At 72.4% G+C, this 218352-nt stretch carries 233 protein-coding genes, 1 tRNA gene, 5 pseudogenes and 1 riboswitch (2 of these 240 running past the window's edge); of the genes and pseudogenes, 142 read left to right on the forward strand and 97 right to left on the reverse strand.

All coding sequences use genetic code 11. The annotated features are described in order from the left end of the window. A protein-coding gene (gene glgX, locus ABZ877_RS00750) for a glycogen debranching protein GlgX (protein WP_361062005.1) crosses the window boundary here: on the reverse strand, window positions 1-109 show its beginning. Its footprint begins 2009 nt before the window's first position; only the first 109 of its 2118 coding nucleotides appear in the window; it begins with the start codon at window positions 107-109; its stop codon lies beyond the left edge, outside the window. Continuing rightward, window positions 106-642 (reverse strand): pep a2, encoded by a 537-nt coding sequence (locus tag ABZ877_RS00755; RefSeq protein WP_361062008.1) that lies wholly within the window; start codon window positions 640-642, stop codon window positions 106-108. The genes glgX and ABZ877_RS00755 overlap by 4 nt, the downstream gene beginning before the upstream one ends. Window positions 643-928: 286 nt before the next feature. Here ABZ877_RS00755 and ABZ877_RS00760 point away from each other — a divergent pair, with 286 nt between their 5' ends. The 5 genes from ABZ877_RS00760 to glgB all read left to right on the forward strand — a co-directional run bounded on the left by ABZ877_RS00760 (window position 929) and on the right by glgB (window position 8661). After that, entirely contained in the window at window positions 929-1177 is a 249-nt protein-coding gene (locus tag ABZ877_RS00760) for a DUF5133 domain-containing protein (protein ID WP_361062011.1), read from the forward strand. Window positions 1178-1213: 36 nt separating this feature from the next. Then, on the forward strand, window positions 1214-3184 hold the full coding sequence (locus ABZ877_RS00765; protein ID WP_361062015.1) for an alpha-1,4-glucan--maltose-1-phosphate maltosyltransferase: 1971 nt from the start codon (window positions 1214-1216) through the stop codon (window positions 3182-3184). Between the two features lie 76 nt (window positions 3185-3260). Continuing rightward, window positions 3261-4979, forward strand: coding sequence for a maltose alpha-D-glucosyltransferase (gene treS, locus ABZ877_RS00770; RefSeq protein WP_361062844.1), 1719 nt, complete (start codon window positions 3261-3263; stop codon window positions 4977-4979). A 3-nt stretch (window positions 4980-4982) separates the two neighbouring features. Next, window positions 4983-6377, forward strand: a complete 1395-nt coding sequence (locus ABZ877_RS00775; protein ID WP_361062018.1) for a maltokinase — start codon at window positions 4983-4985, stop codon at window positions 6375-6377. 1 nt (window position 6378) lies between these two features. Beyond that, entirely contained in the window at window positions 6379-8661 is a 2283-nt protein-coding gene (glgB, locus tag ABZ877_RS00780) for a 1,4-alpha-glucan branching protein GlgB (RefSeq protein WP_361062021.1), read from the forward strand. Here the strand turns inward: glgB and ABZ877_RS00785 are convergent. From ABZ877_RS00785 to ABZ877_RS00795, 3 genes are all read right to left on the reverse strand, one after another. Next, window positions 8648-9370 (reverse strand): ANTAR domain-containing protein, encoded by a 723-nt coding sequence (locus ABZ877_RS00785; protein ID WP_361062024.1) that lies wholly within the window; start codon window positions 9368-9370, stop codon window positions 8648-8650. The two genes, glgB and ABZ877_RS00785, sit on opposite strands and share 14 nt — an antisense overlap. A gap of 51 nt (window positions 9371-9421) precedes the next feature. Then, window positions 9422-10105, reverse strand: coding sequence for an ANTAR domain-containing protein (locus ABZ877_RS00790; RefSeq protein ID WP_361062027.1), 684 nt, complete (start codon window positions 10103-10105; stop codon window positions 9422-9424). A 110-nt stretch (window positions 10106-10215) separates the two neighbouring features. After that, window positions 10216-10857, reverse strand: coding sequence for a hypothetical protein (locus ABZ877_RS00795; RefSeq protein ID WP_361062030.1), 642 nt, complete (start codon window positions 10855-10857; stop codon window positions 10216-10218). A 227-nt stretch (window positions 10858-11084) separates the two neighbouring features. Here ABZ877_RS00795 and ABZ877_RS00800 point away from each other — a divergent pair, with 227 nt between their 5' ends. Beyond that, entirely contained in the window at window positions 11085-12548 is a 1464-nt protein-coding gene (locus ABZ877_RS00800; protein ID WP_361062032.1) for a hypothetical protein, read from the forward strand. A 3-nt stretch (window positions 12549-12551) separates the two neighbouring features. Here the strand turns inward: ABZ877_RS00800 and ABZ877_RS00805 are convergent, their stop codons facing one another. Then, a complete protein-coding gene (locus tag ABZ877_RS00805; protein WP_361062847.1) occupies window positions 12552-13043 on the reverse strand; it encodes a carboxymuconolactone decarboxylase family protein in 492 nt (163 codons plus the stop codon). 97 nt (window positions 13044-13140) lie between these two features. Between ABZ877_RS00805 and ABZ877_RS00810 the strand changes: the two genes are divergently transcribed. Together ABZ877_RS00810 and ABZ877_RS00815 are read left to right on the forward strand one after the other, a co-directional pair. Next, complete coding sequence (locus tag ABZ877_RS00810; protein WP_361062035.1) at window positions 13141-14061, forward strand: pirin family protein; 921 nt, start codon at window positions 13141-13143, stop codon at window positions 14059-14061. A gap of 10 nt (window positions 14062-14071) precedes the next feature. Next, window positions 14072-14416, forward strand: coding sequence for a GNAT family N-acetyltransferase (locus ABZ877_RS00815; protein ID WP_361062038.1), 345 nt, complete (start codon window positions 14072-14074; stop codon window positions 14414-14416). A 3-nt stretch (window positions 14417-14419) separates the two neighbouring features. Here the strand turns inward: ABZ877_RS00815 and ABZ877_RS00820 are convergent, their stop codons facing one another. Beyond that, window positions 14420-15262 carry a hypothetical protein gene (locus ABZ877_RS00820; RefSeq protein WP_361062041.1) on the reverse strand — a complete coding sequence of 281 codons (843 nt, stop codon included), beginning with the start codon at window positions 15260-15262 and terminating at the stop codon, window positions 14420-14422. A gap of 110 nt (window positions 15263-15372) precedes the next feature. Next, the gene (locus ABZ877_RS00825; protein ID WP_361062044.1) at window positions 15373-15822 is read right to left on the reverse strand and encodes a MarR family transcriptional regulator; all 450 of its coding nucleotides are present in this window, start codon (window positions 15820-15822) and stop codon (window positions 15373-15375) included. A gap of 168 nt (window positions 15823-15990) precedes the next feature. Here ABZ877_RS00825 and ABZ877_RS00830 point away from each other — a divergent pair, with 168 nt between their 5' ends. After that, the gene (locus ABZ877_RS00830) at window positions 15991-16956 is read left to right on the forward strand and encodes an alpha/beta hydrolase (RefSeq protein ID WP_361062047.1); all 966 of its coding nucleotides are present in this window, start codon (window positions 15991-15993) and stop codon (window positions 16954-16956) included. Window positions 16957-17007: 51 nt separating this feature from the next. Here the strand turns inward: ABZ877_RS00830 and ABZ877_RS00835 are convergent, their stop codons facing one another. Both ABZ877_RS00835 and ABZ877_RS00840 read right to left on the reverse strand, forming a co-directional pair. After that, window positions 17008-17793 carry an SAM-dependent methyltransferase gene (locus ABZ877_RS00835; protein ID WP_361062050.1) on the reverse strand — a complete coding sequence of 262 codons (786 nt, stop codon included), beginning with the start codon at window positions 17791-17793 and terminating at the stop codon, window positions 17008-17010. 122 nt (window positions 17794-17915) lie between these two features. Continuing rightward, complete coding sequence (locus ABZ877_RS00840) at window positions 17916-18113, reverse strand: hypothetical protein (RefSeq protein WP_361062053.1); 198 nt, start codon at window positions 18111-18113, stop codon at window positions 17916-17918. Window positions 18114-18322: 209 nt separating this feature from the next. On the opposite strand from ABZ877_RS00840, the gene ABZ877_RS00845 reads away from it, so the two are divergent. The 11 genes from ABZ877_RS00845 to ABZ877_RS00895 all read left to right on the forward strand — a co-directional run bounded on the left by ABZ877_RS00845 (window position 18323) and on the right by ABZ877_RS00895 (window position 29946). After that, on the forward strand, window positions 18323-18727 hold the full coding sequence (locus ABZ877_RS00845) for a PRC-barrel domain-containing protein (RefSeq protein ID WP_361062056.1): 405 nt from the start codon (window positions 18323-18325) through the stop codon (window positions 18725-18727). 126 nt (window positions 18728-18853) lie between these two features. After that, entirely contained in the window at window positions 18854-19120 is a 267-nt protein-coding gene (locus ABZ877_RS00850) for a DUF4235 domain-containing protein (protein WP_361062850.1), read from the forward strand. 47 nt (window positions 19121-19167) lie between these two features. After that, window positions 19168-19662 (forward strand): SRPBCC family protein, encoded by a 495-nt coding sequence (locus ABZ877_RS00855; RefSeq protein WP_361062059.1) that lies wholly within the window; start codon window positions 19168-19170, stop codon window positions 19660-19662. Then, window positions 19655-21277, forward strand: coding sequence for an NAD(P)/FAD-dependent oxidoreductase (locus ABZ877_RS00860; protein ID WP_361062062.1), 1623 nt, complete (start codon window positions 19655-19657; stop codon window positions 21275-21277). Before ABZ877_RS00855 ends, ABZ877_RS00860 begins: the two co-directional genes overlap by 8 nt. Beyond that, complete coding sequence (locus tag ABZ877_RS00865) at window positions 21274-22149, forward strand: SDR family oxidoreductase (protein ID WP_361062065.1); 876 nt, start codon at window positions 21274-21276, stop codon at window positions 22147-22149. Before ABZ877_RS00860 ends, ABZ877_RS00865 begins: the two co-directional genes overlap by 4 nt. Window positions 22150-22154: 5 nt before the next feature. Next, the gene (gene uvrA / locus ABZ877_RS00870; protein WP_361062068.1) at window positions 22155-24635 is read left to right on the forward strand and encodes an excinuclease ABC subunit UvrA; all 2481 of its coding nucleotides are present in this window, start codon (window positions 22155-22157) and stop codon (window positions 24633-24635) included. A 69-nt stretch (window positions 24636-24704) separates the two neighbouring features. Then, entirely contained in the window at window positions 24705-25211 is a 507-nt protein-coding gene (locus ABZ877_RS00875) for a MarR family transcriptional regulator (RefSeq protein WP_361062071.1), read from the forward strand. A gap of 151 nt (window positions 25212-25362) precedes the next feature. Continuing rightward, window positions 25363-26535 (forward strand): PP2C family protein-serine/threonine phosphatase, encoded by a 1173-nt coding sequence (locus tag ABZ877_RS00880; RefSeq protein WP_361062074.1) that lies wholly within the window; start codon window positions 25363-25365, stop codon window positions 26533-26535. A 236-nt stretch (window positions 26536-26771) separates the two neighbouring features. After that, window positions 26772-28418 (forward strand): PP2C family protein-serine/threonine phosphatase, encoded by a 1647-nt coding sequence (locus tag ABZ877_RS00885; RefSeq protein WP_361062077.1) that lies wholly within the window; start codon window positions 26772-26774, stop codon window positions 28416-28418. After that, a complete protein-coding gene (locus ABZ877_RS00890) occupies window positions 28415-29515 on the forward strand; it encodes a cobalamin-dependent protein (protein ID WP_361062081.1) in 1101 nt (366 codons plus the stop codon). Before ABZ877_RS00885 ends, ABZ877_RS00890 begins: the two co-directional genes overlap by 4 nt. Then, window positions 29512-29946 (forward strand): STAS domain-containing protein, encoded by a 435-nt coding sequence (locus tag ABZ877_RS00895; RefSeq protein ID WP_361062084.1) that lies wholly within the window; start codon window positions 29512-29514, stop codon window positions 29944-29946. The genes ABZ877_RS00890 and ABZ877_RS00895 overlap by 4 nt, the downstream gene beginning before the upstream one ends. A gap of 20 nt (window positions 29947-29966) precedes the next feature. Here the strand turns inward: ABZ877_RS00895 and ABZ877_RS00900 are convergent, their stop codons facing one another. The 3 genes from ABZ877_RS00900 to ABZ877_RS00910 all read right to left on the reverse strand — a co-directional run bounded on the left by ABZ877_RS00900 (window position 29967) and on the right by ABZ877_RS00910 (window position 33215). Beyond that, window positions 29967-30830: a carbohydrate ABC transporter permease gene (locus ABZ877_RS00900; RefSeq protein WP_361062086.1), complete on the reverse strand. Its 864-nt coding sequence runs from the start codon at window positions 30828-30830 to the stop codon at window positions 29967-29969. Continuing rightward, entirely contained in the window at window positions 30827-31795 is a 969-nt protein-coding gene (locus tag ABZ877_RS00905) for a sugar ABC transporter permease (protein ID WP_361062089.1), read from the reverse strand. Before ABZ877_RS00905 ends, ABZ877_RS00900 begins: the two co-directional genes overlap by 4 nt. 103 nt (window positions 31796-31898) lie before the next feature. Next, window positions 31899-33215 (reverse strand): ABC transporter substrate-binding protein, encoded by a 1317-nt coding sequence (locus ABZ877_RS00910; protein WP_361062092.1) that lies wholly within the window; start codon window positions 33213-33215, stop codon window positions 31899-31901. 270 nt (window positions 33216-33485) lie between these two features. On the opposite strand from ABZ877_RS00910, the gene ABZ877_RS00915 reads away from it, so the two are divergent. After that, window positions 33486-35897, forward strand: coding sequence for a glycoside hydrolase family 2 protein (locus ABZ877_RS00915; RefSeq protein WP_361062095.1), 2412 nt, complete (start codon window positions 33486-33488; stop codon window positions 35895-35897). After that, window positions 35894-36931: a LacI family DNA-binding transcriptional regulator gene (locus ABZ877_RS00920; RefSeq protein WP_361062098.1), complete on the forward strand. Its 1038-nt coding sequence runs from the start codon at window positions 35894-35896 to the stop codon at window positions 36929-36931. Before ABZ877_RS00915 ends, ABZ877_RS00920 begins: the two co-directional genes overlap by 4 nt. A gap of 64 nt (window positions 36932-36995) precedes the next feature. Here ABZ877_RS00920 and ABZ877_RS00925 read toward each other — a convergent pair whose 3' ends face one another. After that, entirely contained in the window at window positions 36996-38015 is a 1020-nt protein-coding gene (locus tag ABZ877_RS00925) for a glycosyl hydrolase (RefSeq protein ID WP_361062101.1), read from the reverse strand. 199 nt (window positions 38016-38214) lie between these two features. Here ABZ877_RS00925 and ABZ877_RS00930 point away from each other — a divergent pair, with 199 nt between their 5' ends. Then, window positions 38215-39255 (forward strand): LacI family DNA-binding transcriptional regulator, encoded by a 1041-nt coding sequence (locus tag ABZ877_RS00930; RefSeq protein ID WP_361062104.1) that lies wholly within the window; start codon window positions 38215-38217, stop codon window positions 39253-39255. Between the two features lie 104 nt (window positions 39256-39359). Here ABZ877_RS00930 and ABZ877_RS00935 read toward each other — a convergent pair whose 3' ends face one another. Continuing rightward, window positions 39360-40220: a LysR family transcriptional regulator gene (locus ABZ877_RS00935; protein WP_361062108.1), complete on the reverse strand. Its 861-nt coding sequence runs from the start codon at window positions 40218-40220 to the stop codon at window positions 39360-39362. Between the two features lie 97 nt (window positions 40221-40317). Between ABZ877_RS00935 and ABZ877_RS00940 the strand changes: the two genes are divergently transcribed. Further along, window positions 40318-40635, forward strand: coding sequence for a hypothetical protein (locus ABZ877_RS00940; protein WP_361062111.1), 318 nt, complete (start codon window positions 40318-40320; stop codon window positions 40633-40635). A 107-nt stretch (window positions 40636-40742) separates the two neighbouring features. Further along, window positions 40743-41246 carry an N-acetyltransferase gene (locus tag ABZ877_RS00945; RefSeq protein WP_361062114.1) on the forward strand — a complete coding sequence of 168 codons (504 nt, stop codon included), beginning with the start codon at window positions 40743-40745 and terminating at the stop codon, window positions 41244-41246. Between the two features lie 15 nt (window positions 41247-41261). On the opposite strand, the gene ABZ877_RS00950 is transcribed toward ABZ877_RS00945, so the two are convergent. Further along, entirely contained in the window at window positions 41262-42293 is a 1032-nt protein-coding gene (locus tag ABZ877_RS00950; RefSeq protein WP_361062117.1) for a hypothetical protein, read from the reverse strand. A 293-nt stretch (window positions 42294-42586) separates the two neighbouring features. Between ABZ877_RS00950 and ABZ877_RS00955 the strand changes: the two genes are divergently transcribed. The 4 genes from ABZ877_RS00955 to ABZ877_RS00970 are packed head-to-tail and all read left to right on the forward strand — an operon-like array spanning window position 42587 to window position 45817. Continuing rightward, window positions 42587-43558 (forward strand): TIGR03557 family F420-dependent LLM class oxidoreductase, encoded by a 972-nt coding sequence (locus ABZ877_RS00955; protein WP_361062120.1) that lies wholly within the window; start codon window positions 42587-42589, stop codon window positions 43556-43558. Between the two features lie 47 nt (window positions 43559-43605). Continuing rightward, window positions 43606-44445: an SDR family oxidoreductase gene (locus tag ABZ877_RS00960; protein ID WP_361062123.1), complete on the forward strand. Its 840-nt coding sequence runs from the start codon at window positions 43606-43608 to the stop codon at window positions 44443-44445. A gap of 35 nt (window positions 44446-44480) precedes the next feature. Next, window positions 44481-45539, forward strand: coding sequence for a mannose-6-phosphate isomerase (locus tag ABZ877_RS00965; RefSeq protein WP_361062853.1), 1059 nt, complete (start codon window positions 44481-44483; stop codon window positions 45537-45539). Next, window positions 45536-45817, forward strand: a complete 282-nt coding sequence (locus ABZ877_RS00970; RefSeq protein ID WP_361062126.1) for a DUF3253 domain-containing protein — start codon at window positions 45536-45538, stop codon at window positions 45815-45817. Before ABZ877_RS00965 ends, ABZ877_RS00970 begins: the two co-directional genes overlap by 4 nt. A 10-nt stretch (window positions 45818-45827) precedes the next feature. On the opposite strand, the gene ABZ877_RS00975 is transcribed toward ABZ877_RS00970, so the two are convergent. Further along, the gene (locus tag ABZ877_RS00975) at window positions 45828-46637 is read right to left on the reverse strand and encodes a sulfite exporter TauE/SafE family protein (protein WP_361062129.1); all 810 of its coding nucleotides are present in this window, start codon (window positions 46635-46637) and stop codon (window positions 45828-45830) included. Window positions 46638-46731: 94 nt separating this feature from the next. Here ABZ877_RS00975 and ABZ877_RS00980 point away from each other — a divergent pair, with 94 nt between their 5' ends. Further along, window positions 46732-47487 (forward strand): helix-turn-helix transcriptional regulator, encoded by a 756-nt coding sequence (locus tag ABZ877_RS00980; RefSeq protein ID WP_361062132.1) that lies wholly within the window; start codon window positions 46732-46734, stop codon window positions 47485-47487. 7 nt (window positions 47488-47494) lie between these two features. Here the strand turns inward: ABZ877_RS00980 and ppk2 are convergent, their stop codons facing one another. The 6 genes from ppk2 to ABZ877_RS01010 form a co-directional block, all read right to left on the reverse strand. Further along, window positions 47495-48442, reverse strand: a complete 948-nt coding sequence (gene ppk2, locus ABZ877_RS00985; protein WP_361062135.1) for a polyphosphate kinase 2 — start codon at window positions 48440-48442, stop codon at window positions 47495-47497. Window positions 48443-48556: 114 nt separating this feature from the next. Continuing rightward, complete coding sequence (locus ABZ877_RS00990; RefSeq protein ID WP_361062138.1) at window positions 48557-49120, reverse strand: cysteine hydrolase; 564 nt, start codon at window positions 49118-49120, stop codon at window positions 48557-48559. A gap of 27 nt (window positions 49121-49147) precedes the next feature. Beyond that, window positions 49148-49951: a cytochrome c oxidase assembly protein gene (locus ABZ877_RS00995; RefSeq protein WP_361062856.1), complete on the reverse strand. Its 804-nt coding sequence runs from the start codon at window positions 49949-49951 to the stop codon at window positions 49148-49150. 23 nt (window positions 49952-49974) lie between these two features. Continuing rightward, complete coding sequence (locus ABZ877_RS01000; RefSeq protein ID WP_361062141.1) at window positions 49975-50538, reverse strand: DUF2243 domain-containing protein; 564 nt, start codon at window positions 50536-50538, stop codon at window positions 49975-49977. A gap of 145 nt (window positions 50539-50683) precedes the next feature. After that, window positions 50684-51043: a DUF6233 domain-containing protein gene (locus ABZ877_RS01005; protein ID WP_361062144.1), complete on the reverse strand. Its 360-nt coding sequence runs from the start codon at window positions 51041-51043 to the stop codon at window positions 50684-50686. 7 nt (window positions 51044-51050) lie between these two features. After that, window positions 51051-52049: a hypothetical protein gene (locus tag ABZ877_RS01010; protein ID WP_361062147.1), complete on the reverse strand. Its 999-nt coding sequence runs from the start codon at window positions 52047-52049 to the stop codon at window positions 51051-51053. Between the two features lie 215 nt (window positions 52050-52264). Here ABZ877_RS01010 and ABZ877_RS01015 point away from each other — a divergent pair, with 215 nt between their 5' ends. Next, window positions 52265-52837, forward strand: a complete 573-nt coding sequence (locus ABZ877_RS01015) for a TetR/AcrR family transcriptional regulator (protein WP_361062150.1) — start codon at window positions 52265-52267, stop codon at window positions 52835-52837. A 6-nt stretch (window positions 52838-52843) separates the two neighbouring features. Here the strand turns inward: ABZ877_RS01015 and ABZ877_RS01020 are convergent, their stop codons facing one another. Then, window positions 52844-54583 carry a SpoIIE family protein phosphatase gene (locus ABZ877_RS01020; RefSeq protein ID WP_361062153.1) on the reverse strand — a complete coding sequence of 580 codons (1740 nt, stop codon included), beginning with the start codon at window positions 54581-54583 and terminating at the stop codon, window positions 52844-52846. 216 nt (window positions 54584-54799) lie between these two features. On the opposite strand from ABZ877_RS01020, the gene ABZ877_RS01025 reads away from it, so the two are divergent. Beyond that, a complete protein-coding gene (locus ABZ877_RS01025; RefSeq protein WP_361062156.1) occupies window positions 54800-55264 on the forward strand; it encodes a phage holin family protein in 465 nt (154 codons plus the stop codon). Further along, window positions 55261-55632: a DUF3618 domain-containing protein gene (locus ABZ877_RS01030; RefSeq protein WP_361062159.1), complete on the forward strand. Its 372-nt coding sequence runs from the start codon at window positions 55261-55263 to the stop codon at window positions 55630-55632. Before ABZ877_RS01025 ends, ABZ877_RS01030 begins: the two co-directional genes overlap by 4 nt. Before the next feature lie 100 nt (window positions 55633-55732). On the opposite strand, the gene ABZ877_RS01035 is transcribed toward ABZ877_RS01030, so the two are convergent. Both ABZ877_RS01035 and ABZ877_RS01040 read right to left on the reverse strand, forming a co-directional pair. Then, window positions 55733-56242 carry a CAP domain-containing protein gene (locus ABZ877_RS01035; protein ID WP_361062162.1) on the reverse strand — a complete coding sequence of 170 codons (510 nt, stop codon included), beginning with the start codon at window positions 56240-56242 and terminating at the stop codon, window positions 55733-55735. Window positions 56243-56489: 247 nt separating this feature from the next. Further along, complete coding sequence (locus ABZ877_RS01040) at window positions 56490-56891, reverse strand: STAS domain-containing protein (RefSeq protein WP_361062164.1); 402 nt, start codon at window positions 56889-56891, stop codon at window positions 56490-56492. Window positions 56892-57155: 264 nt separating this feature from the next. Here ABZ877_RS01040 and ABZ877_RS01045 point away from each other — a divergent pair, with 264 nt between their 5' ends. The 3 genes from ABZ877_RS01045 to ABZ877_RS01055 all read left to right on the forward strand — a co-directional run bounded on the left by ABZ877_RS01045 (window position 57156) and on the right by ABZ877_RS01055 (window position 59200). Next, window positions 57156-57545 (forward strand): ATP-binding protein, encoded by a 390-nt coding sequence (locus ABZ877_RS01045; RefSeq protein WP_361062167.1) that lies wholly within the window; start codon window positions 57156-57158, stop codon window positions 57543-57545. Window positions 57546-57642: 97 nt separating this feature from the next. After that, entirely contained in the window at window positions 57643-58521 is an 879-nt protein-coding gene (locus ABZ877_RS01050; RefSeq protein WP_361062170.1) for a SigB/SigF/SigG family RNA polymerase sigma factor, read from the forward strand. A gap of 94 nt (window positions 58522-58615) precedes the next feature. Next, complete coding sequence (locus tag ABZ877_RS01055) at window positions 58616-59200, forward strand: dihydrofolate reductase family protein (RefSeq protein ID WP_361062173.1); 585 nt, start codon at window positions 58616-58618, stop codon at window positions 59198-59200. 13 nt (window positions 59201-59213) lie between these two features. Here ABZ877_RS01055 and yicI read toward each other — a convergent pair whose 3' ends face one another. Further along, on the reverse strand, window positions 59214-61445 hold the full coding sequence (yicI, locus tag ABZ877_RS01060; protein WP_361062176.1) for an alpha-xylosidase: 2232 nt from the start codon (window positions 61443-61445) through the stop codon (window positions 59214-59216). Window positions 61446-61756: 311 nt separating this feature from the next. Between yicI and ABZ877_RS01065 the strand changes: the two genes are divergently transcribed. The 12 genes and pseudogenes from ABZ877_RS01065 to ABZ877_RS01120 all read left to right on the forward strand — a co-directional run bounded on the left by ABZ877_RS01065 (window position 61757) and on the right by ABZ877_RS01120 (window position 75645). Then, a complete protein-coding gene (locus ABZ877_RS01065) occupies window positions 61757-63031 on the forward strand; it encodes a sugar ABC transporter substrate-binding protein (protein ID WP_361062179.1) in 1275 nt (424 codons plus the stop codon). A gap of 17 nt (window positions 63032-63048) precedes the next feature. Continuing rightward, entirely contained in the window at window positions 63049-63993 is a 945-nt protein-coding gene (locus tag ABZ877_RS01070) for a sugar ABC transporter permease (RefSeq protein ID WP_361062184.1), read from the forward strand. A gap of 5 nt (window positions 63994-63998) precedes the next feature. Then, a complete protein-coding gene (locus ABZ877_RS01075) occupies window positions 63999-64847 on the forward strand; it encodes a carbohydrate ABC transporter permease (protein ID WP_361062187.1) in 849 nt (282 codons plus the stop codon). A gap of 11 nt (window positions 64848-64858) precedes the next feature. Then, the gene (locus ABZ877_RS01080) at window positions 64859-66244 is read left to right on the forward strand and encodes a GH1 family beta-glucosidase (protein WP_361062189.1); all 1386 of its coding nucleotides are present in this window, start codon (window positions 64859-64861) and stop codon (window positions 66242-66244) included. Between the two features lie 111 nt (window positions 66245-66355). After that, a complete protein-coding gene (locus tag ABZ877_RS01085; RefSeq protein ID WP_361062192.1) occupies window positions 66356-66793 on the forward strand; it encodes a DUF6299 family protein in 438 nt (145 codons plus the stop codon). A 127-nt stretch (window positions 66794-66920) separates the two neighbouring features. Beyond that, window positions 66921-69647 carry a LuxR C-terminal-related transcriptional regulator gene (locus tag ABZ877_RS01090; protein ID WP_361062195.1) on the forward strand — a complete coding sequence of 909 codons (2727 nt, stop codon included), beginning with the start codon at window positions 66921-66923 and terminating at the stop codon, window positions 69645-69647. A gap of 235 nt (window positions 69648-69882) precedes the next feature. After that, window positions 69883-71031, forward strand: coding sequence for a ThiF family adenylyltransferase (locus tag ABZ877_RS01095; protein ID WP_361062198.1), 1149 nt, complete (start codon window positions 69883-69885; stop codon window positions 71029-71031). 35 nt (window positions 71032-71066) lie between these two features. Beyond that, the gene (locus ABZ877_RS01100; protein ID WP_361062201.1) at window positions 71067-71921 is read left to right on the forward strand and encodes a class I SAM-dependent methyltransferase; all 855 of its coding nucleotides are present in this window, start codon (window positions 71067-71069) and stop codon (window positions 71919-71921) included. A gap of 7 nt (window positions 71922-71928) precedes the next feature. Next, window positions 71929-73683 (forward strand): M3 family metallopeptidase, encoded by a 1755-nt coding sequence (locus ABZ877_RS01105; protein WP_361062204.1) that lies wholly within the window; start codon window positions 71929-71931, stop codon window positions 73681-73683. Then, entirely contained in the window at window positions 73680-74474 is a 795-nt protein-coding gene (locus tag ABZ877_RS01110; RefSeq protein ID WP_361062207.1) for a DUF3050 domain-containing protein, read from the forward strand. The genes ABZ877_RS01105 and ABZ877_RS01110 overlap by 4 nt, the downstream gene beginning before the upstream one ends. Then, window positions 74471-75195 (forward strand): annotated as a pseudogene (locus ABZ877_RS01115) (CapA family protein); the annotation flags it as partial. The gene ABZ877_RS01110 and the pseudogene ABZ877_RS01115, both read left to right, overlap by 4 nt. 216 nt (window positions 75196-75411) lie before the next feature. After that, window positions 75412-75645 (forward strand): hypothetical protein, encoded by a 234-nt coding sequence (locus ABZ877_RS01120; protein ID WP_361062905.1) that lies wholly within the window; start codon window positions 75412-75414, stop codon window positions 75643-75645. Window positions 75646-75654: 9 nt separating this feature from the next. Here the strand turns inward: ABZ877_RS01120 and ABZ877_RS01125 are convergent, their stop codons facing one another. The 3 genes from ABZ877_RS01125 to ABZ877_RS01135 all read right to left on the reverse strand — a co-directional run bounded on the left by ABZ877_RS01125 (window position 75655) and on the right by ABZ877_RS01135 (window position 77304). Then, window positions 75655-75918, reverse strand: a complete 264-nt coding sequence (locus ABZ877_RS01125; protein ID WP_361062210.1) for a GlsB/YeaQ/YmgE family stress response membrane protein — start codon at window positions 75916-75918, stop codon at window positions 75655-75657. An 82-nt stretch (window positions 75919-76000) separates the two neighbouring features. After that, window positions 76001-76930: a M48 family metalloprotease gene (locus ABZ877_RS01130; protein ID WP_361062213.1), complete on the reverse strand. Its 930-nt coding sequence runs from the start codon at window positions 76928-76930 to the stop codon at window positions 76001-76003. Further along, on the reverse strand, window positions 76927-77304 hold the full coding sequence (locus ABZ877_RS01135) for a BlaI/MecI/CopY family transcriptional regulator (protein WP_361062216.1): 378 nt from the start codon (window positions 77302-77304) through the stop codon (window positions 76927-76929). The genes ABZ877_RS01130 and ABZ877_RS01135 overlap by 4 nt, the downstream gene beginning before the upstream one ends. 142 nt (window positions 77305-77446) lie before the next feature. Between ABZ877_RS01135 and ABZ877_RS01140 the strand changes: the two genes are divergently transcribed. The 8 genes from ABZ877_RS01140 to ABZ877_RS01175 all read left to right on the forward strand — a co-directional run bounded on the left by ABZ877_RS01140 (window position 77447) and on the right by ABZ877_RS01175 (window position 84741). Beyond that, a complete protein-coding gene (locus ABZ877_RS01140; RefSeq protein WP_361062219.1) occupies window positions 77447-78097 on the forward strand; it encodes a phosphatase PAP2 family protein in 651 nt (216 codons plus the stop codon). Beyond that, the gene (locus ABZ877_RS01145; protein WP_361062222.1) at window positions 78094-78783 is read left to right on the forward strand and encodes a phosphatase PAP2 family protein; all 690 of its coding nucleotides are present in this window, start codon (window positions 78094-78096) and stop codon (window positions 78781-78783) included. The genes ABZ877_RS01140 and ABZ877_RS01145 overlap by 4 nt, the downstream gene beginning before the upstream one ends. Continuing rightward, window positions 78780-79850, forward strand: a complete 1071-nt coding sequence (locus ABZ877_RS01150) for a sodium-dependent transporter (protein ID WP_361062225.1) — start codon at window positions 78780-78782, stop codon at window positions 79848-79850. Before ABZ877_RS01145 ends, ABZ877_RS01150 begins: the two co-directional genes overlap by 4 nt. Window positions 79851-80012: 162 nt before the next feature. After that, a complete protein-coding gene (locus ABZ877_RS01155) occupies window positions 80013-80651 on the forward strand; it encodes a DUF1062 domain-containing protein (protein WP_361062228.1) in 639 nt (212 codons plus the stop codon). 16 nt (window positions 80652-80667) lie between these two features. Continuing rightward, complete coding sequence (locus ABZ877_RS01160) at window positions 80668-81105, forward strand: helix-turn-helix domain-containing protein (RefSeq protein WP_361062231.1); 438 nt, start codon at window positions 80668-80670, stop codon at window positions 81103-81105. A 173-nt stretch (window positions 81106-81278) separates the two neighbouring features. Next, window positions 81279-81350, forward strand: a tRNA-Arg gene (locus ABZ877_RS01165). 3 nt (window positions 81351-81353) lie between these two features. Then, a complete protein-coding gene (locus ABZ877_RS01170) occupies window positions 81354-83690 on the forward strand; it encodes a hypothetical protein (protein WP_361062234.1) in 2337 nt (778 codons plus the stop codon). A gap of 124 nt (window positions 83691-83814) precedes the next feature. Further along, window positions 83815-84741 (forward strand): NADP-dependent oxidoreductase, encoded by a 927-nt coding sequence (locus ABZ877_RS01175; protein WP_361062859.1) that lies wholly within the window; start codon window positions 83815-83817, stop codon window positions 84739-84741. Window positions 84742-84788: 47 nt separating this feature from the next. Here ABZ877_RS01175 and ABZ877_RS01180 read toward each other — a convergent pair whose 3' ends face one another. Together ABZ877_RS01180 and ABZ877_RS01185 are read right to left on the reverse strand one after the other, a co-directional pair. Next, window positions 84789-85460: a DUF5701 family protein gene (locus tag ABZ877_RS01180; protein WP_361062237.1), complete on the reverse strand. Its 672-nt coding sequence runs from the start codon at window positions 85458-85460 to the stop codon at window positions 84789-84791. A gap of 86 nt (window positions 85461-85546) precedes the next feature. Beyond that, on the reverse strand, window positions 85547-85918 hold the full coding sequence (locus ABZ877_RS01185; protein WP_361062240.1) for an STAS domain-containing protein: 372 nt from the start codon (window positions 85916-85918) through the stop codon (window positions 85547-85549). A gap of 614 nt (window positions 85919-86532) precedes the next feature. Here ABZ877_RS01185 and ABZ877_RS01190 point away from each other — a divergent pair. The 4 genes from ABZ877_RS01190 to ABZ877_RS01205 are packed head-to-tail and all read left to right on the forward strand — an operon-like array spanning window position 86533 to window position 89810. Continuing rightward, window positions 86533-87069, forward strand: coding sequence for a DUF488 domain-containing protein (locus ABZ877_RS01190; protein ID WP_361062862.1), 537 nt, complete (start codon window positions 86533-86535; stop codon window positions 87067-87069). A gap of 20 nt (window positions 87070-87089) precedes the next feature. Further along, window positions 87090-88148 (forward strand): glucose 1-dehydrogenase, encoded by a 1059-nt coding sequence (locus ABZ877_RS01195; protein ID WP_361062243.1) that lies wholly within the window; start codon window positions 87090-87092, stop codon window positions 88146-88148. 22 nt (window positions 88149-88170) lie between these two features. Then, a complete protein-coding gene (locus tag ABZ877_RS01200; protein ID WP_361062246.1) occupies window positions 88171-88380 on the forward strand; it encodes a hypothetical protein in 210 nt (69 codons plus the stop codon). 47 nt (window positions 88381-88427) lie between these two features. Further along, complete coding sequence (locus tag ABZ877_RS01205) at window positions 88428-89810, forward strand: mycothione reductase (RefSeq protein WP_361062249.1); 1383 nt, start codon at window positions 88428-88430, stop codon at window positions 89808-89810. Window positions 89811-89817: 7 nt separating this feature from the next. Here the strand turns inward: ABZ877_RS01205 and ABZ877_RS01210 are convergent, their stop codons facing one another. After that, a complete protein-coding gene (locus ABZ877_RS01210) occupies window positions 89818-90189 on the reverse strand; it encodes a metalloregulator ArsR/SmtB family transcription factor (RefSeq protein WP_361062252.1) in 372 nt (123 codons plus the stop codon). 117 nt (window positions 90190-90306) lie between these two features. Here ABZ877_RS01210 and ABZ877_RS01215 point away from each other — a divergent pair, with 117 nt between their 5' ends. Together ABZ877_RS01215 and ABZ877_RS01220 are read left to right on the forward strand one after the other, a co-directional pair. Next, entirely contained in the window at window positions 90307-92289 is a 1983-nt protein-coding gene (locus tag ABZ877_RS01215) for a heavy metal translocating P-type ATPase (protein WP_361062255.1), read from the forward strand. Further along, window positions 92286-92675 carry a DUF393 domain-containing protein gene (locus ABZ877_RS01220; RefSeq protein WP_361062258.1) on the forward strand — a complete coding sequence of 130 codons (390 nt, stop codon included), beginning with the start codon at window positions 92286-92288 and terminating at the stop codon, window positions 92673-92675. Before ABZ877_RS01215 ends, ABZ877_RS01220 begins: the two co-directional genes overlap by 4 nt. A 14-nt stretch (window positions 92676-92689) precedes the next feature. Here ABZ877_RS01220 and ABZ877_RS01225 read toward each other — a convergent pair whose 3' ends face one another. Both ABZ877_RS01225 and ABZ877_RS01230 read right to left on the reverse strand, forming a co-directional pair. Continuing rightward, window positions 92690-92917 carry a DUF5133 domain-containing protein gene (locus ABZ877_RS01225; RefSeq protein WP_361062261.1) on the reverse strand — a complete coding sequence of 76 codons (228 nt, stop codon included), beginning with the start codon at window positions 92915-92917 and terminating at the stop codon, window positions 92690-92692. 112 nt (window positions 92918-93029) lie between these two features. Continuing rightward, window positions 93030-93995 carry an alpha/beta fold hydrolase gene (locus ABZ877_RS01230; protein WP_361062264.1) on the reverse strand — a complete coding sequence of 322 codons (966 nt, stop codon included), beginning with the start codon at window positions 93993-93995 and terminating at the stop codon, window positions 93030-93032. Between the two features lie 240 nt (window positions 93996-94235). Here ABZ877_RS01230 and ABZ877_RS01235 point away from each other — a divergent pair, with 240 nt between their 5' ends. Then, a complete protein-coding gene (locus ABZ877_RS01235) occupies window positions 94236-95552 on the forward strand; it encodes a helix-turn-helix domain-containing protein (protein WP_361062267.1) in 1317 nt (438 codons plus the stop codon). A gap of 80 nt (window positions 95553-95632) precedes the next feature. Here the strand turns inward: ABZ877_RS01235 and ABZ877_RS01240 are convergent, their stop codons facing one another. After that, window positions 95633-96883, reverse strand: a complete 1251-nt coding sequence (locus ABZ877_RS01240; RefSeq protein ID WP_361062269.1) for a cytochrome P450 — start codon at window positions 96881-96883, stop codon at window positions 95633-95635. A 183-nt stretch (window positions 96884-97066) separates the two neighbouring features. On the opposite strand from ABZ877_RS01240, the gene ABZ877_RS01245 reads away from it, so the two are divergent. Then, a complete protein-coding gene (locus ABZ877_RS01245) occupies window positions 97067-97933 on the forward strand; it encodes an AraC family transcriptional regulator (protein ID WP_361062865.1) in 867 nt (288 codons plus the stop codon). Window positions 97934-98000: 67 nt separating this feature from the next. On the opposite strand, the gene ABZ877_RS01250 is transcribed toward ABZ877_RS01245, so the two are convergent. Next, window positions 98001-98417 (reverse strand): CBS domain-containing protein, encoded by a 417-nt coding sequence (locus ABZ877_RS01250; RefSeq protein WP_361062272.1) that lies wholly within the window; start codon window positions 98415-98417, stop codon window positions 98001-98003. Between the two features lie 122 nt (window positions 98418-98539). Between ABZ877_RS01250 and ABZ877_RS01255 the strand changes: the two genes are divergently transcribed. Continuing rightward, window positions 98540-98737, forward strand: a complete 198-nt coding sequence (locus ABZ877_RS01255; protein ID WP_361062868.1) for an SDR family oxidoreductase — start codon at window positions 98540-98542, stop codon at window positions 98735-98737. A gap of 66 nt (window positions 98738-98803) precedes the next feature. Next, window positions 98804-99031, forward strand: a complete 228-nt coding sequence (locus tag ABZ877_RS01260) for a hypothetical protein (RefSeq protein WP_361062275.1) — start codon at window positions 98804-98806, stop codon at window positions 99029-99031. 120 nt (window positions 99032-99151) lie between these two features. On the opposite strand, the gene ABZ877_RS01265 is transcribed toward ABZ877_RS01260, so the two are convergent. Next, window positions 99152-99412 (reverse strand): hypothetical protein, encoded by a 261-nt coding sequence (locus ABZ877_RS01265; protein WP_361062278.1) that lies wholly within the window; start codon window positions 99410-99412, stop codon window positions 99152-99154. A 150-nt stretch (window positions 99413-99562) separates the two neighbouring features. Here ABZ877_RS01265 and ABZ877_RS01270 point away from each other — a divergent pair, with 150 nt between their 5' ends. Beyond that, window positions 99563-100150, forward strand: coding sequence for a putative immunity protein (locus tag ABZ877_RS01270; RefSeq protein ID WP_361062281.1), 588 nt, complete (start codon window positions 99563-99565; stop codon window positions 100148-100150). 1 nt (window position 100151) lies between these two features. Here the strand turns inward: ABZ877_RS01270 and ABZ877_RS01275 are convergent, their stop codons facing one another. From ABZ877_RS01275 to thrS, 3 genes and pseudogenes are all read right to left on the reverse strand, one after another. Continuing rightward, the gene (locus tag ABZ877_RS01275) at window positions 100152-100652 is read right to left on the reverse strand and encodes a GNAT family N-acetyltransferase (protein ID WP_361062284.1); all 501 of its coding nucleotides are present in this window, start codon (window positions 100650-100652) and stop codon (window positions 100152-100154) included. Between the two features lie 31 nt (window positions 100653-100683). Continuing rightward, window positions 100684-101784, reverse strand: a complete 1101-nt coding sequence (locus tag ABZ877_RS01280; protein WP_361062287.1) for a glycoside hydrolase family 43 protein — start codon at window positions 101782-101784, stop codon at window positions 100684-100686. A gap of 165 nt (window positions 101785-101949) precedes the next feature. After that, window positions 101950-103182, reverse strand: a pseudogene (gene thrS, locus ABZ877_RS01285) (threonine--tRNA ligase); the annotation flags it as partial. A 351-nt stretch (window positions 103183-103533) separates the two neighbouring features. Here thrS and ABZ877_RS01290 point away from each other — a divergent pair. Beyond that, complete coding sequence (locus ABZ877_RS01290; RefSeq protein WP_361062290.1) at window positions 103534-104355, forward strand: MerR family transcriptional regulator; 822 nt, start codon at window positions 103534-103536, stop codon at window positions 104353-104355. Here ABZ877_RS01290 and ABZ877_RS01295 read toward each other — a convergent pair. Continuing rightward, entirely contained in the window at window positions 104285-104971 is a 687-nt protein-coding gene (locus ABZ877_RS01295; protein WP_361062293.1) for an HAD-IA family hydrolase, read from the reverse strand. The two genes, ABZ877_RS01290 and ABZ877_RS01295, sit on opposite strands and share 71 nt — an antisense overlap. 125 nt (window positions 104972-105096) lie before the next feature. Here ABZ877_RS01295 and ABZ877_RS01300 point away from each other — a divergent pair, with 125 nt between their 5' ends. Then, a complete protein-coding gene (locus ABZ877_RS01300; RefSeq protein WP_361062296.1) occupies window positions 105097-105318 on the forward strand; it encodes a hypothetical protein in 222 nt (73 codons plus the stop codon). Window positions 105319-105350: 32 nt separating this feature from the next. Here the strand turns inward: ABZ877_RS01300 and ABZ877_RS01305 are convergent, their stop codons facing one another. Together ABZ877_RS01305 and ABZ877_RS01310 are read right to left on the reverse strand one after the other, a co-directional pair. After that, window positions 105351-105773: a hypothetical protein gene (locus ABZ877_RS01305; RefSeq protein ID WP_361062299.1), complete on the reverse strand. Its 423-nt coding sequence runs from the start codon at window positions 105771-105773 to the stop codon at window positions 105351-105353. Further along, window positions 105766-106311, reverse strand: a complete 546-nt coding sequence (locus tag ABZ877_RS01310; RefSeq protein ID WP_361062302.1) for a sigma-70 family RNA polymerase sigma factor — start codon at window positions 106309-106311, stop codon at window positions 105766-105768. Before ABZ877_RS01310 ends, ABZ877_RS01305 begins: the two co-directional genes overlap by 8 nt. Before the next feature lie 116 nt (window positions 106312-106427). On the opposite strand from ABZ877_RS01310, the gene ctaD (ABZ877_RS01315) reads away from it, so the two are divergent. Genes ctaD (ABZ877_RS01315) through ABZ877_RS01325 form a run of 3 tightly spaced genes read left to right on the forward strand, consistent with a single transcriptional unit; the run spans window position 106428 to window position 108793 of the window. Further along, window positions 106428-108065 (forward strand): cytochrome c oxidase subunit I, encoded by a 1638-nt coding sequence (gene ctaD, locus ABZ877_RS01315; RefSeq protein ID WP_361062305.1) that lies wholly within the window; start codon window positions 106428-106430, stop codon window positions 108063-108065. Further along, complete coding sequence (locus ABZ877_RS01320; protein WP_361062309.1) at window positions 108062-108373, forward strand: hypothetical protein; 312 nt, start codon at window positions 108062-108064, stop codon at window positions 108371-108373. Before ctaD (ABZ877_RS01315) ends, ABZ877_RS01320 begins: the two co-directional genes overlap by 4 nt. Before the next feature lie 60 nt (window positions 108374-108433). Beyond that, window positions 108434-108793 carry a DUF2809 domain-containing protein gene (locus tag ABZ877_RS01325; protein WP_361062312.1) on the forward strand — a complete coding sequence of 120 codons (360 nt, stop codon included), beginning with the start codon at window positions 108434-108436 and terminating at the stop codon, window positions 108791-108793. Here the strand turns inward: ABZ877_RS01325 and ABZ877_RS01330 are convergent. Continuing rightward, entirely contained in the window at window positions 108763-109770 is a 1008-nt protein-coding gene (locus ABZ877_RS01330) for a WYL domain-containing protein (protein WP_361062871.1), read from the reverse strand. The genes ABZ877_RS01325 and ABZ877_RS01330 overlap by 31 nt on opposite strands. Window positions 109771-109949: 179 nt before the next feature. On the opposite strand from ABZ877_RS01330, the gene ABZ877_RS01335 reads away from it, so the two are divergent. The 3 genes from ABZ877_RS01335 (at window position 109950) to ABZ877_RS01345 (ending at window position 112857) form a co-directional block, all read left to right on the forward strand. After that, entirely contained in the window at window positions 109950-110372 is a 423-nt protein-coding gene (locus ABZ877_RS01335; protein ID WP_361062315.1) for a VOC family protein, read from the forward strand. 90 nt (window positions 110373-110462) lie between these two features. Beyond that, a complete protein-coding gene (locus tag ABZ877_RS01340; protein WP_361062318.1) occupies window positions 110463-111608 on the forward strand; it encodes a winged helix DNA-binding domain-containing protein in 1146 nt (381 codons plus the stop codon). A 79-nt stretch (window positions 111609-111687) separates the two neighbouring features. Next, the gene (locus tag ABZ877_RS01345; protein WP_361062321.1) at window positions 111688-112857 is read left to right on the forward strand and encodes a helix-turn-helix domain-containing protein; all 1170 of its coding nucleotides are present in this window, start codon (window positions 111688-111690) and stop codon (window positions 112855-112857) included. Window positions 112858-112864: 7 nt separating this feature from the next. Here ABZ877_RS01345 and ABZ877_RS01350 read toward each other — a convergent pair whose 3' ends face one another. Further along, entirely contained in the window at window positions 112865-113314 is a 450-nt protein-coding gene (locus ABZ877_RS01350; protein ID WP_361062324.1) for a cupin domain-containing protein, read from the reverse strand. Window positions 113315-113502: 188 nt separating this feature from the next. Here ABZ877_RS01350 and ABZ877_RS01355 point away from each other — a divergent pair, with 188 nt between their 5' ends. Further along, window positions 113503-113802 (forward strand): WhiB family transcriptional regulator, encoded by a 300-nt coding sequence (locus tag ABZ877_RS01355; RefSeq protein WP_361062327.1) that lies wholly within the window; start codon window positions 113503-113505, stop codon window positions 113800-113802. Between the two features lie 74 nt (window positions 113803-113876). After that, window positions 113877-114476 carry an HAD domain-containing protein gene (locus ABZ877_RS01360; protein WP_361062330.1) on the forward strand — a complete coding sequence of 200 codons (600 nt, stop codon included), beginning with the start codon at window positions 113877-113879 and terminating at the stop codon, window positions 114474-114476. Here the strand turns inward: ABZ877_RS01360 and ABZ877_RS01365 are convergent. Then, window positions 114441-115922, reverse strand: coding sequence for a HAMP domain-containing sensor histidine kinase (locus tag ABZ877_RS01365; protein WP_361062333.1), 1482 nt, complete (start codon window positions 115920-115922; stop codon window positions 114441-114443). The two genes, ABZ877_RS01360 and ABZ877_RS01365, sit on opposite strands and share 36 nt — an antisense overlap. Continuing rightward, window positions 115919-116608 carry a response regulator transcription factor gene (locus ABZ877_RS01370; protein WP_361062336.1) on the reverse strand — a complete coding sequence of 230 codons (690 nt, stop codon included), beginning with the start codon at window positions 116606-116608 and terminating at the stop codon, window positions 115919-115921. The genes ABZ877_RS01365 and ABZ877_RS01370 overlap by 4 nt, the downstream gene beginning before the upstream one ends. Before the next feature lie 159 nt (window positions 116609-116767). On the opposite strand from ABZ877_RS01370, the gene ABZ877_RS01375 reads away from it, so the two are divergent. From ABZ877_RS01375 to ABZ877_RS01390, 4 genes are all read left to right on the forward strand, one after another. Beyond that, window positions 116768-118105: a ferredoxin reductase family protein gene (locus ABZ877_RS01375; RefSeq protein WP_361062339.1), complete on the forward strand. Its 1338-nt coding sequence runs from the start codon at window positions 116768-116770 to the stop codon at window positions 118103-118105. A gap of 78 nt (window positions 118106-118183) precedes the next feature. Beyond that, window positions 118184-118615, forward strand: a complete 432-nt coding sequence (locus tag ABZ877_RS01380; RefSeq protein ID WP_361062342.1) for an FMN-binding protein — start codon at window positions 118184-118186, stop codon at window positions 118613-118615. Window positions 118616-118637: 22 nt separating this feature from the next. Further along, window positions 118638-119345, forward strand: a complete 708-nt coding sequence (locus tag ABZ877_RS01385) for an FAD:protein FMN transferase (RefSeq protein WP_361062874.1) — start codon at window positions 118638-118640, stop codon at window positions 119343-119345. Window positions 119346-119545: 200 nt separating this feature from the next. Continuing rightward, entirely contained in the window at window positions 119546-120892 is a 1347-nt protein-coding gene (locus ABZ877_RS01390; protein WP_361062877.1) for a phosphatase PAP2 family protein, read from the forward strand. A 173-nt stretch (window positions 120893-121065) separates the two neighbouring features. On the opposite strand, the gene ABZ877_RS01395 is transcribed toward ABZ877_RS01390, so the two are convergent. Beyond that, entirely contained in the window at window positions 121066-122295 is a 1230-nt protein-coding gene (locus ABZ877_RS01395) for a glycosyltransferase (protein WP_361062345.1), read from the reverse strand. Window positions 122296-122447: 152 nt separating this feature from the next. On the opposite strand from ABZ877_RS01395, the gene ABZ877_RS01400 reads away from it, so the two are divergent. Both ABZ877_RS01400 and ABZ877_RS01405 read left to right on the forward strand, forming a co-directional pair. Beyond that, complete coding sequence (locus ABZ877_RS01400) at window positions 122448-123182, forward strand: D-Ala-D-Ala carboxypeptidase family metallohydrolase (RefSeq protein ID WP_361062880.1); 735 nt, start codon at window positions 122448-122450, stop codon at window positions 123180-123182. 56 nt (window positions 123183-123238) lie between these two features. Continuing rightward, window positions 123239-124156 carry a helix-turn-helix domain-containing GNAT family N-acetyltransferase gene (locus tag ABZ877_RS01405; RefSeq protein ID WP_361062348.1) on the forward strand — a complete coding sequence of 306 codons (918 nt, stop codon included), beginning with the start codon at window positions 123239-123241 and terminating at the stop codon, window positions 124154-124156. Here ABZ877_RS01405 and ABZ877_RS01410 read toward each other — a convergent pair. Then, window positions 124140-125033, reverse strand: coding sequence for an LLM class F420-dependent oxidoreductase (locus tag ABZ877_RS01410; protein ID WP_361062351.1), 894 nt, complete (start codon window positions 125031-125033; stop codon window positions 124140-124142). The two genes, ABZ877_RS01405 and ABZ877_RS01410, sit on opposite strands and share 17 nt — an antisense overlap. A gap of 304 nt (window positions 125034-125337) precedes the next feature. Here ABZ877_RS01410 and ABZ877_RS01415 point away from each other — a divergent pair, with 304 nt between their 5' ends. Further along, the gene (locus ABZ877_RS01415; protein ID WP_361062354.1) at window positions 125338-125508 is read left to right on the forward strand and encodes a hydrophobic protein; all 171 of its coding nucleotides are present in this window, start codon (window positions 125338-125340) and stop codon (window positions 125506-125508) included. Between the two features lie 86 nt (window positions 125509-125594). Here ABZ877_RS01415 and ABZ877_RS01420 read toward each other — a convergent pair whose 3' ends face one another. After that, entirely contained in the window at window positions 125595-125993 is a 399-nt protein-coding gene (locus ABZ877_RS01420; protein ID WP_361062357.1) for an ATP-binding protein, read from the reverse strand. A gap of 177 nt (window positions 125994-126170) precedes the next feature. Here ABZ877_RS01420 and ABZ877_RS01425 point away from each other — a divergent pair, with 177 nt between their 5' ends. Then, a complete protein-coding gene (locus tag ABZ877_RS01425) occupies window positions 126171-126692 on the forward strand; it encodes an AAA family ATPase (RefSeq protein WP_361062360.1) in 522 nt (173 codons plus the stop codon). Here the strand turns inward: ABZ877_RS01425 and ABZ877_RS01430 are convergent. Further along, window positions 126682-127251: a CGNR zinc finger domain-containing protein gene (locus ABZ877_RS01430; RefSeq protein ID WP_361062363.1), complete on the reverse strand. Its 570-nt coding sequence runs from the start codon at window positions 127249-127251 to the stop codon at window positions 126682-126684. The genes ABZ877_RS01425 and ABZ877_RS01430 overlap by 11 nt on opposite strands. Before the next feature lie 83 nt (window positions 127252-127334). On the opposite strand from ABZ877_RS01430, the gene ABZ877_RS01435 reads away from it, so the two are divergent. From ABZ877_RS01435 to ABZ877_RS01455, 5 genes are all read left to right on the forward strand, one after another. Next, window positions 127335-128507: an epoxide hydrolase gene (locus ABZ877_RS01435; RefSeq protein ID WP_361062366.1), complete on the forward strand. Its 1173-nt coding sequence runs from the start codon at window positions 127335-127337 to the stop codon at window positions 128505-128507. Between the two features lie 96 nt (window positions 128508-128603). Then, window positions 128604-129473 (forward strand): nucleic acid/nucleotide deaminase domain-containing protein, encoded by an 870-nt coding sequence (locus tag ABZ877_RS01440; RefSeq protein ID WP_361062369.1) that lies wholly within the window; start codon window positions 128604-128606, stop codon window positions 129471-129473. 40 nt (window positions 129474-129513) lie between these two features. Then, window positions 129514-131196, forward strand: a complete 1683-nt coding sequence (locus ABZ877_RS01445; RefSeq protein ID WP_361062372.1) for a hypothetical protein — start codon at window positions 129514-129516, stop codon at window positions 131194-131196. Window positions 131197-131339: 143 nt separating this feature from the next. Beyond that, window positions 131340-133037, forward strand: coding sequence for a nucleic acid/nucleotide deaminase domain-containing protein (locus ABZ877_RS01450; protein WP_361062375.1), 1698 nt, complete (start codon window positions 131340-131342; stop codon window positions 133035-133037). Between the two features lie 65 nt (window positions 133038-133102). Next, complete coding sequence (locus tag ABZ877_RS01455) at window positions 133103-133720, forward strand: SUKH-4 family immunity protein (protein WP_361062378.1); 618 nt, start codon at window positions 133103-133105, stop codon at window positions 133718-133720. A gap of 15 nt (window positions 133721-133735) precedes the next feature. Here the strand turns inward: ABZ877_RS01455 and ABZ877_RS01460 are convergent, their stop codons facing one another. Both ABZ877_RS01460 and ABZ877_RS01465 read right to left on the reverse strand, forming a co-directional pair. Beyond that, window positions 133736-134095 carry a DoxX family protein gene (locus ABZ877_RS01460; RefSeq protein ID WP_361062381.1) on the reverse strand — a complete coding sequence of 120 codons (360 nt, stop codon included), beginning with the start codon at window positions 134093-134095 and terminating at the stop codon, window positions 133736-133738. A gap of 24 nt (window positions 134096-134119) precedes the next feature. Then, complete coding sequence (locus ABZ877_RS01465) at window positions 134120-134629, reverse strand: cupin domain-containing protein (RefSeq protein ID WP_361062384.1); 510 nt, start codon at window positions 134627-134629, stop codon at window positions 134120-134122. Between the two features lie 81 nt (window positions 134630-134710). On the opposite strand from ABZ877_RS01465, the gene ABZ877_RS01470 reads away from it, so the two are divergent. Both ABZ877_RS01470 and ABZ877_RS01475 read left to right on the forward strand, forming a co-directional pair. Beyond that, window positions 134711-135562, forward strand: a complete 852-nt coding sequence (locus ABZ877_RS01470; protein WP_361062387.1) for a LysR substrate-binding domain-containing protein — start codon at window positions 134711-134713, stop codon at window positions 135560-135562. A gap of 107 nt (window positions 135563-135669) precedes the next feature. Beyond that, window positions 135670-136653: an alpha/beta hydrolase gene (locus tag ABZ877_RS01475; RefSeq protein ID WP_361062390.1), complete on the forward strand. Its 984-nt coding sequence runs from the start codon at window positions 135670-135672 to the stop codon at window positions 136651-136653. On the opposite strand, the gene ABZ877_RS01480 is transcribed toward ABZ877_RS01475, so the two are convergent. Then, window positions 136640-137374, reverse strand: a complete 735-nt coding sequence (locus ABZ877_RS01480; RefSeq protein WP_361062393.1) for a dienelactone hydrolase family protein — start codon at window positions 137372-137374, stop codon at window positions 136640-136642. The genes ABZ877_RS01475 and ABZ877_RS01480 overlap by 14 nt on opposite strands. Before the next feature lie 126 nt (window positions 137375-137500). Between ABZ877_RS01480 and ABZ877_RS01485 the strand changes: the two genes are divergently transcribed. Then, window positions 137501-138742, forward strand: coding sequence for a cytochrome P450 (locus ABZ877_RS01485; protein WP_361062395.1), 1242 nt, complete (start codon window positions 137501-137503; stop codon window positions 138740-138742). On the opposite strand, the gene ABZ877_RS01490 is transcribed toward ABZ877_RS01485, so the two are convergent. The 5 genes from ABZ877_RS01490 to ABZ877_RS01510 form a co-directional block, all read right to left on the reverse strand. Then, a complete protein-coding gene (locus ABZ877_RS01490) occupies window positions 138708-140225 on the reverse strand; it encodes an alpha/beta hydrolase domain-containing protein (protein ID WP_361062398.1) in 1518 nt (505 codons plus the stop codon). The genes ABZ877_RS01485 and ABZ877_RS01490 overlap by 35 nt on opposite strands. Window positions 140226-140331: 106 nt before the next feature. Further along, window positions 140332-141339 carry an ABC transporter substrate-binding protein gene (locus ABZ877_RS01495; protein WP_361062401.1) on the reverse strand — a complete coding sequence of 336 codons (1008 nt, stop codon included), beginning with the start codon at window positions 141337-141339 and terminating at the stop codon, window positions 140332-140334. A gap of 56 nt (window positions 141340-141395) precedes the next feature. After that, on the reverse strand, window positions 141396-142157 hold the full coding sequence (locus tag ABZ877_RS01500) for an ABC transporter ATP-binding protein (RefSeq protein WP_361062404.1): 762 nt from the start codon (window positions 142155-142157) through the stop codon (window positions 141396-141398). Window positions 142158-142211: 54 nt separating this feature from the next. Further along, on the reverse strand, window positions 142212-143219 hold the full coding sequence (locus ABZ877_RS01505; protein WP_361062883.1) for an iron ABC transporter permease: 1008 nt from the start codon (window positions 143217-143219) through the stop codon (window positions 142212-142214). 206 nt (window positions 143220-143425) lie between these two features. Further along, window positions 143426-143514: riboswitch (cobalamin riboswitch) on the reverse strand. A 109-nt stretch (window positions 143515-143623) separates the two neighbouring features. After that, a complete protein-coding gene (locus ABZ877_RS01510) occupies window positions 143624-144433 on the reverse strand; it encodes an endonuclease/exonuclease/phosphatase family protein (protein ID WP_361062885.1) in 810 nt (269 codons plus the stop codon). 141 nt (window positions 144434-144574) lie between these two features. Here ABZ877_RS01510 and ABZ877_RS01515 point away from each other — a divergent pair. Beyond that, window positions 144575-145020, forward strand: a pseudogene (locus ABZ877_RS01515) (nucleoside deaminase). A 45-nt stretch (window positions 145021-145065) separates the two neighbouring features. Here ABZ877_RS01515 and ABZ877_RS01520 read toward each other — a convergent pair. Then, window positions 145066-145899, reverse strand: coding sequence for a PIG-L family deacetylase (locus tag ABZ877_RS01520; RefSeq protein ID WP_361062407.1), 834 nt, complete (start codon window positions 145897-145899; stop codon window positions 145066-145068). A gap of 279 nt (window positions 145900-146178) precedes the next feature. Between ABZ877_RS01520 and ABZ877_RS01525 the strand changes: the two genes are divergently transcribed. The 4 genes from ABZ877_RS01525 (at window position 146179) to ABZ877_RS01540 (ending at window position 149513) form a co-directional block, all read left to right on the forward strand. Then, complete coding sequence (locus ABZ877_RS01525; protein WP_361062410.1) at window positions 146179-147132, forward strand: alpha/beta hydrolase; 954 nt, start codon at window positions 146179-146181, stop codon at window positions 147130-147132. Next, window positions 147129-147470 (forward strand): hypothetical protein, encoded by a 342-nt coding sequence (locus ABZ877_RS01530; protein ID WP_361062413.1) that lies wholly within the window; start codon window positions 147129-147131, stop codon window positions 147468-147470. The genes ABZ877_RS01525 and ABZ877_RS01530 overlap by 4 nt, the downstream gene beginning before the upstream one ends. Before the next feature lie 202 nt (window positions 147471-147672). Further along, complete coding sequence (locus tag ABZ877_RS01535) at window positions 147673-148086, forward strand: ankyrin repeat domain-containing protein (protein WP_361062416.1); 414 nt, start codon at window positions 147673-147675, stop codon at window positions 148084-148086. 140 nt (window positions 148087-148226) lie between these two features. Next, the gene (locus tag ABZ877_RS01540; RefSeq protein ID WP_361062419.1) at window positions 148227-149513 is read left to right on the forward strand and encodes a hypothetical protein; all 1287 of its coding nucleotides are present in this window, start codon (window positions 148227-148229) and stop codon (window positions 149511-149513) included. A 40-nt stretch (window positions 149514-149553) separates the two neighbouring features. Here ABZ877_RS01540 and ABZ877_RS01545 read toward each other — a convergent pair whose 3' ends face one another. Continuing rightward, window positions 149554-150678: a phospholipase D-like domain-containing protein gene (locus tag ABZ877_RS01545; protein ID WP_361062888.1), complete on the reverse strand. Its 1125-nt coding sequence runs from the start codon at window positions 150676-150678 to the stop codon at window positions 149554-149556. Window positions 150679-150902: 224 nt separating this feature from the next. Here ABZ877_RS01545 and ABZ877_RS01550 point away from each other — a divergent pair, with 224 nt between their 5' ends. Then, window positions 150903-151583, forward strand: a complete 681-nt coding sequence (locus ABZ877_RS01550; RefSeq protein WP_361062422.1) for a class I SAM-dependent methyltransferase — start codon at window positions 150903-150905, stop codon at window positions 151581-151583. On the opposite strand, the gene ABZ877_RS01555 is transcribed toward ABZ877_RS01550, so the two are convergent. The 3 genes from ABZ877_RS01555 to ABZ877_RS01565 all read right to left on the reverse strand — a co-directional run bounded on the left by ABZ877_RS01555 (window position 151538) and on the right by ABZ877_RS01565 (window position 153632). After that, window positions 151538-152431: a GNAT family N-acetyltransferase gene (locus tag ABZ877_RS01555; protein ID WP_361062425.1), complete on the reverse strand. Its 894-nt coding sequence runs from the start codon at window positions 152429-152431 to the stop codon at window positions 151538-151540. The genes ABZ877_RS01550 and ABZ877_RS01555 overlap by 46 nt on opposite strands. A gap of 81 nt (window positions 152432-152512) precedes the next feature. Then, on the reverse strand, window positions 152513-153070 hold the full coding sequence (locus ABZ877_RS01560) for a GH25 family lysozyme (protein ID WP_361062428.1): 558 nt from the start codon (window positions 153068-153070) through the stop codon (window positions 152513-152515). Window positions 153071-153239: 169 nt separating this feature from the next. Continuing rightward, window positions 153240-153632 carry a VOC family protein gene (locus ABZ877_RS01565; protein WP_361062431.1) on the reverse strand — a complete coding sequence of 131 codons (393 nt, stop codon included), beginning with the start codon at window positions 153630-153632 and terminating at the stop codon, window positions 153240-153242. A gap of 135 nt (window positions 153633-153767) precedes the next feature. On the opposite strand from ABZ877_RS01565, the gene ABZ877_RS01570 reads away from it, so the two are divergent. From ABZ877_RS01570 to ABZ877_RS01585, 4 genes are read left to right on the forward strand one after another with little or no spacing between them, the layout of a single operon-like run. After that, on the forward strand, window positions 153768-154211 hold the full coding sequence (locus ABZ877_RS01570; protein ID WP_361062433.1) for a MerR family transcriptional regulator: 444 nt from the start codon (window positions 153768-153770) through the stop codon (window positions 154209-154211). Beyond that, a complete protein-coding gene (locus ABZ877_RS01575; protein ID WP_361062436.1) occupies window positions 154208-155185 on the forward strand; it encodes an aldehyde reductase in 978 nt (325 codons plus the stop codon). The genes ABZ877_RS01570 and ABZ877_RS01575 overlap by 4 nt, the downstream gene beginning before the upstream one ends. 60 nt (window positions 155186-155245) lie before the next feature. Beyond that, window positions 155246-156007: a ZIP family zinc transporter gene (locus tag ABZ877_RS01580; protein WP_361062439.1), complete on the forward strand. Its 762-nt coding sequence runs from the start codon at window positions 155246-155248 to the stop codon at window positions 156005-156007. A gap of 43 nt (window positions 156008-156050) precedes the next feature. Beyond that, window positions 156051-157019, forward strand: coding sequence for a hypothetical protein (locus ABZ877_RS01585; RefSeq protein ID WP_361062442.1), 969 nt, complete (start codon window positions 156051-156053; stop codon window positions 157017-157019). Here the strand turns inward: ABZ877_RS01585 and ABZ877_RS01590 are convergent. The 9 genes from ABZ877_RS01590 to ABZ877_RS01630 all read right to left on the reverse strand — a co-directional run bounded on the left by ABZ877_RS01590 (window position 156959) and on the right by ABZ877_RS01630 (window position 166413). Then, on the reverse strand, window positions 156959-158527 hold the full coding sequence (locus ABZ877_RS01590) for an alpha/beta hydrolase (RefSeq protein ID WP_361062445.1): 1569 nt from the start codon (window positions 158525-158527) through the stop codon (window positions 156959-156961). The two genes, ABZ877_RS01585 and ABZ877_RS01590, sit on opposite strands and share 61 nt — an antisense overlap. Then, a complete protein-coding gene (locus tag ABZ877_RS01595; RefSeq protein ID WP_361062448.1) occupies window positions 158524-159750 on the reverse strand; it encodes a serine hydrolase domain-containing protein in 1227 nt (408 codons plus the stop codon). Before ABZ877_RS01595 ends, ABZ877_RS01590 begins: the two co-directional genes overlap by 4 nt. A gap of 149 nt (window positions 159751-159899) precedes the next feature. After that, window positions 159900-160187: a hypothetical protein gene (locus ABZ877_RS01600; RefSeq protein WP_361062451.1), complete on the reverse strand. Its 288-nt coding sequence runs from the start codon at window positions 160185-160187 to the stop codon at window positions 159900-159902. A 66-nt stretch (window positions 160188-160253) separates the two neighbouring features. Then, window positions 160254-160703 (reverse strand): spore-associated protein, encoded by a 450-nt coding sequence (locus tag ABZ877_RS01605; RefSeq protein WP_361062454.1) that lies wholly within the window; start codon window positions 160701-160703, stop codon window positions 160254-160256. Window positions 160704-160835: 132 nt separating this feature from the next. Then, window positions 160836-163049: a FlgD immunoglobulin-like domain containing protein gene (locus ABZ877_RS01610; RefSeq protein WP_361062457.1), complete on the reverse strand. Its 2214-nt coding sequence runs from the start codon at window positions 163047-163049 to the stop codon at window positions 160836-160838. 129 nt (window positions 163050-163178) lie between these two features. Beyond that, on the reverse strand, window positions 163179-163766 hold the full coding sequence (locus ABZ877_RS01615; protein ID WP_361062460.1) for a TetR/AcrR family transcriptional regulator: 588 nt from the start codon (window positions 163764-163766) through the stop codon (window positions 163179-163181). A gap of 59 nt (window positions 163767-163825) precedes the next feature. Continuing rightward, complete coding sequence (locus ABZ877_RS01620) at window positions 163826-164527, reverse strand: SDR family oxidoreductase (protein WP_361062463.1); 702 nt, start codon at window positions 164525-164527, stop codon at window positions 163826-163828. A gap of 139 nt (window positions 164528-164666) precedes the next feature. Further along, window positions 164667-165719, reverse strand: a complete 1053-nt coding sequence (locus ABZ877_RS01625) for a HAMP domain-containing sensor histidine kinase (RefSeq protein ID WP_361062466.1) — start codon at window positions 165717-165719, stop codon at window positions 164667-164669. A gap of 10 nt (window positions 165720-165729) precedes the next feature. Then, window positions 165730-166413 carry a response regulator transcription factor gene (locus ABZ877_RS01630; protein ID WP_361062469.1) on the reverse strand — a complete coding sequence of 228 codons (684 nt, stop codon included), beginning with the start codon at window positions 166411-166413 and terminating at the stop codon, window positions 165730-165732. A gap of 86 nt (window positions 166414-166499) precedes the next feature. Here ABZ877_RS01630 and ABZ877_RS01635 point away from each other — a divergent pair, with 86 nt between their 5' ends. Both ABZ877_RS01635 and ABZ877_RS01640 read left to right on the forward strand, forming a co-directional pair. Beyond that, window positions 166500-167165 carry a D-alanyl-D-alanine carboxypeptidase family protein gene (locus ABZ877_RS01635; protein ID WP_361062472.1) on the forward strand — a complete coding sequence of 222 codons (666 nt, stop codon included), beginning with the start codon at window positions 166500-166502 and terminating at the stop codon, window positions 167163-167165. A gap of 38 nt (window positions 167166-167203) precedes the next feature. Continuing rightward, window positions 167204-168196 (forward strand): endonuclease/exonuclease/phosphatase family protein, encoded by a 993-nt coding sequence (locus ABZ877_RS01640; protein ID WP_361062891.1) that lies wholly within the window; start codon window positions 167204-167206, stop codon window positions 168194-168196. A gap of 70 nt (window positions 168197-168266) precedes the next feature. Here the strand turns inward: ABZ877_RS01640 and ABZ877_RS01645 are convergent, their stop codons facing one another. Both ABZ877_RS01645 and ABZ877_RS01650 read right to left on the reverse strand, forming a co-directional pair. Beyond that, window positions 168267-169625 carry a trypsin-like serine protease gene (locus ABZ877_RS01645; protein ID WP_361062475.1) on the reverse strand — a complete coding sequence of 453 codons (1359 nt, stop codon included), beginning with the start codon at window positions 169623-169625 and terminating at the stop codon, window positions 168267-168269. Between the two features lie 69 nt (window positions 169626-169694). Then, window positions 169695-170648, reverse strand: coding sequence for a LysR family transcriptional regulator (locus ABZ877_RS01650; RefSeq protein WP_361062478.1), 954 nt, complete (start codon window positions 170646-170648; stop codon window positions 169695-169697). Between the two features lie 106 nt (window positions 170649-170754). On the opposite strand from ABZ877_RS01650, the gene ABZ877_RS01655 reads away from it, so the two are divergent. After that, complete coding sequence (locus tag ABZ877_RS01655) at window positions 170755-171693, forward strand: helix-turn-helix domain-containing protein (protein ID WP_361062481.1); 939 nt, start codon at window positions 170755-170757, stop codon at window positions 171691-171693. Window positions 171694-171728: 35 nt separating this feature from the next. Beyond that, window positions 171729-172586, forward strand: coding sequence for a carbohydrate-binding protein (locus tag ABZ877_RS01660; protein WP_361062484.1), 858 nt, complete (start codon window positions 171729-171731; stop codon window positions 172584-172586). Between the two features lie 252 nt (window positions 172587-172838). Here the strand turns inward: ABZ877_RS01660 and ABZ877_RS01665 are convergent, their stop codons facing one another. Beyond that, window positions 172839-173372, reverse strand: a complete 534-nt coding sequence (locus tag ABZ877_RS01665; RefSeq protein WP_361062487.1) for a hypothetical protein — start codon at window positions 173370-173372, stop codon at window positions 172839-172841. 135 nt (window positions 173373-173507) lie between these two features. On the opposite strand from ABZ877_RS01665, the gene ABZ877_RS01670 reads away from it, so the two are divergent. Further along, complete coding sequence (locus ABZ877_RS01670) at window positions 173508-174380, forward strand: MBL fold metallo-hydrolase (RefSeq protein ID WP_361062490.1); 873 nt, start codon at window positions 173508-173510, stop codon at window positions 174378-174380. On the opposite strand, the gene ABZ877_RS01675 is transcribed toward ABZ877_RS01670, so the two are convergent. Next, window positions 174368-175414, reverse strand: a complete 1047-nt coding sequence (locus tag ABZ877_RS01675) for a saccharopine dehydrogenase NADP-binding domain-containing protein (RefSeq protein WP_361062493.1) — start codon at window positions 175412-175414, stop codon at window positions 174368-174370. The genes ABZ877_RS01670 and ABZ877_RS01675 overlap by 13 nt on opposite strands. Window positions 175415-175544: 130 nt before the next feature. Here ABZ877_RS01675 and ABZ877_RS01680 point away from each other — a divergent pair, with 130 nt between their 5' ends. The 4 genes from ABZ877_RS01680 to ABZ877_RS01695 all read left to right on the forward strand — a co-directional run bounded on the left by ABZ877_RS01680 (window position 175545) and on the right by ABZ877_RS01695 (window position 177600). Next, on the forward strand, window positions 175545-176507 hold the full coding sequence (locus ABZ877_RS01680; RefSeq protein WP_361062496.1) for a helix-turn-helix domain-containing protein: 963 nt from the start codon (window positions 175545-175547) through the stop codon (window positions 176505-176507). A 100-nt stretch (window positions 176508-176607) separates the two neighbouring features. Then, entirely contained in the window at window positions 176608-176946 is a 339-nt protein-coding gene (locus ABZ877_RS01685) for a DUF6233 domain-containing protein (RefSeq protein WP_361062499.1), read from the forward strand. A 122-nt stretch (window positions 176947-177068) separates the two neighbouring features. After that, entirely contained in the window at window positions 177069-177251 is a 183-nt protein-coding gene (locus ABZ877_RS01690; RefSeq protein ID WP_361062502.1) for a hypothetical protein, read from the forward strand. 4 nt (window positions 177252-177255) lie between these two features. Beyond that, complete coding sequence (locus ABZ877_RS01695; RefSeq protein ID WP_361062505.1) at window positions 177256-177600, forward strand: VOC family protein; 345 nt, start codon at window positions 177256-177258, stop codon at window positions 177598-177600. Between the two features lie 310 nt (window positions 177601-177910). Here the strand turns inward: ABZ877_RS01695 and ABZ877_RS01700 are convergent. Beyond that, a pseudogene (locus tag ABZ877_RS01700) lies at window positions 177911-178396 on the reverse strand (pyridoxamine 5'-phosphate oxidase family protein); the annotation flags it as partial. A gap of 143 nt (window positions 178397-178539) precedes the next feature. On the opposite strand from ABZ877_RS01700, the gene ABZ877_RS01705 reads away from it, so the two are divergent. Further along, window positions 178540-179367 carry a MarR family transcriptional regulator gene (locus tag ABZ877_RS01705; RefSeq protein ID WP_361062508.1) on the forward strand — a complete coding sequence of 276 codons (828 nt, stop codon included), beginning with the start codon at window positions 178540-178542 and terminating at the stop codon, window positions 179365-179367. 134 nt (window positions 179368-179501) lie between these two features. Here the strand turns inward: ABZ877_RS01705 and ABZ877_RS01710 are convergent, their stop codons facing one another. Further along, a complete protein-coding gene (locus ABZ877_RS01710) occupies window positions 179502-180902 on the reverse strand; it encodes a hypothetical protein (RefSeq protein WP_361062511.1) in 1401 nt (466 codons plus the stop codon). A 208-nt stretch (window positions 180903-181110) separates the two neighbouring features. On the opposite strand from ABZ877_RS01710, the gene ABZ877_RS01715 reads away from it, so the two are divergent. Next, a complete protein-coding gene (locus ABZ877_RS01715) occupies window positions 181111-182292 on the forward strand; it encodes an amidohydrolase (protein ID WP_361062894.1) in 1182 nt (393 codons plus the stop codon). A gap of 254 nt (window positions 182293-182546) precedes the next feature. Here the strand turns inward: ABZ877_RS01715 and ABZ877_RS01720 are convergent, their stop codons facing one another. After that, a complete protein-coding gene (locus tag ABZ877_RS01720) occupies window positions 182547-184013 on the reverse strand; it encodes an aminotransferase class I/II-fold pyridoxal phosphate-dependent enzyme (RefSeq protein ID WP_361062514.1) in 1467 nt (488 codons plus the stop codon). 110 nt (window positions 184014-184123) lie between these two features. On the opposite strand from ABZ877_RS01720, the gene ABZ877_RS01725 reads away from it, so the two are divergent. Beyond that, window positions 184124-185218, forward strand: coding sequence for a glutamate--cysteine ligase (locus tag ABZ877_RS01725; RefSeq protein ID WP_361062517.1), 1095 nt, complete (start codon window positions 184124-184126; stop codon window positions 185216-185218). A gap of 28 nt (window positions 185219-185246) precedes the next feature. Here ABZ877_RS01725 and ABZ877_RS01730 read toward each other — a convergent pair whose 3' ends face one another. Beyond that, the gene (locus tag ABZ877_RS01730) at window positions 185247-186011 is read right to left on the reverse strand and encodes an alpha/beta hydrolase (protein ID WP_361062520.1); all 765 of its coding nucleotides are present in this window, start codon (window positions 186009-186011) and stop codon (window positions 185247-185249) included. A 206-nt stretch (window positions 186012-186217) separates the two neighbouring features. Here ABZ877_RS01730 and ABZ877_RS01735 point away from each other — a divergent pair, with 206 nt between their 5' ends. The 3 genes from ABZ877_RS01735 (at window position 186218) to ABZ877_RS01745 (ending at window position 188075) form a co-directional block, all read left to right on the forward strand. Further along, window positions 186218-186925 carry a GAF domain-containing protein gene (locus ABZ877_RS01735; protein ID WP_361062523.1) on the forward strand — a complete coding sequence of 236 codons (708 nt, stop codon included), beginning with the start codon at window positions 186218-186220 and terminating at the stop codon, window positions 186923-186925. Between the two features lie 94 nt (window positions 186926-187019). Then, on the forward strand, window positions 187020-187382 hold the full coding sequence (locus ABZ877_RS01740; RefSeq protein ID WP_361062526.1) for a DUF6479 family protein: 363 nt from the start codon (window positions 187020-187022) through the stop codon (window positions 187380-187382). A 195-nt stretch (window positions 187383-187577) separates the two neighbouring features. Further along, the gene (locus tag ABZ877_RS01745; RefSeq protein ID WP_361062529.1) at window positions 187578-188075 is read left to right on the forward strand and encodes a DUF3995 domain-containing protein; all 498 of its coding nucleotides are present in this window, start codon (window positions 187578-187580) and stop codon (window positions 188073-188075) included. Between the two features lie 77 nt (window positions 188076-188152). Here the strand turns inward: ABZ877_RS01745 and ABZ877_RS01750 are convergent, their stop codons facing one another. After that, entirely contained in the window at window positions 188153-188962 is an 810-nt protein-coding gene (locus tag ABZ877_RS01750) for an SDR family oxidoreductase (RefSeq protein WP_361062532.1), read from the reverse strand. 148 nt (window positions 188963-189110) lie between these two features. Between ABZ877_RS01750 and ABZ877_RS01755 the strand changes: the two genes are divergently transcribed. Continuing rightward, on the forward strand, window positions 189111-189353 hold the full coding sequence (locus ABZ877_RS01755) for a DUF6480 family protein (RefSeq protein WP_361062535.1): 243 nt from the start codon (window positions 189111-189113) through the stop codon (window positions 189351-189353). Window positions 189354-189411: 58 nt separating this feature from the next. Next, window positions 189412-189774, forward strand: coding sequence for an STAS domain-containing protein (locus ABZ877_RS01760; protein ID WP_361062538.1), 363 nt, complete (start codon window positions 189412-189414; stop codon window positions 189772-189774). Between the two features lie 101 nt (window positions 189775-189875). On the opposite strand, the gene ABZ877_RS01765 is transcribed toward ABZ877_RS01760, so the two are convergent. Continuing rightward, window positions 189876-190226 carry a hypothetical protein gene (locus ABZ877_RS01765; RefSeq protein WP_361062542.1) on the reverse strand — a complete coding sequence of 117 codons (351 nt, stop codon included), beginning with the start codon at window positions 190224-190226 and terminating at the stop codon, window positions 189876-189878. Between the two features lie 356 nt (window positions 190227-190582). Between ABZ877_RS01765 and ABZ877_RS01770 the strand changes: the two genes are divergently transcribed. The 5 genes from ABZ877_RS01770 to ABZ877_RS01790 all read left to right on the forward strand — a co-directional run bounded on the left by ABZ877_RS01770 (window position 190583) and on the right by ABZ877_RS01790 (window position 194645). After that, window positions 190583-191362: a SigB/SigF/SigG family RNA polymerase sigma factor gene (locus tag ABZ877_RS01770; protein WP_361062545.1), complete on the forward strand. Its 780-nt coding sequence runs from the start codon at window positions 190583-190585 to the stop codon at window positions 191360-191362. 37 nt (window positions 191363-191399) lie between these two features. After that, window positions 191400-192119, forward strand: coding sequence for a GAF and ANTAR domain-containing protein (locus ABZ877_RS01775; protein WP_361062548.1), 720 nt, complete (start codon window positions 191400-191402; stop codon window positions 192117-192119). A gap of 101 nt (window positions 192120-192220) precedes the next feature. Continuing rightward, complete coding sequence (locus ABZ877_RS01780) at window positions 192221-193033, forward strand: SDR family NAD(P)-dependent oxidoreductase (RefSeq protein WP_361062552.1); 813 nt, start codon at window positions 192221-192223, stop codon at window positions 193031-193033. Window positions 193034-193094: 61 nt separating this feature from the next. Continuing rightward, a complete protein-coding gene (locus ABZ877_RS01785; RefSeq protein ID WP_361062555.1) occupies window positions 193095-194339 on the forward strand; it encodes a cytochrome P450 in 1245 nt (414 codons plus the stop codon). 111 nt (window positions 194340-194450) lie between these two features. Beyond that, window positions 194451-194645 (forward strand): hypothetical protein, encoded by a 195-nt coding sequence (locus ABZ877_RS01790; protein ID WP_361062559.1) that lies wholly within the window; start codon window positions 194451-194453, stop codon window positions 194643-194645. 18 nt (window positions 194646-194663) lie between these two features. Here the strand turns inward: ABZ877_RS01790 and ABZ877_RS01795 are convergent. Further along, window positions 194664-194944 (reverse strand): annotated as a pseudogene (locus tag ABZ877_RS01795) (GNAT family N-acetyltransferase); the annotation flags it as partial. A gap of 200 nt (window positions 194945-195144) precedes the next feature. Here ABZ877_RS01795 and ABZ877_RS01800 point away from each other — a divergent pair. The 4 genes from ABZ877_RS01800 (at window position 195145) to ABZ877_RS01815 (ending at window position 198377) form a co-directional block, all read left to right on the forward strand. After that, window positions 195145-195822 carry a transcriptional regulator gene (locus tag ABZ877_RS01800; RefSeq protein ID WP_361062563.1) on the forward strand — a complete coding sequence of 226 codons (678 nt, stop codon included), beginning with the start codon at window positions 195145-195147 and terminating at the stop codon, window positions 195820-195822. 31 nt (window positions 195823-195853) lie between these two features. Beyond that, window positions 195854-196354: a DUF3291 domain-containing protein gene (locus ABZ877_RS01805; RefSeq protein ID WP_361062566.1), complete on the forward strand. Its 501-nt coding sequence runs from the start codon at window positions 195854-195856 to the stop codon at window positions 196352-196354. Window positions 196355-196580: 226 nt separating this feature from the next. After that, complete coding sequence (locus ABZ877_RS01810) at window positions 196581-197780, forward strand: hypothetical protein (protein ID WP_361062569.1); 1200 nt, start codon at window positions 196581-196583, stop codon at window positions 197778-197780. A 9-nt stretch (window positions 197781-197789) separates the two neighbouring features. Further along, complete coding sequence (locus tag ABZ877_RS01815; protein WP_361062572.1) at window positions 197790-198377, forward strand: hemerythrin domain-containing protein; 588 nt, start codon at window positions 197790-197792, stop codon at window positions 198375-198377. A gap of 85 nt (window positions 198378-198462) precedes the next feature. Here the strand turns inward: ABZ877_RS01815 and ctaD (ABZ877_RS01820) are convergent, their stop codons facing one another. From ctaD (ABZ877_RS01820) to ABZ877_RS01830, 3 genes are all read right to left on the reverse strand, one after another. Further along, a complete protein-coding gene (gene ctaD / locus ABZ877_RS01820; RefSeq protein ID WP_361062575.1) occupies window positions 198463-200181 on the reverse strand; it encodes a cytochrome c oxidase subunit I in 1719 nt (572 codons plus the stop codon). A 249-nt stretch (window positions 200182-200430) separates the two neighbouring features. Further along, window positions 200431-201483, reverse strand: coding sequence for an adenylate cyclase regulatory domain-containing protein (locus ABZ877_RS01825; RefSeq protein WP_361062578.1), 1053 nt, complete (start codon window positions 201481-201483; stop codon window positions 200431-200433). After that, a complete protein-coding gene (locus tag ABZ877_RS01830) occupies window positions 201480-201929 on the reverse strand; it encodes a universal stress protein (protein ID WP_361062581.1) in 450 nt (149 codons plus the stop codon). The genes ABZ877_RS01825 and ABZ877_RS01830 overlap by 4 nt, the downstream gene beginning before the upstream one ends. A 150-nt stretch (window positions 201930-202079) precedes the next feature. Between ABZ877_RS01830 and ABZ877_RS01835 the strand changes: the two genes are divergently transcribed. Together ABZ877_RS01835 and ABZ877_RS01840 are read left to right on the forward strand one after the other, a co-directional pair. Further along, window positions 202080-203138 carry a sulfotransferase gene (locus ABZ877_RS01835; RefSeq protein WP_361062584.1) on the forward strand — a complete coding sequence of 353 codons (1059 nt, stop codon included), beginning with the start codon at window positions 202080-202082 and terminating at the stop codon, window positions 203136-203138. A 35-nt stretch (window positions 203139-203173) separates the two neighbouring features. After that, window positions 203174-203830: a hypothetical protein gene (locus ABZ877_RS01840; RefSeq protein ID WP_361062587.1), complete on the forward strand. Its 657-nt coding sequence runs from the start codon at window positions 203174-203176 to the stop codon at window positions 203828-203830. Here ABZ877_RS01840 and ABZ877_RS01845 read toward each other — a convergent pair. Beyond that, window positions 203772-204437, reverse strand: coding sequence for an MSMEG_1061 family FMN-dependent PPOX-type flavoprotein (locus ABZ877_RS01845; protein ID WP_361062589.1), 666 nt, complete (start codon window positions 204435-204437; stop codon window positions 203772-203774). The genes ABZ877_RS01840 and ABZ877_RS01845 overlap by 59 nt on opposite strands. An 81-nt stretch (window positions 204438-204518) precedes the next feature. Beyond that, window positions 204519-205391 (reverse strand): alpha/beta hydrolase, encoded by an 873-nt coding sequence (locus ABZ877_RS01850; protein WP_361062592.1) that lies wholly within the window; start codon window positions 205389-205391, stop codon window positions 204519-204521. 116 nt (window positions 205392-205507) lie between these two features. On the opposite strand from ABZ877_RS01850, the gene ABZ877_RS01855 reads away from it, so the two are divergent. Further along, window positions 205508-206059, forward strand: a complete 552-nt coding sequence (locus ABZ877_RS01855) for an AAA family ATPase (RefSeq protein WP_361062897.1) — start codon at window positions 205508-205510, stop codon at window positions 206057-206059. Between the two features lie 104 nt (window positions 206060-206163). Continuing rightward, window positions 206164-206349: a hypothetical protein gene (locus tag ABZ877_RS01860; protein ID WP_361062595.1), complete on the forward strand. Its 186-nt coding sequence runs from the start codon at window positions 206164-206166 to the stop codon at window positions 206347-206349. Window positions 206350-206430: 81 nt separating this feature from the next. Here ABZ877_RS01860 and ABZ877_RS01865 read toward each other — a convergent pair whose 3' ends face one another. Both ABZ877_RS01865 and ABZ877_RS01870 read right to left on the reverse strand, forming a co-directional pair. Then, on the reverse strand, window positions 206431-207396 hold the full coding sequence (locus ABZ877_RS01865) for a chlorophyllase (protein ID WP_361062598.1): 966 nt from the start codon (window positions 207394-207396) through the stop codon (window positions 206431-206433). A 131-nt stretch (window positions 207397-207527) separates the two neighbouring features. Continuing rightward, on the reverse strand, window positions 207528-208130 hold the full coding sequence (locus ABZ877_RS01870; RefSeq protein WP_361062601.1) for a rhodanese-like domain-containing protein: 603 nt from the start codon (window positions 208128-208130) through the stop codon (window positions 207528-207530). A gap of 80 nt (window positions 208131-208210) precedes the next feature. On the opposite strand from ABZ877_RS01870, the gene ABZ877_RS01875 reads away from it, so the two are divergent. Further along, window positions 208211-208492, forward strand: coding sequence for a metal-sensitive transcriptional regulator (locus ABZ877_RS01875; RefSeq protein ID WP_361062604.1), 282 nt, complete (start codon window positions 208211-208213; stop codon window positions 208490-208492). A 29-nt stretch (window positions 208493-208521) separates the two neighbouring features. Here the strand turns inward: ABZ877_RS01875 and ABZ877_RS01880 are convergent, their stop codons facing one another. From ABZ877_RS01880 to ABZ877_RS01890, 3 genes are all read right to left on the reverse strand, one after another. After that, a complete protein-coding gene (locus tag ABZ877_RS01880) occupies window positions 208522-209280 on the reverse strand; it encodes a sulfite exporter TauE/SafE family protein (protein ID WP_361062607.1) in 759 nt (252 codons plus the stop codon). Further along, a complete protein-coding gene (locus ABZ877_RS01885) occupies window positions 209277-209624 on the reverse strand; it encodes a rhodanese-like domain-containing protein (RefSeq protein ID WP_361062610.1) in 348 nt (115 codons plus the stop codon). Before ABZ877_RS01885 ends, ABZ877_RS01880 begins: the two co-directional genes overlap by 4 nt. Before the next feature lie 509 nt (window positions 209625-210133). Next, a complete protein-coding gene (locus tag ABZ877_RS01890) occupies window positions 210134-211516 on the reverse strand; it encodes an MBL fold metallo-hydrolase (RefSeq protein WP_361062613.1) in 1383 nt (460 codons plus the stop codon). Window positions 211517-211660: 144 nt separating this feature from the next. Here ABZ877_RS01890 and ABZ877_RS01895 point away from each other — a divergent pair, with 144 nt between their 5' ends. After that, the gene (locus ABZ877_RS01895; RefSeq protein ID WP_361062616.1) at window positions 211661-212395 is read left to right on the forward strand and encodes an SOS response-associated peptidase; all 735 of its coding nucleotides are present in this window, start codon (window positions 211661-211663) and stop codon (window positions 212393-212395) included. Next, entirely contained in the window at window positions 212392-213045 is a 654-nt protein-coding gene (locus ABZ877_RS01900) for an ATP-binding protein (protein ID WP_361062619.1), read from the forward strand. The genes ABZ877_RS01895 and ABZ877_RS01900 overlap by 4 nt, the downstream gene beginning before the upstream one ends. A gap of 25 nt (window positions 213046-213070) precedes the next feature. Here the strand turns inward: ABZ877_RS01900 and fabV are convergent, their stop codons facing one another. Together fabV and arr are read right to left on the reverse strand one after the other, a co-directional pair. After that, the gene (gene fabV / locus ABZ877_RS01905) at window positions 213071-214291 is read right to left on the reverse strand and encodes an enoyl-[acyl-carrier-protein] reductase FabV (protein ID WP_361062622.1); all 1221 of its coding nucleotides are present in this window, start codon (window positions 214289-214291) and stop codon (window positions 213071-213073) included. A 171-nt stretch (window positions 214292-214462) separates the two neighbouring features. Next, a complete protein-coding gene (arr, locus tag ABZ877_RS01910; protein ID WP_361062625.1) occupies window positions 214463-214873 on the reverse strand; it encodes an NAD(+)--rifampin ADP-ribosyltransferase in 411 nt (136 codons plus the stop codon). Window positions 214874-215030: 157 nt separating this feature from the next. Here arr and ABZ877_RS01915 point away from each other — a divergent pair, with 157 nt between their 5' ends. The 6 genes from ABZ877_RS01915 to ABZ877_RS01940 form a co-directional block, all read left to right on the forward strand. After that, complete coding sequence (locus ABZ877_RS01915) at window positions 215031-215276, forward strand: hypothetical protein (RefSeq protein ID WP_361062628.1); 246 nt, start codon at window positions 215031-215033, stop codon at window positions 215274-215276. Between the two features lie 115 nt (window positions 215277-215391). Then, window positions 215392-216240 (forward strand): STAS domain-containing protein, encoded by an 849-nt coding sequence (locus tag ABZ877_RS01920; RefSeq protein ID WP_361062631.1) that lies wholly within the window; start codon window positions 215392-215394, stop codon window positions 216238-216240. After that, on the forward strand, window positions 216237-216617 hold the full coding sequence (locus tag ABZ877_RS01925) for an STAS domain-containing protein (RefSeq protein WP_361062634.1): 381 nt from the start codon (window positions 216237-216239) through the stop codon (window positions 216615-216617). Before ABZ877_RS01920 ends, ABZ877_RS01925 begins: the two co-directional genes overlap by 4 nt. Continuing rightward, complete coding sequence (locus tag ABZ877_RS01930) at window positions 216614-217033, forward strand: ATP-binding protein (protein WP_361062637.1); 420 nt, start codon at window positions 216614-216616, stop codon at window positions 217031-217033. Before ABZ877_RS01925 ends, ABZ877_RS01930 begins: the two co-directional genes overlap by 4 nt. Next, window positions 217030-218106: an ATP-binding SpoIIE family protein phosphatase gene (locus ABZ877_RS01935; RefSeq protein ID WP_361062640.1), complete on the forward strand. Its 1077-nt coding sequence runs from the start codon at window positions 217030-217032 to the stop codon at window positions 218104-218106. The genes ABZ877_RS01930 and ABZ877_RS01935 overlap by 4 nt, the downstream gene beginning before the upstream one ends. Beyond that, window positions 218103-218352, forward strand: partial view of a hybrid sensor histidine kinase/response regulator gene (locus ABZ877_RS01940; protein WP_361062643.1) — the beginning only. 1556 nt of this gene lie beyond the right edge of the window; only the first 250 of its 1806 coding nucleotides appear in the window; its start codon is at window positions 218103-218105; its stop codon lies off the right edge, out of view. Before ABZ877_RS01935 ends, ABZ877_RS01940 begins: the two co-directional genes overlap by 4 nt.

Consider the following 218352-nt stretch of genomic DNA (forward strand, 5'->3'; position numbering starts at 1 on the left):
CGCTGAACAGGGCGAAGTTCGTGCCCTTGCCGTCGTGGGAGGCGCCGAGGGGGTAGGGGCGCCCGGCCTGGACGCCCCCGTTGCCGCTGTTCGTCGTACGGCCCGTCACGAGGCGGTTCCGGCGGGCGCGTTCTGCAGGGCGGGCGCGCCCTCGGCGGCGGGCGCCGTCTCGCGGGCGGCGCTCGCGGTCTCCACCGGGGTCTGCGGAAGCGTCAGCGCCTCACTGGACCACGGCGCCGGTTCCTTTCCGGCGAGCGGTTCGCGGTCGTGGTCGGACTTGCGCAGGGAGAACCAGATGATGCGCCGGCTGTTGGTGGTGCAACTGCCCCAGCCGTCGCTCAATGTCGCTATTTCCAGCAGGTGGGACTCCTCGTCGTCGCGCCGCGCCGCCTCGGACGCGTCGTGGTGCGACACGGCGGTGATCAGGTGCTGGCCGGTCCACCAGGTCTCGATCTCCACGCGCTCGGCGGGTCCTTCGGCGGCCGCGTGCAGCAGCACACCGACCCCGCGGGTCGCCGACGTCACCAGCTTCTGCAGCCCCCAGTAGCGGAGGTGGGCCGCCACGACGCGCTGCATCTGTGTGACGCGCTCCGGCGAGGACTCCACCTCGACGTGGTAGTAGCGGGGCTCTGTCCGGTTCATGGTTCGTGCTCCTCACCGCGTGACTCACGCCTGGACGCGACGACTTCCCGTGCGCACGTCGCGTGAGCTCTGCTCGCTCGAGAGTCCATGACCAGCCTTGACCGCATACTCCATTGGTGCAACACGAGCGTGACCGGCCGGTGACGCTGCGCTCAACAGGACGGATCGCCGATCACCCCGCACCATGGTGGGGAGCGGCCCTGTGTGACGGTCCGCTCCCACTCCGTGCATGTTCGGCAACCCGTGGGGTCATGTCCCCGCGGATTCCAGGAGGTCGACGGATGCCATGGACGCATCACAGGTCGGCGAGGAGATCGAGGGCCAACTGAAGCGATACCGGTGGTGGGAGCGCCGTTTCCTGGCGGCTCCCACAGATGCGAGGGTCCGCGCGCGGTTCGAGCTGGCCGTCGAGGCGCTGTGCGCCGCGACCGGCGAGCGATGCGGCCGCGAGGCGGCCTCCACGGCCGAGCGCCATGTGCGCGCCGTTCGTCCCACGGGCGGGGACGGACGGCGGCCGACGAAGCGCACCGTATGAGCCCGACCGCCGAGCAGAGCACTGGAGGTGAGAGCGATGACGAGTAGGCCGCAGACGGTCCCCGTGCAGATCGAGGACGTGCGTCCGCGGGTCCACGGGGGCCGCGGCATGGCGAAGGCCGTCGTCGGTGAGGCGTTCCCGGTCACGGCCCTCGTGTTCGTCGAGGGCTCCGGTGTCGTGCGGGCGCACGCCGTCCTGCGTGACCCGGACGGCCGCACCGTCGCGTCCGTCCCGATGCGGGAAGAGGTCCCGGGCGAGGACCGGTGGAGCGCTCTGGTCACCGCCACGTCACCCGGTCGGTGGAGCTACTGCGTGCAGGCGCACCTCGACCCGGTCGCCGCCTGGCAGCGGGACGCCGCCATAAAGGTGCCGGCGGGCGTGGACAGCGACATCACCCTCGAAGAGGGCGCCGAGCACCTGGAGCGCGCTCTCGGCCGGGTCACCGACGAGGCGGCGAGGCGTACGTTGTTCGAGGCCATCCGGGTCCTCGGGGACGGCAGGCGCGACGACATGGAGCGGCTCGCCGCGGCCACGGCGCCCGAGGTGTGCGAGGTCCTCGCCGCCCACCCGCTGCTGCACCGGCTGACCGAGAGCCGGCCGCTGCCCCTCCTCGTCGAGCGGGAACGCGCGCTGTACGGCGCCTGGTACGAGTTCTTCCCGCGCTCCGAGGGCGCCGTGGTCGAGCCGGGGGAACCGCCGGTCAGCGGCACCTTCGCGACGGCCGCGCGCCGCCTCCCGGCGATCGCGGCGATGGGCTTCGACGTCGTCTACCTGCCGCCGATCCACCCCATCGGCAGGACGCACCGCAAGGGCCCGGACAACAGCCTGACCCCCGGCCCGCACGACGTGGGCGTGCCCTGGGCGGTCGGCTCGGCGGAGGGCGGGCACGACGCGGTCCACCCCGACCTCGGCACCCTGGACGACTTCGACGCGTTCGTGGCGCGGGCCCGCGGGGAGGGTCTTGAGGTCGCGCTCGACTTCGCCCTGCAGTGCTCGCCGGACCACCCCTGGGTGGAGAAGCACCCGGAGTGGTTCCACCACCGGCCCGACGGCACGATCGCGTACGCGGAGAACCCGCCGAAGAAGTACCAGGACATCTATCCGATCGCCTTCGACCGGGACATGCCGGGGCTGATCGCGGAGACGGTGCGGGTCCTGCGTCACTGGATGGCGCACGGGGTGCGCATCTTCCGGGTCGACAACCCGCACACGAAGCCTGTCGCGTTCTGGGAGCAGGTCATCACGGAGATCGGCCGCACCGACCCCGACGTCATCTTCCTGGCCGAGGCGTTCACCCGTCCGGCGATGATGCGCTCCCTCGCCGAAGCGGGCTTCCAGCAGTCGTACACGTACTTCACCTGGCGCAACACCAAGGCGGAACTCACGCGGTACGTGCGGGAGCTGGCGGGTGAGTCGGCCGCCGCCATGCGGCCCAACTTCTTCGTCAACACCCCCGACATCCTGCACGAGTTCCTCCAGCACGGCGGCCGCCCGGCCTTCGAGCTGCGTGCCGTCCTCGCGGCGACCCTCTCGCCGTCCTGGGGTGTCTACAGCGGCTACGAACTCTGCGAGAACACCCCGCTGCGCCCCGGCAGCGAGGAGTACCTGCACTCGGAGAAGTACGAGCTGCGGCCCCGGGACTGGAAGGCGGCCGAGCGCGAGGGGCGCACCATCGCCCCGCTGATCACCGCGCTGAACGACATCCGGCGTCGCAACCCGGCGCTGCGCGGACTGCGCAACGTGCACTTCCACCACGCCGACAACGAGGCCGTGATCGTGTACTCCAAACGCAGTGGTGACAACACGGTCCTGGTGGTGGTCAACCTCGACCCGCACCACACTCAGGAGGCGACGGTCCGCCTCGACCTCGCACAGGTGACCGGGGGCTGCGACACCCCGTTCCCCGTGCGCGACGAACTCACCGGGGCCACCTACACGTGGGGCGCGAGCAACTACGTGCGCCTCGTGCCGGGGGAGTCACCGGCCCACGTCTTCACCGTCGGCTGAACCGCGCCGGCCGATCCGCCCCCGTCCTTCTCCCCATCCGCGTCCTCGGAGGCAGCCCCGAATGTCCACGGACGACATGGCGCAGGCCGCGCCGGCCTCGTACATGCCCACCAAGTCACCCGACCCCGAGTGGTTCAAGCGCGCCGTCTTCTACGAGGTGCTCGTCCGCTCCTTCTGCGACAGCAACGGCGACGGCGTCGGCGACCTGAAGGGCATCACCAGCAAGCTGGACTATCTGCAGTGGCTGGGCGTGGACTGTCTGTGGCTGCCGCCGTTCTACACGAGCCCGCTGCGCGACGGCGGCTACGACGTGGCGAACTACATCGTCATGCTGCCGGAGTTCGGGGACCTGGCGGACTTCGTGGAGTTCGTGGACGCGGCGCACCAGCGGGGCATGCGCGTCATCATCGACTTCGTCATGAACCACACGAGCGACCAGCACGAGTGGTTCCAGCAGTCGCGCACCGACCCCGACGGCCCGTACGGCGACTACTACGTCTGGTCCGACGACGACAAGAAGTACGAGGACGCGCGGATCATCTTCGTCGACACCGAGGTGTCGAACTGGACCTTCGACCCGGTGCGCAAGCAGTACTTCTGGCACCGCTTCTTCTCCCACCAGCCGGACCTCAACTACGAGAACCCGGCCGTGCAGGAGGAGATCCTCGCCGCCCTGCGCTTCTGGCTCGACCTGGGCATCGACGGCTTCCGGCTCGACGCCGTCCCGTACCTCTACGCGGAGGAGGGCACCAACTGCGAGAACCTGCCCGCCTCCCACGAGTTCCTCAAGCGGGTCCGCAAGGAGATCGACGCCAACTACCCCGACGTGGTGCTCCTCGCGGAGGCGAACCAGTGGCCCGAGGACGTCGTCGACTACTTCGGTGACTTCTCCTCCGGCGGCGACGAGTGCCACATGGCGTTCCACTTCCCGGTGATGCCGCGCATCTTCATGGCGGTCCGCCGCGAGTCCGCCGAACCGATCTCCGAGATCCTGGCGAAGACCCCGGCCATCCCGTCCGGCTGCCAGTGGGGCATCTTCCTGCGCAACCACGACGAGCTGACCCTGGAGATGGTCACCGAGGAAGAGCGCGCCTACATGTACGCGGAGTACGCGAAGGAACCGCGGATGCGCGCCAACATCGGCATCCGGCGCCGTTTGGCCCCGCTGCTCGACAACGACCGCAACCAGATGGAGCTGTTCACCGCGCTCCTGCTCTCGCTCCCGGGCTCGCCGATCCTGTACTACGGCGACGAGATCGGCATGGGCGACAACATCTGGCTCGGTGACCGCGACGCGGTGCGCACCCCCATGCAGTGGACCCCCGACCGCAACGCGGGCTTCTCCTCCAGCGATCCGGGCCGCCTCTCCCTGCCCACGATCATGGACCCGGTCTACGGCTTCCAGGTCACCAACGTCGAGGCACAGATGGCCTCGCCGTCCTCGCTGCTGCACTGGACCCGCCGGATGATCGAGATCCGCAAGCAGAACCCGGCGTTCGGCCTCGGCTCGTACACCGAACTCTCCTCCTCCAACCCGGCCGTGCTCGCCTTCCTGCGCGAGTACAAGGACGACCTGGTGCTGTGCGTGCACAACTTCTCGCGCTTCGCCCAGCCCACCGAACTCGACCTCCGGGCCTACGAGGGACGTCACCCGGTCGAACTGATCGGCAACGTCCGCTTCCCCGCGATCGGAGAACTGCCCTATCTCCTGACGCTGGCGGGACACGGCTTCTACTGGTTCCGGCTGCGGGGCACCAGCATGACGCCCCGCATGGCACACCACGATTGGACCTGATCCATGACTTCGCCTCTGCTGTCCGATACGGCCGTCGGTCCCGCCCAGGTGCCCGCCTCCTCCCTCGCGGCGCTCCTGGCGCGCTGGCTCCCCCGCCAGCGATGGTTCACCGGGCAAGGCCGGGATGTCACCCATGTCTCCGTGGCCGCGGCGACGGCGCTGACGACCGACTGCTACCACCTGCTGGTCCGCGTCGACCAGCGTGGTTCGTCGGACGGCGCGCATTATCAGGTGCTCCTCGGTGTGGCCACACATGTGCCGCCGCGCATGAGCCCCCACCTCATCGGTGAGGTCGAGGCCCGGCCCGGCGAGCGGCTCATGGTCTACGACGCCGTCCACGACCACCGCGCCGCGATCGTGCTCCTCGAACGGCTGCGCCGCGGCGGCTCCATGGGCCACCTGCGCTTCGAGTCGCTGCCGCGCACCTCGGTGCCGTGCGGGCTCACCCCGCGCGTCCTCGACGTGGAGCAGTCCAACACCTCGATCGTCTACGGCGACGAACTGATCCTGAAGCTCTTCCGCCACATCCAGCCCGGCATCAACCCCGACCTGGAGGTCACCGGAGCCCTCGCCCGGCACGGCTTCACCCAGGTCCCCGCGCCGATCGGCTGGTTCCAGACGGAGGCCCCGTTCTGGGCGACGCTCGGCATGGTGCAGCCCTTCCTCACCGAGTCGACGGACGGCTGGACACTGGCCCTCGAATCCAGCCGCCGCCGCACCGGCTTCACCGACGAGGCGCGTGAACTGGGCCGCACCACCGGTCAGCTGCACGTGGCCCTCGCCAAGGCGTTCCCGACCGCGCGCCCCGCCGACCAGGCGGCGCGGCTCGCCGACGCGATGACGCACCGGCTGCTGCGCGCCGCCGCGAGCGTCCCCGAACTGCGCCCGTACGTGCCCGACCTCCAGGACGTCTACACCGCGGTCGTCACCGAGGGCGGCGACGCACCGCTCCAGCGCACCCACGGCGACCTCCACCTCGGCCAGGTCATGCACGCCCACGGCCGCTGGCACATCGTCGACTTCGAGGGCGAGCCCGCCAAGCCCGTCCCGGAGCGCCGCGCCGACCGCTCGCCGATCGCGGACGTCGCCGGGATGCTCCGCTCCTTCGACTACGCCGCCCGCTCCGGCGGGGAGTTCCACCCGCGCTGGGCGGAGCGCTGCCGGGACGCCTTCTGCGCCGGATACGGCGAGACGGGCGGCTTCGACCCGCGCGCCGTCCCCGCCGCGCTCCGCGCGCACGAGGCGGACCGCGCCGTCTACGAGGTGGTCTACGAGTCGGTGTACCGCCCCGAACTGCTCACGGTCCCGATGAACGCGGTGGCCCGCCTGTGCGCGGGCGGCACCGCCGGCACCGGCGCCGCGCACATGTCCGACCAGCTACCCGCCCAGGAGGCCTGACATGTCCGTCGCCGAACCCGTGGCCCTCGACCCGGTGCAGCCCGCGGTCACCCTGAAGCCGCTCGCCGAGCCCCCGGACCGCGTCCCGGCCGTCGCCCCGCTGCCCCCGCTGGACGACGACGTACGCGCCCGGCTCCTCTCCGGCGCCCACCACGACCCGCACTCCGTCCTCGGCGCCCACCCGGTGCGCGGCGGGCTCGCCGTGCGCTGCCTGCGCCCGCACGCGACCCAGGTGTCCTTCGTCGTCGGCACACATGTGTGGGACCTGCGCGACGAGGGCGACGGCCTGTTCGCGGGCCGCGTCCCCGGCCAGGGCCCCACGCCGTACCGGCTGCGCGTCACCTACCCCGACGGCGTCGTCGAGACGGCGGACCCCTACAGCTTCCCGCCCACCCTCGGCGAGTTCGACCTGCACCTCATCTCCGAGGGGCGCCACGAGGAGCTGTGGACGGCGCTCGGCTCACACGTGCTCGAACGCGGCGGTGTGCTCGGCACACGTTTCGCCGTCTGGGCGCCGAACGCGCGCGGCGTCCGCATCCGCGGCGACTTCAACCACTGGGACGGCACGGCGCTGCCCATGCGCTCCCTCGGCTCCTCCGGGGTGTGGGAGCTGTTCGTCCCCGGCATCGGCCCCGGCGCCACGTACAAGTACGAGCTGACCGGGCCCGACGGGCAGCACCTCGAACGGGCCGACCCGATGGCGCGGCGCACCGAGGTGCCCCCGGCGACGGCGTCGATCGTCTGCGACAGCCACTACGAGTGGGGCGACGCGACCTGGCTGCGCCACCGGGGCGACCGCCCCGTGCACACCGCCCCCATGTCCGTCTACGAGGTGCACCTCGGCTCCTGGAAGCCCGGGGCGACCTACCGCCGCCTCGCCCACGAACTGACCGAGTACGTCTCCGCGCTCGGCTTCACCCATGTCGAGCTGATGCCGGTCGCCGAGCATCCCTTCGGCGGTTCCTGGGGCTACCAGGTCACCGGCTTCTACGCGCCCACCGCACGCCTCGGCACCCCCGACGACTTCAAGTACCTCGTCGACACCCTGCACCAGGCGGGCATCGGCGTCATCCTCGACTGGGTGCCCGCGCACTTCCCGCGCGACGAGTGGGCCCTCGCCGAGTTCGACGGCCGCCACCTGTACGAGCACGAGGACCCGCGCCGCTCGGCCCACCCCGACTGGGGCACGCTCGTCTTCGACTACGGCCGCAAGGAGGTCCGCAACTTCCTGGTGGCCAACGCCCTTTACTGGTGCGAGGAGTTCCACATCGACGGCCTGCGCGTCGACGCCGTCGCCTCCATGCTCTACCTCGACTACTCGCGCGAGGAGGGACAGTGGGCCCCAAACGAGTTCGGCGGCCGGGAGAACCTCGATGCGGTCGCCTTCCTCCAGGAGATGAACGCCACCCTGTACCGGCGCGTCCCGGGCGTCGTCACCATCGCCGAGGAGTCCACCGCCTGGAACGGTGTCACACGCGCCACCCATGACATCGGCCCCGACGGCTTCGGCGGGCTCGGCTTCGGCCTCAAGTGGAACATGGGCTGGATGCACGACTCCCTGGAGTACATCGCGCACGAACCCGTGCACCGCAAGTACCACCACAACGAGATGACGTTCTCGATGGTGTACGCCTACAGCGAGAACTTCGTGCTCCCGATCTCCCACGACGAGGTCGTGCACGGCAAGCAGGCCCTGGTGTCGAAGATGCCCGGCGACTGGTGGCAGCGGCGCGCCAACCACCGCGCCTACCTCGCGTACATGTGGGCCCACCCGGGCAAGCAACTGCTCTTCATGGGTCAGGAGTTCGCGCAGGGCGCCGAATGGGTGGAGGACGAGGGGCCGCAGTGGTGGGTCCTCGACGAGGCGAACCCGGCCGCGGGCGACCACCGCGGGGTCCAGCGGCTCGTGGGCGACCTCAACCGGCTGTATGTGTCCCACACCGCCCTGTGGGAACAGGACACATGTCCCGAGGGGTTCCGGTGGAGCGCCGCCGACGCCGCCGAGGACAATGTCTTCGCGTTCGTCCGCCGCGCCGCCGACGGCAGTCCGCTGCTCGCGGTGGTGAACTTCTCGCCGGTCGTGCGCGAGGGCTACCGCCTGGGCGTGCCGCCCGCCGCCGGTGCGTGGCGGGAGATCCTCAACACCGACGCGGCGCGGTACGGCGGCAGCGACGTCCGCAACGCCGAGCCGGTGGAGCAGGAGTCCGAGCCGTGCAACGGGTTCCCCGCCTCCCTCACCCTGCGCCTTCCGCCGCTGGCGGCGGTCTGGCTCACTCCGATGTGACGGTGGCGGGCGTCAGCCCGTTCTCGATGACGTCCCGCGCCACCTCGTTGAGCAGGAGCCGGTGGTGCCGGGCGTGCCGCCGCAGCGCCTCGAACGCCTGGTTGAGCGTGACGTCGCTGCGGACCGCGAGGACGCCCTTGGCCTGCTCGATGACGATCCGCGTCTGCAGGGCCGTGTGCAGTTGCTCGTTGACCGTGTGCTGTTCGTGGATGACCCGGGCCTGGAGCAGCCCGATGGTGGCGGCGTCGGCGAGCGCCTGCGCGAGCGCGAGGTCGTCGGGGCTCAACGGCCGCTCCCCGGTGCGCAGCAGGAGGAGGCTGCCGAGGTTGTCCTCGCGCAGCCGCATCGGCAGCGCGGTGGCGAGGGTGTAGCCGGCCTGGGCGCGGTTCTCGGCGAACTCCGGCCAGCGTGCGACCGCGTCGGCCGGGTCCCGCGCGGTGACCGCCCGCGCCGTGCGGTGGGCCTCCACGGCCGGGCCCTCGACGCAGGCGATGTCGAGCACGCGCTGCAGGGCGGGGCTCGGGTCGCACGGGGCGGGGCTGTGCAGATGAGGCCCCGGATGGGCCAGGAAGACCGCGGCGTGCGTGACGTCGAGCAGTTCCTGACAGCGGACGGTCATCTGGTGCAGGAAGTCGATGACGTCGAACTCCTCGACCAAGGTGTCGGCCAGTTCCACGAAGGTCCGGGCGATGTGCTGTTCCCTGCTCATGGGTGTACTCCTTGGCCGCCGCGCGGAGTGTGCCCGGCACGGTCGGCCGGATCAGTTCGGATCGTGCGGCAGTTCCCGCTGGATGACGCGGTGGGCGGTCTCGGACAGGGACTCCCCGGAGGCGTAGGCCTGGGCGCGCAGCCGGTCCAGGGCCTCGGCCAGCGTGACGCCGAGCTTCTCGCTGAGCACCCCGGTGGCCTGGTGCACCTCGGCCCGGTGCAGGCCCACCGTCCCCGCGCGGGCGGGGGCGGCACCGGTGTCACCCTTCGGCCAGCGGTTCAGCACCTGTTGCGCGAGGGCGTCGGCGACCAGCCGGCCGTGCGTGGACTGCAGCGCCGTGAGCGGCCCCGGCGCGCGCCGGTACCCGGTCATGGTGCCGACCTGAACGGCACCGATGCGCACCGGCCACACGAAGAGCGCCGCGATGCCGAGGGCTTCGGCCTCGGCGGCGAACTGCGGCCACTGCCGGGTCAGCACCCGACCGAGGTCGGGTACTTCGCGCACCTCCCGCTCGTCCTCGCGGAAGAGGCGGCTCGGGCCCTGCCCGAGGATGAACTGGAGGTCCTCGATGCGTGCGCTGGTCGCGTCGCTGAACCACACCAGTTCCTGGACGAGGGTGACGGCGATGCCGCCGAGGCCGAGCGCCCGCGCGGACGCCGCGGCCCACGACCGGCGCTCCTCATCGGTCGCCGCCGCATGCAGGCTGTTCAGAAGCTCCCGCACCGTGGAACTCATATGCGCACACGCTTTCGTCGGTGCTTCCCCGGCGGCGCGGCGGCCGCCGGCTGCACCTTGTCAGCGTAGTGGAGCGGGCACGGTCCGACAGCCGCCGGGCAGAACTGCTCCTACTCGGCGGCGGGCTCGGGTGACTTGGCCTGCTCCGGCGTGCTGTAGAAGACCGACGAACCCTGCTTGCTGCGCTGGGCGAGACCCTTGGCGACCAGCCCCTCGACCGTCGTGCGCACGACCGGCTTCTTGAACGTGCGGTCGGGGTGCGCCGCGGCCAGCGCGTCCGCCAGCTCCGCCGCCGAACGCGGCTCCGTCTGCTGCTTCAAGTACTCCTGTACCAGGTTGACCAGCGTCGGCTGCGCACTTGCCGACGCCTTGCGGGCGGGGCGCGCCGCGGACGTTGCCTTGCTGGACGGGGCCTTGGTGGACGGCGCCTTGGCGGACGTGGCCTTGGCGGTCGTGGCCTTCGCGGCGCGCGGCTGCTTGCGCTTGGGCGAACCGCTCTTGGCGCCCGCCGCCGGGGCGGATCCGCGCCGCTGCGACCTGGCCGCCGCGGCGGCGCCCTCCTTCGTACCGAGCGCCTGCTGCATGCTGACCAGGATCGCCTGGTCCTCCTGGAGCACACGCAACTTGGCCTGCAAGTTCTCCAGTTCGGTGCCGATCTCCTCCTGCTCCTTCGCGTTGCGCTCGAGGTCGGCGGCGACCTGGGCCGCGTACTGTTCCTTGACGTTCGGGTTACCGGGCTTGGGATCCGTCACGAGAAGCTCCTGGGTTCACTGGTCCGGCGATGAGCGGATAAGGCTGAGGACCTGATGATTGACCGAGTCTAGGACAGTGCCTACAGCATGACGTAGAAACGCCGTACATCGCTGTCCTCGACAGGTGCGCACAGGCACGGCGGGAACGTGGAGTGCCTCGTGCGACGGGCGCCGGGCCCGCCGCTTCCGACCCGCCGTTCCGCCGGTGGTCACGCAGGGAGTGAGCCATGCCGCAGCCGACCGCGTCGCACGACTTCGGGACCCTGTCCTTCGGCAGCCGGGCGCAGTTCGAGCCCGCTCAGGTGGAAAGTGTGTGCGAGGAGGTCCGGGGGAGCGGAGTGCGTGACCTGTACGTGGTGGCGCACGGGGTCCACAACGACAAGGAGGCCGCCGCGACCGCCGACGGCGCGTTCCGGGACATGCTCGACGAGGCATGGGACGGCGGGACACCTGAGGTGGGGTTCCTGGGTGTGCACTGGCCGTCGTTGTGTTTCCGGGACGAGGGTGCGCCCGGACTCACCCTGCACGAGGGCGAGGAGGAGGTCACCCGGGCCACCGCTGACGACCTCCACCGCCAACTCCCGGACGGCGAGGGCCCGTTGAGCGAGATCGTCGCGTTGCTGAACGAGCGGCCCGAGCGCGAGGGCGCCTTCGACGACTTGGGTTCGGCGCTGCGCGGCCTGGCGGAGATCCCCTTGCAGGACCCGGTCGCGGAGTTCGCCTCGGACGCGGAGGGCGAGGTGCTGCCGCAGACCGACCCCCTCATGCTGTTCGAGGACACCCGTACGGTGTGCGCGGAGTTCGCGGGCGCGCTGCGCGACCTGCGCCGGGCCCTCGCCCTCAGGGCGGGCGCACCCGCGCACCACGAGAGCGGCACCGGCCCGTCCGAGGTCTCCGACGGAGGGTCGCTCGTGGAGAGCCGGGCGGCGGGACCGCGCCCCGCGCGCCCGCTCAGCGACCGGGTGAACAGGGCGGGCACGGTCGCCGCGGGCGGCCCGGTGGGGGAGACGGCCCGCGCCGCGGACTACGCCGACCTGTGGACGGGGGCGCGCGAACTGTTCCGGCAGGTCGTCCGCCATGTCCTGCGCCGCAGGGCCGGTCTGATCGGCCAGGCGGGCCTCGGCCCCTGCCTGCCGGTGCTGGCCCAGGGCTCGGACGTGCGCCTGCACCTCGTCGGGCACGGGCTCGGCGCCCGCCTCGCCGGGTTCGCGCTGCGCGGCCTGGAGGACAGCGGGGCCGACCCCGTCGCCCTGTCCTCCCTCACCTTCCTGCAGGGCGAGATGTCGCACTTCGCCTTCGCCGACAGCCTGCCGCAACAGGTGTCGGGCCACGGTGCGCTGTGGAGCCGTCGGCGCCTCGTCCAGGGCCCGCTGCTCTGCACGTTCTCGCACCTCGACTCCCACCTCGGCGTGCTCTACCCGCTGTCGGCCCAGATGATCGGCGACTCCAGCGAACTGGCCACGACCGCGCGCAAGTGGGGCGCGCTCGGCTTCGACGGCATCCAGGGGGTCGACGGACCCCCTCCGGTCGGCATCGAGGAGGCGCCGGAGCAGGACGGCCGGCAGGTGCCGTACCTGAACGTGGACGTCTCCGAGGTGATCCGCTGCGAGGACGTGCCCATGGGCGGGCACCATCGCGTCTTCCATCCTGAGATCGGCCGGCTGCTGCGCCGCGCGGCGGAGTGGGCGTGAGGCTCAGTCCCCCGGGGCGCGGACGGGGTGCTTGCTGAGGATGGAGACCCGGTTGAACGCGTTGATGGTGATGGCGACCCAGATCACCGCGGAGATCTCGTCCTCGGTGAGGGCCGTGCGGGCCTGCGCGTAGGCGCTCTCCTGCGCGGTCGCGTCCGCGGGGTGCGTGGTCGCCTCGGCGAGCGCGAGCGCCGCCCGCTCCCGCGCGGTGAACAGCTCGGTGTCGCGCCACGCGGCGAGCGTGCCGAGGCGCTGGGTGGTCTCGCCCGCGCGCAGGGCGGCCCGGGTGTGCACGTCGAGGCAGTAGGCGCAGCCGTTGAGCTGCGAGACGCGTAGATTGACGAGTTCGACGAGGAGCCGGTCGAGTCCGGCGTCGGCGGCGGTCGCCCGGACGGCCTCCGACGTCTGCACGAGGGAGTGGTACGCCTTGGGGCTCTGCTTGTCGACGTACACACGTCCGTGGTCGCTGCGGTCGCTCAACTTGGTCTCCTCCAGGGGGCCTCGCACGGCCGGGCTCGCTTTACGGTGAGCCGGACCCTATGATCATCCATAGTTGTTGAATCTCAAAATACTTGGGGTAGGAGGGGCAGGGATGAGCGACACCGTCGAGGTGCTCACCGCCCGGGACGTGCCGCTGGGCGGCCCACGCGCCATGCCGGTCCGGCGGACGCTGCCGCAGCGCGCCCGGACGCTGATCGGGGCCTGGTGCTTCGTCGACCACTACGGCCCCGACGACGTGGCGCGCACCGGCGGCATGGACGTCGCGCCGCACCCCCACACCGGGCTCCAGACGGTGAGCTGGCTGTTCACCGGCGAGATCGAGCACCGGGACAGCATGGGCAACCACGCCATGGTCCGCCCCGGCGAGCTCAACCTCATGACCGGCGGCCACGGCATCGCCCACTCCGAGGTCTCCACCCCGGACACCACCGTCCTGCACGGCGTCCAGTTGTGGGTGGCGCTGCCCGACAGGGACCGGCACACCGCGCGCGACTTCCAGCACTACGCGCCCGGGCCCGTCCACCTCGACGGCGCCGAGGTCCGCGTCTTCCTCGGCACCCTCGCCGGGGCGACCTCCCCGGTGCGCACCTTCACCCCGCTCCTCGGCGCCGAACTCCTCCTCGCCCCCCGCGCGACCGTCACCCTCGACGTGGACGGCGGCTTCGAGCACGGCGTCCTCGTCGACCAGGGCGCGGTCACCCTCTCCGGCACGCCGCTGGCCCGCGCCGAACTGGGCTACGTCGCACCGGGCGACACCACCCTGACCCTCACCAACGAGACGGACGCGCAGGCCCGCCTGATCCTCCTGGGCGGACCGCCGTTCGGCGAGGAGATCGTGATGTGGTGGAACTTCATCGGCCGCACCCACCAGGACATCGCCGAGGCCCGTCAGGAGTGGCAGGACGCCTCCGCGCGGTTCGGGGCCGTCGAGGGGTACCCCGGGGACCGGCTCCCCGCGCCCGCGCTGCCGCACGCCACGATCACCCCGCGCAAGAACCCGACCCGGCACTGAAAGGCCCCTCATGACCGAGCCCACCACCCCGGCGCCCACCGTCGAGCGCGTCGACGCCCGGCACCGCTACGCGATCCTGGTCGACGGCGCCACCGCCGGGTTCACGGCGTACCGCGACCGCGAGGACCGGCGCGTGTTCTTCCACACCGAGATCGACGACGCCTACGCGGGACAGGGCCTCGCCTCGGTCCTCGTGCGGGAGGCGCTGGACGACGTACGGCGTGCGGGGATGCGGATCGTGCCGGTCTGCCCGTACGTGGCGAAGTTCCTCAAGAAGCACGAGGAGTACGCGGACATCACCGACCCGGTCACCCCCGAGGTGCTGGAGTGGCTGGACGGGCAGTTGAAGCGCTGACGCCTACGAGCCGCACGGGCCGCCGGGGCCGTCGGCGGGTCCGGGCGGGGCGTCGTGCTCGTTGAGGTCGAAGACGCTCTCGCGCAGGGCGCGGATGACCCCGTCCAGCTCGTCGACCCCGCGCATCAGCCGGGTGTGCGCGGGGCCCTCGCCGATCATGGCGGCGGTGCTGTGCAGGCTCAGCCCGGCCTCGAAGATCCTGCGGACCACGCTCTCCCTGAGGTCGTCGGCGATCCGGTCCCGCTCGCGGGCCAGGGAGAGGTCGCGCACCTCCGCCTGGAGCGCCGCATTCGCCACGAGGGACGCGGTGACGCGGTCCCGCAGACCGTGCGCGGCCACCGCGAGCAGCAGACTCAGGACGCTCCAGAGCACCAGGCGTCTGCCGGTCACGGCGGCGGGCGTGTCCTGCACCGCCGACGTGACGGCCTGGACGGCCACGACCGCCACCACCACGCACCCCGTCTCCCAGCGGTGGTGGAAGAGGACCGACCAGACCAGCGGCACGAGGAGCACAGGGCCGAGCCCGGTGACCGTGCCGGAGGCCAGGATCAGCAGCAGGACGGAGAGGGTGTAGACCAGCGGGACGAGGACCGTCGTCCAGGCGGGCAGGCGCTGCCACGGCAGCAGGAAGGCGCCCGCGCACAGCAGAAGAAGCGCGATGCTGGAGGCGTAGAGGGGCCAGGACTCGAAGCCCGCGCCCGGCACCAGGGCGGTCGCGGCGGCCACCACGGCGACGAACCCGAACGGCCCGGCGCGCAGCGCGAGGCCCGGCCGCCGGAACTGCCAGCCGACACCGGCGCCGTCGGGGCCGGTGAGCGCCTGCCAGGGATCGGTCGGTGACTTCACGGCACACCCCCGTCGGACCCGAGCGCTCGAAGGCCCTCACCGAAGGGCATGTGCGGCCGGAAGCCATCGTATCGACGCACGCGAACGACAGACAGGGATCGGGGAAGTCGTCAGGCGCGGTTGACGTTCGCGGTGAGCAGCCGGAGCAGCTGCTTGGCCGTGGCGTCCTGCTCGGGCGTCAGGCCCATGGCCTCGCCGATGGCCAGGGGGACGGCCTCGGCCTTCTCGCGCAGCCTCGCGCCGGCGTCGGTGAGGGTCACGGAGACGGAGCGCTCGTCGTCCGTGCGCCGCCGACGGCGGATCAGACCGCCCGCTTCCAGGCGCTTGAGGAGCGGGGAGAGCGTGCTCGACTCCAGATGCAGGGCCGTGCCCAACTCCCGTACGGACGCGGTGCGTTGCTCCCAGAGCACCAGCATGACGAGGTACTGCGGGTAGGTCAGCTCCAGCGCGTCGAGCAGCGGCCGGTAGCGCGCGACGACCGAGCGCGAGGCGGCGTACAGGGCGAAGCACAACTGGTCCTGGAGGAGGAGTGAGCCTTTCGGCTCTGCGGCGTCGTCCACGGCTGCGGTCCTTTGGGTCGGATTCCCGGCAGCCGCTCACCCTACCATTCCAGCCGCCCGCGACCGTATATCGCTCGATTAAGTTGCGCGCGACTTAATCGAGCAGTACGTTTCTCTCGTCGCCGGACGGCCGACCAGGCCACCGGCCCTCTCGTTGAGGAGCACCCCATGTCCGAGTCCGTCACGCCCCCCGTCCTCGAACCCGCCGCCGCCGCGTTCGCCGAGGCCACCGCGAACCCGCCCTACCTCTTCGACCTCGGCCCCGTCGAGGGCCGCAAGACCGTCGACGAGGTGCAGTCCGGCGAGATCGACAAGCCGGAGATCGCCGAGGAGTGGATCACCGTCCAGGGCGGCCCCACCGGATCGGTCCGGGTCCGCGTCGTGCGTCCCCTCGACGCCCCGGCGACCCTGCCGGTGATCGTGTACGTCCACGGCGCGGGCTGGGTCTTCGGCAACGCCCACACCCACGACCGCCTCGTGCGCGAACTCGCCGTCGGCGCCCGCGCGGCCGTCGTCTTCCCCGAGTACGACCTGTCGCCCGAGGCCCGCTACCCGGTCGCCATCGAGCAGATCTACGCCGTCGCCCAGTGGGTCGTCCGCGAGGGCGCCGACAACGGCTTCGACACCGCCCGCATCGCCGTGGCCGGTGACTCCGTCGGCGGCAACATGTCCGCCGCGCTGACCCTCATGGCCAAGGAGCACGGCGACGTCCCGCTGGTGCAGCAGGTGCTGTTCTACCCCGTCACCGACGCCTCGTTCGACACGCCGTCCTACCACCAGTTCGCCGAGGGGTACTTCCTGCGCCGCGACGGCATGCAGTGGTTCTGGGACCAGTACACGACCGACGAGAAGCAGCGCGCCGAGATCACCGCGTCCCCGCTGCGCGCCACCGTCGAGCAGCTCAAGGACCTGCCCCCGGCCCTGGTCATCACCGGCGAGGCCGACGTGCTGCGCGACGAGGGCGAGGCCTACGCCAACAAGCTCCGCCAGGCCGGCGTCCCCGTCACCGCCGTGCGGTACCAGGGCGTCATCCACGACTTCGTCATGCTGAACGCGCTGCGCGAGACGCACGCGGCCGAGGCCGCCATCGGCCAGGCCGTCGCCACGCTGCGGACGGCCCTCGGCACCGCCTGACCATGTGCGGTCGCGGCCCGGACGGCTCGGCCGTCCGGGCCCTCGCGCGCTCTACGGGACGCGCGCCACGCCGACGTAGAAGCCGGACAGCTCCTCGCGCGGGGCGGGGGTGTCCTTGTACCACTTGGTAGCGGTCACCAGGCCGGGCTCCACCAGCTCCAGACCCTCAAAGAACGGCTCGATCTCCTCCCGCGTGCGCATGCGCAACGGGATCTCGCCCTCGCGGTAGGTCCTCGTCACCGACGAGACCAGGTGCGGGTGCTCGTCGGTGGTGCCGTGCGAGAACATCAGATAACTGCCCGAGGGCAGCGCCTGAACCAGCTTGCGCGTCAGGCCGTACGGGTCCTGGTCGTCGGTGATGAAGTGCATCAGCGCGATCATCGACAGGGCGATCGGCCGGTCGAAGTCCAGGAACCTGCGCGCGTGCTCCAGGATGACCGCGGGCTCGCGGACATCGGCCTCGACGTAGTCGGTGGCCCCCGCCGGATGGCTGACGAGCAGCGCCTCCGCGTGGCGCAGCACGATGGGGTCGTTGTCGGCGTACGCGATGCGCGCCGTCGGCACGATCTCCTGCACGATCTGGTGCAGGTTGGGCTTGGTCGGGATGCCCGTGCCGATGTCGAGGTACTGGTCGATGCCGTTGTGCGCCAGCCAGGCCGCCGCGCGGTGCATGAACGCCCTGTTGCGCATCGCGTTGAGCCGCGCCTCCGCGGGCAGCTTCTCCGCCACCGCCTGGTCGACGGGGTAGTTGTCCTTGCCGCCGAGCAGCCAGTCGTAGACCCGGGCCGGATGCGGTCTGCTCGTGTCGATACGGCCTGCGGAGGACTGTGCCGTCATACGTGACTCCAACGCGCGCGGGATGAGGTTGCGGCGATTATGCCACCGGAACGGTCCCGCAACTGCCCGGCATACGCGCGAGGTTGCCGGCTCAGGGGGCGACGAGCCGGCGCCGCGGACGGTCAGGCCGCCCGGTCGCGGTGGGCCCGGGCGGGAAGGCCGTCGTCGCGGCGGGTGTGGCCCGTGACCAGGCGCAGGTGGCGGGCTCGGTGGCGGCCCGCCCGTGGGCGGGTCGTGGAGCTCAGGTGGTCCTCAATGCGGTCCATGCAGAGCAGCAGCAGCCCCATGACGGGCAGCAGTGCGAGAGCGACTATCAGCATCGGCGCGTCCTCCCCGCGGCGTCCCCTGCCGGGTGCCCGGGGTTCCCGGCTTCACGGACCCCGAGTTGTGAAGGTCCCGCAACGGCCGATCGGCACACCGCCAACCGGCCCCTTCCCGCGCCGGGTTGTCACCCACCGGGGGACGTTTCGGCGCAGACGGCGCGGACAAGTGGGGAGGCAGAGTGAGCCGAGCGGAAAGGAACGCTGTGATGACCGACAGAGTTGTCCACCCCTACGACCCCACCCACGCGCACACCACTGCCGCACCCTTCACCCCGACCCAGCCCACCGGCTCCCCCCTCACCCACGAGGACCTCCTCGGCTACGCGGTCGAGGCGAGCGACGGCTCGATCGGCTCGGTCGACGGCCACTCCGAGGAGGTCGCCCCGAACCACCTCGTGGTCGACACGGGCGGCCCGCTGCTGAGCAAGAAGGTGCTGCTCCCGCGCTGGGTCATCGCGCGCGTCGACGAACCGAACCGCACCCTGTACGTGGACCGCCCGCGCGACCTGATCAAGGCGGCCCCGCGGTTCGACCGGGACATGCGCGTCACCGACCCGGGCTACCGCGCGCGGATCGACGACCACTACCGGCAGGAGCAGCCACAGCACTGATTCCCAGGTCGCTCACGTTCGGCTCCACCAGGACGGGGCACGCGGGGGAGGCGGCCGGACGGCCCGGCGGACATGCCGTTATCGGCGTCCGGCCGCAAGATGAGCGACAAGGAAGCGGAGGCAGCAATGAATCTGGTCAAGATCGCCTACAAACCCTTCGGCATCGGGCTCGGCATGGCGGCGGGCGCGGTCAGCGGCGCCGTCTTCGGGCAGGTCTGGAAGCGGCTCGGCCACGACGACGACGCGCCGGACGCCACCGACGAGCAGCGCCAGTGGCGGGAGATCCTGCTGGCCGCCGCTCTGCAGGGCGCGATCTTCGCCGTCGTACGGGCGGCGGTCGTCCGGGGCGGCGCGCGGACGACGAAGAAGCTCACCGGCGTCTGGCCGGACTGACCGCCACACGTGATCGGAACGTACGGGACAGGGACACGGGAGGCGGAATGGCGCGGCGGCATCGAATGATCAAGGCGAGCCCGGCGGCGGTGTGGGCCGTCCTCGCGGACGGCAGCCGGTACGCGGACTGGGTGGTCGGCACGTCGTCGTCCGAACCGGTGCACGGGCAGTGGCCCGAGGTCGGGGCGAGCCTGCGCTACGAGGTGTCCCTGGGCCCGGTCCACCTCACCAACGAGACGGTCGTCCGGTACTGCGAGGAAGGCTCCCTGCTGGAACTGGAGGCGAAGGCCGGCCCGCTGGGCACGGCCCGGATCTCCCTGCAGCTGCGGCCCTGGGGCGAGCACTGCCTGGTGACGGTGGACGAACACCCGCTGAACGGGGCGGCGGGCGCCCTGCACAACTTCGGGGTGGAGGCGGTCATCCAACTGCGCCACCGCGCGATGCTCGCCCGCCTGGAACGGGTCTGCGAGGACGAGCAGGCCCACCCCAAGAACGCCGAGGACGCCGCACGCTACCGGGCGAGCGGAGCGCACCATGCCTGACGCCGTGGTGATCGGGGCCGGACCCAACGGCCTCGTGGCCGCCAACGTCCTCGCGGACGCCGGATGGGCCGTGACCGTCCTGGAGGAGCAGCCGGAGCCCGGCGGCGCGGTCCGCCACGACCGCGGCGTCGACCCGGAGTTCGTCAGCGACCTCTTCAGCTCCTTCTACCCGCTCGCGGCGGCCTCCCCGGTCCTGAAGGGGCTGCGCCTGGACGAGCACGGCCTGCGCTGGAGCCACGCGCCCAGCGTGCTCGCCCACCCCCTGACCGACGGCCGCTGCGCGGTCCTCAACCGCAGGGTGGACGTCACGGCCGACTCCCTGGACGCGTTCTCCCCGGGCGACGGCGACGCCTGGCGCCGCCTGCACGACGTGTGGGAAAACGTCAGGCCGGACATCCTGAACGCGCTGTTCACCCCGTTCCCCCCGGTGCGGGCGGGCGCGAAGCTCGCCTACCGGCTCCGGTCGGCGGGCGGCCTGCGCCTCGCCCGTTCACTGGTGCTCCCGGCCCGCCGCCTCGGCGAGGAGGAGTTCACCGGCGAGGGCGGCCGCATCCTCCTCGCGGGCAACGCCCTCCACGCCGACCTCGCCCCGGAGGCGTCCGGCAGCGGCGGCTTCGGCTGGCTGATGGCGATGCTGGGCCAGACCTACGGCTTCCCCGTCCCGGTCGGCGGCTCCGGCGAACTCGTACGGGCCCTGATCTCACGCCTGGAGTCCCGCGGCGGGACCGTGAGCTGCGGCCGCAAGGTGGAGGAGGTCGTGGTGCGGGGCGGCCGGGCGGTCGCCGTGCGCACGGCCGACGGCGAGATCGTCCCCGCGGCCCGCGCCGTCCTCGCCGACGTCTCCGTCCCCGCCCTGTACGGCGGCCTGGTCGCGCCCGAGCACCTGCCCGCCCAGCTCATCGACGACCTGCGCCGCTTCCAGTGGGACTTCTCCACCTTCAAGGTGGACTGGGCGCTCGACGGCCCGGTGCCGTGGGAGGCGGAGCAGGCGGCGCACGCGGGCACCGTCCACCTGGCCGACGGCGTGGACGAACTCACCGCGTTCGCCGCGCAGATCGCCATGGGCCAGGTGCCGGAGAAGCCGTTCCTGCTGTTCGGCCAGATGACCACCTCCGACGCGTCGCGTTCGCCGAACGGCACCGAGTCGGCGTGGGCCTACACGCACGTACCGCAGAACATCCGCGGCGACGCGGGCGACGAGAAGCTGACCGGCTCCTGGGACCGGCACGAGCAGGAGGTCATGGCCGACCGCGTCGAGCGCCAGGTGGAGCGCTTCGCCCCCGGCTTCCGCGGCCGGATCCGGGCCCGCCGCATCCTCGCGCCGCCGACCCTGCAGTCCCTCGACGGCAATCTGCACGGCGGCGCCATCAACGGCGGCACCGCCGCCATGCACCAGCAGCTCATCTTCCGGCCCGTGCCCGGTACCGGCCGCGCGGAGACCCCCGTACCAGGGCTGTTCCTCGCCTCGGCGGGCGCCCACCCCGGCGGCGGCGTCCACGGCGCGCCCGGCGCCAACGCGGCCCGCGCCGCGCTGCGCCGCCACGCGCCGGCCCCGCTGGCCGCGGCCCAGCGCCTGCTCGCGTCCCGGGACCGCACGGGCCGCAAGCGCTCATGAGCGACAGCCCGCTGACCGGCCGTACGGTCGTGGTGACCGGCGCCGCGCGGGGCATCGGCGCCGAGGTCGCGCGTGCACTCGCGGGCCGCGGCGCCCGGGTCGCCCTCCTCGGCCACGAGAAGGGGCCGCTCGACCGCGTCGCGGACACCTTGGCGACGCCCTCGCTCACCCTGGAGACGGACATCACCGACGCCGCCGCCCTCCAGGCTGCGGCCCGCACGGTGCGGGCCCGGCTCGGGCGGCCGTCCGCCGTCGTCGCCAACGCGGGCGTCGCGGAGGCCGGGCCGCTGAGCACGGCGAACCCGGCGTCCTGGCGCAGAGTCGTCGAGGTGAACCTGACGGGCAGCGCGTTCACGGCCCGGACGTTCCTGCCCGACCTGCTGCACACACGCGGGTACTACCTGCAAGTGGCGTCCCTCGCCTCCATCGGCGCCGTCCCCATGATGAGCGCGTACTGCGCCTCCAAGGCCGGGGCCGAGGCGTTCGCGCACGCCCTGCGGGCGGAGACCGCGCACCGCGGCGTCGCGGTCGGCATCGCCTACCTGAACTGGGTCGACACCGACATGATCCACGAGGCGGACGACCATCCCGCCCTCAGCGACATGCGCTCCATGCTGCCGCCGTTCGCCCGCCGCCTCATGGCGCCCGGCCCGGTCGCCGGGCGCATCGCGCGGGCCGTGGAGCAGCGCAAGGCCGCGCTCTACGCGCCGGGCTGGGTGCGCCTCGCGCAACTCGGCCGGGGCTTCCTGCCACCCGTCATCAGCCGCCGCGCCCGCCTGCACTACGGGCGCCTGGCGGCGGACCGGCCCCTGGAGCAGACGGGCCCGCTGGGCGAGGGCGGCCTCGCGGACCACGCCCTGGCCGGCCGGTGAGCCCCGTGGAGGACGCCACCTCCGACGGGTTCGTCCACGTACGCGGCGCGAGCGAGAACAACCTGCGCACCGTGGACGTCGACGTGCCGCGCGACGCCATGGTCGCCTTCACCGGGGTCTCCGGTTCGGGCAAGTCCTCCCTCGCCTTCGGCACGCTCTACGCCGAGGCCCAGCGCCGCTACTTCGAGTCCGTCGCGCCGTACGCCCGCAGGCTGCTCCAGCAGGTCGGGGCGCCGCACGTCCAGGAGATCACCGGGCTGCCGCCGGCCGTCGCGCTCCAGCAGCGGCGCGGCACCCCCAGCTCCCGCTCGACCGTCGGCACCCTGACCACGCTCTCCAACCTCCTGCGGATGCTGTACTCACGCGCGGGCAGCTACCCGGAGGGCGCCGAGCGGCTCGACGCGGAGGCGTTCTCGCCCAACACGGCGGCGGGCGCCTGCCCGCACTGCCACGGGCTCGGCGTCGTCCACGACGTGGCCGAGGACCTGCTCGTCCCCGACCCGTCGCTCAGCATCCGCGAGGGCGCCATCGCCGCCTGGCCGGGCGCGTGGCAGGGCGCCAACCTGCGCTCCATCGTGAGCGGGCTCGGCATCGACATCGACAGGCCGTGGCGCAGGCTCCGCAAGAAGGACCGTGACTGGCTGCTCTACACGGACGAGCAGCCCTCCGTCCTCATCGAGCCGGAGGAGGGCCGCGTCGACTACGGCTACTACGGCACGTTCTGGAGCGCCCGTCAGCACGTCATGCACGTCCTGGCCGACTCCAAGAGCGAACGGATGCGGGAGCGGGCGCTGCGGTTCGTGCGCAGTGTGCCGTGCCCGGAGTGCGAGGGAAGCGGGCTCAGGCCCGAGGCGCTCGCGGTGACGTTCGCCGGGCACAGCATCGCCGCCATGAGCGCGCTGCCCCTGACCGACATGGTCAAGCTGTTGCGCCCGGTCGCGGAGATGACCGACGCGGAGGCCGCCGTCGAGAGCGCCGGGTCGGGGGAGCGGACCGAGGTGGCGGTGCGGATCTGCGCCGACATCGTCGCGCGCGTGGAGGTGCTGCTCGACCTCGGTCTCGGCTACCTCGGCCTCGGCCGCCGCTCGACGACCCTCTCACCCGGCGAGGCGCAGCGCCTGCGCATCGCCACACAACTGCGCTCGGGCCTCTTCGGTGTGGTGTACGTGCTGGACGAGCCGTCGGCCGGGCTGCACCCGGCGGACGCGGAGCCACTGCTCGACGTCCTCCAGCGGCTGAAGGCGGCGGGCAACTCGCTGTTCGTCGTGGAGCACGACATGGACGTCGTACGCCGGGCCGACTGGGTCGTCGACATCGGCCCCGGCGCGGGCGAGGGCGGCGGCCGGGTGCTCTACAGCGGCCCGGTGCCCGGCCTCGAACAGGTCGCGGAGTCGGCGACGAGCCGTCACCTCTTCGGCCGCGCGGAGCCGTTCGCGCACAGCCCGCGCACCCCGCACGGGTGGGTGCGCCTGGACGGCGTCTCCCGGCACAACCTGCACGACGTGTCCGTGGACGTGCCCCTGTGCGTCCTCACGGCGGTCACCGGCGTGTCGGGGTCGGGGAAGTCGACGCTGGTCACCCAGGTCCTCGCCGATGTCGTACGGGACCGCCTCGCCCTGAGCCCCGAGGAGGGCGAGGACATGCTGGGGGAGGGCGAGGTGGGCGAGGTCTCCGGGGCGGAGGCGTTCGACCGTCTCGTCCTCGTCGACCAGCGGCCCATCGGCCGTACGCCCCGCTCCAACCTGGCCACGTACACCGGGATGTTCGACGCGGTGCGCAAGCTGTACGCGGCGACGGACGAGGCCGTGGCGCGCGGGTACACGGCCGGGCGGTTCTCCTTCAACGTGGCGGAAGGGCAGTGCGAGACCTGTCAGGGCGAGGGGTTCGTCACCGTCGAGCTGCTGTTCCTGCCCGGTACGTACGCGCCCTGCCCGGCCTGCGGCGGCACGCGGTACAACGACGAGACACTTGAGGTGACCTACGAGGGCCGCACCATCGCGGACGTGCTCGCCATGTCCGTCGACGCGGCGGCGGACTTCCTCGCCGACGTGCCCGGCGCGGCGCGCAGCCTGGCGACCCTGCGGGACGTGGGCCTCGGCTATCTGCGGCTCGGGCAGCCCGCCACCGAGCTGAGCGGGGGCGAGGCCCAGCGCATCAAGCTCGCCACCGAACTGCAGCGGGCCCGCCGCGGCCACGCGCTCTACCTGCTCGACGAGCCGACCGCGGGTCTGCACCCCGCCGACATCGCGCTCCTGCTGCGCCAGTTGCACCGGCTCGTCGACGCGGGCAACACGGTCGTCCTCGTCGAGCACGACCTGGAAACGATCGCCACCGCCGACTGGGTCATCGACCTCGGGCCCGGCGGGGGAGACGCGGGCGGCAGGGTCGTCGCCAAGGGCACGCCCGCGCGGATCGCCCGGTCGAGGAGGAGCGTCACAGGCCCCTATCTGGCCCGCGCGCTGTCGGCCGACCGGGCCCGGGGCTGACCGGAAGCCCTCGTCGGCTGTAGGCTCATGCACCGTCGACCCCACTTTCGGACGGGAGGGTGCTGGGACATGCCCCAGAGTCTGCCCTTCCGCAGTGCTGAACACGTGGCCCAAGTGGCCTGCCGGGTCTCGGAACTGCTCGACGTGTTGTGGGGGCGCGGACAGGAGGCCACCCCGGCGGGCCCGCTCCCGCCGTCGCAGTTCCGGGCGCTCACCGTGATCGAGGAGCAGCAGGGGGTCAACCAGCGGGCACTCGGCGAGGCGCTCGGCTCCCGCCCCTCCTCGGTGAGCCGGCTGTGCGACCGTCTCGAAGCCGCGGGCCTGGTGGAGCGGCTGACCAGTGCCACCAGCCGCCGTGAGGTGGATCTGCGCCTCAGTCGTCGCGGGGCCGCGGTTTTGGACGACTTCCGTGCCTCACGGGCGCGCGAGATCGAGGCGGTCCTGCGCTCCATGTCCCCCGCGCATCTGCGGACGCTGGCCGAGGGGCTCGAACAGTTCCAGGACGCCGCCGCGGCGCACATCGCGCCGGGCCCCGCGCCGGGCGAGGCGGCGGGGTCCTCCGAGGCCATCGCCTGACCTCTCCCGCACCGGCGGGCGCGCGCGGGATACAATTCCTCAACAGTTGCCCCATGGCAATCGTTACTGTACTTCTGCGTTCCCGCTCGGCTCGTAGGTGCGGAGCGTGTGGCCGCTCGGCAGCCGGCTCGCCCCTCTGAAGAAGGCTGCTGTGAAGAATTTCCTCGCTGTGGAAAAGGCCGTCCGCGCCGCCGCGCCGTTCGCGCTGCTCGACACGGTGCGCGCCGCGCTGAGCGAGCACTACGGCGCGCTCCGCGTCGACCTGTTGATGGCCGACTACGGGCTCACCGTCCTGCAGCCCGTGACGGAGCTGCCGCACACCGCCGCGCCGCTGCCCCTCAACGACAGCCCGGCGGGCCGGGCCTTCGGGAGCCAGGACCCGCGCAGCCATGTGGTGCGCGGCGAAGGAGCGGTCGACCTCTTCCTGCCGGTGACCGTGCGCGGCGACAGACTCGGCATCCTCTCCGTGCGCGTACCGGAACGAAGATGCTCGCCCGAGGAGATCGAGGAGCTGACCGAACTCGCGGAGATCCTCGGCCGGGAGATCGTCGTCGCCGACCGGGACACCGACGTCTACCTCCAGGCGCGCCGCGCCAGCCGCCTCACGCTGGCCGCCGAGATGCAGTGGCAACTGCTGCCGGGCCGCGCCTGCACCCGCACCGAGTACGCCATCGGCGCCCAGCTGGAGCCCGCCTACGCCATCCACGGCGACAACTTCGACTGGGCCGTGACGAGCGAGGCGCTCACCCTCACCATCACCAACGGCATGGGCGAGGGGATCGGCGCCGCGCTCCTGACCAACCTCGCCGTGAACGCGCTGCGCAACGCCCGCCGCGCGGGCATCGGCCTCGCGGACCAGGCCGCCCTCGCCGACCAGGCGCTGTACGCGCAGCACCGGGGCGAGGAGTACGTCTCCACCCTGCTGCTCTCCTTCGAACTCGCCACCGGGCGGGTGCAGGTGGTGGACGCCGGTTCGCCGCAGCTCTGGCGCCAGCGCGGCATGACGGTGGAGCAGATCCCCTTCGAGGCCCAGTTGCCCCTCGGCATGTTCGAGGAGACCGACTACGTCGTACAGGAATTCGAGGTCCGGCGGGGCGACCGGCTGCTGTTCGTCAGTGACGGTGTCTACGCGGCCCTGTCGGAGACGGGCGAGGAGTACGGCGAGCGTATGCTCGCGCGGGCGATCCAGCGTGCGAGTCTGCTGCCCGCCTCCGCCGTGCCCCGGGCGATCCTCCAGGAGCTGGCGGCGCATCTGAGCGCGGACGCCGACGACGACGCGCTCGTGGTCTGCCTGGACTGGTTCGGCCGCCCCACGGAGGCGTGAGTTCGGCACCGCGCGGTACTCCCCGAGGGACCGTTCGCCCCGTTGGAGTGGGTCTGGTTGCCCCGGCACCCCCGGCCGTGCAACTGTTGCCCTATGGAAACTGTGATCGTCGATGCCGGCCGTGCGCCCTCGCGCGCCCGTCGTCGACAACGGCGGTCGCTGTCCTGAGATTCCGAGTGAAGGGTGGTGGGGACCTGCGCAGCGGGTCCCACGTGATGGTTTCCTCCACGGAGCCGATGAGCTCCCGAGGCACACAGGTCGACACGGCCGCGGGGCCGCGCAACCCGTACCCGACGATCACCGTGGACCGGGCAGGCCGCGTCCTGTCCCGCAACGAACGCGCCGGTGCGCTCCTCGCGGGGCTCGCCACGGGCGCGCGGCTCGCGGACGTGGCGCCCGCCTGGCTGGCCGAGGCGCACGCCGCGGCCGTGGCCGGCGACGACCCCGACCTGCCGGTGGCCTCGGGGCGCATCGGCGACACGACGGTCGACGCCTTTCCGAGCCGCGGCGCGGACGGCGCCGTGTCCTGGTGGCTGGTCGACGACGGCGACCTGCGCTTCGCCCACCAGCAACTGGAGAGCGAGCGGACCCGCTCCCGCGTCCTCCAGGAGGTCTCCAGCGAACTCCTCGCCTCCCTGAACGCCGAACGCTGCATGGAGGTGACCGCCCGCATGGCCGCACAGCACCTCGCGGACGCGGCGGTCATCGTCGGCGTCCGCTCCGGCCGCACCTACCCCGTCACCCGCTGTACGACCGGGCAGCCCGTCGTGCAGGAACGGATCTCCTTGGACCCGGCGGAGCTGCCGGGCCTGTCGGAGGCGCTGCTCGGCTTCCCGCCGGTGCCCTCGCGCTGGATTGACCCGGCCCAGGTGCCCGCGTGGGCGATCCCGGCCGAGTTCGCGGCGGACGGCGGGCAGATCGGCTCCGTCGTCGTCGTGCCGCTGCCCGGGCACGGCCTGCCGGCCGGCGCCATCGTGATGATGCGGCACAGCCGCGAGGCCGCCTTCACCGAGGCCGAGGAGGCGTTCGCCCGGCTCTTCGCCGCACGCGCGGGCGCCGCCCTGTCGGCCGCCCGGATATACGCCGAGCAGTCGCACATCACCGACGTCCTCATGCGGGAGCTGCTGCCGCCCGTCCTCACGGGCGTGCGCGGCGTCGACTTCTCCGGCCGCTACCGGGCCGCCGCCGCGGGCGAGCGGATCGGCGGCGACTTCTACGACGTCTACCCCGCCGACAGCGACGACGCCGAGACGTTCGCCGTCCTCGGCGACGTGTGCGGCAAGGGCCTCGAAGCCGCCGTGCTCACCGGAAAGATCCGCAACACGCTCGAGGCGCTGCTGCCGTTCGCCCCGGACCACCACCGGCTGCTCACCCTGCTGAACAACGCGCTGCTCACCTCGCACCACACCCGGTTCGCCACGCTCGCCCTCGCCTCCGTCAAGCGCGCGGGCAGCCGGGTCCGGCTGCGGGTCTCCAGCGCCGGGCACCCCACCCCGCTGATCGTGCGCAGCGACGGACGGGTGGAGGCGGCCGACACGAGGGGCATGCTGATCGGCGCCCTGCCGACGGAGCTGCTCAAGGTCACCACGGCCACCGTGGACCTCGCGCCGGGGGAGACGTGCCTGCTGTACTCCGACGGCATCACGGAGGCGCACGGCGGTCCGCTCGGCGACGCCATGTTCGGCGAGCAGCGGCTGCGCGACGCGCTCGCGCAGTGCGCGGGGCTGCCCGCGGAGGCGGTCACCGAGTACGTACAGATGATCGCTTCCCGGTGGATCGACGGCGGTCCGCACGACGACATGGCGCTGCTGGCCATCACCGCGCCGCGCAACAACCACCTCACCGCGGTGGACGGGCACACTCGGGGCAGGTTCACAGCATGACGACAGGTGAGACGAGCGCGGGAACCTCCGTGCTGCCGACGTTCAGCGACCTCCGCGAGCAGTTGTGGGGCGCGCTGATCGACTGCGACGACACGCACGCGGTCGCCCTCGTGCGCTTCGCCGCGGGGGAGGGCACCGCCGGGCACGGGCCCATGGCGGCGGAGCGCGTGCTCCTCGAACTGATCGCGCCGGTGCAGCAGCGGGTCGGCGTCGAATGGGCGGCCAACCGGATCACGATCGCCCAGGAACACGCCGCGACCGCGATCAACGAGCGGTGCGTCTCCGCCATCGCCGACGCGGCCGCGCCCACCCCCACCCGGGGCCGCCTCGCCGTCGCGTGCGTGGACGGCGAATGGCACGCCCTGCCCGCCCGCCTGGTCGCCGAGGTCCTGCGGCTGCGCGGCTGGAGCGTGGACTACCTGGGCGCACAGGTCCCCACCGAGCACCTGATCGCCCACATCCACCAGCGCACCCCCGACGCCGTGCTGCTGTCCTCCTCGATCCCCTCGCACCTGCCCACCGCGCACACCGCGATCAGCTCCTGCCAGACGACCGGCACCCCCGTCATGGCGGGCGGCGCCGCGTTCGGCCCCGACGGCAGATACGCCCGGCGGATGCAGGCGGTGTGGGCCCCGGACGCGCTCAGCGCCCACGCGCTCCTGGCGGAGGGGCTCCAGCGGCCCGCCCCGGACGCGGCCCGGCTGCCCGACCTGGATCTGCCGCACCTGTCCGACCAGGAGTACACCCTGGTCAGACAGACGAAGCGGCGGCTGGTCAAGCAGACCCTCGCCGATGTCGAGGAGGCCTATCCGCCGATGCGCTCGTACACCGAGCCGCAGCGCGAGCGCACGGCCGAGGACATCGACCACATCGTCACGTACCTGGTCACGGCCCTCTACGTCGACGACACGGAACTCTTCACCACGTTCGTCGCCTGGACCGCGGGCATCCTCCAGGCCCGGGGCGTCCCCGCGCGGTCGCTGCTGCCCGCCCTGGACTCCCTGCTGCACCAGTTGAACGATTTCCCGCGCGCCACCGGCATCCTGACCGCGGCCCGCACGACCCTGACCGTCCCCGGACCCGGGCAGCCCGCATGACCACATACGCCGCTCTGCACCTCACCGCCTCCGGACCGCGTGACGGAGTGCTCACGCTCGCCGTCGAGGGGGCCCTGGACTACGACACCAGCGGACACTTCACCGACGAAGCCGCACGCGCCCTCCTGGACCACCCGGGCCTGCGCGTCCTGCGCCTGGACTGCTCCGGGCTGAGCGGCGTCGACTCCATGGGCCTGTCCGCACTCCTCGGCCTGCGCCGCCGCCTCGACACCCTCGGGGCGAGCCTGCGCATCGCCGAGCGCTCCCCGCGCCTGGACCGCCTCCTCACCATCACCGGCACCTTCGACTACCTCGTCGGCGCCGAGGAAGCGGCGCAGCAGGAGCAGGAGCAGGAGCCGTCGGCCACCGCCTCCGCGACCGACCCGGACCCCGGCCCCGCCGCCGACGAACAGGCCCGGCATCGCCGCTGAACGGGGGCGGCGTCTCCGCCCTACTTCGTGGCCCCCTGCGCGAACCCGTTGTAGATGTAGCGCTGCAGGAAGAGGAAGACGAGCAGCGTCGGAAGGATCACCAGGATCGCCCCGGCGGAGATCGCCTCCCAGTGTGCGCCGAACGGTCCCTTGAAGCGGAACAGGGCGGTCGAGATCGTGCCCTTGTCCTCGGAGGGCATGTAGAGAAACGGGATGTAGAAGTCGTTGTACGTCGTGATGCCCTTGACGATGACGACCGTGGCGATCGCCGGCTTGAGCAGCGGCAGGATGATCTTCCGGTAGATGGTGAAGGTGTTCGCCCCGTCAAGGCGGGCCGCCTCGTCGAGCGAGACCGGGATACCGCGGATGAACTGCAGGAAGATGTAGATCGACACGATGTCCGTGCCCATGTAGAGCAGGATCGGCGCCCACCGCGTGTCCACGAGGTCGAAGCTGTTGACCACCTGGAAGGTGGCGACCTGCGTCGTCACGCCCGGCACCAGGGTCGCGACGAGGAAGAGGGCCATCACCGTCTTCTTGAACCGGAACTCGAACCGGTCGATGGCGTACGCCGTCATGGAGCCGATGAGCACGGTCCCGGTGAGGGAGAACAGCAGGATGAACGCCGTGTTCCCGAACGCCGTCAGCATGTGCCCGTCGGTGAACGCGGTGGCGTAGTTGGACAGGTTGAACCAGTCGTGCGGCAGGCTCAGCGCGCCGCCGTCGGCCACTTCCCGCGATGTCTTGAGCGAGGTCAAAAAGACGACGGCCAGGGGCACGAGGACGACGAGGGAGGCGACGACGAGCGAGAGGTAGCTCAGCGCCGTGCCGAAGCGGAACCGGCCGCGCGCGAGGGGCCGTTCGTCCGTGGGGAGCGTGGTCATACGAGGTCCACCTTGTCGTCGGGCACGAGCCGCCGCTGGATCCAGGTGACGACCAGGATGATCAGGAGCAGCACGACGGCACAGGCCGAGGCCAGGCCCGTCTTGTTGAACTGGAAGGCGAGCTTGACCGTCTGGATGACGAAGGTCGACGTGCCGGTCGCGCCGCCGGTCATGATGTACGGGATCTCGAAGACGGCGAGCGAGCCGGAGACCGCCAGGATGACGCTGAGGCTCAGCACGGGCCGGATGCCCGGCGCGATGATGTGCCGGAACTGCTGCCAGCGGCTCGCCCCGTCGAGCTGCGCGGCCTCGTACAGCTCACCGGGGATCGACTGGATCGCGCCGAGGAACAGCACGAAGTTCAGGCCGGTGAAGCGCCACACGGATACCCCGGCGAGCGAGGTGTTGGCCGACTCCGGGTCGCCGAGCCAGGCGTGGTCGCCGCCGGCGCCGAACCAGGAGAGCACCGCGTCGAGGGTGCCGCCGTCCTGGAAGAAGTAGAGGAAGACGAAGCCGATGGCGACGCCGTTGATCAGGTAGGGGAAGAAGAGAATTCCCTTGAAGAAGTTGCGGAAGCGCAGGTCGAAGCTGAGGAGCGTCGCGAAGTACAGCGCGATCACGATCTGCACGGCGGACGCGGCGAGGTAGTAGAAGCTGACGAAGAAGACGCGGAACAGCTCGGGGCGCGTGAACAGCTGCGTGTAGTTGTCGAACCCCGTGAAGTTCCGGTCGGGGCTGACGCCGTCCCAGTCGGTGAAGCTGTAGTAGATCATGTTGCCCACGGGCACGTAGGTGAACGTGATCAGCAGCGCGAGGGGCGCGATCAGGAACAGCCACGGTGTGATCCTGCGCAGCGGATGGTCGCGCCAGGACCGTGCGGGTGGGGCGCCTCGGCGGGTGCGGCTCCGGGCGGGTGCGGCGCGGCGCCCCGGTGCCGGTGGCGCCTTCGATGTGGTGTCGGTCATGCGGGACGGCCCTTTCGTGGTCCGCGAGGAGCAGGACGAGCGACTGGCGGACGGGGGCCCGGCCCGAGGGTGCGGGCCCGGGCCCCGTGCGCGTGCGCGGGGGTCAGTTCCCCGCGACGGAGGCCGCTTCGGCCCAGCGCTTGTCCAGGTCGGCGAAGTACTCCTCGGCGGACCCCTTCTGGGCGCCGCGGGCGATGTCGATCAGCTTCTGCCGGTAGTCCGGCTTGGAGAGGCCGATCTCGGCGGCGTCGTCGATCGCGTTGACCTGCTCGGTCCTGGCCTCGGAGTGCTCGATGAGCCTGACATCGTTGTCCTGGAAGGGCTTCAGAACGTCGGGGAAGCTCATGGAGGTGAGCGCCGAGACGCCGCCCTCCTTCGCGGCGAAGCCGGACTTCTCGGTGAACCAGTCGATCCAGGCGCGGGCGGCCGGCTTGTGGTCCGAGTGCGTGTTCACGGCGAGCTGGTAGTCGGAGACGAGCGTGGCGCAGAACGTGCCGTTCTTCTGCGCGGGGAACGGCATGAACCCGATGTCGTCCGGGTTCTCCCCGGCCGCGGAGGCGGCGCCGCGCATCTGGTTCACGGCCCACGAGCCGAGCATCATGCTGCTGATCCTCCCCTTGGCCAACTGGGTCTTGGAGTCCTCCCAGTTGGTCGTCGTCGGGTCCTTCTCCGCCAGCTTCTCGTGCACGATGTCGTACAGGAGCTTGTCGACGGTGTTCAGCTCGCCGCCGGACCGCCACGGCTTGTCGGTGCCGGCGAGCGCGTCCCACGCCTTGCCGTCACAGGTGACCGAGCCGACGTTGTTGGTCCAGGCGCCGCTGAGCGGCCAGCCGTCCTTGAAGTTGGTGTAGTACGTGGCGCCGGTCCTGTCCTTGACCCGCTTCAGGTCGTCCAGGAACTCCTGCGGGCTGGTGGGCCACTCCTCGATGCCGGCCTTCTTCCAGACGGCCTTGTTGTAGACGAAGCCGTTGGCGGTCCCGAAGTTGGCTATGCCGTACGTCTTGCCCTTGACGTCGGTCTTGCCGGTGAAGCGGTAGTTCTTGACCATGTCCTTGGTGTCGCCGAGCGGGGCGAAGAACTTGGGGTAGTCGCCCTTGGCGATCGCGGCGGGGATCAGCAGGACGTCACCGTAGTTCTCGGTGTTCATCCGGATCTTCACCTCCCCCTCGTAGTCGGTGATGCCCTGGAACGTGACGTCCACCTTGGGGTACGCCTTCTTGAACTCGGCGGCGTACTTCTTCATCGTGCCGTCCTGCACGAGGTCGGTGCGGTTGGTCAGCACCGTGATGGTGCCCGACACCTTGGCGGGGTCGGAGGGGGAGTCGGCCGCCTCCCCCGAGGAGCTCCCTCCGCCGCCGCACCCCGCGACGGTCAGCAGTGCGGCGGCCAGCGCCATCGCGCTCAGCGGCTTCGTCCTCATGTGCCCAGCTCCTTCCAAGGGTCACGGCTCAGGCCCAGCGGGCTGACGGCACTATGTCAGCCATCTATGAACCGGTAAAGCCTCGATTTCCGCCGCGATACCCAATCGTTACCGCGCTCTGGTGTGGTCCCCTGCGCGCAAGCGCTTCACCAGCCGTGATGTGCTGGGCGTCTTCACTGAACGAGGACTAGACCGGTTTACGAACCAGGGGTTAGGTTGGCGGGCGTCTCATACGAACCGGGCCCGCGTCCGTCCGATTGGAGTCGCCCTATGAAGGCCACCGCCCAGCTCAGCGAGGGATGGAGTCTCGAACACGAAGGGGCGCGCATCGCCGCCCAGGTCCCCGGCTGCGTCCATGCCGACCTGCTCGCCGCCGACCTGATTCCGGACCCGTTCATCGGGCGGAACGAGCAGTACATCGCCTGGGTGGGCCGCCGCGCCTGGACCTACACCCGCGACCTGTCGCCCGAGGAGACCTCCGGCGCCGCCTTCGAGCGCACGGACCTCGTCCTCGACGGCCTGGACACCGTCGCCCACCTCGTGCTCGACGGCAAGGAGCTGGGCCGCACCCGCAACATGCACCGCTCCTACCGCTTCGACGTCACGGGCCGCTCCGGCGAGCTGAGTGTCACCTTCGGCTCCGCCTACGACGAGGCGAACGCCGTGAAGGCGCTGACGGGGGAGCGGCCCAACGCCTATTCCGAGCCCTTCCAGTACCTCCGCAAGATGGCGTGCAGCTTCGGCTGGGACTGGGGCCCGACCGTCGTCACCGCCGGGATGTGGCGCCCGGTCCGCCTCGAACGCTGGTCGACCGCGCGCATGGCCCGGGTCCGCCCCCTGGTCACCGTCGACGGCACGCGCGGCCGCGTGGAACTCCGCGTCGACCTCGAACGCACCGCCACCGGCGCCGGACGCCGCGTCACCGCGCACGCCACCGTCGCCGGGGTCACGACGACCGCCGAGACCGACGGCGACACGCTCACCCTCGTCCTCGACATCCCCGACGTGGAACTGTGGTGGCCACGCGGACATGGCGAACAACCGCTCTACGACGTCGACTTGACGCTCACCGCCGACGGCGAGCAGCTCGACTCCTGGCAGCGGCGCATCGGCTTCCGCACGATCGAGATCGACCGCTCCGCCGACGAACAGGGCACCGGCTTCACCTTCGTCGTCAACGGCACCCGCGTCTTCGTACGCGGCGTCAACTGGATCCCCGACGACGTACTGCCCTCCCGCATCACCCCCGAGCGCTACCGCACCCGCCTCGAACAGACCGCAGCGGCCAACGTCGACCTGGTCCGCGTCTGGGGCGGCGGCATCTACGAGGACGAGGCGTTCTACGACGCCTGCGACGAACTCGGCCTCATGGTCTGGCAGGACTTCCTCTTCGCCTGCGCCGCCTACCCCGAGGAGCAGCCCCTGCGCGGCGAGGTCGAGGCCGAGGCCCGCGACAACGTCGTACGCCTCATGCCGCACCCCAGCCTCGTCGCCTGGAACGGCAACAACGAGAACCTGTGGGGCTTCCGCGACTGGGAGTGGGAGGAGCAACTCGCGGGCGACTCCTGGGGCGAGGGCTACTACCTCGGCCTGCTGCCCCGCGTCGTCGCCGAGCTCGACCCCACCCGCCCCTACATGGCGGGCAGCCCCTGGTCCGGCAGCTGGGACCACCACCCCAACCACCCCGACCACGGCACCCACCACTCGTGGGAGGTGTGGAACCGGCGGGACTTCACCGAGTACCGCGCCGATGTGCCGCGCTTCGTCTCCGAGTTCGGCTGGCAGGCGCCCCCGGCCCTGGCCACCCTGCGCCGCGCCCTGCCCGGCGAGGAACTCGCCCCCGACTCGCCCGGCATGCTCCACCACCAGAAGGCCGAGGACGGCAACGGCAAGCTGAACCGGGGCGTCGCCCGCCACTTCGCGCTGCCCGAGGGCGACTTCGACCGCTGGCACTACCTCACCCAGGTGATCCAGGCCCGCGCCGTCGCCACCGGCATCGAGCACTGGCGCTCCCACTGGCCGCGCTGCGCCGGGACCGTCGTCTGGCAGATCAACGACTGCTGGCCGGTCAGCTCCTGGGCCGCCATCGACGGCGACGGCCGCCTCAAGCCGCTCTACCACGAGCTGCGCCGCCTCTACGCCGACCGCCTGCTGACCGTGCAGCCCGGCGCCGAAGGGCCCGAACTCGTCCTGTCCAACCTGGGCGCGACCCCGTGGAGCTGCGACGTGACCCTGCGCCTGATGCGCGCCGACGGCACCCTCGCCGCCCGTGTCTCCCTCGGGCTGACCGCCGGTCCGCGCGAGACCGTACGGCTCCCGGTCCCGCCGGAGGTCACCCCGGCGACAGGCTCCGCCAAGGAGTACCTCGTCGCCGACGCCGACGGGCTGCGCGCCCTGCACTTCGAGGCGCGCGACAAGGACTTCGACTACCCCGAGCCCCGCTTCGACATCGCCGTCGAGACCGTCGGCCAGGAGCGGGATACAGTCGATGTCGTGGTGACCGCCCAGACACTCGTCCGCGACCTGCTCCTCCAGGCCGACCGCATCGCCCCGCACGCCCGGGCCGAGCGCGGCCTGACCACCCTGCTGCCCGGTGAGACCACCCGCATCCGCGTGCACGGCACGCGGGGCGCGGGCGCCAACACCGTACGGGCCGCACTCTTCTGCGTGGAACCCGCGTGAGCGCACCCACCCAGCGCGTCACCATCAAGGACGTCGCGGCCGCCGCCGGAGTCTCCAAGGGCGCGGTCTCGATCGCGTTCAACCACAAGCCGGGGCTCTCCGAGGCGACCCGGGAGCGGATCTTCGCGGTGGCGCGGGAGATGGGCTGGGCGCCGAACTCCTCGGCGCGCAGCCTGTCCCGGCAGCACACGGACACGGTCGGCCTGGCGATCTGCCGGCCGGCCCGGCTCCTCGGCCTCGAACCGTTCTACATGGAGTTCATCTCCGGCATCGAGTCCGTCCTCGCCGAGCGCTCCTGCTCCCTGCTGCTCCGCCTCGTCAGCAGCAGGGAGGAGGAGATCGAGCTCCAGCAGACGTGGTGGCGCGAGCGGCAGGTCGGCGGGTCCGTCCTCGTCGACTTCGACCGGGACGACCCGCGGATCGAACCGCTCAGGAAGCTCGGCATGCCCGCGGTCGCCGTCGGCCATCCCGATCTGACCGGCGGCATCCCGTCGGTCTGGACCGACGACGCCACCGCGATGGGCGAGGCCGTCCGCTATCTGGCCGCCCTCGGCCACCGCAGGATCGGCCGGGTCGGCGGACCCGAGGCGCTCGGCCACAGCGCCATACGGGAAGAGGCGTTCCGCACGACCATGGAGTCCCTGGGGCTCGACGGCTCGCTCCAGGTGGCGTCCGGCTTCGCCGGGGAGGAAGGGGCGCGGGCCACCCGCTCGCTGCTGCTGCGCGCGGAGCGACCCACCGCCATCGTCTACGACAACGACATCATGGCGGTGGCCGGTCTCGGCGTGGCGGCCGAGATGGGTGTCTCGGTGCCGGACGAGCTGTCCCTGCTCGCCTGGGACGACTCGCAGTTGTGCCGGCTCACCCACCCGACCCTGTCGGCGATGAGCCATGACGTGCACGGCTTCGGCGCGGACGTCACACGGGTCCTCTTCGACCTCATCGAGGGCAGGACCGTCACCTCCCACCCGGTGCCCATGCCGTCGCTGACCCCGCGCGCCTCGACGGCGGCGCCGCGCTCGCGACGCGGCTGACCGACGGCACATGTGTGTGGCCCGCCCCCGAGGGGACGGGCCACACACATGTGTGCAGGAGGTGTTACAGCTTCAGCTCACCCTGGTTGAGGACGCGCGGGTGGAAGTAGCCCGCCTGGAGCTCCGCGTTGGTGTTGTTCCCCCGCAACTGCTCGGACCACATCATGAAGTAGGCCCAGCGGGCCTGGCTGTCGAGCAGCGAGGCGTTGGGGATCTTGCCCACCTCGGCGAGGGCGATCGGCTTGCCCGCCGCGATGGACTGCATCTGCGCGTAGTCCGACGAGCTGGGGTAGTTCTTGTACCAGACGTCGAGGGACACGACGTCCACGTAGTTGGCGCCCGGGTAGTAGTCCGACCAGCCGCCCGCCGGGTTGTCCTGGACGTTCCACACCCAGATCAGGTTGGACAGGCCCTTGCCGACGAGATAGTCGTGGGTGATCTTGTAGAGTTTCGCGCTGCCGTTGGCGCCGGGGCGGTGGCCCCACCAGTTCCATGTCTCGTTCATCTCGTGCAGCGGCCGGAAGAGGACGGGCACGCCCGCGCTCTTCAACTGGTTCAGGTAGGGCACCGCCTCGTCCAGGCGGCGCTTCCACGCGGTGTTGAGCGCCGTGCCGTCGGTGACGATCTGGTTGAACTGCGTGTCGCTGATGCTCGACTTGACGCCGCCCTCGAAGGCACAGGAACTGCCCTGGGTGGGCGGGCAGACGTGCCAGGTCAGCGCCACGAGCGAGCCGTTGTTCCACTCGGTCTTCGCCTGGTCGATCACGCGCTGCCGGTTGGCCACGTCCGCGGCGTTGAACATCAGGTCGCCGCCCCACAGGCCCGGGTACTGGCCGGTGACGTCCTTGACCTGCTGGGTGTACTGGCCGGGGTTGCTGGCCGGCTCCTTGTTGTGCTGGCCGGAGACGATGTTCGAGCCGCTGATGGACTTCAGGTAGTCGATCACCTGCTGCCGCGAGCGGCTGGGGAACGCCTGCGCGTCGGGGACGAGCGTCAGGGCGACGAGAGCGGAGACGACAAGGGCGGCGAACAGGGTCAGGCCGCGGGCTCGCGTGAGCGGTTTTCTGTGCAGGGCTGTGCTCATGGGGACGCGTCCCTTTCCTCGGGGTCCTCGGCCGGGGGTGGATGAGGACCGTGCTGGCGGGACACTTTGCACACCGCCGACATCGTTGTCTAGACGTTGAGCAAGTTAAGTAAAAGGCAAGTAATGTAAGGGCTTTCCCTGCGCTTCTCGCAGAGGAGAGGCGTACGGATGTGCTCGACCGGTCTATGGTGAGCGCCTCATGAACCAGCGACGGGTGACCATCAAGGACGTCGCGGCCCGCGCCGGGGTCTCCCGTGCCGCCGTGTCCCTGGCGGTGGGCGGCAAGCCGGGCGTGTCCGACGCGACCCGGGCGCGCGTCCTCGCCGTTGCCGAGGCCATGGGCTGGCAGTCGAACCGCCCGGCCCGGACGTGCGAGGTGCGGGGCGCGGGCGCCATCGGTCTCGTCATCCGGCGGCCCGCGCGCCAACTCGGCCTGGAACCCTTCTACATGGAGTTCCTCTCCGGGCTGGAGAGCGTCGTCTCCGAGCATCGCGGGGCGGTGCTCCTGCGCCTGGTGAAGACCCTGGACGAGGAGATGGAGCTACAGAGCCACTGGTGGCGGACCCGGCGGATCGCGGGCACCGTCCTCGTCGACTTCCGCGAGAACGATCCGCGCGGGCCCGTCCTGGCGCGGCTCGGCATCCCCGCCGTCGCGGTCGGCCATCCGTATCTGACCCGGCCCTTCCCCTCACGGTGGACCGACGACGCCACGGCGGTCGGTGAAGCGGTGCGCTACCTCGCGGCGCTGGGGCACCGCGCCGTCGCCCGGGTGGGCGGCGCACCGGACCTGGGGCACAGCGCGCTCCGCCGCGCCGCCTTCACCAAGGCCATGCTCGGACTCGGGCTCGGACCCGGGCAGCAGCTCGACACGGACTTCTCCGGCGCGGCGGGCGCCAGGGCCACCCGCTCACTGCTCACCGCCGCGCGCCGCCCGACCGCGATCGTCTACGACAACGACCTCATGGCGGTCGCGGGGCTCTCCGTCGCCGCCGAGCTGGGTCTGCGCGTCCCCGCCGACCTCTCGCTGCTGGCCTGGGACGACTCGCAGTTGTGCCGCCTCACCCACCCGGCGCTGTCCGCGATGAGTCACGACGTGCATGCCTTCGGCGCCGACGTCGCCCGTACGCTCTACGACGTCCTGAGGGGGGAACGCGTCGCGGCGCAGCCGGTGGCGACACCCAGGCTCACCCCGCGCGGCTCGACGGCCGCGCCCGGACAGAACGGCGCGGGGGCGGTCTGACACTCCCCAGTGATGGTGACCGCCCCCGCAGCACATCCCGTAGTGGTGTGTCCCCGATCTTGCCGCTCAATCCTGCTCGGACGCCTCTACGGGTGTGGCGCTGATCACGCCGGGCTGTTCTCCACGAGCCTCTGCGCGGCGGAGACGAACGAGGCGACCAGGGGGCGGCGGTCCTGCTCGTTCCAGGCCAGGACCAGGGTGCTGGCCGGTGCGTCGCTCACGGGTACGGCGACCAAACCCGCCGGGAGCGGGTCGACCAGGGAGCGGGGCAGCACCGCGATCATCCGGTTCGTCGTGATCATGTGCAGCAACTGGATCACGTCGGCGACCTCCGGGCCGGTCCCGCCCTCCGCCGGGGCACCCGGGACGCCCCGCCAGCGCGGCAGCGTCTCGCCCTCCAGGTCGGCGGTGCGCACGGCCGCCCGCCCGGCGAACCGGTGGCCGGCCGGGACGACGGCGACCCGGTCCTCGGTGTGCAGCGGCTCGTGGGCGAGTCCGTCGAGCGCGTCGAACGGGGTGTAGAGCAGGCCCACGTCGGCGCGGCCGTCCCGCAGGAAGTCGCTGCGGTCCGCCGGGCCGCTGAACAGGATGTCGACCCGGCGGGCGTCGGGCTCCCGCGCGTACGCGGCGAGCAGCCCGGACAGCAGGCCCGCGTCGCCGCCCGGCTTCAGCACGAGCCGCAGCGGGGCCCGGCTGTCTCCGGCGCTGCGGGCCCTGCGGACGGCGGCGTGCACGGCGTTCAGCGCGTGCCGTCCGTGTTCGAGGAGCGCCTCCCCGGCCGGGGTCAGCTCGACGTGCCTGCTGGAGCGGGTGAACAGCGGAACGCCGAGCCGGGTCTCGACGCGCCGGATCGCCTTCGACAGCGCCGGCTGGGCGATCGAGAGCCGCTCGGCGGCCCGGCCGAAGTGCAGCTCCTCGGCGACCGCGATGACGTATCTGAGTTCGCGGGTCTCCAGCTCGTCCATGACCCCAGGCTAGCGCTGCCGATCCATGCCTCCCGGTTATCGCCGGGTGCCCGACCGGTCTTGGACGGCCGGGGCCGGTGCGGCCAAGAATGACCACATGATCCAGCACACGATGATCGTCTCCTTCGACGAGACCCCGCCCGACACCGAGCTCGACCAGTACCTCGCGGACATCGAACGCGTCATGGACGACAGCGGCCTCGTCCAGTCCTTCGAAGCCCGGCGCCATCTGCCGGTCCCGGGGGAGGAGGCCGTTCCGGCACTGATCGCGACCGTCATCGTGCGGTTCGCCGTGGCCGACATGGACACCCTGGCGAAGGCGTTCACCGTCCCCGCGCTGCACGAGGTCATCACCCACTGGCAGTCACGCCACCCGTACAAGGTCGCCTGGGCGAACCATGAGGTGCTGGGTTGAGCGGGGGCTGACCGGGGAGGCGGCGTCCGTGGCCCCGAGACCGGGGCGCGTCGCGGGTCCGAATAATCGGTCGGGGCCTGCAGCGGCCCGCTGTACTGTCAGCCCCCATGAGCTGGCTGCCTGATGATTTCGTTCACCCCGTCCATGTCCCCGTCCCCTCAACCGCCCTGCACCTGCGGCCCATTCGCGAGGCGGACACGCCGATCGACTATCCCGCCGTGATGGGCTCCCGGGAGCGCCTGTACGCGATGTTCGGGCCCGCCTGGGGGTGGCCCGCCGAGACGATGACGTACGACGAGGACCGCATCGACCTGCTGCGCCACGAGAAGGAGATCGCGGCCCACCAGTCGTTCAACTACGCCCTGTTGAACGAGGACGAGACGGAACTCCTCGGCTGCGTCTACGTCGACCCGCCCGAGCGCACCGGCGCCGACGCCGAGATCTCCTGGTGGGTGGTGGACGTCCTGGTGGACAGCGTGCAGGAGCGGGCGCTCGACGCCCTGGTGCCGCAGTGGATCGCCGCCGACTGGCCGTTCCGGCGGCCGCGGTACATCGGCCGCGACCTCACCTGGCAGGAGTGGCTGGCACTGCCGCCCCTCGACCGGCCGTGACGGCCCCCGCGCACCTCACTCGTACATGACGTAGCCCGGACGCGGCGTCAGGGCCAGTACCTCGTCCGGTGTCATCAGGCGGCTGCCGCCCTTCGCGTCCTCCTCGAAGAACAGCTTGAACCCGGTGTGCAGGCGCGGCGGCAGCGTGTCGACCAGATGGTGCCAGGTCTCGCGCTTGAGCTGCGGCGAGCCGATCCCGTCGGCGCTCTTGACGACAGCGACCCCGTCGGGAACCGTCAGCCGCCGCTCCTCGTGGACGACCGACTCGGCGACCTGGTGGTAGACGAACACCTTCTCCGGGAGGTCGTGCTCCTCCACGAGGGAGGCGAGGTAGGCGGCGATGCGGGTGAGTTCGCCGCCGCTGGTGTGGCCGTAGGTGCGGCCCGGCACCTGCCCGGGGGTCATCTCCCACTCGGGGTCGAGGGCGATCCCGACGTCCGGCTCGGCGAGCCATTTCCGCAGGGCCCTGACCTCGCCGAGCGCGGAGGCCCGGCCCGGCTGGACGTTCAGCAGGAGCAGCGCCTTGTGCCTCCGGGCGGCCCGGTGGAAGGCGCGGATCGTGGCGTCGGACGTGCGGGTGCGGTACAGGCCGTCGGGCCCGGCGCTCGCGTTGGCGACGACCGTGAGGAGTTCGAGGACCGGAAGCACCGTGCGGCCGTCCGCGTAGGCGCGGCCCCGCCGTTCGATCTCCTTGACGCGGTCGTCCAGGTTCCCCGTGCCGAGGCGGCCGAGCGCGGCGGCGCCGGGCAGCCCGCAGTAGCCGACGAGCCGGTGCTCGGGGAAGATCCGGCGCCCGCCGCGCGGCAGTTCGGGCCCGCGGCGGGTGGCGCGCGGCGAGGCCGAGCGCGGCGAGGCGGAGCGTGAGCCGGGCGCGGCGGGCCGTGACGCGGTCCCGGACGCGGAGCCCGCGCCGGTGTCCCGGGCGTCGGACGTGCCGCAGCCGGCGGCCAGGGCGGCGGCGCCCGCGGCCCCCGCCGTGAACAGCGCGCGCCGCCGCACACCGCCCGCCCCCGCCCTCGTACCGGCGTCGTCGCGGTTCTTGCGCACCTGGCCCTCCTGTCCGTCGCCGAGATCGTGTCCTCTCGGCGCCTTGCCGCAGGGTGAGGGGTGAAACGTAGGACGCGGGAGGCGCCCGGGACGGGCGGGGCGCGCGGCGGCGCGGCGTGGCGGACCCGGTCGGACGCACCTGCGGGCACACAGCCGGACGCACCCCGGTGACATGCGGGCCCGGCGTCGGCGTGGCAGCGTAGGGCCTCGGAGCTGTTTGTCGGCATATGCACGGTTTCCGGCCGGTCGGGGGTCCGGCCCGGAGCACGGGCTTCGGTGGGAAAGAGGACAGGGTGCAGATCGGTTACAAGCTGGCCGCGGAGGCGTTCGGCCCCGACGAACTGGTTCGTCAGGCCGTCCTCGCGGAGCAGGCGGGCTTCGACTTCGTGGAGATGAGCGACCACTACCACCCCTGGCTGGACGTGCAGGGGCACTCGCCGTTCGCCTGGACGGTCTTCGGGGCGATCGCGGCGAAGACCGAGCGGATCGGCCTCGCCACCGGCGTGACCTGCCCGACCGTTCGCTACCACCCGGCGATCATCGCCCAGGCGGCCGCGACGCTCGCGCTGCTCTCGGACGGCCGCTTCACCCTCGGCGTCGGCTCCGGCGAACGGCTCAACGAGCACGTCACCGGCCACGGCTTCCCGAACTCCGTACCGGAGCGGCACGCCCTGCTGCGCGAGGCCCTGGAGATCATCCGGCTGCTCTGGAGCGGCGGCTACCGCTCGTACCACGGGAAGTACCTGCACATCGACGACGCCCGCGTCTTCGATCTGCCGAGCGAGGCGCCGGTCATCGCGGTGGCGGCCGCCGGGCCGCTCGCGGCCAGGATCGCCGCCGAGCTGGGCGACGGGCTCTTCGCGACCGAGGACAAGAGCGAGATCGTGGACGCCTACCGCGCGGCGGGCGGCGACGGGCCGCGCTACGCCGAGGTCCCCATGGCGTGGGCCCCCGACGCGGACGCGGGCGCACAGGCGGCCCTGGACACCTCGCGCTGGGCGGTCACCGGCTGGAAGGTCATGAGCGAGCTGCCGAACCCGGCCAACTTCGAGGCGGCGACGTCCACCGTCCGCAAGGAGGACATCCTCGGCAAGTTCGCGTGCGGGTCGGACCCCGACCGCTACGTCGAGGTGGCGCAGCCGTTCGTGGACGCCGGGTTCGACCGGCTCGTGATGCAGAACGCCGGGCCCGACCCGGACGGCTTCATCGACTTCTACCAGCGGGAACTGGACCAGCGCCTGCGCGCGCTCACCCCGTCGTCGTAAGCCCCCCGCATCCCCCGTACACCATCGACCGATCCGCGGAAGGCACCATGTCCCCCTCGCCCCAGCAGCAGGAACCGCCCGGCCTCACCTCCGCCATGGACCCGCGCCCCGACCACGGGGAGGAGAGCTACCGGGGTTCGGGACGGCTCACCGGCAAGACCGCCGTCATCACGGGCGGGGACAGCGGCATCGGCCGCGCGGTGGCGATCGCCTACGCGCGCGAGGGCGCCGATCTCATGATCTCCTACCTCGACGAGCACGAGGACGCCGAGGAGACCCGGCGGTGGGTGGAGGAGGCGGGCCGCAGGTGCGTGCTCGTCCCCGGCGACGTGGCGGACCCGGCGCACTGCCGCTCGATCGTGGCCACGGCGGTCGAGGAGTTCGGCCGCGTGGACGTCCTGGTCAGCAACGCCGCGTTCCAGATGACCCGGGAGTCCGTCGGCGACATCCCCGACGAGGAGTGGGACCGCACCCTTGCCATCAACCTCAGCGCGTTCTTCCACCTGACCAAGGCGGCCGTGCCGCACATGCGGCCGGGATCGGTGATCATCGGCACCACCTCGGTCAACTCCGACACCCCGCCGCCGCAGCTGCTCCCGTACAACGTCACCAAGGCCGGGATCGCCAACATGGCCGGCTCCCTGTCGCAACTGCTCGGCCCGCAGGGCATCCGCGTCAACAGCGTCGCGCCCGGGCCCATCTGGACGCCGCTCATCCCGGCGACCATGCCGCCGGACCAGGTGGAGAGCTTCGGCAAGCAGGTGCCGCTCGGCCGCCCCGGGCAGCCCGCCGAACTCGCCGCCGTCTACGTCATGCTCGCCTCCGACGAGGCCAGTTACGTCTCCGGCGCCCGGATCGCCGTCACCGGCGGCCAGCCGATCCTGTGAGCGCCGCCCCGCTCTCCCCGCTGCGGCTGACCGCCATGGCCAGGCCGCTCGTCTTCGGCGGGCACGCCATCGCCCGCCACCTCGGCAAGACCGGCATCCCGGACTGGAGCATCGCCGAGACCTGGGAGTGCAGCGACGTCGACGGCGCCGGGGGAGTGGTGACGGAGGGCCCGCTGACCGGACGCACCCTGCGCCAGGTGGTGGCCGACCACCCGGAAGACCTCATGGGCCCCGGCTGGAGCGGCGCGCGCTTCCCGGTGCTCACGAAGTTCATCGACGCCTCCGGCACCCTGCCCGTCCATCTGCACGCCGACGACGAGGCCGCCCGGCGCCTGGAGGGCGAACCCAACGGCAAGACCGAGGCGTGGCACATCCTCGACGCCGCACCCGGCGCCACCGCCCTGTGCGGCGTCAAGGCCGGGGTGAGCGCACCGCAGTTGCGTGCCGCGCTCGAGGCGCAGGACTTCGACGCGGTGCTGCGCAGGCTGCCGGTCCGTGCGGGCGAGACGCTGTACGTGCCCGGCGGCACGCTGCACAGCTTCGGCCCGCGGACCCTCGTGTACGAGATCGAGCAGACCTCCGACATCCAGCAGCACGCCATGCGCTGGACCATGGAGGACGGCTCACCCGTGTCCGACGCCGACTTCGCGTCCCACCTCGACATGCTGATGCGCGAGGTCGACCTGGAGACCCGGCCCGACTTCATCCCCGGGCTGAGCATCGCGGTCGACGACGCCGTCGAGCGGGTCTTCCTCTGCATGGGCCCCTACTTCGCCCTCGAACGCTGGCGGGCCGGGACCGCCGCACCCCTGCGCCACTCCTTCACCACCGCGCAGATCCTCAGCAACGTGGGCGCCCCTGTGGAGGTCCGCAGCGGCGGCTGGAGCGGCCGGCTCGGCCGGGCGGAGACGCTCCTGCTGCCGGCCGTCTGCGCCGACGTGGAGATCACCGGCCCCGCCGACGTCCTCCTCGGCTACCTGCCGGACCTCGACCGCGACACCCGCCTCCTGCGGGCGGCCGGGTACTCCGCCCACGCGATCGCCTCCCTCGGCGGGCGGCCGGGACAAGACGCCGGTGCCACACTGGAGCGGTGACCGACGACAGCGGAGAAGAGGGCGCTATCGGGCGGCGTCTGGAGCGGGCCATCCTGGACCTCCTCGACCGTCGCGCGCCGACCTCCTCGATCTGCCCGTCCGACGCCGCCCGCGCGGTCCACACCGGCGACGGCGAGGGTTGGCGCGCTCTGATGGAGCCCGCGCGCCGCGCCGCCCGGCGCCTCGTCGATGCGGGCGAGGTCGAGATCACCCAGGGCGGTGAGCCCGTGACGGCGGACGAGGTCCGGGGCCCGATCAGGATCCGCAGACCCCGCTGAGCGCACGGGCTCAGCCCGTGACCGCCACCGTGGCCCCCGCCGCCACCAGCAGGGCGATGTACGTCCCCGCGTGCACCGCCTCGGGGATGCGCGGCGGACGGCGGCGCAGCGCCACGACCACCGGCAGCGACCCGGCGAGCAGCGCGAGCGCGGAGACGACGTCCACCGAGCCCACGAGCCCCGCCCCGCCGGGGACGTGCCCGCGCGTCAGCAGGGAGACGAGCAGGGCGGGGGCGACGATCACCAGGGTGAGGGGGTTCGCGAGCGCGGCGGCGATCGGCATCGGCGCCCCCGCGCGCCGCATCAGCGGCACGGTCAGCACGCTGCCGCCGACGCCCAGGAAGGCGGCGATCCCGCCGATCGGCAGCCCGAGACCGGTCGGCACCCCGTGGGCGCGGGCGGTTCCGGGCGCCGCGGGCGCGGGCCGCAGGAACCCCGGGCGCGCGAGCAGATCGACCGCGGTCACCGCCACGTAGAGCACGAAGCCCCAGCGGATGACGGCACCCGGCGCGGTGCGGGCGACGGCGGCGCCGAGCGCGCCGCCGACGCCGAGCAGGACGAACAGCGCCCCGCGCCCCCGCAGGCGGGCGAGGGTCTCGCGCCGGGTGGCGAGGGTGGCGACGACGGCGTTGACGAGCATGACCAGGGCGGACGTCGCCGTGGCGACGCGTACCGCGTCCCCGCCGAGCGCGGCGTCCGCCACGGTGATCACCGGGACGGTCACGAAGCCGCCGCCGAAGCCGAAGAGGACGGTGGTCACCCCGACGAGGAGACCGACGAGGAGGAGGACGAGGAACGAAGAGAGATCAGGTGGAGACACCACTCGATTGCACCGCGCCGCCGGACTGACCGGCAATCGACATCGCGACCGATGCTTTCGCGTGTCAGCCACGTGACTGCCTAGACTGCCCGCCGTGCGCAACACCTCCGTCGACGCCTACGACCACCTGCCGGTCGACGTGCTCCCCATCGGGACCGCCTACCCGCCGGACCATCTGCTGCGCCGCCACACGCACCGCCGGGCGCAGCTCCTCTACGGCGCGAGCGGCACGATGCAGGTCGAGACGGACGAGGGCGCGTGGACCGTGCCCACCGACCGGGCCGTGATGATCCCGCCGCATGTCGCGCACGAGGTCCGCATGGTCGGCGTCACCACCTGGAGCCTCTACATCGAGCCGGACGCCGTCCCGTGGTGGCCGGTCACGTGCACGGTGATCGAGGTCGGCCCGCTCCTGCGCGAGCTGCTGCGCGCGGCGAACGACCTCGATGCCGACTACGACACCGCCGGACGCGACGGAGCCCTCGTCCGCCTCGCCCTGCACGAACTGCGCCGGACGGCGCCCGTACCGTTCGCGATCTCCCTGCCGCGCGACGAGCCGTTCCGTACCCTGTGCCGCGCCTATCTCGCCGCGCCCGACGCCTCGCTCACCACCGCCGAGTGGGCGCGGGCGGCGGCGATGAGCACACGCACCTTCGACCGCCGCTTCCGTACGCTGACCGGCACGAGCCCCGCGACCTGGCGCGCCCGCGCCCGTCTCCTCGCGAGCCTGCCGCTCCTGCCGGCGCTGAGCGTGACCGAGGTCGCCGGCCGGCTCGGCTACGCCTCGCCCGCCGCGTTCACCGCGGCCTTCTCCCGCGCGTTCGGCGCCCCGCCCTCGCGTTTCCGGTGAGCCGGGGTCAGGGGTGCTGGCCCCGGCCCTCGACGTGTCCGGCGATCCTGCTGGGCGACAGGTCCGTCGGGTCCTCGCCCGCCTCCAGGAGGGTGTCGGCGGGGCCGATGACCAGTGGGTCCAGCTTGCCGACCGCGTCCTCGTCCCGGGACTCGTAGTCGCACCGCAGCAGGAGGTGGCGCATCGCCTCAAGGCGGCCGCGGCGCTTGTCGTTGGTCTTCACCACGGTCCACGGCGCGTGGTCGGTGTCCGTGGCCCGGAACATCTCCACCTTCGCCTTGGTGTAGGCGTCCCACAGGTCCAGGGAGGCGACGTCCGTGGGGGAGAGCTTCCACTGGCGCACGGGGTCGACCTGCCGGATCGCGAACCGGGTGCGCTGCTCGGCGCGGGAGACCGAGAACCAGAACTTGATCAGGATGATGCCGTCGTCGGTCAGCATCTTCTCGAACTGCGGCGCCTGCTGGAGGAACTGCTGGTGCTCCCGCGGGGTGCAGAACCCCATGACGGGCTCGACGCCCGCCCGGTTGTACCAGGACCGGTCGAAGAAGACGATCTCCCCGGCGCTCGGCAGATGGGTGACGTAGCGCTGGAAGTACCACTGGCCAGCCTCCCGCTCGGTCGGTTTGTCCAGGGCGACCACGCGCGCGCCACGCGGGTTGAGCCGCTCGGTGAAGCGTTTGATGGTGCCGCCCTTGCCGGCGGCGTCCCGCCCCTCGCAGACCACGATGACGCGCTGCCCCTGGTCGCGGATCGACTTCTGCAGCTTGAGCAGCTCGATCTGCAGGAGGCGTTTTTGCCGTTCGTACTCCGCGCGCTTCATCTTGCTCGTGTACGGATAGTTCTCGCGCCAGGTGCGCAGGGGACGTCCGTCCTCGTCCAGGAGTATGGGCCGCTCCGGCTGGGAGTCGTCGACGCTCAACCCGTCGAGGAGGTGTTCCTCCGTCTTGTCGCTCATCGCGCAGTCCTCATGGATACGTCCTTACCCCGCCGATCGTCGTGAAAGCGGGCCGATCCGCCCCTTGGCCGGGCGTATTCGCTGGTGGCACCGGCGACCGCCGCGCCGCGCCCCTCAGGCCGTCGGCGCGACGGCCCCGATCCACGTGTCGACGGTGACGACGTCCGCCCACTGCGGGAACAGTCGCTCGGTGAGGACCCGGTGCACCTCGGGGTCGGGGTCCATGCAGCCGTCGGCGAGGACGGTCAGCCCGAAGTCCAGGTCGTTCGCCTGGCACACCGTGGACAGGACCACGGCGCTGGTGGCGATGCCGCTCAGGACGAGACGGTCGATGCCGCGCGAGCGCAGCACCACGTCGAGGTCGCTGCCCGAGAACGCGCTCGCCCGCCGCTTGGTGACCACCACGTCACCCGGCAGCGGTGCGATCGCGGGGTGGATCCGGGTGCCGGGCGCGCCCTCGACGTACAGGCCGGCCTTCTTGATGGCGGCGAGCGCCCTGTTGTACGTGCCGACCTCGGGGAAGCCGGGGCGCAGCGCGATGACCACGTAGATCACGGGGATGTCCGCGCGCCGCGCCCCGTCGATGGCCCTGCGCAGCCGGGGCAGGTAGGCGGGGTCGTCGACCGCCGCGTCCACGATGGCCTGCTGGACGTCCATCACGAGTAGGGCGCTGCTCATGTCGTCTCCACGCGCGGATCCTATGCCCTACGCGGCCGTCGGCACGGTGTCCGTCCGTGGCCGCCGTCGCCGCTCGGGCCGCCACGTCGCGACGAGGGCCGCGGCGAGGAGCAGTTCCGCGATGTCGCCGCCGTAGTACATGAGTTGGGCGCCCGCCTGCACCTCCTCGACCGGCGCGCGTACGTCGATGAGGAAGCCGCCGTACATGAGCTGCGAGATCGTCGCGTGGGCGGCGACGGCGACGCCGAGGACGACGAGCCGCGCGGGCACGCCCGGCCTCGCCGGGGCCGGGTCGGGGCCCGCGACGACCCAGGCGAACAGGCAGCCGGAGAGCAGGAAGTGCGCGTGCATCAGCCAGTGCAGGACGGGCCGGTCCATGGTCGCGTTGTAGAGCGGGGTGAAGTACAGGACCGCGAGGGTGCCGGTGCTGAGGACGAGCGCGCTCACCGGATGGGCGACGAAGCGCGCCGGGCGGCTGTGCAGCACGGCGGTGAGGGTGCGGGCCTGTGCGGCGGGCAGGGTGCGCAGCACCAGACTGACCGGTGCGCCGAGCACGAGGGCCAGCGGCGCGAACATGCCGACGAGCATGTGTTGCGCCATGTGTCCGCGGAAGTCCCCGTGCGCGAAGGGGGCCAGCGGCGGCAGCAGGGCGACGGCGAGCAGGAGACACCCGGTCAGGAAACTCACTGTCCGCAGGTGGCTCCAGCCCTGCACGGGGTTGCGGCGCCGGGCCCGCCGGGTCAGGAGGAGATAGGTACCGGCGAGCAGGACGAGGGCGAGCGCGGGCAGCAGCACCGCCGCCGCGTGGGTGCCCGCGCCCGGCTCGGGCATGGGGTGGTGCGTGTCGTGGTTCATCACACCTGCCGGACGGTGTCTTCGGCGTGCGCGCTCCCGGGCTCGGGGTCGAAGGGGCGCCCGGAGCGCTGCCACAGGTAGCCGCCGGCGATCAGCAGGACGCCGAGGAGGAGGAACGCCATGTCCCACCAGATCTGGTGCGGGCCGCCGTGCACGTGGTGGATGCCGAGGATCTGGTGGTCCAGGAGGCCCTCGACGAGGTTGAACAGGCCCCATCCGACGAGGATCCAGCCCCACAGCACCCGTGAGGTCCACACCCGGCGACGGTCGTGGGTGACCCGCGCGTACAGGATGCCCAGGCCGAGGATGACCGCGACCCAGCAGACGACGTGGAAGACGCCGTCCCACACGGTGTTCATCTCGAGCCCGTCGACGGTGTTCGCCGGGTAGTACTTCACCCCGATCCTGTCGGTGTTGGTGCTGGTCAGCATGTGGTGCCACTGGAGGAGCTGATGCAGCAGGATGCCGTCGACGAATCCCCCGAGCCCCACCCCGAGGACGATGCCGGGGAGCTGGATGGAGCGGGGCCGTGTGCCCGCTCGTGCCTGACCTGTGGTCGCCATCAACCGTCCCGTCCGCTCATATGTGTGTGTGCTTGCACCTACGTGTGCCCACGGTGGCAGGTGCCTCACTGACGGGGGGCCATTCGGCTGAATGGCAGCGAAGAGCGACCGGCCGACGGCGGTCGGACGGCGGACGGTCAGGTGCTCAACTGTTGAGGCCCAGACCGAGTGCCGTGTCCGGGCGGCAGTGCACGCACGCCGGGACGGGTCCGTTGTGCAGCGCGTCGCGCGCCTGGTCGGCCGTGAGGGGGCGGGAGCGCTTGCCCGCCATGTGGCAGTGGCCCGCGTGGACGTAGACGGCGGCGCGCCCGGTCAGCCCCACTTCGAGCAGCCACTCGGGGGGCTCCGGGCGGGCGGCCGCACCGCGCGCCTGTTCCGCGCGGCGCCGCTTCTCGTCCTCGATCCAGCGCTGGGTGCGGGCGAGGTCGCGTTCCTGCACGCGCTTGAGGAACTCGAGCTGCGTCAGCCGGTCGCCCGCCGCCGACTGCCCGGCGTCGGTGTCCACGGCCGGATCACGCCGCCTTGTGCAGCAGCGCGGCGGGACCGACGCTGCCGTCCCCGAAGCGCCGGTTGGCGCGGTCGACGGCCTGCTCGGCGCGCAGCCGCATCTCACGGCCGCGGTCGAGGCTGATCTGCTCGGCCGCGGCGCTCGCGGCGACCAGGTCCTCGGCGCGGACCAGCAGCCCGACGAGGCGGCCGCGCTGCAGACCCGCGCGGTCCATCAGCCGGTAGGCGGCGGTGCGCAGGTCCTCGTCGTGGGCGGAGGGCTCGGGCAGGCGCAGCGTCCTGGTCCAGCGGGCGTCCCCGGCGAAGTCCAGTTGCAGGGTGAGGCCGCGGGCGACCTGGTCGCGGGTGCGCAGGGTGGCGGCGAGCCGTACGACCAGGTCGAGGAGGCGGGCGCGGACGGTGGCGCCGTCCATCACCTGCCGCTCGAACCGGTGCCGTACGGCCGCCGACATCGGCAGCGTCCTCGGGGTGACCGGGCGGGGGTCGATGCCGCGGGCGCGGTCGTGGGCGAGGCGGCCCGGCCGGCCGCCGAGCACCCGCTGGATCGTGGCGAGGGGCAGCGCGGCGAGCATGCCGACGGTGTGGATGCCGTAGTCGGTGAGCGCGGCGGCGTGCGCGGGCCCGACGCCGTGCAGCTCGGCGACGGGCAGCGGCGCGAGGAAGCCCTCGACCTCGTCGGGCGCGACGGCGACGATGCCGCCGTGCTCGGGGGCCCGCGCGGACGCGGTGGCCGCCACCGCCCAGGTCGGGGCGAGTCCGATCCGCAGGTCGACCGAGAACCGGGCCAGCGAACGCACCCGTGCCCGCTCGGCGAGGCGCAGCGCGGGCACCCCGTGGTAGCGCAGCGCGCCGCGCAGCTCCACGACGGCGGCGCCCGGCGGCAGGGCCTGCACCACGGGCGATATCCCCGCGAGCGTCTCGAGGACGTCCCGGTAGGCGGGTTCCGGCAGGCCCGCGGGCACGCGTACGTGCATCACCGTCGCCTCGACGTCAGTCCTGGGCATCACAGCCACCTCCCACGAGAACGATACCGAACATGTATTCGAACATGCCACGCGAGAAACCCTTCCCGGAGCGCGACCACCTCACCCGTCAGGCCGCCCGGCTCCACGCGCATCTGCGGGAGACCGGCGACGCTGCGGAGGAGCCGCATCCGCTACGGTGAAACGGAACGCCGCTCCCCTTGCCCCGGGGGCGGCGCGTGCCGAAGGAGACCGAGATGCCCACCGAGCCGCCCGTACGGAGCAAGCGGGCCGACGCCCAGCGCAACCGGGAGACCGTGCTCACCGCCGCCGCCGAGGTGTTCGTGGCCTCCGGCGTCGACGCGCCGATCCGGCAGATCGCGGCGCGGGCGGGCGTCGGCATGGCCACGATCTACCGGCACTTCCCGACCCGGGCCGACCTCGTCACCGCGGTCTACGAGCACCAGATCGAGGCCTGCGCGCAAGCCGGCCCGGCGCTCCTGGAGAGCGCGGGAACCCCGCTGGACGCGCTGCGCCGGTGGGTCGACCTCTTCGTCGACTTCCTGGTCACCAAGCACGGGCTCGCCGACGCCCTGCAGTCCGACAGCGAGCGCTTCGCCGCGCTGCACACCACCTTCCTCGACCGGCTGCTGCCCGTCTGCGCCCGCCTGCTCGACGCCGCCGCCGACGCCGGCCAGATCAGGCCGGGCACACAGCCGTACGAGCTGCTGCGCGGGATCGGCAACCTCTGCGTCGGACGCGACACCGACCCGCGCTACGACCCGCGCCGCCTGGTCGACCTGCTCCTGCGCGGACTCCGGCCGTCCTGACCCGCGTCAGTCCTTCGCGGCGGGCGTGCGCAGGACCAGCATGGCGACGTCGTCGTCGTTGTCGTCCGGGCGCACCTGGTCGAGGAGGGTGTCGCAGAAGGACTCGAGAGGGCGCCGGGCGAGCGCGGCGGCGTACCGGCGCAACTGGTCGAGGCCGTGGTCGATGGAGCGGTGCGGGCTCTCCACGAGGCCGTCGGTGTACAGGACGAGGGTGGAGCGGGGCGGCAGGACGGCGACCGCGTCGGGCCGGGCCTTGGTGATCCCCGTGCCGAGCAGCAGGCCGTGCGCGTCGGTGAGGTACCGGGCCTGGCCGTCGTGGTGGACGAGCAGCGGCGGCGGATGCCCGGCGTTCGTCCACTGCAGCCGCCACAGACCGTCGTCCTCCCCGACCGCGAGCCTGGCCAGGATCATCGTCGCCATGGACGCCTCGGCGATGTGCCGCACGGCCTCGTCGAGCTGGGAGACGATCGCGCTGGGCGCCGCCCCGGCCCGGGACCAGGCGAACGCCCGCAGCATGTTGCGGACCTGCGCCATCCCCGCCGCGGCGTCCAGATCGTGCCCGACCACGTCCCCGATGGCGAGGGCGTGGTCCCCGTCGGCCAGGGCGAACGCGTCGTACCAGTCGCCGCCGACGGCGGACGCGTCCGGCGCGGGCACGTAGCGGGCCCACATCTCCACCCCGGGCACGGACGGCAGCTGGGGCAGCAGATGGCGCTGCATGGTCTCGGCGACCTTGCGCTGACGCTCGTACAGGCGCGCGTTGTCCAGCGCGAGGCCCGCGCGGCGGGTGACGTCCTCCAGGAGCGGCAGGTCGGCCGCGGTGAAGGCGTCCGGGCGCTGCGAGCGGCCGAGGGTCAGGGCGCCGAGCACGTCACGCAGGCCCCGGATGGGCGCGATGGCGGCGCTGTGCATGCCGGTCTCCGAGAACAGGCGGCTCTGCTCGACGGCGATCCCGGAGTCGGGCGGCCCCTGGTAGGTGGCCGGGGTGGCGAGGGACGAGGCGGCGCCGCGCAGCGCCCGCGACAGGGGCATGGGCGACTCCTCGAACACGGGCGGCATCGGCCCCTGGAGGTCCTCCCGCTCGGCCAGGAGGTCGTCCTTGCGCTCGACGACGAGGGCGCGCCGCACCTCGCCCCGGTCGGTGACCAGGTCGATCACCGCCCAGTCCGCGAGGCGCGGCACGGTCAGGGCGGCCAGGCGGTGCAGCGCCTCGTCGACGTCCAGGGTGGAGGTGAGCTGGGTCGTCGTCTCGGCGAGCAGCGCCAGCCGGTCCAGCTCGGTCAGCGGCTCCGGGAGGCCGGCGGGCTCGTCGACCGGGAGCGCGGACTGCGACCGGGCCCCGTAGAGGAGGACGAACGTGCCCCCCGGCTCCGTCCCGCACGCGCGGGGCGTCACCAGCCACGAGGAACGGACGAGGGAGCCGTCCTTGCGGGCGAACCACTCCACCTCGCCGTTCTCGGTGTTCCCGGTCAGCAGCGCCTGGCGCAGGCGGCAGCGGGTGCGGGGCATGGCCTGCCCGTGGTCGTCCCGGTGCAGCAGGTCGTGCGCGTCCTCACCGACCAGCTCCTCGACGCCCCTGCGGAACATGGCGCAGGCCGCGTCATTGGCGGCGACGATACGGCCGTCGTCGTCGACGAGGAGCGCGGCCGCGCGGAAGCCGTCGAGCGCGCCCTCGTGCGGGGCGCCCTGGGGCTCCGGGATCCCGGCCGGGCGGGGATCCCCCATGCCGTTGTCGGCGACGTCCATGCGTGTCCTCGGTGATGACTGCTGCTGCGGGGAGGTAAAGACAACAGTGGATACCCCGCCAACACTAGGTCAACCCTCGACGTGCGCACCGTCACGGGCTGGGCCCGGAGCGCCGTCCGACGTGGCCAAGACGTGGCGAAGGGGTGTCAATTCCGCGTTTTCGGGGGTACCTGGTCGCCCGGGGGTACTGCACGGCTACAGAAAGGAGGACCCAGGATGGACGAGACAGCAGCCAGGCGGACAGCCGGGCAGACGTCCGGGCCCGTGCCCGGCCACACCACCGTTCCCACCGGCACGTCCGGGGAGCCCGTCGGCGAGCTGGTCCAGCGTGCCTCGGAGCAGTTGACGCAGCTCGTGCGCGGTGAGATGCGGCTGGCGCAGGCGGAGATGAAGGAGAAGGGCAAGCGTTACGGCAAGGGCGGGGGCCTCTTCGGCGGCGCCGGCCTCGTCGGCTTCCTGACCCTGCAGGCGCTGGTGGCCACCGCGATCGCCGCGCTGGCGGTGCCGCTCCCGGTCTGGGCGGCGGCGCTGATCGTGACGGCGGTGCTCGGCGTGGTCACCGCAGTGCTGGCGCTGACCGGCAAGAAGGAGTTCAGCCAGGCCGCGCCCCCCACCCCCGAGCAGACCATCGACAGCGTGAAGGCCGATGTGGCCGAGATCAAGGAGAGTGCCAAGCGATGACGCAGCCGCCCCACGACGAGCCCACCGCCACCAGCACCGAGGAGCTGCGCGAACAGGTCGAGCAGACCCGGCACGAACTGGGCGACACGGTCCAGGCGCTTGCCGACAAGGCGGACGTCAAGGCTCGTACGCAGGAGAAGGCCGCCGCGCTCAAGGAGCAGACGGCGGCGAAGGCCTCGGAGCTGTCGGCGACGACGGCGGCGAAGGCCTCGGAGCTGACCGCGCAGGCCAAGGCGAAGGCGGAACAGGCCCAGCAGGTGTGGCAGGACAAGGCCCCCGAGCCGGTCCGGGACAAGCGCGCGATGCTGATCGCGGCGGGTGTGGCGCTGGTGACCGTCATCGCGCTGGCGCGCCGCAAGAAGAAGTAGCCGACGGGAGGGCGACCACCTCCCCAGAACCGTCCGGGGCCCGTGTCGCACGGGCCCCGGACGCGTGTCGGTCGCGGGAAGCCTCGCGCCGTCGCCCTGGCTATCGCCTCGACGCCAGGTCCAGCGTCCACCACGGTCCGCGCGGTCCGTCGACGCGGCCGACGCCCGCGTGCGTGAAGCGGCACGTGAGGATGAGGTCGTGGTGGGAGGGGCTGTTCATCCACAGCCTCACGACCGAGGCCGCGCTCGCCGTGCCGCGGGCGATGGCCTCACCGGCGTAGGCGGCCCGGAAGCCGTGGGCCCGCATCCGCTCCCGCGGGCTGCTCCCGTTCGTCCCGGGATGCTGGAGCCGCCGGTGGCGGGCCATGTCGGCGCTGTGCGCCCGCGCGGAGCGGCTGAGCGCGGCCTGCGCGCGGACCGGGCGGCAGCCGGCCGCGGCGCGGTGTCTGTTGATGCCGGAGAGGACGTCGTCGACGACGGACGCCGCGCGGTGCTGTGCGGGTGGCGCGGGCGCGGGGGGCGGTGCCGCGTGTACCGTCTGCGCGGCTGGGAGCAGGGCGGTGAGGAAGGCGAACGCGCCGCAGAACAGGGGCCTGAGCGGTATGGTCACGGTTTTCTCCCTTTCTCTGTGTCCCTTTTCTCTGTGTTCCTCCCTCAGGTGTACGTGGCATCTTCCGCCGTCGCGCGAACAGGGCGGCGAATGGGGTGAGGGCCCCCGGACGGACCGTGACCGTCCGGGGGCATAAGGGGCGTAAGGGCGGGTACTGGCGTGACATCGGCCCCCGCGGGTTGTGCAGTGGGAACCCTGCGCCTCCGTGCTCGCGGGGGCCGGTGCCTCGCCCGCGGGGCCGCGACGGCTAGGACGTGGGGCCGTCGGGAGGCATCGTGCCGATGTCGAGAAGTTCCTGGACGCGCCGCACACCCTCGTCGCGCGTACCGGCCAGCTCCAGTACCTCGGTGACCCCGGTGATCTCGAAGAGCCGCTGGACGCCGCTGTGGTACGGGCCGGACAGGACGAACGGCCGCCCCTGCTCCTGGTGGTCCGCGTGCGCGCGCAGGATCAGGTTGAGCAGCGTGCTGTCGGCGAAGGTGAGATCGGCGAGGTCGAGCAGGGTGGCCGCGGTGCTGGTGTCGGTCCGCGCGTCGGAGAGCGCGAGGCCGGCCTCGTCCTGCTCCTCCAGTTCGATGGTGTTGCGGAACGAGACGATGACCACCCGCTCCTGCTGGGTGAGTTCGATGCTCGGGCTGTCGGGAACCATCCTGCGACCCTCCCACATCACCGCCACCTTGTGACAGGCGGATCCCCGAGCCCGCCCCAACCTGTGCACGCGCCATGTCCCATGGCGCCCGAAAACACGAAAACACCTGGTCCGCCGGTGTTTTCCGCAGATGTGAACACGCCGCGGGGATATGCGGGTTTTGCCCGGACGGAGGAGTGTGCGGCTCCAACAGGCGGGCACGCGAGGGCTTACGACGACATATGAGCAGTGTTTGCACGGGTGCAGAGAAAGGATCACGCCGTGATGAGCGTTCCCGAGACCCTCGAAGGAGAGCGCGCCAACTGTGCGGGGGTACGGTCCGTCGTCCGCTCGGTGCTGATGGAGGTGTGCTGCGGCCTGCCGCTGAACACGGCGCGACGCCTGCGCGACGACGCCCTGCTCGTGGCCAGCGAGCTGACGTCCAACGCGCTCCAGCACGGCGGGGGAGTCACCAGCTTCAGCGCCCGGCTGCGCGGCGACGCCCTGGAGCTGCGGGTCAGCGACCGCAGCCACGACGTGCCCCGCACCACACGGCCCGAGCGCGGCCGGCCCGGCGGCTACGGCTGGATGGTGGTCCAGCGCCTCAGCTCCCGCCTCGGCATCGAGATCGAGCCCGGCGGCAAGACGATCACCGCCATGGTGGCGCTGCCGTAAAATAGTTTCCCTACAGCATGTGTGTGAGGCGGAAGGCTGGGTAGCCGGACGCCTACGGGGAGGCAAGGTCGACATCGACATACGTAGGGCGGGATTTATGAGCAGCGTGGCAGAGCGAGAGCAGCTCCAGCAGACGGCCGGCACGGTCCGAGCGGTCGAGGAGCGGCTGATCGAGCGCGCGTACGCGGACCCCGCCTCGGTCGCGCCGAAGGATGCCCGTGAGGTCGGCCGTCACTTCTTCGACCGGCTCACCCAGCTCGAAGAGGGCACGCGCGAGTACAGCTATGTGCGCAACGCGCTGATCGAGATGAACCTCTCGCTGGTCCAGTACGCGGCCTCCCGCTTCAAGCACCGGGGCCCGCAGGAGATGGAGGACATCGTCCAGGTCGGCACGATCGGCCTGATCAAGGCGATCGACCGGTTCGAGCTGACCCGCGAGGTCGAGTTCACCTCCTTCGCCATTCCTTACATCACCGGCGAGATCAAGCGGTTCTTCCGTGACACGTCGTGGGCGGTGCACGTGCCGCGCCGCCTCCAGGAAGCCCGCATCGAGCTGTCCCGGGCCACCGAGGAGCTGCGGACCCGTCTCGGCCGCTCGCCCTCCACGGCGGAGCTGGCCGAGCTGATGCAACTGGACCCGGCCGAGGTCGCCGAGGCGCAGAAGGCGTCCAACGGCTACAACAGCGTCTCCCTCGACGCCGCCGTCTCCGGACAGGACGACGAGTCGGACACCCTGCTCGCGGACTTCATCGGCATCGACGAGGACCGCTTCGAGCTGGTGGAGAACTTCCACTCGCTGGCCCCGCTCATCGCCGAGCTCGACGAGCGCGACCGCCGCCTGATCCACCTCCGCTTCGTCGACGAGCGCACCCAGCAGGAGATCGGCGAGGAGCTGGGCTGCTCGCAGATGCACGTTTCCCGGCTGATCTCCCGCGTCGTGAAGAAGCTCCGCGAGGGCCTGCTCACGGCCGAGTGACCCACACACCGCACCGGCCCGCACGGCGATGAGTCCCGCCGTGCGGGCCGGTCTGCATCTCCGACAGTGCGCGTTCGCACCCGAGGAGAGCGTCATGACCGTCATCTACACGTTCGACGTCTTCACCAGCCTCGACGGCTTCGCCGTCGCCGGCGGCGACTGGACCGGTTACTGGGGCAAGCAGGGCCCCGAGCTGCTCGACCACCGCCTCGCCCTGTACGAGGAGGACCAGCGCATGGTCTTCGGGGCACGCACCTACCGGCTGTTCGCGCAGATGCTCGCCGCGAGCACCGAGGGGTCCGAGGTGCGCGACCCCTGGGTCACCCGGATGCGCGCCCTCCCCGCCACCATCGTCTCCAGCACCCTCGACGCGGCGCCCGACTGGCCCGACGCCACCGTCGAACGCGGAGACGCCGTGGACGTCATCGGCCGGCTCAAGGAGAAGTCCGAGGTGCCGCTGCGCTCGCACGGCAGCCTCTCGCTCAACCGGGCGCTGATGTCCGCCGGGCTCGTGGACCGGGTCCAGGTCACCGTCTTCCCGGTGATCACCGGGAAGACCGGCCTCCAACCCGTCTTCCAGGGCGCGGACGACTTCGACCTGGAACTGATCGGGCAGCGGACCCTCGACCGCGACATCCAGGAGTTGGTCTACCGGCCCACCCTGCACCTGCAGCCGTAGCCGGCCCCCGGCGTCACACCTCCTTGAGCGTGGGAGCCGGGACCCCTTCGGACGTCTCCACCGCCACGGCGCCCGCGTCGTCGGCGGTACGCCGTACGCGGTACGAGGCGGCCTGGCTGCCGTGGCGGTCGGGGACCGTGACCGTCACGTCGTGCGCGTCCGGGGTGACGAGCAGGGTGAGCCCCTCGGTCCAGTCGCCGTCCGGGCGCTGCTCGTCCGCGCCGAGCGGGAGCACCGCGCCGGGGCGCACGTACAGCGGCAGGCTGTCGTAGCCGTGGGTCTCGCGCCGCCAGGCCGGGCCCTCGACCCGCTCACCGGTGAGCAGGTGGGTCCAGGTGCCCTCCGGCAGATAGAACTCCACGTCCCCGTCCGCCGTGAAGACCGGCGCCACGAGCAGGTCCGGGCCGAGCATGTACTGGCGGTCCAGGGCGCGGCTCGTCGGGTCGGCCGGGAACTCCAGGAGCATCGGCCGCATCAGCGGCACACCCGTCGCGTGGGCGTCGGCCGCGACCCCGTACAGGTACGGCATGAGGCGGTGCTTCAGCTTGGTGAAGGCGCGCGCCACGTCGACCGCATCGTCACCGAACTCCCACGGCACCCGGTACGAGCTCGATCCGTGCAGGCGGCTGTGGGAGGAGAGCAGGCCGAAGGCGAGCCAGCGCTTGAAGACCGCCGGGTCGGGCGTGCCCTCGAAGCCGCCTATGTCGTGCGACCAGAAGCCGAAGCCGGACAGCGACAGCGAGAGCCCGCCGCGCAGGGACTCGGCCATGGCGCCGAACGAGGAGAAGCAGTCGCCGCCCCAGTGCACGGGGAACTGCTGGCCTCCGGCCGTCGCCGAGCGCGCGAAGAGGACCGCGTCACCGACGGAGCGCTCCTTCTCCAGGAGCTCGAAGACGACCTGGTTGTACAGGTGCGTGTAGTAGTTGTGCATGCGCTCCGGGTCGGAGCCGTCGTGCCAGACCACGTCGGTGGGGATGCGCTCGCCGAAGTCGGTCTTGAAGCAGTCCACGCCCTGGTCGAGCAGGACCTTCAGCTTGGCCTGGAACCAGGCGCACGCCTCGGGGTTCGTGAAGTCGACGAGCCCCATGCCCGCCTGCCACAGATCCCACTGCCAGATGTCGCCGTTCGCCTTCCTCACCAGGTAGCCGTGGGCGGCCGCCTCCTCGAAGAGCGCCGACTTCTGGGCGATGTACGGGTTGATCCAGAGCGAGATCCGCAGGCCGCGCTCCTTGAGCCGGGCCAGCATCCCGGCCGGGTCGGGGAAGACGTCCGGGTCCCACGTGAAGTCCGACCACTGGTACTCGCGCATCCAGAAGCAGTCGAAGTGGAAGACGCTGAGCGGGATGTCCCGCTCGGCCATGCCGTCGACGAACGACGCCACGGTCTCCTCGTCGTACTGCGTGGTGAACGACGTGGTCAGCCACAGGCCGAACGACCACGCGGGCGGCAGCGCCGGGCGGCCGGTGAGCGCGGTGTAGCGGCGCAGCACGTCCTTCGGGGTCGGGCCCGCGACGACGTAGTACTCCAGGGCCTGGTCCTCGACGCTGAACTGCATCTGGCCGACGGCCTCGGAGCCGATCTCGTAGCTGACCCGGCCCGGGTGGTTCACGAAGACGCCGTAGGCGCCGGCGGGGGAGAGGTGCAGGCTGAACGGCACGTTCTTGTACGCCTGCTCGCTGCTGGTGCCGCCGTCCGCCTGCCATATGTCGACGGTCTGGCCGTTCTTGACGAACGGGGTGAACCGCTCGCCGAGCCCGTAGACCTGCTCGCCGACGCCGAGCGTGAGCTGGGCGGCCATGTGGTGCCCGCCCTCGGCGGTGGTGAAGAAGGCGGTGCCCTTGCGCCCGGCGCTGGTCACCTCGCGCCCGTCGGCGTCCCGGAAGGAGAGCGTCCAGGGCTCGGCGGTGTCGAGGCGCACGGAGAGGGCACCGCTGGTCAGCGAGACGACGTCGCCGTCCAGGGTGACGTCGCCGGCCGGGGTGTCCGCACCGGCCAGGGCGAAGTCGGGGCCCGGGTGCCGCTTGCCCGCGTGGTGGGTCGTGCGGACGCCGATCACCCCCTCGGCGGGGGAGAAGCACTCGGTGGTGAGCAGCGGGGCGTTGAGGGTGTCGCCGCGGCGCTCGACGCGCTTGACGGATGCGTGGGCGGTGAAGCGGCCGGTGTCCGTGCGGACGTCGCGGACCTCGGTGGCGTACGAGGCCGTGACCCCGTCGCGCATCAGCCAGAAGCCGTCGGTGAACTTCATGATCTTCCCTGGGGGCGGAGGCGGGTCAGAGCTGCATTCGACCGTACGGATGTCGAAAGATCAAGGTGTGCGAGGGAAAATTGTCGAAGCGCTTCGACAGGCTGTTTTACAGGGAGAAAACTGTTCCGAGCGGGCACGGATCGGTGTTCGGGGTCTAGCGCTTCGACGGCGCATGGCGTATTAGTCAATCCAGCAAACAAACGCCGGGTGACCGGGCCGCGCGACCCTTCCGCAAGGGGTGCGCGGACCCCGCGCGGAACACCGGAGTTCCGCCCGGGGCCGGTCGTCCCTCCCACGCAAGGGCAACCACCGTGACAGCAGTTCCCCCGCCGGAGGCGCGGCGCGCAAGGCGCCGCCGCCCCGGCCGCCGGGCCCGACGAGCCGCGGCCCCGCTCACCGTTGTCTCCGTACTCGTCGCCGGCGCGGCACTCGCAGGCTGCGGTGCCCAGCGCGACGACGACGTCTACACCGTCCTCAACTCCTCGACCGACGACTCGTACCACGGCTGGGACGCCGCCACCCTCGCCCGGTGCAGCAAGCGGCTCGGCATCCGCATCGAGCAGCAGAGCGTGCCCGCCGCGCAGGTCATGACGAAGTCGCTGCGCATGGCGTCGTCGAAGTCGCTCCCGGACGTCATCCAGTTCGACGCCTCGGAGATGCCCACCTTCGCGGAGGCGGGCGGCCTGGTCGACCTGCGCTCCCTCGGCCTGTCCACCCAGGACATCCCCAAGGGCATCGTCGACTTCGGCTCGTACAAGGGGACGTACTACGGTGCCGCGCGCACGGTGAACACCCTCGCCCTCTTCTACAACAAGGACATCCTCGACAAGGCGGGCCTCGACGTACCCACCACCTGGGACGAGATGCGGGAGACCGCGAAGCAGCTCACCCAGGGCAAGCGGTACGGCATCGCGCTGAGCGCGGGCGGCGCGGAGGACGGCGTCTTCCAGTTCACCCCGTTCATGTGGTCCAACGGCGGCGACGAGACGAACCTCGCGACGCCGCAGGTCGCCGGGGCGCTCGACTACTGGAAGGCCCTGCTCAAGGACGGCTCGCTGTCCAAGTCGACCGTCAACTGGACGCAGGCCGACGTCAACGACCAGTTCATGGCGGGCAACGCCGCCATGATGATCAACGGCCCGTGGCAGGTCGAGACCCTCAACACCAAGAAGAGCCTGCACTGGGAGATCGCCCAGATCCCCGTGCCGAAGGCGGGCGACGACTCGGTCGGCCCGCTCGGCGGCGCCGTCCTCACCGTCCCGAAGACCGGTGACACCGCGCGCCAGAAGACCGCCGCGAAGATCATCGGCTGTATGGCGAGCGAGAAGGAGCAGATCTCCTACGCCCGCAACAGCTGGATGGTGCCGGCCAACGAGAAGGCCGCCGCGCTCTGGCGCAAGGAAGTGCCCGAACTCGACGCCCTCGCCGACCAGGTGGCCACCGCCCGCTCCCGCACCACCAAGGTCGGCGCGCGCTGGTCGTCCGTGTCGCTGGCGCTCCAGAGCGCCTTCCAGTCGGCGCTGACCGGGCAGTCCAGCGAGGCCGCGCTGAAGAAGGCGCAGAGCCGCGCCATGAGCGGGAACTGAGGGGACGCGAAGCGATCATGTCGACCACCACCACGGCGCCCGTCGCCCGCCCGGCCGCGGCCGCGCCCGCGAAGCCGCGTGACACGCGGCGCCGCCGCAAGCTGTCGCAGTGGGGCTTCATCCTCCCCGCCGTCCTGTTCATGCTGCTGTTCTTCGGCTACCCGCTCGTCCGCAACGTCGTGATGAGCTTCCAGGACTTCTCGCCGTCCACGTTCTTCGACGGCAAGTCCCCCTTCAACGGCACCGACAACTGGAGCAAGGTCTTCCACGACGACCTCTTCGGCAAGGCGCTGTGGCACACCATCGTCTTCACCATCGGCTCGCTGATCGGCCAGTTCGGCATCGGCCTCGCGCTCGCCGTCTTCTTCACCAAGAAGTTCCCGCTCAACGGCGTGCTCCGCTCGCTCATCCTGCTGCCCTGGCTCGTCCCCATGGTCGTCTCCGGCATCGTCTGGCGCCGCATCCTCGACCAGGACACCGGCGTCCTCAACTCCTTCCTCGACACCCTCGGCCTCGGCGGCTCCACCCCGTGGCTGACCAGCCCGAGCATGGCCCTGTTCTCCGTGATCATGGTGAACATCTGGATCGGCATCCCGTTCAACATGGTCATCCTCTACGGCGGACTCCAGGAGATCCCCAAGGAGCTGTACGAGGCCGCGTCCCTGGACGGCGCCTCCGCCTGGCGCACCTTCCGGTCGATCACGCTGCCGCTGCTCAAGCCGGTGATCACGGTCGTGCTCGTCCTGGGCTTCATGTCGACGGTGAAGATCCTCGACCTGATCCTCGCCCTCACCGACGGCGGCCCCGCCGACTCCACGCAGACCCTCGGCACGCTCACCTACCAGAACTCCTTCGTCCAGCTCGACTTCGGCGCGGGCGCCGTCGTCGGCAACGTGCTCATCCTGATCTCCGCTGTGTTCGCGGTGTTCTACCTGCGGGCCAACCGCACCGAGGGGAAGTGACCGGCATGGCGACCGCGTCTGTCTCGACCAGCGCATCCGTCACGGCCAAGCCGAAGCGGCGCTGGGGCGCCACCGTCGCCGGTGTCGTCATCCTCGGCGTGATGCTCTTCCCGCTCTACTGGATGATCAACACGGCGCTCCAGCCCGAGTCCGGGCTCCTTGACGTCTCGCCCGTACCGCACTCCCTCGACCTGTCCGGCTTCACCTCCGCCCTCAGCGAGCAGGGCGGCCACCTCCTCACCTCGCTCGCCGTCGCGCTCGGCGCCGTCGTCATCTGCCTGGCGATCGCCGCGCCCGCCGCGTACGGGCTCGCCCAGTTCCGGCTGCGCGCGGGCCGCGCCATCGTCTTCGGCACGCTCATCACGCAGATGGTGCCGGGCATCGTCATCGCCAACGCCCTCTACAGCGCCTACGTCGATCTCGGCCTGGTCAACTCCTACTTCGGGCTGATGCTCGCCGACGCCTCGCTCGGCATCCCCTTCGCCATCGTCCTGATGCGCTCGTTCATGGTGGCCATCCCCAAGGAGGTCATCGAGGCGGCCGAGGTCGACGGCGCCGGCAAGCTGCGCACGTTCGTCCGGGTCGTGCTGCCGATGAGCCGCAACTCGCTCATCACCGCGGGCCTGTTCTCCTTCCTGTACGCGTGGAGCGACTTCATGTTCGCGCTCACGCTCAACACCACCGACGACGTCAAGCCCGTCACGCTCGGCATCTACCAGTACATCGGCGCCCACGTCGGCGACTGGGGCTCGGTCATGGCCGCCTCCGTCCTGTCCGCGATCCCCGCGGCCGTACTGCTCGTCCTCGCCCAGAAGTACATCGCCGCCGGGATCACCGGCGGCTCCGTCAAGTAAGGCTTGTTCCCATGAGCGACCTGCCCGTGTTCCCCGAAGGCTTCGTGTTCGGCGCGGCCACCGCCTCGTACCAGATCGAGGGCGCCGTCACCGAGGACGGCCGCGGCCCCTCCATCTGGGACACCTACAGCCACACGCCCGGCCGCACCGACGGCGGCGACACCGGGGACGTGGCCTGCGACCACTACCACCGCTACCCCGAGGACGTGGCGCTCCTGCGCGAGCTCGGCGTGGACTCGTACCGCTTCTCGATCGCCTGGCCGCGCATCCAGCCGATCGGGGAGGGGCCCGTGAACCACAAGGGCCTCGACTTCTACTCGCGCCTGGTGGACGAGTTGCTGGAGGCGGGCATCGAACCGGCCGCCACCATCTACCACTGGGACCTGCCGCAAGCGCTCGAGGACCGCGGCGGCTGGCGGGTGCGCGGGACCGCCGAGCGGTTCGGTGAGTACGCGGCCATCGTCGCCGAGCACCTCGGGGACCGCGTGCCGCGCTGGATCACCCTGAACGAGCCGTGGTGCAGCGCGTTCCTCGGCTACTCCGTGGGCCGTCACGCGCCCGGCGCGCGGGAGGGCCGGGGCGCGCTCGCCGCCGCGCACCACCTGCTCGTCGGCCACGGCCTGGCGATGAAGGCGCTGCGGGCTGCCGGGGTCCGCGAGGCGGGCATCACGCTCAACCTCGACCGCAACGTCCCCGCGACCGACTCCGCCGCCGACCGCGCCGCCGCGCTCCGCGCCGACACCCAGCACAACCTCGTCTGGACCGAGCCGCTCCTCGCGGGCCGCTACCCGGCCTCCGAGGAGGACACCTGGGGCGAGCTGATCACCGGGCAGGACTTCCGCCGCGACGGCGACCTCGCACTCATCGGGCAGCCGCTCGACTTCCTCGGCATCAACTACTACCGCCCCATCATGGTCACCGACGCCCCGCACCGCGAGCCGGACCCGGCGGCCCGGGTCGCCACCGACAACCGCTACGCGGAGGTCGGCTACCCCGACGTCCGGCGCACGGCGATGAACTGGCCGGTCGTCCCCGCGTCCTTCACCGACCTGCTGACCGACCTCAAGGCCGTATACGGGGACGCCCTGCCGCCGATCCACATCACGGAGAACGGCTCGGCGGAGCACGACGTGGTCGCGGCGGACGGCGCCGTCCACGACACGGACCGCGTCACCTACCTCCACGACCACCTCGCGGCGCTCCGCGCGGCCATGGACAAGGGCGTCGACGTACGCGGCTACTACGTCTGGTCGCTCCTGGACAACTTCGAGTGGGCCCTCGGCTACGCCAAGCGCTTCGGCATCGTCCGCGTCGACTACACGACCCAGGAACGCACCCCGAAGGACAGCTACCGCTGGTACCAGAAGGTGATCGCGGCCCACCGCTCAGCGAGCTGACCCGACTGCGTCAGACGCGCTACGGACTCGCCGCCGAAAGAGTGACGGGCGGCGATTCCGCGGCGCGTGACCGATATGAATGGAGGTTCCCGAAATCTAGGAGGATGTTCCATGTCGTCTCGGCTCCGCCCTGTCCTGGGCACGACCCTCGGTGTCTCGCTCCTGCTGGCCGCCCCGGCGGCGACGGCCGCCGAACCGTCCGAGTACGTCAAGGTCGACCCGGTCGGGCAGATCACCGAGGACGGCACGGTGACCCTGTCCGGCACCTACCGCTGCGTCAAGAGCACCTCCGTGACCTTCGTGTCCTCCTCCGTCAAGCAGGGCAGCGGCAACACGCGCTACGGCATCGGCGGTTCGACGGCGATGTGCGACGGCGCCGAGCACACGTGGAAGAACAGCGGCAAGGCGCACACGCTCTCGGACGCGGACAAGGTCAAGCCCGGTGTCGCGCACGTCGAGGCCACCTTGATGGAGATGCGCATGCACGGGCTGATCCCGCTGCCGCACTTCCACGCGGTGCAGCAGCAGGACGTGACGCTGAAGGGCTGAGCCGCGCCCCGGGTTCGCGGGCCGGTCGCTGAACGCGGGCCGTCCCGCGCCCGTATCCCCGATATCGGCGCGGGCGCCCCCGCAGTCGGCGAGGCGCCCGCGGTACGTCCATGCGGGGAGGACGGAAGTGGCGCAGACATCGGAGCCTCTGATCGGCCGCGCGGCGGAGCGCCGCGCGCTCGCGCGCGCGGTGGCCCGCCTCGGCGACGGGGCGGGCCAGGCGGTGGAGATCACGGGTGAACCGGGCATCGGCAAGACACGGCTGCTGGCCGAGCTCGGCCGGATCGCGGCGGCCGGCGGCTGCCGGGTGCGGACGGGACGGACCAGGGACCGTGCGACGGCGCCGTCGGCGAAGGTGTGCCGCCTCCCCATGGGCGGGACGGGTGCGAAGGCGGCGCGGTTCAGGAAGCGGCTGGAGTCGGTCACCCCGCCCGGCGGCCTCGTCGTCCTCCTCGACGGGCTCGAACGGGCCGGCGCGGACTGCGTCGCGACGCTCGACGCCCTGTTCCGGGACCCGCCCCGCACCCCGGTGCTGTTCGCCCTCGCCTACCGCCACCGGCAGGCGCCGCCCCCGCTGCGCGCGCTCCTCGGCACCGCGCTGACCGGCGGACTCGGCGTCGAGCGCATCGCCCTCGGACCGCTCGGCCCCCTCACCCCCGAGGACGCCGAGCGCCTGACGGGCCCCTTCACCGGGGACTGGCGGGCTTTGTACCGCGCGGCCGACGGCAATCCCCTCCACCTACGGCTCCTGGCCCGCGCCGGGAAGGGCGGCGACGACGTCACCGCCGCGTTCGAGGCCGAGGTCGCCCGGGACCTCGCGCGGGTCTCCGCGACGGCCCGGCAGGTGGCCCGCGCCGCCTCGGTCATCGGCACCTCGTTCACCTGCGAGCTGGTCGCGGGCGCGGTCGGCGCCGACGAGCTGCCCGTCCTCGCCGCCCTGGACGAACTGGTCGGGGAGGACCTGGTCCGCCCGGCCGCGGAACCCCGCACGTTCACCTTCCGCCACCCGCTGCTGCGGGACGTCGTGCACCGCTCGACCCCGCCGGGCCGGCGCGTCGCCGTGCACACCGCCGTCGCCGCGGCGCTCACCCGCGCCCGCGCGGAGCTGCCGGAACGCGCCCGCCACCTGGAGTACGCGGGCCGGGCGGGCGACCTGGAGGCCGTACGCGTTCTGGCGGACGCCGCGCACCGGATACGCCTGGAGGAACCCGAGTGCGCGGTCCGCTGGCTGCGGGCCGCGCTGCGGCTCCTCCCCGCGGACGCCGAGGGCCCGCGCATCGACCTCCGGCTGCGCCTCGCGCATCTTCTCGGCGCCGTCGGGCGGCTGCGGGAGAGCCGGGACCTGCTGCACGCGGTCCTCGCGGAGCTGCCACGGGAACCGGCCGGGCGCCATGCCGAGGCGGTCGCCGCGTGTGCCTTCGCCGAGCGGTCGCTGGGGCGGCGCGCGGAGTCCCGTTCGCTCCTGACGTGCGCCCTGCGCGGGGCCCGGGACGGCGAGGAGGCCGGCGTCCTCGAGTTCGCGCTCGCCCGCACCGAGCTGGCGGACGGCCGGGCCGCCGACTGCGCCACCCGCGCGGGACGCGCCCTGGCCGACGCCGAGCGGTCCGGCGACCGCCCCCGCGCGGCGGCCGCGCACGCCCTGCTCTCCCTGACCGGCGTCCTCACCGGGGACACCGCCACAGCCCGGGAGCACGGCGCGTCCGCCGCCGCCCACCTCGACGGGCTGCTCGACGGCCACCTGGTGCGCCAGCTCGACGCCCCCGTCTGGCTCGGCTGGAGCGAGGCGCTGCTCGGACGGCAGCGGGACGCGCTCGGCCACCTCGACCGGGCGGTGGCCCTGGCCCGCGGCTCCGTACGGGACTTCGCCCTGGCGCATCTGCTGACGGCCCGCGCGTTCGCCGCCCAGCTGTCCGGGCTGCTCGGCGAGGCGGAGGCCGCCGCCACGGAGGCGCTCGACCTCGCGGTGCGGTGCGGGTCGCAGGAGGCGCGGTCCGGCGCGCTCGCCCTGCTCAGCCGGATCGCCGTCGCCACCGGCGACCACGACGCCGGGCTCCGCGCCGGTGACGAGGCGCTGGACGGGCGGGCGCCCGGCGCGGACGCCTGGTTCGGGGCGTCGGTCGTGCACGCCGTCGCCGAGGCGCGGCTCGCCACGGGGGACGCCGCGGCCTGTCTCGCCGCCGTGCGCGACGCGGGCGGTCCCGGACTCGGCGAGGTTGACCGGTGGTCGCGGGTCGACTGGTGCGAGCTGCTGACGCGGGCCGCGCTGAGCGCGGGGCGCGCGGACGTGGCCGCGTACTGGGCCGGGCGGGCCATGGAGGAGGCCCGCCCCCTCGACCTGCCGGGCCGCACGGGGCTCGCCCTGCTGGCGCGCGCCCATCTGCTCGCCGCCGAGCACCCCGAGACGGCGTACGGCACCGCCATGGCCGCCTGCGAGGGGCTCGGCGCGGCCGGACAGGTCGTCGACGCGCACCGCGCCCGGCTGCTCGCCGCCACCGCGCTCGCCGCCGGCGGGGACGCGCGCCGCGCCGCCGCCGAACTCGTCTCCGTACAGCGGGTGTTCGCGAGCTGCGGAGCCCGCGCCCTCGCCCGTACGGCGGCCACCGAGCGGCGCCGCGTCCTTGGCCGCGCCGCCCGGCCCACCGCGCGCGAGGACGGCGTGGAACTGCTCACCCGGCGCGAGGGCGAGGTGGCCCTCCTCGTCAGCGAGGGGCTGACGAACCGGCAGATCGCACACCGTCTGAAGGTCACCGAGAAGACCGTGCAGATGCACCTCTCGCACGCCTTCGCCAAGCTCCGCGTCCCCTCGCGCGCCGCGCTCGCCAGCGTCGTCGTCCGGGCCGCCGCGGGCACCTGACGGCGGCACGAACCTGGGGTATGTGCCAATACCCCGGAGCCTCCCGCCTTCCGCACTGTGGAACCTGTCGGAACTACTTCGCCGGGGAGGTGAACAGCATGTCGATCGTCCTCAAGACCCGCAAGACGAGCATCGCCGGCCGCGCCGTCGCCACCTGATGAACGTCGCGGGCGTGCGGCCCGCGCCGCACGCCCGCCTCCGACACCCGCCCACCACCGCCTACGGGGGACGCACCATGAGCCAGCACCAGCCGCACCGGACCCGACCACGGATCAAGCCGACCTTGCCGGTGTACCGCGTGGCCGGCCAGATCCACATCCAACTGCCCGGAAAGAACATCGAGTTGGCCGACGAGAACGGCGCCGTCGCGGCGTTCGTCCACCTGCTCGACGGCACCAGGACCGTACCGGAGGTGGTGGAGGCGCTGCGCGCCGAGGACGCCGCCGTCACCGAGCGGGAGGTGGAGCAGGCCGTACGGGACTTCGCCGCCGCCGGGCTCCTGGAGGACGGCGCCGCCGAGACCGGCCTCGACGCCCACCACCTGGAGCGCTGGAAGCGCAACCTCGGCTTCCTGGAGAACTACAGCTCCCTGGAGACCAGCAAGTACGAGCTGCAACGCCGGATGCGCGACTACCGCGTCGTCCTCCTCGGCCTCGGCGGCGTCGGCAGCCACATGCTGTACGACCTCGTCGGCCTCGGCGTACGCGACATCCGGGTAGTCGACTTCGACACCGTCGAGCTGTCCAACCTCAACCGGCAGATCCTCTACCGCGAGGAGGACATCGGCCGCGCGAAGATCGAGGTCGCCGCCGAACGCATCCTCGCCTACGACCCGCTGCTCAAGCTCGACACCCGCTCCACCTACATCGGCAGCGCCGAGGAGGCGCTCGCCGTGGTCGAGGGCCGCGACCTCGTCCTGTCGGCCGTCGACATGCCGAAGATGCAGGTCGTCAACTGGATCAACCAGGCGTGTGTCGAGGCGGGCGCGACCCTGATCACCGGGGGCGTCGACAGCCGCCGCATCGCCTACTACACGATGATCCCGGGCGTCACCGGCTGCGTGGAGTGCTGGAAGGCCGACGTCGCCGAGCGGGACCCCGTCCTCGCGGAGCTGAGCGCCAAGAAGACCGAGTGGGCCGAGACGCACGGCTCCGAGCCCCGCTTCCCCGAGGACATGTCGGCGTTCGGCGCGCTCGTCACGCTGTACACCGCGCACGTGCTCGCCGAGGTCGTCCGACTCTCCACCGGCATCGCGCCCTCCACCTCGCAGGGCCGGCTCATGGAGGCGTACTTCGACGACGCGGTGCCGCGCGAGTCCGAGCGCTGGAGCCGCCGCCCCGACTGCCCGGTCTGCTCCCACCTGCCCGCCTCGGCCGCGGCCTGACCGGGACCTCACCGGAAGAGGGGGAGGACGACCCGATGCGAACACCCCGTGTGCGGACGCGCGCGCCCGAGGACCCGGGCCGCTGCGTCGAGCGCAACCGCGACCTGTGGGACACCTGGACCGGCTTCCACGTCACCAGCGGCCACTACGACGTCCAGGGCTTCCTGCGCGGCCGCTCCACCCTGCAACCCTTCGAACCCGCCGAACTGGGGGACGTCACGGGACGCTCCCTGATCCACCTCCAGTGCCACTTCGGCCTCGACACCCTGAGCTGGGCCCGCCGCGGCGCCCGCGTGACCGGCGTGGACTTCTCCCCGGCCGCCATCGACCAGGCCCGCAAACTCGCGCAGGAGGCGGACCTGCGAGCACAGTTCCTGTGCGCTCGCGTCGACGAACTCCCGGAGTCGCTCGACGGCTCCTTCGACATCGTCTACGTGTCGTGCGGCTCCGTCGTGTGGCTGCCGGACATCGCCCGGTGGGCCCGCTCGGCCGCCCGACTCCTCGCGCCGGGCGGCGTCCTGTACGTGACCGAGTACCACCCGGTCCTGCACACCCTGGACTTCGACGACGACGCCCGCGAACCCGTCCTGCGCTACCCGTACTTCCACCGCCCCGAGCCCATCGCGCACGAGCTGCACGGCACCTACACGGACTCCTCCGACGACGTCACCGAGTCCGGCTACACCTGGGCCCACTCGCTCGGCTCGATCGTGACCAGCGTGGTCGACGCGGGCCTGCGCCTTGAGTTCCTGCACGAGTTCCCCTCCGCGCAGTTCGCCGTCCTGCCCTACCTGGAGCGCCACGAGGACGGCAGGTACCGGCTCCCCTCGCACGTCGAGGGCGAGCTGCCCCTGCTGTTCACGCTGCGCGCCGTCCGGCCGGAGGGGTGAGCGGGCCGTGCGATGGGATCTGACGTCCCTTGCGCCACCGCCCGACGGACCGGCCGTCGCGGCACGCGCGCGTGGCTGCGCCGAACGCTGGCGCGGCCGCGTCGCCTCCCTCACCCCGCGCGATCTCGCACGGCTCCTGCGCGACCTCGGGGAGGCGCGCGCGGGCCTGCTGCACCTGGTGGCGTACGCGGCGCTCCACCAGGCCCTGGACGTGTACGGCGAGAAGGGCGCCCAGCTCGCCCTGGAGGCGGACGAGGTGACGGACACCGTCGACCGGGCGCTCCGCTTCTTCGACACCGAGTGGCAGGCGCTGCCCGAGGCCCGCGCCGAGCGGCTGCTCGGCGCAACGGGCCTCGCCACCTACCGCCACCTGCTGCGCACCGCGCGGCAGGCGTCCGCCGTGCGCCTCCCCGAGCGGGACGAGGCGCTCCTCGCGGCCCGCGAACCCCTCGCCCAGGCGTGGGGCCTCCTGCACGACCGGCTGCTCGCCCCCTACGACGAGGCCCTGTACGGGATCGCCCACCCGGACCCGGCGGTGCGCAGGACCGCGTACACCACCCTGGCCGAGGGCCTGGAACCGCACGCCGCCACCCTCGCCCTCGCCTACGACACCCTGGTCGCCGACCGGCTCGCGACGGACGGGCTGCGCGGTGTGCGCCACCCCCGCGCCCTGAGCGACCTCGACCATCAGCTCGACCCGGCCACGGTCGACCACATGCTCGCCGAGACGGAACGTCACAGCCCGCTCGCCGAGCGGTGGTTCAGGCACAAGGCGCACCGGCTCGACGTACGGGTCCTCGCGCCCTGGGACGAGCGGGCGCCGCTCACCGCGCCGCCCGGGGGCCCGATCGAGCTGCCGGAGGCCATCGAGATCATCTGCGCGGCCTTCGCGCGGGTGTCGCCGGAGATGGCCCGCGTCGCCCGGCGCGTCGTCGCGGAGGGGCGGATCGACACCGTGGCCCGCCCCGGCCGCGTCTCCCGCGCCTTCTCCCTGCCGGTCCCGTCCGAGCGGACCTGCTTCGTCCTCGTCAGCTACGAGGGGCGCCCCGCCGACGTCCTCGACCTGGCCCATGAACTCGGCCACGCCGTCGCCTTCGTCCTCGCGGCGGAGGAACAGCCCGCACTCGTCTACGACGCCCCGACCGCGCTCTCCGAGGTACCCGCGTGCTTCGCTGAGCTGGCCGTCCTCGACCGGCTCATGGCCGACCGGAACCCGCGGCGCGCCGAGGCGGCGGCCGAGCTGTGGCTCGACCGCTGCGTGACCACCGTCTTCCGGCAGGCGCTCATCACCTCCTTCGAGCAGGCCACGTATGAGCTGCGCGGCCGGGGCAGGGTCCTGGACGCCGCCGCGCTCGGCGACCTCTGGGAGACGGCGCACCGGGCCACCTACGGCACCTCCCTCGCGCCCGGCGCCCTGCACCGCCTGGGCTGGATGCGGATCCCGCACCTGTTCCAGGGCCGCTTCTACAACTACGCCTACACGTTCGCGTGGCTCGCGGCGGTCGGCCTGCACGCCCGGCGGCGGACCGCCCCGGCGTCGTTCGGCGCCGACTTCACCGCGTTCCTGCGGGCGGGCGGCACCGAACCGCCCCACCTGCAACTGGCCCGTCTGGGGCTGCGGATCGACGCCCCGGCGAGCTGGCGGGCGGCCTTCGCCGAGATCCGCCTCCGCCTCGACGCGCTCACCGCGCCCGGCCGCCCGGACGGCGGCAGGCCCCTTCCTCACCCCTCTCCCGACTCTTCGGACCGGAGCCCGGCATGATGTCCGACCGCTACCACTGGAACCGCACCCACCCCGGCCTCACCGGCCTGCACCTGGCCGTCGAGCCCGACCGCCTGCTGATCGTGAACCACCGGATGTACGACGGGCTCGACCGGCTCGACCGCATCCGGGTCTTCCTCCAGCACCACGTCTTCGCCGTCTGGGACTTCATGTCCCTCCTGAAGAGCCTGCAACGCGAGCTGACCTGCGTCGGCGTGCCCTGGGTGCCGCAGGGCCCGACGACCAGCCGCCGCCTCATCAACGACATCGTCCTGACGGAGGAGAGCGACGAACTCGGCGACGGCTACCTCAGCCACTTCGAGCTCTACCTCCGCGCCATGGCCGAGGCGGGCGCCGACACCGCGCCCATCCACTCCTTCGTCGACCGGCTCAGGGCCGGCACCCCGGTACCCGAGGCCCTCAAGCTCGCCGAGGCGCCGCAGGCCGCCGTCGACTTCGTCGCCGGGACCTGGGACATCATCGAGTCCGCGCCCGTCCACGCGCAGGCGGCGGCCTTCGCGTTCGGCCGCGAGGACCTGATCCCGGAGATGTTCGAACGCGTCCTGCGCATCGAGGACGCCCAGCCTCAGCTCGCCACCTTCAAGGACTACCTGGTCCGCCACATCGACCTCGACGGCGAGCAGCACACCCCGATGGCGATGCAGATGCTCATCGACCTCTGCGCCGACGACCACGACAAGTGGGCCGAGTGCGCGGTCACCGTGCGCCGCGCCCTCGTGGCCCGGCACACCCTGTGGAGCGCCGTCGCCGACCAGCTCATGCGGGCATGAGCACGAGGATCGTCGCGGCGGTCGGGGACGTCCTGGTCGACCGGGAGCACCCGGGGCGCGCGCTCGACGCGGTGCGGCCGGTCCTGGACGGCGCCGACCTGGTCTTCGGCAACTTCGAGGGCGTCCTCACCGACACGCACCCCGTGGCGCCCGGCATGACCGCGTCGACCGTGGTGGCGACCGCCAACGCCGCGCCGCTCGCGGCCTTCGACGTCATGTCGCTGGCCAACAACCACGCCATGGACGCCGGTCACGCAGGTCTGAAGGACACGGTGGCGGCCCTCGCGGCGCGGGGCGTCACCACGGCCGGGGCCGGCGGGAACCTCGCGGAGGCGCTGCGCCCCGCGGTGGTCCCGGTCGGCGGCGCCGAGATCGCGGTGGTGGCCTGCGCGTCCGTCCTGCCGGTCGGCGCGCAGGCGGGCCCCGCGACACCGGGGATCGCGCCCTTGCGCGCCGAGGACTGCTACACCGCGCCGCTGCCGGGCCACATCTGCCCCGGTGTCCCCGCGAAGGTGGTGTCGGTCCTGGACGAGCGGGACTGGGCGGCGGTCGAGGAGGCCGTCACGCGGGCCCGCGCCCGGGCGGGGCTGGTCGTGGTCAGCGTGCACTGGGGCGACCACACCCGGCCGTGGGTGATCACCGAGCACGAGCGGTTCTGCGCCGAACTCCTCGCGGCGCGGGCGCCGATCTCGTCCTCGGCCACCATCACCACCTGTGGCGCGGCGCCGAGTTCCTCGGGGACACGCCGGTCCTCTACGGCCTCGGCCACCTCGTGTTCGACATGCCGCGCTTCCCCGGTGAACTCCGGGCGCACGGCGTGGACGTGGACCGTGCGACCCCGGCCGAGCTGGAGGCGGCGTTCGGCCCGTACGGCTTCTATCCGCGGCCGGACAGCAGCCCCGCGTACCCCTTCCACCCGGCCTCCCGGATCACCGCCGTGGCGCTCGCCGAGTTCGACGACGCCGGGGGCGGTGTCGGCCGCTGCGGTCTGGTGCCGTGCCTGATCGACGGTGAGGGCACGCCCCGGCCGGTCGGCCGCGACGACCCGCGCTGGGACGAGGTCCTCGCGCACTTCAGGGCGGCCATGACCGAGCCCCGGCTCACCACACAGGTGGTGGACCGGGGCGAGGTGTTCCGCGGCTTTGCGCTGGTGACCCTGGAACGAGGGTGAACGTAGGTGTCAGCGGCGGCCCTTGAGCTGCTCGACGCCCGCCACGCCGACGGCGGCGAGGCCGACCTGGATGGCGAGTTCGATCCAGTCGATCCCGGCCGTGTCCGCGACGCCGAAGGCACCGGCGAGGGCCGTGCCGACGAGGGCCGCGATGATACCGACCGCGATCGTCCACAGAATGCCGATGCGCTGACGGCCGGGCAGCACCAGGCGCCCCAGAAGCCCGATCACGATGCCGATCACGATCGCGGTGATGATTCCGGAGATCTCCACAGCGCCCGCCTCCCTTCGGCTTCCCTGTGAAGCCGTCCGCGTACGAGTGCCCCGGCGCGGCGGTGCCACTCCGGCGCACGGCTCAGCGGCTCGCCTCGCCCTGGGCGACCTCGACGGCGTGGTGGAGGACGAGGGCGCCGTCGGCGCCGGTGGTGACGGCGAGGAGCGCGCAGGCGGCGAGGGACGCGGCGAGCCAGGCCGCCGCGCGGGGCCGCGTGGCGGGGGAGAGGAGCGCGGCGACCCGCTGCGGAACGGGCCCGGTCGCGGCGGCCGGGGCGAAGTCCGGCCGGACGGAGGGCGTGCCCCGGCCCGCGAGCGCGGCGCGGGCGACGGCCCGCGCGGTCAGGCGCCGGTCCCCGGTGGCGCGGGCGGCGGCCTCGTCGGCGGCGCGTTCCACGGCGAGCCGCAGGGCGGTGCGGGTGGTGCGCAGGGCGGGGTGGCAGTGGGCGGCCAGTTCGGCGGCGGCCAGGACGTAGTGGTGGCCGCCCCGGTTGTGGGCGCGTTCGTGGGCGAGGAGGGCGTCGCGCTCGGCGGCGTCGAGGCTGCGCAGCATCGCGGTGGTGACCACGATCCGGTGCGGCCTGCCGGGCAGCGCGTAGGCGTCGGGGTGCGGCGACTCGATGACGCAGAGGTCGCCCGCGACGGGCCGGTGGTCCGCCTGCCGGGTCGCCGTACGGAAGGCGCGCAGCTGGCGCACCGCCCAGCGGGTCAGTGTCCAGGCGCTGACGGCGAGCGCCCCGGTGGCCGCGGCGGCGACGGGGAGGGTGAGCAGCCCGGACGGTGTGCTCAGGGGGTGGACGAGCTCGGCGAGCGCGGCCATGCCGGGCAGGGTGAGCAGGCCCGCGAGCACGAGGGTGCCGAGGGCGACGACCGAGGCACCGGCGAGCGCGAGCGCGCTGGCGGTCAGCACGTACACGGCCGTGACGGGGGCCAGGCGGCGTACGGCGCGGCGGGCCAGCGGCGCTGCCGTGAACGGCAGCAGCAGCGGCGCGAGGAGGAGCAGCGGCGTCACGAGCCGTCGTCCTCGAGGAGCCGGCGCAACACCTCTTCGTCGTCGGGGGAGAGCTGGGCGACGAAACGCGCAAGGACGGAGGCGCGGTCCTCGTCCCGGTCGAGCTCGGAGTGCATACGGCGTGCGGTGAGGCCCGGCGCGTCCTGCACGGGGAAGTACGCATAGCCGCGACCTTGGCGTTCGCGGCCGACCATGCCCTTCTCGTACAGACGGGTGAGGATGGTCGTCACCGTGGTCCGCGCCAGGTCACGGGCGAGACCGGCCTGCACCTGGCCCGGGGTGCGCGGGCCGTCGGCGGCCCACAGCGCGGCCATGACGGCCGCCTCCAGCTCGCCCGCCGGGCGGCGTTCGTCACCTTCACCCGATGTGGTCATGGAACGTTCCTCACCCCGTTATCGTCTACAGTCACGTAGACCGTCTACATCATTGTAGTCGGTCACCGCGATGTGCCACGGCCCCGGCCGGTCACGGACGCAACGCGGACGACGAACGACCACGACGCGAGGGCACACGACGATGACCACAGCCATACACCACCTATCGTCTCAGCTCGCCGCCGCGACGCCGGACACCCGCCCCCCGCACCTCGACGGCCCGGCCTACGCGGACGTGGTGCGGCTCGCCGGGCGCGCGCCCGGGTGGCTGGACACGGCGGTCGCCGACTGGTCCACGTACGGGCTGCTCCTGTTCGCCGTGCTCATGGCCTGGGGCTGGTGGCGGGCGCGCCGGACCGACGCCGAGACCGCGCTGCTCGCGCTCGCCGCCCCCGTCCTCGTCGTCGCGGCGTTCGCGGTGGACCTCGCGCTGAAGTCCGCCGTGCGCGAGGACCGCCCCTGCCGCACCCTGCGCCTCGCCACCCTGGAGACGTGCCCGGCGCCCGGGGACTGGTCCTTCCCCAGCAACCACACCGCGCTCGCCGCGGCGGCCGCGGTGGCGCTGTGGTGCGTCTCGCGCCGCCTCGGCGCCCTCGCCGTGCTCGCCGCCGCCGCGATGGCCGTCTCCCGCGTCTGGGTGGGCGCGCACTACCCGCACGACGTCCTCGCCGGAGCCGCCGTCGGCGCCCTGACCGCCCTGGCCGGCACCACCCTGCTGCGCCGCCGCCCGTCCCTGGCCAGAAACCTCGCCGCCACCCGGCTGCGGCCCCTGCTCCTCGCGGCGTCACCGTGAACCGCCGCGACCTGGCCGACCTGGCGGGCAGCGTCGGGCTCGGCGCCGGGGCCGCCCTCGGCCTCCTCACCATGATCGTCGTCGGCCGCGACGGCGCCCCGCTCGACCAGGACACCCACGCGCTGCACTGGTTCCTCGGCCACCGCTCCGCCGAGACCGTGGCCCTGGCGCGCGGCGTCACCGCCACCGGCACCGGCGTCGTCCCCTACGCCCTCGTCGTCCTGGCCGGCTGCCTCGTGGGCCGCTCCGCACGGCAACGGCTCACCGCCACGGCGCTCGGCCTGCTCTGCCTCGCCGGGGGACAGGCCCTGCGTCTCACCGTCATGCTCCTGGTCCACCGGCCGCGCCCCCCGGCCGCCGACTGGGCGGGCCACGCGTCCGGCTGGGCGTTCCCCTCCGGGCACACCACCACCGCCGCACTGACCGCGGGCATCCTGCTCATCGCCGTACGCCTGCGCGCGCCACGCGGCGGCACCCCGCTGATGTGCGCGGTCGTCCTGTGGGGCCTGCTGGTGGGGGTGAGCCGCGCGGTGCTCGCCGTGCACTGGGCCACGGACGTGCTGGCGGGGTGGCTGTTCGCCGCGGCATGGGCCGGCGGGTGCCTGTGCGCCGCCGCCTGGTGGCTGCCCCAGGACCTCACCCCCGCACGCGCACCGGCCCCGCACGACCCGGCGGAGGCGTCATGACCGCACCCGGCGAACGAGCCACCCACCTGCTGCGCCGACATCTCGGATGGGCCGTCACCGCCGCCTACCTCGCCGCGCTGCTCGCGCCCGGCCCGGGGGAGTGGCTGCGCCGCCCGCACACGATCGCTCTCGCGCATGCGGGCGCGCTGCCGGTCCGGAGCGCCGCCTGTCTGCTCGCCCTGGTGCTGTTCGCGGCGGGACTCCAGGTGGACGTACGGACACTGGGGCGGCTGTCACGACGGCCCGGCATCCTGCTCACCGGGATCGGCCTGCACCTGGCCGCCCCGCTGCTGATCATCCCGCCCGTCGTCCTCCTGCTGCGCCAGTCACCGGACAGCGACGGCGGCAGCGGTCTGGTCACCGCGATGATCCTCATCGTGGCGATGCCGGTCGCGGCCGGGGCCACCGTATGGACCGGCAAGGGCCAGGGCGACCAGCCGACCATGGTGGCCCTCGTCCTGACCTCCACCCTGCTCAGCCCCCTCACCATCCCCCTGACCGTCACGCTCCTCTCCCCGCTCCTGTCGGGCGGCTACGCGCACACGCTCGCCGCCGCCGGACAGCGCCTGCACAGCGGCTCCACGCTCGGCGCGGTGGTGCTGCCCTGCGCGGCGGGTCTGCTGTGCCGCCTGCTGTCGCCGCCGCGCTGGACCGAACGGCTCTCCTCCGTCGTCGCCCCCGCCGCCCTCGCCGGCTCACTGCTGCTGACCTACGTGAACGCCAGCGGCGCCCTCGGCTCCTTCCTGGCCCGGCCGCGCCCCCTGCTGCTCCTGGCGGCGGTCGCCGTCGCCGCGCTGGTCTGCGCGTTCTCCTTCGCCCTGGGCCGCCTCACCGCCCGCGCCCTGCGCCTCGACCCGCCCGTGGCGTCCTCCCTCACGCTGGCCTGCGGCATGAACAACAGCAGCGCGAGCGCGGTCCTGCTCACCACCGCGCTGCCCGACAAACCGCATCTGCTCATGCCGGTCCTGGCGTACGGGCTGATGCAGAAGACCGCCGCGAACCGCGTCGTACGCCCCCGTGCGCGGGCCGGGGCCGCACCCCGGAAAAGCGGTGGAGCCCGCCGCTGACGCAAGCTACGGTGCTGCCGGACCACACCGCCCGACACCCCTGTGAGGACGTGCCGTTGTACACCTCGTGAGACACCCCGAACGCTGACCGGTCGCGCGCCGCGCCCACGTGTCGCGCTGCTCTCCGCTGCGGTCCCGTCTCACCGAGAACGGTGCGTTCCTGTGCTCACGACCTGGTGGGTCACACCCACCTGTCTTCCTCTCGTCCGGCGTCGTTGTCCCACGTGTGCGGCAGGGTCCGCGTCCGCGTCCGCGGGCTTCCGGACGGACGGCAAGTTCCGTGTCAACGCCCACCACAAGCGCATCGACGCCTGGCTCCTCGCGCTCTGCACCCGGTGCGGCGAGACGGCCAAGCTGACGGTCCTGGAGCGCAGGCCCGTCCGCTCCGTGCGGCCCGCGCTGCTGGACCGTATGCACGCCAACGACCCCGCGCTGGCGGCGGAGTTGCTCCAGGACCCGGCCGTACGGCGCCGCAACCACGTCACCCTCGACTGGGAGGGTGCCTGGCGCCTCGACACCGGCGAACCCGCCCACCCGCGCGGTGAACGCCGCGAACCCCTCGATGTCGCGGTGCGTTTCGCGGCGCCCGTACCCGTCCGGCCGACACGGCTGATCGCCGAGGGGTGCGGTCTCGCGCGGGCCGAGGTCGGGCGGCTGATCCGGCAGGGCCGTCTCGTCTCGGCGGTCCGCCTGGAGGGCAGGCTGTCCGCCGACTTCACGTTCACGCTCCGTCCCCGCGCCCATGGCGTGCCCCTCGCACCCCTGTCTCGTTGGTCTGTGTGTCTGACACCTGTTCGATGAAGAGAGAGGCGCCGCATTGACGCGTACGAGCAAGCAGATCAAGAGGAGCAACAAGAAGAGCAAGAAGAAGGGCCGCAGGCACCGGACGGTCAACCGGACGCCCCGCCCGGTCGGCAGCCCGTCCCGCCCGGACCCGACCCCCGCGACACCGGAAGGCGCGCGCAGACAGGCCCCGGCCGTCCCGGCCCCGGCCACCGAACCGCGCCTCGACGGTGAGCGGGGCGGGGCCGACGCCGAGGTGATCGCCAAGCTGAACCGGACGACCCACACCACCTGGTCCTGGCTGCGGCAGGCGACGCCGGAGCGTGCCTGGACGGTGGAGGAGGTGAGCGAGGCGGTCGGCTTCACCCCGCGCACCGTCACCCGCCACCTCCAGACCCTGGCGACGCACGGTCTGGCGGACCAGGACGCCACCGGTGCCTGGAGCGCGACACCCCAGGTCGCGGCGCGCTGACGATCTTCCCCCAGCGAGGGAGCGCCCTGGTGGGGCCGGGCCGGAAACCGAACGGGATCCGACCCGGCCCGACCGGGCACGCAAGGGTGGAAGCGTGTGCCGCGTCCACCCGGGAGGGCACCGGAAAAGTCTGTTGAGCGGCGCGGCTGACCTCCCCTACGCTCCCGGTTCATCGGCGTGTAGCTCAGCAGCAGAGCACCGGGCTCCGGACCCGGAGGGCGCAGGGGCGGAACCTGCCACGCCGGCTTATGAACGATGACGCTGAACAGCAGCACTCCGGACCCGCCCCGATGCCGGCACCGGTCGTCTCCACGGGGTACGCGCGCCACCAACTGGCCAAGGCCTTCGTCACCGCGCTGACCCATGAGGACGACGCCGCGAGGGACCGCGCCGAGAGGCGCGTACGGGACTGGCGCGCCGTGCTGGCGGGGATGGCGGCCGGAACCCTCACGATCGGGTCGCGGACCCCCGTGCGCGGGCTGCCCGCCTGGATCACCCCCAAGGTCGTCCGGGGCGGCTTCGTCACCGGCGAGGCGAGCGCCTCCGGCCCCTTGCTGCCGTACGAGACCGAGGCGGCCCGCGCCGCGGGCGTCCCCGCCGACCGGGGCGCCCTCTTCGCGTACAGCCTCACCGAGCCGGGGCTCGCCCGCCTCGGCGCGCTTCTTGACTCCGGGCGCTACGAGGTGACCGTCCCCGAGGAGGCCGTGCTGCTCACGGTGGCGTGGCTCGTGCGCGCGGGGGAGGTGGAGGCGGCTGTCGAACTCGTCGGCGCCGTACGGCCGTTCGCTGACCGGCTGCGCTTCCTGCCCCGGCCGTCCGCGACCCCGGCGCCCGACGCCCGCGCCGTCCACCGCCGCACCGTGGGCGACGCCGCGCACACCCTGTCCCGGCGCCGTCCGAACGACGCCGTCGAGACGCAGCGCGAGGCCCTCACCGTATGGCAGCCCTTCGGCGACGAACTGCTCGCGCTGTGGCTGGAGACGGCCGACGACAGCGGACAGGTGCTCCGGTCGGCCCCGGACGCGGCGTGGCGGCGGCGCGCGGCCGAACTGCTCGACCGGTACCACCGGTTGGCGGTCGAGCACGCCCGCTGCACCAAGCACCGCAGGCCGAAGGAGAACCTGGCCGTCCTGCGCGGCGCTCTGGAGGAGACCGTCGCGGGCCGCGCCCTCGACGCGCGGCGCCTCGGTCTCCTGCGCCACGTCGTCGCGTCCATGGTCCGCCGTCGCGGCGCGCCCGGCTCGGAGCGGCTCCGCGCCCTGCGCGACCGTCAGGCGGCCCAGGCGGCGCTCCCCTCCCACCACGCGTTCGCCCAGCTCCTGCTGCGCCGCATCGCACCCCTGCCCCAGGACGCGGGTGCGGCCGACGTCGCCCCGCTGACCGCTCCCGTGACCGATGAGGAGAGCCGGGCGACCGGACTGCTCGCGGGCGCGCCGGTCCCGGACGCCCTGTGCCGCACCGTGGAGACCTCGCTGAGCGCGAGCGTCGACGTACTCGTGGAGCGCGGCGTCGTGCCCTCCGCGGAGGTCCTCGCCGAACTCGTCCCGCAGCTGGTCGCCGCCACCACCGCCGAGGCGTACGCCGACGACGCGCTGCGCACCCTGGTCGCGGTGAACTACCGGGCCTTCCGGGCGCGCCGCTCCCTGCTCCTGCTCAATCTGGCCCATCAGATACGGGTGGAGGAACTGCCGTGGGTGAAGGCCCTCGCCCCGCATCAGAACGCCGAGGCGGTCGAGGACACGGCGCGTGAAGTGCTGCGTCAGGTGGGCGAGTTGGCGGTGGGCGCGTTTCCGGGCACCCTCCTGCCCAACCCGCTGGTCCGTGAACTGTCCGTCCTCGCCCGGCAGGCGGAGCTCGGCGCGCCCTTCGTCGAGGAGCTGGCCGCCGACATCTTCATGGGGACGTTCACCCCCAAGTTCCTCCAGGCGGCCCGCGTCGCGGCCGAACTCCTCACCGGCACGCTGTACGAGCGGTACTACGGCATCGACTACGCGGCCGTCCGCAACCTCGCCATCGCCGAGACGGGCACCGACCTGACCCGGACCCGCCGGTCCCGGACCTCACCGGGCTTCGCCGAGCTGTGCAGGGCGCGGGCCGGGGCCGGTGACACCCGGTCGGTCGCGGTCAACGGCACGGTGATCGAGCAGGCGCAGATCCTCACCACGCACAATCTGGCCACCCTGGTCCACCGCGTCGGCATCGCGCCCGGCCCCGGCTGGGACGAGCTCGCCCGCCACGCCTACCGCACGGTGTGCCGACTGGTGGCCCGGGTGCGGGGCAACCCGCGTCCGCTCGCCACCGTCAAGGACGCGGCGTATGCCTGGCGCCAGATGATCTTCTACGTCTCCCTCTGCCCGGCCCGCACGCAGCGCGCCTTCCTGGACTGGACGGACGAGGAGACGGCACGCCACCCGGGCCACGTCGCCGCCCGCCTGGCCCCGGCCCGCGCGGGGCTGCGCCTGGCGACGGCCGACCCGGACTTCCGCTTCGCCCCGGACGGCACCGACGGCACCGGCTCCGCCTCCCCGGCCAGACGCTTCCAGGGCTGGACGACGAAGCGGCACTGGATCACCGAGCGGCCCTGACCCGCCCGCGGCAGCGGTGGCCGCGTCGAGTGGCTGCCGCAAACATGGGTACCGGGAGTCTTTCCGAGCAAGCGTCCGTCCGGAGTGAGACATGGGCAGCAACGACCAGAGCGAGACGGCCACGATGAAGGCCATCACCTACGACAAGTACGGGGACAACGGCGTCCTCACGCTGACCGAGCGGCCCGTGCCGAAGGTGGGGCCCGGCGAGGTCCTCGTACGGGTGCGGTACGCGGCCGTGAATCCGGTCGACTGGAAGGTGATGTCGGGCGGCCTCGACGCGATGATGGACACGTTCTTCCCGGTGATCCCGGGCTGGGACGTCTCCGGGGTCGTGGAGCGCGTCGGCATCGACACCCCGGAGTTCACGGCGGGCGACGAGGTGTACGCGTACGCCCGTAAGGACTATGTGCACGCGGGCACGTTCGCGGAGTACGTGACGCTGCCCGTGCGGGCCGTCGTCGCCAAGCCGCGCTCGCTGAGCTGGGGCGAGGCGGCCGGGGTGCCGCTGGCCGGGCTGACCGCGTACCAGTCGCTGACCCGGCTCGGCACGGGCAGCGGGGACACGGTGCTGATCCACAACGCGGCGGGCGGTGTCGGCACGTTCGGCGTGCAGATCGCCAAGGCGCTCGGGGCGCGTGTCATCGCCACGGCGTCCGAGAGCAACCACGACAGGCTGCGCGAGCTGGGCGCCGAACCGGTCGCCTACGGGGACGGCGCGGCCGACCGGATCAAGGAGCTGGCGCCCGACGGCGTCGACGTGGTCGTCGACTATGTCGGCGGCGTCCTCGACATCACGCAGGCGGTCCTGCGCGAGGGCGGCCGGCACGCCTCGATCGCCGACCCCGACGTCGTCGAGGCCGGCGGTCAGTGGCTGTGGGCCCGCCCGGACGCGGAGGGCCTGCGCGCCTTGGCCGACCTCGCCGACCAGGGCAAGCTCCGGGTCCCCGTGGCCGAGACGTTCCCCCTGGAGCGCGTCGCCGACGCCTTCGAGCTCAGCCAGGGAGGACACGTCCACGGCAAGATCCTCATCCGGGTGTCGGACGAGTGAGAACCCACCTGCGGACGGGCCCCGGGCAGGCAGGAGCCGCTACGGGCCTATGAGCCCGCCCGGCGGCCCGTCGCCGAGCCGAACCCCAGCCAGGTGTGCCGGTTGCCCCACCAGCACCAGCCGACCTTCGGCGCGTCGCGCCGCTCGCGGCCGTCCCGCCCCGTGCCGTTGCTGATCCACAGGGCCGGGGTGCGGGCGTCCAGGGCGCCGTCGGCCTTGCGCAGCCGGGAGCCGATGGTCATGAAGCACTTGTTGCGCTCCAGCGCCGCGGGCTGCTGGAGCACCCAGTGGATGCCTTCGCTGAGCAGGAGCGGCGTGCGGTCCTTCCCGGTGAGGGCGGGCAGCGCCTCCTCGGGGCTCCAGTCGGCCAGGTCGTCGCCGCGGTCGACGCCGGTGACGAGGTAGAGCGGCGCGTCCGGCAGCTCGATGCCGTGGGGGAAGAACGCGTCGACGTCGGCCATGTCGGTGACGACGAAGCCCGGCTTGTCGCCGCGGCGCAGCAGCGGCGCGAGGACCGAGGCGGGGACGCGGTCCGGGTGGACGGCGAGCAGCACGTCACCGTCGGACGGTCCCGCGCTCGCGGCGAAGGTGCGCACGTCGTCGGCGGACATCCCCGCGTGTGTGTGCACCCCGAGTTCGATGAGGCGTTCCGCCTGGGCCGCGAGCGGTGCAAGAGGAGGGACGGTGACGGTGGGCGAGGCGGACGAGGTCTCGGGCAAGGCTCTCCTTCGGTCGTGGTGGGGCAGGGGCGATCAGCGGTCTCGAAGCCAAACGGGGCGACCCGCCGCGGTGTTCCCGGTTCCGCTTAGGTCAGTGCGTACGTGGCGCCGGGGGCCGGATAGCGGTACGGGGGTGACGACGCGGGGACGTCGCTCAGGGGGAGCCGGTCGCGTACGGCGCTGAGGGACAGGGCGTCGGCCACGCACCGGCTGGGGTTGGCGAGGGTGAGGCTGCCACCCGCCTGGTGGAGGGCGTCGCGCATGCCGAGGAGCGTGTAGAACGTGGCGTTGTCGCACCGGGTGACCGCGGAGAGGTCCACGAACAGATGGCGGCTGCCCTCGGCCAGCACCTGCGACGTCGCCTCGCAGAGCGCGCAGATGCTGCCGGTGTCCAGCTCACCCGTCAGCGCGAACGCCATGAAGAAGCCGGGTGTGTCGGGGGTGCGGCGTACTGTCATGCGCGGGCTCCGGCCGCACCGCCCGCCCGGATCGGCGGCCACCCCGCCTCATGCCCGCGCGGGGGCGCGTCTAGGCGGCGCAACGGCGGCGGCACGCGCCGCCCCGGGTCCTTCGCGAGCGGTCTGTGATGTACGCATGGGGCCCCCAGGGGTGCATGCAGCGGACCCATCGTCCCACCGTCGGGAACCGGCCATCCACCCGACGACGCGACTTCACTCCCTCCGGCACCGTCGTGGCCGAATCGTTATCCCTACGGTGTTCGCCGAACCGCTGCGGGGTCACACGTCTCTCGACGCCCCCGGGGACCGGCCCCCGGGATACCGTGCGAGCGAGGTTGGGAACACAGCCTCGGGGTTTCCCGGGACTGCCACGCGGCCCCGGGAAACCGCACCGCCGGCGGCGCGCCGGGTGCGCCCGCCCCGTTCGTGGCCGACGATGGGTGCGGGTGTCCGGGCGGACGGCGAGGGCGGCGAGTTGTCCGAGGCCGTGCGGCGCCGCCACCCCGACGGGAAGGCCGAAGAGCACCTCGACGCGGATCCTCGCTGGTCGACCCGGCACGGCGGGACGGCGCGGAGGAGCACGGCAGGTGAGCACGGGTACAGCGGAGGACCTAATGACGTTCGGGCACGGCACGGCGGAGCGTGAACGCCTCGTCGAGCTGGTGCGGGGCGCGGGGGTGCGCTCGGTGGTGGACGTGCGGATCGGGCCGGGCAGCCGCCGCCACCCGCATCTGGCCCGCGACCGCCTCGCCGAGTGGCTCCCCGAGGCGGGGATCGACTACCGCTGGGAGAAGGCGCTGGGAGGCTTCCGCAAGGCGCCGCCCGACTCGCCGGACGTCATCTGGCGCAACGACTCCTTCCGGGGGTACGCCGCCCACACCCGCGACCCCGGCTTCGTCACCGCCATGGACCGCCTCCTCGCCGACGCCGCCCGCACGCGGACGGCCGTGATGTGCGCCGAGGCGGTCTGGTGGCGCTGCCACCGGCGGCTGATCGCGGACTTCACCGTCGTCGCCCGGAAGGTCCCCGCCCACCACCTCATGCACGACGGGCGTCTGGTACCGCACCCGCCGACGCCCGGCGTGCGCCTGCGCCCCGACGGACTGCTGGTCTACGACGACGTGGCAGCGGCCGGGGGGAAAGAGACGTGACGACGACGAAGGAGCCCTGCATGCGCGCGGTGACCGTCCGGCCCGAGCACCCGGACTCGCTGGAGGTCGGTGACGTACCCGAACCGGTCCCCGCCGACGGTGAACTGCTCGTCGACGGGCTGGCCGTCGGCGTGTGCGGCACCGACAAGGAGATCGTCGCGGGCGACTACGGCTGGGCGCCGCCCGGCCGTGACCGGCTCGTCATCGGCCACGAGTCCCTCGGCCGGGTGCGCCGGGCGCCGGAAGGGAGCGGGTTCAGCGCCGGGGACCTGGTGGTGGGCGTGGTGCGACGGCCCGACCCGGAGCCCTGCCCGGCCTGTGCGCACGGCGAGTTCGACATGTGCCGCAACGGCGACTACACCGAGCGCGGCATCAAGCAGCGCGACGGCTACGCCTCCCAGGTGTGGACGGTCGAGCACGACTACGCCGTGAAGCTGGACCCCGGGCTCGACCGCGTAGGCGTGCTCATGGAGCCCACGACCGTGGTCGCCAAGGCGTGGGAGCAGGTGGAACGGGTCGGGGCGCGGGCCTGGTTCGACCCGCGGCGCGTCCTCGTGACCGGCGCGGGCCCGATCGGGCTGCTCGCCGCGCTCCTCGGCGTGGAGCGCGGCCTCGACGTGCACGTCCTCGACCAGGTCGACAGCGGGCCGAAGCCGGACCTCGTCGGGGAGCTCGGGGCGAAGTACCACAGCGACGGCATCGAGCGGGCCGTCGAGTCGGTCCGGCCCGACGTCATCATCGAGGCCACCGGCGCCAGCCACATCATCTTCGAGGCCATCGCGGGCACCGCCGCCTTCGGTGTCGTGTGTCTGACCGGGGTGTCGCCGAAGGGCCGTCGGATCACCGTCGACGCGGGCGCCCTCAATCGCGAGCTCGTCCTGGAGAACGACGCGGTCGTCGGCTCGGTCAACGCCAATCTGCGCCACTACCGGCAGGCCGCCGACGCCCTCGCCCGCGCCGACCGCGACTGGCTGGAACGGATGATCACCCGGCGGGTTCCCCTGGAACGCGCCGCCGAGGCCTTCACGGCACAGGACGACGACATCAAGGTCGTCATCACCCTGGACGAGAGCGCGTAGCGACGACAAGGAGCACAGGACAATGGAGCATCGCATCATCGCCGAGCGGACCGAGCCGGGCGGCGACAGCCTCAAGGAATGGCACATGGTCCGCGAGGGCGAGCGGACCGCGATGTGCGGCCGGGAGATCGACCCGATGGAGACGCGACTGCCGCCTGAGGCGTGGGGCACCGAGGAGGCGAAGCCGTTCTGCCACTCGTGCGGCGCGCTGTTCCTGCGGGAGTCCCCGTGAGCGGACAGGGCGGGCATGAAATGTGCAGCGGGGGCTACTGATGCACCATGGCACATCATGATCTCGTCGTGATCGGTACGGGCTCCGGGAACGCCGTCGTCGACGACCGCTTCGCCCACCTGGACGTGGCGATCGTCTCGGAGGGCCCCTTCGGCGGCACCTGTCTCAACGCGGGCTGCATCCCCAGCAAGATGCTCTCCGTCACCGCCGACGTCGCCGACACGGTCCGGGACAGCGAGCGGCACGACGTGACGGCCCCGCTCCAGGACGTTTCCTGGCCGCGGGTGCGGGAGCGGGTGTTCGGCCGGCTCGACGCGCAGGCCGCGGAGGGGGAGCGGGGCAGACGTGACACGTCCTGGGTGACGGTGTACCGGGGACGGGCGCGCTTCACCGGTGACCGCGAGCTCCTCGTCACCACCGAGTCCGGTGAGGAGCGGGTGACCGCCGACCGGTTCGTCGTGGCGGGCGGCGGCCGTCCGGTCGTGCCGCCGCCGATCGCGGAGTCGGGTCTGCCCTACGAGACGTCCGACACCGTGATGCGGATGCCGTCCGTGCCGGAGCGGCTCGTCGTGGTGGGCGGCGGATACATCGCCGCCGAGCTGGCCCACGTGTTCCACACGGCGGGCGCCGAGGTCACGGTCGTGGAGAAGAGCGAACGGCTCCTGTCGGGGGAGCAGGACGAAGAGGTGTCCCGGGCGTACACGGACCACGTGCGGTCCCGCTGGGATTTGCGGTTCGGCCGTGAGGTCACCGGCCTGGAGGGCAGCCCCGGCGACCTGACCGTCGTCCTCGACGACGGCACACGGCTCCGCGCGGACACCGTGCTCGTCGCGGTGGGGCGCCGCCCCAACACGGACTCGCTCCACGTCGACGCGGCGGGCATCGCCTGTGACGACCACGGGCTCATCAAGGTCGACACACATCTGCGCACGAGCGTCGACGGGGTGTGGGCCCTCGGTGACATCACCGACGGCGGCCCTCCGCTCAAACATGTCGCCAACCGGCAGGCGTCGGTGGTCGCGCACAACCTGCTGCACCCGGACCGGCCGCGCGAGATGTCCTACGCGGTCGTTCCCTCGGCCGTCTTCGCCCACCCGCAGATCGGGCAGGTCGGGATCACCGAGCGGGACGCGCGGGACCAGGGTCTCGACTATGTGGTCGGCCGCCGCGCCTACCAGGACGTCGCCTACGGGTGGGCCCTTGAGGACACCGAGGGCTTCTGCAAGGTGCTCGTCGACCGGAACACGTGCTCGCTCCTCGGCGCACACGTGCTCGGCCCCCAGGCGGCCACACTGATCCAGCCGCTGGTCCTCGCCATGACCCAGGGCATCTCCGCACGCGACCTGGCCGAGGGCCCGCTGTGGATCCACCCGGCGCTGACGGAGGTCGTCGAGAACGCCCTGCGGGACGCGCTCGACCGCCTGAAGTAGAGGGCCCCTACTCGGCAGCCGCGCCGGGCGTGTCGCGGATGCCCATGCGCAGGTGCTCCACGTGGTAGAGCGCCTGGTCGAGCAGTTCGGCCACGTGGTTGTCGTAGAGGGCGTAGATGATCGAGCGCCCGTGGCGTTCGCCGGTGACGAGGCCGAGGTTGCGCAGCAGGCGCAGTTGGTGGGAGCAGGCCGACGCCTCCATGTCGACGGCCTCGGCCAGCTCGCCGACGGAGCAGGACCCTTCCTGAAGGCGGGCCAGGATCCGCAGCCGGGACGGGGTCGCCAGGGCCTGGAGGGTGGCGGCGACATCGGCGGTGCCGACGGCGTCGAGGCGCTCGCGCGTGGTGGCGCTGCTTGCGGTGTCCGTTCCGTGGCCCATGGAGGCATCATACCGGCGACATGTGAAGACCTGTTCAGGTGTTCCTGTATGGTGTGCGCGTCGGCCGGCCCCCGCCCGGCCCGCCTCCGACCCGTACCCGCGAAGGGTTGCTCCGCCATGCCTTCTGTCCTCGACCGGCGGCCCGCACCGGCCGCCGCCGGGCCACGCCCGACGGCCCCGCGCCGACGCACCCGCGCCCTCGCGCTGCCCGAGGCGCGGTGGGCCCTCGCCGCCCTGCTCCTGTTCCTGCCCGCCCTCGCCCTCGACCTCCTCGGCGCCCCGGCCTGGACATGGGGCCCGCTGTACGCCGCCGTCTACGTCACCGGCGGCTGGGAGCCTGGCTGGGAAGGGCTCAAGGCGCTCAAGGACAAGACCCTGGACGTCGATCTGCTCATGGTCGTCGCGGCGCTCGGCGCCGCCGCCATCGGACAGGTCCTCGACGGCGCCCTCCTCATCGTCATCTTCGCCACGTCGGGAGCGCTTGAGGCGCTGGCCACCGCCCGTACCGCCGACTCGGTGCGCGGCCTGCTCGACCTCGCCCCGACGACCGCCACCCGCCTGCTGCCCGGCGGCGGCGAGGAGAGCGTGCCCACCGAGGCCCTGGCCGTCGGCGACACGGTCCTGGTGCGGCCCGGCGAGCGGATCGGCGCGGACGGCCGGGTCCTCGACGGCAGCAGCGACGTCGACCAGGCCACCATCACCGGCGAGCCGCTCCCCGTCGCCAAGCGGGCGGGCGACGAGGTGTTCGCGGGGACCGTCAACGGCACCGGCGCGCTGCGCGTCCGCGTCGCACGGGACCCCGGGGACTCGGTGATCGCCCGCATCGTGCGGATGGTCGAGGAGGCCTCCGAGACCAAGGCGCCCACCCAGTTGTTCATCGAGAAGGTCGAGCAGCGCTACTCGCTCGGCATGGTCGTCGCCACCCTCGCCGTGTTCGGCATCCCGCTGGCCGTCGGCGCCGATCTCCGGTCGGCCCTGCTCCGCGCCATGACCTTCATGATCGTCGCCTCGCCGTGCGCGGTGGTCCTCTCCACCATGCCGCCGCTGCTCTCCGCCATCGCCAACGCGGGGCGCCACGGCGTCCTGGCCAAGTCCGCCGTGGTGATGGAGCGCCTCGGCGCCGTCGACACCGTGGCCCTCGACAAGACCGGCACCCTCACCGAAGGCACCCCGCACGTCACCGACGTCCGCCCGCTGCCCGGCTCCGGGCTGACCGAGGACGAGCTGCTCGCGCTCGCCGCCGCCGTCGAGCACCCCAGCGAGCACCCGCTGGCCCGCGCCGTCGTACGGGCCGCCCGCGAGCGCGGACTGAGCCTCGCGGCGGCGGACGGCTTCACCTCGGAGCCCGGCAGGGGAGTCACCGCTGTCGTCGAGGGACGCACCGTCGAGGTGGGCGCACCCGCGCGGCTGACCCCGAGCGGCATCGGCGCCGCCGAGGACCTGGAGGAAGCGGGCCGTACGGTGATCCTCGTCGCCCGGGACGGAGCACCCGTCGGGCTCCTCGGCATCGCCGACCGGCTGCGCCCGGACGCCGCCGCCACGGTGGCCGCCCTCACCGCGCTGACCGGCCGGGCCCCGGCCCTGCTGACCGGGGACAACGCGCGTGCCGCCCGTCACCTCGCCGCCGAGGTCGGCATCACCGACGTACGGGCCGGGCTGCTGCCGCAGGACAAGGTCGCGGCGGTGCGGGAGTGGGAGGCCGAGGGGCGCCGGGTGCTCGTCGTCGGTGACGGCGTCAACGACGCACCGGCCCTCGCCGCCGCCCACACCGGGATCGCGATGGGCAAGGCCGGTTCCGACCTCGCCCTGGAGACCGCCGACGCCGTCGTGGTCCGCGACGAACTGGCCACGATCCCCGCCACCGTCACCCTCGCCCGCAGGGCGCGCCGCCTCGTCGTGCAGAACCTCGTCGTCGCGGGGGCGTTCATCACCGTCCTGGTCGCCTGGGACCTGATCGGGACGCTGCCGCTGCCGCTGGGCGTCGCCGGGCACGAGGGCTCCACCGTCCTCGTCGGCCTCAACGGGCTCCGCCTCCTGCGCGACTCCGCCTGGGCCGGGTCACGGGGCGGGCGGGAACGAGGCGTCATGCTGGACGCATGATGAATCAGCCCGTTCTCGTCTTCGACGGTGACTGTGGTTTCTGCACCACCTGTGTGAACGTCGCCGAGCGCTGGGTCCGGCCACGCTGTGCGATCGTCCCGTGGCAGTTCGCCGACCTGGACGCGCTCGGCATCACCCAGGAGCGCGCCGAGTACGAGGTGCTCTGGGTGACGCCCACGGGCACGGTCCACGGCGGCGCCCGGGCCGTGGCCAAGGCGCTGCTCAGGGCGGGCGGCGCGTGGCCGGTGCTCGGCGCGCTCCTGACCCTGCCCCCGATGAGCTGGGCCGCGCACGGCGTCTACCGCCTGATCGCGAACAACCGGCACCGCCTGCCCGGCGGAACGGCGGCCTGCGCGGTGGTGGGCCACCGCCCGACGGGGTCGTAGCGGCGCTCGCGGGCTCAGGCCGCCAGCAGGGAGTCGTCCTCGGGGCGGGCGCCCGGGAGGCGGTGGCGGGCGGCGATCAGGGCCGCGTCGATGTCGGCGGTGCCGGTCGCGATGCACAGGGTGTAGGCCACGTCGTCCATGCGCTGCTGCACTCCGTCGCTGCCCTCGGCGGCGTTGAGGGCCCGCAGCGTCTCGTACTGCCGGACCAGGTCGTTCAGGACGGCGGGGTGGGCCATCAGCATGGCGTGGACTCCTTCGGGTGCGGAGCGCGGGGGCGCCTCGGGCGGTTCGACGCCCCAGTGCCCCCGCCCGTCCCCCTCACACCCGCATGTGCCGGCTCACACGCGGCGGCACTCACAGGAGTTGCAGGCCGAAGCCGTGGCACTTCGGCTTGAAGTCCTTCGGGCCGCCGTCCAGGGCGTTCATGGTGATCTGCAGGGTCGGGTCGTCGTTGAAGAGGCCCATGTGCCCGGCGCGGTCGGTCGGGCAGGCATCCTGCAACACCACGTTGTTCACGTCCTCGCCCGTGAGCGCCTGACTGGTGTAGGGCGTCACGACGGTGTCGTACTTCGTCATCACGACCGTGTAGCGCGGCCCGGCCGGTACGGTGTCGCCGTCCGCCCACATCTCACGGGTGTAGGCGGAGGTGTCGGTCTGCTCGATGACGCCCGGGAACCGCGCCACGTTCGACAGGTGTGTCACGAACCCCATGAGGTTCAGCTTCTCGCCGAGGCCGACGATCCCGTTGAGGTCCGTGCCGTGCGAACTCGGCGCCCAGCCCACGTATTTGTCGACCTTGCGCGCCCCGTCCATCTTCTTCATCCACCACATCGGCACGTTCCCGCCGAGCGAGTGCCCGACGATGTTCACCTTGCCCGCGCCGGTCGAGGCGAGGACCTTGTCCACGAACGCGTCGAGCCGCGCCGCCGACTCGCGGTTCGGACCGAGTCCTCCGACGCGGTTCAAGGAGAGCGGCGTGAAGCCGAAGTTCATGGCGTAGACGCAGTACCCGGCGTTCTTCAGCCGGGGCGCCGCCTTCACGAAGTTCGCGCCGAAGTTGAAGAACGTGCCCGGCAGCAGGACGACCGGCTCGGGGTGCTCGGCGCCCGGTCTGCACGACCAGTCGTTGGCGCCGGGCACCGCGTCCGGGGAGTTCACGTAGTTCCACAGGGCCTGCGCCACGCCCCCTTCACGCAGCGGGGGCGCCTCCTCGGCCTGCGCCGGAGCGGCCGACGCGACGGTCAGGACGGTGGCGGCGCAGACCGCCGCCGAGGTCAGCGCCGCGCGGAGCGTGCGCGCGGACGACATGGTCACTGACATGGGGTCTCCCGAATGCGTGGTGGGGGGCGTGTCCCAGCAGACTGAAGGACCGGCCGCCCCACGGACCCCGGCTGTCGTCCAGACATCCAGCACACCGTTTGTGAGCCGTCACAACAGAGGATCCGCTCCGAGACCTCGCTCACACCAGCCGCCACGCCCTTGACGCCCCGCGCGGGGCCAGCGACTTTGGCTGTCTCCAGCCAGGGACGATCACGGTCCGGGGGAAAGAGGAGCGGTCGCATGGAGCGTGACGAGGGAACACCGCCGCCGTCCCTCGCCTTCGACGGCGTCGACCTCCACCAGCGCCTCAGCGACGCCCTGCCCGAGCTGGCGGAGCGGGTACTCGAACGGCTGGTCGACCACGTACCGGTCTACGACACCATGCCCGCCGAGCAGCTCAGGGGAGAGATCCGCCGCGTCGTCGAGCAGGGCATCGGCTCCTTCGCCGCCATGCTGCGCACCGGACGACTGCCCACGGACAACCAGCTCCTCGCCCTGCGCCAGTCGGCCGCCAAACGCGCGGAGGAAGGCGTGCCCGTCGAGGCCGTCGTGCGCGCCTACCACGTCGGCGCGCAGGAGTGCCTGCGGCAGATGCTCGCCCAGGCCACGGCCGACGACCTGGAACATGTGCAGGCCGTCACCGTCCTCGTGCTCCAGTTCCTGGAGCGGATGACGGTCACCGTGGTCGCCGGCTTCTTCGCCGAGCGCCAGGCCGTGCTCGGCGAGGAACAGTCCGCACGGCAGGCGCTGCTCACCGCGCTGGTCGAGGGCGCGGACGTGACGGGCACCGCCGCCCGCTGGGGCCTGGACGTGCCGCCCTGCTACCTCGTCCTGGACCTCGCGGTCGGCGCACACCCGGACGAGGCGCTCGCCGGGGTCAGCCCCGTCATCGCGGGCAAACGCAAACTGCGCCGGATACGTGTCGAACTCGACCGGCACGTCGAAGGCACCGTCCTGACCGCCCTGTCCGGTGACGGCGGCCTCGCGCTCGTCCCCTGCCGCACGGCGCCGGGCCACGTCACCGACCAGGAGTGGGCCCGGGTCACCGCCGCGCTCACCCATATGCGGCGGGTCGCGGGCGTCGACATCATGGCCGGTGCGGCGGCCGCCGCACCCGGCGACGTCCCGGCCGCCGTGGCGCTCGCCCAGGAGGTGCGCCGGGTGGCGGCCGCCTCGGAACGGCCGCCGGGCCTCTACCGCCTCCCTGACGTGCTGCTCGAGTACCAGCTCATGCGCCCGGGCCCGGCGCGGGACGAACTGGCGCGCCTCATGTGGCCCCTGACGACCCGTCCGGAACTCCTCGACACGGTGCGCGCGTATCTACGGTGCGGGCTCAGCCGGCGCGCCGCCGCACAGGAGTTGTGCATGCACCCCAACACGGTCGACTACCGGTTGCGCCGCGCCGCCGAGATCACCGGGCTCGACGTGACGAGCGGCCCGGACGCGCTGCGGGTCCGGGCCGCCGTCAGCGCGCTCGACGCGGCGCAGGGCACCATCGGGACGTCACCCTCGGCAGCGAGACGAAGCCGGCGAGCGCCTGCTGACCCGCCACGTTGACATGGACGCCGTCCCCGGTGTCGTAGGCCGGGCCGATGCCGTCAGGCCGCGCACCCGGTGCGATGTGCCGGGGCCAGGTGTTAGGAGCTACGGGCGTCGCCGTCCGCCGCGCGGGGCACCAGGACCACCGGCAGTTCCGCGTGTCCGTTGGAGATGAACGAACCCGCCGGACGCAGCGACTCGGCGGGGACGGCCAGGCGGAGGTCCGGGAAACGGGTGAACAGGCCGCGCAGCGCCGTCTCGCCCTCCATCCGGGCGAGCGCCGCGCCGAGGCAGACGTGCACGCCGTGGCCGAAGGCGAGATGGGCCTTGCTCACGCGGGTCACGTCGAAGGCGTCGGCGCTCACCCCGTGCAGGTCGGGGTGGCGGCCGGCGGCCGCGTAGGACGCGAGGATGGCCTCGCCCTGCCGGAACACCAGACCGTCCGCCAACTCGATGTCCTCGACCGCGTACCGCATCGGCAGATGGGCGACGGGCGCCTCGTAACGCAGCGTCTCCTCCACGACGTCCGTCCACGTCCGCGCGCCGTCCCGGACGAGGGCGAGCTGATCCGGGTGGGTGACGAGCGCGGTGATCGCCTGGTCCAGGAGGTTGACGGTGGTCTCGTACCCCGCGCTGACCACGAGCAGCAGCGTGTCGAGAAGCTCCTGCTCGGTCAGCGCGGAGCCGTCGTCGTCGCGGGTGGCGATGAGTACGGAGGTCATGTCGTCGCCGGGCCGGGCGCGCTTGGCCGCGACCAGATCGGCCATGATCGCGTACAGCTCCTCGGTGTTCGCCGCGGCCTCCTCGGGGCCGAGACGGGTGTCGAAGACGTTGTCGACGGTGCGGCGGAAGTCGCGCTGCGCCTGGTCGGGGAGGCCCATGAGTTCACTGATGACGCGGATCGGCAGCGGGTACGCGAACCGCTCGCGCAGATCGGTGACCGCCCCGGCCGGGGCGGCGGCGAGCTCGTCGAGCAATGTGCGGGTGATCTCCTCCACGCGCGGTTGGAGCGCGGCGATGCGGCGCGCGGCGAAGGCCGGGCTGACCAGCCGCCGCAGTCGCCGGTGGTCGCCGCCGAACGCGGTGAACATGTTGTCGACGGCCACCCACAGGGCGAGCGGCCAGACCCCGACGATCTTGTCGGGGAAGAGCGGCCAGTGGCGCCGGGGGTCCTTGGAGACCCGCGGGTCGGTGAGCAACTGCTTGAGCAGGGCGGGGTCGGTCACCGCCCACGCCTCGACGCCCAGGACGTCGACGCGGGTGGCCGGGCCGCGCGAGCGGAGCTCGGCGTCCTCCGCGTGCCGGTCGCTCCCGGCGGCGTCCAGGACGAGGATCTGCGGCTGATGCATGCGAGGCTCTCCTCAGGACGCGGCTGAGCGGCGGGCGTGCACAACGCGCCGGACGTGGCCGGCGCCTGCCTCGGAAGAACAACTCGGGCGCGTCCCACAGTAGTTGGTCGTCGCGGACCGGTGAAGGGCGCTTCGCCTCGGAGACGCGGCGGTACGAAGAGGAACGTGGGAAGGAGGCCGCAGGTGCTGGAGCGGCTCAATGAGGCCCTGGAGCACATCGAGCACCGGCTCGACCAGCGGATCGAGGTGGCCGAGCTGGCGCGGATCGCGGCCACCTCGGAGTACCACCTGCGGCGGATGTTCTCCGCCCTCGCGGGTGTCCCCCTGTCGGAGTACATCCGGCGCAGACGCCTCACGGTGGCGGGCGCGGAGGTGCTGGCCGGAGGGACATCGCTCCTGGACATCGCGGTGCGCTACGGCTACGGGTCGGGGGAGGCGTTCGCCCGGGCGTTCCGCGCCATGCACGGGGTCGGACCCGGCGAGGCCCGGCGCGACGGCGCGGCGCTCGTGTCACAGCCACGGCTCACCTTCCGCCTCACCGTCGAAGGGAGCAGCAGCATGCGCTACCGCGTGGTGGACCGGCCGGATCTCACCGTGGTCGGGCTGAGGACGAAGGTGTCGCTGGTCCACTCGGGGCCGAACCAGGCGATCATCGACTTCGTCCGCGGGATCGACCCACGGGTCCTGGACTGCTTGGAGAAGCTGTCCGACCAGGAGCCGCACGGCATCGTCGCCGTCTGCGACGACCTGGACCCGAGCCGCGCGGAGGGCACCGACCTCGACTACTACCAGGGGGTCGTGACGTCGGTGGAAGCCCCGGAAGGTTACGCCGTACTGGCGGTGCCGGCCGGTACGTGGGCCGTCTTCACCACGTCGGGGCCGGTGCCGGGGGCCATCCAGGAGTTGTGGCGGGACGTGTTCACGGAGTGGTTCCCGTCGAACCCGTACCGCACCAGGCCCGGCCCGGAGATCCTGCGGACCACCCTTTCGCCCGACAAGACCCGTGCCGACGCCGAACTGTGGCTGCCGGTGGAGCGAGAAAGGGCCTGAATCACGGCCGAAGGGGTGACGGCCGCGGCGCCGGGCACCGCGACCGTCACTGTCACTCGTCTGCCGCTCAGTCCGTGGAGAGCGCCTCGACCAGACGGCCCGCCTCCGGCTCCTTCAGGGCCCGGGCCGCGTCCGCGAGCGCCACCATGCCGACGAGGTCGGTCCCGTCGATCACCGGCAGACGCCGCACCTTGTGCTGGGTCATCGTCGCGAAGATCTCGTCGGCGCCGTCGTCCGCGCCGATCGTCACGGCCTCGCCCTGGGCCAGCGTGCCGGCCTCCACCTCTGCCGGGTCGAGCCCCTCACCCAGGACCTTCACGACGATGTCGCGGTCGGTGAGCACACCGATGAGCTTGTTGTTCTCCCCGCAGATGGGCAGCGCGCCCACCCCGTACTCCTTGAGCTTGTGCGCCGCGTCGCGGACGCTCTCGTGCGCCCCCACGCACTGCGCTCCGCCGGTCATGATGTCGCGCGCCGTAGTCATGATGTACAGCCGTCCCTTCGTGGCGTTGCGGATGTCGAACGCTCTGCGAGTGACCGCGTGCACGAGGACTGAAACAGGGAGATTCCGCCGAACGGCCCCGGGCGGCGCGTTCGGCGGTGATGATGGACTACGCCGCCTCGAAGGCGGCCCAGATCATCTTTACGAAGTCCATCGCCGCGCATCTGGCCAAGCGTGGCGTCCGCGCCAACGTGATCGCCCCCGGTCCCATCTGGACCGTCCTCAACGTGGCCGGTCAGCGGCGTCGGACGCCGACTCCAGCTACACGGTCGGCGAGGTCGTCGCCGTCACCGGCGGCATGACGGACAGCCGCTGACGCGCGGACGGACGGCAGGTGTCACCCGCGCCAGGGCGAGCACACGGTGGTCATGACGCAATGGAAGATCGCCATAGAGACCGAGGACGAGGGTGGCCTGGTCACCGAGGTCGCGCCGGACGCCGTCGCCCATGCCTTCGATGTCGACGGCGGCGAGTTCCCGCACCCGGTCTCGTCCCCGTACGCCCTCAAACGTGACGTCGACTGGGAGATGCCGCTCCAGCGCGGGAAGCGGTGCACCGTCTGCGCGGACATGGTCGCGCCCAGCAAGGAGCCCTGACCGGGACTGCGAGAACGGCCGGGCTCCCGACGGCCTGAACGGCCGCCGCCACGAACCGCCGGTGTCGACGGTTCGGGGCGAGCAGCCGCTCAGGATGTGTGACGTTCGACGCCGACTGTGTCAGTCGTTGTCGAAGTCGAAGCCGTGCTCGAAGCGGTAACCACCGGCGTTCTCGTAGCCCGCCGCCCACATGCCGTGGTTGGTGACGCCGAGCGGGCCACCGACGTTGGACGCGTTCTGGCCGGCCGCGTGTCCCTCGTTGTAGTAGACACCCTCGCCGCGAGAGCCGCCGTCGTCGTCGGAGGAGGCCATGGCAGGCCCGGCCGCCAGGAACCCGGCGACGGTGGCAACGGCGAGAGCGGTCGTGATGCGATTCAGCACAGTTTTCTCCTTGTGTGCGAGTGGAGTGGATCTCTTACACAAAAAGCTGTTCTGAGCTGCGCCGCATCTTCACAGGCCCAGTTGGCTGACCCGGCGCGAGGACGGCCCGTGCCCGGCCGGGGCGGTTCCCGGGTGGTGCAGGATGGGTCCATGGCCACCGAACACGCGAGCGAGATCGTCCTGAGCAAGCGGGAACTGCGCGCGGTCAGCGCCTTCGCCGTGGCGTGCGCGGAGACGGTGCTCGACCTGTTCGAGGCGGAACGGCCGGACGACACACGGCCCCGGAAAGCCATAGCCGCGGCCCGCGAGTTCGCCCGGGGCGGCGAGCGCGGGAAAGCGCTGCGCGACACCGCGTCGGCCGCGCTCAAGGCGGCGAAGGCCGCGGAGACGGGCGCCGCCCGGGAGGCGGCCTGGGCGGCGATGTCGGCAGCGGGCTCCGCCTACCTGCACCCCCTGGCCAAGGCCACCCAGGTCAGACACATCCTCGGAGCCGGTGCCTACGCGGCCAGAGCGGCCGAGCTCCACGCGGGCGACGCCCCGAGCGTCGCGGCGGCTTACATCGAGCGGGCGGTACGGTGTGCGACGCCCGAGGTCGTCGCCGTGCTCCTGCGCTATCCGGCGGCGCCGAACGGGGGTGGGCGCACAGGTGAGTTGACCCGCAGGCTGGACACCGAACTCCGGGCACTCGACGTGCGGAAGTCACTCGACGCACCAGCATCTGTTTCTGACGACGTGTGAGCTAGGCAAGTGTGCGCCGATAGCGCAGTTCCGTGAGCGTGGTCGTGTCGTAGACATCGTCCTGCGCGGCGCCGTCGGCCTGGTAGCCGGCGCGTTCGTAGAAGCCCCGGGCCCGTCGGTTGTCGCGGAGGACCCACAGGGCCGACACGTCGTGTCCCGCCGCCGTCATACGTACGTGTGCCTCGTCCAGGAGACCGCGACCGACCCCTTGCCCGAGCAACTCCGGTGCCACGTACAGGGCGTAGACCTCACCTGCCTTCCTGGCGCCGGGCAGCTCGCTCCGGCACGGTCCGAGGCAGAGCCAGCCCACCGGCCCGTGATCGTCAACCGCCACGAGGTTCTCGACGCCCGGCCGGGGTCGGGCGAACGACCGCCGTCGCCGCTCGGCGTCCTCCTCCACGGTCATCGCCGCCAGGTACGCCCCGGGGACGATGCCGGCGTACGCCGCTCGCCATCCCCGCACCCGGATCGTCGAGACGGCCTCGACGTCGGCCTCTTCCATCGCTCGCACCCGCACCACGTCCGGTGACACCTCACTCGAAGAACTTCAGACTCCACCCCGTGTTGGTCTCCGCGCCGGGAACGTTGGCACGTTTGTAGGTGGTGTTGCCCCACCATACGAACGAGCCGCTGTACCACTGCCGGTTCTCCCAGGAGTACGGGGTTCCCTTGGCGACCGCGTGGAACATGAGGGGGAACCTCGGCCCGGCGGGCGGGCTCGTGTTGATGTCGCCGTCGAGCAGGACGAAGCTGTGGTGCCCGGGACCGTCGACATACAGCGTCGGGTCCCAGCCGGTCATCATCGTCTCGCGGTGCGAACCGAACAGGCAGCCGTTGGACTTGTACCAGTCCCATACGTACGTCGGGTCGCCGCCCGCCCGCAGCCGCAGGTCGGCCAGGCAGTACTGGTTGCTCCAACTGCCGTTGGCCGAGTACACGATGTGCAGTTGCCCGTTGGGGTCCTTGATGGCTTCGGGCGCCTCGTTGATGTACGGGTTGCCGACGACGCGCTCCCAGCCCTCGCGCGGCTGCGAGATGACCGACCGCCTGCCCGTGGGTGTGGTCGGGTCAGTCATCCGCGCGATGTAGAGGTTCTGCTCGACGTTGGTGTCCCCGGCCCAGCCCGACCAGACGAACCAGCGCTGTCCCTGGAAGGTGAACAGGGTGCCGTCGATCGCCCACTTGTCGTCCGGCAGCGCCAGCTTCTTCGCCGCCGTGTAACCGCTGTCCGGGGCGGCGGAGCTGATGACGTACATGCGGTGGGCGGCGGAGCGGCCGGCCGAGAAGTAGATGTAGTACCGGCCGCCGTCCCGCACGATCTCCGGCGCCCACACCTCCCCGAGCCCCCCGGTGTCCGACCAGACCTTCCGCGTGGGGGCGGAGGCGAGGGCGTCGAGCGACGACGCCTGCCGTACGACGATCCCGCCGTCCGCCGACTGGACGGCGACATAGGTGCTGCCGACCCGCAACACGCTCGGGTCCGCGGCCCGCAGCCCGGTCGCGCCCTGCACGGTCGCCGCGCGGTCCGGCGCCGCGCCCTGGGCGGTGTCGGGCACCGACAGGGACAGCGGGACGGCGAGGGCGGCCGCCAGCGCGAGTGCGCAGAGAGCTGAGGAGCGTCTGAGGAGTCCCATGGGCTCTCTCCCTTGTGTCGTCTGGGTCGTCTGGGTCGTCTGTGTCGTCGCCGGACGGGAACGGGGACGGGACGACACCGTCGCGCTAGTGGGTCGTTGCGTCATTACATCGTTGGAAGTGCCCCCACAGGCTCCCGAAGCGCATGGGACATGTCAACGCCTCAGTCAACGATCGCCGCTCTCCCACAAAGCGGTGCTGCGCGCCTCGACCAGGGCCGAGATGCGGGCCAGGGCCTCACCGGCCGGCAGCGGGTCGAGCCGGCGGCCGTCCCGCAGGCGCAGGGCGACCCGCTGGTCGGCGGCCTCCTTGGGGCCGATCACAGCCTGGTAGGGGGCCAGGCGTGCGGCGCGGACGCGGGCGCCCAGGGTGCCCCGGTCCGGCCCGACGACCTCGGCACGCAGCCCGCGATCGAGACACTGCCCCGCGAGGGCGGCGGCGTCCGGGAGTTCGGCGTCGGAGACGGGCAGGATGACGAGTTGGATGGGGGCGAGCCAGGCGGGGAAGGCGCCGCCGTGCTGTTCGATGAGGAGCGCCATGGCCCGTTCCACGCTGCCGATGATGCTGCGGTGGATCATGACGGGGCGGTGCGCGGCGCCGTCCGCCCCGATGTAATGCAGGTCGAACTGTTCGGGCTGGTGGAAGTCGACCTGGACGGTCGACAAGGTGAACTCCCGCCCCGCGCTGTCGCGGACCTGTACATTGATCTTGGGCCCGTAGAACGCGGCCTCGCCCTCGGCCGCCTCGTACGGGAGCCCGGAGCGGTCGAGGACGTCGGTCAGCAGCGCGGTCGAGCCCCGCCACTTCTCCGGGGCGGCGACGTACTTGCCGCCGGGACCCGGCAGGGAGAGGCGGTAGCGGGCCGGGACGATGCCGAGCGCCTCATACGCCCGGCGGATCAGTTCGAGCGCGGCCCGTGCCTCCTCGGCGGCCTGGTCCAGGGTGCAGAAGACATGTGCGTCGTTGAGCTGGATGGCCCGCACCCGCGAGAGGCCACCGAGGACACCGGACAGCTCGGAGCGGTACATGCCGCCCAACTCGGCCATGCGCAACGGCAGTTCACGGTAGCTGTGCGGGCGGGAGCGGTAGATCACCGCGTGGTGCGGGCACAGGCTCGGCCGCAGGACCACCTGTTCCCCGCCCAGCTCCATCGGGGGAAACATGTCGTCGCTGTAGTGCGCCCAGTGCCCCGAGATCTCGTACAGCTCCCGCTTGCCGAGCACCGGCGAATACACGTGGCGGTACCCGGCCCGCCGCTCGACGTCACGGATGTACTCCTCCAAGGTGTGCCGTACGGCCGCGCCGTCGGGCAGCCAGTACGGCAGGCCCGCGCCGATCAGCGGGTCGGTGTCGAACAGGGCCAGCTCACGGCCGAGTCTGCGGTGATCGTGCATGGTGGTCTCCTCACGGTCGCCGGGCGAGCGACCGCAGGACGAAGCCCCGGGCGGCTCGACCCGGGGCTTCGGACTACGACATCGGTCAGCGCGCCGGGACACTCTCCGGCGTCGTCGTCACAGCGGCGCGCTTCATGCTCCGCAAGGTAGCAGGGCGGGCGGAACGGGTGCGCGGGCTTTTTTCGTCGGACCCCCTTGGCCGGGGCAGGCAGCCCGCCTTGATCGAACCCGACCCCACTGCTTGGCTGACCCGCATGACCGACCCCGACCCCGACCCCGGCCCCGCCCCCTGCCCACGTAGCCGTCCACCGCACGCTTGACTCTCACACCGTGTCAGGCGGTCAGCTCGGAGACATCATGTTCACCATCGGAGACTTCGCCCGGCACGGCCGCGTGTCCGTCCGGATGCTGCGCCACTACGACGCCACCGGCCTGCTGCACCCCGCCCGGGTCGACACGGCCAGCGGCTACCGCTACTACAGCGCCGCACAACTCGCCCGCCTCAACCGCGTCATCGCGCTCAAGGACCTCGGCTTCACCCTCCAACAGGTCCGGGACATCATCGACGACAAGGTCGGCGTCGAGGAGCTGCGCGGCATGCTGCGGCTGCGGCAGGCCGAGCTGGAGAGCGCGGTGGCCGCCGCGGAGGCGCGGCTCGTGCAGGTCGAGGCGAGGCTCCGAGCGATCGAGAGCGAGGGGCGCATGCCCACGAACGACGTTGTCCTCAAGAGCGTGCCCAGTGTCCGGGTGGCGGAGCTGAGCGCGACCGCCGACAGCTTCGATCCGGCGGACATCGGCCCGGTCATCGGGCCGCTCTACGACGAGCTGTTCCGCCGTCTCGGCGAGGCCGGGGTCAGCCCCGCGGGGCCGGGGATCGCCTACTACGAGGACGCCCCCGAGGGCGGCGGCCGCATCACCGTCCACGCCACCGTCCAGGTCTCCGCGCCGCTCCAGGACGGCGCCTTCCGCGTCCACGACCTGCCGTCCCTCGACCAGGCGGCGACGATCGTGCACCGCGGCTCGATGGACACCGTCCTGCCCACCACGCAGACCCTCGCGCGCTGGATCGACGCCCACGGGTACCGGTCGAGCGGGTACCCGCGCGAGATCAACCTGGAGTGCCCGGAGAACCGGGACGAGTGGGTGACGGAGCTGCAGTCCCCCGTGACCCACCCCTGAGTCGCGTGAGCGCAGTCCGCAGATCGTCGGGGACGCGGTAGAGCAGGCCGGTCATGCCGAGCGCGATCGCGGCCTCGACATTCTCGGGCCGGTCGTCCACGAACAGGCAACGGTCCCGGGCGACCCCGGCGCGACGCGCCGCGATCTCGTAGATACCCGGGTCCGGCTTGGCCACCCGTACCCGGGCGCTGCTGACGACATGATCCGCGAAATCGGCCAGCCCCAGCGTCTCCAGGTCCTCCTCCAACCGCAGGGTGGCATTGGTGACGAGCACCAACGGCACGTACGCCCGCATGCGCGCCAGCAGTCCGACCACGACCTGATCCGCGTGGAACGGGGCGCGGGCGAGCGCGGCCGCCAGTTCATGCGCCCGCGCCCCGGACACCCGCCCCGCGAGGCCGACCGCTATGGACTCCACCCACTGCTCCGTGGAGATCGCGCCGAGCAGCAACGGCAGATCCCTCTCGGGCGCGTAGGCGACGCTTTCGGTCGTCCCGACGGGAAGCCCGGACGCCCGCTCAAGTTCCGCCAACTCCGTCGTGTCATAGAACCGAATCACATTGTCGAGGTCACAGAGCACCGCGTCGAAGGGCCTGCGTGCATTCCTAAGGGTCACGGTCCGACTCAACACCCTGGAACGGGTCGGCGACGCCCTCGTAGGCGGGCAAGAGGACATTTGTCCCGGCCAGGACGGTACTCGTTGCTCTGCCGCTTCGGCCGCCCGTGTTCCACACTCGGTTCATGGGCACATCACACACACCACAACGGGACGAGGCATGGGAAGGCGTCGTCGAGGACAAGTCACGCGGCATGCTCGACGGGGCGAACATGTATCACTTCGTCGTGGTCCGCCGGACGGACGGGGAGTCCATGCGGATCCGCGTCGAGCGTCGGCTCTGGAAGGCGGTCGCCGTCGGTGACCGCCTGGTCAAGGCGGCGGGCAGCGATCCGGTCAAGGGCTGAGCGCGCGTAGGGCGTGGACGGCGGGGCCCGGCTCAGCGGGGGGTGTCGATGACGCCGGGGCGTGCGGGCGCCTCGGCGTCATCGACAGCGGTGGAGACGGTGAGCGGGAGCACGGCCCACCGCCTCAGATACCTCTTCTCCGCCTGAACCCCGTTCGGATGCACTTCCTGCCCGATACGTTCGGCGCACCCCGAACGGACGTCGTCCGTCGCGCTCGCCGGGGGAGCCGCCGCGTACGACAGCGCCAGTACGAGGAGCGCGGCCACGGCGCACACGGCGATCTCGGCGCGCAGGACGAGGGCGCGGCGGGCGCGGCGGGTGCGGCTGCTGTGGAGGAGCCGGTTGAGGGAGCGTTCGGCGCGGTGGTGGAGGGGGCCGTCCGCGTAGCGGGGGTCGTCGGCCGGGACGGGGTTGGCGCGGCGCACCAGGGCGAGGTCGTCGAAGGCTTCAGGCACGGTCGCGGTCTCCTGAGGTCACGGTCATGTTCATCCGGTCGATCTCGGCGCGCAGCCTGCGCCGGGCGCGGTGCAGCCGCATCGCGGCCGCGTTCTTGCCGCACTCCAGGGCGACGGCCAGTTCGTCGAGCGTCAGCTCCTCCCAGGTGGTGAGGCGCAGCGCTTCCTGGTCGGCGGGGCTCAGCCGGGCCAGCGCGTCGCGGACCCAGGCGCCGGGCTGTTCGGCGTCGGGCCCGGGGACGACGTGGCGGCGGTGGGCGCTCTCGTGGTGCGTGATGCGGTCCAGGAGCCGGCGGCGCCGGCCGAGCCCCCGCACGGTGTTGGCGAGGCAGTTGCGGGCGACGGCGTACAGCCAGGGCAGCGGTGTCTCGGGCGGGAGTTCCGCCCGCCGCCGCCAGGCTATGGAGAAGACGTCGGCGACCACCTCCTCGACCTCGTGGGCGGCGCCCGGGTCGAGTCGGCGCGCCACGAAGCGGCTGACCGCCCAGTAGTGCGCGCGGTAGGCCGCCGCGAAGGCTTCGTCGTCGGTCGTGCTCATGCTGCGTTGGTGTCCGGCACGGCACCGATCTTCACAGGTGTCCCGTGTGATCTTTTCGGTGGGGTCGGACGGGCCGGTGCGGTGAAGCGCGGGGCGGGTCCGGACACGTACGGGGCATGAGATCTTCGAGGTGGGTCACGTGGCTGACCAGCACGGACCACAAGACCATCGGCACGCTGTACCTGGTCACGGCGTTCGCCTTCTTCTGTCTGGGCGGTGTCCTGGCCCTGTTCATGCGGGCGGAGCTGGCGCGTCCCGGCACGCAGATCATGTCGAACGAGCAGTTCAACCAGGCGTTCACGATGCACGGCACGATCATGCTGCTGATGTTCGCGACGCCGTTGTTCGCCGGGTTCGCCAACTGGATCATGCCCTTGCAGATCGGCGCCCCGGACGTGGCGTTCCCGCGCCTGAACATGCTCGCGTACTGGTTCTATCTGCTCGGTTCGCTGATCGCGGTGGGCGGGTTCCTGACGCCGCAGGGGGCCGCCGACTTCGGGTGGTTCGCGTACGCGCCGCTCTCGGACGCCGTGCACTCGCCGGGCGTCGGGGCCGACATGTGGATCATGGGTCTGGCCCTGTCCGGGTTCGGCACGATCCTCGGCGCGGTCAACTTCATCACGACGATCGTGTGCATGCGCGCGCCCGGCATGACCATGTTCCGGATGCCGATCTTCACCTGGAACGTGCTGCTCACCGGCGTCCTGGTCCTGCTGGCCTTCCCGGTGCTCGCGGCCGCGCTGTTCGCGCTGGAGGCGGACCGCAAGTTCGGGGCGCATGTCTTCGACGCGGCGAACGGCGGCGCGCTGCTGTGGCAGCACCTTTTCTGGTTCTTCGGACACCCGGAGGTCTACATCATCGCCCTGCCGTTCTTCGGGATCATCTCCGAGGTCATCCCGGTGTTCTCCCGCAAGCCGATGTTCGGCTACTCGGGCCTGGTGGGCGCGACCATCGCGATCGCGGGTCTGTCGGTGACGGTGTGGGCGCATCACATGTATGTCACCGGAGGTGTGCTCCTTCCGTTCTTCTCCTTCATGACGTTCCTGATCGCGGTGCCGACAGGTGTGAAGTTCTTCAACTGGATCGGCACGATGTGGCAGGGCTCGCTGTCGTTCGAGACCCCGATGCTGTACGCGATCGGGTTCCTCATCACCTTCGCCTTCGGCGGCCTCACCGGTGTCATCCTCGCGGCGCCGCCGCTGGACTTCCACGTCGGCGAGACCTACTTCGTGGTGGCACACTTCCACTACGTCATCTTCGGCACCGTCGTCTTCGCCATGTTCTCCGGATTCCATTTCTGGTGGCCGAAGTTCACTGGCAAGATGCTCGACGAACGGCTCGGCAAGATCACCTTCTGGACGCTGTTCATCGGCTTCCACGGCACCTTCCTCGTGCAGCACTGGCTCGGCGCCGAGGGCATGCTGCGGCGCGTCCCCGACTACCTCGCCGTGGAGGGGCTGACCGGACTCAACACCGTCTCGACCATCTTCTCGTTCGTCCTCGGCATGTCGTTCCTGCCGTTTCTCTACAACGTGTGGCGGACCGCGCAGTACGGCGAGCCGGTCGGCGTCGACGACCCCTGGGGGTACGGGCGTTCCCTGGAATGGGTCACCTCCTGCCCGCCGCCCCGGCACAACTTCGTGGCGCTGCCCAGGATCCGCTCGGAGTCCCCGGCGTTCGACCTGCGCCACGACAGCGACAGCGCCGGTGACAGCGACGCCGCCGCGCGCGGGCAGGTGGCGGTGGGGCGGTGACCATCCAGGAGATCGAGGGCTACTTGATGGTGGAGGCGGCCCGCACGGAGGGCCGGGCGGCGGCCGAGCGCTTCGTCGCGCGCCTGCCATGGCTGACGGAGTCCCAGGCCGCCGAGGTCCGCGACACATATGCCGCGACCTATGTGGAGCTGCGCCGGGACGGTTGGCAATGGTGTGCGCGCCGGGCCCGGTCGCTGCGGGACGAGTACGAGGAGCGGTACCGGGTGTTGCGGCGGCGGGTGTGCGGAATGGTGTGCACGGGTGTCGGCGCCGGGGTGGTCGTCGTCGCCGGGTGGGTGGTGCGGTGAGCGCCGGGGCGGCATGACCTTCGTACGGGACCGGGTGTCCGCGCCGCGTATCGTCCGGGCATGAGCAGACGGTGGTGGGGTGCCGGTGTCGCCGTGGTGACGGTCGCGGCGGGTCTGGGGATCCGGGCGTGGACGGGCGGGCCGTTCGCGAAGTACGCGGGGGACGCGCTGTACACGGTGCTGGTGTGTGCCGTTGTGATCATGGTGGCGCCCAGGCTGCGGCCCGTCGTGGTGGCGGGCGTCGGCCTCGGGTTCAGTTGGGCCGTAGAGCTGTCGCAGATCGTCGGTATCCCCGAGGTGTTGCGGCCGCTGCTGGGCGCGACGTTCAACGCGCCGGACCTGTTCTGGTACGTCGTGGGGGCGGGCCTGGGATGGTGCCTCGCGGCGCGTCACTCCGGGGCGTTGGCGGCGCGGGCGTAGCGGGCCGCCAGTTCCGCGAACGCCGTACGCAGTTCGGGCGGGCCGACGACCTCGATGTCGGCGCCGAAGAAGCCGAGCGCGGAGGCGAGCCCGGTCCACGACCAGGAGCCGAGAGTCAACCGGCATCGGCGCGGCCCCAACTCCTCGACGATGCCGTCCCCCGCGAAGGGCACCACATCGGCGGCGGGCAGGTGCAGGATCACCTCGCCCTGACAGGGCCAGTCCGTGCTGGTGCCGTCATTGCCGCGGAAACGGCTGGTGACGAAGGCGGAGACGCTGCCGCCCGGCACTTCCCGCGCCGCGAAACGAGGGCCCGTCGGCGTACGGGGCCGGACGCGGTCGGCGCGGAAGATGCGCCAGTCCTCGCGGTCGAGGTCCCAGGCCACGAGGTACCAGCGGTGCGCCCAGGTGACCAGGTGATGGGGCTGGACCCGGCGCACGGCGGTGGCCGCCCCGGCCCGGTCGTCCGCTTCGGCCGTGCCCGGTCCTGGGACCGGTGCGTAGGCGAAGCGCAGCTCCTCACGGGCCTGGATCACGCGGCTCAGCTCCCGGAGGGTCTCGCCGTCCAACTGCGGCGCGGCGAAAGTCTCGGGTGGCCGGACGGCCGTGACGCGCAGGGAGTCGATCCGTCGGCGCAGGCGCGGGGGCATGACCTGGCGGAGGGTGGCCAGGGCGCGGGCGGCGTCCTCGGCGACGGTGGCGTCGGCGGTCACGGTCCGCAGCGCGACGGCCAGGGCGACCGCCTGACCGTCATCGAAGACCATCGGCGGCATATGGGTCCCGGCGTCCAGCCGGTAGCCGCCGGCCGGGCCCTTGACGGTCGTGATCCGGTAGCCGAGTTCACGCAGGCGGTCGATGTCGCGGCGCACGGTGCGCGGGGTGACGGAGAGCCGCGCGGAGAGGTCGTCACCGGACCAGTCCCGGGGTGTTTGCAGGAGGGAGAGCAGAGCGAGGAGCCGGGCGGACGTCTTCTGCATGTGCTGCTGCCTCGCTGTCACAGTCGAACGCTGCGGACCATTCCCCGAGAACCCGAGAACCCGAGAACCGGAGAACCGGAGAACCGGCAGGAGTAGCGGACACAACCTGTCCTGTACCGCCGCCATAGTGACACATGAGTCGCTGCGAGGCGCAGTCCCACCGAGGCAAGGAGCCCGACATGTCCGTCACCACCACCACGCACCTGAACTTCCGCGGCGACGCGCGCGCCGCACTGGACTTCTATCGCTCCGTCTTCGGTGGGCACACCGTCGCGGTCACCTACAAGGACGCGGGTGCCGTCGGGAACGAGAGCGAGGCGGAGTGGGTCATGTGGGGCGAGGTGGCCGGGGACAACGGCTTCCACGTCATGGCCTACGACGTGCCGTCCCACCTCCCCTGGAGCCAGGGCGAGAACCCGTTCTTCGTCTCCGTACGGGGCGATGACGCCGAGGAGATCACGGCCCTGTGGGGCAGGCTCGCCGAGGGGTCGGACGTCGTGCGTCCGCTGGAGCCCGCACCGTGGGCGCCGCTCTACGGCATGCTCACCGACCGCTTCGGCGTCACGTGGGTCCTGGACGTCGCCGCGCCCTACAACGGCTGAGCGCGTCCGCCCGGTACAACCGAACTTCGACACCCGAACCCCAACACACCCGAACCCCAACACATCGGCACCCACACGTGTGAGAACCCCATGACCGTGCTCGACCGCCGCGCCCTCAATCGCGCCACCCTCGCCCGCCAACACCTGCTCACACGTGCCCACTTCTCGGTGCCCGAGGCCGTGGCCCACCTGTGCGGGTTGCAGGCGCAGGAGCCCCAGGAGCCGTTCATCGGCCTGTGGTCGAGGGTCGCCGCGTTCGAGCCCGGTCAGTTGGACGACGCACTGACCGGCCGCGCCGTCGTCCGCACCCATCTCATGCGCCGCACCGTCCACCTCGTGACGGCCGAGGACGCGCTCTCGTGGCGGGCCCGACACGACACGATGCTGCGTCAGCGCGTCCTCGGAACCTATCGGCGCGAGTTGGAGGGCATTGACCTGGAGGAGGTCGCGGCGGCGGGCCGCGCGGTCATGGCGGACGGGCGGCCCCGCACCATGAGCGAGCTGGTGGAGGCCGTCCGCGACCGGTGGCCGGGCCCGCCCCGCCGCGCCCTCGGTGAACTGCTCGTCGCCGCCCTCGTGCCCATGGCCCAGCTCCCGCCCCGCGGGCTGTGGCGGCGGACCGCCGGCGTACGCAACCTGTCCCTGGCCACCTGGCTGGGGCAGGACATCGCACCCCTGCCCGACGACGGCCCCGATCACCCCGACGGCCTCGACCACGCCACCGACCCGGTCGGACAGCGACTCCTGCTCCGCTACCTCGCCGCGTACGGCCCGGCCTCCAGCGCCGACCTGCGCGCCTGGTGCGGCCTGGCCGGTCTCCCCGCCGCTGTCAAGGCCGTACGGGACCAGCTCGTGACCTTCCGCGACGAACGCGGCCGTGAACTCCTCGACCTGCCCGACGCGCCGCGCCCCGATCCGGACACCCCGGCGCCGGTCCGCTTCCTCCCGGCGTTCGACAACGCCGTCCTCGGCTACCGCGACCGGAGCCGGATCATCGACGACGCCCACCTGGGCCTGTCCGTCGCCGGGCACCGCATGGTCCTCGTCGACGGCCGCGTGGCGGCGACCTGGACCGTACGCGACGGCCGCCCGGAGATCAGCCCCCTGCGCCCCTTCACCACCGCCGAGCGGAAGGCGGTCGAGGCCGAGGCCCGGTACATGGCCGACTTCCTCAACCAGCAGGTCGTCAGAGACCAGCAGGTCGTCATACCGGCCGTTTCACCCGTACGGTCCTGACCGGCCCGGACGGTGCCTTTTTAAGGTGGCATATGCCGCACTTCTCCAGGGCACCGCCCCGTCAACGGCAGGGAAGCGTATGACCATTCCCCCTCAGTCCGCGCGCACGGCGACCGACCACCGCACGGCACCGCTCCGCGAGATCGTCCGCCGCCTCCAGCACACCCGCCCCGCCCTCGTCACCCGCATCGCCGAGTGCGCGATCCCCGCATCTCCCGGATCACCGTCCCTGGCCGACGCCGTGGACGACCTCCACCTGTGGCTCGACGTTCTGGCGGGCGCCCTCCCGCCCGCCGAGGAGAACCGCCGCTTCCGCCGGCTCGGCCAGGCGTACGCCCGTGGGGAGACCCGCCCCGAGGACGCCGTCGCGGTGCAGCACACCTGCGTCGTGGTGTTGCGTCAACTCGTCGCCGAACAAACGCGGTTCACACGGCCCGCGCAGGACGCGGCCGCCGTCATGCGCGCCTTCGACGCGGTGACCCGTCGCCACTGGGGACCCGCCGTCACCGCGCTCACCGAGGCCCACCGCGCCGCCCGGGCCCATGCCTCGCTCACGCCGGACGCGGACCGGGGGTTCGAGGCCGTCGTCCGCGCACTGACCAAGGCCGGCGGCGACACAGTCCTCCCGGCCTTGCCCGGCTTCGTCCGCGCACCTCTGCGCTGGTGCCTCGTCAGCCGCCTCGACTCGGCCGCGCACGCCGAAGAGGCCGCCCGTACGCTCCGGAACGCCAACCCTCGCACCCTGGCCGCGGCCGTCGACCGTACGCTCATTGCCTACCAGCACGAACGGCCCGTCCTGCCCGACGGATTCCCGCCCAGCGGGCTCGCCGCCGTGGAGGACTCACCGGAACGGGCCGCCCGCCACGCCGGCATCTGCGCGGGCCTCGCCCGCGACTACGGGCATCCGCTCGTCGACACCCGGCAGATCCAGCCGCTCCTCCCGGCGCTCGACCAAGGTCCCGCCTTGCGCGAGGAGTTCCTCACCACCTGCCTCGGGCCGCTCTACACCGACGCGCAGAACGCACACCTCGTACAGACGCTGCGCGCCTACCTGACCCACGGGCTGCGCTCCGCGCCCGCCGCCCGCAGCCTCTTCATCCACCGCCACACCATGACCTACCGGCTGCGCTGCATCAGGGAACTCACCCGGCTCGACCTCGACCGGCCGCTCCACCGGCTCCAGGCGGAGGTGGCGCTGTTCTTCCTCCAGGAGGACTCGCGCCACGGACGCGTCCAGCGCCAGTACTGACGTGTCGTCACTCGAAGTCGCACCCCGGGTTGGGGGCGTCCTCGGCGAACGGGGCTCCGTGCGGCAGGACGTACAGAACATCCAGGACGACATCGGTGGTGCCACGGTTCTGGCCGAGGTGCACATGGTCCGCGCCGGACGGCTCCGTGATCGTGCTTCCCTTGCGGTAGACGCCGTCGGAGGCGCACGTCGCGTCGAAGTGGCTGAGAGTGCCCTGTCTGACGAAGCCGTACAGGGTGCCGTCGTGGAAGTGCCAGCCGGTGCCCTGGCCGGGCGGGATGGTGATCTCCCGCAGGATGTAGTCCCGGTCGCCCACCGTCTTGCTGGCGATGAGCTTCGCGGTGACGCCGGGACCGCCGGGGGTCGCCTGGGCGGTGGTGGCGGTGACGGTGGTGACGGGGAGGGCGAGCGCGGCACACGCGGCGCCGACGGCTCCCAGACGTGACAGATGCCGCATGACAGTCCTTCCAAGAGGAGAACGGTGTTGCACGGCTGGACAGTTGCGACAGTGTGCTGCGCGGGGCGGGCCACTGTCTACGGAGCCGTACGACTCCGGCGGCGCAGCTTGTCGAGGCCGATGTCACGAAACGGTTGATCGACCGGTCATGAACGGAGAGGGACCGTGAGCCGTGCAGGAGGAATCGGATGGACCGGCACGAGGTGAACCCGTACGGAACGGGCTGGCGTGAGTCAGCCGCGTGCCGGGGCCTGGACCCCGATCTCTTCTTCCCGATCGGCAACAACACGAGCTTCGCCTTCCTCGTACAGACCGAGGAGGCCAAGGAGGTGTGCCGGACTTGCCCGGTGGTACGGCCGTGTCTGCGGTGGGCGATGAACGCCGGTGCGGTGGAGGGCATCTGGGGCGGCACCACGGAAACCGAACGCCGGGCGGTACGACAACGCGGCACACCCGACCGCCCCGGCCCGGAACCTACCGCCGCCTGAGCACATGTGTGCCCAGCCCACCAGGCGCCAGTCGTGCCCGCCCACACCTCGGTGCCGCCCGCTAGGTTGACCGCGTGTCCACATCCACGCCGCCCCTGCTCTTCCTCGACGTCGACGGGCCGCTCATCCCCTTCGGGGCCACGCGGGAGGAGATGCCCGCCGGTTACCCGGTCTACGAGCCCGCGCGCCCGCCGCGCGGAGCCGGCACGAATCCGCTCGTCAGCCGGATCGACCCAGCTCTTGGACCACGGCTGCTGGCGCTGCCCTGCACGTTGGTGTGGGCGACCACATGGGGCGTCGAGGCCAACGAGTGTGTTGCTCCATGGCTCGGGTTGCCCGAGTTGCCGCTCGTGGAGTGGCCGGATTCCGCCGAGGACGATGATCAAGTCGTCGGGCTGCACTGGAAGACCCGCGCCCTGGTCGACTGGGCCGACGGGCGTCCGTTCGCTTGGGTGGACGACGAGATCAGCGACCGGGACCGGCTCTGGCTCGACGCGGAGCAGCCGGGACGGGCCTTCGCTCATCGTGTCGACCCGCGTCACGGGCTGACGGACAGCGATTTCACCGCTCTGCACCGCTGGCTGAGGACGAAGGCGCCCTCCGCACCCGCACAGTCACAGTCACCCGCACCGCCCCCCTCAGGGCACCGGCAACCGCACCGTGAACACCGTTGAGCCCGGGCGGCTCGTCAGGGTGAGGGTGCCGGTGTGGGCGTGGGTGAGGGAGCGGGCCACCGAGAGGCCGAGGCCGCTGCCGCCGCGTGCGCGGGTGCGGGCCTTGTCGACGCGGTAGAAGCGGTCGAAGACCCTGGCCCGGTCGGCGGGCGGGATGCCGGGGCCCGCGTCCTCGATCCGGACCACCGCCGTGTCCCGCTCCTGGGCGACCTCCACGCACACGTGTGTACCCGGAGGTGTGTGCACGGCCGCGTTGGCGAGCAGGTTGTCGAGGACCTGCCGGATGCGGTCCGGGTCGACGCGGAGGGGGAGCGGTGCCGCGCGCGGCGGGACGGTGACGGTGAGCGGCCGGTCGGGATGCGCGGCCCGGAACGCGGCGGCCGCCTCCTCGACCAGTTCCACGAGGTCCGCGTCCCGCACCCGCAGCGGCGCGTCCATCTCGGCCGCGTCGAGCCGCGCGAGGAGCAGCAGGTCGTCGAGGAGCACCCCCATGCGGGCGGCCTCGGCGCGCAACCGTGCGAGGTGCTTGTCGCGTTCCTCGGGCGCGTTGGCGGCGGCGTACTGGAAGAGGTCCGCGTAGCCGCGTACGGACATGAGCGGGGTCCGCAGTTCGTGCGAGGCGTCGGCGACGAAGCGGCGCAGGCGCTGTTCGGCCTCGGCGCGGACGGCGAGGGAGTCGTCGATGTGCTCCAGCATCGTGTTGAAGGCGGCCCGCAACTCCTCGACCTCGGGCCCGCCGCCCCGCTTGTCGGCGCGGATCGGCAGCCGGGCCGCGGACTCGGTGAGGTCGTGCGAGGCGATGCCGTGGGCAGTGTGCGCCATGTCGCTGAGCGGGTTCAGCCCGCGCCGCAGCATGCGCCGGCCGGACTCCACGAGCGCGGCGAGGGCGAGCGCGAAGGCGACGACCTGGACCCCGATCAGCCGCCGCAGCGTGTCGTCGATGTCGCGGGTCGGCGCCGCGCTGACCAGGACGACTCCGGGCTCCACCGCGCAGGCCCGCAGCCGGTACTCGCCGTCGCCGTCGAGGTGCGCGGTGCGCAGCACCTCCGTGCGGTCGGAGACCTGCTTCTCGGCGAGCGACGTGAGCGGCGCGATGTCACGGGGCAGGTCCCCGCGCTCCTCGGGCGTCCGCAGCTCGGCGGTGCCGCCGGACACGTCGTACACGGCGTAGTACCAGCGGTAGTACTTCTTGCCCTGGAGCGTGCCGTTCCGCGCGATGCTCTTGGACTGGGCGACCTGCGCGAGCCCGAGCTGGTCGTCGAGCTGGTGCGTCAGATAGTCCCGCATGTACGTGGTCAGGGCCGTGCCCACGACGGCGAACACGACCAGGGCGAGCGCCCCGAGGCCGAGCGCGAGGCGGGTGCCGAGCCGCAGCCGCCGGTACGCCCGCCGCACTTTCCCCAGCCCGCGCCGCACCGTCTCCAGCCCGCGCCGCGCACGGATCACTCGCCCGCCTGCCGTATGACGTACCCGAACCCGCGCACGGTGTGGATCAACGGCGCCCCGCTGTCGTCGAGTTTGCGGCGCAACCGGCTGACGACCAGCTCCACGACGTTCGAACGCCCGCCGAAGCCGTACTCCCACACGTGGTCGAGGATCTGCGCCTTCGTCATCACGGCCGGCGACTTGCGCATGAGGAAGCGCAGCACCTCGTACTCGGTGGGGGTGAGGGTGAGCGACCTGTCGCCGTGGCGCACCTCGTGGGTGTCCTCGTCGATCGACAGCTCGCCGACCCGCAGCACGGACCGCTGGAGGTGCGGCCCGGCGCTGCGCCGGAGCACGGTGCGCAGGCGCGCCATCAGCTCCTCCACCGCGAACGGTTTGACCAGGTAGTCGTCGCCGCCCCGGGTGAGCCCCGCGACCCGGTCGGCGACGCCGTCCCGCGCGGTGAGGAACACCACCGGCACCATCGTGCCCGCCGCCCGCAACCGGTCGAGGACCCCGAAGCCGTCCACTCCGGGCAGCATCAGGTCGAGCACCACGATGTCCGGCCGGAACTCGGCGGCCAGCCCGAGCGCCTCCTCGCCGGAGTTCGCGGTGACGGCGTCCCAGCCTTCGTAGCGAGCGACGGTCGCGACGAGATCGGCGATCGGCGGGTCGTCGTCGACGACCAGGAGGCGTACTTTTTCCACCCGCTCATACTGCGCCATCCCGCAGGTCGGGCCGTATGCCCCGGCTCACACAGCGGACTCATTGATAAGGAGTTGTCAGCAGTCCGACAGCTTCCCGACAGCTTCCGCGGGCCAAGCTCGAACCGCCCTCACCGAGAAACCTCCCAGGAGCTGCCGTCCGTGACGACCGTCCAGTCACCCTCCGCGCCGCCCACCGGCATACGCCCCGGAGCGGTGGCCCGCACGGGCCTCTGCACGGTGCTCGCCGCCAACGTGGCCGTCGTCGCCTGGTTCTTCGCCCAGGCGGGCTTCGCCTCCAACGCGCTCATCGTCGTAGGCCGCTTCACGGGTCTCTACAGCGCCCTGATCATGGCGTTCCAACTGGTCCTCGTCGCGCGGCTGCCCTGGCTCGACCGCCGCATCGGCATGGACCGGCTGACGAGCTGGCACCGCTGGACCGGCTTCGCGCTGCTGTGGTCGCTCCTCGCCCATGTCGTCTTCATCGCTTTCGGCTACGCGGACGGCACGGGCGTCGGGCCCGTCACCGAACTCGTCGACCTCGCGGAGACGACGGAGGGCGTGCTGCGCGCGGTCGTCGCCCTCGGCCTCATCCTGGTCGTCGGCGCGGTCTCCGCCCGCTGGGCCCGCCGCCGTCTCGCCTACGAGACCTGGCACTTCATCCACCTGTACACCTACGTGGCCGTGGTCCTCGCCTTCACCCACCAGGTCGCGGTCGGTACGACCTTCACCACGTCGCCCACCGCGACCGCGTACTGGTACGCGCTGTGGGGCGCGGCCCTCGGCGCCGTCCTCGTCGGCCGGGTCGCCCTGCCGCTGTGGCGCAACCAGCGCCATCAGTTCCGCGTCGCGGCCGTCGTCCCCGAGTCGGACACGGTCGTCTCCGTCCACATCACCGGCCGCGACCTCGACCGGCTGCCGGCCCGGGCGGGCCAGTTCTTCCTGTGGCGGTTCCTGACCCGGGACCGCTGGTGGCAGGCCAACCCGTTCTCGCTCTCCGCCGCACCCGACGGCCGGAGCCTGCGCCTGACCGCCAAGGCGGTGGGGGAGGGCAGCGCGAGCCTGCGCCATCTGAAACCCGGCACACGTGTCTTCGCCGAGGGGCCCTACGGCGCCTTCACCACCCTGCGCCGGACACGGACCGAGTCGCTGCTCGTCGCGGGCGGCGTCGGCGTCACCCCGATCCGCGCGCTCCTGGAGGAGCTCGACGGCCACACCGTCGTCGTCTACCGCGTCACCTCCGAACGCGACGCCGTCCTGTACGAGGAGCTGCGCGACCTCGCCGTCGCCAAGGGCGCCGAGCTGCACCTGGTGACGGGCCCGCCGGTCCCCGACCGTCTCGCGCCGCGCGAACTGGCCCGTCTCGTGCCGGACCTCGCCGACCGGGACGTCTTCCTGTGCGGGCCGCCGCCGATGATGAACGCCGTCCTGCGCACCCTCGGCGACCTGGGTGTGCCGAAGGAGCAGATCCACTTCGAGCGGTTCAGTCTGGCGGGCTGACGAGGACGAGGCCAGGAACGAGAACGGGAACCAGAACGGGCGCATGAGGCACATGAGAATGAGGACGAGGAAGCACACGTGAAGCGAACCATCCCCCGGGCCGTCCCCGTCGTCGCGCTCAGCATCGTGGGCCTGGTCGCCGTCTGGCGCCACGAGCCCTCCGTCGGCGGTGGCGGGACGACGACGGTCGCGGAGCCCACGGCCCCGGCCCCCTCGGCGTCGCCCTCCACCTCGACCGGAGCCTCGTCGTCCCGGATCGTCACCGGGCCGACCGTCACGACGGAGAAGGGCCCGGTGCAGGTCCAGGTCACCGTCGAGGGCGACAGGATCACCGCGGTGAGACTGCTCAAGCAGCCGAACCATCCGCAGACGACGGCAGCCGTGCCGAAACTGGTCGTGCACACGCTCGAAGTGCAGAGCGCCGACGTCGACACGGTCACCGGAGCCACGATCACCAGCGACGCCTACGCGGAGTCCTTGCAGGCGGCCCTCGACGCGAAGGGCGCCTGACGTGCGCCGCGTGGAACACGTCATGGGGTTCCCGGTCTCACTGCGGATCGACGACGAGCACGTACCGGAGGACCTCGCCGACACCGTCTTCGCGTGGCTGCGCGAGGTCGACGCACGGTTCAGCCCGTTCAGGCCCGACAGCGAGGTGTCGTCCCACGGCCGCGGCGAGCTCGCGCCGCACGAGCTGAGCGACGACCTCACGGAAGTCCTTGACCTGTGCGAGCGCTACCGGCTCGCGACCGGCGGCGCGTTCGACGCCCGTCTGCCGGGGCGCGGCCTCGACCCGTGCGCGGTGGTCAAGGGCTGGTCGGTGCAGCGCGCCGCGCGGTCGTTGCGCGCGGCGGGCGTGCGACGGTTCTGCCTCAACGCCGGGGGTGACGTCGTCGTCTCCGGCGGGCCCTGGCGCGTAGGCGTACGCCACCCGGACCACGCCGACAAGCTGTGCGCGGTGCTCGACCTCACCGACCACGCGGTCGCCACCTCCGCCCGCTACGAGCGCGGCGACCACATCGTCGACGGTCGCACCGGGCGCCCCGCCACGGACCTGCTCAGCGTGACGGTGGCCGCCCCCACCCTCACCGAGGCGGACGCGGTCGCCACGGCGGCGTTCGCGATGGGCGCCGACGGGATTACGTGGGCCGCGGCGCTGCCCGGCTGCGAGGTGTTCGCCGTGGACGCCGGGCGCCGCGTCACACGTACGGACGGATTTCCGCTGCACGAGGGCGGCTGACGGCGGAACGCGGCCTTCCCGCGTCAAGCAGGTTGTCAGCCCATATGTGTGTGTCCACATCGCCCGGTAGGGTGAGCCGACTTGGTCACATGTCGGACACATGAATAAGCGGCGAGAAATTGAGATCAACGGTTACACCTGAGCTTGCGCGAGGACACGGCAGCGGCGGCTCCGACGCGTGGCGGCGGCTCCGCACCCCGCTGTGGATCACGGCGGGGGTCGTGACGCTCGGCTTCCTCGTCACGCTGGAGATCGTCGCGCGCCGCTACGGCGAGTCCGGGCCCTTCACCCTCGGGGCACGAGAGTTGATCTTCGCTCCGGCGTCGGGGCCCCTGCTGTACGTCAGCATGGCGCTGATGATGGTCGTCCTGAACCGGCGGCAGCGCCTCGTCGCGTTCGGGGCGGCAGTCGGCATCGACGTCGTCTTCTGGCTCGTACGGTGGATCGTCGACGCCAAGATGATGTTCGGCAACGGGGCGCTCATCGTCACCCTCGTCCACGGCGTCATCGCCCTGACCCGCCGCAAGGGCGAGGAACGCACCCTGCTCCTCAAGGGCGTCGGCCTCGCCCTGCTCCTCGTCGCGGGACGCAAGACCGGCGACACGTGGCTGATGATCACGTGGAAGACCAAGCCCACGGTGCTCGACCCGTACGTGGCCGTCGCCGACCACGCGCTCGGCGAACCCTCGTGGCTCGTCGGCCGGCTCGTCGAGGCGAGCGGCACCGTCGGCGCGCACCTCCTCGACTGGGTCTACGTCCAGCTCGCGGCGTGCGCGGTCGTCGTCGCCCTGTACCAGCTCCGCCACGTGACCACGGCGCGCCGCTTCCCGCGCCACCACCTGCTGCGCACATTCCTGGTCATCGGCCTGCTCGGGCCGGGCATCTACATGATCTTCCCGGTCGTCGGGCCCGTCTACGCGTACGGGACCGAAGGCGGGATCTGGGCCGCGGCGAACCTGTGGCCGCACACGCTGCCGGCGCTCACCGCCCCGCACGCGATACCGTTCGACGACATCACGCCGCGCAACTGCATGCCCAGCCTGCACACCGCCTGGTCCACCGCGATCTTCCTGCACTCCCGCAGGGGGCCGCTGCTGCTGCGGTGCGTGGGCGCGTTCTGGCTGGTCGCCACGCTCGCCGCGACGCTCGGCTTCGGCTACCACTACGGGGCGGACATCGTGGCCGGGGTCGTCTTCACGCTCACCATCGAGACGGCCCTGCGCACCTTCGACCGCGACCGGAAGCGGGAGGGGGCGCTGCTGGTGGCCTACGGCGCCGCCGTCTTCACCGCGCTCCTGCTCGCGTACCGCTACCTGTCGTTGACGATGGCCGAGCACCCCTGGGTCTTCGGCCCGCTGATGATCCTCTCGATGGTCTCGGTGATCGTCGGCTACATGCGGCTCACGCGCCGGTGGAGGCAGGAGGACGGCCCCCTGACGGCCCACCTGCCCCAGCCCCGCCTCGCACCGCACCCGACGCCCACCCTCCACCCGGACATCACCCCGGACGACCCGACGGGCCCGAAACAACCGGCGGGTCTGCCCTAGCCGCCCCTTTAGGCCCCCGAGACGGTCGACCCGGGCGGCCGGTCGTACGCGCGCCCCGGACGTGCCCCGTACTGGTGGTGGCCGACACGCTTGTCCACCGCGACGACAGCCACATGTCGGAGACCTACGCGCTAGCCCCTGTCCCCGGTCCTGGCGGCCTTGGCCGGCCGGTCTCAGCCGAGTCGTTCCAGCGCGTCGAGCACCGGGCGTGCCCCGTCCTCCTCGGCGAGGCGCGCGGCGATGTGCCGGGCTCGGCCGTGCAGCGCTGGTTCGCGTACGGCCTCGGTGATCGCGTCGGCCAGTCGGTGCGCGGTGAGGCGCTGGTGGCGGACCGGGCGTGGGGAGACGCCGAGCGCGTGCAGGCGGGCGGCCCAGAAGTGCTGGTCGAGCTGGACGGGGACGGGGACGGCCGGGACACCGGCGCGCAGTCCGGCGGCGGTGGTGCCCGCACCGGCGTGGTGGACGGCGGCGGCGATGCGGGGGAGCAGCCAGGCGTGCGGGACCTCACGCACCGTGATGATGTCGTCGTTCTCGACGTGCAGGCCGCTCCAGCCCGCCTGGACGACGCCGCGCACCCGCGCCCGCCGCAGCGCCTCGCCGATCATGTCGCTCAGCTGTTCCGCGTCGGCGGTGACGAAGCTGCCGAACCCGGCGAACACGGGCGGCGGGCCCGAGGCGAGGAAGTCGACGAGCCGTGGTTCGGGCCGCCAGTCCGGCGGGATCGCGGGCCACCAGTACCCGCAGACGCGGTGCCCGTCGGGCCAGTCGCGCGGGCGGGGCACGACGTGCGGGCTGAAGCCGTGCAGCACCTGCCGCGTCGACACATGGTGCAGCTCCCGCGGGGGCAGGCCGAGTTCGCGGCGCAGGGCGCGGACGGCCGGGGCGAAGATGCGGTCGGTCCCGGCGCGCAGGGCGTGACCGCCGAGCAGGTTGCCGTACGGACTGAGGGAACGGGCGCCGGTCAGGACCGGGGCGAAGGCCGTCGTCGGGTGGATCGGCTGGAGGTGGGCGCCGAGGACGGGAACGCGCAGGGCCTCGCCGAGCGCCGCGCACATGGGCTCGGTGACGGTGGAGCTGAGCAGCACGTCGGCGCCCTGCCGCACAGCGTCGTGGACCCCGGCCGTCAGGGCCGGCATGAACGCCCGCGCCATACGGATCAGCCGGGCCATCTGCACGGCCGGGTTGACCGCGCGGGCCACTCCCTGGCCGTCCGCCGACGCCAGTTCGCCGCGCGGGTCCACGGGCAGCGCCCGGAAGCCGAGCCGGTGCGCGGTCACCGCGGACCGGAACCGTTCGTGCGTCGCCAGCGCCACGTCATGACCCGCGGCGCGCAGCCGCACGCCCAGACCGGTGTAGGGGGCGACGTCGCCCCAGCTCCCTGCCGTCACGATCAGTACGCGCATGGGAGCAGCATGTCAGTGCATGGGCGTCAGCGGCGTAAGGGTAAGGGGCGGGCGGCCCTATTGACGCGCGTAGCGCGGGCCCGGCAGTGTCAGGGAAACCGGCACCTCTCACACCCGCACCCCACGCCACGGGAGGCACTGTGTTCGGCACTGTGTTCAGACGGCACCTGCGCGCCCTGCTCACCCTTGTCATGCTCGCCTCATTGACGGTGCTCGGCGCCGCGGCCACCACCGGCACCGCCCACGCCGACGGCTGCTACACCTGGAACCGCACCCTGAGCCAAGGCGCCAGCGGGGAGGACGTGCGCCAGTTGCAGATCAGAGTCGCCGGATACCCCGGCTACGGCGCCGTCCTCGCCGTCGACGGCCAGTACGGCGCCGCCACCAAGGCCGCCGTCACCCGCTTCCAGCAGGCGTACGGACTCTCGGCCGACGGCATCGCGGGCACCCAGACCTTCGACAAGCTCTACGCACTCCAGGACAACGACTGCACCCCGGTCCACTTCACCTACGCGGAGATGAACCGCTGCAACTCCGACTGGTCCGGCGGCGCGGTCTCCGCCGCCTCCGCGAAGGCCAACGCACTCCAGCAGATGTGGAAGCTGGAGGCCCTGCGCCACGCCCTCGGCGACCGCCCGCTGACCACCAGCAGCGGCTTCCGCTCCACCGCCTGCAACAACGCCGTCGGCGGCGCCGCCAACAGCAACCACCTCTACGGCCGCGGCATCGACCTCGTCGGATCACCGTCGTTCTGCGAGATCGTCAAGCAGGCCCGCAACCACGGCTTCAACGAGATCCTCGGCCCCGGCTACCCGGGCCACAGCGACCACGCCCACCTCGGCAGCCAGAGCTCGCGCTACTGGTCGGCGTCCACCTGCGGCATCTGAGAACGGCCCGCGAACTGAGCCTGCCCTCCCGTCCATTCTCTGACTAAGGTCAGAGAATGGACAGCGAGCAGGTTCACGTGACCCAGGTACGACGCTTCAACCGGACCGTCGCCGAGCGGGTCGGAGTACTGCACGACCAGTACCTCGGCGGCGCACGCCCCTACGGACAGGCCCGACTGCTCTGGGAACTCGGCGGCGACGGCGCCCACGACGTGCGCAGCCTGCGCGACCGCCTCGGCCTCGACTCCGGTTACGTGAGCCGCCTGCTGCGCGCGCTGGAGAGCGACGGCCTCGTCACCGTCGCGCCCCACCCCCGCGACCGGCGCATCCGCACGGCGCGGCTCACCGCCGCCGGACGCGAGGAGCGCGCCCACCTCGACGACCGGAGTGACGCCCTCGCCGCTTCCCTCCTCGCACCGCTCGACGCCCGCCAGCGGACCCGACTGACCTCGGCCATGGCGGAGGTGGAGCGCCTGCTCACCGCCTCCGTGGTCTCCCTCGAAACGGTCGACCCCGGCCACGCCGACGCCGCGCACTGCCTGCGCGCCTACGCCGCCGAGCTGGCCGACCTGTTCGATGAGGGCTTCGACCCGGGAAACAGCCTGCTGCCCGACCCCGGCGAACTGCGCCCGCCGCGCGGCCTGTTCCTCGTGGCCCGGCTGCACGGCGAACCCGTCGGCTGCGGCGGGCTCAAGCTCCCGCCCGGCGCGCCCGCGGAGATCAAACGGCTGTGGGTCAGCCCCCGGGCCCGCGGCCTCGGCCTCGCCCGGCGCCTCCTGGCCGAGCTGGAGGAGCGCGCCGCCCGGCACGGCAGCGACCGCGTCCGCCTCGACACCAACAAGGCGCTGGAGGCCGCCGTACGCCTCTACCGCACGAGCGGCTACCGCGAGGTGCCCGCCTTCAACGACGAGCCGTACGCCCACCACTGGTTCGAGAAGGACATCGGCGCGCCGGGCGCTACAGCCAGTCGGTGAACGCCTCGGCCAGGACCCGCCACTCGGCCCGGGGCAGTCCGGGCCCGTCCTCGGCGGACGTGAGGACTTGCAGCGCGACATGGTCGGCGCCCGCGTCGAGGTACTCCTTCGTCCGCGCCCGCACCTGATCGGTGTCGCCCAGCGCGAAGAGGGCGTCGAGCAGCCGGACGCTGCCGCCGCCGTCGAAGTCGCTCTCGGAGAAACCGAGGCGCAGCAGGTTGTCCGTGTAGTTGGGCAGCCGCAGGTACATGTCCAGCATGGCGCGCGCGGTGGTACGGGCCCGGCCCAGATCGGTGTCCACCACCACGGACAGCTCGGGCGCGAGCAGCGCGTCGGGGCCGAGGGCCTCCCGCGCCTGCGCCGTGTGCTCGGCGGTGACCAGGTACGGGTGGGCGCCGGCCGCGCGGTCGGCGGCGAGGCGGAGCATCTTGGGGCCGAGCGCCGCGAGGACACGGCGGGTGGCGGGCACGGGCGGCACAGCGGCGTCGAGCGCGTCGAGGTACTCCACCATCGCGCTGTACGGCTTCGCGTACCCCTTCACCATCGGGCCGTGGCTGACGCCCAGACCGAGGACGAAACGGTCGCGGTCCTCCTCCGGCACGGCCGCGATCCGCCCGGCGACCTCCTGTGCCGTGTGCTCCCAGATGGAGAGGATGCCGGTGGCCACGGTGATCGTACGGGTGGCGGCGAGCGCGGCGGCGGCGTCCTCGGGGGAGGCGTTCCCGCCGAGCCAGACCGTGCCGTAGCCCAGCGTCTCGAGTTCGGCGAGCGCTTCCGCGATGCCTGTGCGTTCCTCCGCGGTCTCGGCCCGCTGCACGCTGAGCGCGCTGCTCCAGATGCCGATCCGCCCGAATTCCGTGTGCGCGTGTGAGGTCATGGTGTGATCAACCTTGCCCGGCCCGGGCTATTCCCGCCAGCGGGGCGTCTGCGCGGAGTGTGGCGGGGGCGGGCGGCGACCCCTGGACACCACCCGACAGGTGCCGCCCGCCCGAGCCACTGGCAGACCCGCCAACGGGGGGCGTAGTGCGGGCCTGCTCATCACCCGGGTGCCCCTTGCACAGCCGTGCACACGTGTGTTCTTGAAAACCGGACCGCATGCCCTGGCGGTCGTGAAAGAAACGTGCCCTTTGTGTGTTTGTAGGGACGGGATAAGAGCAAACGAGTGCCAGGAGGTAATAACTATGGTTCCCCTGCTTCTGGTCCTTCTTCTGGCTCTCATCCTCTTCGGCGCGGGCTTCGCACTGAAGGCACTGTGGTGGATCGCCATCATCGTGCTCGTGGTGTGGCTGCTCGGCTTCGTGATCCGGCCCGCCGCGAGTGGCGGCCGCAAGGGTCGCTGGTACCGATGGTGACCCACGGATAGACGCGCGTAAGCAAGCGAGCAATGAGCCCCGGCCGGACAGACGGCCGGGGCTCATCGCTGTGCGCGCGAGCGCAATCAAGTACGAAGGGGAGGCGCCAGCACGGCGCTGACGGTCTTCCCGCCGCGATGCCGCTCGACGCTGACCGAACGGGCCAGGTTGCGCACCATGAGCCAGCCGAAACCGCCGGGCACGGTGGGGTCGTGGGGGAGCAGCAGCGGCTCTCGCTCACTGCGGTCGCTGACCTGCACCACCAGCACGTTCTCGTGGACGCAGGCGCTGAAGCGGGTGATGCCGCCGCCGTGGCGCAGCGCGTTGGCCGCGAGCTCGCTGGCGATCAGCAGCGCGTCCTCGTGCAGCCGGCGCGCCTGGTGGCGTGGCAGGCCCTCGCACAGGGGGAGCACGGCCGTACTGGTCTCGGCCCGCGCCTGGGAACAGGTCATGCGCTCCGTGAACGGCATGGCGGGAGCGCTCATGGCGGCAACCTCCTTTGTGCGTACATGCTTGCTCGACTTGCTGCGTACTCACTTGCCCGCCACCCGACGAGGGCACACGCCGCCACCCGCCCCGGCCCGGCCCGCGCGGACCGGACGTACCCGTTCCGTGACGCGGCCGGCACAGGCTGACGACGTGCGCGCGGCTAACGTCGGCGGATGATCGTATGGCTCAACGGGACGCACGGAGCGGGCAAGACGACCACCGGCCCGCTCGTGCAGCGACTGCTGCCGGACTCGCGGGTGTTCGACGCCGAGAAGGTCGGCGAGACGCTCATGGACATCAGGCCGGGGCTGCCCGAGACGGACAACTTCCAGCACTGGCCGCCGTGGCGGACCCTGGTCGTCGAGACCGCGCGCCGCGTCCTCGACTACACCGGCGGCACCCTGGTCGTCCCCATGACCGTCCTGGTCGAGGAGTACTGGCGCGAGATCAGTGCGGGCCTCGCCCGGCACGGCATCCCCGTGCACCACTTCGTCCTCCACGCGGATCAGGAGACCCTGCGCGGACGCATCGAGGGGGACACGGTCATGGGCCCCTCCGCCTTCCGCCTCGCCCACCTGCGGCCCTACGCCGAGGCGTCCCGCACATGGCTGCACGCCGAGGCGGAGGTCATCGACACGACCCACCTCACCCCGGCGCAGGCGGCGTCGCGCATCGTGACCTCCGTCAAGAGCTGAGGTTCTTGCGCTGGTTGGCGTGGAAGCGGGCCTTCTTCTGGCGGTTGCCGCACGTGTTCATGTCGCACCACTTGCGGGTGCGGCTCTGACTGGTGTCGAAGAAGGCGGCCCGGCACGTCGGTGAGGCGCACAGCGCGAGCTTCCCGTCCCGTTCGCCCGCGATGACGCTGATCGCGTCGGCGGCGACCACGCTGAGGGCGTCCTCCACGCGGGACGCCGACAGGAGCCGCCACTGCCGCTCGCCCCCGGGGGAGAGGGCGGCCGCGGCCCGGCCTTGCGCGCTGCAGTCGTTGATGACCTGGAGGGCGGGGGCGGGGAGGGCGTCGTGGAGCGCGGCGGCTGTCGCGGCGGCGTGGATCGACTCCCTGAGTTCACGGGCGCGATCGAGCTGGGCGGGTGTGCAGGAGTCCACGGCGAGGCCGTACACCGCGAACCAGTCGATCAGGCGCTGAGGTGTGGGAACGCGCTCGACGGCGGCGCCATGACGCTCCGTCAGCGTCGCCGTGAAGCTGGTCGCCAGCACCTTGCCGAGACGGAACTCGGGAAACTCACCACGCATGGAACCACCTTAGACGGTTGCGGCAGGGCGGAAAACCTTGCTAGAACCGTCTTAGCCGGTTCCATGTATGGCCTGGAGGTCACATGTCCCGTCCGACCGAAGACGTGCACGTGTTCACATTCCGCGCGACCGACGCCGACCTCGAAGAACTCCGCGCCCGCCTGGCTGCGGCGCGCCTGCCGGAGCCCGAGACGGTCCACCCCGCCCCGCCCGGCCCCCGCCGGTGGAGCCAGGGCGTCCCCCTCGCCGACCTGATCGATCTCGTCGCGTACTGGCGCACGGAGTACGACTGGCGGTCCTTCGAGGCGCGCCTGGACGAGATCGGCCAGTTCCGTACGGTCATAGACGGCCTGGGGATCCACTTCCTGCACCGCAGGTCCCCGCGCGCGGACGCCACCCCGCTGATCCTCACGCACGGCTGGCCGGGCAGCGTCGCCGAGTTCGTCGACGTGGTGGACGACCTGGCCGACCCGAAGGACCCGGACGCGCCCGCGTTCCACGTCGTCGCTCCCTCGCTGCCCGGCTTCGGCCACAGCGACAAGCCCGCCACCACGGGGTGGGGGACCGAGAAGATCGCGGCCGCCTGGGTGGAGCTGATGGGACGGCTCGGCTACGACCGGTTCGTCGCCCACGGCGGCGACTGGGGAGGGAACATCACGACGATCCTCGGCGGCCGGTTCCCCGATCACGTGCTCGGCATCCACTCGACGTTCGCGGAGGTGCCCTCCGGCTCGTCGACGGACGAGCTCTCGCCGGCCGACCGCGCCGTGGCCGAGGAGGCCCGCCACTTCTGGCTCCACCGCGCGGCCTACGCGAAGCAGCAGGCGACACGGCCGCAGACGATCGGCTACGCGCTCGTCGACTCACCGGTCGGGCTCCTCGCCTGGCTCCTGGACAAGTTCGCCGAGTGGTCGGACACGGAGGACAGCCCGTTCGAGACGATCTCGAAGGACCGCGTCCTCGACGACGTCACCCTCTACTGGCTGACGCGTACGGGCGCGTCGGCGGCCCGCATCTACTACGAGAGCCACAACTCCCTCGACCCCGACCTCCGCGTCGACGTCCCGTCGGCGCTCACGATGTACCCCCGCGACACCGAGAAGTGCCCCCGCCCGTGGGCGGAGAAGCGCCACCGTCGGCTCGTCCGCTGGCGGACACCGGAGACGGGGGGCCACTTCCCGTCCCTGGAGAACCCGGCGTTCTTCGTCGAGGACCTGCGGGAGGGCCTGGCGGCGGTCCTGGCGGCACACCGCTGAACCGGGCGGCCCCGGCCACATGGACAGCGGGGCAGTCGCCGGAACCGCGGACGCATAGGGTGGGGCCGGTAAGTCCGTCGCCATGGAAGGTCTGTGATGCCCGAGCTCCCCCCGGACCCCGCCGTCGCACAGTTCGGTCCCCAGGGGCTGCGCCGCATCAGCGTGCCCGCCTCGTACGGGACCGTGCCCGCCTCGGCCCGCGCCCACCTCGCGCAGGTCGGGGTGCCGCTGCACGTCGGCCCGTACTTCATCGCGGCGGACGACACCGACGGGATCACCCTCGGGATGTTCACCGGCCACCGGGGCGTCGCGCTTCAGGGCGACTGGGCGGAGTGGGTGCGCATCGGCACCGACCGCCTGGCGCACCTGTGCGTCCGCACCGACGGCTCCGTGCAGGCCCTGTTCCTCGGCCGCGGCGAGCCCGCCCTGTTCGTGAACTCCGACGTCGCCGCCTTCACCCACTGCGCCGCCGCCCTGGACCGCGCCCTGCCCGTGATCGCCGCCTCCGAGGGGCTCCAGGCCGCCGCCGAGGCGTTCGCCGCCCTGGTCCAGGAGATCCGGCAGATCGACCCGGAGGCCGTGGCCGACCGGGAGAACTGGTGGTCGCGCGTGCTCGACGACGTGCGGCACGCCCTCAACTTCCCCTTCTCCTCCGCGTTCGAGTTCGTGAACAAGGAGGGCGCGAAGCAGATCGTCACCGCCCAGGCCGGCCCCGGCCGCCTGCACCCGGAGGAGCAGCTGTGGCAGCAGCTCTCCTCCGCGGGCGTGGAGCCCGAACAGGTCAGCCGCGTCTACTGCGAGCTCGAACCGTGCATGATGCCCGGCCACTACTGTGCGGCCTGGCTCGAAGCGGTGCTCCCGCACGCCGAGTTCACGCACAGCTTCGACTACGGCGACACCGCGGAGTCCCGCGAGGAGGGCCTCAAGGAGCTCATGACGCACGCCGTCCAGCAGGACCAGCGGTGACCCGCCCCACCACGGCCCGGGAAACAGGAGAGGTGCACGCATGACCGCCGAACCCGCCCTGCCCTGGTCCCGGCCCGCCTCCGGGCGCGAACCCGCCGCGGCCGCCCTGCTCGCCTGGCTCGGCGACCCGGACGCCCCCGGCCTCGCCGTGGTCACCGGCTCCGAGAACCGCGGCAAGTCGCAGTTGCTCGCCTGGCTGATCGCGCACGGCACCCGGCCCGGCACCGTCACCGAGCGCCGCGTCCACGGCTTCGTACCGCTGCCCGGCCAGACCGTGACCACGACCGCCTGGATGCTCGGCGAACAGCTGTCGATCGCCGCCGGTTCCCCGGGCGCCCTGCTGGCCGGGCTCGCCGCCGACCGGCGCCGCACCGTCATCGCCCTGCCCGACCTGCACGCGGCCGAGGAGCCCGGCGCCCTCGCCGAACTGGCGCTGCGCCTGGCCTCCTTGCCGCACCTGCGCGTCCTCGTAGAGGTCCGCTCCGGCACGCCGTGGGAGCGGACGCTCACCGCCGGACCGTGCGCGCGGATGGACCTGGACGAGCCGCGGTGGACCGACGAGGCGCGCCGCGCGTCCTGGGACGCGGAGCACCCCGAGCCGCCCGGGGCGCGGGACCCCGAGCCGGAGGAGTCGTTCGACCTGGACGACCCCGCCTCCGTCTGCGCCGCCGACCCCTGGCGGGTGACCACCGCCTACGAGCGCTCCGAGGAGAGCCACGGCGGCCTACGCGCCGCCTGGCTGCGCGCCGGTGCCTCCCTCACCCGCGAGCAGCCCGTCGCCGAACGCGCGCTGGTCCTGCTCGCCGCCCTCGGCGACGCGGGCGACCCGCGGCTGCCCGCCGCGCTCACCTCCCTGGCCCGGGACGCGACGTGGTCGGTCGTCTGGCACCGGGTGCGCGGTGACGTGACCCCGCCGTGGCCCGGCCCGGTCCGCTCCGCCGCAATAGGCAGCGGCCCCCTGGCCGGACGGCTCGTCGTCGCCGACCACCAGGGCACGGTCCGCGTGCTCGACCTGGAGACCGCCGCCGCCGTCGGCCGCCTCCCGCACTCCGCGCCCGGCGGGCGCGCCGTCGCCGAGCACGGCGACGGCACCGTCACCGTCCTCGACGAACACGGCCGTCTGCACACCCAGCGGGCCGCCGACTCCACGAAGCCCGGCGGGATCGCCGCGCTCCTGGAGGACGGCCCCTCCCCGCAGGGCCAACTCCTCGAAGCCGTACGGGAGTACACGGAGCGTCAGCAGGAGACCATCACTGCCCTGACCGGCGGCGCCGGGGGCCGGATGGTGCTCGGCGACGCCGCCGGAACCGTTCATGTCCTGACCGTCGGCGCCGAGCCGCGCACCGCCGCCCTGCACCGGGGGCGCGTCACCGCGGTCGCCGGAACCGATCTGCCCGTCTCCGCCGAGGGCGACACGGTCCCCCTGCTCTACACGGGCGGCGCCGACGGCACCGTACGCGCGTGGGCCCCGCACACGGACCCCATGCCCGAGCCGGTCGCCGCCCGGGACTGCGCGGTCGTGGCGCTGGCGGTGACGACGGCGGACGGCGGCCCTGTCCTCGCGGTCGCCTGGGCCGACGGCCTCGTCGAGCACCGGGTCCTGGAGGACGACCGGCTGCGCACCTTCCGCCCCGGCGGCCAGGCCAACGCCCTCGCCTACACGGCGGAGGGCGACCTGATGGTGGGGACGGACGAGGCGCTGGTACGGCTCCGGCAGCGGTGACAACAGCGCCCGACCCGCCACCACATACGGATCTCGTCACAGAACTGCTGTGCGGCGGGGCTCCCTTGTGCACCTGACAACCGACACCGATAACCTGAGGGGGCAGGTGTCGCAGCAGGTGTGGGTGAGCGGAGCGCGCGCGTATGGGTCTGGTACTGCCGAGCGTCATTGATGAGGCGCTGGATCTCATCGGGGTGAGCTGGCCCAACGTCGACGAGGACGACTACTTCGAGATGGCGACGTCCCTGCGGGACTTCGCCGAGAAGTTCGAGGGCCACGGCGGTGACGCGGACAAGGCGGTCAACCGCATCCTGTCCTCGTCCGAGGGCTGGGCCGTCGAGTCCATGCAGAAGCACTGGTCGCATGTGAAGGCCGGGCACCTGGACAAGATCCCCGAGGTGGCGCGGCTGTTCGCGACCGCCTGCGACGGGGTCGGCGAGATCATCCGCGGTCTGAAGGTGAAGGCGGGCGTCGAACTCGGCGTCCTCGCGGGCACCATCGTCGCCGAACTCGCCGCCGCCCCCTTCACCTTGGGGCTCTCCGCCGCGGCCGCCGCCGGTGAGATCGCCCTGATGCGCACGGTGGTGAAGCGGCTCATCGACGAGGCCGTCGACCAGATCGTCGACGCGCTGATCAGCAAGGTCACCGAGCCCGTCACCGGCAAACTCGCCGAACTCGTCTCGGACATGACGCTCGATCTGGCCGAGGGCGCCTTCAACCCCGGGGACAACCCGGGCGGCATGCACCTGGCCTCCGCGGGCGACGAGGCCGGCGGCTCCGGCTCCGGCGGCGCGGGCAAGAGGACGGTCATCGACCACCTCGAGTTCGAGGACGGCGCGGGCAAGGTCTCCCGGCACGGCAGCGACATGGGCAGCCAGTCCGGGGTCCACCTCGGCAAGTCGCGGAGTGCCTTCGGCAAGACCAAGGGCAAGGACGCGATGACCTCCTCCTTCGACGCCATCCTGGAAGGGGCGATCGACGGTCTGGAGAAGGCGTCGCTGAAGGTGACCAAGCACGTCACCGACACCGTCCCGGACCGCGTGAAGGCCGCCTCCCGGCACCAGAAGCGCAAGGACCGCGACGTCGGCGACGAGACCGAGCGGGTCGACGTCAAGAGGGTCAAGCGCGACGGCGACACCCCCATGTACCTGCTCAGCGACGACGGTTCGATCCGCCAGCTCCACCACGACGGCACGACCAGCCCGGTCCGCACCAACGACACCTCCGGCGTGCACGACGTACTGGGCGACAAGGCCTGGTACCCGTGGAACAACAAAGAGAAGCAGCGCTCGAACAAGAACAAGGACAACAAGGACAAGAAGGTCAGCTCGACGAAGGTGGCGCCCGGCTCCACCGACCTGGCCCGCGCCAGCCAGCTCGGCCGGTACGCCAACCGGCAGGACCCCAACACCAAGTACATCCCCGGCGGCAACTACGCCTCGGCGCTGTACGACGACGGCAAGGGCCGGAAGTTCATCCTGGTCGGCGCCAGCGGCAGGTCGCACTCGGAACGCTCCATCGGGCACCCGCTCGTCAAGAAGGAGCACGAGAAACATGTGAGCGAGCTGTACACGGAGCGCGAGCCGTGCCAGAAGAACCCCAAGTGCGACCGATATCTCGCGCAGGAGTTCCCCGAGGACCTCAAGGTCACGCACAGCCAGAAGTACGACCAGTCGGAGAAGGACGACTCCGGCAAGGACCTCAGCGGGCACAAGAGGGACCGCGAGCACAAGGCGTACGTCAAGTGGCTGCACGAGCAGTGGGACAAGCACGGCGTCGACGGCGGACGCACTGATACGGTGATGAACCTTTCGCCTTCGCAGAACAAGTTCGTCCCGTAGCAGCCCGTAAGCCCTGAAGGCACGCAGCCGGCGCGCGAGCGCCGCCGAGTCCGAAAGTTCCCGCAGTGCTTTTCGACGTCACCCGCAGCGAACTCGCCGACATCTTCGGCGAGGACCGCCTCGCGACCCTGCCCGCCACCGCCTTCCCGCCCGCGGCCGCGGACACCGAGGGGGCCCGACTTCTGCAGACCGTCGGCGCCCCCACCGGGACGCTCCTGCTGCGCGAGCCCGACGAGGACTCCGGCGCGCTGCCCCTCGTCCAGGACATCGTCGAGCTCGACGACTTCGAGGACGTACCGCGGGGCGCGGGGGAGTGGCCCGTCATCGGCTGGCTGCTCAACGCCCACCTCGCCCTCGACCCCGCCTCGGGCGAGGTGCACGCCTTCGACGCCGACGAGGAGACGGCGCGGGCCCTGCACACCGACGTCTCCTCGCTCGTCCAGGTCACCGCCCGCTTCCAGCGCCTGCTCGACGCGTTCGCCTTCAGCGGCGACGAGGACGACGAGGACGCCGACTTCGAGCGCCTGGAGGGCGAGGTGGAGCGGATCACCGAGGAGATCACCGACGTCGACCCGCTCCCGTTCCAGGACGACGAGACGGTCTGGTCGGTGGTGGGCGAGGAGATCGCCGCGGGCCAGCGCTTCGAGGACGGCAGCCCGGGAGCCACTTCCCTCTACGGGTGACCCGCCCGCCGCCCCTCAGCGCGCGGCGGCCGGCCAGACGGTGACGGCCGCGAGGGCGAGCAGCCCCAGGTTGAACGCGATCCGCCGGTCCCCGCCCGTCAGATGGACGGCGACGGCGCCCACCTGGAGGACGACGAACCCGGCGGCAGCGGCCACGGCCAGGGCGGGCGCGATGTCCGTCAGCGGCGGCAGGACCAGGCCGGCGGCGCCGAGGATCTCGACGACGCCGAGGGCTCTGAGCGCGGGCAGCGGAACGCGGTCGACCCAGGCCATCATCGGCCGGAGCCGGTCGCGGCTGCGGACCGCTTTCAGAGCGCCTCCGTAGAGGTGGACCAGGGCGAGCGGCGCCGCGAGGAGCCAGTAGACGATGTTCATGGTGTCCGTTCAGGAGTGCGCGGTTCAGGAGTGTGCGGTCGCGGGCTCGGTCGCGTAGCGGCTCATCGCCTCCACGTTGTCCCTGGGTGTCAGTGGCCGCCCGTCGGCAAGTACGTCCTGGAGATCCCGGAAGTACTGCACGTACAGGTCGGGGGTAAAGGTGCTCAGCATGACGGCGGGTTCGTCCGCCGGGTTGGCGAAGGTGTGCGGGACGCCCGGCGGCACCATCACGAGCGTGCCCGCGCCGGCGTCGTGGTCCTCGTCGCCGACGGTGAACCGCACGGTGCCGGACAGGATGTAGAAGCCCTCGTCGTGACGGGCGTGACGGTGCTGCGGCGGCCCCTCGGCGTGCGGGGCAAGGACGGACTCGGCGATCGCCAGCCGGTGCCCGGTGCGGCTGCCGTCCTCGAGGATGCGCATGCGGGTGGCGCCCAGGACGAGCATCTCGCCGTCGCCGGGCCGGACGACGGACACACTGCCTGCCTGCCCGTGCCCCACGGTCGTTCGGTCGCCCTGTACGTGTTCTTCGGTCATGTCCACGAGTTCAGCGCGGGGCCACGGCCACTGTCCAAGACCGGTCTGGCCGAGCCGATACCGGATGGGTATCGTTCCAGCGTGGAGCTACGGACCCTGCGCTACTTCCTCGCCGTCGCGGAAGAACTCCACTTCGGGCGGGCCGCCCACCGGCTGCACATGAGCCAGCCGCCGCTGAGCCGGGCGGTCAAGCAGCTCGAGGCGGAGGTCGGGGCCCCGCTCTTCGTCCGTTCTCCCACGGGCGTCACCCTCACCCCGGTCGGCGCGGTCCTCGCGGACGAGGCGCGGGCCCTGCTCGACCACGCCGAACGCGTCCGCGTACGGGTGAACGCGGCGGCCGGTGCCTCGGCCCTCACCGTCGGCATCCTGGGCGACACCACCGACCCGGGCGTGTCCAGGCTGGCCGCGGCCTTCCGGCGCGAGCACCCCGGTGTCGACATCCGCATCCGCGACGCCGACCTCACCGACCCGACCTGCGGGCTCCGCGCCCACCTGGTCGACGTCGCCCTGACCAGGGCCCCGTTCGACGAAACCGCCCTGACGGTACGGGCCCTGCGCGCGGACCCCGTCGGGGTGGTCCTGCGCGCCGACGACCCGCTGGCCCGCCGCACCTCGTTGCGCGTGGCCGAACTGCGCGACCGCCGCTGGTTCCAGTTCCCGAAGGACACCGACCCCGTCTGGCAGTCGTACTGGAACGCGGGCAGCCCCCGCGAGGGCCCCGTCGTCCGCGCCGTCCAGGAATGCCTCCAGGCCGTCCTCTGGAACGGCACGGTCGGCCTGGCCCCGCTCGGCCACGACCTGCCCGCGGAGTTCACCCTCGTACCCCTCGTGGACATGGAGCCGAGCCGGGTCGTGGCGGCGTGGAACGAGAACGACCCCAACCCGCTGATCCGCTCCTTCGTGGCCATGGCGACGACGGCGTACCGCCGCTGAGGCAGGGGCCGCTTTTGCCGGTCCGGCAAGTCCCCTCGCGGAAGACGCCGAGCCCGCCGCATGATCGGCACACAGCCAGCCCCGCCGTAGTGAGCCGAGGAGAGACCATGTCGCCGCGCACGCCGTCCACCGACCTCCACCACCGCACCGTCGAGGCCCCCGCCGGACGCCTGCACCTGGTCGAGCAGGGCAGCGGACCGCTGGTGCTCCTCGTGCACGGCTTCCCCGAGTCCTGGTACTCCTGGCGGCGGCAGCTCCCGGCGCTCGCCGCCGCGGGGTACCGGGCCGTGGCGATCGACGTACGCGGCTACGGCCGCTCCTCGAAGCCGACGGCGCCGCACGCCTACCGGATGCTCGACCTCGTGGAGGACAACGTCGCCGTGGTGCGCGCCCTCGGTGCCGACTCGGCGGTGATCGTCGGGCACGACTGGGGCGCCACCATCGCGGCGACCTCCGCGCTGCTCCACCCCGAACTCTTCCATGCGGTCGGGCTGTTGAGCGTCCCCTACGCGCCCCCGGGCGGCCCGCGCCCCACGGAGGTCTTCGGGCGGATGGGCGGGGACCAGGAGTTCTACGTCTCCTACTTCCAGGAGCCGGGCCGCGCCGAGGCGGAGATCGAGCCCGACGTACGGGGCTGGCTCGCCGGTTTCTACGCGGCACTGTCGGCCGACACCATGCCGGGCCCGGACGAGCCCGACCCGCACTTCGTGGACCGGGACGGCGGGCGGCTGCGCGACCGCTTCCCGACCGGACGGCTGCCCGCCTGGCTGAGCGAGGAAGAACTCGACGTCTACGCCGGGGAGTTCGAGCGCACCGGCCTGACCGGCGCGCTCAACCGCTACCGCTCCATGGACCGCGACTGGGAGGACCTCGCCCCCTACGCGGGCGCCCCTCTCGAACAGCCGTCCCTGTTCATCGGCGGCGCCCTCGACGCCTCCACGACCTGGATGGCCGACGCGATCGACGCCTACCCCACCACCCTGCCCGGCCTGGTCTCCTCCCACATCCTGGACGGATGCGGCCACTGGATCCAGCAGGAACGCCCCGACGAGGTCAACCGGCTCCTCACCACCTGGCTCACTTCTCTGTGAAGCTCCTGCTGAGCAGGGGCAGCAGCCGCTCCCAGTGGCGCCGCAGACCGGAGGCGTCGAAGGCGTCGGTGTCGGACATCGTGAAACCGTGGACGGTGCCGGGGTAGATCTCGGAGGTGTGCTCGACGCCCGCCGCGTCCAACGTGTGATTGAGCCCGGCGAGCGCCTCGGGTGTGAGGTCGCCCTCCGCGTGGCCGAAGTGCGCCCGGGCCTTGAGGTGGGCGAAGAGTTCGGGCCCGTCGGCGAGCACGGGGGCGTGGAACGCGGCGACGGCGGCCACCCGTTCGGCATGCGCGGCGGCGGTCCGCACCGCCAGGAGACCACCGAAGCAGTAACCCGTCACGGCGACCGGGCCCGGGGCGACCTCGGGCCGTGCGGTCAGGAAGTCCAGGTAGGCGGCGGCGTCGCGCACAGCGCGTTCACGGCTGTGCGCCGCGATCAGGGGCATGATCCGGGCCATGACGTGCGGACGGGCGTCCTCCCCGATGTGCGCGGGGAGCTCGCCGACCGGGGCCGGGCCGTGCCGGTAGAAGACATTGGGGACGAGTACGTAGTACCCGTGCCCGGCCAGCTCACCGGCCAGGTCCCGAAGAACGGGCCGGATGCCGAAGCCGTCCGGATACATCAGCACACCAGGACGACGCTCGTTCCCACTGGGACAGACAGCGAAGGCGTCGGCGTGGCCGTCGGGGATGGGGATGTGCAGGGTTTCGAAGGGCATGTTTCTCTCCGGTCATAGACCATTTCCGGTGGTGCTGGGAGCGCGTCAACTTGCGTTCGCCGCAGGTTCGTTGCGAACGGCCGGGGTGGCGGGCGCTCCCACCCGTGGAGCGCCTAGGGTGATTGCATGGACCTCGCTGACGACCTGATCACCGACCCGTACGGCACCTACGCGACGCTGCGGACCGCGTCGCCGGTGCACCGGATCAAGGGCACCGACGGGCAGCCGGCCTGGATCGTCACACGCTACGAGGACGTGCGGGCCGGGCTCGCCGATCCGCGTCTGTCGCTGGACAAGAAGAACGCGCTCCCGGGCAACTACCACGGCTCGCGCCTGCCGCCCGCGCTCGACGCCAACCTGCTGAACATGGACCCGCCCGACCACACCCGCATCCGCCGCCTGGTCGGCAAGGCGTTCACCCCGGGCCGGGTGGAGCGGCTCCGCGCACCGGTCCGGGCGCTGGCGGACCAGCTCCTCGACGCGCTCGGACAGCAGGGCAGCACGGACCTGATCGCCGCCTATGCCGCCCCGCTGCCCATCTCCGTGATCTGCGAGCTGCTCGGCGTCGCGCCCGACCGGCGCGGGGACTTCCGCGGGTGGGCGCAGGCACTGCTCGTGCCGGACCCGGACCGGCCGCAGGACGGTGCGAAGGCGGTCGGGGCCATGCTGGCCTACTTCGTCGAGCTGATCGAGCACAAGCGGCGCGAGCCGAAGGACGACCTGCTGTCCGATCTGATCGCGGTCCACGACGCGGAGGACGGCCGGCTGTCCGAGGACGAACTGCTGAGCCTCGCCTTCCTGATCCTGGTCGCCGGGTTCGAGAACACCGTGCAGCTCATCGGCAACGCAGTCCTCGCACTCCTTCGGCACCCCGACCAACTGGACGAGCTGCGTGCCGACTCGACCAGGATTCCGGCCGCCGTGGAGGAGGTGGCCCGCTACGAGGGGCCCGCCCTGCTCGCGATCCGCCGCTTCCCCACGGAGGACATGGAGATCGGCGGCGTGCCGGTGAAGGCGGGCGAGACCGTACTGCTGTCATTGGCGGCCGCCGACCGTGACCCCGACCGGTTCCCCGACCCCGACCGCCTGGACCTCGCACGCGACACGGCCGGACACCTCGCTCTCGGGCACGGCATCCACTACTGCCTCGGCGCCCCGCTGGCCCGCGCCGAGACGGAGATCGCGCTCCGCGCCCTGCTCGAACGCTTTCCCCGGCTCGAACTCGACGCGGACACCGAGGACCCCGCCCCGTGGCGCCGCTCGCTGCGGGCGCGCGGCCTGGACCGGCTGATGGTGCGCTACGACGCCGCCTCCGCGTCGGACGTCGATCGGGTCAGCCGCCGATGTCCGAGTCCTGAGCGGCGGTGACGATCGCCGTCGCGTCCTCGGGCAGCAGGTACCCGGCGTCGACCGACTCCTGCGCGGCCGCGCGGACCTTGGACACGTACGCGTCGTGCGTCGGGTAGAGGCGGCCGAGGATCGGTTCGGGTGTGGCCGGGAAGCGCGGGTCGGACGGGTCGCCGTCGTCGTGCCGGTCCCAGGGGTCGGCGTCGCCGTTCCACGGGTCGCGGGCCCCGTACAGGCCGCAGAAGGGGCCGCTGTCCGTCGTGTCGCGCGCACCGGTGAGCGTACGGGTGGGCACGGTGACGTCGGGGAGCCGGACCCCGCCGGAGGCCAGGCCGGTCGCCGGGTCGCGCAGGACGGTGCTCACGTACGGGGCGCTCGGCGGCCGTTGGCCGCCGCGCGCCCAGGCGGTCAGGTGGCGCAGCGCCGCGTTCATCGACCAGTGGCCGGGCCCGTCGTTGAAGGGGGCCGAACCGGGGGCGCAGTCGGCTGACGGCGCCGCCGCGCCCGCGGACTTCTGAACGGTCGGTTCGCCGAGGTCGTAGGCCCACTGGTCACCGTGGGCGGTGCCGGCCAGCTCCCAGTGCACGACGCTGTCGGTGTCGGGCTGCCGTGCGACCGCGGCGCCGGGCACGTCGGTCTCGGTGAGCACGACGAACGTCGGTTCCGACAGGTCCGTCCTGATCCTCGACGGGTTCGGCATCAGCAGGGTGTCGGCGAGCGCGCCGCTGATCGGCGCGGCGATCGCACTGTTGCTGTGCACCATGAAGCCGTCGTAGACGTCGGCCACCGGATGGACGGCGTTGACGTACGTCGTCATGAAGCCCGCCGACTGGGACTCACCGTCGGCGAGCAGGGTGTCGGCCTTGAGCCCGCCGAGCGGATCGGGGCCGTCCGGGGCGCGCAGCGCCTGCCCCGCCTGGGAGAAGATGTCGTAGGCGAAGGCGTCGCCGGGGTGGACGAGGCTGCCGTAGCGGGCCGGGTCCCAGCCCTTCAGGCCCTTGATCTGGCCGAGGCCGCCGTTGACGCCGACGGCCTGCGCGGAGACGCCGACCCAGGCGTAGCCCTTGCGCAGCAGTTCGTCGCGCTGGAACCAGTAGTCGGGGGAGAGGTCGAGCTGGCCGCTGACGTTGAGCCACTCCACGACCACCGTGCCGTTGAACTTGGCCGGGTCGGTGGGTCGGCGGACGAGGAGCCGGCTCTTGTAGGCGGCGGTGCCGGACGGGCGGACCTTCCAGCGACCGTCCGAGCCCCACAGTCCGGACTTGGCGTACGAGGTGGCCGTGCCGGACAGGAAGTACTCCTGCTCCGTGTAGCCGAAGGAGCCGAGGTCCTCGGCGGCAGCGAGGAACGGGAAGCCGTGGCTGCCTTCGGGCGGGAGCGTGACGGCCGGGCCCGCGGCCTCGGCCGACGCGGCGGCGGGGGTGGAGAGGAGGGCGCCGCAGAGCAGCGCCCCCAACGCGGTGGCGGTGACGGACCGCCGGGACGACCGGGCGAGTATGCGCACGAGGTGCCTCCGTGGATGCGGGTCCCCAAGGGGCTGCGACCGCAGTGTCGGGGGCGCTGTGGCGCGTCGGCATCGGCGATTCCACCGGTGTCCCGGGCGGCGCGGGTCAGGAACCGTCGGTGTCCGCGCGCAGGTGTGCGCCGAGCCGTTCGACGGCCGAGGGGTTGCGTGGGCTCTCGACGAGGTCGGCGTAGTCCAGGGTGTGGATCCTCTTGTGCTTGATCGCGGAGACGTTCCGCAGCGGCGGGTAGGAGAGCAGGAACTTCCTCTTCTGTTCGGCGCTCGTCGAGCCGTAGTCGTTGATGAGGATGACGTCGGGGTTCCGCTTCACGACGGTCTCCCAGCCCACCGTCGTCCATGAGTCCTTCAGGTCGTGCATGAGGTTGACGCCGCCCGCCTCGCTGATGATCTGCTCCGGCGCGGCGTAGCGGCCCGAGGTGAACGGCTGGTCCTGGCCGCTGTCGTAGAGGAAGACCGAGGGCCGGTCCGCGCCCTTCGGTGCCTTCGCCCGTACGGCGGCGACCCTCGCCCTGTACTCCTTCACGAGCTTCCGCGCGCGCTTCTCGACGCCGAAGATCCGGCCCAGGTTGTCGAGGTCCGTGTAGAGCGCGTCGAGCGGCGGCATGATGCCGCGCGAGGTGCCGCTGACGGCGTTGCGGCAGGACTCCGTGAGCAGATACGTGTCGACACCTGCCGTGTGCAGCTCGTCGGGTGTCAGCGTGTTCTCGTTGAACCCGTAGTTCCAGCCCGCGAAGACGAGGTCGGCGCGGGCGTCGAGGACGATCTCCTTGGTGACACGGTCCTTGCTGAGCCACTTCACCTTGTCGTACGCGTCCTTGTACGGGAGGTCGTCCGTGGCGCCCTTGTCGGCGGGCATGACGTACCCGGCCATACGGTCCTCCAGGCCGAGGGCGAACATCAGCTCGGTGATGCCGACGTCGTTGGTCACCACCCGCTCGGGCCGCTTGTCGTAGGTGACCTTCTTGCCGCAGTTGGTGACGGTCACCGCCTGCGAGGTGCTGCTCTTCGACTCGGAGGCGACGTCCGCGCCGCAGGCGGTCAGGGTGAGGGCGGCGGCGAGGCCGAGCGAGGCGGTGGACACGGACTTGCGCACGGGGGCCTTCCAAGGGGGTGAGGGGTTCACGGGGGCAGGAGTTCACGCGGTCAGGGTCATGGGGCCAGCGGATCGAAGAGGAACTGGGTGGTGCCGGTCTCCGGGTGGCGGACCCGGTGCGCCCGTACGCCGAACACGTCGGCGAGCAGCGCGGGGGAGAGGACCTCGTCCGGCGGGCCCGAGGCGACGACCCGGCCGCCGTGCAGGACGTGCAGCAGATCGCAGTGGGCGGCGGCCAGATTGAGGTCGTGCAGGGCCGCCAGGACGGTTGGGCCGCTCTTGCGGACCCGGCGCAACACGTCGAGCTGGTGGGCGATGTCGAGGTGGTTCGTCGGCTCGTCCAGGACGAGGACGCGCGGCTCCTGGGCGAGCGCGCGGGCGATCAGCACACGTTGCTTCTCGCCGCCGGACAGCGACAGGAAGCCACGTGTCGCGAGGTGTGCCACCCCGGCCTCCTCCAGGGCGCTCCGGCAGATGTCCCGGTCGCGGGCGGCGGTGCGGTCGCGGTGCGGCAGCCGGCCCATCGCGACGACCTCGGCGACCGTGAAGTCGAAGTCCGCGGCGGACTCCTGCGGCAGCGCGGCGAGCAGCCGCGCCGCCGCCCGGGGCGCCATGCGGTGCACGTCCTCGCTGTCGACCCGCACGAACCCGGAGTCGGGCCGCCGCGCCCGGTAGACGCAGCGCAACAGGGTCGACTTGCCGCTGCCGTTGGGCCCGACGAGCCCCACGAAGGTGCCGGCCGGCACGTCGAGGGTGACCTCGTCGACGAGCCGGGCGCCCGCCACCTCCACCGACACACCTTCGACGTCGAGCTGCACGTGTGTTCCTCCTGCGTCACATCGGATTCGGTACGGGATTCCGCGCGGGCCGGCTCAGCGCCCGGCGAGCGCGTGGCCGCCGCGCCGCATGAGCAGCAGGAACGCGGGTACGCCGAGGGCGGCCGTCACCACGCCCACGGGCAGTTCCGTCGGCGCCAGCACCACCCGGGACAACACATCGGCCCACACGAGCAGCACGGCCCCGGCGAGCGGCGCGACGGCGAGGACGCGGGTGTGCGAGGCGCCGACGAGCATGCGCACCAGGTGCGGCACCATCAGGCCGACGAAGCCGATCGCCCCGCTCACGGCGACCACCGTGCCCGTCACCGCGGCGGTCACGACGAAGAGTTCGCGCCGCAGCCGGTCGGGCGGCACGCCGAGCGCGGCCGACGTCTCGTCGCCCATCGCGAGGGCATCCAGCGAGCCCGCCCGCACCCTCAGCCACACCCAGCCCGCCAGTACGGTGACGGCGACCAGCGGCACCTTCGGCCAGGTCGCTCCGCCCAGGCTGCCGAGCAGCCACATCATCGCCGCGCGCGCCGCCTCGCCCCGCTCCGCGCCGAAGACCATGACGGTCGTGACGGCCTGGAATCCGTAGGCGAGAGCCGTGCCGGTGAGGACGAGGCGCAGCGGGCTCAGTCCGAGGGGCGAGCGCGCCACCGCGTAGACGAGGAGAGTCGCGGCGAGCGCGGACAGGAAGGCGGAGAAGGAGAGCGCCCAGACGCCGAGCCCCGCGAGCGCGCCGAACAGGATGACGGCGTTGGCGCCGACGGCGGCGCCCGAGGAGATGCCGAGCACGAACGGGTCGGCGAGCGCGTTGCGCACCAGCGCCTGCACCGCGACGCCGACCGCCGCGAGACCCGCGCCGACCACGGCCGCGAGCACGACGCGCGGGAAGCGGATCTCCCACACGATGGTGTAGGCCCCCGCGTCCTCACTGCCGAGGCTCGCGCCGCTGAGCCCCGCCCACATGAGCCGCACGACCTCCCGCGCGCCCATGCCGGTCGCGCCGAGCGCGACCCCGCACGCCAGCGAGGCGACCAGTACGAGCGCGAGCCCGATGACCAGCGGGACGGTGGGTAGGTGTGTCCGGCCTGTGTGCGGGGCACCCGCGGGGGCTGGGACAGCGGCGGTGCGGAGCAAAGCGGGCGCACATCCTCCGGGTTGGCGCCATGGGCACCACGCGCAGGGCACCTGAAACCGGGAGGGCTTCGGCGGTCCCTGCTCGCAGTCCACGGCGAGCGGTCGACGGGTCGCACACCTGCCATGGGTGATCGGACTCGCGCGGCCCGCACCCCGAAGGGAACAGGCCCCGCACACCGTTGCGGGACAGCGCCGGACTCACACCGGCTTCCCCCACGGAAGGCAGCCGAAGCGTAGCAAGCGAAGTCAGGGGTGGGGGAGGCGGGCGGTACTTACCGATGCCCTGCGTGCCGGACCGAGGCGAGTCCGCCTCGGCGATCGGCTCACCACGCGGGGTCGATGTCCGCGTGGAGAGGATGGTGGTCCGAGTACAGGCTCGGGCGGACCTGGTGGGTGAGCGGAGCCATTCCCCGGAGGAAGACGTAGTCGAACTTGCTCTGCCAGTCCGTGGTCGGCTCGCACGCGCCGCCGTCCGGGTACGGGCGGCACGCCGGGTCGGCGTCCTTCGCCAGCTTCCACATCGGGGCCAACTCGGCGGCGTCCGGCACGGCGTTGAAGTCGCCCAGGACGATCGCGTGCTCGTGGCGGGCGACCGCGGCGGCGAGCACCCGGGCCTGGCCCGCGCGGACCTCCGGCTGCATGCGCTCGGCGAAGTGCGTGTTGAAGACGCGGACGGACCGGCCGCCCACCTTCGTCGTGACGGCCATGTACCCGCGGTCCTCGGTCCCGCCGTCGGGGTACTCCACGTTCACGCGGTCGGTCATCGGCGCCGCGGACAGGATGGCCTGACCGTACGCGCCGCCGTGCCACGGCAGACCTCCGCAGCGGTGCCAGTTGCGCAGGACCGACCCGTACTCGATCTCGTAGACGAGGCCGTAGAACGCCTCCAGGTAGTCCCGGATCTTCTCGGCGTCCCGGACACACGTCTCCTGCAACCCGAACACCTGCGGCGCATACGTGGCGATCTCCGCCGCCCGGCCCATGTTCTGCCCGCTCCCGCAGGGGTTGCAGATGTTCCATGTCAGGACCCGGTTCGGCACGATGCCCGGGGCGGCGTCGGCGGGCAGCGGCTTGGCGATGAGCGCGCCGCTCGGCGCGCTCGGACCGATCAGCACGATGCAGAGGGCGGCCATGGCGATCGCGAACAGACGCGTGCCCCGTCCGAGCACCGTCGCCTCCCCTCACCTGTGGGCATGTGGTTCTCGTAGGTTCTCGTAGCACGAAGACTAGGCGACGAGGTGTCTCCAGCACACGTACGGGTCGAGCCGTCGCCGGTGGACGAGAGCGAGTGGACACACCTGCGCCGCTGCGTGGAGCTGGCCGCCGAGGCGCTGGACGCCGGGGACGAACCGTTCGGCTCCGTGCTCGTGGACGGCACGGGCACGGTCCGCGCAGAGGACCGCAACCGGGTCGCGGGCGGTGACTCCACCCGCCACCCCGAGTTCGAGCCGGCCCGGTGGGCGGCCGCGCACCTGTCCGTGGAGGAGCGGCGCGCGGCCACCGTCTACACCTCCGGCGAGCACTGCCCGATGTGCGCGGCGGCCCACGCATGGGTCGGCCTCGGCCGCATCGTCTACGGGGCCGCCCGGAGGCACCGGTGCGCGCCCTGCCCATCAAGGAGGTCGCGCCGCACGTGACCGTGGAGGGCCCGGTCGACGAACTCGTACCGGGCGTCAAGGAGTTGCACCGCCGCCTGGCCGAGCGGTCGGCACGCGGCTGACGGCCACGGCCCCGCGAGGCCCGGGCGCGGGCCGGATCAGGCCGTTCAGCGCAGACCGGCGAACAGGTCGTTCTCGGGGATAGGCGTGTTGGTGGGGTCCTGGACGCGGAGGAACGTCTCCATGCCCATCAGCTCGGCGAACCTCTCCTTGCCCATCTTGAGGAAGAAGATGTTCTCGCCCTGGCTGGCGTGCGCGGCGAGGGCGTCGAACTTCTGGCCGCTGAACGCGGTGGTGTCCACCCAGGTCGTGATCTCGTCGTCCGGCAGGCCGATCTCCACCGTCGCGGCCCCCTCCTCGGGGTCCGGCTCCGGTACGTCCTCGCCGAACTCGCGCATGATCTCGCCGAACCGCTCCATGCCCGAGCGCGGCACCGTCGTCCAGTACACCTTCGGCGTCAGCTCGGTCATCTCCAGCGCCGCCATGGTGATGCGGTGGGCCTGGATGTGGTCGGGGTGACCGTAGAAGCCGTTCTCGTCGTAGGTGACGACGACATCGGGGCGGTAGTGCCGCATGAGCGCGGCGAGCCGGGCGGCGGCCTCGTCCACGGGGGTCCGCCAGAAGGAGCCGGGGGCGTCGTTGGTGGCCCACCCCATCATCCCGGAATCGGCGTAGCCGAGCATCTCCAGATCGCTGATTTTCAGTACGTCACAGCTCGCCTCGAGCTCCCGGCGGCGCATCGCGGCGACGGCCGCGGGATCGTGGCCGGGCTCGCCCGGCTTCACCCCTCCCGGCCCGTCCCCGCAAGCGCCGTCGGTACAGGTCACGAGGACCGTGCGGACGCCCTCCGCCGCGTACCGCGCCAGGACGCCGCCGGTACCGGTGGCCTCGTCGTCGGGGTGGGCGTGCACAGCCATGAGCGTCAACGGCCGGTCAGTCATGGAACAGTCCTCCTGCGGACATACGTCGTACGGTACGAGGGAGCGGCGGACGTACCGCGTTGCCGCTCCCTCAGGCCGTGCAACATAGCGGAGCGTCCGCGCTGTTCCCGGCCGGTGCGGGCCGCGCGCCGCGGGCGGGAGACGGCCACCGGCCCACGGTGCCTTCCCGGCCGTATCCGCGTAGCGTCGTACACGGCATGTCACGAATCCGCGCCAGGTTCTGTCCCGTGAGTGGGGGACCTCCCCGGATCCGTTCATTCGTCCTTCAAGGAGTGTGCCGTGAACGACGACATCGTTCTGGAGCCCGCCGCACAGGAGTTCGCCGCCGCCACCGCCAAGCCACCACTGCTGCACGAGCGCGGGGTGGAGGGCGCCCGCAAGCTGCTCGACGACGTGCAGTCCGCGCCGGTCGAGAAGCCGGACGTGGACGAGAAGTGGATCACCGTCCCGGCCGAGGCCGGGGACGTACGCGTACGCATCGTCAAGCCCGTCGGCACCACCGGCGTCCTGCCGGTCGTCCTCTACGTGCACGGAGGCGGCTGGATCCTCGGCAACGCGGGGACCCACGACCGCCTGGTGCGCGAGCTGGCCGTGGGCGCCCGGGCGGCGCTGGTCTTCGTCGAGTACGACCGCTCCCCGGAGGCGAAGTACCCGGTCGCCGTCGAGCAGGCGTACGCCACCGCGCGGTGGATCACCTCCAAGGGCGGTGACGAGGGCCTGGACAGCACCCGGCTCGCCGTCGCCGGTGACTCGGTCGGCGGCAACATGAGCGCCGCCCTCACCCTCCTCGCCAAGCAGCGCGGTGACGTGACCTTCCTGCACCAGTCGCTCTACTACCCCGTCACCGACGCGGGGCAGGACACCGCCAGCTACCGGACGTTCGCCCACGGCCCGCACCTGACCGCGAAGGCCATGGAGTGGTTCTGGGACGCCTACACCACCGACCCGGCCCAGCGGAACGAGATCACGGCCTCGCCGCTGCGGGCGACCCTGGAGGACCTGCGGGGGCTGCCGCCCGCGTTCGTCGCCGTCGACGAGAACGACGTCCTGCGCGACGAGGGCGAGGCGTACGCCCGCAAACTGACCCGGGCCGGCGTCCCCACCACCAGCGTCCGCTACAACGCCACCCTGCACGACTTCATGATGCTGAACCCCGTGCGCGGCACCCGGGCGACGACGGCCGCCGTCGCCCAGGCCGTCCACGTCCTGCGCGACGCGCTGGGCACCGCGTGAACACCGGCGAACAGGCCGCTCGCGGCCTGGCCGACATCGAGGCGTACCTCTTCCGCGAGGCCCGCCTCAGCGCGGCCCGCCGCCGCGTCGCCGCCTTCATCGCGAGCACGGAGGGGCTGACGTACGAGCAGCGGCGGGACATCGAGGAGTGGTACCTGGAGGAGCAGATATACGTCGCCCGCATGGTGACCGAGCACATCGCGGAAACCGTGAACGCGGCGGAGGCGGCACACCACGCCCGCTTCACCCGCTGGCTGCGCGGCACCCTGTTCGCCATGGCGGTGACAGTGGCGCTGACCTTCGCGTGCACGGCGGTCGTCGTGGGCTCCCTGACCTGATACGAGCGGCTGCCGCCGGAGTGCCGGGTACCGTGCCGGCCCCAAGGCCGCCATGGCGGGCGGTCGGCCTTGCCACGCCGGGTGAGTGGCCGTGTCGCGGCTACGGCCCTTCGCCGGATCGCGGACGTTTCGTCCTGCACGCGACCCGTTCGGCAAGGTGCGCTGGTCGTTCCCGCCGGAGGCGTCCGCTACCGTCCGTTCCATGAAGCAGCGCAAGCGGAAGAAGCTCACCCGGCGGCTCTTTGACGCCATTTGGGCCGGGGACGTGGCCGATGTCCGGGCGGCGCTGCGGGCCGGTGCGGGGCCTGGGTGGCGGAACAGCGAAGGCACCACCGTCCTCTACGCGGCGGCCGTGCACGGGGCGGCGGAGATCGTCCGGCTTCTTCTGGTGGCGGGCGCGGACCCCGACGCCGAGAGCCGGGGGCTCGGCGCGGAGGGCACGCCGTTGTGCGCCGCCGCCTGCTGGGGTCACACCGAGGCGGTACGCGAACTCCTCGCCCACGGCGCCGATCCGACTCTCCGGGAGGACCACGGCACCGGCTGGTCGCCGCTGCGGTGGGCGGAGCACGGCCCGCACCCCGACACGGTCGCGCTCCTCACCGCGGCGGGCGCGTGACGAGGTCGGTTACCTCACAGAAAAAACACAGCCCGCGAGAGCAACTGCCCGCATCCGCACCGGTTTGTCCCTCGCCGCCCGCGTCCGGCGCCGCCGAAAACAACGGGCCCGCACTTGCCCAAGATCGTACGATCCTGCCCGTGAACATACGCCGCACCCTCGCCCTCGCCGTGGCCACCGCCGCCGTCGTCCCCGCCTTCTGCCTGACCGCCGCCCCGGCGTTCGCCGCCGCGCCCACGGCGGCCGACGAGACGGCCCGGCCCACCTACGACGAACTGAAGAAGGCCGCCGAGGACGCGGACGCGGCGTACGAGAAGGCGGCCACCGACAAGGCGGCGGGCAAGGACAAGCTGGAGGCGCTGTTCAAGGCCCTGGACAGCGACGACACGCACCCGCTGCGCGCCGCCTACCTCGCCGCCGACAAGGCGTACACCACCGCCAAGGACGAGCGGAAGAAGGCGGACGACGCCGTCACCGCCGCCGAGAAGAAGCTGGCGGAGGCGGACGAGGCCGACAAGCCCGCCGCGCAGGCGGACCTGGAGGCCGCGCGCACCGCCGCCGTCAAGGCCGCCGACGCCGAGAAGACCGCGAAGGCCGCTCTGACCGAGGCCGCCGACGCGATGGACGACGCACGCGTCGCGGCGCTGCGGGAGTACAACGGGCTCACCAACGCGGAGAAGAAGGCCGCCGAGGACAAGAAGAACGCGCACGCCGCGCTCGACGCCGCGGGCGCGTGCGTACGCACCGACGACCTCACCGTCCTCGCCAAGGGCCTCCCGCAGAAGGTCGTCGCCGGGACGACGACCGACTACTCGGTGACCGTCGCCAACCGCACCGACCGCACCCTGACGGTCCGGCCGCTGATGATGTTCCGCCTCGACGCCACCAACGACCGCCAGCACTTCATGACGGTCAAGTGGTCGCGCGACGACGCGCCCTGGCAGGAGCTCGACCAGCGGGAGGAGCACCCGACCACGATCGAGTCGATGAAGCCCGGCTCCTCGACCGTCCTGCACCTGCGTCTCACCCTCGCCGACAACACCCCGGCCATGAAGGCGTGGGGGCTCCTCGCGGGCGACGCCGGGGACGCGTACAACCCGTGCGTGCTCGGCCCGATGAAGCGCTACGACTTCTCCGTCCTGACCGCCGGGAGCGAGACGCCCGCCCCTGGCGACGCCGAGCCCGGCAAGGTCCCGGACAAGGACCGGCCGAAGCCCGCGGACACCCCCGACCCCAGCACTCCGACGCCTTCCCCGCAGGGCAGCACCGCTGCCGAGCCCGTACAGGGCGCGGCGGGCGGTCAGGGCGGCAACCTGGCCGCCACCGGTTCGTCCGACATGGTGCCGGCCGCGGCCGTCGCCGTCGGTGCGGTGGCACTCGGCGCGGGCGCCCTGGTCGTGGCCCGGCGCCGGCGCGCCCAGGGCTGATCCGCGCGGCGGGCGGGCGCTCGCGCCCGCCCCGGGCCGCTCAGAGGAAGTGCTGCACCGCGCGCGTGGCGACCTCGGCGGCGCGGAACGACAGCGGGCGCTTCGCCCAGCGGCCCGGGTCCACCTTCACGCTGTCGGCGACGTCCTTCTCGTAGTCCGCGTCGAGGGCGGCGGTGAACTCCGGGTCGAGGACGGCGAGCATCACTTCCTCGTCGTGGTCGAGGGAGCGCCGGTTGAGGTTGGCCGAGCCGATGAGCGACGCGGTGCCGTCCACCGTGGCGATCTTGCAGTGCAGCATGGTCCGCTGATACTCGCGCACGCTCACCCCGCACTCGAGCAGCTTGTGGTAGTGGTGGCGCCCGGCGATCCGGCTGATCTGCTTGTCCGTGTACGGGCCCGGCACCAGGAGCTCGACCTCGACACCACGGCGCGCGGCGCCGCACAGCAGCTCGACGAAGTGGTCGTCGGGCGAGAAGTAGGCGGTGGCCAGGCGCAGCCGGTGCTCCGCCGACTCGATCGTCACCCGCAGCAGCGTCTGGATGTCCTGCCAGCCGATGCTCGCCGAGCCGCGCACCACCTGCACGACGGCGTCGCCCTTCGGCTCGTGCTCGATGAAACGGTCGCGCTCGTCGAAGAGTTCGTCATGGCACTCCGCCCAGTTCTGGGCGAAGGCGGCGCAGATCCCGTCGACGGCCGGACCCTCCACCTTGACGTGCGTGTCACGCCACTCGTGCGGCCCGCGGGCGTCCCCGCACCACTCCTCCGCGATGCCGACGCCGCCGGTGAACGCGGTCACCTCGTCGACGACCAGCACCTTGCGGTGGCAGCGGTGGTTCTGCTTGAACGGGGACAGCAGTAGCGGCTTGCGGAACCAGGCGACGTGGACCCCCGCCTCGTCCATCAGATCCAGCAGGTCCCGCTCGATGGTGCGGCTGCCGAACGCGTCCAGCAGCAGCCGTACGCGCACACCGGCGCGGGCCCGCTCGGCGAGGACGTGGGCGAACTCCCGCGCTATGTCGCCCTTCCAGTAGACGAACGTCATCATGTCGACGGTGTGCCGTGCCTCGCGGATCGCCCGCAGCATGGCGGGGAAGATCTCGTCGCCGTTGCGCAGGGGCGTCAGCTTGTTCCCCTCGGTGGCCGCCACGCCGATGAGGCGCTCCATACGACGTCGCAGCCGCTGCGTGGCATCGGGCCCGGATCTTCCGGACGTCGGTTCGGCGGCGGTGGCCTCGGTGCTGACAGACATGCGTTTCTCCAGGTCGGAGCCGACGGTGGCGCGCATTCGCATGCCCCGTCACGGTCCCTTCACACCTCGGGTCGGTCCAGGGTCGCGGTGATGCCCCGGCACTCTGTGCGGGGCTGGCCCGGTCGTGCCACCATCCGCGGATGGAGACACGGGAGAGCGCGTCATGGGACGCGGAGTACCGCAGCGGCCGCTACGAGGACGACCCGCCGGTCGGCTTCGTGCAGGACATCGTGGCGGCGGCCCGGACCCTCCGCCCCGACGCCCAGGGCCTCTACGTGGGCTGCGGCAACGGCCGCAACTACCTCCCCCTGCGCGCGGCGGGCCTGCACCTCATCGGCCTCGACATCTCCGACGTGGCCCTGGCCGCACTGGCACGCCGCTCGCCCGAGGACGCCGGGCACCTCGTCCACGGCACCGTCGACGACCTGCCCGCCGACCGGCTCTTCGACATGGTCGTGGGCATCCAGGTGTTCCAGCACGGCGACAGGGCCACCGCCCACGCCCACCTGCGGGCGGCGCTGCGGCGAGTGCGGGTGGGCGGCCTGTTCTGCCTCCGGGTCAACGCCGTCGGCACGGACGTCCATCCTGCCCACCGGATCACCGAGCGCGCACCGGACGGCGGCTTCACCGTCGAGTACCTGGAAGGCGCCAAACGGGGCCTGCGCATCCACTTCTTCAGCCGCCCCGAACTCACGGAGCTGCTCCCGCCCACCGACTTCGCCCCGCTCCTCCCTCCACGCATCCACCGGACCCACCGCCGTCCGCTCGACCGGCGTCACACGTGTGACGGGAAGACGGGTTCCGGAGGATCGAAGCGGTAGCCGGCGAAGTCGGCGATGTGGAGGTATCCGAGGCGTTGGTAGAGCGCGTTGCTGGTCGGGTTGGCCGGGTCGGTGAACAGGACGACGTCCGTCGCGCCCGCGGCCAGGGCGGCGCCGCTGGTCTCCGCGGTGACGGCTGCGGCGTAGCCGCGTCCACGGAAGGGGGCCGGGGTGTAGACGGGGTCCACGCGGACCATGCCCCCGATGACCGAGGTCGCGGCCGCCATGGCGACGGGTGTGCCGTCCGGCGTCTCCCAGAAGGTGAAGTGCCGGTCGCCGAAGCGCGACGCGTCCCAGCGCCCCGCGTCGATCAGGTCGATGGAGAACTGCTCACCGACGTCGACGCAGAACTCGCGGCACCAGCGCACGACGTGCTCCCGGTCCGCCCCGCCCGTGACACGCCCCCGCCCTTCGGGACGCGGACGCGGCCAGGCGAGGTCGCCGAGCCGGTACAGGTGTGTCGACCAGAAACGTGTGATCGCGGCGCCCGTGTGCTGCTGCCATGCCTCGGCGAAGGCATCGGCGGTGTCCCGGTCGGCGATGACATAGGCGGGGGTGTGGCCGATGCCGGTCAGGTGTGCGGCGAGGGTGTGCGCCTGCGCGGGGGAGAGGGGGGTGAGCCCCAGGCGGCCGAGCGCGGTGAGGTAGCAGATGGCGCGGACCTCGCCGTCGACCTCCAGCCGGCCGAGCACGGGGGCGTCGTCGGGGTCGGCCGAACGGCTCGTGCGGAGTTTCTCCAGGTCGGTGAGGGGCGTGTTGTGCAGCGCGGGGCGCGAGCGCAGGAAGTCCCCGGCGCGGGCGAGGAAGTCGTCGACGTCATGGGTGAGGTGCCAGCCATCCGGAAGCATGCCTCATGATCCCGGATGTGCGTGCGCCGGGGAACGGCATCCGCTGCGAGCACACCCCGACAGGTTCGCGGCTGCGTCCCGTCAGGCGCCGTCCGCCCACTGGCGGAGCGCGTCGCGGTCGGGGAACTGGGCCACGTTCTTGTCGTGCGGGTGCGAGGTGTACTGGTGGAAGAGCCAGTCGGCCCGGATGCGGGGTTCGCCCGCGCTGACGTAGTCGGCGATCCAGAGGCCGTCCCCGGCGTAGGAGGCCGTGTCGGCGTTCAGCCAGAAGTCGCGGTTCGTGTACAGGACGACGCGATGGTGCGGCCGTTGCGCCTTCAGCCTGCGGATGAAGCGGTCCTTCTCCGCGCTGGAGGCGTGGCTGCCGTTGCCGGTCGCCTCCCAGTCCACGGCCAGGACGTCGCCGGGTTTCTCGGGGATCTTGGAGAGGAAGTGACGGGCCTGGGCGCGGATACGGCCCGGCCACAGGAAGTGGTAGTAGCCGACGACGAGCCCGGCGCGGCGTCCCGTCCGCGTCTGGGCCTCGATGTGGGGGTTGGTGTAGGTGCGGCCCTCGGTGGCTTTGATGAAGACGAAGGACTGGTCGTCGGTGGCGTAGGAGGGCGGTTGGTACGCGCTGATGTCGAGGCCGTGCAGCATGTGGGGGGCTCCTCGCCGTGGTCCGTGACTGGCGCTGCCCGTGTGATGCCCGCTGGGGACACGACGACCCGCGGCCCCTCGATCGAACTCGGATCCGGCCAGTCACTCGTAAGGGTGGATGGCCGGATGCCCGAGGACGACAGGACCTCGCTCCACAGGTCCGGTTCGGCTACTTCGGCTCCGTCGCGATCGCGATGAGGTTGCCGCAGGTGTCGTCGAGGACGGCCATGGTGATGTCGTCCATCTCCAGCGGCTCCTGGGTGAAGCGCACGCCCAGGGCGCGCAGACGCTCGTACTCGGCGTGGACGTCGTCGACGGCGAACTGGGCGAGCGGGATGCCGTCCTGCACGAGGGAGTCCCGATAGGTGCGGGCCGCCGGGTGGGCCGCCGGTTCGAGGAGGAGTTCGGTGCCGCCGGGCTCCTCCGGGGAGACGACGGTCAGCCACCGGTCCTGTTCGCCGACGGGTACGTCGTGCTTCTTCACGAAGCCGAGCACATCGGTGTAGAAGGCCAGGGCCTTCGCCTGGTCGTCGACGAAGATGCTGGTGAGGTGGATCTTCATGGTGCGTTCTCCTGTGCATCGGTGGTTCGGTGGCGCCGTGTCGAGGTCGTGAAACTCTAAGCGCCTTCCCGCCTGCTCCGACGAGCTATATCGGGCATTTGCCTTCAAGCGCTTGAGGTGTGTTCTGCTCGCTCCATGACAGCGACAGCCTTCTCCATCCAGGACGTGGCCCGGCGCAGCGGGCTGAGCGAACCCACCCTGCGCTACTACGAGGAGATCGGCCTCATCGGCCCGGTCGACCGCGACGAACGCAGCGGACACCGCCGCTACCAGGAACGGGACCTCGACGAACTGCAGGCGCTCGCCTGCCTCCGCGCGGTCGGCATGAGCATCGAGGACATGCGCACCTACCAGGACAACCGCACCCGCGGACAGGCCGCCGCCGCCGAACAGCGCGACCTGCTGCTGCGCCACGCCGAGCGCGTCGAGGCCGAGATCGCCGCGCAGCGCGCCCGCCTCGCCTATCTGCGGGAGAAGGCCGCCCTGTGGGACGCCCGCGAACGCGGCGACGCGGCGGCGGAGGCGGAAGCCACCCGCCGCTCCCTCGCCGCAGCTCGCCGACTGGAGGTCACCCGATGAGCACGGTCCTGGTCACCGGCGGGTCCGGATACCTCGGCAGCCATCTGGTGGCGGCACTGCTACGGGCCGGCAGGCAGGTCCGTACGACGGTCCGCACGCTCGACCGCGAGCGGGACGTGCGGGCCGCGGTGCGCCGGGGCGGCGCGGACGACGCGGGCCTGGAGGTCGTCGCGGCGCACCTGCTCGCCGACGACGGCTGGGCCGCCGCGCTCGCCGGCTGCGCGGAGGTCCACCATGTGGCCTCCCCGATCCCGGTCGCTCAGCCCGACGACCCCGACGAGCTGATCGTGCCCGCCCGCGAGGGCACGCTGCGGGTGCTGCGTGCGGCCCGCGACGCGGGGGTCCGGCGCACCGTCCTCACCTCGTCCTTTGCCGCGGTCGGCTACACGCCCAAGCCCGGCGCCGAGTACACCGAGGCCGACTGGACCGACCCCGACACGCCCGGCCTCGCCCCCTACCCCCGTTCCAAGACGATCGCCGAACGCGCCGCCTGGGACTGGGCGGAGCGCGAGGGCGGCGGCATGGAACTCGTCGTGACCAACCCGGTGGGCATCTTCGGCCCCACCCTAACGACCGCCCTCGGCTCCTCCATGCAGCTCGTCAAGGCGATGCTCGACGGGACGATGGGCGTCGCCCCCCGCGCCCGCTTCGGCATCGTCGACGTACGGGACGTGGCCGATCTGCACCTGCGCGCGATGGCCGCCCCCGGGGCCGCGGGCCGCCGCTACCTGGCCGTCGCCGACGGCCCGACGCTCAGCTTCGTCGAACTGGCCGGAATCCTCCACGACCGCCTCGGCCCGCTCGCCGCCCGCGCCCCCCGCCAGGAGGCCCCCGGCGAGGACCTGCCCCGCCCGGTCATCCACAACGCCCGGGCCCGCGAAGAACTCGGCTGGCACCCACGCCCCGCCACGACGACGATCGTGGAGACGGCCGAGCGCCTGCGCGACCTGTCACTGGTGGACGCGCACGGCTGACTCCGGGACGGTTCGACAGCCCCGGGTGAGCGGGGTCGTGGTCCGGGTACCGGTGGCCGCATGAGTGAAGTGGTGCAGGCGGGACTGTGGGGACTGGTGGCCGGATCGGCGCTGTTGGTGGGCGCGGCGCTCGGGTACGGGGTGCGCATTCCCCAGAAGGCGATCGCGACGGTGATGGCGTTCGGTGCCGGGGTGCTCCTTTCGGCGGTCTCCTTCGAGCTGGTGGACGAGGCGTACGGGGAGGGCGGGCTCGGCCCCGCCGCGATCGGCACACTCGCCGGCGCCGGCGCCTACACGCTCGGCAACATCTGGCTGGCCCGGCGCGGGGCCCGGCACCGCAAGCGGTCGGGGGGCGGGCGGGGCCCGTCGCAGCCGACGGAGGGCGAGCAGAGCGGCTCCGGTACGGCGCTGGCGCTCGGCGCGCTCCTCGACGGTGTGCCGGAGTCGGCGGTCATCGGCGTCAGCCTCCTCCAGGGCGGCGCGGTGAGCCTGGTGACCGTGGCGGCCGTGTTCATCAGCAACGTGCCCGAGGGTCTTTCGAGCTCGGCGGGCATGAAGCGGGCCGGGCGCGGCAAGGGCTACGTGTTCGGGGTGTGGGCGGCGATCGCGGCGGCGAGCACGGTCTCCGCCGTCCTGGGCTACTCGGTGATCGGGGCGTTCTCCCCGGCGGTGATCGCCGCGGTGACGGCCGTGGCCGCGGGCGCGATCCTCGCCATGATCGCCGACACGATGATCCCGGAGGCGTTCGAGGAGGCGCATCTCGCGATCGGTCTGGTGACCGTGTGCGGGTTCCTGGTCTCGTTCGCCCTCTCACACGTGTGACGTTGCGCAACGTGGCGTCGCGGAAGTTGAGCCGGATGCCGACATGGGCGCCGTCGAGTGTGACGCCGCCGTCGACGGTGAGGCCGAGACCGAGGTCGACGTTGCGGCTGACCTGGATGTCGACGGCCTCCAGGGCGATGTCGCCGGGGTTCGAGAGGCGTGCGCCGCAGAAGCCCAGGCCCGCCGCGACCGTGGCGCCGGAGAGGATGACGCGGCCTTCCGCGCTGAAGTCCGGGTGGCAGGTGAAGTCCTCGCCGGTCTGGACGTGGTAGGCGTCGAGGGCGTGGCCGCCCGGGTTGCGCAGCGTGGCGCCTTCGAGGTCGAACTCGCCGGAGACGACGGCGCCGGAGAGCCGGAAGCCCCCTTGGACGGTGAGGTTGGTGGCCAGGATGTTGCCGCCGACGGTGAGCCGAATCGCCGAGATGGCCTCGACGCCCGGGGCGGTGATCACCGTGTCCTGGAGCTCCCAGTCGCCGTGGATCTGGGCGCGGCCGAGCACGAGGGGCCCGCTCAGGCGCGAGCGGGCCACCACGAGCCGTCCGTCGATCTGTGCCGAGCCGGCGGCGAGTCCGGGCAGTGTGCAGTCGGTGAGCACCAGGTCCCGGGTCCTGGCGCCCCGGAACGACGGCGCGTCGTCGAAGCGGCACGCGGTCAGGACGACCGGCGCCGTGATCTCGGCGAACCGCAGGTCCAGGGCGCCGGTGATCCTGGCGCCGGTCAGACGCAGCGCCGGACGGTCGCCCGGGGCGGGCCCGGCGCCGTCACCGAGCAGCAGCGCCGCCACGACCTCCGCCCGTACGGCACCGTCCGCCGTGGACGCCTCGTCGCGGACGTCCACGGCACGGCCCCGGGCGAAGGCGCGCCACAACTGGCGCTCGGCGGCGTTGAGTTCGTCGACACGCATGATCGACGATCATCCCGGCGCACCCCGTTCGGGACAAGCGGGTTCGCTCAGCGCCCGTGCGCGTCGCAGCCGACGTCCTTGGCCGGAAGGCGGCCGGTGGCGAGGTAGGCGTTGACCGTGTCGTCGGCGCACGCGGAACCGTAGACACCGAACACCGCGTGCTGGTCGGCGCCGCGCAGGGTGACCAGGCGGGAGGAGGGCCAGGCCCGGCGCACCGCCGCGGCGCCTTCGTAGACGGTGCGCGGGTCGCCCGTGGCGTTGACGAGGAGCGCGGGCGCGTCGGTCGTGATGTGGGTCGGGCGTTCGCGGGGCCGGTCCCAGAACGCGCACGGGTTGAGGTTGTCGGTGACGGGACCGAACAGGGCGTCACGCGCGCGTGCCCGTTGTATGTCGCGCCAATAGGTGTCCGGGTTCCTCGGGGCGGCGACGTCACCGCACAGGATCGCCGTCTGGACACTGCCGTACGCGGAGGCGGAGCCGGTCAGTTCGAAGCCGAGGACTTCGGCGAGCCAGGGGGAGGGGGTGACGCGCTGCCGGTCGGCGGCGCGCCGCAGGTCCTGGACGGCCCGGGCGAAGTCCCCGTAGGCGGAGGCGTTGTCCTGGGAGAGTCCGTTGAAGAGGATGAGGGGGAGTATGTGCTCGTCCACCCGGTGTTCCCCGATCCGCAGGGGCTTGCGGGTGGCGGCGGCCTGGAGGCGGTCCACGGTCGCGAGGACGGCCGCGCGGGTGCGGCCGAGTCCGTAGGTGGCGTCCCGGGCGGCGGCCCAGGAGGCCCAGCCTTGAAGGGCGTGCCGGTTGGCCTTGCCGACACCGCGCAGGAGTCGGGGCCCGTAGGCGTCCGGGTCGATGACGCCGTCCAGGACGAGCCGGTCGGTGCGGCCGGGGAACATGCTCGTGTACACCTGGCCGAGGTAACTGCCGTAGGAGTAGCCGAGGTAGGAGATCCGCCGCTCGCCGAGCGCGGCGCGGATGACGTCCATGTCGCGGGCGGTGTTCCGGGTGGTGGCGTACGGCACGACGTCACCGGCGTATCGGCGGCAGCGTTCGGCGAGGTCGCGGGAGAAGGCCGCCATGCGGTCGAACCCGGCGCGGTCGGCGCCCGCGCCGCGGAACGCGGAGCCGGTCGGCCAGTGGCAGTCGAGCGGGGTGGACCGGCCGACGAAGCGCGGGTCCACGCCGATCACGTCGAAGCGCGCGGCGACGTCCTTCATCGCCTTGCCGACCCACGGCGGGTCGCCGATCGTCTGCCCGCCGGGTCCACCGCCGTTGAGCAGCAGCGGGCCGACGCGGTGGGCGGTGTCCGTGGCGCGGATCCGGGAGATCGCGACGGTGATCGTCCGGCCGCCGGGGTGGGCGTAGTCGAGCGGTACGGTCACGTCGGCGCACTCGGCGCCCGCCTGTTCGAGCTCCTTGCCGGTCGCGTCGTCCGGGCCGAGTACACAGCTCTTCCAGTCGAGGCGCTGGTGGTGGTAGCGGGCGAGGGGGTCGGAGGCGGCGTGGGCCTGCGGGGTCATGGCGGGCAGTGCGGTGAGGGCGAGCGCGGTGGCGGCCAGGCCGAGCGCCGCCTTCCGGGTCGTTCCCGTGGCACGCTGCCGGGGGTGGGCCGAGCGGATCACTGGTGGTTCCCTTCGCTGGGGTTCGTCGTTGCGTGGGACGGCGGGGTTTCGCAGAACGCGGTCTCGACGACGTCGAGGAAGTCCTGTTCGGCCTGGAGCGTGTCCGGTACCTGCGTGAGCGCGACGGCGACGCCGCGCCCGTCGGGGCCCACGGCGGTCAGCGCCCGGTGGCCGCCGGGCACGGTGCCCGCGTGGCCCCACCACTGGCCGCCGCACCGCAGCGGGGAGGCGATCAGACCGAGCCCGTAGCGGGCGCCGGGCCAGAGCCGGTCGGGGTCGGCGGCCACGGTGCGGCGCATCTCGGCGAGTTGGGCCGGGGGCAGGAGTCGGCCGCCGAGGAGCGCGGTGCTGAACCGGGTCAGGTCGGCGGGTGTGGAGATGAGCGCGCCGCCGACACCGCCGAAGGTCGTGTTCCACGCGGTGCCGTCGGTGAGGCGGCCGTCCTCGGCGGTGAAGTAGGAGCGGGAGTGCGGTCCGTGGATGCGGGGGTCGTCGCCGGGCCAGTACGTGTCGCGCAGGCCGAGGGGGCGGATCACACGGCGGGTGATCTCCGCCTCGGGGGAGTGGCCGGTGACCTTGCCGATGATCAGGCCCGCGAGGAGGTAGTTGGTGGTGGCGTAGTGCCATGTGCGGTCCGGGCGGGGCAGGTCGAGGGCGCGGGCGACGAGCTCGCGGGGCTCGAAGTGGCGGTACCGAAGGCGTTCGGGGTGCTCCCACTCGGGGGCTTCGAGGTAGTCGGGCAGTCCGCTGGTGTGCTGGAGGAGCTGCCGTACGGTGATGTGGCGGCCGTCGTGACCGTTGCGCCGGACCAGGCCGGGAAGGTAGTGGTCGACGGGGGCGTCGAGCGCGACGCGGTGTTCGGCGGCGAGCTGGAGGACGACGGTCGCGGTGAACGTCTTCGTGACGCTGCCCGCGCGCAAGCGGTCCGTGGCGTTCATGGGGCGGCCCGTGGAGCGGTCGGCCGTCCCGACGGCCTCGGTGTGCGTCGCGCAGGGCGCGCCCTTGTCGGCGTCGGTGATCAGGACGGCGGCACCGGTGATGTGATCGCGGCCGGTGAGTGTGCGCAGCGCCCCGCGCAGTTCGTCGTGCGGTCCGCAGACGGTACGCGGCGCGGCGCCGGTCGGCTGGGCCACGGCCGGGGCGACGGGCAGGAGAAGGGCTGCCAGCAACGCCGCCGCACCGGCACGTCGGCGCGGGCTCGTGGAGATCAGTAAGGGTGGCATGCGGCCACGCTAGGCACCCGCCGACACCGGGTCACTCGGGCTGCCTGCCCAGTCGGGGGTGGGGACAGCCGCAGTACAGGGGGTGTGGCGGCCCCCCGGAGGGGGCGTCGCCGTCGGCCGCGACGAGCCTTGTGTCTCGTCCGGTCGTCTCAGCCGAGACCGCGGTGCGCGGCCCACAACTCCCCCGCGCGTCCGGCGGCTCGCGCGATGAGCGCCACCAGTTCGGGGTCGTCGGGGACGGGGAACGACACGTAGGCGCCCCGGCCGCCCTCGACCGGCCTGCCGTACGCCTTGGTGGCGAGATGGCCGTCGGGGAGGAGCCGGACGTTCAGCGTGGTTAGGGCGAACACCTGGCCGCGCCGGGTGTCCGTCCAGCGGAGCGCTTCAGGGATCGTGACGTTGATGGCCAGAGCATTCACTTGGAGATCGTCACTCATGTGCGGATGATCTCACGCGCGCCACCGCCCCGGCCGGGTGCGCGACCCGGCCGGGGCGGGCGGAAGTCAGCGGACCGTGGTGACCCGCTGCTCCTTCAGGGCCCCGCAGTTGGAGCCGGAGACGGAGACGTAGATGTTCTTGATGCTGCCGCCCCAGTCCACGCAGTGGCCCTTGCCGTAGACGTAGGCCGGACCGGCGTACGAGGTGTAGCGGCCGGAGTCCGAGGCGCCCTGGTCGGTGTCGGGCACGTAGATCCATGCCGACATGTCGACCGCCGTGCCCGGCGTGGAGCGGATGGTGGCCACACAGTTGCGGCCGTTGCCGCTGTTGTAGGTGAGGTAGATGGTCCCGAGCGATCCGACCGCCGCGGAGTTCACGGTCTTGTAGGCGCTGCCGCAGACCTTCTGCGGCGTGGTGTTGGGCGCGGCGGAGGCCGGTGACGCCAGGACGGCCGTGGAGCCCGCCGCGAGGGCCGCCACCGCGGAGAGTGACAGAACAGAACGGTTGAATCGCATATTTCCCCCTTGTTGTTCTTGGAGTGCTTCCTCCTGCTTGGTGTGACATCCCGGACCGGGCAAGGGTTGTCGTGTCGTCGACGAAGTGGCCGAGATGTGAGGGTGTGGCCGGATGTGCGCGGTGACGGCTCGTCAGTTCACCGTGGTCGTCCCGGACAACGACAAGGCCGGTCCCTGCCCGTCGCGAGGCTCGGCCGTCAGGTCCCAGGTGTACGTGCCCCGGGCGACCGGGCGCCCGGCGTCGTCCACGCCGTTCCAGGACGCGCGGACGGCGGCGGCCGCGGTGGCCCCCGTCAGGGTGCGCACGACCGACCCGCTGCCGCCGTACAGCTTCAGCGTCCAGGTGGCGGGCTTGTTGAGCTGCCACACCGGCTGCCAGGGCGACGCGGTCGTCGGCCCCGGGCCCGCCTCGGTCTGCGCCTCCAGCTGGGCCAGGGGAGAGGTGGGCACCTTCGCGGTGACGAGCGCCACCTCACCGCTCGTGGCGGTGAGGTAGGCGATGTGGCCGCCGAACCGGTCCACTGCCCAACGCCCCGTGTGGCCGCCGGTGTTCTTGTCGTAGGCAGGCAGCACGGCGACGGTGCGCGTGGTCGCCGTTCCCGAGTGGAAGTCGGTGAGCAGCAGCGCGTGGCTGGTGCGGTCCTCCCGGACCAGGTAGCCGTCGGCGAGCCGGCCCTGCCCGGCCGGTACGGGGATCGCGCGGCCGGTGGCACGGTCGTACACGCCCGCCGGACCGGTGCTGCCGCAGGACCAGTACAGCCAGGCGTTGACCGCCTGGAGTTCGCTCGGGATGCACGGGGCGCCGGTGTCCACCGTCGCCACGTTCCGCTTCGCCTTCAGGTCGTACGCGACGACGCTGCCCTCGGTCGTGCCCGGGGTCCACAGCCGCTGGCCCCAGATCGCGGCGGCGGTCCGGGTACGGCTGAGCGTGATCGCGCCGTCAGCGCCGCGCGCGAAGTCGGCGACCTTCTGCACGCCCGGGGTGGAGCCGTTGTAGAGGACGTAGCGGCCGGTGCCGGTGCCGATGCGGCCCTTGGTGTCACCGGTCGGCGCGTTCGCGTACGACGTGGCGCTGTTGGCTGTGCGCACCGTCTCGGTGCCGTCCGCGCCCGTGGCAAGGTACGCGAACCTGCCGTCACCGAGCGCCTCCAGTTGCGGGCAGGCCGCGTCCCCGCCCAGGCAGGGCGAGACGTCGCGGACGCTGATGCGGAAGGTCTGGCGGCCGGCGGGCTTGCCGTCGCGGTCGAGCGGGACCGCGTAGACGGAGTTGACGCCGCCGGTGTTGGTGGGGTTGCCCTGCATCAGCAGTTCGCCGCCCGCCAGCATCAGCCCGTCGATGGAGGCCCTGAGGGCGGGCACGCGCAGCACGCGGGCGGCGGTGGCGTCGCCGTCCGCGGCGGCGGTGATCCGGTGCACGTACCAGTCGTCGCTGTCCGCTCCGCCCGTCGCGAGCGCGCCGCCATCGAGGCTCGGGGCGATCGCCCCGTAGGAGTTGTCGACGAGGGTGCGCCGGACGCCGGTCGTCAAGGAGGTGGCCTGGAGCGTGGGGCGCTCCCCGACGGGCAGGAACTCCGCGTTGCCGCTCAAGAGTTGGTCCCCCACGACGGCCAGGGGGTTGCCCAGGTACGAGGACACGGTCACGGGCGCCGTCCCGGGCTCCGCGTCGGTACGCAGGGCGCGGTTGCCGACGATCAGCCAGCGGTCGTTGAAGAGCACGGTGCCCGAGCCCGCGATCGACACGCCGAGCGTGCCGTCGGCGAGGTCGACGAGGCCCGTCGACACCGTGCCGTCCACGCGGTGGCCGACGGCGAGGTACCGGACGGAGCCGCCCGTGGTGACCGTGCCGGTGAACTCGGCGCCGGACGGCAGACCCGTCACCGGGATGTCCCGCGTGGCGCCGTCGTCCCCCGCGCGCAGCACGTGCAGCGCGCCCGCCGCGTCCTTGGTGAGCACGCTCCAGCCGACCGCCGCCAGATAGGTCTGCTCGGCGGGCACGGTGACCTTGGCGGTGACGCCCGTGGCGTGGTGCTGCTGCGTGACGACACCGCCGCTCCGGCCGGTGAGCACGTCCGCGCCCGAGGCGAGGTCGCCGGGGCCGGGGTGCGCGGGCGGGGTCACGCCCTCGTAGTCCGCCCAGAGCGCCTGCGATGAGCCGTTCTGCGGCAGCGTGTAGCGCAGCCCGGACGCGCCCGCCCAGAGGTAGCGCACCTCGGTCGGCCTGACCATGCTGAACTGCGTCACCGCGACGGGCTCGTCGGCGGCGTACGCGGGTGCGGTCTGCGCGGCGTACGACAGGGCCAGCGCCCCGCCCACGGCCAGCACACCAAGTCTTCGTGAACGACCCATGTCCGTGTCTCCCTCCCCGGCCGCACGCGAGCATGTGTCTCGCGCGTCGCCGCACATGCAAGCCACGTCGGCGGGCGGGCACCGGAAGGGGAGGTGAACGGCGGGTGGGGCGCAGGTGTCGGGGCCGCGTCAGCTCGCGGGGTGTTCCTCCATGCCCGCCGCGTCGAGCAGAACCTTGACCGTGGAGGTGGTCAGGCCCTGCAAGGTGTCCGCCTTCGCACCCGCGCGGGCGCTCGCTCCGTCGAAGACCAGGGCGAGCTGACGGGCGAGCAGTTCGGGGTCGCGGGCGCCGCCGCGCTCGGCCTCCGCGCGGAAGGCGTCGAGCAGGCCGTTCTTCGCGCGCAGGGCGACGACGCTCGCCGGGTGCTCGGGGTCCTTGAGCTCGACCAGCGCCGACAGGAACGGGCAGCCCCGGTAGCCGTCCTCCGCGGACGACCGCTCCAACTGCTCGAACACGGACAGGATGCGCTCGCGCGGCGGCGCGGAGGTCTCCGCGTCGAGGCCGAGCCTGCGCCGGTACTCGGGCGCCCGCCGCTCCAGGCTCTCCGCGAGCACCTCGTCCTTGCCCTCGAAGAGCTGGTACATCGACCGCTTGGACACCCCGGCGGACCGGCACAGGGCCTCGACGCCGAGGGAGACCCCGTCGCGGTAGAAGAGTTCCATGGCCGCGTCGAGCAGCCGGTCCCTGGTGGACGCCTTGTCCGTACTGGTGGCCATGGGGCGAGGTTACCTCCGGGGCCCGGCGATCCGAAACCGATCGGTGTACGAGCGGGCGGTCAGGCCGCCAGCTGCGGGTACAGGACCGGCAGGTCGGCCGAGAGACCCGCCTTGACCTTGCGAGTCAGGTCGTCGGCGAGCACCTCGAAGGCCCCGTTCTCGATCCCGTCGAGGGCCTGCGCCGCCACGTCGGCGGGCGAGGACTTGGGGGCGTCGACCGCCGCGGCCATGTCCGTGTCGACGTAGCCGACATGGAGCCCGGTGACGGAGATGCCGCGCGGGGCGAGGTCGAGGCGCAGGGAGTTGGTCTGGGACCACAGCGCGGCCTTGGAGGCGCTGTAGGAGCCGGCCAGGCCGATCCACGACAGCACGGAGTGGACGTTGAGGAGGTGTCCGCCGCCGGCGCGCTCGATGACGGGGACGAAGGCGCGGGCGGTGAGCAGCGGCCCGTAGAAGTTCGTCTCGAAGTCCTTGCGCACGTCGTCCAGCGGCGAGTCCAGGAAGGACGCGTTCGTGGAGACACCGGCGTTGTTGATCAGGATGGTCACGTCCTGCGCCGCCCGCGCGGCGGCCTCGACGGACGCCGGGTCGGTGACTTCGAGGGCCAGCGGTACGGCGCGCGGGTCCGTGATCGTCCGCGGGTCGCGTGCGGTGGCGTACACCTTCTTCGCGCCGCGTTCGAGGAGGCCGTCCACGAACGCCTTTCCGATGCCCCTGCCGCCGCCTGTCACCAGGGCGACTGCGCCTTCGATCGCGGTCATGACTCGCTCCGTCCCGCTCTGCGGAAACCGATCGGTTTCCTGCCGTGGAAGCACAGTAAACCGATCGGTTTCACGGGGCAAGTCCAAAGCGAGGCCGGGGGGTCGCGCGCATCGGCCGGAGACGGCCGACACCGGCGGCTCACGCGCCGGTCGCGGGCAGTTCCACCGTCATCCGCAGTCCGCCGGACGCGCGCGGTGCGAGGGTGAGCGTCCCGTCGTGGGCCTCGGCGATCGTCTTGGCGATGGCCAGGCCGAGACCGGCCCCCGCATGATCGGTGTGGACGCGGTCGGTGCCGCGCCGGAACGGTTCGCTGAGCGTCGCCACCAGCGCGGGGGCGAGCACGTCACCGGTGTTCTCGACCGTGAGCACCACCCGGTCGGCGTGGACGCCGGTGCTGACCCACACAGCGCCCCCGTCGGGCAGGTTGTGGACGATCGCGTTGTGCACGAAGTTGACCGCCACCTGGCGCAGGAGCGCGGGCGATCCGCTCGTCGTGCCGACGTCGCCGTGGATCTCGATGGTGACGCCGTGCTTCTCCGCCAGGGGGAGCAGCGTCTCGACGGCCTCCTCCGCCACGAGCGACAGGTCGACGGGTTCGCGGGCGAAGGACCGCTGCTCGGCCCGGCTGAGCAGCAGCAGCGCCTCGGTCAGGGCGATGGCCCGGGTGTTGACGGCGTGGAGGCGGTCGAAGAGTTCGTCGGCGTCGCGGTCCGGGTCGCCGCGGGCCACGTCGAGGAGCGTCTTGGAGATGGCCAGCGGGGTGCGCAGCTCATGGGAGGCGTTGGCCGCGAACCTGCGCTGCTCGGCGACGTGTGCCTCCAGCCGCGCGAGCATCGTGTCGAAGGCGTCGGCGAGCTCCCGGAACTCGTCCTGCCGGCCGGGCAGCCGGACGCGGTGGGAGAGCGACCCGGTGGTCGCCAGCCGCGCGGCGTCCGTGACCCGGGTCAGCGGCGCGAGCATCCGTCCCGCCAGGAACCACCCTCCGACCAGGCCGAACAGCAGCAGGAACGCCAGAACGACGGCGGCCATCGGCGCGAAGGCGCGCAGGACGGCGAGCCGGTAGTCGGGGATGACGATGAGCCCGGGGTGCGGCACCCGCATGAGGAACACCCAGGCGGCCGCGAGCAGCAACACCCCCGCCAGGGTGAGGAACCCGGCATAGCTGAGGGTGAGCTTCAGCCGCACGCTCATCCCCGGCTCCCTAGGCACGGTCCGTCCCCCCGGGGCAGGTGTCGACGCGGTAGCCGACCCCCGGCACGGTGGCGATGAGCCACGGCTCCCCGAGGCGCTTGCGCAGCGCGGAGACCGTGATGCGCACGGCGTTGGTGAACGGGTCGGCGTTCGCGTCCCACGCCCGCTCCAGCAGCTCCTCGGCGCTGACCACCCCGCCCTCGGCGGCGACCAGGACCTCGAGCACCGCGAACTGCTTCCGGGTCAGCGCGACGAACCGGCCGTCCCGGAAGACCTCCCGGCGGAACGGGTCGACGCGCAGCCCCGCGATCTCCCGCACCGGCGGCCTGCTGTGCGCGCGCCTGCGATCCAACGCCCGCAAGCGCAGGACGAGTTCGCGCAGCTCGAAGGGTTTCGTCAGGTAGTCGTCCGCGCCGAGCTCGAACCCGGACGCCTTGTCGTCGAGCCGGTCGGCGGCGGTCAGCATGAGGATCGGCATACCGCTGCCGGACGCGACGATGCGCCGCGCGATCTCGTCACCGGACGGCCCCGGCACGTCACGGTCGAGGACGGCGATGTCGTACGTGTTCACACCCAGCAGCTCAAGGGCGGTCTCCCCGTCCAAGGCGATGTCGGCCGCGATCGCCTCCAGGCGGAGGCCGTCGCGGATGGCCTCCGCCATGTAGGGCTCGTCCTCGACGATCAGCACACGCATGCGTCGAGGCTACGAGCCGCCGCGTATCGGCGGCATATCGAAAACCGCATACGTGTCGGCAACACGGCTGCTCCTTCACTGGCGGTATGCACCGGACACCTCGCTCGGCACACACACGGAGCAGCCGTCGGCGCTGCTGGCCGCTCGTCGTCATCGCGTTGATCGCCGTCGTGGCGGCGACCGCCACGGTTGTCGGGCTGCGGACGAGCAGGCCCGCGTCCACCTCGGCGCCACCCCCTTCGACGGCCGGACCGTCCAAGAAGCCGGCACCGCGCGCCTCGCCCGAGGCGCACCGCGGCCCGCCCGACGAGGCCGACGGTGTCGTGCCCGACGGCGTCACCGTCTTCGACACCACCGTCCCGGCCGTCACCCGGCTCGACCCGGGCCTGCGCGACGCGCTGCGACGGGCGGCGAGGGCGGCCGGGGGCATCGTCTTCCACGTCAACAGCGGCTGGCGCTCGCCCGCCTACCAGAACCAGCTCCTGCGCGAGGCCGTCGCGAAGTACGGCTCCGAGGACGAGGCCGCCCGCTGGGTGGCGACCGCCGCCACCTCCCCGCACGTGTCCGGCGACGCCGTCGACCTCGGACGCTCCGACGCGACCGCGTGGCTGGCCGAGCACGGCGCCGCGTACGGGCTGTGCCCCGTCTACCGGAACGAACCCTGGCACTACGAGCTGCGCACCGCCGCGATCGCCGACGGCTGCCCGGCCCTGTACGCCGACCCCACCGAGGACCCGAGGATGCGGCAGTGATCAACAGTCTTCCCGCGCTGCGCGGCGGCGCCCGCCGCCTGTTCCGCGTCGCCCTGCGCCCCGAACCGTGGCGGCGCGGCCGGATCGTCGCGGTGTCCGCCGTGCTCCTGGCCCTGTTCCTCGGCCTGCACGCGTACGTCCCGGACGGCTTCGGCCACCTCGGCAGCCTCGTGGACACCTTCCTGCCCTGGTGCGGACTGCTCGTCCCCGTCCTCCTCGCGGCAGCGCTGTGGCGGCGCTCCGCCTGCGCCCTCACCGCACTCCTGCTGCCGGTCCTCGTGTGGCTGAACCTCTTCGGCGGCCTGCTCGGCGACAAGTCCCGTGCGGGCGGCGACCTCACCCTGGTCAGCCACAACGTCGGCGCGGACAACCACGACCCGGCCGCCACCGCCCGCACCCTCGCGGCCACCGGCGCCGACCTGCTCGCCCTGGAGGAGATCACCGCGCGGGCCCGACCCACGTACGAGAAGGAGCTGGCGTCGGCGTACCCGCACCACACCGTGCGCGGCACGGTCGGGCTGTGGAGCAGGCTGCCGCTGACGCGGACCGAACCGGTCGATCTCAGGATGGACTACGGGCCGCTCGCGGCCACCAAGCGGCAGCGCGCCGACGACACGGCCGACAACCGCGCGCTGCGCACCACCGTCACCACCGCTCGGGGGCCGCTCGCGGTGTACGTGGCCCACTTCGCCTCCACCCGGCTCACCCCGGGGGGCGGCTTCGGCACCGACCAGCGGAACCGGGGCGCACAGGCGCTCGGCGACGCGGTCGCCGCCGAACGGACGGCACGGGTCGTGCTGCTCGGCGACCTGAACGGGGCCACCGACGACCGCGCGTTCTCCGTCCTCACCGCCCACCTCCACTCGGCCCAGGACGTGGCGGGCGCGGGCTTCGGGTTCAGCTGGCCGGCCGCGTTCCCCGTGGTGCGGATCGACCACATCCTCGTACGAGGGGTGGAGCCGACGTCGTCCTGGGTGCTGCCCTCGACCGGCAGCGACCACCGGCCGGTGGCGGCCAGGGTCGCGTGGTGAGCGTCGTGTCGTGAAAGGGTGCCGGTGACCCGGGCGTTCGGGTCACCGGCACGTCGTGATCAGGCGGTGCTCACACCCGCTGCCACAGCGCCGGGACGTTCGGCGGCTCCCAGCCCGGCTGGGCCTGGTGGGTCTGGAGGCAGCGGTAGGTGGCGCCGCCGTACGTGACGGTGGCGCCCGCCTGGTAGACGGTGCCCGCCGCCCAGGTGCCGCCCGGCTCGCCGGGATCGCCCGGGTCACCGGGGCCCGACGTGGTGGTCTTCAGGGTGAGGCCGTAGTTCTGCAGGATGGGGTTGATCGGCTGGAAGTAGGTCGTGCCGCCGCTCGTGCAGTTGCCGGAACCGCCCGAGGTGACGCCCTGCGCCTGGCTGCCGGAGATGAACGAGCCGCCGGAGTCGCCCGGTTCGGCGCACACGGAGGTACGGGTGACCCCGGAGACGGTGCCCTCCTGGTAGGTCACGCTGGTGTTGAGCTGCTGCACGGTGCCGCAGTGCCAGCCCGTCGTGGAACCCGAGCGGCACACGGAGGAGCCGACCGGGGCCTGGGTGGACCCGGCGACCTGCGCGCTGGACCCGTTCACGTACGGCGTCGCCGTCCAGTTGGAGTTGGTGGCGACCCAGGCCATGTCGTTGCCGGGGAAGACCGACGCCTGGAAGGTGCCCTGCGCGACCCGGTTGGAGCCGGAGGTGGTGGCGCCCGCGCGGCCGCAGTGACCGGCGGTGGCGAAGCCCTGCTGGGTGCCTCGGGTGATGGGGAAGCCGATGGAGCAGCGGCTGCCGCTGCCTATGTAGTAGGCGTCGCCGCCGCGCAGGTCGTAGAGCGGGCGGGGCTGTTCGGTGGCCCGCTCGATCCGGCTGAGGGAGGCGTCGACACCGGCCGCGGCGAGCAGGGCGCGGGCGGCGCCCGCGCGGGTCGCCTGGACGATCAGCTTGTTGCTGGTGACGTCGACGTACCAGACGGGTGTGCTGGTGGTGGCGTGCCGGGTGGCCGCCCGGTCGACACGTGTCTTGGCGGCGTCGAGCGCGGCCAGGGTGTGGTCCACGACGACGGCGTCGGCGCCGCGCGCGCGGATGGCGCGCACGTCCGCCGGGTCGGTCGTGGCCACCGTCAAGGTCTCCGAGACGTCCCCGCTGACCCAGGCGCCCGCGAAGTGCGGGCCGACCTCGGCGCGCAGGCGGCCCGCGGTGGCGCCCGCCTCGGCCTCGTTGCCCAGACGGCTTTCCGCCTGCTGCCGGGTGAGGCCGAGGTCGCGCTGGAGCGCGGCGAGGAGGGCGGGCGGGGCCGCGGCGGTCCGCAGGGTCTCGGCCGCTGTCGGGGCGGCGGGGGCGGGCGCCGGCTGGGCGTTCGCCGCACCGGTCAGCCCGGCCACGAGCAGGGCGCCGGCCGCCGCGACCGCCGTACAGGCGGCCTTGAGGTGTCTGTGGGGCATGGGGAGGTCTCCTCGGTATCGGTGGGGAGTGCCGACACCGTAGGGGGACCGGTCAGGACCCGTAAGACCTCATCCGACCCCCTGCCCAGGTGTTATGGAACGGCCCGCGCGCACCGCGTCCGCGTGCGCCGCGCGCGCCTGGGCCAGCACCAGCGCCGCGGTGTCCGGCTGCTGCCCCGCGGGGAGCCAGCCGAGGAGGTGCCGCCACGACAGGGGAGCGCCGGCGAGGGGACGGACGGTGAGGCCGGGCGTCGGCGGGAAGGTGGCACGGCACAGCCCCACCGCCCGGCCGACCTGGACGAGGTGGACGCAGGACGCGGTGTCGGTCTCGTACATCCGCCGGGGTGTGAAGCCGGACCGGGCGCAGGCGGCGGTGAAGCAGTCCGCGAAGCAGCCGTCGCCGGGGACGCACGACCACTCCTCGTCCGCCAGCGCGGTCAGTTCGACCTCCCGGCGCCGGGCGAGGCGGTGACCGGCGGGGAGCATGACATGGACCGGGTCGACGGCGATCTCCTCCCACCTGACCCGTGGGGGCTCCGGCGGCTCCGGTGGCGGGGCCAGTCCGCAGGCGCCGGTGAGGACGAAGTCCAGGCTGCCCTCGGTGAGTTGTTTGGCGAGGGCGCGCTCGGACCAGGAGGCGCAGGTGGAGACGGTGGTGGCGGGCGCGGCGTCCGCGAGCCGGTCGACCATGGCGCCGAGGAGCGGTCCGTGCGTGCCGCCGAGCCGCAGGCGGCGCCGGTCCCGGCCCGGGCGGGTGCGGGCGAAGCGGGCGGCTTCCCGCTGGAGGTCGCTCACGGCGGGCAGCACGATCCGGCTGCGCTCCAGGACGAGTTCGCCGAGCGCGGTGGTGCGTACGCCGTGCCGGCCGCGCTCGAAGAGTTCCCCGCCGAGCGCCCGCTCGATGCGTTTGAGCTGGGCGCTGAGGGCGGGCTGCGCGAGCCCGAGCGCCGCCGCCGCCCGGGTCAGGCTGCCGGCGTCCGCGATGGCCCGGACGGTCTTGAGATGCCGCAACTCCAGCTCCATGAAGGGAGCTTGCGGCGCTCGGCGGCGACGGGCAAGGGGTTGGTACAGACCAGAACGGGAACGCATGTGCCCGACCCGGCCGGTGCCCGTGAGAGGAGCGCGACCCATGCGAAGGACCACCGTCCCACCGGGGACCCCGAGCCTCCCCCCGAGGGCGGGGGACGTACCGCTGCACCGCCTCGAACTGGCCCGGCCCGGCGCACCGCCGTTCGCCGCGGGCTCCTTCGAGGAAGTGGGGCCGCTGTCCCGGTGGGACCGGCCGCACCGGCACACCTTCTACGAGATCGTGCACGTCCGCGCGGGTTCCGGCGCCCACGTCGTCGACCTCGCCCGCTGGCCCGTGCGGCCCCCGCAGCTGGCGGTCATCCTGCCCGGCCAGGTGCACCACTGGGAGGGCGGCCACGGCCCCGAAGGGTCCCTCGTCCTGTTCACCGACGACTTCCTGGTGGACCACCCCGGCGACCGCGAGGTGCTGCGGACGCTCGGCGCGCGCTGCTGGTTCGGCCTCGATGCCGAACACGACCGGTCGATCCGGACCCTCATCGCCGAACTGACCGCCGAGCACCGCCAGCGCGCCGCCGGGCACGAGAGCGTCCTGCGGTCCCTGCTCCACGTCCTCGTCGTCCGCGCCGCCCGGCTCCCGGCCCGCGACGAACCGGACCGGGCGCCGCGCGCCGAGGGCCGTACCGCCGCCGTGGCCGAGGACTTCGCGCGGCTCATCGCCCGGCCGGAGGCCGCGGGGTGGACCGTACGCGAGTGCGCCGACCGGCTCGGGGTCACACCCGGCTACCTCACCCAGGCGGTACGGGCGGCCACCGGACGCCCGCCCGGACGACTGCTCATCGAGACACGTGTCTACCAGGCACAACAACTCCTCGCCCACACGGATCTGTCCGTACGGCAGGTCGCCGCCCGCACCGGGTTCGCCGACCCCGCCTACTTCGGCCGGTTCTTCCGGCGCGAGACCGGCAGCAGCCCCGGCGCCTTCCGAAAACACCACAGCCGTGTTCATCAGTCCCTCGAAGCACCTCCCGCGCCCGCCTAGCTTCGGTGCCCACCACCCCCCACGAGGAGGAAGACATGGACGAAGCAGGCACGCGCGGCACGGACCCGGACGACCTCGGCGCCGACGGCGGAGCGGACTCCCCCCGGCTCGTCCGCCGCAAGACGGTGCTGCGCGCGGCGCTCGCGGCCACGGCGGCCATCCCCGTCACCCTGGCCGCGGGCCCGGCCCTCGCCCGCACCGCCGCGTCCAGCGGGGCAACCCCCGAGCTGACCCCGGCGTGCGACGACGGCGACCACCCCACCCCGGAACAGATAGAGGGCCCCTACTTCAAACCCAACTCACCGCAGCGCAGCAACCTCCGCGAGCCCGGCCTGCCCGGCACCCCGCTCACGGTGACCGGCTACGTCTTCGGCCGCGCCTGCCGCCCCGTGGCCGACGTCCTCCTCGACTGGTGGCAGGCCGACACCAACGGCGCCTACGACAACACGGGGTTCCGCCTTCGCGGCCACCAGTTCACCGACGCCCGCGGCTCCTTCACCCTCACCACGATCGTCCCCGGCCTGTACCCGGGGCGCACGCGCCACCTGCACGTCAAGCTCCAGGCGCCCGGCCGTCCCGTCCTGACCACGCAGCTCTACTTCCCCAACGAGCCGCGCAACAACACCGACACCATCTTCGACCCGCGGCTCCTCATGACCGTACGGGACGGGGGCGGCGGCCGGGAGGCGGCCTTCGACTTCGTCCTCGACGTGCCGCAGGACCCGGGCCCCGGCACGCCCACCCCGCCGGGCGGCACCTGGTCCGTGGGCGTCGCCTACCGGGCCGGTGACCGGGCCACCTATGCGCAGCGGGCCTATGTGTGTCTCCAGGCGCACACGGCCCAGCCGGGATGGGAGCCGCCCAACGTGCCCGCGCTGTGGCGGGCCGGCTGAGCCGAAGGCCGGGCGGGCCTCCTGACGGGCCCCGGCCGGCCGCGCGCCGCGCGCGTGGACCGCCGCGCGAGGCTTCCGGTGGACGACCCGGCCACGGAGGGGATGGCCGGGCACGGTGACGGCAGCGCTGATTCCGTGCTGATTCCGTGCTGATTCCGTGCGCCCGGGGCGATGACGCGGACTGCGTGGGGCAGGTCGGCCGATGGCCGACGAGTATCCGTGTCACCGCTCCGGGATGCGCGTGGCCCGGGCTCAGTGCCCCTTCGCCTGCCCGCGCGGCAGCGGGCCCACGTCCGCGTGGCGGCCGGGGCGCATCGCCGCGTGCCGCTGACCGGGTCCTGGGCCCGAGCGGGCGGCCAGGGCGTCGGCGACGGCGCCGGTGGCGAAGGCGTACACCGTCTTGTGGAGCAGGTCGACGACGAGTTCGCGGCGGGGCCAGGTCTGCGGCGGCGCGCCGACACCGGTGGCGTTCTCCAGGATCTGGTCGCTGGTCACCCGCAGGACGGCGAACTTCGCCGACGACCACGGACCCCGCAGCCCGACCTGCGCCATCACCGACCGCACCGTGCCGAGGAGGGCGGCCTGTCCGACGTGCATGGCCAGATTGACGGGCACCGGCTGACGCCCGGGCCGCTCCGCCATACCGGTCAGCCGCTCCAGCGTCCGGGCGGGGACATGCGAGTCGGGCCGCCCGGTCCACCGCTGTTCGATCTTCTCGCCCAGCGTCATCACCAGCACCCCGGCCGTGCCCGCGGTCAGTCCTTGCCATAGTGCGCGCTTCATCATGCCGGGCCGGGTACCCCGCATCCTCCCGCCTGATTGATCCTGTTTTCTCACATGGCCCCTGTTTCGTCTCCGCGTCCTGGGCAACCCGGCGGCCGAGCAAGCGCCCGGCCCCCGCCACGACACGAGAAGGCACGGATGATGCCCACGACGCAAGGGACCCCGCCCGTCACCGTGGAGTTCATCGGCAACGCCACGATGCTGATCCGCTACGGCGACGTCACGCTCCTGACCGACCCCAACTTCCTCCACCGCGGAGAGCGCGCCTATCTGGGGTACGGCCTGAACAGCAAGCGTCTGCACGAGCCCGCGCTCGGCATCGACGACCTCCCCGCCGACCTCGACGCGGTCGTCCTCTCCCACCTGCACGGCGACCACTGGGACCGGGTCACCCGGCGGGGCCTCGACCGGTCCCTGCCCGTCCTCACCACCCCGCACGCGGCGCGCCGCCTGCGCCACCTGCACCGCTTCCCCCGGGCGGTGGCGATGGAGACCTGGCAGAGCCAGACCGTGCCCGGCCGTGAGTACCAGGTCCAGGTCACCGCGCTGCCGGGGAGGCACGCGGGCCCCGTCGTGCAGCGGCTGATGCCGCCGGTGATGGGCAGCCTGCTGGAGTTCGGCCCCCTCGGCGGCCCCGTGGCCCTGCGCCTCTACATCTCGGGGGACACGCTGCCCTTCCCCCCGCTCGTCGCCGCCATCGCCCGCCGCTGCCCCGACATGGACCTGGCCGTTCTCCACCTGGGCGGCACACGCCTGCCGGGCGGCCTCGTGGTCACCATGGACGGGGCCCAGGGCGCGGCCTTCGCGGAGCGCCTTGACCCCCGCTGGGTGATGCCGGTGCACTACGAGGAGTACAGGGCGATGAAGTCCCCGCTCGCCGACTTCGTCGACGCGGCGCGGGCGCGCGGCCTCGGCGACCGGCTGGCGCTGTGCGAACGCGGCGGCCGGGTCACCCTCCACCCCGGCGAGGCCCCGCTGGTCGAGCCGCCCGCCGCACGTCAGCCGGTCTGAACGAGCGTGACGTGCGGGTGCAGGGCGCGCAGGAAGTCGGGCGCGTCGAAGAGTTCGCCCGCCGAGACGACACCGACGGCGCGCGTCCTCCCGGCGAGGATGCGCGCGACCGCCTCCACGGCCAGCGGCGCGGTCACGGCGTAGATGTCCTGGCCGTGCGCGGAGATCCGGCGTTCCTCGCCCCCCGAACGGACGACGACGTCGACGAGGAAGGTCTGCGCGGAACGCCCGCGCTCGTCGACCGCCGTGGGCGTCGGTGACGCGGGGGAGGCGACGCCGCCCGCGGCCTCGGTCGTCATGTAGGTGCGGACCTCGGGCACGGCCAAGTGGTGGGGGACGGTGACGATGTCAGCCATCGAGAACTCACCGAGGACGGAGCGCGGACCCACCGGCTCGGGGAACGGCCAGGTGACGGTGGGCAGTTGGTCGTCGTGGTACTCCAGCCGCCCCTCGGTGAAGCGCACGCGGCGGCCGCCGCGCCGCTCGGCGGACACCTTGCCCGCCGCACGTGTGCCGGGTGTGGGATCCCACCGGTCGAGGCCGTAGGCGATGTGTGCCTCGTCGGCCCGCGTCCAGTCGCCCATCGCGGCGGTGGTGAGAAGGTCGCCGAGGCCGCCGTAGAAGGCCATCGCCGGGAGGACGACGGCGCCCGCCGCACGGGCGCGGTCGGCGAACTGCGTGAAGGTGTCGACGTTGGCCTCGATCTCCGCCGCCACGTCGACGTACGGGATCCCGGCCCGGAGGGCGGCCTCGACCACCGGGGCGGCGGTCGTGGCGAACGGGCCCGCGCAGTTGACGACGGCCGCCGCACCGGCCAACGCGCGGTCCAGTGCGGCCGGTTCGCCGACCGCGGCCGGACGGACCTCCAGCCCGTCCGGGCCGGGATGCTCCTCGGCCAGCGCCTTCAACTTGTCGGCGTCGCGCCCGGACAGGACCGGCACGAACCCGCGCTCCCGCAGGTGTGCCACCACGAACCGGCCGGTGTGCCCGGAGGCGCCGTACACGGTCACACGCTGTCCCTGTCCCGCTGCCATGTCTGTTTCTCCCTGTCGCTCAAGGTCCGGTAAGTGTGTCCGGCCCGACCGGCCCGACGACACACATCCTGCTGGGGCGGAAAGAGGGAGTGTGAGTGTCCGCAACGACACGGTGCGTACAATTACGGACATGCGCGCCGCCGACACCCGATCCGTCGCACTGGCCGTCACGGACGGAATGCTGCACTTCGAACTCGCCATCGCCTGCGAGGTGTTCGGCCCCGCCCCCGCCGCCGTCACCGCCCCCTGGTACGACCTCGCGCTCTGCGGCCCAGCCCCGGTCGCCTTCGGCCCCTTCCGCCTGGAGCCCGACCACGGCCTCGACCACCTCGCGGACGCCGGCACGGTGATCGTCCCCGGCTGGGCCGACGTGGACGTGCCCCCGCCCGCCGGCCTCGTCGATGCCGTCCGCGCCGCCCACGACGCGGGCGCCCGCGTCGTCTCCCTGTGCACGGGCGCCTTCGTGCTCGCCGCGGCGGGCATCCTGGACGGGCGGCGCGCCACCACCCACTGGGCCCACACCGACGTCCTGGCCGCCCGCCACCCCGAGGTGGAGGTCGACCCGGACGTCCTCTACGTCGACAACGGCCAGGTCCTCACCTCCGCGGGCAAGGCCGCCGCCCTCGACCTCTGCCTGCACCTGATCCGCCTCGACCACGGCTCCGCCGTCGCCAACACCACCGCCCGCCGACTGGTCGTGCCCCCGCACCGGTCCGGCGGCCAGGCCCAGTTCGTCACCGCGCCCGTGCCCGACCAGGACGACCACCCCCTCACCGCCCTGATCCCGTGGATCGTCGAGCGCCTCGACCAGCCGCTGACCGTCGAGGACCTGGCCCGCCAGGCCCGGATGAGCTCACGCCACCTCGGCCGCCTCTTCCGCGCTGCCACCGGGACGACGCCGCTGCAATGGCTCCTCGCCCAGCGCATCCGCCGCGCCCAGGAGTTGCTGGAGAAGACCGACGACAGCATCGACGCCATCGCCACGGCGACCGGCATGGGCACGGCCACGACCTTGCGCCGCCACTTCAACCGCACGCTCGGCGTCCCGCCGGACACGTACCGGCGCACGTTCCGCACACGCACCCGTCCGTAGCGTCCCGTCGCGCGGTATCGGGGCGGCGGTACACCGGGTTGATCAGTGGCTCGCGGGGCCGCCGGGAACCGGTTTCTAGACGCTCACTAGACTCGAACATATGACCGACCGTCCGCCGCTCACCCGCCTCGACCTGCTGCGTTTCCTCAAACGCGTCCAGGAGCAGGACCTCGCGCGCACCAATCGGTGGATCGCGGACGAGGAGCGGCGCGAGACGGAACGCGCCCGCGGAGCGGCGGCCCGGCCCCCGGACCCCGACTGGCTCGTCGAACGCGGACTACAGGGCCGCCACGCGGTCTACGTGCATGTCGGCGGATGCCACATGGCGGGCAAGCGGTCCCGCGCCGCCACCCGCGACCAAGCGCGCCAGTTCCTCGACAGCGGCACCGACGCGTGCCCGCACTGCCGGCCGGACACCGCGCTCGGCGTGCTGGAGTAGGGCGGGCCCGGCCGGTCCGGGGTGCGGGGACGCGGCGTGCGGCCCACCCTGGAGTCGTGGGGGTCGAACGCGTCGCGGCGCAACCGCGCCATCACCCTCGTCCGGGAGGAACCGTGAACCCCGTGAACCCCGTGAACCCTCTGAACCCCGTCACCCCCGACTTCGTCGAGGTCCCTCCGCTCTGCCCCTCTTGCGGCAAACCGATGGAGGAGCTGATGGACGAGCGGTCGTTCGACCCCGAGACGGGGCATGTGCACCAGCGCTGGGAGTGCCCGGACAGCCGGCTGGGCGGGCACGTAGATTGACGGCGTGGACCTGTACTGCGTCATGTGCGTGAGCGACCTGACCGTGTCGCTGCGGTGGTTCGAGGTCTTCTTCGGGCGCCCGGCGGACGAGGTCATCGAGGAGGAGCACCTGTGGCAGGTCGGTGAGAACGCGTGGGTCGTGGTCGACGCGCGGGACGTCCGCGCCGAACGGCTGGGCGGGGCGATGGTCACGCTCGGCGTCAGCGACCTCGACGCGATCCTGGCGCGGCTCGCCGCGCACGGGATCGACCACGAACCGGTCGAGACCTACGGCAACGGCGTACGCCACGTCGTCGTCCTGGACCCCGACGGCAACAGCCTGTCGCTCGCGCAGGCGCCTACGCCGTAGGTCCGGGCGCGCGACGGCGCACGGCCATAGTGGCCAGCGTTGCGTTGCGTACCCGACCGTGCCGCACGCCTGGAGGCCGAGGCGCGGGCGCTGCGTGAGGCCGTCGGCACCGGTGACGTGGCCGACGCCCGTTGTCGTCGCGAGCATCCCGCTCATCAGGTCGGCGGAGGCCATCCGCTCTCGCAGACCGCGACCGCGACAGTGACGCGGGGCCGCTGCCCGAGGCGACCGTCAGGAAGCAGCTGGTGGCGACGGTTCGTCGGCGTCCTGCGTCGCCGGTAGGGCCGTTGTGCGGCGCCGAGGGGGCTTGTTCCAGCCAGGCCCCGTCGCGCATGATCACCCTCCCGCTCAGTTCTGGTACACCGCGCCATGCACGTACGGTCATGGGGGTCATACGTATGTACAGGTAGGGGCTCTCCTCCAGGCGCGGGTCCCATCCGAACTTGCCCGCGAACGCCTCCGCCGCGTCGGTGGGTGCCGCCTCGTCGGGGAAGTGCTCGGCCTCGCCCTGGAGTTGCACCACGTCGAAGGTGTCCGGCAGCGACACACGTATGCGCGGCTCCGTACGGATGTTCCGCGCGGTCGCGGTCGCGGCGCCGGTGCACAGCCACACCGCCCGTCTGTCCCAGAGGAACCACAACGGCACTTGATGCGGCCCGTGTTCGGGGTGCGCCGTCGACACCCACATGTCCCGCTCGGTGTCGAGCCGCCGCAAGGTGTCGCGTACGCGCTCCGCCGTCCCCCGGCGAAGGCTTTCCGTGGTCTCCGCTGTCACCGGTGTCTCCGTGCTTCCCATGGTGACCGACCTTAGGCAGACGAACGGGGCGTGCGCCTGAGGCGCGGGACCTACTCCCTGCGACCGATCCCGCCTGTGCGGGCCGCGCGGGTTTCCTGGCGAACGTGTCCCCCCGCGCCGGGCGGATGGGCATCATGGGGGCCATGACTTCCCTGGCCCGCCGCATGTTCGAGCTCCTGGAACCGGTCTGCATGGTCACGTTCGCCGCCGACGAGTGCAACGAGGAGTTGGCGGCGCTCGGCCACCGCACCTATTGGGACGGCTACTTCGCGAGCCGGGCCGCGCCGTTGGGACGGGTGCCGGCGGAGGTCGTGCACGCGGCCTTCTACAACTTCGCCGACGGGGAGGTCGCGCGGCACATCCCGAGCGCCTGGGAGACGATCCCGCCGGAGGAGTCCGTCGCCGCGCGGGGGCGGGGCAGCGCGGCGTCGTTGCGGCGGATCCTGGGCCCTGAACTGGCCGGTTCGCGGGGTCTGGCGCGCGCCGCCGACCTGACGATGAAGGCGGCGACGAGCGCGCCCATCGAGGGCCGGGTGATGTACGCGGGGATGCGCACGCTTCCGGTGCCGAGCGATCCGGTCGCCCGTCTGTGGCACGCGGCGACGATGCTGCGCGAGCACCGGGGCGACGGCCATATCGCAGCGCTGGTCGGCGCGCGCATCGGCGGCACGGAGGCCCATGTGCTCGACGCGCTGGCGCAGGGCATCCACCCGCCGGAATCGTTCGGGCGTGTCCATCACCTGCCGAAGGAACGGCTTGCCGAGGTCATGGCGGGCCTGCGCGAACGGGGGCTGGTCGACGAGGAGGGCCGGTTCACGGAGGCGGGCCGCGAGACCAAGCGGCGCATCGAGGCCCTGACCGACGAACTGGCATCAGCACCGTACGAGGCGCTGTCCCCCACCGAAACGGACGAACTGATCGCCGAACTGGAACCCATCACCGCGGTATTGGTGGCCTCGGGCTCTCAGTGACCGGCCACCGACGACCGACGACCGGCGACCGGCGACCGACGACCGGTGGGCGGTGACAGACACACCGCTGCCCCGGTGCGGTGACCCGATCCAGAGGATCCGGCACCCGCGACCGGGGCAGTGGCGACCGGCGGTCAGACGCGGGCGACCGAGGTGCGGTCGGCCGCCGCGGCGCGCAGGCCCGCGACCGTCATCGCCACCACGAGCAGCGCGGCGAGCGCGGCGACGACCGCCGACAGGGCCGGGAGCGGCGACGGGGCACCGTCGGGACGCAGCGCCTGCGTGAGGGAGTCGATGCCGAGCCGGTTGTCGACGAGGTGTCCGAGCACGACCGCACCGGCGACCAGGGTGGCCGCCAGCGGCACGGACAGCGAGCGGCTCACGCACAGCGCGATGCCCGCCGCCGCGCAGATCGCCGAGATGCCGATCGCCGCCGAGACGCTGAACGCGGACCCGTGCGACCAGTCCATCGGGAAGTGGGCCGCCGCGCAGAGCAGCATCAGCACACCCGCGGCGCGCCGCACCCAGACCAGGGGAGTGGCGGGGCCGTGCTCCTTCCTCCGCGCGTCGGGGGCGTCCTGCGCCAGGTCGGCCTCGGGGTGCGCGGCCTCGGCGGGCGGCGCCGCCGGTTCGGCCGGGAGGACGGGCGTGGCCTCGACGACGGGCGCGCCGCCGGGCGCGTGGTCGCTGAGGTTGTTGATGAGCTGGAGCAGGTCCTCGACGGACCTGCTGGTGGCGGCGGTGTGGACCGCCTCGGCCCCGGTGTGCGGGTCGCGTGTGGTCGAGAGCAGCTGGACGAGGCGGGTGACCTCGGGGATGGGCCGCTCCTGCGTGGCGTGCCGGATCGCCTCGTCCATGTGGTCCGGGGGGAACTCGGGCGGGCCGAGCAGCTCCACGAGCCGGGTGACGTCGTCCACGGGGCGGGCGACGGCGGCGAGCCGGAGCACGGACGCGGCGGTCGGCGCACCGTCGGGCGTCTGCTCCAGGCGGGCCACCAGATCGGCGATGTCGTCCAGGGGCCGCGACACCACGGCGATGCGCAGCAGCTTCTCGACGGCTTCGCGGTCGGCTTCCGCGGTCGACTCGGCGGCAGCGGGTTCGGCGGGTACGGGTTCGCCCGGGAACGGTTCGGCGGGGGCCGTCGGTTCGGCGAGTGCCGTGCTCTCGCCCGGGACGCCATGGTCGGTCTCGGGGTGCACGGGTTCGGGGCGCGCGGGTTCGGGGCGCGCGGGCTCGGCGGGCGGCGCCGAAGGCGGCTCCGCCGCGGGGGCGGGCGCCGCGGTCTCCTGAGGGACCCCGGTGCCGGGCGGGGCAGGCTGCGGTGGCGCGGCGGCGGGCGGCGCGGTGGCGGGTGGCGCCCACGTCGGCGGCGCGGTGACCGGACGGACGTGCGCCCCCTGGGGCACGGGTGCCGGAGGGGCGGTGGGTGGAGGGGGTGCGGCGACCTGTGCGGTGCCCCAGTGGACGGGCGTCGAGACGAGGGGTTCGCCGGCCCCGGTCCTCTCGGGCTCGGCAGAATATGACTCAGAGGCCATCTTCGCTTCTCCATTCCAGCGGGCTTCCTCGCCCCGCGCATGAGCGTTATCCCGTTGTATGCACCCTTCATCCACCCCGCCACCGGAACGGCCGCTTGGTGGTACGTACTGCATCTCTTGGGGGAACACGTGGGGGGTACGAGGCCACCACCGCATCCGACCGGACGAGGAGCCCGACGTGTCCCAGAGCGCCGACGTGTCACCGACGATGGAGCCCGTCTACGCCCGCGTACGGCAGGAGGTCGCCGCGCGGGCGGACCGCCTGTGGGAGGTGGCCCTCGCGCTGCACCGCGAGCCGGAGACCGCCTACGAGGAGCACGCGTCGGCCGGTCTCCTCATGGGTGAACTGGAGCGGGAGGGCTTCGCGGTGGAGCGCGGCGTCGCGGGCCTGTCCACGGCCTTCGCCGCCCGTACGGGTTCGGGCGCGGGCCCGCGCGTGGCCCTGCTGATGGAGTACGACGCCCTGCCGCTCCTCGGCCACGCCTGCGGGCACAACCTCATCGCCTCGGCCGGTCTGGGCGCGGCCCTCGCGGTACGGGCGGCGCTCGGCGAGCCGGGCGGCACCCTCCTCGCCGTCGGCACACCGGCCGAGGAGAGCGGGGGCGGCAAGGTGGCGGAGGTCGCGGCGGGCGTGTTCGACGGGGTGGACGCGGCGCTGATGTTCCATCCCGGCGTCCACGACTGGGTGTGGGCGCCATTGACGGCGAGCGCGCAGCTCAGGATCGGTTTCCACGGCCGGGCGGCACACCCGACGGGCAACCCCACGGAGGGCATCGACGCCCTGGGCGCGCTGATCCAGTTCTTCAACACGCTCGGCGTGCTGGACCGGCGGCTGCCCCAGGGTTCACACGTTCAGGGGATCGTGACGGAGGGGGGCCGGGCCACGAACATCGTGCCCGAGTACGCGGAGGGGCTGTTCGGGCTGCGCGGAGGGACGAGCACGGCGCTCGCGGAGCTGATCGAGGAACTGCGCAGGTGTGCCCAGGGTGTGGCCTCGGCGACCCGTACGAAGGTGGAGGTGGCCGAGGTCGGCGGCAGGTATGAACACTTCCGCGACAACGACGTGCTCTCAGGAGCCTTCGCCTATCACCTCCAGCGCTCCGGCATCACGCTGTCGCAGCCCACACCGGGTGTCTATCTGGGCTCGTCCGACATCGGCAACGTCAGCACCCGGGTGCCCGCGATCCACCCGTTCGTGGCGATCATGGGTTCGGAGTACGCGGACCACACACCGGAGTTCGCGCGGGCGGCGGCGGGCCCGCGCGGCCGTGCCGTGATGCTGGCCGCGGCGGAGGCGCTGGCCCGCACCGCGGCGGACGTCCTGCTCCGTACGGAGGTGCGGGAGCGGGCCTGGGCCGTCTTCCGGGAAAAGGCGGCCGAGGGCCTGTGAGGCGCCGGCCCCGGGGCGCTCCTCGACCGCACGCACCGCCCGGACGCCGACCGCTCCACGCACCGCCCGGACGTCGACCGCCACCCGCACCGTTCGGACGCCGGTCGCCACCCGCACCGTCCGGACGCCGGCCGCCACCCGCACCGTCCGGACGCCGGCCGCCACCCGCACCGTCCGGACGCCGACCGCTACACGCACCGTCCGGACGTCGACCGCCACACGCCACCCACACCGCGCTGACCTCGGGGCCGGGGTCAGTCCTCGATCGCCACCCGCACCGTCTTGACCTCGGGGTCCGCCGCGTCCGGCACGACCATCCCGGCGTCCACGCCCTCGCGCAGGTAGCGCAGGACGTCCTGGTTCAGCCGCTCGCCGGGCAGGGCGGCCGGGATGCCGGGCGGGTAGGGCGTCAGCATCTCGGCGGTGACGCGCCCCGCGGCCTTCTCCCACGGCACCTGTTCGACCCGGCCGAAGTAGGCGTCGCGGGGAAGCATGACCTGTTCGAGGCGGAGCGAGCCGGGGTCGGGCACGAACACCGGCTCGGCGGGGCGCAGTTCGTCGGCGTGCGCGGAGACGTCGAGGAGCGCGGTGATCAGCTTCTCCGTGCTCTCGGTGTCGTCCGCGTGGGTGAGCTGGGCGCTGGTGCGCCGGTGGTCGGACAGGTGCATGTTGATGTGGTGGTGCTCGCGGAGCCAGTCGGCGATCCGGTAGCCCGTGGTGGACAGGCCGGTGATGTCGACGGTGATCTGGAGCGGGTCGAGGTCGTGCGCGCGGCCCGGCCCGCAGAACTCGTCGCGGCCGTGGACGTGCATGCCCTGGATGTCGCCGATGCGGGCCCGCACCGTCCCGGCGAGGGCGAGCGTGTCGTCGTAGAGGGCGTGGCCGTGCTCGACCATCTGGCGGCGCCAGCCGTCGAGCGCCGCGTACAGGAGCACGGAGGGGCTGGTGGTGCCGAGGAGGTCCTCGCGGCTCTGGAGCACCTCGGGCTTGATCAGGTCGCCCTGGAGGTGGAAGACCGAGCCCTGTTCGAGCCCGGAGCCCATCTTGTGCACGGAGGTGACGCACACGTCGGCGCCCGCGTCCATGGCCCAGGTCGGCAGGTCCGGGTGGAAGGGCAGGTGGGCGCCCCACGCCTCGTCGACGATGAGCGGCACCCCGCGCTCGTGGCAGAGTTCCGCGATGGCGGCGAGGTCGGAGCAGGTCCCGTACGGCGTCGGCGTGGTGACGAGGGCGCCGCGCGCGTCGGGGTGCTCGGCGAGGGCGGCGCGGAAGGCGTCGGCCGACGGCGGGTGGGCGAGGTGGAGGTCCGGGTCCCAGGTGGGGTCGACCCAGACCGGCACGATGCCCGCGAGGACGAGACCGGAGACCACGGACTTGTGCGCGTCCCGCCCGACCAGCAGCTTCTCGTGGGGTCCCGCGACCGCCAGCATGGCTGCCTTGACCGACAGGGAGCTGCCGCAGGTGGAGAAGAAGGTGTGGTCGGCGCCGACGGCGTCCGCCATCAGCTCCTGGGCCTTGCTGAGCACGCCCTTGGAGGACTTGCGGTCGTCCAGGCCGCTGGTGGCGAGGATGTCCGAGTGGAACACGGCGTCCCCGAGGGCCGCGCGGACGCGGGGGTCGGCGCCGCGCCCCTGCTTGTGGCCGGGCGGGGTGAACGGGGTCTGGCCCTCGGCGTGGTACGCGGCCAGCGCGTCGAGCACAGGTGCCTGTGAGTGGTCCATGGCATCCCGGATTCCCCGCGTGATCAGGGCAAAAACCCTGGGCTCCCGGACGGCGGACCACCTCGAACATGTCCGATTAATCACTTTGGTCCATGGGTACCCGTGGCCACATGATCACGGTTGGGGTCGAGGAAGAGTACCTGCTGCTCGATCCGGAGACCTGCCTGCCGGTCCCCGTCGCGGACGAGGTGCGGGCGGCGGCCGGACTCGGGCCGATCACCGAGGACGGCGAGGTCCAGGCGGAGCTGCTGCAGGCCCAGATCGAGATCGCCACGCCGGTCTGCACCGACCTGGACGAGGTCGGCGGCCACCTGCTGCGGCTGCGCCACGCGCTCGGCACGGCGGCCGAGAAGCACGGCTGCCGCCTCGCCGCCACCGGGGTCGCCCCGTTCCGCGCGACGACCCCCGTACCGGTGACCCACGACGCCCGCTATCTGGCCCTGCGCAAGCAGGCCCCGCAACTCGTCGCCGAGCAACTGGTCAACGGCGCACACGTGCACGCCGCCGTACCGGACAAGGAGACCGGCGTCGCCGTCCTGAACCGCGTCCGGGTGTGGCTGCCGGTCCTCGTCGCCATGTCCGCGAACTCGCCCTTCTGGGACGGCAAGGACACCGGGTTCGCGAGCTGGCGCACGGTGATCTTCGGCCGCTGGCCCGTCAGCGGACCCCCGCCCCGCTTCGCCTCGCTCGCCGACCACGACGACCGGATCGAGGCGCTCCTGAACACCGGCATCATCAAGGACACCGGCCAGCTCTACTGGCAGGCCCGCCTCTCCGAGCGCTACCCCACCATCGAGATCCGCTGCGCCGACGTGCAGCTCCGCGCCGACACGGCCGTCATGTTCGCCGGGCTCGTCCGCGCCCTCGTCGCGACCGCCCTGCGCGAGCACAAGGAGGACGCGCCGGTCCCCGAGTGCCCGCACGAAATGCTCCAGGCCATGAACTGGCACGCCGCGCGCCACGGCCTGAGCGGACGTCTGATGGACCCCTCCGGCCGCTCGCGCGAGGCGGGCGACGTGCTGTGCATGCTGCTCGACCATCTCGCCCCGGCCCTGGAGGAGGCGGGGGACACCCGCGAGGTGACCTCACTGGTGCACCGCCTCCTCCGGGAGGGGACCCCGGCGGACCGCCAGCGCCGCGCCCTCACCATGGGCGGCCTTCCCGCGCTGACGGAGCTGATCACCGGCGAGACGACCGCCACCTGAGCCGGGCTGCGGCGGACAGGTCGTCCCCTCAGGCGGCCGTCTCCGTGCGACCCTCCTTCAGGTGCCGCGTGAAGAACTGGGCCGCCGCCTCTCCAGCGGAGTGCGGGACGCCGGTGTGTCCGCCCATGTGGGCGTGGAGGGACTTCTCCGCCGAGGCGAACGCGTCGAACAGGTCGAGGGACGCCTGCCGGTCGTTGTGCTCGTCGTCCCACTGGAGCAGGACGTGCAACGGGATGGTCACCCGCCGGGCCTCCTCGAAGGTGGCGCGGGGCACGAAGCTCCCGGCGAACAGGCAGGCGGCCACGATGCGCGGTTCGACCGCCGCGAGCCGTACGCCGACGGAGATGACGCCTCCCGAGTACCCGACGGGGCCGCCGATCCGGGGCAGCGCCAGGAGGGTGTCGAGGGCGGCCCGCGCTTCCGGGACCGCCTCGTCGACGAGCGGCAGGACGAGGGCGTCGATGATCTCCTCGGTGACGGGTTCTCCGGCCCGCACGGCGCGGCGCAGATCGGCGCGGGCCTGGTCGAGCGCAGGCCGGGCGGGTCGTTCGCCGCTGCCCGGCAGCTCGATGGTGGCGGCGGCGAAACCGTCCGCCACGCACCGCCGGGCCCGGGCCACCAGACGGGGGTACATCGTCCGCAGCCCGAGCGGAGGGTGCCCCAACAGGATCAGCGGTACGGGCGCGGAGGCGGACGCGGCCCCGGGCGTCCACAGGATGCCGGGGATCTCTCCGAGGGTGAATGCGCGTTCGAGGACACCGTCGTCGAGGTGCCGCTCAGAAGTGAAGTCCATGGTCGTGCCTTTCGGGAGTGCGCGTGGAACGGCGCTCCCGGACGACCTACCGCCCGACCGTGACCCCGCAGGGGAGCACCCATGTCGATATCGCGTTCACGGGTACCACCTCCTCGCTCGCCGCACGGTCGCCGGAAACCTAGCAGCGGGCGCGGCGGCGCCACAATGGGTTTTCGATCGCCGCAGGTGCGGGCACCCGGGGGCGCATGGGTGTTGCGCGTGTGGTGCGGTTGATCGAGCGGGCCGCGGCGGCGGGGGACGAGGCGGGCCTGCCCCACCGCTTGTGTCAGGCGATGTGCGAGAGCCTCGGGATGGACGGCGCCTCGATGTCGTTGATGACCCACACCGAGGCGCGGCAGCTCCTGTGCGCCAGCGGGGACGAGGCGTTGCGGCTCGAAGAACTCCAGTACGAGTCGGGGGAGGGGCCGTGCATGGCGAGCTCCGAGTCGGGGTCGCCGGTCATCTGCGCCGACCCGGCCGAGCATCTGACCGAGTGGCCGATCTTCGGCGCCCGGTGGCGGGAGGAGTTGCCCGGGGTGGCGCTCGTCCTGGCGCTGCCGCTCACGCCCACCGGCGCCACGAAGCCGATCGGCTCCGTCGATCTGTTCCGGCACACCTCGTGGCGCCCCGACGCCGCGCAGATGACGCAGGCCCTCGCGGCGGCCCGGAGCGTCACCGACATCCTGCTGCGCCGCGCCCTGCGCCACTTCGGCGGCGCGGATCCCTTGCCGTGGGAGCCGGTCGAGGTGATCGACGCCCACTGGGGCAAGGCCCGGCAGGCGGCCGGGCGGCTGGCCGCCCGCCGCAACATCGCCGTCCCGGACGCGCTGGCGCTCCTTCGGGCCCGCGCGTTCGCCACCGGGCGCCCGCTCCCGCAGGTGTGCGCCGACCTCTTCGACGACCCCGCCGACTGAGGGGTCCGCGCCCGGCGCGGGGAATTGCCCGCCATTCGCGCATCCGCGCATTCACGGCTGAGCTAATTCCCGGCGGGGCGGGTACAACACTGCTATGGAGAAAACAGAGTGGGAACTGGCTGTGACGTCGATGTCCGCTTTGCTGATGTGGATTGCGGGCATTGTAGTCGTCCTCGTCCTGATCGGCGCATTCATTCTGGGGCGCCGTATTCAGAATCGTGAGTCGCCACGTCCGACGCCGGAAGAACAACCGAAAATGCCCGAGGGCGGCCCGGTCGTGGAAGAGCAGGAGTACCGCGACCCCGACGAGGTCCCGCAGGACGGCGGTCGCCTCCTTCCGCACGAGCTCAAGGGCGGCTACGGCACTTCGAGCACGCACCGGAGCGCGTCGCAGGATCCGGAGGACCACAAGAAGGGCAACAACAGCAGCTTCGGCAGCGGCGGCTTCGGCAGTTGAGAAACATGGTCCTGGAGGCTGATGCCCTTCACCCGCGCGGATGACCCGGTCGCCGACCGGCCCTGCCAGGATGTGGCCGTGGCGACCAAATTGCCGGTGGACGATTCGACGCGCGCGGGCCCGATCCGGAGAACCCGCCCCGGGGCGGGCGCGTGGCCCGGAATTGCCGCCGCCGTGTGGGGGATTCTCTTCGCCGTGCCCAGTTTCCTCTGGGCGACGGGGGCGACTTTCGGGGCGCGGACGACGGTGTCGCCGTCCCTCGTGAAACTCGCCGACGATCGCGTGGCCTGGTTCCTCGCCGTCCTGTGGGTGACGGGCCTGCTGAAGATCGTCGGAAGCGTGATCGGCGTCGGCCTCGTCTGCCGACGCGGCGGACGGACCGGACCGCTCCTCGTGTTCTGCGGCGCCGGAGCGGCGGTGCTCCTCGTCTGGCACGGCGCCCTCTTCGTCGTCCACGGGGCGCTGGTCGAGGCAGGCGTCCGCAGCGTCGCGCCCGACCTCGCCGGGCTGACCTCCTGGTACCTCTGGCTGTGGGGCCCGTGGTTCGTCCTGGGTGGTCTGGCCTTCGCCGCCGCCACCTGGCGGTACGTCCGCCGCCTGGACACCCGTACCCAGGTACGGCGCTGCGGTGCGGCAGGGGCGATCGGCGCGCTGCTCCTCTCCCTGGCGTCGATGCTCACGGGGATCGGCTGAGCCACGCGCACGCCCCCGTCACCGCCCGGCGGCCCGCCGCAGACCGCCGAGCGAAGACGCACGGACACGGACACCCCTCAGGGGCGCCGCCACTCGTCACTGCGCAGGTGCGAACCCGCCTGCGGCCCCATCCGCAGCATCCCGCCGTCGGCCACGTAGGAGGAGCCGGTCACGTACGAGGCGTCGGGGCCCGCCAGGAACGCGATGACGGCGGCGATCTCCCGGGCGTCACCGGGCCGCCCGAGCGGGATGCCGGGCCGGCTCTCGCCGTGCACGTCCGTGTCCTCCTGGCCGGTCATGGGGGTGGCGATCTCACCCGGCGCCACCGCGTTCACGGTGATGCCGTGCTCCGCCAGCTCAAGTGCCATCACCTGTGTCAGCAGACCGAGCCCGCCCTTGGCCGCGCAGTACGGGGCCGCGCCGACCCGGGGCTGGTGCTCGTGGACCGAGGTCACGTTGACGATGCGGCCGCCGCCGCCCTGCTGGATCATGCGGCGCGCGGCGTGCTGACCGCACAGGAACGGGCCGACGAGGTCGACGTCGAGCACGCGCGTCACGTCCTCGTGCTTCAGGTCGAGGAACGGCGTCGCCGTGCCCGTACCGGCGTTGTTGACGAGGACGTCGAGCCTGCCGAGCTCCTCCGCGAGGTCGTCGACCACCAACGCGGCGTCGGGGAGCTGGGTCAGGTCCATCCGGGCGACGGCCGCACGACGCCCGTGACCGCGTACCTCTTCCGCTGTCCTCTCGGCGCCCTCCCGGTCACTGTGCCAGGTGATGCCGACGTCCATCCCGGCCTCGGCGAGCCGGACGGCCGTGGCCCGGCCGATGCCGGAGTCGGCGCCGGTGACGACGGCCACTCGATCGGTGGAAGCGCTGGGGGCGGTCATGGAAGCTCCTCATGTACGTGGTTCGGGGGTCCGGAGCGGGCCCGCACCCCGGCGGGTTGCCGCGAACGCCCGCTCCAACCGTGCCGCGCCCGGAGATGTCGTACGGGACCGGAGGTGAGTCCTGGCGTCTCGTGGGAACTTGGGACACATGACCGCTTCCCACTCTCCCGATCCGGATCCGGACCCCCGCACCTCCACGGGGCTCGAACCCGGCGGAGGCGTACCGCCGGGGGAGACCCCGCCCGCCGAGAGCAGCATGCCGGGGGCCGGGCCCCGGGAGACGCACAGTCCGACGAAGGGCTGGGCGAAGGGCCCCATGACGGCGATCATCGCCCTCGTGGTGCTGATCGCGGCCTTCTTCCTCGTGTACGCGCTGGTCCTGCTGCTGTGAAAGGATCGTGAAGAGGTAGCGTTGTCCTTCTCAGATGTCGTAGCCGCCAGAGGAAGCCGTGCCGGAGATCAGTGACAGGACCGCAGCAGACCGTCTCAGGGTAGCCACCACGACCCGGGGCGACGCCCGCGTCATCACGGTGAGCGGAGAGATCGACCACGAGAGCGGACCGCCCCTGCGCGAGGCCGCCGTGGACGCCCTCGCGGGGCGCGTCCCACGCCTCGTCGTCGACCTGAGCGCCGTGACCTTCATGGACTCGGCCGGTCTGAACATCCTGCTGCGCGCGCACCGCAGGGCCCACGACGCCGGCGGCTGGCTGCGCCTGGCCGGGGTCAGCGCCAACGTGCTGCGCATCCTGCAGATCGTCGGCATGGACAGCGTCATGGAGCTGTACCCCGACGTGGAGGCCGCCCTCGCCTGAGGGCCGCGCCGCACACCCGGGCCCGGGGCCCGCATGTGCGCAAGCTGGTGGGGCCGCGACCACGGGCCGGGCCCCACACCTATTCTCGCACTCTTGCCGGGTTACGCCAGTGGTGTGACATACGTGTCGTGGTGCGCGTCCTGTGTCCCGGTGGTGTGGAGCAGCACGCGGAAGCGATCGGCGCCCCGGCTGAAGCGCACCACCTTCTCACCCGGCGGGAAGTCGACACCCGCGTGGAAGCACAGGGTGAGCAGGGTCTGTTCGAGCTGCCGCAGCAGGGATGCCGGGAGCGGCAGGGCCGGACGGTCGGAGTAGTCCTGGCGGGCCTGCCGCAAGGTGCTGAGCAGGGAGCTGGAGTCCGCGCAGTCCTTGCTGCGCCCGTACTCGAGGAGTTCGCACGCCTCGGTGATCAGATCGGCTGGGGCGGCGATGAGGTCAGCGTTGCTGGTCATGGCATACCGCTAACCTGCCGCGCGCGGCGGCGCAACAGCAGGGACGCCGCCGCGGGCCCGCCCGCGCGGGCCGCCGACACCCGCTTCCGCCCGTGAGGTGCGTCCCGAGATGCGGTGACACGTTCGTGTGGCGATGCTCGACGTACGGCACACGGTCCGGGGCGCCCCCCAGGGCGGCGCGGTCGAGCCGTGCCCGTTCGTCCTCCTGTGTCTGTTTGACGGCAGGGGCGCAGGGCAGCCGGGTTCTACGTGCTTGGGACAACAGGCGCATCTGCGGGAATGGCCGATCCAGATGCCTGTCGTCACGGGTGTGCCGCTTCCCGCGGTCAATCCACCCGTAGCGAATGGAGCACTCGATGGCCACCCGCCGCCCCCACACCGACGCTCCCGACACCGCGGCGGCGTTCGACCGGCTCGCCGCCGCACCCGCGGGACGGGAACGCGCGCTGCTGGTGGAGGAGCTCGTGACGGCGTGGCTGCCGATGGCCCACCGGATCGCCGGCAAGTTCAAGGACCGCGGCGAGAACCTGGAGGACCTCCAGCAGGTCGCCGCCGTGGGCCTCGTCAAGGCCGTCGAGCGCTACGACCCCGCGCAGGGCGCCTTCGAGGCGTACGCCGTCCCGACGATCACCGGGGAGATACGGCGCCACTTCCGCGACCACGGCTGGGACGTCCGTGTCCCGCGCCGGGTCCAGGAGCTGCGCAACAAGGTCCGTATCGCCCGCCGGGAACTCCTGGAGCAGCCCGGCCGCACCCGCGAGCCGGCCCCGGAGGAAATCGCCGCCCGCGCGGATCTGACGCTCGACGAGGTCCGGGCCGGCATGGAGGCGCTCGACAGCTACCGCGCCCTGTCCCTGGACGCCGAGACCGCCTCCGCACAGGACCAGGGGGACGGGTACAGCCTGGCCGACACCCTGGGCGCCGTCGAGGCCGCGTACGACCGGATCGACGCGCGCGAGGCCGCCAAGGCGGGGCTGCGCGCTTTGCCCGAGCGGGAGCGCCACATCCTGTACCTGCGCTACTTCGAGGACATGACCCAGGCCCGCATCGCCGAGAAGATCGGTGTCTCGCAGATGCAGATCTCCCGCCTGATCAGCCACAGTTGCGCCCGCGTCCGCGACCGCGCCGCCGCGTGAAGGCGCACCCCGGCCGACACCTCGCGAAGGGACAGCCATGAGCAGCGGGGACACGTACGACAGCGTCACTCGGTGGCTGATCGACAGCGACTCCGTGGAGGGCTTCCTCCGGACCCTGCTCGACGCCGCGCTCGCCCTGGCCCCGTGCGAGGGCGCGGGGGTGACGCTGGAACGGGACGGCCGGCCGCTCACCGTGGTCAGCGTCGGACCCGTCGCGCAGAAGCTGGACGAGAATCAGTACGGGCAGGACGACGGCCCCTGCCTGCGGGCCCTGCGCAGCGGCGAGGAGCTGGCCGTCGTCGACATGCTGCACGAGCACCGCTGGGGCGACTACCCGGCCTACGCCGTCTCCTGCGGGATCCGCTCGTCCCTCTCGCTGCCGATCGCCGCCCATACCGACACCGCAGGTGCGCTCAACCTCTACGCCGCCCCGCCCGACGGCCTCGCCGACGCCGACCTCGACGCCCTGCGCACCCTGGCCGCCCAGGCCACCGGCGGCATCGCCCTGGCGCAGCGGTTCAGCGAAGCACAGCAGTTCGCCGACCAGATGCAGACGGCCATGCGCTCGCGCAGCGTCATCGACCAGGCCCTCGGCATCATCATGGGCCAGCGCCACTGCACCGCGGACGAGGCGTTCGGCGTCCTGCGCTCCGCCTCCCAGCACCGCAACGTCAAGCTCAGGGACCTGTGCGCTCAGCTCATCACCAACGTCACCGGCCGGCCGCCCACCGAACCCGAACTGCGGCGGCAGGACTGACGGGGGGCGGCGTTCGCCCGCCCGGCGCACGGGCGCGGCGGAGCGGGTGAAGCCGCGCGCTCCACGGGCTTGACCCCGGGCGCGGCGGATACTCGTAGGCCATGACTGAAACACGGCCTCTCGCCCTGATCACCGGCGCCTCCAGCGGAATCGGCCTCGAACTGGCCCGCCAGTTCGCCCTGCACGGCCATGACCTCGTGGTGAACGCGGAGGACGAACGCCTGGAGTCCGCGGCACAAGAGCTGCGGGACACCGGCGCGCAGGTCCGCGCCGTCCGCGCCGACCTCCGTACCTCCGAGGGGCGCTACCGGCTGCTCGACGCGCTCGGCGAGTCCACGGTCGACGTGGCCGTGCTCAACGCCGGGGTCGGGCAGGGCGGCGCCTTCGTCGACACCGACCTCGCCGACGACCAGGCGGTCATCGACCTCAACGTCACGGCGACCGTCCGGCTGGCCAAGACGCTGCTGCGGGCCATGGTGGCGCGCGGCACCGGCCGTCTCGCCTTCACCTCGTCCATCGCGGCGACGCTGCCCGGCCCCTTCCAGCCCGTCTACAACGCGTCCAAGTCGTTCGTGCAGTCCTTCGCGCAGGCGCTCGCGGAGGAGGTGAAGGAGACCGGCGTGACGGTCACCTCGTTCATGCCGGGGCCGACTGAGACGGACTTCTTCCGCAGGGCGGACATGGCCGACGACACCCGCATGGGCACCATGAAGAAAGACGACCCCGCCCAGGTGGCCGAGCAGGCGTTCGAGGCGATCGTGAAGGGCGAGAAGAAGGTCGTCACTGGTTCGCTGCTGACCAAGGCGCAGGAGCTGGCCGGGAAGGTCGTGCCCGACGGGGTCAAGGCGGCCGCCCACCGGCGCATGGCGGAACCGGGAACGGGTGACGACAAGGGGTCTGACCAGAAGGGGTGACATCGGGCCGGTCAGGTCACCGGCCCTGTGTCAGGCGGACGGTTGTGGGCACTCCGGACACATGAGCCCCCACCGACTGGTACCCGAGTCCCTGGCCCTGTTGACCGAGGGTTACGCCTGGCTGCCCGACCTGCTGCGGGCCGAGAACGACACCGCGCTGAGCCTGCGCGTCCTCGGCAAACCGGCCCTGGCCGTCCGAGGCCCCGAGGCGGTCCGCTTCTTCTACGACGAGGAGCACGTCCGGCGCCACGGGGCGCTGCCCGGCCCGGTCCTCAGCACCCTCTTCGGCCACGGCGCCGTCCACACCCTGGACGGCGCCGAGCACCGCTCCCGCAAGGCGTTTTTTCTGCCGCTCCTCGATGACGACGCGGTGACGGGCGCGGCCGAGCACATCGTGGCCGCCTGGGACGAAGCCGTACCGCGCTGGGCGGCGGAGCCCGAGGTCGTGCTGTTCGACGCCGTGGCCCGGGTCCTCACGAAGGGCGTCTGCCGGTGGGCCGGTGTCCCGCTGGCCGAGGGCGACGAGGAGGAGCTGGCGTCCGACCTCGTGGCGATGGTGGACGGTTTCGCCACGGCGGGGCCGCGGCACTTCCGGGCCAGGCGGGCGCGCGCCCGTCAGGAGAAGCGGTTCGCCGAACTGGTCGAGGCCGTCAGGTCCGGGGAGGCCGAGGCGGAGCCGGGTTCGGTGCTCGACCGGGTCTGCCGCCACCGGGACACCTCCGGTGACGCACCGGGCGAGGAGCTGCTGACGCCGCTGGTCGCCGCGGTGGAACTGCTCAACGTCATCCGCCCGACGACCGCGCTGAGCTGGTTCGTCGCGTTCGCCGCACACGCCCTGCACCGTCGGCCCGAGCACAAGGAACGGCTCAACTCCGGCGACGCGGCGTTCGCCGTCGCCTTCGCGCACGAGGTCCGCCGCTTCTACCCCTTCGCGCCGTTCCTGGGCGGGCAGGCCGTCACCGATCTGACCTGGCAGGGCCGCACCGTCCCCGCGGGCGGTCTCGTCCTCCTCGACGTCTACGGCCAGAACCATGACGAACGGCTGTTCAAGGACCCGTACGCCTTCCGGCCCGAGCGCTTCCTCGACCATGCGCCCGCGCGTGACGAGCTGATCCCCCAGGGCGGCGCCGACGCGCGGACCGGCCACCGCTGCCCCGGCGAGGCCATGACCGTCGGCATCCTGGAGACGCTCGCGCAGCGCCTCGCGGCCCTGGAGTACCGGGTGCCGCCGCAGGACCTGACCATCCCCCTGAACCGTATCCCCACGCGGCCTCGCGACGGGATGATCCTCCGGGTGCTCGGGTAGGGCGACGTCACGCGAATGGCCGCGCTGGGGCACGTTTGAGCCAGGACACATGTGTCACTCGGGTGTCAGCAGGTGTCTCCACGCACACGTGACTCGAGAAGGAGAGCCGAGATGTCGAATCCGCAACAGCCCGAACTGCGACGCAGCGACAAGGGCGGGGCCACGCCGCAGGACAGCGAGGCCCGCAAGGCGGCCCAGCCCACCGGTGTGAACGGCGGCCACGCCCACGGCACCGACCGCGGCGGCAAGGGCGGAGGCAAGGGCGGCGGCACGCCCCCCGAGCAGCAGCCGAACCACCCGGCCTGAGCCGGCGGCGCCCTGCAATCACGGACAGGCGCGGGCTCCTTTGAGCGGCTTCCGGCAGCGGACGTACTCGCTCCGCCACCGGAAGCCGACGCCTTCGTAGAGGTCGTAGGACCGGTGTGGAGCCGGGCCGCTGTCGCGCCCTCTTCGCGCAGCCGGCGCAGGCCGTCGAGGAGCAGGAGCCGCCCGATGCCGCGACACCGCTGATCCGCCCGGACGCTCAGCTCCTCGACCTCGCCGCGGCCGTGGGAGCGCACCGAGCACAGGGCCACGCCGAGCATCCCGCGCCCGCTCCAGGCGGCCCAGCTCCGTGGAGCCTCCTCGGGGCCGTGGCGTTCGCGCCGATCGCCGCCGTCCGCGCGGTCCCCTGCTCCCCGACCAGCTCGCGGACGCGCTCTTCGGCCCAGCTCCCGCATCGACCCGGCCCCGCCACACCCGGCGCGTGCCCCCACCCCCATGACGCGCTTCTACCGCCAACCCCCGTTGTTCATAGACTGACGGCGTGGAAGACATCGATGCGATCGCGGCCCTGCAGGATCCGGTGCGGCGTCGTCTGTACGAGTACGTGGTGGCCCAGGGCCGCGAGGTCGGGCGCAACGAGGCCGCGGAAGCGGTCGGTGTGGCGCGGACGCTGGCCGCGCACCACCTGGACAAGCTGGCCGGGGTCGGACTGCTGGAGAGCGGCAGCCGCCGCCTGACCGGCCGGTCGGGGCCGGGCGCGGGCCGCCCCGCCAAGGTGTACTCGGCCGCCCGGGACGAGCGGTCGGTGTCGCTGCCGGCCCGCGACTACCGCACGGCCGCCGAACTGCTCGCGGAGACCGCCGAACAGGCGGGCCTGGACGCCCAGTTGTTCGCGACGGCCCGCCGCAGGGGCGAGGCCGAGCGCGGATCGGCGGCACCCTGCAAAAGCGTGGAGGAGGCCATGGGGATGCTGGCCGCCCGGGGATACGCACCCCATCTGGAGGACGCCGACGAGGACGACGCAACCGGCCCGCGCGTCGTGCGCATGCGCAACTGCCCCTTCCATGTCGTCGCCGAACGCTTCCCCCCACTCGTCTGCGGCATGAACCTGGCCCTTCTGGAGGGGCTGCTCGGCGACGGCCAGGTGACGGCCCGGATGGACGCCCGGCCGGGGGAGTGCTGCGTAGTCCTGGAGGATTCTAAAACCAACTCTCGTTGACATAGAAGGACGGTCATGCTGGGATGAGGCCATGACCTCACCCCAACACGTCTTCCACCTGGCCGAGTTGAACGTCGTGACGCTGCGCCACCCCTTCGACGACCCGCGCATGGCGGACTTCGTCGAGCAGCTCGACCCGATCAACGCCGCCGCCGACGAGGCCCCCGGCTTCGTGTGGCGGCTCGTGGCCGACGGGGCGAACGACGCCACCGGACTGCGCCCGGCGGGGGAGGACATCGTCGTCAACCTCTCGGTGTGGGAGAGCCAGGAGGCCCTGTGGGACTTCACCTACCGCAGCGGACACCTGGAGGTGATGCGGCGCAGGCGCGAATGGTTCGACCGGCACCTACAGGCGCACCTGGTGCTCTGGTGGGTCCCGGCCGGACACCTTCCCACCGTCGAGGAGGCGCTGGACCGGCTGGCACTCCTGCGGGCGGAGGGCCCGACCCCCGCCGCGTTCACCTTCGCGTCCTCGTACACGGCGGAGGAGGCCGGCCTCAGTCCGGCGGGGGCGGTGAGCCAACCGGGGTAAGGTGCGCGACTCGGCCATTGCGGTGATTGGCCGAATGACGGTGCGGGCGGCGCGAACGCGTCGTGCATCAGCCCCATCAGGGGGAACCGCCGGGGACGGCGGTCGGCCGGGCGTCCCGTGAGCGGGTCGGCCGCAAGACTGCCCGGAGTGTTCGCGTGCAGGCCGCCCGTGGAGGGGTACCCCGGCGACTCGCGCGTCCGATCGTCACCCCCCAGGAGGCAGCCCGATGACGTTCAATCCGTTGGAGCAGCGGGGCATCCCGCTGGACCGCCAGTTGCGCAACTGGCGTGAGCTGAACGTGGCCCCGATCGACCCCGACCACTGTGACCCCTACACCCGCTGTCGCATCATCACGATGAACGGCATCGAGGTGGAGGCGATCCTCTTCAGCCACCAGCTCGCCCGCAACACCGTCGACCCCGAGGTCAAGCGGCAGCTCGCCCGCGTGCGCTACATCGAGGCGCAGCAGCAGAAGGTCGTCAACTGGCTGCTCCCCGGCGTCTCCTCGGTCCTGGAGACGACGATCGCCTACGAGCAGGTCGCCGTCGACCTGACCGCGTGGGTGGCGCGGATGGAGCCGGACCCGTATCTGAAGCAGGCGTACCAGTTCGGCGTCCTGGAGGACTTCGACCACCTGTACCGGTACGCGAACCTGTACGAGATGATCGAGCACCGCAAGGCGGAGTCGATCGTCGACGGGCTGACCGAGGTGATGCCGGGCCGGCCCACCCGCTTCCACCACCGCGACCCGGTGGACAACGTCCGCGACCCCTACGCCAAGGACCGGACGGACCCGCTGTCCAAGCTGCACGCGCTGACGATCATGTCGACCGAGCAGCAGACGATGAACTTCTACATGAACACCGGCCCCACCTACATGGAGCCGATCGCCCGCCAGCTGTACCAGGAGATCGGGCTGATCGAGGAGGAGCACGTCACGCACTACGAGTCCCTGGTGGACCCGGGCGAGACGTGGTGGGAGCAGCTCGTCAACCACGAGTACAACGAGTGCTACCTGTACTACTCCTTCATGGAGCAGGAGAGCGACCCCCGGGTGAAGTCGATCTGGGAGCTGCACCTGAACATGGAGCTGGAGCACCTGCACCACGCGTGCGACCTGATGCGCGAGCACGACGGCCGCGACCCCGCCTCGGTCCTCGCCCCCGAGCTGCCCAACGTGCTCACCTTCGAGCCGAACAAGGCATACCTGCGCGAACTCCTCGACACCCAGATGGACCTGACCACCCTGGGCGCCGGATACGTGCGGGAGGCGCACGAGCGGTTCGAGCGGATGCAGGAGCAGATCCACGGCGGCGAGGCCCCGCCGTCGGACCGGGTCATGACCCAGCACAACGAGGTCTTCGGCCGCGAGTACCGCGTCCAGACCGAGGGCGAGCACCCCGACCCCAGCCAGCGCGAGAAGTGAGGGGCTGTCATGTCCGAGCTGCACACCCCGCACGCCGGGGACGACATGGCACGCGACGATGACGTGGTGGCGCTGCTGATGCGCCAGCACGGCGACATCCGCAACCTCTTCGACGAGGTCGAGGCCGCCAAGGGTGAGGAGCGCCGCGACGCCTTCCGCCGCCTGGTGCGCCTCCTGGCCGTGCACGAGACGGCGGAGGAAGAGGTCGTGCACCCCTTCGCCCGCCGCTCACTCGCGGGCGGCGAACAGGTCGTGGAGGACCGGCTCGCGGAGGAGAAGGCGGCCAAGGAGACGCTGTCCGCGCTGGACGACTTCGACACCGACGACCCCAAGTTCATGCCGCAACTGCTGAAGCTGCGCAAGGACGTGCAGGAGCACGCGCGGGCCGAGGAACGCTACGAGTTCACACACATCCGGCGCAGCACGGATGCCGCGCAGCTCGCCTCCATGGCCAAGGCGGTCAAGGCGGCCGAGGCGATGGCACCGACCCGGCCGCACCCCGGGGTGCAGTCCGGCGCGGCCAACATGGCGCTCGGCCCGGTCGCCGCGCTGATGGACCGCACCAAGGACGCCGTCCGCAAGGCCATGGACAAGTGACGGACGGCGCCGAGCACTGAGAACAGGTGCTCAAGGAACTGCTGAAGCTCGTCTCTGGTCCGGCCGTGCCGCTGAGAGTGGCCGTTCACGTGCGGTCGCTCTCGTGGCCGGGGGCGTCGATGATGTCGCGTCGGCGTGACTGCTGTTTCTGGTCGAAGCGGGCGACGGCCGGGTGGTGCAGGTCGAAGGCGGGGGACTCGGAGCGGACCTTGGGCAGGGTGGAGAAGTTGTGGCGCGGCGGCGGGCAGGACGTGGCCCATTCCAGGGAGCGCCCGAAGCCCCAGGGATCGTCGACCGTGACCTTCTCGCCCTTCCTGGCCGTCTTCCACACGTTGTAGAGGAACGGCAGCGTGGACAGGCCGAGCAGGAACGCGCCGATGGAGGAGACCGTGTTCAGCGCGGTGAACCCGTCGGCGGCCAGGTAGTCGGCGTAGCGGCGTGGCATGCCCTCGGCGCCGAGCCAGTGCTGGACCAGGAACGTGGTGTGGAAGCCCACGAACAGCGTCCAGAAGTGCACGCGCTCCAGGCGCGGGTCGAGCATCGTGCCGGTCATCTTCGGCCACCAGAAGCTGAACCCGCCGAACATGGCGAACACGATCGTGCCGAACAGCACGTAGTGGAAGTGGGCGATGACGAAGTAGCTGTCGGTGACGTGGAAGTCCAGCGGCGGCGAGGCCAGCAGCACACCGGTCAGACCGCCGAACAGGAACGTGACCAGGAAGCCGATCGCCCACAGCATCGGTGGCTCGAAGGACAGCGAGCCCTTCCACATCGTGCCGATCCAGTTGAAGAACTTCACCCCGGTGGGCACCGCGATGAGGAAGCTCATGAACGAGAAGAACGGCAGCAGCACCGCGCCGGTCGCGAACATGTGGTGCGCCCACACGGTGACGGAGAGGCCGGTGATGGCGATGGTCGCGCCGATCAGGCCGCTGTAGCCGAAGATCGGCTTGCGGGAGAAGACCGGGATGATCTCGGTGATCACACCGAAGAACGGCAGCGCGAGGATGTACACCTCGGGGTGGCCGAAGAACCAGAACAGGTGCTGCCACAGCAGCGGCCCGCCGTTGGCCGGGTCGAAGACGTGCGCCCCGAAGCGCCGGTCGGCCTCCAGCGCGAACAGGGCGGCGGCCAGGACGGGGAAGGCGAGCAGGACCAGGACCGACGTGAGCAGCACGTTCCAGGTGAAGATCGGCATCCGGAACATCGTCATGCCCGGCGCGCGCATGCAGACGATGGTGGTGATGAAGTTGACGGCGCCGAGGATCGTGCCGAACCCGGAGAGCGCAAGCCCCATGATCCAGAGGTCACCGCCGACGTACTCGCTGCGGACGGGGCCGCTGAGCGGGGTGTAGGCGGTCCAGCCGAAGTCGGCGGCGCCCTGCGGGGTGAGGAAGCTGGACAGCACGATCAGGCCGCCGAAGAGGAACAGCCAGTACGAGAACATGTTCAGCCGGGGGAAGGCGACGTCGGGCGAGCCGATCTGCAGTGGCATGACCGCGTTGGCGAACCCGGCGAAGGTCGGGGTGGCGAACAGCAGCAGCATGATGGTGCCGTGCATGGTGAACGCCTGGTTGTACTGCTCGTTGGAGAGGAACTGTAGACCGGGGCGGGCCAGTTCGGCGCGGACCGCCATGGCGAGGAGCCCGGCGATCAGGAAGAACCCGAACGACGTGATCAGGTAGAGGTGACCGATCTTCTTGTGGTCGGTCGTGGTGAGCCAGGAGACGACGACGCGCCCACGGCCGCGTCGTGCCTCCGCGGCGGGCGCCGGGGAGACGGGTTCGGTCGTGTGTGTCGCCATTGCTGTCCTCGGTCACGGTGGGGAGACGACGATGTAAGCCGCGGAGCACGGGTGTGCCCGCGCCTGTGTATCCCGTCGCGACGCAGTTAATCGACGTTCACGCCCCGGGCGCCGGATGTCGCGGCCATGTGCGGCCAGATAGCCGAACCCTGCCCCCAGTACGCGCCGCACCCGGGCCGGCTCACGATCCCCTCGCGCGCAGCGCACGCAGCGCACGGACCCGTCTCCGTATGGCCTCCACCGGTGTGGTCATCGACGGCGGGCCGCTCGCAGCAGTACAGGGCGCAGTCTGCTGTATCCGCGTACCGAGACCGGGCGCAGCACCTTCAGGTCGTACGTCGTCGTCCCGGCCAGCTCGCCCGCGAACGCCGTGTCGGCCAGGACCGTGTCGGGGCGGGCCACCGCGGTGAGCCGGGCCGCGATGTTCACCGCGGCCCCGTACACGTCGCCGAAGCGGTGGAGGACCGCGCCGTGGGCCAGCCCGGTCCGCAGGTGCGGCAGGCTCTGCTCGCCTTGGGCGCGGGCGGTCAGTTCCAGTGCGATCCCGGCGGCCTCGGACGCCGACCCGGACACGAAGAGCACCTCGTCGCCGATGGTCTTCACCACGCGGCCCCCGCCCTCGGCGACCACGTCGCCGCTCAGGCTCTCGAACCGGTCGAGGACGCGGGCGAGTTCCGCGCTGTCCAGTCCGCGGGTCATACGTGTGTAGCCGACCATGTCGGTGAATCCGACGGCCAGGTGACGAACGTCGGCGCCCTCGTGGGGCGGCCCGGGGGCGTCGTCCGGCACGGCCTCCGTCTTCGCCATGACCCCGTCCCCCGAACCACTCCGGCCCGCGTCCGCCTCGGCGAGCATCCGGCCCGCATAAGCCGCGAGGTGGCGGCGCCACACGTGCCGCTGCAACAGTTCGAGCTCCGCCACCAGCGCCGCGGCGTGCCGCGTCAGGGCGGCTTCACCACCCGGGGTGTCCAGGTCGTGGGTGAGCCACTGCCACAGGGTGTGCATCTGCCAGTCGGCGAGCCGGGACAGGTGGTGGCCGAGGGCGCGGGCCATCATCGTCTCGCTCTCCTCGGTGATGAGCCCGGCCGCGATGAGGCGTTCGCCCGCCCGCAGCGCGTCGACGTCGGCGTCGGTGAACACCCGCGCGTCGTCGTCGACGACCGGGAAGCCGAGCGCGCGCCAGATCTGCGCCGACCGCTCGGGCCGCACCCCCGACCGCTCGGCGATGTCCGTTCTCGTCCAGAGGCGACCGCCGCCCAGGAGCAGTTCCTCGACGGCCCGGCGCAGTTCGCCGGTGCTCATGTGGTGTGCACGATCAACACGTCGAGCCCGGCCTTCCTCGCGATGTCCGCGGGCACCGAGCCGAGGATGCGTCCGGCGAGGGAGCGCAGCCCGCGGTTGCCGACGACGATCAGATCGGCGGAACACTCCTTCGCGGTCCGGACCAGCGCCGGTACGGGCTCGTCCTGCACCGCGACCGTCCGCACGTCCACCACGCCCTCCGCATGTGCCTTGTCGGCGGCGGCCCGCAACGTGTCCTCGGCGGGTGCCGACCCCACCACCTGATATGCCTCGGCGCCCAACTGGTCCTGCGCAGCGGCGAGTTCGGGTCCGCGCATCGGGGAGTACGCGCAGGCGATCACGAGCTCGGCCCCGCAGGCGGCGGCGAGGCGGGCGGCGCTCGCGACCGCGGCGAACGACGACTCCGAGCCGTCCGTTCCGACCAGGACAGTCTGATAGGCGACCAAGGCAATCCCCTTACTCGGAAGTAAACTTACTTGGAAGTAAGGTAGGGCGTGGCGTGTGCGCCCGGCAAGATGCGGCGAAGCATGTGTTGTGGGGGTGTGCGCCCGTCGGCGTACGGAAAGCCTCGGGCTGTCCGCCGACGTCCCCGGAGAGTGATCTTGCGTAGCCTGACCTTCGTCATCGGAACGGGTCGCAGCGGTTCCACCGCCCTGTCCCGGATCCTCCACACACACCCCGACGTGCTCAGCCTGAACGAATACATGGCCTCGGTCGGCGACACGGCCTTCCCCGAGGGCCGGGTGTCGGGCGCGGAGTTCTGGGAGGCGCTCTTCCGGCCCACCCCCTACTTCGCGAGCATGATCCGCAGCGGGGTGCTGATGCCCGAGTTTCTCTACACGCGCCACCCCGGGCGGTACACGGCGGACGGCGCCGGGATCCCCGCCCTCTCCCTCATGGTGCTGCCTCACCTCACCGACGACCCCGACGGGCTGCTCGACGAGGTCCGGGCGGCCATCGTCGGCCGTCCCGAGCGGACCGCCGCCCAGCACCACGAGGCCCTGTTCGACTGGTTGTGCGCACGCTTCGGGCGGAGCGCCGTCGTGGAACGCTCCGGGTACTCGACGGGATGGGTGCCGAAGCTGCGCGCCGCCTTCCCGTACGCGAACTTCGTCCATCTGTACCGGGACGGCCCGGACTGCGCCCTGTCCATGAGCCGCCACCCCGGATACCGCGTGATCACGTTGATGCGTGAGATCAGGGAGCGTACGGGTGTGGACAACCTCGGCGACCTGACGCCCGCGCACGTACGCGCACTGCCTCCGGACTTGGCGCCTCTCCTGAACGAGCGGTTCGACCCCGCGCTCGTACGGGACCGGAACCTCCCCCTGAGCCGTTTCGGCGCCCTGTGGTCCGAACTCGTCACCCAGGGAGCGGAGTTCCTGGACACCCTTCCGGCCGGGCAGCGCGCGGTGCTCTCCTACGAGGACCTCCTCGACGATCCCCGGGCGGAACTCACCCGCCTCGCCGCGTTCGTCGGGGTCGAGCCGCACGCACCCTGGCTGGACGGAGCCTGCGCCCGGCTCGACAGCGGCCGCCGGGGGAGTGCCGCGCGCGAACTGACGGCTGAGGACTTCTCCGATCTGGCGGCGAGCTGCGCGCCGGGCACGCGGGTGCTGAACGCGCTACGGGGTGACGGGGACCGTCGGGGGTAACCGGGCGTGGACGGAATGGACGAAGGGGGTCGGGCATGTCCGGGGTCGGCACGTCACGCGCGAGCGACCTGTGGGGTGTGGTGCGGATCGCGCTGACCCTGCTGATGATGGCGGGGGCGGGCGGCTTCCTGGTGGGCGGGGTCATCGGCGAGGGTTCCGTCGAGACCGCGCAAGGCTTGCTGTTCGGTGCGCTCTTTGCGATTGCGGCCCTGGTCGTCGGCGTCTGCGCAGGATGGTGGGTGCGGCGCCGGGCCGCCCGGTTCGGGCTGGGCCTCGGCCGGTTCCTGCGGGTCGGCCGCCAGGTCCAGCGCGGCGAGGTCCCGGCCGATCCCGCGGAGCGTGAGGTCGCGGTCCACTTCGCCAGGCGCCACCGCCGTGCGATCCGTGCCCAGGGGCGCCGGTGGGTGCGGTACGCGATGGGCTTCGCCGCGCTGTCCTGGCTCCTGGGCGGCGTGGCACGGGCGGTCGACGGCGACTATGGGATGGCCGTCTTCAGCCTCGTCATGCTGGGTGTGTTCCTGGTCAACCCCCTCACGCTGCGTCGGCAGGAGCGGCACTTGGAGCGCGCCGAGCGGGCCCTCGGTCTGGACGAGCGGGCGGGGGACGCGTCCGACGCGGAGCGCGGGGCCGGGCTCACTCGTAACGCAGGCGCAGCGACTCCCGTTCGGCCTCCTCGATCTGCTCGACGGTGAGGTCGGGCAGATCCAGTTGGGCGCGCGTCACTTCGGCGCTGGTCGGCTGGGCGTCGGCGGGCAGCCACCGCTCCGGCCGCCAGGCGTCGGCGCGCATCAGCGACTTCGGGCAGTGCGGATAGACCTGCTCGATGCCGACCACGATCGCCGTGACCGGCGGTTTGCCGACGGGCGTGAGCCGGTCGAGCAGCTCCGGGCGCGCGGAGACACAGGCACGGCCGTTGACACGCAGGGTGGTCGGGCGGCCGGGGATGAGGAAGAGCAGGCCGACCCGTCCGGTCCGTACGATGTTGTGCAGGGTGTCGAGCCGCTTGTTGCCGGTGGCGTCGGGTATCGCCAGGGTCCGCTCGTCGAGCACCGAGACGAACCCGGGCGGGCCGCCGCGCGGAGTCACGTCCGCACGGCCCTCGGCGTCCGCGCTGCCGATGAACACCAGGGAGGAGCAGGCGATGAGCGCGCGGGTCTCCTCGGTCAGGTGGCCGGTCTCCTTGCGGATCGCGTGCGGGTTCGGCTGCGGGTAGAGCGCGCGGAGTTGGTCGGGGGTGTCGAGGGCGTCCGCCCGGAAGGACGCGTAGAGCGGGCCGGCGGTCGCCGTGTCGGTTGTCATGCGGACGACCCTAGAAGACGGCGGACGCGGAGAGGGGGCTGTGCATGACGCCGGCCGTCCCCAGGTGCGGCCCCTAGCAGGTCAGTTGAGCGCCGTGTGCTTCAGGATCGCGGACGCCAGCGGCTCGTGCACCTGCCGGGGGAGTGCGTGGCCCATCCGGGGTATCTCGACGAGGCGTGCGCCGTGGATCGCCTGGGCGAGGTGGTCGGGGTGCGGGGGCGGGAAGACCGGTTCGGCGGGGGCGGAGACGACGAGGGTGGGCACGGTGGTCCTGGCGAGTTGTTCGGTGCGGTCGAGGCCGGACGTGTCGGCGCGGCCGTGCGCGGTGTTCGTCCTGTGGTGCCCGGTGTGCTCGATGATCCTCGCCTCAAGAGCACGCGCGTACGCGGCGTCGAAGGGAAGCTCGTCCCCGCCCAGGATGCGCCAGTGCTCGACCCGCCGGTCCAGCTCCGCCGCGAGGTCCAGATCCGGTACGGGGCGGGACCACAGCTCCAGCAGGCGGGGTGAGATGCCGGGCAGCTCCTCCGGCGGGATCGCGGTCCCGTCCGGCCGGACGTACGGGGCGGAGCTCAGGGCGCAGGTGCCGATCAGGGTCGCGCTGAGCACCCGGCCCGGGTGGTCCGCGACCAGAAGCTGGGTGAGCATGCCGCCCAGGGACATGCCGACGACATGCGCCCGCTCGACGCCGAGGCCGTCCAGCACCGTAAGGGCGTCGTCCGCGAGTTGCCGTACGGGATACGGGTGCTGGTCGAAGGCCCAGGTGGAGCGGCCGGTGTCGCGGTGGTCGTAGCGGATGACGCGGTGCTGGGCGGCGAGCATGTCCACGAACTCGTCGGGCCAGCCCAGGCCGGACGCCTGCGCGCCCATGATGAGCAGTAACGGGGGAGCGTCGGCGGGGCCCCGGTCCTCCACCCAGAGGCGTATGCCGGGTTCTGCGTCGATGAAGCGTTCCATGGTGGGTCCTCCCAGGCGGACGGCATCTTCCCGTCACTCTATACTAGACGATACGTCTCGTCTAGCGCGTGGCGCCACAGACAACGCGACGCCGCCCGCGACGCCGCGGCGCTGAGGTGCGGGGCGTGGTCGGGACAGAGGAAACGCGGCTCGTCGTGGTCCGCGGCAACAGCGCCTCCGGCAAGTCCTCCGTGGCGGCCGGAGTGCGAGCGGGGTTCGGGCGGAACCTCGCCATCGTCGGTCAGGACAATGTGCGCCGGACCGTGCTGCGCGAACGCGACAAGCCCGGCGGCGCCAACATCGGCCTGATCGACCTGACCGCACGGTACGCGCTGGACAACGGCTTCCACGCCGTCGTCGAGGGCATCCTGTACGCCGACCACTACGCCGACATGCTGCGCGACCTGGTCCGTGCCCACCGGGGCGTCACCCGTTGCTACTACCTCGACGTGCACTACGAGGAGACAGTGCGGCGGCACGCGACCAAGCACGACGCCGCGTACCGGGCGTCCGTCACCGAGGAGCACCTGCGTTCCTGGTTCCGCGAGAGGGATCTGCTGCCCGGGGACCTGGAGACCGTCATCGGTGCCGCGAGCACGCTGGACGACACGGTCCGGCGGATCCTCCAGGACACCGGCCTGGACCAGGTGGAACCGGTCGAGCGCTGACACGTGCGGGCACGTGGAGGACGCTGTCCTCACGGGTCCGTCGAGTAGGTTGACCGGCGTCGTCCTCGCCGGAAGGGCGGGCAAGCCAGGGAGAGTGAGGCCGCATGGTGCAGGCGAAGAGATACGCCGAGTCGGCCGGGGCGGATCTGCACCAGGTGCGCCACGAGGCCGAGACCATCAGGAAGCGCTCGGCCGAACTCCGCTCCCAGGCCCGGGACCTGGTGCGCAAGAGCCGGACACAGCGACGGGCCCTTGAGGCGACGGCCGCGCTCCTGCGCCGGGGCCGCTGAGACGGAGAAGGCCGCTGCTCAGCTCGGCCGCGCCGCCTCCGCGCGGGACGGCCCGTCAAGGGGGCGTTAGCGTACGGGGCGCTACTTGCTGTCGATGCGCCCGGTCCCCGTACCCCTGTCGGCCAGGGCCGCGGCGGCCCTCTTCCACACGGGGTCGGAGGGGTCGAGCGCGCTGCGCAGATAGGCGGTGGTCAGGCGCTGGAGGACCGCGACGCGCTCCGGGTCCTCGTCCGTCGTCTCCGCGGCCTCCCAGTTCGGGATGCCGCCCAGGGAGTGTTCCGCGCCGAACAGGGTGAGCAGGTCGGTGGCTCCGGGGCTGTGCGTGTAGGCGTCGGTGAACCAGTCCGGGCCGCGGCTGGACATCTGGGACTGGTCGTGGTCCCCGGCGACCACGAGCGTCGGCGTGGTCAGCTCGGCGAACGACGGGTTCATGAACGGGAAGTGCTCCTTGGCGAACGGGTGCAGCTCCACGCCGCCGATCCCGGTCGCGGCCAGCAGCACGCCCGCCTTGATCCGCCGGTCCGCCAAGTCCTCGCCCGCGTTGCCGGATGCGTCGAGGATGCGGGCGCCGAGCAGCATCTGCACCGTCTGCGCTCCCCAGGAGTGCCCGGCGGCGACGACACGGCTCCTGTCCACCCGTCCGGCGAGCCCCGGTACGGCCGCCTCGACGGCGTCGAACTGGTCGAGGGCGCGCAGGAGGTCGTCGCGTCGCTCGGACCAGATTTGTCCGAACGCCGGGTCGTCGAGCGGAATCCCGTACCGCCGTGAGTCCAGGTGGGTCGGCTGTACGACGACGAACCCCCGCGACGCCCAGAAGGCCGTCAGCGGAGCGTAGCCGTCGAGCGACCAGCCATTGCCGTGCGAGAACAGCAGCACCGGCAGGTTCTCACCGCTCGCCGGCGCGGAGACCCGTACGTCGAGGGGACGGGCGCGGCCGGGCGCGTCCAGCGTGACGGGGGCGACGGACACGACGCGGTCGCCCGCCCCGACGATCTCGTCCAGGGCGCGCACGATCGGGGTGTCGGTTGTCGCGGGGGTGCTGCTCATGGGGCCATCAGTCCTTCGGGTTGCCTTCGAGGCACGAATGCCTACCGCCCAGCACGAGAAGCGGAGCGGTGCTCCAGATAATACGGAGCACCGCTCCGCTTTGCAACGGGTCGGTCGGTGGGTGCCGGGGCTCAGCCGGTCAGTGCCGCGAGCGTGGCATCCAGGTCGGTGGCCTTGGGGCGGTTGTGCGGGAGCTTGGCGAGGAGTACGGCCATGCCGCAGGTGTCGGTCAGGGCCGAGAAGACGAGACCGCCCGCGACGCCCGCCGAGAGCCAGCGGGCCCCGCTCCTGCGGCGGCCCGCGACCAGGCCGGTCAGGACCAGCGTTCCGGCGGCGAGGCGCACCTGGCGCTCCATGGCCCAGGCCGTGCGGGCACCGGCGGGGCGGTGGACGTCGTGGCCGAGCTGCGTCCAGGCGGTGGTGCCGCCGGTGAGGGTGGCGGCGCTGATGCCCCGGTCCGCCAGGCGTCGGCAGGCGGTCGCCGAGCGGGCGCCGGAGGCGCACCCGACGAGGAGGTCGCCGCGGCCCGCGGCGGTCTCCAGGGCGGGCAGGGCGGCGTCGAGGTGGTCGAGGGGGATGTTGTGGGCGCCGGGCAGATGGCCGGAGGCGTACTCGCCCGGAGTGCGCACGTCGATGACGGTCAGCTCGGAGAGGCGGGCGTGTGCCTGGTCGGCGGTGAGGGAAGGGGTGGTCGAGGCGGGGGAGGTGGAGGAGGTGGAGGAGGTGGGTTCCACGGGGGATCTTCCTTTGCTCTCATGAGTTGCCCCCCTTCGGTAGGGTACCCGTGGGGGTATCGCGCGAAGGAGTGTGGGCTGTGGACTTGGCGATGGCGGCCGAGGAGTTGAAGACGGTGGTCAACCGGTTGCGCCGGGCGCAGGGCCAGATCGCCGGGGTGATCAGGATGATCGAGGAGGGGCGGGACTGCGAGGACGTGGTCACGCAGCTCGCGGCCGCCTCACGGGCCCTGGACAAGGCCGGTTTCGCGATCATCGCCACCGGGCTCCAGCACTGCCTGACCGATGAGGACATGGCCGCGCCGGAGGACCGGGAGCAGATGCGGGCTCGCCTGGAGAAGCTGTTCCTGTCGCTGGCCTGAGCGACCCGGCACGCGCTCCCAACGCGGCTTCACACGACGGCGTCGAGGAGCATGAGGGCGGCCACGCCGAGCAGCAGGACCGCGAAGACGCGCTGCAACAGTGTGCCGGTGACCTTGGCGGCCAGCCGCTTGCCGTCCCAGGCGCCCAGGACGGCGGCGGCGACGAACGGACCGATCACCGACCAGTCCAGGGAGACGGCGGCGCCCGCGCGAGTGGCCAGTGAGGCCAGGGAGCCGGTCGTGATGACCAGCAGGCTGGTGCCGACCGCCGCCCTCATCTCGAACGCCAGCACCGTCACCAGCGCGGGCACCGCCAGGAACCCGCCGCCTACGCCGAGCAGTCCGGTCAGCGCTCCGAGCCCCGCGCCGGTGGCGGCCGCCCGGACCGGGCGGACTGTGCGCGGGTGCGGTCCAGGGTCGGGCGCGCGGCGGGTGGAGCGGAGCATACGGGTCGCGGCCAGGGCGGCGACCACGGCGAACGCCGCCGTCAGCAGAGGCTGGGGCAGGTGCGCCGCCAGGGCGCCCGCGACAGCGGCGGGAACCAGTCCGGCCGCCGCGAACAGCGCCCCCGCCCGCCACCGGACGTTCCCCGCGCGGGCGTGGCCGTACAAGGCGGTGAGCGAGGTGGCGGTGACGATGATCAGGCTCGCGGTGGTGGCCGCCGCCGGGGTGAAGCCCAGCAGATAGATCAGCGCGGGCACCGCGAGGACGCTGCCGCCCCCGCCGAGCGCCCCGAGCGCGAGCCCGACCACGGCACCGGCGAGCAGGGCACATATCAGCGCGCTCACGCGGCGCCGCCCCCGGTGACCGGCAGGCCCGCGCGGGCCCACGCGGTCATGCCGCCGACGACATCGGTGGCCCGCACCCCGCGTGCGACGAGCAGGGCGGCGGCGGTGCGCGAGCGGTTCCCGGAACGGCAGACGGTGATCACCGGCTTGCCTCGCGCGGCCCCGGGGAGGGCCGCCCCGTCCCGCAGGCGACTCAACGGCAGATGCACCGCGCCTGGCGCATGACCGGCCTGCCACTCCGGTGCCTCTCGGACATCCAGCAGAACGGCCCGCCCGTCACCGCTCAGCCGGTGCGCCTCGTACGGGGACAGCCGGTCGGAATCGTGAGGGAAGGGCGAGAACATGGTTCGGTCACTCCGTGCGGGTGGTGCGGGATCGGGGGGTCAGTCGTTGCGGCCGAGGGCGGGTGGGGATGCGACGGTCGCCGGGCGCGCTTCCCGTTGGCGCGGGGGCGCGGGGGCGCGGGTTCGGTGGTTCAGTCGTTGTGGCTGAGGGCGGGTCTGGTGGGGCTCGAAGGTTGTGGCGGTGTCGAGACTGTGGTCGACGGTCACCACGTCGCGGCCGGACGTGTCGAGCAAGGGAGGCGGGCGATCGCCGGGCGCGCTCCACGCCGGTGCAGGGCCGCCGGATCGGTAGCTCAGTCGTTCGGCCGAGGCCGGGTCCGGCCGGACGCGTCGAGCAGGGAAGCGGGCGACCGCCGGGCTTGCTCCCCGCTGGCGCAGGGCCGCCGGATCGGTGACTCAGTCGTTCGGCCGAGGCCGAGGCCGAGGCCGGGTCCGGCCGGACGCGTGAGCAGGGATGCGGTGATCTCCGGGCGCGCTCCCCGTCGCCGTGGCGCCGCGAGGTCGGTGGTTCAACCGTTGTGGTCGGCGCCGGGTCCGGTGAGGGTGAGGCCCGCCGCCGTGGCCGCGTCGAAGCTGTCGTCGACGGCCACTACGTCCCGGCCGCACGCATCGAGCAGGGACGCCGCGATCGCCGCGCGCATTCCGCCGGCGCAGTGGACCCACACCACCCCGTCCGGCACCTCGCCGAGGCGGCCGGGCAGTTCGTGGACGGGGATGTGGATCGATCCCGCGACGAACCCGGCCGCACGCTCGGAGTCCCGGCGCACGTCGAGCACGACCACCTCCGCACCGCGCCCACGCGCATCCGCGAGGTCGGCGAAGCGGGCGCGCGGGAAGGAGGCCGGTTGTTCGCCCTCGCGGAGCCAGGCGGCCGGACCGCCGATGGCGGCGGCGGCCGGGCGGTCGATGCCCACCCGGGCCAGTTCGCGCTGCGCGGCGGCGATCCGCTCCGGTGTCTCGGCCAGCAGGGTGACGGGCTTGCCCCACGGGATCAGCCAGGCCAGGTAGGTGGCGAGCTTGCCGTCGCCCTCGAAGTTGAACGATCCGGCCACATGCCCCTCGGCGAAGGCCGTACGGCTGCGCAGGTCCACGACCCATTCCCCGGCGGACAGCCGGGAGGCGATCTCGTCGGCGTCCGCGCGGCGCGGCGGGGTCAGGTCGACGGGGAGGGGGCCCGCGGCGTTGGCGGGGCCCATGTGCGCGTAGTACGCGGGCACGTCGTCCAGCCCGGCGAGCATCCGGGCGACGAAGGTGTCCACGTCCTGGGTCAGCGCCTCGTTGGTCGCGCGCTCCTTGCCGATCGTCGTCGCGTCCCCCTCGGCCTGGGAGGAGGAGCAGAAGCTGCCGAACCCGTGCGTGGGCAGCACCGGCACCTCGTCGTCCAGCTCGGCGGCGAGGCGGTGCGCGGAGGCGTGCTGGGCGCGGGCCAGCCTCTCGGTCAGCCGTGGTTCGACCAGGTCGGGGCGGCCGACGGTGCCGATGAGCAGTGAGCCCCCGGTGAACGCCGCGACGCCCCGGCCGTCCTCGCTCAGCGCGTAGGACGTGTGGTGCGGGGTGTGCCCGGGTGTGGACAGGGCGCGCAGCACCAGGCCCTCGTCGACCGTCACCGTGTCGCCGTCGGCGACGGGCGTGCGGGCGAACGACACGTGTGCCCCGGCCGGAACCAGGTAGCGGGCGCCGGTCACGCGGGCCAGCTCCAGGCCGCCGGTGACGTAGTCGTTGTGCACATGTGTCTCGGCCACGAAGGCGATACGTACGCCGCGACGGGCCGCCGCGGCGATGACCTGGTCGATGTCGCGGGGCGGGTCGACGACCACGGCGGCGCTGGGGCCGCCGGCCAGGTAGCTGCGGTTGCCGAGCCCCTCGAACTCCAGGGTGTCGATGAAGAACATGACGGAACGGCTCCTCTCGGACCTATGAGTACATCCATGAGTACCCCGGGGGGTATCTGTCACCGACCCTAACAGCTATACCCAGGGGGGTATTCCTCGTGGGGTGTTCCGCACGGCGGGTGCCGTGGATGGCACAGTGGCGGTATGTGCGGTCGATACGTAGCCACCCGTGGCCCCCAGGACCTGTCCCGCCTGTTCGACGTGGCGGACTGGCGGCCGGAGGAGACACTGGAACCCAGTTGGAACGTCGCGCCCACCGACGCGGTGTACGCGGTCCTGGAACGCTCGGAGCGGCACGGCCCGGACGAGGCGGGCCGTCGGCTCCGGACGCCGAGGTGGGGGCTCGTGCCCTCGTGGGCGAAGGACCCGAAGATCGGCTCGCGGATGATCAACGCGCGGGTGGAGACGGTGCACGAGAAGCCCGCCTTCCGCACCGCCTTCGCCAAGCGCCGCTGCCTGCTCCCGGCCGACGGCTTCTACGAGTGGGATCCCGTCAAGGACGAGTCCACCGGCAAGACACGCAAGCAGCCGTACTTCATCCGCCCCGCCGACGACTCCGTCATGGCGCTCGCGGGCCTGTACGCGTACTGGCGCAACCCCGACGTGACCGGCGACGACGACCCCGACGCCTGGCTGATGACCGCCACCATCATCACCACCGAGGCCACCGACGAGGCCGGCCGCATCCACCCGCGCATGCCGCTCGCCCTCGCCCCCGAGCACTACGACACCTGGCTCGACCCCTCCCACCAGGACACCGACGACCTGCGCGCCCTCCTCACCCAGCCCGCGGGCGGCCACCTCAAGACGCACCCCGTCTCCACGGCGGTGAACAACGTCCGCAACAACGGCCCGCATCTCCTGGACGCCGCCGCGTGATCCGGGCCGCGCGCACACCCAGGGCCTCTTGGCACACGACCACCCACGACTGGGCGAGCACCGTCGACCACGGACACCTCGCGCACATCCGTCACCACCCCGCCCGGTTCGCTCCCGGCGGCATGTCCCACCTGATCCTCGAAGTCGTCGCCTACGTGGCCGACGAGGCGGACGAGGCCGAGTGCGGTGACGGCGCACGGTGCCGGATCACGCTCCACGCCGACGGCTCCGTGGCCGTCGCCGACGACGGGCGGGGGACCGACACACGTATCGACGAACACGGCCGGACGGTCAGGAAGCCGGTGATGGCGACGAAGGACGTCCGCTTCTTCGACGACCCCGACGCACCACCGCTGCCCGACGCCCACCCCCGCCGCGGCATGTCCGTCGTGGCCGCGCTGAGCACCTGGCTCGTCCACACCAACCGCCGCCGCGACGGCTCCTGGACCCAGCGGTACGCGCACGGGGTGCCCGCGACCGGCCTCGAACCGATCGCCGGGGACGGCACGACCGGCACCGTCGTCCACTTCCTGCCCGACGAGACGCTGCGCGGCACGACGCGCGAACTCAGCGCCGACGAGCTGGCGCGCCTCGCCTCGGCATGGCCGCGGCTCTCCGTCGAGATCGACGACCGGCGGTACGGGGACTGACACCGGCTGCCCCCTGGCGTTCGGCTCAGGCGGTCGGGGCGGGCCAGGGGACGTCGGTCTCGACGGTGGCGCCGTAGTCGACGCCGGGGACGGAGAACCCGTACAGGCGGCGGACCTCGTCGGTGAACCAGTCGAGGTCGGCGAGTTCCGTGAGGGTGTCCCCGGTGACGGCGGACCAGCGCTCCGCGACGGCCTCCTGCACGGCGGGGTCGAGTTCCCAGGCGTCGAGGCGGACCCGGCCCTCGGTGTCGAGGTCGAGGGGGCGGACGCCGGTCAACCGGTCCCACAGGTCGGCCAGTTGGCCGACCGGCGTCACCATGGCGTCGCCGAGGACGCCGCGCAGCAGCCCGACGTACAGGGCGATGCCGGGGACGGCGGTGGAGGACTGGGTGACGGCGGCGCCGTTGACGGACGTGACGGCCCGGCCGCCCACGGACTTGGCGAGGCGCTCGTCGAGCGCGCGTGCCGTGGCCTCCAGATGGGCCTTCGCGGCGCCGATGGTGCCCTGCCGGTAGATCGCCGCGTTGAGCGGCGACCCGATGTAGGACAGGGCGGCGGTGGTGAAGCCGTCGGCGAGCAGGGACCGGCCGGACAGGTGGCTGATCCACCGCTCCCAGTCGGCGCCGCCCATCACCGCCACGGTCCGCTCGATGTCGTCGCCCTCGGCCGGCGCGGTGGTGACGTCCCTGACCCCCGGCGCGCCGTCCTCGTCGAAGACCAGCGTCTTGGTGGTGTACGGCGCGCCGATGGGCTTGAGGACCGAGGCGTGCACGACGCCGGTGTCCGGGTCGGTGCGGCGGGGCGCGGCCACGGAGTAGACCAAGTGGTCCAGCCGTCCGCCGAACCGTTCGGCCAGGACCTCCGCGACCTGGTCCTTCATGGCGTCGCCGAACGCGTCGCCGTTGAGGAAGACCATGTCGTGCCCGTGCCGGCGGGCGAGCCGGGCGGTCGCCGCGGTGCGGTACCAGCCGGCCGTCGCGGTGCGGCGCCCGGGCCCCTTCTCGAAGCAGACGCCGATCCCGCGGACGCCGGCCCGGGCCAGGCCCGCGATCGTCGCGGCCAGGCCGTACCCGGCGGACGAGCCGATGACGAGAGCCACCGGGCCGTCGCCGTCGCGGTCGGCGACGGCGGGGGAGGGGGCGGGGACGGCCCGCCACATGTCGTCGACCAGGCGCGCGCAGCCGCCGGGATGGGAGTCGACGAAGAGGAAGCCCCGGCTCTTGGGTGCGATGACGCGTTCGCTCACGGTGGTGTCCCAGGTGTCGTCGCGGACAAGGACGCGGCGACCGCGTCGGCCGCCCGCCCTGTCAGTCTGCGGCTGTACGCGCACACACGGTGACCTTGGTTGCCACAACGATGGGCGGCCGGGCTTGGCGGGTTCCCCACTGGCTCGCACCGGCGGCCCGGCGGGCCGCCCTCAGTTGATGATCTCGGCGCGGCCCTCGGAGCGCATCGCCGCCAGCCGCTCCCGCCACATGCGCAGGGCCTCGGGCGTCTGGCGCGTCCAGTCGGTGACCTCGCCGACGATCCGGAGCGGGTGCTTGCTGCGGTAGGAGCGCGTGGGGTTGCCGGGGAACTTCTTGTCGGTGACGTTCGGGTCGTTCTCGAACTCGCCGGTCGGCTCGACGACGTACACGCGTGGCGCGCCGTCCCCGGCGGCGAGTTCGGCGGCCAGTCCCGCGCCGTCGCGCAGCGCCGTGAAGTAGATGTGGTTCATCACGATCTCGGGCCGGTAGTTGGACCGGAAACCGGCGGTGAGCCGGTCCCCGACCCGCAGGTCGGCCTTCGTGCCGTGAAAGAAGGGACCTTCGTCCAACACCTCGCTCATCGCGGCAGGTTACCAATCCCCCGGCAGGTTCCTCATGGTCGATGTGGGGTACAGGGATGTTCTGGTTCCGGGATGGGGGTGTGGCGTGCGGGGTTTCTGGGAGCGTCGAGGGACGCAGCGTGCGCAGGGAGCGCATGCGGCGCATCGTGAGGCGCAGGTGCGGACCGCGGCGGACATCGCGATATCGCGGGCGTTGCGGCGTACGGCCAGGGCGACGGCGGAGGGGCAGGCGCGGCGTGAGCCGGTGCTCGTGGCCGATGTCGCGCTCGTGGCCTGGGAACACTTCGGGATCGAGACGAGCGGGGACGAGGCGGCGGCGGTGCTGCGCCAGCGCTTCGCGCTGCGCGGGTGCGCGACGGAGCTGGCGACGGACGCGTTCGAGAACGATCCCGGCGGGCGCTGAGCACACGCCCGTAATGTCCCGAAAGGCCGGTGACGGGGGGTGACGCCGGAATGAGCCCCGCCATGACGTATCCTCAGCCGGATTGACCATTTGAGCATCCGGTTGAAGGGCTGACATGGCGAGCGAGATAGGCGCACAGCGTCTGCACGAACTCCTGACGAAGCAGCGCGAGGAGTTCGTCGCGACGTGGGTGCGCACCGTGGGCGCGACGCTCCACGGCCGGCTGAGCGACGCCGAGCTGGCTCGGGAACTCGGTGAACTGTACGACGCGCTGGCGAACGCCGTCGCCGCGGGCGGCCTCGCCGGGCGGGGCAGCGCCTTCGCCGAGGTGCGCAGCCTCCTCGTGGAGCTGTCGCGCAACCGCGCCCGGCAGGGCTTCACCCCGACCGAGACCGCCGTCAGCGTGTTCGCGCTGAAGCAGGTCCTCGAGCCGAGCCTGACCGGTGACAGCGCGCAGAGCGAGGCCTACCTGGCCCTTGCGCGCCTCCTGGACGACCTCGGTCTGTTCACGGTCGAGGAGCACGCCCGTACCCGTGAGGAGATCATCTCCTCGCAGGCGGAGCAGTTGCTCGAACTGTCGACGCCGGTCGTGAAGCTCTGGGAGGGCGTCGTCGGCGTGCCCCTGGTCGGCACGCTGGACTCGGCCCGCACCCAGGTGGTGATGGAGAAACTGCTGCAGGCGCTGGTGGACTCCAACTCCACGCAGGCCATCATCGACATCACGGGTGTCCCGACGGTGGACACCCAGGTCGCCCAGCACCTCCTCAAGACGGTCGTGGCCGCGCGGATGATGGGCGCGACCTGCACCATCTCCGGTGTGCGTCCGCAGATCGCGCAGACCCTCGTGGCGCTCGGCGTCGAGTTCGGTGACATCCCGACGAAGGCGACCCTGGCGGACGCGTTGCGGTTCGCCCTCGCCGACGCGGAACGCCAGCGGGCCCTGGCGGCCGGGGGCACGCTGTGAGCGAGCGGGTTCCGATCATGAAGATCGGTGACGTGCTGCTGGTCTCGATCCAGACGGACCTGGAGGACCAGACGGTCCTCGACCTGCACGAGGACCTGTCGGAGCGGATCGTGGCGTCCGCCGCCCACGGCGTGATCATCGACATCTCCGCGGTGGAGATCGTGGACTCGTTCGTGGGCCGGATGCTGGCGACGATCGCGTCGATCTCGCGCATCCTCGGCGCCACGACCATCGTGTGCGGCATGCGCCCCGCGGTCGCGATCACGCTGGTGGAGCTGGGTCTGTCGCTCAAGGGCGTCCGCACGGCTCTCAACCTGGAGCAGGGCCTCGCCCTCCTGCGCGGACTGCGTGCTGCTGAGTCCGGCGTCCAGGCATGAGCGAGTACGGGGCCGAGGGCGCCCCGGTGGAGTCGGTGTCCGTCGCCGGCAACTCGGACGTCGTCACCGCGCGCCAGATGGTCCGCACCATGGCCCAGCAGGCGGGGCTGCCGCTCGTGCAGCAGACCAAGCTGGTCACCGCCGCCAGTGAACTGGGCCGCAACATGGTGGTGTACGGCAAGGGCGGAGTGATCCGCAGCCGCATCACCACCGAGGGCAGCCGCAGGGGCGTATGGGTGGAGTTCCAGGACCAGGGCCCTGGCATACCCGACGTCGACCTGGCGCTCACCGACGGATGGACGTCCGGCGGCGGCATGGGCCTCGGGCTCAGCGGCGCGCGCCGGCTGGTCGACAAGTTCGACCTGGAGACCGGGCCGCAGGGCACGACGGTGAGAGTGGTCAAGTGGAACCGGTGAGCAGTTTCCTGGTCATCGAAGCCGAGGACGTGGTGTGGCTGAGGGCGGGCAGCGCCCTCGCCGCCACGGCCCGCCGGGAGGCGGCCGCGCTCGCGACCCGGATCGGCCTCGCCGAGAGCCGCGTCGCCGAGGTGTCGCTCGCGGTGACCGAGATCGCCACCAACCTGATGCGCCACGCCGACGACGGAGCCATAGCCCTGCGCATGAGCAGGATGGGCAACCAGGTGGCCGTGGAGTGCCTGTGCCTGGACACCGGCCCCGGCATGGCCGACGTCAACGGCGCGGTGCGCGACGGATACTCCAGCGGCGGCACCCTCGGCATCGGCCTCGGGGCGATCGAGCGGCTCGCCGACACCTTCGACGTGCACTCGCTGCCGGGGCGCGGGACGGTCCTGTTCGCCCGTTTCCACGGCGAGCGCCCCCTCTCGTACCGGGTCGGCGGCGACGGGGCCACGGACGAGGACGGCACGCGTCCCGTGGCGGCCGGACTCACGCGGCCGATCAGCGGGGAGACCGTCTGCGGCGACACCTGGGCGGTGCGGATCACCGCCGACGACGCCCGCGGTGACGGTCCGGTGATGGTGCTGATGTGCGACGGACTGGGCCACGGGCCGCTGGCCGCGCGGGTCGGTGAACGCGCGCGCCAGATCTTCCGCCGGTCGGCGGCGGTCCACCCCCACGACGTCCTGCGCCAGCTGCACGACGGGCTGCGGGGCACCCGGGGCGCCGCCCTGGCGGTCGCGCGCCTGGACCCGCGGGCCGGCCGCGTCGACCTGTGCGGCGTCGGCAACATCAGCGCGTTCATGGTCGAGCCGTCCCGGCGCTCGGCGCTGCTGTCGCATCCCGGGATCGTGGGCGTGCAGATGCCCACCGTCCGCACCTACTCCGCCGACCTCGTGGCGGGCAGCGCCCTCGTCATGCACTCCGACGGGCTGCACCAGCGCTGGTCGCCCGCCGACCTGCCCGGGCTGCTGTGGCGGCACCCCGCGGTGATCGCCGGCCAGATCCTCAACCAGGCCGGAATGCGGCGCGACGACGCGGGCATCGTCGTCGTCCCCGTACCCTCCCGATGACCGGGGCCCCGGTGGCGTACGAGCTGTACGCCACCGCGCTGGAGGACCAGCAGAGCGTGCTCATGATGCGCCGCTGCCTGCAGGCGGTGTGCCGCGCCGCCGGGGTGCGGGGATCCGCGCTGGTACGGATGGCGACGGTCCTCAGCGAGGCGGGCCAGGACCTGCTCGGGGCCGAGGGGCTGAACGGACGCCTGGACCTCGTCGCGGCGACCGGCGGACTGCGCGTCGAGGCGCGGCTCGCCTGGG

The sequence above is a fragment of the Streptomyces sp. NPDC046939 genome, from assembly GCF_040644575.1.
Taxonomy (GTDB): Bacteria; Actinomycetota; Actinomycetes; order Streptomycetales; family Streptomycetaceae; genus Streptomyces.

Excerpts from the sequence above, each read along its gene's own strand:
- ABZ877_RS00755 (WP_361062008.1), bottom strand. The coding sequence starts at position 642 with ATGAACCGGACAGAGCCCCGCTACTACCACGTCGAGGTGGAGTCCTCG.
- ABZ877_RS00760 (WP_361062011.1), top strand. The coding sequence starts at position 929 with ATGGACGCATCACAGGTCGGCGAGGAGATCGAGGGCCAACTGAAGCGA.
- ABZ877_RS00765 (WP_361062015.1), top strand. The coding sequence starts at position 1,214 with ATGACGAGTAGGCCGCAGACGGTCCCCGTGCAGATCGAGGACGTGCGT.
- treS (WP_361062844.1), top strand. The coding sequence starts at position 3,261 with ATGGCGCAGGCCGCGCCGGCCTCGTACATGCCCACCAAGTCACCCGAC.
- ABZ877_RS00775 (WP_361062018.1), top strand. The coding sequence starts at position 4,983 with ATGACTTCGCCTCTGCTGTCCGATACGGCCGTCGGTCCCGCCCAGGTG.
- glgB (WP_361062021.1), top strand. The coding sequence starts at position 6,379 with ATGTCCGTCGCCGAACCCGTGGCCCTCGACCCGGTGCAGCCCGCGGTC.
- ABZ877_RS00785 (WP_361062024.1), bottom strand. The coding sequence starts at position 9,370 with ATGAGCAGGGAACAGCACATCGCCCGGACCTTCGTGGAACTGGCCGAC.
- ABZ877_RS00790 (WP_361062027.1), bottom strand. The coding sequence starts at position 10,105 with ATGAGTTCCACGGTGCGGGAGCTTCTGAACAGCCTGCATGCGGCGGCG.
- ABZ877_RS00800 (WP_361062032.1), top strand. The coding sequence starts at position 11,085 with ATGCCGCAGCCGACCGCGTCGCACGACTTCGGGACCCTGTCCTTCGGC.
- ABZ877_RS00810 (WP_361062035.1), top strand. The coding sequence starts at position 13,141 with ATGAGCGACACCGTCGAGGTGCTCACCGCCCGGGACGTGCCGCTGGGC.
- ABZ877_RS00815 (WP_361062038.1), top strand. The coding sequence starts at position 14,072 with ATGACCGAGCCCACCACCCCGGCGCCCACCGTCGAGCGCGTCGACGCC.
- ABZ877_RS00830 (WP_361062047.1), top strand. The coding sequence starts at position 15,991 with ATGTCCGAGTCCGTCACGCCCCCCGTCCTCGAACCCGCCGCCGCCGCG.
- ABZ877_RS00835 (WP_361062050.1), bottom strand. The coding sequence starts at position 17,793 with ATGACGGCACAGTCCTCCGCAGGCCGTATCGACACGAGCAGACCGCAT.
- ABZ877_RS00840 (WP_361062053.1), bottom strand. The coding sequence starts at position 18,113 with ATGCTGATAGTCGCTCTCGCACTGCTGCCCGTCATGGGGCTGCTGCTG.
- ABZ877_RS00845 (WP_361062056.1), top strand. The coding sequence starts at position 18,323 with ATGACCGACAGAGTTGTCCACCCCTACGACCCCACCCACGCGCACACC.
- ABZ877_RS00850 (WP_361062850.1), top strand. The coding sequence starts at position 18,854 with ATGAATCTGGTCAAGATCGCCTACAAACCCTTCGGCATCGGGCTCGGC.
- ABZ877_RS00855 (WP_361062059.1), top strand. The coding sequence starts at position 19,168 with ATGGCGCGGCGGCATCGAATGATCAAGGCGAGCCCGGCGGCGGTGTGG.
- ABZ877_RS00860 (WP_361062062.1), top strand. The coding sequence starts at position 19,655 with ATGCCTGACGCCGTGGTGATCGGGGCCGGACCCAACGGCCTCGTGGCC.
- ABZ877_RS00865 (WP_361062065.1), top strand. The coding sequence starts at position 21,274 with ATGAGCGACAGCCCGCTGACCGGCCGTACGGTCGTGGTGACCGGCGCC.
- ABZ877_RS00875 (WP_361062071.1), top strand. The coding sequence starts at position 24,705 with ATGCCCCAGAGTCTGCCCTTCCGCAGTGCTGAACACGTGGCCCAAGTG.
- ABZ877_RS00885 (WP_361062077.1), top strand. The coding sequence starts at position 26,772 with ATGAGCTCCCGAGGCACACAGGTCGACACGGCCGCGGGGCCGCGCAAC.
- ABZ877_RS00890 (WP_361062081.1), top strand. The coding sequence starts at position 28,415 with ATGACGACAGGTGAGACGAGCGCGGGAACCTCCGTGCTGCCGACGTTC.
- ABZ877_RS00895 (WP_361062084.1), top strand. The coding sequence starts at position 29,512 with ATGACCACATACGCCGCTCTGCACCTCACCGCCTCCGGACCGCGTGAC.
- ABZ877_RS00900 (WP_361062086.1), bottom strand. The coding sequence starts at position 30,830 with ATGACCACGCTCCCCACGGACGAACGGCCCCTCGCGCGCGGCCGGTTC.
- ABZ877_RS00905 (WP_361062089.1), bottom strand. The coding sequence starts at position 31,795 with ATGACCGACACCACATCGAAGGCGCCACCGGCACCGGGGCGCCGCGCC.
- ABZ877_RS00910 (WP_361062092.1), bottom strand. The coding sequence starts at position 33,215 with ATGAGGACGAAGCCGCTGAGCGCGATGGCGCTGGCCGCCGCACTGCTG.
- ABZ877_RS00915 (WP_361062095.1), top strand. The coding sequence starts at position 33,486 with ATGAAGGCCACCGCCCAGCTCAGCGAGGGATGGAGTCTCGAACACGAA.
- ABZ877_RS00925 (WP_361062101.1), bottom strand. The coding sequence starts at position 38,015 with ATGAGCACAGCCCTGCACAGAAAACCGCTCACGCGAGCCCGCGGCCTG.
- ABZ877_RS00930 (WP_361062104.1), top strand. The coding sequence starts at position 38,215 with ATGAACCAGCGACGGGTGACCATCAAGGACGTCGCGGCCCGCGCCGGG.
- ABZ877_RS00935 (WP_361062108.1), bottom strand. The coding sequence starts at position 40,220 with ATGGACGAGCTGGAGACCCGCGAACTCAGATACGTCATCGCGGTCGCC.
- ABZ877_RS00940 (WP_361062111.1), top strand. The coding sequence starts at position 40,318 with ATGATCCAGCACACGATGATCGTCTCCTTCGACGAGACCCCGCCCGAC.
- ABZ877_RS00945 (WP_361062114.1), top strand. The coding sequence starts at position 40,743 with ATGAGCTGGCTGCCTGATGATTTCGTTCACCCCGTCCATGTCCCCGTC.
- ABZ877_RS00960 (WP_361062123.1), top strand. The coding sequence starts at position 43,606 with ATGTCCCCCTCGCCCCAGCAGCAGGAACCGCCCGGCCTCACCTCCGCC.
- ABZ877_RS00965 (WP_361062853.1), top strand. The coding sequence starts at position 44,481 with ATGGCCAGGCCGCTCGTCTTCGGCGGGCACGCCATCGCCCGCCACCTC.
- ppk2 (WP_361062135.1), bottom strand. The coding sequence starts at position 48,442 with ATGAGCGACAAGACGGAGGAACACCTCCTCGACGGGTTGAGCGTCGAC.
- ABZ877_RS00990 (WP_361062138.1), bottom strand. The coding sequence starts at position 49,120 with ATGAGCAGCGCCCTACTCGTGATGGACGTCCAGCAGGCCATCGTGGAC.
- ABZ877_RS00995 (WP_361062856.1), bottom strand. The coding sequence starts at position 49,951 with ATGCCCGAGCCGGGCGCGGGCACCCACGCGGCGGCGGTGCTGCTGCCC.
- ABZ877_RS01000 (WP_361062141.1), bottom strand. The coding sequence starts at position 50,538 with ATGGCGACCACAGGTCAGGCACGAGCGGGCACACGGCCCCGCTCCATC.
- ABZ877_RS01010 (WP_361062147.1), bottom strand. The coding sequence starts at position 52,049 with ATGCCCAGGACTGACGTCGAGGCGACGGTGATGCACGTACGCGTGCCC.
- ABZ877_RS01015 (WP_361062150.1), top strand. The coding sequence starts at position 52,265 with ATGCCCACCGAGCCGCCCGTACGGAGCAAGCGGGCCGACGCCCAGCGC.
- ABZ877_RS01020 (WP_361062153.1), bottom strand. The coding sequence starts at position 54,583 with ATGGACGTCGCCGACAACGGCATGGGGGATCCCCGCCCGGCCGGGATC.
- ABZ877_RS01025 (WP_361062156.1), top strand. The coding sequence starts at position 54,800 with ATGGACGAGACAGCAGCCAGGCGGACAGCCGGGCAGACGTCCGGGCCC.
- ABZ877_RS01030 (WP_361062159.1), top strand. The coding sequence starts at position 55,261 with ATGACGCAGCCGCCCCACGACGAGCCCACCGCCACCAGCACCGAGGAG.
- ABZ877_RS01040 (WP_361062164.1), bottom strand. The coding sequence starts at position 56,891 with ATGGTTCCCGACAGCCCGAGCATCGAACTCACCCAGCAGGAGCGGGTG.
- ABZ877_RS01045 (WP_361062167.1), top strand. The coding sequence starts at position 57,156 with ATGAGCGTTCCCGAGACCCTCGAAGGAGAGCGCGCCAACTGTGCGGGG.
- ABZ877_RS01050 (WP_361062170.1), top strand. The coding sequence starts at position 57,643 with ATGAGCAGCGTGGCAGAGCGAGAGCAGCTCCAGCAGACGGCCGGCACG.
- ABZ877_RS01055 (WP_361062173.1), top strand. The coding sequence starts at position 58,616 with ATGACCGTCATCTACACGTTCGACGTCTTCACCAGCCTCGACGGCTTC.
- yicI (WP_361062176.1), bottom strand. The coding sequence starts at position 61,445 with ATGAAGTTCACCGACGGCTTCTGGCTGATGCGCGACGGGGTCACGGCC.
- ABZ877_RS01070 (WP_361062184.1), top strand. The coding sequence starts at position 63,049 with ATGTCGACCACCACCACGGCGCCCGTCGCCCGCCCGGCCGCGGCCGCG.
- ABZ877_RS01075 (WP_361062187.1), top strand. The coding sequence starts at position 63,999 with ATGGCGACCGCGTCTGTCTCGACCAGCGCATCCGTCACGGCCAAGCCG.
- ABZ877_RS01080 (WP_361062189.1), top strand. The coding sequence starts at position 64,859 with ATGAGCGACCTGCCCGTGTTCCCCGAAGGCTTCGTGTTCGGCGCGGCC.
- ABZ877_RS01085 (WP_361062192.1), top strand. The coding sequence starts at position 66,356 with ATGTCGTCTCGGCTCCGCCCTGTCCTGGGCACGACCCTCGGTGTCTCG.
- ABZ877_RS01095 (WP_361062198.1), top strand. The coding sequence starts at position 69,883 with ATGAGCCAGCACCAGCCGCACCGGACCCGACCACGGATCAAGCCGACC.
- ABZ877_RS01100 (WP_361062201.1), top strand. The coding sequence starts at position 71,067 with ATGCGAACACCCCGTGTGCGGACGCGCGCGCCCGAGGACCCGGGCCGC.
- ABZ877_RS01110 (WP_361062207.1), top strand. The coding sequence starts at position 73,680 with ATGATGTCCGACCGCTACCACTGGAACCGCACCCACCCCGGCCTCACC.
- ABZ877_RS01135 (WP_361062216.1), bottom strand. The coding sequence starts at position 77,304 with ATGACCACATCGGGTGAAGGTGACGAACGCCGCCCGGCGGGCGAGCTG.
- ABZ877_RS01140 (WP_361062219.1), top strand. The coding sequence starts at position 77,447 with ATGACCACAGCCATACACCACCTATCGTCTCAGCTCGCCGCCGCGACG.
- ABZ877_RS01150 (WP_361062225.1), top strand. The coding sequence starts at position 78,780 with ATGACCGCACCCGGCGAACGAGCCACCCACCTGCTGCGCCGACATCTC.
- ABZ877_RS01170 (WP_361062234.1), top strand. The coding sequence starts at position 81,354 with ATGAACGATGACGCTGAACAGCAGCACTCCGGACCCGCCCCGATGCCG.
- ABZ877_RS01175 (WP_361062859.1), top strand. The coding sequence starts at position 83,815 with ATGAAGGCCATCACCTACGACAAGTACGGGGACAACGGCGTCCTCACG.
- ABZ877_RS01185 (WP_361062240.1), bottom strand. The coding sequence starts at position 85,918 with ATGACAGTACGCCGCACCCCCGACACACCCGGCTTCTTCATGGCGTTC.
- ABZ877_RS01190 (WP_361062862.1), top strand. The coding sequence starts at position 86,533 with ATGACGTTCGGGCACGGCACGGCGGAGCGTGAACGCCTCGTCGAGCTG.
- ABZ877_RS01195 (WP_361062243.1), top strand. The coding sequence starts at position 87,090 with ATGCGCGCGGTGACCGTCCGGCCCGAGCACCCGGACTCGCTGGAGGTC.
- ABZ877_RS01200 (WP_361062246.1), top strand. The coding sequence starts at position 88,171 with ATGGAGCATCGCATCATCGCCGAGCGGACCGAGCCGGGCGGCGACAGC.
- ABZ877_RS01205 (WP_361062249.1), top strand. The coding sequence starts at position 88,428 with ATGGCACATCATGATCTCGTCGTGATCGGTACGGGCTCCGGGAACGCC.
- ABZ877_RS01210 (WP_361062252.1), bottom strand. The coding sequence starts at position 90,189 with ATGGGCCACGGAACGGACACCGCAAGCAGCGCCACCACGCGCGAGCGC.
- ABZ877_RS01215 (WP_361062255.1), top strand. The coding sequence starts at position 90,307 with ATGCCTTCTGTCCTCGACCGGCGGCCCGCACCGGCCGCCGCCGGGCCA.
- ABZ877_RS01220 (WP_361062258.1), top strand. The coding sequence starts at position 92,286 with ATGATGAATCAGCCCGTTCTCGTCTTCGACGGTGACTGTGGTTTCTGC.
- ABZ877_RS01225 (WP_361062261.1), bottom strand. The coding sequence starts at position 92,917 with ATGCTGATGGCCCACCCCGCCGTCCTGAACGACCTGGTCCGGCAGTAC.
- ABZ877_RS01230 (WP_361062264.1), bottom strand. The coding sequence starts at position 93,995 with ATGTCAGTGACCATGTCGTCCGCGCGCACGCTCCGCGCGGCGCTGACC.
- ABZ877_RS01235 (WP_361062267.1), top strand. The coding sequence starts at position 94,236 with ATGGAGCGTGACGAGGGAACACCGCCGCCGTCCCTCGCCTTCGACGGC.
- ABZ877_RS01240 (WP_361062269.1), bottom strand. The coding sequence starts at position 96,883 with ATGCATCAGCCGCAGATCCTCGTCCTGGACGCCGCCGGGAGCGACCGG.
- ABZ877_RS01250 (WP_361062272.1), bottom strand. The coding sequence starts at position 98,417 with ATGACTACGGCGCGCGACATCATGACCGGCGGAGCGCAGTGCGTGGGG.
- ABZ877_RS01255 (WP_361062868.1), top strand. The coding sequence starts at position 98,540 with ATGGACTACGCCGCCTCGAAGGCGGCCCAGATCATCTTTACGAAGTCC.
- ABZ877_RS01260 (WP_361062275.1), top strand. The coding sequence starts at position 98,804 with ATGACGCAATGGAAGATCGCCATAGAGACCGAGGACGAGGGTGGCCTG.
- ABZ877_RS01270 (WP_361062281.1), top strand. The coding sequence starts at position 99,563 with ATGGCCACCGAACACGCGAGCGAGATCGTCCTGAGCAAGCGGGAACTG.
- ABZ877_RS01275 (WP_361062284.1), bottom strand. The coding sequence starts at position 100,652 with ATGGAAGAGGCCGACGTCGAGGCCGTCTCGACGATCCGGGTGCGGGGA.
- ABZ877_RS01280 (WP_361062287.1), bottom strand. The coding sequence starts at position 101,784 with ATGGGACTCCTCAGACGCTCCTCAGCTCTCTGCGCACTCGCGCTGGCG.
- ABZ877_RS01290 (WP_361062290.1), top strand. The coding sequence starts at position 103,534 with ATGTTCACCATCGGAGACTTCGCCCGGCACGGCCGCGTGTCCGTCCGG.
- ABZ877_RS01300 (WP_361062296.1), top strand. The coding sequence starts at position 105,097 with ATGGGCACATCACACACACCACAACGGGACGAGGCATGGGAAGGCGTC.
- ABZ877_RS01310 (WP_361062302.1), bottom strand. The coding sequence starts at position 106,311 with ATGAGCACGACCGACGACGAAGCCTTCGCGGCGGCCTACCGCGCGCAC.
- ctaD (WP_361062305.1), top strand. The coding sequence starts at position 106,428 with ATGAGATCTTCGAGGTGGGTCACGTGGCTGACCAGCACGGACCACAAG.
- ABZ877_RS01325 (WP_361062312.1), top strand. The coding sequence starts at position 108,434 with ATGAGCAGACGGTGGTGGGGTGCCGGTGTCGCCGTGGTGACGGTCGCG.
- ABZ877_RS01330 (WP_361062871.1), bottom strand. The coding sequence starts at position 109,770 with ATGCAGAAGACGTCCGCCCGGCTCCTCGCTCTGCTCTCCCTCCTGCAA.
- ABZ877_RS01335 (WP_361062315.1), top strand. The coding sequence starts at position 109,950 with ATGTCCGTCACCACCACCACGCACCTGAACTTCCGCGGCGACGCGCGC.
- ABZ877_RS01340 (WP_361062318.1), top strand. The coding sequence starts at position 110,463 with ATGACCGTGCTCGACCGCCGCGCCCTCAATCGCGCCACCCTCGCCCGC.
- ABZ877_RS01345 (WP_361062321.1), top strand. The coding sequence starts at position 111,688 with ATGACCATTCCCCCTCAGTCCGCGCGCACGGCGACCGACCACCGCACG.
- ABZ877_RS01350 (WP_361062324.1), bottom strand. The coding sequence starts at position 113,314 with ATGCGGCATCTGTCACGTCTGGGAGCCGTCGGCGCCGCGTGTGCCGCG.
- ABZ877_RS01355 (WP_361062327.1), top strand. The coding sequence starts at position 113,503 with ATGGACCGGCACGAGGTGAACCCGTACGGAACGGGCTGGCGTGAGTCA.
- ABZ877_RS01385 (WP_361062874.1), top strand. The coding sequence starts at position 118,638 with ATGGGGTTCCCGGTCTCACTGCGGATCGACGACGAGCACGTACCGGAG.
- ABZ877_RS01395 (WP_361062345.1), bottom strand. The coding sequence starts at position 122,295 with ATGCGCGTACTGATCGTGACGGCAGGGAGCTGGGGCGACGTCGCCCCC.
- ABZ877_RS01405 (WP_361062348.1), top strand. The coding sequence starts at position 123,239 with ATGGACAGCGAGCAGGTTCACGTGACCCAGGTACGACGCTTCAACCGG.
- ABZ877_RS01410 (WP_361062351.1), bottom strand. The coding sequence starts at position 125,033 with ATGACCTCACACGCGCACACGGAATTCGGGCGGATCGGCATCTGGAGC.
- ABZ877_RS01415 (WP_361062354.1), top strand. The coding sequence starts at position 125,338 with ATGGTTCCCCTGCTTCTGGTCCTTCTTCTGGCTCTCATCCTCTTCGGC.
- ABZ877_RS01420 (WP_361062357.1), bottom strand. The coding sequence starts at position 125,993 with ATGAGCGCTCCCGCCATGCCGTTCACGGAGCGCATGACCTGTTCCCAG.
- ABZ877_RS01425 (WP_361062360.1), top strand. The coding sequence starts at position 126,171 with ATGATCGTATGGCTCAACGGGACGCACGGAGCGGGCAAGACGACCACC.
- ABZ877_RS01430 (WP_361062363.1), bottom strand. The coding sequence starts at position 127,251 with ATGCGTGGTGAGTTTCCCGAGTTCCGTCTCGGCAAGGTGCTGGCGACC.
- ABZ877_RS01435 (WP_361062366.1), top strand. The coding sequence starts at position 127,335 with ATGTCCCGTCCGACCGAAGACGTGCACGTGTTCACATTCCGCGCGACC.
- ABZ877_RS01440 (WP_361062369.1), top strand. The coding sequence starts at position 128,604 with ATGCCCGAGCTCCCCCCGGACCCCGCCGTCGCACAGTTCGGTCCCCAG.
- ABZ877_RS01445 (WP_361062372.1), top strand. The coding sequence starts at position 129,514 with ATGACCGCCGAACCCGCCCTGCCCTGGTCCCGGCCCGCCTCCGGGCGC.
- ABZ877_RS01450 (WP_361062375.1), top strand. The coding sequence starts at position 131,340 with ATGGGTCTGGTACTGCCGAGCGTCATTGATGAGGCGCTGGATCTCATC.
- ABZ877_RS01460 (WP_361062381.1), bottom strand. The coding sequence starts at position 134,095 with ATGAACATCGTCTACTGGCTCCTCGCGGCGCCGCTCGCCCTGGTCCAC.
- ABZ877_RS01465 (WP_361062384.1), bottom strand. The coding sequence starts at position 134,629 with ATGACCGAAGAACACGTACAGGGCGACCGAACGACCGTGGGGCACGGG.
- ABZ877_RS01475 (WP_361062390.1), top strand. The coding sequence starts at position 135,670 with ATGTCGCCGCGCACGCCGTCCACCGACCTCCACCACCGCACCGTCGAG.
- ABZ877_RS01480 (WP_361062393.1), bottom strand. The coding sequence starts at position 137,374 with ATGCCCTTCGAAACCCTGCACATCCCCATCCCCGACGGCCACGCCGAC.
- ABZ877_RS01485 (WP_361062395.1), top strand. The coding sequence starts at position 137,501 with ATGGACCTCGCTGACGACCTGATCACCGACCCGTACGGCACCTACGCG.
- ABZ877_RS01510 (WP_361062885.1), bottom strand. The coding sequence starts at position 144,433 with ATGGCCGCCCTCTGCATCGTGCTGATCGGTCCGAGCGCGCCGAGCGGC.
- ABZ877_RS01520 (WP_361062407.1), bottom strand. The coding sequence starts at position 145,899 with ATGACTGACCGGCCGTTGACGCTCATGGCTGTGCACGCCCACCCCGAC.
- ABZ877_RS01535 (WP_361062416.1), top strand. The coding sequence starts at position 147,673 with ATGAAGCAGCGCAAGCGGAAGAAGCTCACCCGGCGGCTCTTTGACGCC.
- ABZ877_RS01545 (WP_361062888.1), bottom strand. The coding sequence starts at position 150,678 with ATGGAGCGCCTCATCGGCGTGGCGGCCACCGAGGGGAACAAGCTGACG.
- ABZ877_RS01550 (WP_361062422.1), top strand. The coding sequence starts at position 150,903 with ATGGAGACACGGGAGAGCGCGTCATGGGACGCGGAGTACCGCAGCGGC.
- ABZ877_RS01555 (WP_361062425.1), bottom strand. The coding sequence starts at position 152,431 with ATGCTTCCGGATGGCTGGCACCTCACCCATGACGTCGACGACTTCCTC.
- ABZ877_RS01560 (WP_361062428.1), bottom strand. The coding sequence starts at position 153,070 with ATGCTGCACGGCCTCGACATCAGCGCGTACCAACCGCCCTCCTACGCC.
- ABZ877_RS01565 (WP_361062431.1), bottom strand. The coding sequence starts at position 153,632 with ATGAAGATCCACCTCACCAGCATCTTCGTCGACGACCAGGCGAAGGCC.
- ABZ877_RS01570 (WP_361062433.1), top strand. The coding sequence starts at position 153,768 with ATGACAGCGACAGCCTTCTCCATCCAGGACGTGGCCCGGCGCAGCGGG.
- ABZ877_RS01575 (WP_361062436.1), top strand. The coding sequence starts at position 154,208 with ATGAGCACGGTCCTGGTCACCGGCGGGTCCGGATACCTCGGCAGCCAT.
- ABZ877_RS01580 (WP_361062439.1), top strand. The coding sequence starts at position 155,246 with ATGAGTGAAGTGGTGCAGGCGGGACTGTGGGGACTGGTGGCCGGATCG.
- ABZ877_RS01585 (WP_361062442.1), top strand. The coding sequence starts at position 156,051 with ATGGGCGCCGTCGAGTGTGACGCCGCCGTCGACGGTGAGGCCGAGACC.
- ABZ877_RS01595 (WP_361062448.1), bottom strand. The coding sequence starts at position 159,750 with ATGCCACCCTTACTGATCTCCACGAGCCCGCGCCGACGTGCCGGTGCG.
- ABZ877_RS01600 (WP_361062451.1), bottom strand. The coding sequence starts at position 160,187 with ATGAGTGACGATCTCCAAGTGAATGCTCTGGCCATCAACGTCACGATC.
- ABZ877_RS01605 (WP_361062454.1), bottom strand. The coding sequence starts at position 160,703 with ATGCGATTCAACCGTTCTGTTCTGTCACTCTCCGCGGTGGCGGCCCTC.
- ABZ877_RS01610 (WP_361062457.1), bottom strand. The coding sequence starts at position 163,049 with ATGGGTCGTTCACGAAGACTTGGTGTGCTGGCCGTGGGCGGGGCGCTG.
- ABZ877_RS01615 (WP_361062460.1), bottom strand. The coding sequence starts at position 163,766 with ATGGCCACCAGTACGGACAAGGCGTCCACCAGGGACCGGCTGCTCGAC.
- ABZ877_RS01620 (WP_361062463.1), bottom strand. The coding sequence starts at position 164,527 with ATGACCGCGATCGAAGGCGCAGTCGCCCTGGTGACAGGCGGCGGCAGG.
- ABZ877_RS01625 (WP_361062466.1), bottom strand. The coding sequence starts at position 165,719 with ATGAGCGTGCGGCTGAAGCTCACCCTCAGCTATGCCGGGTTCCTCACC.
- ABZ877_RS01630 (WP_361062469.1), bottom strand. The coding sequence starts at position 166,413 with ATGCGTGTGCTGATCGTCGAGGACGAGCCCTACATGGCGGAGGCCATC.
- ABZ877_RS01635 (WP_361062472.1), top strand. The coding sequence starts at position 166,500 with ATGCACCGGACACCTCGCTCGGCACACACACGGAGCAGCCGTCGGCGC.
- ABZ877_RS01645 (WP_361062475.1), bottom strand. The coding sequence starts at position 169,625 with ATGCCCCACAGACACCTCAAGGCCGCCTGTACGGCGGTCGCGGCGGCC.
- ABZ877_RS01650 (WP_361062478.1), bottom strand. The coding sequence starts at position 170,648 with ATGGAGCTGGAGTTGCGGCATCTCAAGACCGTCCGGGCCATCGCGGAC.
- ABZ877_RS01655 (WP_361062481.1), top strand. The coding sequence starts at position 170,755 with ATGCGAAGGACCACCGTCCCACCGGGGACCCCGAGCCTCCCCCCGAGG.
- ABZ877_RS01660 (WP_361062484.1), top strand. The coding sequence starts at position 171,729 with ATGGACGAAGCAGGCACGCGCGGCACGGACCCGGACGACCTCGGCGCC.
- ABZ877_RS01665 (WP_361062487.1), bottom strand. The coding sequence starts at position 173,372 with ATGATGAAGCGCGCACTATGGCAAGGACTGACCGCGGGCACGGCCGGG.
- ABZ877_RS01670 (WP_361062490.1), top strand. The coding sequence starts at position 173,508 with ATGATGCCCACGACGCAAGGGACCCCGCCCGTCACCGTGGAGTTCATC.
- ABZ877_RS01675 (WP_361062493.1), bottom strand. The coding sequence starts at position 175,414 with ATGGCAGCGGGACAGGGACAGCGTGTGACCGTGTACGGCGCCTCCGGG.
- ABZ877_RS01680 (WP_361062496.1), top strand. The coding sequence starts at position 175,545 with ATGCGCGCCGCCGACACCCGATCCGTCGCACTGGCCGTCACGGACGGA.
- ABZ877_RS01685 (WP_361062499.1), top strand. The coding sequence starts at position 176,608 with ATGACCGACCGTCCGCCGCTCACCCGCCTCGACCTGCTGCGTTTCCTC.
- ABZ877_RS01705 (WP_361062508.1), top strand. The coding sequence starts at position 178,540 with ATGACTTCCCTGGCCCGCCGCATGTTCGAGCTCCTGGAACCGGTCTGC.
- ABZ877_RS01710 (WP_361062511.1), bottom strand. The coding sequence starts at position 180,902 with ATGGCCTCTGAGTCATATTCTGCCGAGCCCGAGAGGACCGGGGCCGGC.
- ABZ877_RS01715 (WP_361062894.1), top strand. The coding sequence starts at position 181,111 with ATGGAGCCCGTCTACGCCCGCGTACGGCAGGAGGTCGCCGCGCGGGCG.
- ABZ877_RS01720 (WP_361062514.1), bottom strand. The coding sequence starts at position 184,013 with ATGGACCACTCACAGGCACCTGTGCTCGACGCGCTGGCCGCGTACCAC.
- ABZ877_RS01725 (WP_361062517.1), top strand. The coding sequence starts at position 184,124 with ATGATCACGGTTGGGGTCGAGGAAGAGTACCTGCTGCTCGATCCGGAG.
- ABZ877_RS01730 (WP_361062520.1), bottom strand. The coding sequence starts at position 186,011 with ATGGACTTCACTTCTGAGCGGCACCTCGACGACGGTGTCCTCGAACGC.
- ABZ877_RS01735 (WP_361062523.1), top strand. The coding sequence starts at position 186,218 with ATGGGTGTTGCGCGTGTGGTGCGGTTGATCGAGCGGGCCGCGGCGGCG.
- ABZ877_RS01740 (WP_361062526.1), top strand. The coding sequence starts at position 187,020 with ATGGAGAAAACAGAGTGGGAACTGGCTGTGACGTCGATGTCCGCTTTG.
- ABZ877_RS01750 (WP_361062532.1), bottom strand. The coding sequence starts at position 188,962 with ATGACCGCCCCCAGCGCTTCCACCGATCGAGTGGCCGTCGTCACCGGC.
- ABZ877_RS01755 (WP_361062535.1), top strand. The coding sequence starts at position 189,111 with ATGACCGCTTCCCACTCTCCCGATCCGGATCCGGACCCCCGCACCTCC.
- ABZ877_RS01765 (WP_361062542.1), bottom strand. The coding sequence starts at position 190,226 with ATGACCAGCAACGCTGACCTCATCGCCGCCCCAGCCGATCTGATCACC.
- ABZ877_RS01770 (WP_361062545.1), top strand. The coding sequence starts at position 190,583 with ATGGCCACCCGCCGCCCCCACACCGACGCTCCCGACACCGCGGCGGCG.
- ABZ877_RS01775 (WP_361062548.1), top strand. The coding sequence starts at position 191,400 with ATGAGCAGCGGGGACACGTACGACAGCGTCACTCGGTGGCTGATCGAC.
- ABZ877_RS01780 (WP_361062552.1), top strand. The coding sequence starts at position 192,221 with ATGACTGAAACACGGCCTCTCGCCCTGATCACCGGCGCCTCCAGCGGA.
- ABZ877_RS01785 (WP_361062555.1), top strand. The coding sequence starts at position 193,095 with ATGAGCCCCCACCGACTGGTACCCGAGTCCCTGGCCCTGTTGACCGAG.
- ABZ877_RS01790 (WP_361062559.1), top strand. The coding sequence starts at position 194,451 with ATGTCGAATCCGCAACAGCCCGAACTGCGACGCAGCGACAAGGGCGGG.
- ABZ877_RS01805 (WP_361062566.1), top strand. The coding sequence starts at position 195,854 with ATGACCTCACCCCAACACGTCTTCCACCTGGCCGAGTTGAACGTCGTG.
- ABZ877_RS01810 (WP_361062569.1), top strand. The coding sequence starts at position 196,581 with ATGACGTTCAATCCGTTGGAGCAGCGGGGCATCCCGCTGGACCGCCAG.
- ABZ877_RS01815 (WP_361062572.1), top strand. The coding sequence starts at position 197,790 with ATGTCCGAGCTGCACACCCCGCACGCCGGGGACGACATGGCACGCGAC.
- ctaD (WP_361062575.1), bottom strand. The coding sequence starts at position 200,181 with ATGGCGACACACACGACCGAACCCGTCTCCCCGGCGCCCGCCGCGGAG.
- ABZ877_RS01825 (WP_361062578.1), bottom strand. The coding sequence starts at position 201,483 with ATGAGCACCGGCGAACTGCGCCGGGCCGTCGAGGAACTGCTCCTGGGC.
- ABZ877_RS01840 (WP_361062587.1), top strand. The coding sequence starts at position 203,174 with ATGTCCGGGGTCGGCACGTCACGCGCGAGCGACCTGTGGGGTGTGGTG.
- ABZ877_RS01845 (WP_361062589.1), bottom strand. The coding sequence starts at position 204,437 with ATGACAACCGACACGGCGACCGCCGGCCCGCTCTACGCGTCCTTCCGG.
- ABZ877_RS01850 (WP_361062592.1), bottom strand. The coding sequence starts at position 205,391 with ATGGAACGCTTCATCGACGCAGAACCCGGCATACGCCTCTGGGTGGAG.
- ABZ877_RS01860 (WP_361062595.1), top strand. The coding sequence starts at position 206,164 with ATGGTGCAGGCGAAGAGATACGCCGAGTCGGCCGGGGCGGATCTGCAC.
- ABZ877_RS01865 (WP_361062598.1), bottom strand. The coding sequence starts at position 207,396 with ATGAGCAGCACCCCCGCGACAACCGACACCCCGATCGTGCGCGCCCTG.
- ABZ877_RS01885 (WP_361062610.1), bottom strand. The coding sequence starts at position 209,624 with ATGTTCTCGCCCTTCCCTCACGATTCCGACCGGCTGTCCCCGTACGAG.
- ABZ877_RS01890 (WP_361062613.1), bottom strand. The coding sequence starts at position 211,516 with ATGTTCTTCATCGACACCCTGGAGTTCGAGGGGCTCGGCAACCGCAGC.
- ABZ877_RS01895 (WP_361062616.1), top strand. The coding sequence starts at position 211,661 with ATGTGCGGTCGATACGTAGCCACCCGTGGCCCCCAGGACCTGTCCCGC.
- arr (WP_361062625.1), bottom strand. The coding sequence starts at position 214,873 with ATGAGCGAGGTGTTGGACGAAGGTCCCTTCTTTCACGGCACGAAGGCC.
- ABZ877_RS01920 (WP_361062631.1), top strand. The coding sequence starts at position 215,392 with ATGGCGAGCGAGATAGGCGCACAGCGTCTGCACGAACTCCTGACGAAG.
- ABZ877_RS01930 (WP_361062637.1), top strand. The coding sequence starts at position 216,614 with ATGAGCGAGTACGGGGCCGAGGGCGCCCCGGTGGAGTCGGTGTCCGTC.